Annotated in this window: 193 protein-coding genes, 11 tRNA genes, 1 other RNA gene and 10 pseudogenes (2 of these 215 cut by a window edge); 101 read left to right on the top strand and 114 right to left on the bottom strand. The window is 69.9% G+C overall.

Annotated features, from left to right (window positions below):
• The 6 genes from ACOBQB_RS28830 to pknB all read left to right on the top strand — a co-directional run.
• Positions 1 to 537 carry the 3' portion of an FhaA domain-containing protein gene (locus ACOBQB_RS28830; protein WP_423595657.1) on the top strand. 378 nt of this gene lie to the left of the window's left edge, so only the last 537 of its 915 coding nucleotides appear in the window; its start codon lies beyond the left edge, outside the window; it ends in the stop codon at positions 535 to 537.
• Positions 538 to 547: 10 nt separating this feature from the next.
• Positions 548 to 1,063, top strand: a complete 516-nt coding sequence (locus ACOBQB_RS28825; RefSeq protein ID WP_423595655.1) for an FHA domain-containing protein FhaB/FipA — start codon at positions 548 to 550, stop codon at positions 1,061 to 1,063.
• Positions 1,064 to 1,234: 171 nt separating this feature from the next.
• Entirely contained in the window at positions 1,235 to 2,761 is a 1,527-nt protein-coding gene (locus ACOBQB_RS28820) for a PP2C family protein-serine/threonine phosphatase (RefSeq protein WP_423595653.1), read from the top strand.
• A 26-nt stretch (positions 2,762 to 2,787) separates the two neighbouring features.
• Positions 2,788 to 4,209: an FtsW/RodA/SpoVE family cell cycle protein gene (locus ACOBQB_RS28815; protein ID WP_423595651.1), complete on the top strand. Its 1,422-nt coding sequence runs from the start codon at positions 2,788 to 2,790 to the stop codon at positions 4,207 to 4,209.
• Positions 4,206 to 5,669: a peptidoglycan D,D-transpeptidase FtsI family protein gene (locus tag ACOBQB_RS28810; protein ID WP_423595648.1), complete on the top strand. Its 1,464-nt coding sequence runs from the start codon at positions 4,206 to 4,208 to the stop codon at positions 5,667 to 5,669. Before ACOBQB_RS28815 ends, ACOBQB_RS28810 begins: the two co-directional genes overlap by 4 nt.
• A 167-nt stretch (positions 5,670 to 5,836) precedes the next feature.
• The gene (gene pknB, locus ACOBQB_RS28805) at positions 5,837 to 7,891 is read left to right on the top strand and encodes a Stk1 family PASTA domain-containing Ser/Thr kinase (RefSeq protein ID WP_423595646.1); all 2,055 of its coding nucleotides are present in this window, start codon (positions 5,837 to 5,839) and stop codon (positions 7,889 to 7,891) included.
• An 84-nt stretch (positions 7,892 to 7,975) separates the two neighbouring features.
• Here the strand turns inward: pknB and ACOBQB_RS28800 are convergent, their stop codons facing one another.
• The 6 genes from ACOBQB_RS28800 to ACOBQB_RS28775 all read right to left on the bottom strand — a co-directional run bounded on the left by ACOBQB_RS28800 (position 7,976) and on the right by ACOBQB_RS28775 (position 12,494).
• Positions 7,976 to 8,713 (bottom strand): class E sortase, encoded by a 738-nt coding sequence (locus ACOBQB_RS28800; protein WP_423595644.1) that lies wholly within the window; start codon positions 8,711 to 8,713, stop codon positions 7,976 to 7,978.
• Positions 8,714 to 8,737: 24 nt separating this feature from the next.
• Complete coding sequence (locus ACOBQB_RS28795) at positions 8,738 to 10,084, bottom strand: class E sortase (RefSeq protein WP_423595642.1); 1,347 nt, start codon at positions 10,082 to 10,084, stop codon at positions 8,738 to 8,740.
• Positions 10,081 to 10,737 (bottom strand): aminodeoxychorismate/anthranilate synthase component II, encoded by a 657-nt coding sequence (locus tag ACOBQB_RS28790; protein ID WP_423595640.1) that lies wholly within the window; start codon positions 10,735 to 10,737, stop codon positions 10,081 to 10,083. Before ACOBQB_RS28790 ends, ACOBQB_RS28795 begins: the two co-directional genes overlap by 4 nt.
• Positions 10,734 to 10,895 (bottom strand): hypothetical protein, encoded by a 162-nt coding sequence (locus ACOBQB_RS28785; protein WP_107097924.1) that lies wholly within the window; start codon positions 10,893 to 10,895, stop codon positions 10,734 to 10,736. Before ACOBQB_RS28785 ends, ACOBQB_RS28790 begins: the two co-directional genes overlap by 4 nt.
• 54 nt (positions 10,896 to 10,949) lie before the next feature.
• Positions 10,950 to 11,639 (bottom strand): class E sortase, encoded by a 690-nt coding sequence (locus ACOBQB_RS28780; protein WP_423598825.1) that lies wholly within the window; start codon positions 11,637 to 11,639, stop codon positions 10,950 to 10,952.
• Between the two features lie 84 nt (positions 11,640 to 11,723).
• Entirely contained in the window at positions 11,724 to 12,494 is a 771-nt protein-coding gene (locus ACOBQB_RS28775) for a DUF881 domain-containing protein (RefSeq protein WP_423595638.1), read from the bottom strand.
• A 138-nt stretch (positions 12,495 to 12,632) separates the two neighbouring features.
• Between ACOBQB_RS28775 and crgA the strand changes: the two genes are divergently transcribed.
• Positions 12,633 to 12,890 carry a cell division protein CrgA gene (gene crgA / locus ACOBQB_RS28770; RefSeq protein ID WP_423595636.1) on the top strand — a complete coding sequence of 86 codons (258 nt, stop codon included), beginning with the start codon at positions 12,633 to 12,635 and terminating at the stop codon, positions 12,888 to 12,890.
• Positions 12,891 to 13,161: 271 nt separating this feature from the next.
• Here the strand turns inward: crgA and ACOBQB_RS28765 are convergent, their stop codons facing one another.
• Together ACOBQB_RS28765 and ACOBQB_RS28760 are read right to left on the bottom strand one after the other, a co-directional pair.
• Complete coding sequence (locus tag ACOBQB_RS28765) at positions 13,162 to 14,058, bottom strand: rhomboid family intramembrane serine protease (protein WP_423595634.1); 897 nt, start codon at positions 14,056 to 14,058, stop codon at positions 13,162 to 13,164.
• Between the two features lie 175 nt (positions 14,059 to 14,233).
• Complete coding sequence (locus tag ACOBQB_RS28760; RefSeq protein WP_423595632.1) at positions 14,234 to 14,767, bottom strand: peptidylprolyl isomerase; 534 nt, start codon at positions 14,765 to 14,767, stop codon at positions 14,234 to 14,236.
• Positions 14,768 to 15,039: 272 nt separating this feature from the next.
• Between ACOBQB_RS28760 and ACOBQB_RS28755 the strand changes: the two genes are divergently transcribed.
• Positions 15,040 to 15,753 (top strand): DUF5324 family protein, encoded by a 714-nt coding sequence (locus ACOBQB_RS28755; RefSeq protein WP_423598823.1) that lies wholly within the window; start codon positions 15,040 to 15,042, stop codon positions 15,751 to 15,753.
• Positions 15,754 to 15,957: 204 nt separating this feature from the next.
• Here the strand turns inward: ACOBQB_RS28755 and ACOBQB_RS28750 are convergent.
• Positions 15,958 to 16,030: transfer RNA gene (locus tag ACOBQB_RS28750), tRNA-Ala, on the bottom strand.
• A gap of 181 nt (positions 16,031 to 16,211) precedes the next feature.
• Here ACOBQB_RS28750 and ACOBQB_RS28745 point away from each other — a divergent pair.
• Positions 16,212 to 16,760 carry a helix-turn-helix domain-containing protein gene (locus tag ACOBQB_RS28745; RefSeq protein ID WP_423595630.1) on the top strand — a complete coding sequence of 183 codons (549 nt, stop codon included), beginning with the start codon at positions 16,212 to 16,214 and terminating at the stop codon, positions 16,758 to 16,760.
• A 49-nt stretch (positions 16,761 to 16,809) separates the two neighbouring features.
• Entirely contained in the window at positions 16,810 to 18,603 is a 1,794-nt protein-coding gene (locus ACOBQB_RS28740) for a protein kinase domain-containing protein (RefSeq protein WP_423595628.1), read from the top strand.
• 259 nt (positions 18,604 to 18,862) lie between these two features.
• Here ACOBQB_RS28740 and ACOBQB_RS28735 read toward each other — a convergent pair whose 3' ends face one another.
• Entirely contained in the window at positions 18,863 to 20,104 is a 1,242-nt protein-coding gene (locus ACOBQB_RS28735) for a hypothetical protein (RefSeq protein ID WP_423595626.1), read from the bottom strand.
• A gap of 422 nt (positions 20,105 to 20,526) precedes the next feature.
• A complete protein-coding gene (locus ACOBQB_RS28730) occupies positions 20,527 to 20,655 on the bottom strand; it encodes a DLW-39 family protein (protein ID WP_003999697.1) in 129 nt (42 codons plus the stop codon).
• A 349-nt stretch (positions 20,656 to 21,004) separates the two neighbouring features.
• On the opposite strand from ACOBQB_RS28730, the gene ACOBQB_RS28725 reads away from it, so the two are divergent.
• A complete protein-coding gene (locus ACOBQB_RS28725; protein ID WP_423595624.1) occupies positions 21,005 to 21,337 on the top strand; it encodes a DUF6344 domain-containing protein in 333 nt (110 codons plus the stop codon).
• Positions 21,338 to 21,510: 173 nt separating this feature from the next.
• Here ACOBQB_RS28725 and ACOBQB_RS28720 read toward each other — a convergent pair.
• The 9 genes from ACOBQB_RS28720 to dnaA all read right to left on the bottom strand — a co-directional run bounded on the left by ACOBQB_RS28720 (position 21,511) and on the right by dnaA (position 34,300).
• A tRNA-Ile gene (locus ACOBQB_RS28720) sits at positions 21,511 to 21,584 on the bottom strand.
• A gap of 371 nt (positions 21,585 to 21,955) precedes the next feature.
• A complete protein-coding gene (locus ACOBQB_RS28715; protein WP_423595622.1) occupies positions 21,956 to 22,489 on the bottom strand; it encodes a DUF3566 domain-containing protein in 534 nt (177 codons plus the stop codon).
• Positions 22,490 to 22,626: 137 nt separating this feature from the next.
• Positions 22,627 to 25,230, bottom strand: a complete 2,604-nt coding sequence (gyrA, locus tag ACOBQB_RS28710; RefSeq protein WP_423595620.1) for a DNA gyrase subunit A — start codon at positions 25,228 to 25,230, stop codon at positions 22,627 to 22,629.
• A gap of 43 nt (positions 25,231 to 25,273) precedes the next feature.
• The gene (gene gyrB, locus ACOBQB_RS28705; RefSeq protein WP_423595618.1) at positions 25,274 to 27,343 is read right to left on the bottom strand and encodes a DNA topoisomerase (ATP-hydrolyzing) subunit B; all 2,070 of its coding nucleotides are present in this window, start codon (positions 27,341 to 27,343) and stop codon (positions 25,274 to 25,276) included.
• Positions 27,344 to 27,618: 275 nt separating this feature from the next.
• Complete coding sequence (locus ACOBQB_RS28700) at positions 27,619 to 28,170, bottom strand: DUF721 domain-containing protein (RefSeq protein WP_423595616.1); 552 nt, start codon at positions 28,168 to 28,170, stop codon at positions 27,619 to 27,621.
• Positions 28,167 to 29,288 carry a DNA replication/repair protein RecF gene (recF, locus tag ACOBQB_RS28695; protein WP_423595614.1) on the bottom strand — a complete coding sequence of 374 codons (1,122 nt, stop codon included), beginning with the start codon at positions 29,286 to 29,288 and terminating at the stop codon, positions 28,167 to 28,169. The genes ACOBQB_RS28700 and recF overlap by 4 nt, the downstream gene beginning before the upstream one ends.
• An 80-nt stretch (positions 29,289 to 29,368) precedes the next feature.
• Positions 29,369 to 30,253, bottom strand: a complete 885-nt coding sequence (gene gnd, locus ACOBQB_RS28690) for a phosphogluconate dehydrogenase (NAD(+)-dependent, decarboxylating) (RefSeq protein ID WP_223775665.1) — start codon at positions 30,251 to 30,253, stop codon at positions 29,369 to 29,371.
• A gap of 89 nt (positions 30,254 to 30,342) precedes the next feature.
• Positions 30,343 to 31,473 carry a DNA polymerase III subunit beta gene (gene dnaN / locus ACOBQB_RS28685; RefSeq protein WP_423595612.1) on the bottom strand — a complete coding sequence of 377 codons (1,131 nt, stop codon included), beginning with the start codon at positions 31,471 to 31,473 and terminating at the stop codon, positions 30,343 to 30,345.
• Between the two features lie 943 nt (positions 31,474 to 32,416).
• Positions 32,417 to 34,300, bottom strand: coding sequence for a chromosomal replication initiator protein DnaA (gene dnaA / locus ACOBQB_RS28680; RefSeq protein ID WP_423595610.1), 1,884 nt, complete (start codon positions 34,298 to 34,300; stop codon positions 32,417 to 32,419).
• Between the two features lie 397 nt (positions 34,301 to 34,697).
• Between dnaA and rpmH the strand changes: the two genes are divergently transcribed.
• From rpmH to ACOBQB_RS28635, 9 genes are all read left to right on the top strand, one after another.
• The gene (gene rpmH / locus ACOBQB_RS28675) at positions 34,698 to 34,835 is read left to right on the top strand and encodes a 50S ribosomal protein L34 (protein ID WP_006381191.1); all 138 of its coding nucleotides are present in this window, start codon (positions 34,698 to 34,700) and stop codon (positions 34,833 to 34,835) included.
• 21 nt (positions 34,836 to 34,856) lie between these two features.
• Complete coding sequence (rnpA, locus tag ACOBQB_RS28670; RefSeq protein WP_223775662.1) at positions 34,857 to 35,228, top strand: ribonuclease P protein component; 372 nt, start codon at positions 34,857 to 34,859, stop codon at positions 35,226 to 35,228.
• Positions 35,225 to 35,581 carry a membrane protein insertion efficiency factor YidD gene (gene yidD, locus ACOBQB_RS28665; RefSeq protein ID WP_423595608.1) on the top strand — a complete coding sequence of 119 codons (357 nt, stop codon included), beginning with the start codon at positions 35,225 to 35,227 and terminating at the stop codon, positions 35,579 to 35,581. Before rnpA ends, yidD begins: the two co-directional genes overlap by 4 nt.
• Positions 35,582 to 35,584: 3 nt before the next feature.
• A complete protein-coding gene (yidC, locus tag ACOBQB_RS28660) occupies positions 35,585 to 36,889 on the top strand; it encodes a membrane protein insertase YidC (protein ID WP_423595606.1) in 1,305 nt (434 codons plus the stop codon).
• 14 nt (positions 36,890 to 36,903) lie between these two features.
• Positions 36,904 to 37,419: a protein jag gene (locus ACOBQB_RS28655; RefSeq protein ID WP_423595604.1), complete on the top strand. Its 516-nt coding sequence runs from the start codon at positions 36,904 to 36,906 to the stop codon at positions 37,417 to 37,419.
• 100 nt (positions 37,420 to 37,519) lie between these two features.
• Complete coding sequence (rsmG, locus tag ACOBQB_RS28650) at positions 37,520 to 38,239, top strand: 16S rRNA (guanine(527)-N(7))-methyltransferase RsmG (RefSeq protein WP_423595602.1); 720 nt, start codon at positions 37,520 to 37,522, stop codon at positions 38,237 to 38,239.
• Between the two features lie 256 nt (positions 38,240 to 38,495).
• On the top strand, positions 38,496 to 39,575 hold the full coding sequence (locus ACOBQB_RS28645) for a ParA family protein (protein ID WP_423598821.1): 1,080 nt from the start codon (positions 38,496 to 38,498) through the stop codon (positions 39,573 to 39,575).
• Positions 39,572 to 40,687, top strand: coding sequence for a ParB/RepB/Spo0J family partition protein (locus ACOBQB_RS28640; protein ID WP_423595600.1), 1,116 nt, complete (start codon positions 39,572 to 39,574; stop codon positions 40,685 to 40,687). The genes ACOBQB_RS28645 and ACOBQB_RS28640 overlap by 4 nt, the downstream gene beginning before the upstream one ends.
• Before the next feature lie 306 nt (positions 40,688 to 40,993).
• Positions 40,994 to 41,611: a GNAT family N-acetyltransferase gene (locus ACOBQB_RS28635; protein ID WP_423595597.1), complete on the top strand. Its 618-nt coding sequence runs from the start codon at positions 40,994 to 40,996 to the stop codon at positions 41,609 to 41,611.
• Positions 41,612 to 41,681: 70 nt separating this feature from the next.
• Here ACOBQB_RS28635 and trxA read toward each other — a convergent pair whose 3' ends face one another.
• The 7 genes from trxA to ACOBQB_RS28600 form a co-directional block, all read right to left on the bottom strand.
• The gene (trxA, locus tag ACOBQB_RS28630; protein ID WP_423595595.1) at positions 41,682 to 42,014 is read right to left on the bottom strand and encodes a thioredoxin; all 333 of its coding nucleotides are present in this window, start codon (positions 42,012 to 42,014) and stop codon (positions 41,682 to 41,684) included.
• 40 nt (positions 42,015 to 42,054) lie between these two features.
• Positions 42,055 to 43,017, bottom strand: a complete 963-nt coding sequence (gene trxB, locus ACOBQB_RS28625; RefSeq protein WP_423595593.1) for a thioredoxin-disulfide reductase — start codon at positions 43,015 to 43,017, stop codon at positions 42,055 to 42,057.
• A 127-nt stretch (positions 43,018 to 43,144) separates the two neighbouring features.
• A complete protein-coding gene (locus ACOBQB_RS28620; RefSeq protein ID WP_423595591.1) occupies positions 43,145 to 44,110 on the bottom strand; it encodes a hypothetical protein in 966 nt (321 codons plus the stop codon).
• On the bottom strand, positions 44,107 to 44,841 hold the full coding sequence (sigM, locus tag ACOBQB_RS28615; RefSeq protein WP_423595589.1) for an RNA polymerase sigma factor SigM: 735 nt from the start codon (positions 44,839 to 44,841) through the stop codon (positions 44,107 to 44,109). The genes ACOBQB_RS28620 and sigM overlap by 4 nt, the downstream gene beginning before the upstream one ends.
• A gap of 42 nt (positions 44,842 to 44,883) precedes the next feature.
• Complete coding sequence (locus ACOBQB_RS28610; RefSeq protein ID WP_423595587.1) at positions 44,884 to 46,596, bottom strand: protein kinase family protein; 1,713 nt, start codon at positions 46,594 to 46,596, stop codon at positions 44,884 to 44,886.
• Between the two features lie 118 nt (positions 46,597 to 46,714).
• A complete protein-coding gene (gene murJ / locus ACOBQB_RS28605) occupies positions 46,715 to 48,802 on the bottom strand; it encodes a murein biosynthesis integral membrane protein MurJ (protein ID WP_423595585.1) in 2,088 nt (695 codons plus the stop codon).
• Between the two features lie 349 nt (positions 48,803 to 49,151).
• Positions 49,152 to 51,503 carry a DUF6049 family protein gene (locus ACOBQB_RS28600; RefSeq protein WP_423595583.1) on the bottom strand — a complete coding sequence of 784 codons (2,352 nt, stop codon included), beginning with the start codon at positions 51,501 to 51,503 and terminating at the stop codon, positions 49,152 to 49,154.
• A 193-nt stretch (positions 51,504 to 51,696) separates the two neighbouring features.
• Between ACOBQB_RS28600 and ACOBQB_RS28595 the strand changes: the two genes are divergently transcribed.
• Positions 51,697 to 53,139 carry a CCA tRNA nucleotidyltransferase gene (locus tag ACOBQB_RS28595; RefSeq protein ID WP_423595581.1) on the top strand — a complete coding sequence of 481 codons (1,443 nt, stop codon included), beginning with the start codon at positions 51,697 to 51,699 and terminating at the stop codon, positions 53,137 to 53,139.
• Between the two features lie 114 nt (positions 53,140 to 53,253).
• Here the strand turns inward: ACOBQB_RS28595 and ACOBQB_RS28590 are convergent, their stop codons facing one another.
• The 4 genes from ACOBQB_RS28590 to ACOBQB_RS28575 all read right to left on the bottom strand — a co-directional run bounded on the left by ACOBQB_RS28590 (position 53,254) and on the right by ACOBQB_RS28575 (position 57,050).
• Positions 53,254 to 53,748, bottom strand: coding sequence for an LppU/SCO3897 family protein (locus tag ACOBQB_RS28590; RefSeq protein WP_423595579.1), 495 nt, complete (start codon positions 53,746 to 53,748; stop codon positions 53,254 to 53,256).
• Between the two features lie 115 nt (positions 53,749 to 53,863).
• Positions 53,864 to 55,120 carry an MFS transporter gene (locus ACOBQB_RS28585; protein ID WP_423595577.1) on the bottom strand — a complete coding sequence of 419 codons (1,257 nt, stop codon included), beginning with the start codon at positions 55,118 to 55,120 and terminating at the stop codon, positions 53,864 to 53,866.
• A gap of 101 nt (positions 55,121 to 55,221) precedes the next feature.
• The gene (locus tag ACOBQB_RS28580; protein WP_423595573.1) at positions 55,222 to 56,304 is read right to left on the bottom strand and encodes an inositol-3-phosphate synthase; all 1,083 of its coding nucleotides are present in this window, start codon (positions 56,302 to 56,304) and stop codon (positions 55,222 to 55,224) included.
• 59 nt (positions 56,305 to 56,363) lie between these two features.
• Positions 56,364 to 57,050, bottom strand: a complete 687-nt coding sequence (locus ACOBQB_RS28575) for a PadR family transcriptional regulator (RefSeq protein ID WP_423595571.1) — start codon at positions 57,048 to 57,050, stop codon at positions 56,364 to 56,366.
• 373 nt (positions 57,051 to 57,423) lie between these two features.
• Between ACOBQB_RS28575 and ACOBQB_RS28570 the strand changes: the two genes are divergently transcribed.
• On the top strand, positions 57,424 to 60,171 hold the full coding sequence (locus ACOBQB_RS28570; protein ID WP_423595569.1) for a transglycosylase domain-containing protein: 2,748 nt from the start codon (positions 57,424 to 57,426) through the stop codon (positions 60,169 to 60,171).
• Positions 60,172 to 60,314: 143 nt separating this feature from the next.
• The gene (locus ACOBQB_RS28565) at positions 60,315 to 61,853 is read left to right on the top strand and encodes a glycosyltransferase family 87 protein (RefSeq protein WP_423595567.1); all 1,539 of its coding nucleotides are present in this window, start codon (positions 60,315 to 60,317) and stop codon (positions 61,851 to 61,853) included.
• A gap of 151 nt (positions 61,854 to 62,004) precedes the next feature.
• Here the strand turns inward: ACOBQB_RS28565 and ACOBQB_RS28560 are convergent, their stop codons facing one another.
• From ACOBQB_RS28560 to ACOBQB_RS28550, 3 genes are all read right to left on the bottom strand, one after another.
• Complete coding sequence (locus tag ACOBQB_RS28560; RefSeq protein ID WP_423595565.1) at positions 62,005 to 63,036, bottom strand: alanine racemase; 1,032 nt, start codon at positions 63,034 to 63,036, stop codon at positions 62,005 to 62,007.
• 66 nt (positions 63,037 to 63,102) lie between these two features.
• Positions 63,103 to 64,224: a lipid II:glycine glycyltransferase FemX gene (locus ACOBQB_RS28555; RefSeq protein WP_423595563.1), complete on the bottom strand. Its 1,122-nt coding sequence runs from the start codon at positions 64,222 to 64,224 to the stop codon at positions 63,103 to 63,105.
• Between the two features lie 147 nt (positions 64,225 to 64,371).
• Positions 64,372 to 64,686, bottom strand: coding sequence for a hypothetical protein (locus ACOBQB_RS28550; RefSeq protein WP_423595561.1), 315 nt, complete (start codon positions 64,684 to 64,686; stop codon positions 64,372 to 64,374).
• A gap of 266 nt (positions 64,687 to 64,952) precedes the next feature.
• Here ACOBQB_RS28550 and rpsF point away from each other — a divergent pair, with 266 nt between their 5' ends.
• The 4 genes from rpsF to rplI all read left to right on the top strand — a co-directional run bounded on the left by rpsF (position 64,953) and on the right by rplI (position 66,692).
• Entirely contained in the window at positions 64,953 to 65,243 is a 291-nt protein-coding gene (rpsF, locus tag ACOBQB_RS28545; RefSeq protein WP_016644628.1) for a 30S ribosomal protein S6, read from the top strand.
• Between the two features lie 78 nt (positions 65,244 to 65,321).
• Positions 65,322 to 65,918 carry a single-stranded DNA-binding protein gene (locus tag ACOBQB_RS28540; RefSeq protein WP_030780085.1) on the top strand — a complete coding sequence of 199 codons (597 nt, stop codon included), beginning with the start codon at positions 65,322 to 65,324 and terminating at the stop codon, positions 65,916 to 65,918.
• 72 nt (positions 65,919 to 65,990) lie between these two features.
• A complete protein-coding gene (rpsR, locus tag ACOBQB_RS28535; RefSeq protein WP_003949403.1) occupies positions 65,991 to 66,227 on the top strand; it encodes a 30S ribosomal protein S18 in 237 nt (78 codons plus the stop codon).
• An 18-nt stretch (positions 66,228 to 66,245) separates the two neighbouring features.
• Positions 66,246 to 66,692: a 50S ribosomal protein L9 gene (rplI, locus tag ACOBQB_RS28530; protein WP_127908734.1), complete on the top strand. Its 447-nt coding sequence runs from the start codon at positions 66,246 to 66,248 to the stop codon at positions 66,690 to 66,692.
• 281 nt (positions 66,693 to 66,973) lie between these two features.
• Here rplI and ACOBQB_RS28525 read toward each other — a convergent pair whose 3' ends face one another.
• Positions 66,974 to 68,347, bottom strand: coding sequence for an MATE family efflux transporter (locus ACOBQB_RS28525; RefSeq protein WP_423595558.1), 1,374 nt, complete (start codon positions 68,345 to 68,347; stop codon positions 66,974 to 66,976).
• Positions 68,348 to 68,806: 459 nt separating this feature from the next.
• Here ACOBQB_RS28525 and dnaB point away from each other — a divergent pair, with 459 nt between their 5' ends.
• A complete protein-coding gene (gene dnaB, locus ACOBQB_RS28520) occupies positions 68,807 to 70,285 on the top strand; it encodes a replicative DNA helicase (protein WP_423595556.1) in 1,479 nt (492 codons plus the stop codon).
• A gap of 100 nt (positions 70,286 to 70,385) precedes the next feature.
• Here dnaB and ACOBQB_RS28515 read toward each other — a convergent pair whose 3' ends face one another.
• Positions 70,386 to 71,108, bottom strand: a complete 723-nt coding sequence (locus ACOBQB_RS28515; RefSeq protein ID WP_423595554.1) for a dienelactone hydrolase family protein — start codon at positions 71,106 to 71,108, stop codon at positions 70,386 to 70,388.
• A 191-nt stretch (positions 71,109 to 71,299) separates the two neighbouring features.
• On the opposite strand from ACOBQB_RS28515, the pseudogene ACOBQB_RS28510 reads away from it, so the two are divergent.
• Positions 71,300 to 71,739: pseudogene (locus ACOBQB_RS28510) on the top strand (ATP-binding cassette domain-containing protein); the annotation flags it as partial.
• 74 nt (positions 71,740 to 71,813) lie between these two features.
• On the top strand, positions 71,814 to 72,371 hold the full coding sequence (locus ACOBQB_RS28505) for a hypothetical protein (protein ID WP_423599020.1): 558 nt from the start codon (positions 71,814 to 71,816) through the stop codon (positions 72,369 to 72,371).
• 30 nt (positions 72,372 to 72,401) lie between these two features.
• Here the strand turns inward: ACOBQB_RS28505 and ACOBQB_RS28500 are convergent, their stop codons facing one another.
• The gene (locus ACOBQB_RS28500) at positions 72,402 to 73,355 is read right to left on the bottom strand and encodes an SDR family NAD(P)-dependent oxidoreductase (protein ID WP_423595552.1); all 954 of its coding nucleotides are present in this window, start codon (positions 73,353 to 73,355) and stop codon (positions 72,402 to 72,404) included.
• A gap of 117 nt (positions 73,356 to 73,472) precedes the next feature.
• Here ACOBQB_RS28500 and ACOBQB_RS28495 point away from each other — a divergent pair, with 117 nt between their 5' ends.
• Entirely contained in the window at positions 73,473 to 74,048 is a 576-nt protein-coding gene (locus ACOBQB_RS28495; RefSeq protein WP_423595550.1) for a MerR family transcriptional regulator, read from the top strand.
• A 9-nt stretch (positions 74,049 to 74,057) separates the two neighbouring features.
• Positions 74,058 to 75,434: a serine hydrolase domain-containing protein gene (locus tag ACOBQB_RS28490; protein ID WP_423595548.1), complete on the top strand. Its 1,377-nt coding sequence runs from the start codon at positions 74,058 to 74,060 to the stop codon at positions 75,432 to 75,434.
• Between the two features lie 70 nt (positions 75,435 to 75,504).
• On the opposite strand, the gene ACOBQB_RS28485 is transcribed toward ACOBQB_RS28490, so the two are convergent.
• Together ACOBQB_RS28485 and ACOBQB_RS28480 are read right to left on the bottom strand one after the other, a co-directional pair.
• Complete coding sequence (locus ACOBQB_RS28485; RefSeq protein ID WP_423595546.1) at positions 75,505 to 75,957, bottom strand: GNAT family N-acetyltransferase; 453 nt, start codon at positions 75,955 to 75,957, stop codon at positions 75,505 to 75,507.
• Positions 75,958 to 76,068: 111 nt separating this feature from the next.
• Positions 76,069 to 76,527, bottom strand: a complete 459-nt coding sequence (locus tag ACOBQB_RS28480; RefSeq protein ID WP_423595544.1) for a MarR family winged helix-turn-helix transcriptional regulator — start codon at positions 76,525 to 76,527, stop codon at positions 76,069 to 76,071.
• A 141-nt stretch (positions 76,528 to 76,668) separates the two neighbouring features.
• Between ACOBQB_RS28480 and ACOBQB_RS28475 the strand changes: the two genes are divergently transcribed.
• Both ACOBQB_RS28475 and ACOBQB_RS28470 read left to right on the top strand, forming a co-directional pair.
• Positions 76,669 to 77,886, top strand: coding sequence for an MFS transporter (locus ACOBQB_RS28475; RefSeq protein WP_423595542.1), 1,218 nt, complete (start codon positions 76,669 to 76,671; stop codon positions 77,884 to 77,886).
• A 71-nt stretch (positions 77,887 to 77,957) separates the two neighbouring features.
• Positions 77,958 to 78,386: a GlcG/HbpS family heme-binding protein gene (locus ACOBQB_RS28470; protein WP_423595540.1), complete on the top strand. Its 429-nt coding sequence runs from the start codon at positions 77,958 to 77,960 to the stop codon at positions 78,384 to 78,386.
• Between the two features lie 112 nt (positions 78,387 to 78,498).
• On the opposite strand, the gene ACOBQB_RS28465 is transcribed toward ACOBQB_RS28470, so the two are convergent.
• The gene (locus ACOBQB_RS28465) at positions 78,499 to 79,368 is read right to left on the bottom strand and encodes a GNAT family N-acetyltransferase (protein ID WP_423595538.1); all 870 of its coding nucleotides are present in this window, start codon (positions 79,366 to 79,368) and stop codon (positions 78,499 to 78,501) included.
• Between the two features lie 230 nt (positions 79,369 to 79,598).
• Between ACOBQB_RS28465 and ACOBQB_RS28460 the strand changes: the two genes are divergently transcribed.
• A complete protein-coding gene (locus ACOBQB_RS28460) occupies positions 79,599 to 80,234 on the top strand; it encodes an HAD family hydrolase (RefSeq protein WP_423595536.1) in 636 nt (211 codons plus the stop codon).
• Between the two features lie 365 nt (positions 80,235 to 80,599).
• Positions 80,600 to 82,309 (top strand): globin domain-containing protein, encoded by a 1,710-nt coding sequence (locus ACOBQB_RS28455; RefSeq protein ID WP_423595534.1) that lies wholly within the window; start codon positions 80,600 to 80,602, stop codon positions 82,307 to 82,309.
• Between the two features lie 115 nt (positions 82,310 to 82,424).
• On the opposite strand, the gene ACOBQB_RS28450 is transcribed toward ACOBQB_RS28455, so the two are convergent.
• The 4 genes from ACOBQB_RS28450 to ACOBQB_RS28435 all read right to left on the bottom strand — a co-directional run bounded on the left by ACOBQB_RS28450 (position 82,425) and on the right by ACOBQB_RS28435 (position 85,858).
• Positions 82,425 to 82,907 (bottom strand): NUDIX domain-containing protein, encoded by a 483-nt coding sequence (locus ACOBQB_RS28450; protein WP_223775622.1) that lies wholly within the window; start codon positions 82,905 to 82,907, stop codon positions 82,425 to 82,427.
• Between the two features lie 128 nt (positions 82,908 to 83,035).
• On the bottom strand, positions 83,036 to 83,941 hold the full coding sequence (locus ACOBQB_RS28445; protein WP_423595532.1) for a LysR family transcriptional regulator: 906 nt from the start codon (positions 83,939 to 83,941) through the stop codon (positions 83,036 to 83,038).
• Positions 83,942 to 84,221: 280 nt separating this feature from the next.
• Positions 84,222 to 85,412: a cystathionine gamma-lyase gene (locus tag ACOBQB_RS28440; RefSeq protein WP_423598819.1), complete on the bottom strand. Its 1,191-nt coding sequence runs from the start codon at positions 85,410 to 85,412 to the stop codon at positions 84,222 to 84,224.
• Positions 85,413 to 85,477: 65 nt separating this feature from the next.
• Positions 85,478 to 85,858, bottom strand: a complete 381-nt coding sequence (locus tag ACOBQB_RS28435; protein WP_423595530.1) for a phage holin family protein — start codon at positions 85,856 to 85,858, stop codon at positions 85,478 to 85,480.
• A 95-nt stretch (positions 85,859 to 85,953) separates the two neighbouring features.
• Here ACOBQB_RS28435 and ACOBQB_RS28430 point away from each other — a divergent pair, with 95 nt between their 5' ends.
• From ACOBQB_RS28430 to ACOBQB_RS28415, 4 genes are all read left to right on the top strand, one after another.
• Complete coding sequence (locus tag ACOBQB_RS28430; RefSeq protein ID WP_423595528.1) at positions 85,954 to 86,271, top strand: cupin domain-containing protein; 318 nt, start codon at positions 85,954 to 85,956, stop codon at positions 86,269 to 86,271.
• A 191-nt stretch (positions 86,272 to 86,462) separates the two neighbouring features.
• A complete protein-coding gene (locus tag ACOBQB_RS28425) occupies positions 86,463 to 86,684 on the top strand; it encodes a DUF5326 family protein (RefSeq protein WP_423595526.1) in 222 nt (73 codons plus the stop codon).
• A 537-nt stretch (positions 86,685 to 87,221) separates the two neighbouring features.
• Positions 87,222 to 87,947, top strand: a complete 726-nt coding sequence (locus ACOBQB_RS28420; RefSeq protein WP_423598817.1) for an IclR family transcriptional regulator — start codon at positions 87,222 to 87,224, stop codon at positions 87,945 to 87,947.
• Between the two features lie 103 nt (positions 87,948 to 88,050).
• Entirely contained in the window at positions 88,051 to 88,488 is a 438-nt protein-coding gene (locus ACOBQB_RS28415; protein WP_423595524.1) for an SsgA family sporulation/cell division regulator, read from the top strand.
• A 271-nt stretch (positions 88,489 to 88,759) separates the two neighbouring features.
• Here the strand turns inward: ACOBQB_RS28415 and ACOBQB_RS28410 are convergent, their stop codons facing one another.
• Positions 88,760 to 90,211 carry a YibE/F family protein gene (locus ACOBQB_RS28410; protein ID WP_423595522.1) on the bottom strand — a complete coding sequence of 484 codons (1,452 nt, stop codon included), beginning with the start codon at positions 90,209 to 90,211 and terminating at the stop codon, positions 88,760 to 88,762.
• 218 nt (positions 90,212 to 90,429) lie between these two features.
• Here ACOBQB_RS28410 and thiC point away from each other — a divergent pair, with 218 nt between their 5' ends.
• A complete protein-coding gene (gene thiC / locus ACOBQB_RS28405; protein WP_423595520.1) occupies positions 90,430 to 92,217 on the top strand; it encodes a phosphomethylpyrimidine synthase ThiC in 1,788 nt (595 codons plus the stop codon).
• Between the two features lie 88 nt (positions 92,218 to 92,305).
• Here thiC and ACOBQB_RS28400 read toward each other — a convergent pair whose 3' ends face one another.
• The 3 genes from ACOBQB_RS28400 to ACOBQB_RS28390 form a co-directional block, all read right to left on the bottom strand.
• Positions 92,306 to 93,220 carry a hypothetical protein gene (locus ACOBQB_RS28400; RefSeq protein WP_423595518.1) on the bottom strand — a complete coding sequence of 305 codons (915 nt, stop codon included), beginning with the start codon at positions 93,218 to 93,220 and terminating at the stop codon, positions 92,306 to 92,308.
• A gap of 227 nt (positions 93,221 to 93,447) precedes the next feature.
• Positions 93,448 to 94,509 (bottom strand): metallophosphoesterase, encoded by a 1,062-nt coding sequence (locus ACOBQB_RS28395; RefSeq protein WP_423595516.1) that lies wholly within the window; start codon positions 94,507 to 94,509, stop codon positions 93,448 to 93,450.
• 319 nt (positions 94,510 to 94,828) lie between these two features.
• On the bottom strand, positions 94,829 to 95,950 hold the full coding sequence (locus ACOBQB_RS28390) for a LacI family DNA-binding transcriptional regulator (protein WP_423595514.1): 1,122 nt from the start codon (positions 95,948 to 95,950) through the stop codon (positions 94,829 to 94,831).
• Positions 95,951 to 96,405: 455 nt separating this feature from the next.
• Here ACOBQB_RS28390 and hisC point away from each other — a divergent pair, with 455 nt between their 5' ends.
• On the top strand, positions 96,406 to 97,485 hold the full coding sequence (hisC, locus tag ACOBQB_RS28385; protein ID WP_423595512.1) for a histidinol-phosphate transaminase: 1,080 nt from the start codon (positions 96,406 to 96,408) through the stop codon (positions 97,483 to 97,485).
• Positions 97,486 to 97,638: 153 nt separating this feature from the next.
• Here hisC and ACOBQB_RS28380 read toward each other — a convergent pair whose 3' ends face one another.
• Positions 97,639 to 98,034, bottom strand: a complete 396-nt coding sequence (locus tag ACOBQB_RS28380; RefSeq protein WP_423595510.1) for a cyclophilin-like fold protein — start codon at positions 98,032 to 98,034, stop codon at positions 97,639 to 97,641.
• Positions 98,035 to 98,324: 290 nt separating this feature from the next.
• Between ACOBQB_RS28380 and ACOBQB_RS28375 the strand changes: the two genes are divergently transcribed.
• The 5 genes from ACOBQB_RS28375 (at position 98,325) to ACOBQB_RS28355 (ending at position 108,219) form a co-directional block, all read left to right on the top strand.
• Entirely contained in the window at positions 98,325 to 99,881 is a 1,557-nt protein-coding gene (locus tag ACOBQB_RS28375; RefSeq protein ID WP_423595508.1) for a cytochrome ubiquinol oxidase subunit I, read from the top strand.
• Between the two features lie 19 nt (positions 99,882 to 99,900).
• On the top strand, positions 99,901 to 100,908 hold the full coding sequence (gene cydB / locus ACOBQB_RS28370) for a cytochrome d ubiquinol oxidase subunit II (RefSeq protein ID WP_423595506.1): 1,008 nt from the start codon (positions 99,901 to 99,903) through the stop codon (positions 100,906 to 100,908).
• 34 nt (positions 100,909 to 100,942) lie between these two features.
• Complete coding sequence (cydD, locus tag ACOBQB_RS28365; RefSeq protein WP_423595504.1) at positions 100,943 to 104,470, top strand: thiol reductant ABC exporter subunit CydD; 3,528 nt, start codon at positions 100,943 to 100,945, stop codon at positions 104,468 to 104,470.
• Positions 104,471 to 104,660: 190 nt separating this feature from the next.
• Positions 104,661 to 106,451, top strand: coding sequence for a GAF domain-containing sensor histidine kinase (locus tag ACOBQB_RS28360; RefSeq protein ID WP_423595502.1), 1,791 nt, complete (start codon positions 104,661 to 104,663; stop codon positions 106,449 to 106,451).
• 724 nt (positions 106,452 to 107,175) lie between these two features.
• Positions 107,176 to 108,219 carry a M23 family metallopeptidase gene (locus ACOBQB_RS28355; RefSeq protein ID WP_423595500.1) on the top strand — a complete coding sequence of 348 codons (1,044 nt, stop codon included), beginning with the start codon at positions 107,176 to 107,178 and terminating at the stop codon, positions 108,217 to 108,219.
• Here ACOBQB_RS28355 and ACOBQB_RS28350 read toward each other — a convergent pair.
• Entirely contained in the window at positions 108,216 to 109,157 is a 942-nt protein-coding gene (locus tag ACOBQB_RS28350; protein ID WP_423595498.1) for a Cof-type HAD-IIB family hydrolase, read from the bottom strand. The genes ACOBQB_RS28355 and ACOBQB_RS28350 overlap by 4 nt on opposite strands.
• Before the next feature lie 579 nt (positions 109,158 to 109,736).
• On the opposite strand from ACOBQB_RS28350, the gene ACOBQB_RS28345 reads away from it, so the two are divergent.
• Positions 109,737 to 110,648 (top strand): LLM class flavin-dependent oxidoreductase, encoded by a 912-nt coding sequence (locus ACOBQB_RS28345; protein ID WP_423595496.1) that lies wholly within the window; start codon positions 109,737 to 109,739, stop codon positions 110,646 to 110,648.
• Between the two features lie 337 nt (positions 110,649 to 110,985).
• Here the strand turns inward: ACOBQB_RS28345 and ACOBQB_RS28340 are convergent, their stop codons facing one another.
• The 4 genes from ACOBQB_RS28340 to ACOBQB_RS28325 form a co-directional block, all read right to left on the bottom strand.
• On the bottom strand, positions 110,986 to 111,921 hold the full coding sequence (locus tag ACOBQB_RS28340) for a MerR family transcriptional regulator (protein WP_423595494.1): 936 nt from the start codon (positions 111,919 to 111,921) through the stop codon (positions 110,986 to 110,988).
• 85 nt (positions 111,922 to 112,006) lie between these two features.
• Positions 112,007 to 112,939 (bottom strand): metal-dependent hydrolase, encoded by a 933-nt coding sequence (locus ACOBQB_RS28335; RefSeq protein ID WP_423595492.1) that lies wholly within the window; start codon positions 112,937 to 112,939, stop codon positions 112,007 to 112,009.
• Positions 112,936 to 114,717 carry an SDR family oxidoreductase gene (locus tag ACOBQB_RS28330; protein WP_423595490.1) on the bottom strand — a complete coding sequence of 594 codons (1,782 nt, stop codon included), beginning with the start codon at positions 114,715 to 114,717 and terminating at the stop codon, positions 112,936 to 112,938. The genes ACOBQB_RS28335 and ACOBQB_RS28330 overlap by 4 nt, the downstream gene beginning before the upstream one ends.
• Positions 114,714 to 115,565: a M24 family metallopeptidase gene (locus ACOBQB_RS28325; RefSeq protein ID WP_423595488.1), complete on the bottom strand. Its 852-nt coding sequence runs from the start codon at positions 115,563 to 115,565 to the stop codon at positions 114,714 to 114,716. The genes ACOBQB_RS28330 and ACOBQB_RS28325 overlap by 4 nt, the downstream gene beginning before the upstream one ends.
• A 258-nt stretch (positions 115,566 to 115,823) precedes the next feature.
• Between ACOBQB_RS28325 and ACOBQB_RS28320 the strand changes: the two genes are divergently transcribed.
• The 5 genes from ACOBQB_RS28320 (at position 115,824) to ACOBQB_RS28300 (ending at position 119,756) form a co-directional block, all read left to right on the top strand.
• Entirely contained in the window at positions 115,824 to 116,900 is a 1,077-nt protein-coding gene (locus ACOBQB_RS28320; protein ID WP_423598815.1) for an ABC transporter ATP-binding protein, read from the top strand.
• The gene (locus tag ACOBQB_RS28315; RefSeq protein WP_423595486.1) at positions 116,890 to 117,771 is read left to right on the top strand and encodes an ABC transporter permease; all 882 of its coding nucleotides are present in this window, start codon (positions 116,890 to 116,892) and stop codon (positions 117,769 to 117,771) included. Before ACOBQB_RS28320 ends, ACOBQB_RS28315 begins: the two co-directional genes overlap by 11 nt.
• Positions 117,768 to 118,679: an ABC transporter ATP-binding protein gene (locus ACOBQB_RS28310; protein WP_423595484.1), complete on the top strand. Its 912-nt coding sequence runs from the start codon at positions 117,768 to 117,770 to the stop codon at positions 118,677 to 118,679. The genes ACOBQB_RS28315 and ACOBQB_RS28310 overlap by 4 nt, the downstream gene beginning before the upstream one ends.
• Before the next feature lie 10 nt (positions 118,680 to 118,689).
• Positions 118,690 to 119,409 (top strand): ABC transporter permease, encoded by a 720-nt coding sequence (locus ACOBQB_RS28305; protein ID WP_423595482.1) that lies wholly within the window; start codon positions 118,690 to 118,692, stop codon positions 119,407 to 119,409.
• 260 nt (positions 119,410 to 119,669) lie between these two features.
• Positions 119,670 to 119,756, top strand: a tRNA-Ser gene (locus ACOBQB_RS28300).
• 394 nt (positions 119,757 to 120,150) lie between these two features.
• Here ACOBQB_RS28300 and ACOBQB_RS28295 read toward each other — a convergent pair.
• The 9 genes from ACOBQB_RS28295 to ACOBQB_RS28255 all read right to left on the bottom strand — a co-directional run bounded on the left by ACOBQB_RS28295 (position 120,151) and on the right by ACOBQB_RS28255 (position 130,641).
• Complete coding sequence (locus tag ACOBQB_RS28295; RefSeq protein ID WP_423595480.1) at positions 120,151 to 120,975, bottom strand: HAD family hydrolase; 825 nt, start codon at positions 120,973 to 120,975, stop codon at positions 120,151 to 120,153.
• Positions 120,972 to 122,249 (bottom strand): serine--tRNA ligase, encoded by a 1,278-nt coding sequence (serS, locus tag ACOBQB_RS28290; protein WP_423595478.1) that lies wholly within the window; start codon positions 122,247 to 122,249, stop codon positions 120,972 to 120,974. Before serS ends, ACOBQB_RS28295 begins: the two co-directional genes overlap by 4 nt.
• A 634-nt stretch (positions 122,250 to 122,883) precedes the next feature.
• On the bottom strand, positions 122,884 to 123,819 hold the full coding sequence (pheA, locus tag ACOBQB_RS28285) for a prephenate dehydratase (RefSeq protein WP_423595476.1): 936 nt from the start codon (positions 123,817 to 123,819) through the stop codon (positions 122,884 to 122,886).
• A 131-nt stretch (positions 123,820 to 123,950) separates the two neighbouring features.
• Entirely contained in the window at positions 123,951 to 125,213 is a 1,263-nt protein-coding gene (gene efeB, locus ACOBQB_RS28280; protein ID WP_423595474.1) for an iron uptake transporter deferrochelatase/peroxidase subunit, read from the bottom strand.
• A 6-nt stretch (positions 125,214 to 125,219) separates the two neighbouring features.
• The gene (locus tag ACOBQB_RS28275) at positions 125,220 to 127,358 is read right to left on the bottom strand and encodes a copper resistance CopC/CopD family protein (RefSeq protein ID WP_423595472.1); all 2,139 of its coding nucleotides are present in this window, start codon (positions 127,356 to 127,358) and stop codon (positions 125,220 to 125,222) included.
• A gap of 14 nt (positions 127,359 to 127,372) precedes the next feature.
• Positions 127,373 to 127,888, bottom strand: a complete 516-nt coding sequence (locus tag ACOBQB_RS28270; RefSeq protein WP_423598813.1) for a copper chaperone PCu(A)C — start codon at positions 127,886 to 127,888, stop codon at positions 127,373 to 127,375.
• 44 nt (positions 127,889 to 127,932) lie between these two features.
• Entirely contained in the window at positions 127,933 to 128,682 is a 750-nt protein-coding gene (locus tag ACOBQB_RS28265; RefSeq protein WP_423595470.1) for an SCO family protein, read from the bottom strand.
• A 90-nt stretch (positions 128,683 to 128,772) separates the two neighbouring features.
• Positions 128,773 to 129,513, bottom strand: a complete 741-nt coding sequence (locus ACOBQB_RS28260) for a YcnI family protein (protein ID WP_423595468.1) — start codon at positions 129,511 to 129,513, stop codon at positions 128,773 to 128,775.
• Between the two features lie 279 nt (positions 129,514 to 129,792).
• Positions 129,793 to 130,641, bottom strand: coding sequence for a hypothetical protein (locus ACOBQB_RS28255; RefSeq protein WP_423595466.1), 849 nt, complete (start codon positions 130,639 to 130,641; stop codon positions 129,793 to 129,795).
• A 313-nt stretch (positions 130,642 to 130,954) separates the two neighbouring features.
• Here ACOBQB_RS28255 and ACOBQB_RS28250 point away from each other — a divergent pair, with 313 nt between their 5' ends.
• Entirely contained in the window at positions 130,955 to 131,404 is a 450-nt protein-coding gene (locus ACOBQB_RS28250; protein WP_423595465.1) for an ATP-binding protein, read from the top strand.
• A gap of 85 nt (positions 131,405 to 131,489) precedes the next feature.
• On the opposite strand, the gene ACOBQB_RS28245 is transcribed toward ACOBQB_RS28250, so the two are convergent.
• A complete protein-coding gene (locus tag ACOBQB_RS28245; RefSeq protein ID WP_423595463.1) occupies positions 131,490 to 132,971 on the bottom strand; it encodes an aminopeptidase P family protein in 1,482 nt (493 codons plus the stop codon).
• Between the two features lie 226 nt (positions 132,972 to 133,197).
• Positions 133,198 to 134,607, bottom strand: a complete 1,410-nt coding sequence (locus tag ACOBQB_RS28240; RefSeq protein ID WP_423595461.1) for a PP2C family protein-serine/threonine phosphatase — start codon at positions 134,605 to 134,607, stop codon at positions 133,198 to 133,200.
• A 615-nt stretch (positions 134,608 to 135,222) separates the two neighbouring features.
• Here ACOBQB_RS28240 and ACOBQB_RS28235 point away from each other — a divergent pair.
• Both ACOBQB_RS28235 and ACOBQB_RS28230 read left to right on the top strand, forming a co-directional pair.
• A complete protein-coding gene (locus ACOBQB_RS28235) occupies positions 135,223 to 135,900 on the top strand; it encodes a bifunctional DNA primase/polymerase (protein ID WP_423595459.1) in 678 nt (225 codons plus the stop codon).
• A 55-nt stretch (positions 135,901 to 135,955) separates the two neighbouring features.
• Entirely contained in the window at positions 135,956 to 136,519 is a 564-nt protein-coding gene (locus ACOBQB_RS28230) for a hypothetical protein (protein WP_423595457.1), read from the top strand.
• 283 nt (positions 136,520 to 136,802) lie between these two features.
• On the opposite strand, the gene ACOBQB_RS28225 is transcribed toward ACOBQB_RS28230, so the two are convergent.
• From ACOBQB_RS28225 to ACOBQB_RS28215, 3 genes are all read right to left on the bottom strand, one after another.
• Positions 136,803 to 137,780, bottom strand: a complete 978-nt coding sequence (locus tag ACOBQB_RS28225; RefSeq protein ID WP_423595455.1) for a DUF5926 family protein — start codon at positions 137,778 to 137,780, stop codon at positions 136,803 to 136,805.
• A gap of 212 nt (positions 137,781 to 137,992) precedes the next feature.
• On the bottom strand, positions 137,993 to 138,610 hold the full coding sequence (locus ACOBQB_RS28220) for an ATP-binding protein (protein WP_423595453.1): 618 nt from the start codon (positions 138,608 to 138,610) through the stop codon (positions 137,993 to 137,995).
• A 53-nt stretch (positions 138,611 to 138,663) separates the two neighbouring features.
• Positions 138,664 to 139,506 carry a glycerophosphodiester phosphodiesterase gene (locus ACOBQB_RS28215; RefSeq protein WP_423595451.1) on the bottom strand — a complete coding sequence of 281 codons (843 nt, stop codon included), beginning with the start codon at positions 139,504 to 139,506 and terminating at the stop codon, positions 138,664 to 138,666.
• Positions 139,507 to 139,819: 313 nt separating this feature from the next.
• Here ACOBQB_RS28215 and ACOBQB_RS28210 point away from each other — a divergent pair, with 313 nt between their 5' ends.
• From ACOBQB_RS28210 to ACOBQB_RS28195, 4 genes are all read left to right on the top strand, one after another.
• Positions 139,820 to 141,298 carry a S1C family serine protease gene (locus ACOBQB_RS28210; protein WP_423595449.1) on the top strand — a complete coding sequence of 493 codons (1,479 nt, stop codon included), beginning with the start codon at positions 139,820 to 139,822 and terminating at the stop codon, positions 141,296 to 141,298.
• A gap of 74 nt (positions 141,299 to 141,372) precedes the next feature.
• Positions 141,373 to 141,457 (top strand) — tRNA-Ser (locus ACOBQB_RS28205).
• Between the two features lie 319 nt (positions 141,458 to 141,776).
• Positions 141,777 to 142,298, top strand: a complete 522-nt coding sequence (locus ACOBQB_RS28200) for a histone deacetylase (protein ID WP_423595447.1) — start codon at positions 141,777 to 141,779, stop codon at positions 142,296 to 142,298.
• A 390-nt stretch (positions 142,299 to 142,688) separates the two neighbouring features.
• Complete coding sequence (locus ACOBQB_RS28195) at positions 142,689 to 142,985, top strand: hypothetical protein (RefSeq protein ID WP_423595445.1); 297 nt, start codon at positions 142,689 to 142,691, stop codon at positions 142,983 to 142,985.
• Between the two features lie 79 nt (positions 142,986 to 143,064).
• Here ACOBQB_RS28195 and ACOBQB_RS28190 read toward each other — a convergent pair whose 3' ends face one another.
• Positions 143,065 to 143,406: a primase alpha helix C-terminal domain-containing protein gene (locus tag ACOBQB_RS28190; protein ID WP_423599018.1), complete on the bottom strand. Its 342-nt coding sequence runs from the start codon at positions 143,404 to 143,406 to the stop codon at positions 143,065 to 143,067.
• 18 nt (positions 143,407 to 143,424) lie between these two features.
• Positions 143,425 to 143,984: pseudogene (locus tag ACOBQB_RS28185) on the bottom strand (bifunctional DNA primase/polymerase); the annotation flags it as partial.
• A gap of 424 nt (positions 143,985 to 144,408) precedes the next feature.
• Here ACOBQB_RS28185 and ACOBQB_RS28180 point away from each other — a divergent pair.
• The 9 genes from ACOBQB_RS28180 (at position 144,409) to ACOBQB_RS28140 (ending at position 153,472) form a co-directional block, all read left to right on the top strand.
• The gene (locus tag ACOBQB_RS28180) at positions 144,409 to 144,720 is read left to right on the top strand and encodes a hypothetical protein (RefSeq protein WP_423595443.1); all 312 of its coding nucleotides are present in this window, start codon (positions 144,409 to 144,411) and stop codon (positions 144,718 to 144,720) included.
• A gap of 214 nt (positions 144,721 to 144,934) precedes the next feature.
• Positions 144,935 to 146,143, top strand: a complete 1,209-nt coding sequence (locus ACOBQB_RS28175) for an acyl-CoA dehydrogenase family protein (RefSeq protein ID WP_423598811.1) — start codon at positions 144,935 to 144,937, stop codon at positions 146,141 to 146,143.
• Positions 146,140 to 147,162 carry a bifunctional MaoC family dehydratase N-terminal/OB-fold nucleic acid binding domain-containing protein gene (locus ACOBQB_RS28170; RefSeq protein WP_423595441.1) on the top strand — a complete coding sequence of 341 codons (1,023 nt, stop codon included), beginning with the start codon at positions 146,140 to 146,142 and terminating at the stop codon, positions 147,160 to 147,162. Before ACOBQB_RS28175 ends, ACOBQB_RS28170 begins: the two co-directional genes overlap by 4 nt.
• Before the next feature lies 1 nt (position 147,163).
• Complete coding sequence (locus ACOBQB_RS28165) at positions 147,164 to 148,234, top strand: acyl-CoA dehydrogenase family protein (RefSeq protein ID WP_423595439.1); 1,071 nt, start codon at positions 147,164 to 147,166, stop codon at positions 148,232 to 148,234.
• 119 nt (positions 148,235 to 148,353) lie between these two features.
• A complete protein-coding gene (locus ACOBQB_RS28160; RefSeq protein WP_423598809.1) occupies positions 148,354 to 148,761 on the top strand; it encodes a MaoC/PaaZ C-terminal domain-containing protein in 408 nt (135 codons plus the stop codon).
• Positions 148,758 to 149,924, top strand: coding sequence for a lipid-transfer protein (locus ACOBQB_RS28155; RefSeq protein ID WP_423595437.1), 1,167 nt, complete (start codon positions 148,758 to 148,760; stop codon positions 149,922 to 149,924). Before ACOBQB_RS28160 ends, ACOBQB_RS28155 begins: the two co-directional genes overlap by 4 nt.
• A gap of 53 nt (positions 149,925 to 149,977) precedes the next feature.
• Entirely contained in the window at positions 149,978 to 150,934 is a 957-nt protein-coding gene (locus tag ACOBQB_RS28150; protein WP_423595435.1) for a glycoside hydrolase domain-containing protein, read from the top strand.
• Positions 150,935 to 151,128: 194 nt separating this feature from the next.
• Positions 151,129 to 151,710 carry a SigE family RNA polymerase sigma factor gene (locus ACOBQB_RS28145; RefSeq protein ID WP_423595433.1) on the top strand — a complete coding sequence of 194 codons (582 nt, stop codon included), beginning with the start codon at positions 151,129 to 151,131 and terminating at the stop codon, positions 151,708 to 151,710.
• Positions 151,711 to 151,822: 112 nt separating this feature from the next.
• A complete protein-coding gene (locus ACOBQB_RS28140; protein WP_423595431.1) occupies positions 151,823 to 153,472 on the top strand; it encodes a long-chain fatty acid--CoA ligase in 1,650 nt (549 codons plus the stop codon).
• On the opposite strand, the gene ACOBQB_RS28135 is transcribed toward ACOBQB_RS28140, so the two are convergent.
• Positions 153,459 to 154,742, bottom strand: a complete 1,284-nt coding sequence (locus ACOBQB_RS28135; RefSeq protein WP_423595429.1) for an MFS transporter — start codon at positions 154,740 to 154,742, stop codon at positions 153,459 to 153,461. The genes ACOBQB_RS28140 and ACOBQB_RS28135 overlap by 14 nt on opposite strands.
• A gap of 214 nt (positions 154,743 to 154,956) precedes the next feature.
• Between ACOBQB_RS28135 and ACOBQB_RS28130 the strand changes: the two genes are divergently transcribed.
• The gene (locus ACOBQB_RS28130; RefSeq protein WP_423595427.1) at positions 154,957 to 155,532 is read left to right on the top strand and encodes a TetR family transcriptional regulator; all 576 of its coding nucleotides are present in this window, start codon (positions 154,957 to 154,959) and stop codon (positions 155,530 to 155,532) included.
• Between the two features lie 121 nt (positions 155,533 to 155,653).
• On the opposite strand, the gene ACOBQB_RS28125 is transcribed toward ACOBQB_RS28130, so the two are convergent.
• Both ACOBQB_RS28125 and ACOBQB_RS28120 read right to left on the bottom strand, forming a co-directional pair.
• Positions 155,654 to 160,546 carry a PAS domain-containing protein gene (locus ACOBQB_RS28125; RefSeq protein WP_423595425.1) on the bottom strand — a complete coding sequence of 1,631 codons (4,893 nt, stop codon included), beginning with the start codon at positions 160,544 to 160,546 and terminating at the stop codon, positions 155,654 to 155,656.
• A 235-nt stretch (positions 160,547 to 160,781) separates the two neighbouring features.
• The gene (locus ACOBQB_RS28120; protein WP_423595423.1) at positions 160,782 to 161,213 is read right to left on the bottom strand and encodes an SSI family serine proteinase inhibitor; all 432 of its coding nucleotides are present in this window, start codon (positions 161,211 to 161,213) and stop codon (positions 160,782 to 160,784) included.
• A gap of 216 nt (positions 161,214 to 161,429) precedes the next feature.
• Between ACOBQB_RS28120 and ACOBQB_RS28115 the strand changes: the two genes are divergently transcribed.
• Both ACOBQB_RS28115 and ACOBQB_RS28110 read left to right on the top strand, forming a co-directional pair.
• Positions 161,430 to 161,520, top strand: a tRNA-Ser gene (locus ACOBQB_RS28115).
• 224 nt (positions 161,521 to 161,744) lie between these two features.
• Positions 161,745 to 161,817 (top strand) — tRNA-Arg (locus ACOBQB_RS28110).
• A gap of 91 nt (positions 161,818 to 161,908) precedes the next feature.
• On the opposite strand, the gene ACOBQB_RS28105 is transcribed toward ACOBQB_RS28110, so the two are convergent.
• From ACOBQB_RS28105 to ACOBQB_RS28090, 4 genes and pseudogenes are all read right to left on the bottom strand, one after another.
• Complete coding sequence (locus ACOBQB_RS28105; RefSeq protein ID WP_423595421.1) at positions 161,909 to 163,000, bottom strand: site-specific integrase; 1,092 nt, start codon at positions 162,998 to 163,000, stop codon at positions 161,909 to 161,911.
• Positions 163,001 to 163,192: 192 nt separating this feature from the next.
• Complete coding sequence (locus tag ACOBQB_RS28100) at positions 163,193 to 163,375, bottom strand: helix-turn-helix domain-containing protein (RefSeq protein WP_019324615.1); 183 nt, start codon at positions 163,373 to 163,375, stop codon at positions 163,193 to 163,195.
• A pseudogene (locus tag ACOBQB_RS28095) lies at positions 163,372 to 164,531 on the bottom strand (replication initiator); the annotation flags it as partial. The pseudogene ACOBQB_RS28095 and the gene ACOBQB_RS28100, both read right to left, overlap by 4 nt.
• Before the next feature lie 964 nt (positions 164,532 to 165,495).
• Positions 165,496 to 166,836, bottom strand: coding sequence for a tetratricopeptide repeat protein (locus ACOBQB_RS28090; RefSeq protein WP_423595419.1), 1,341 nt, complete (start codon positions 166,834 to 166,836; stop codon positions 165,496 to 165,498).
• A gap of 149 nt (positions 166,837 to 166,985) precedes the next feature.
• On the opposite strand from ACOBQB_RS28090, the gene ACOBQB_RS28085 reads away from it, so the two are divergent.
• The 3 genes from ACOBQB_RS28085 (at position 166,986) to ACOBQB_RS28075 (ending at position 169,891) form a co-directional block, all read left to right on the top strand.
• Positions 166,986 to 167,213 carry a hypothetical protein gene (locus ACOBQB_RS28085; protein ID WP_423595417.1) on the top strand — a complete coding sequence of 76 codons (228 nt, stop codon included), beginning with the start codon at positions 166,986 to 166,988 and terminating at the stop codon, positions 167,211 to 167,213.
• A 447-nt stretch (positions 167,214 to 167,660) separates the two neighbouring features.
• The gene (locus tag ACOBQB_RS28080) at positions 167,661 to 169,154 is read left to right on the top strand and encodes an asparagine synthase-related protein (protein ID WP_423595415.1); all 1,494 of its coding nucleotides are present in this window, start codon (positions 167,661 to 167,663) and stop codon (positions 169,152 to 169,154) included.
• On the top strand, positions 169,151 to 169,891 hold the full coding sequence (locus ACOBQB_RS28075) for a class I SAM-dependent methyltransferase (protein ID WP_423595413.1): 741 nt from the start codon (positions 169,151 to 169,153) through the stop codon (positions 169,889 to 169,891). The genes ACOBQB_RS28080 and ACOBQB_RS28075 overlap by 4 nt, the downstream gene beginning before the upstream one ends.
• A gap of 110 nt (positions 169,892 to 170,001) precedes the next feature.
• On the opposite strand, the gene ACOBQB_RS28070 is transcribed toward ACOBQB_RS28075, so the two are convergent.
• Positions 170,002 to 170,631, bottom strand: coding sequence for a class I SAM-dependent methyltransferase (locus ACOBQB_RS28070; protein ID WP_423595411.1), 630 nt, complete (start codon positions 170,629 to 170,631; stop codon positions 170,002 to 170,004).
• 37 nt (positions 170,632 to 170,668) lie between these two features.
• On the opposite strand from ACOBQB_RS28070, the pseudogene ACOBQB_RS28065 reads away from it, so the two are divergent.
• From ACOBQB_RS28065 to ACOBQB_RS28030, 8 genes and pseudogenes are all read left to right on the top strand, one after another.
• Positions 170,669 to 170,863, top strand: a pseudogene (locus ACOBQB_RS28065) (transposase); the annotation flags it as partial.
• A gap of 311 nt (positions 170,864 to 171,174) precedes the next feature.
• On the top strand, positions 171,175 to 172,107 hold the full coding sequence (locus ACOBQB_RS28060) for a DUF2797 domain-containing protein (protein ID WP_423595409.1): 933 nt from the start codon (positions 171,175 to 171,177) through the stop codon (positions 172,105 to 172,107).
• Between the two features lie 300 nt (positions 172,108 to 172,407).
• Complete coding sequence (locus ACOBQB_RS28055; RefSeq protein WP_423595407.1) at positions 172,408 to 172,764, top strand: antibiotic biosynthesis monooxygenase family protein; 357 nt, start codon at positions 172,408 to 172,410, stop codon at positions 172,762 to 172,764.
• On the top strand, positions 172,751 to 173,695 hold the full coding sequence (locus ACOBQB_RS28050; RefSeq protein ID WP_423595405.1) for an amidohydrolase family protein: 945 nt from the start codon (positions 172,751 to 172,753) through the stop codon (positions 173,693 to 173,695). Before ACOBQB_RS28055 ends, ACOBQB_RS28050 begins: the two co-directional genes overlap by 14 nt.
• Before the next feature lie 116 nt (positions 173,696 to 173,811).
• Positions 173,812 to 174,543, top strand: a pseudogene (locus ACOBQB_RS28045) (response regulator transcription factor); the annotation flags it as partial.
• Positions 174,544 to 174,811: 268 nt separating this feature from the next.
• Complete coding sequence (locus ACOBQB_RS28040) at positions 174,812 to 174,973, top strand: hypothetical protein (protein ID WP_423595403.1); 162 nt, start codon at positions 174,812 to 174,814, stop codon at positions 174,971 to 174,973.
• A 222-nt stretch (positions 174,974 to 175,195) separates the two neighbouring features.
• Positions 175,196 to 176,697, top strand: a pseudogene (locus ACOBQB_RS28035) (MFS transporter).
• Positions 176,698 to 176,748: 51 nt separating this feature from the next.
• A complete protein-coding gene (locus ACOBQB_RS28030) occupies positions 176,749 to 177,594 on the top strand; it encodes a TetR/AcrR family transcriptional regulator (protein ID WP_423595401.1) in 846 nt (281 codons plus the stop codon).
• 53 nt (positions 177,595 to 177,647) lie between these two features.
• On the opposite strand, the gene ACOBQB_RS28025 is transcribed toward ACOBQB_RS28030, so the two are convergent.
• The 3 genes and pseudogenes from ACOBQB_RS28025 to ACOBQB_RS28015 all read right to left on the bottom strand — a co-directional run bounded on the left by ACOBQB_RS28025 (position 177,648) and on the right by ACOBQB_RS28015 (position 181,713).
• A complete protein-coding gene (locus ACOBQB_RS28025; protein ID WP_423595399.1) occupies positions 177,648 to 178,466 on the bottom strand; it encodes a YceI family protein in 819 nt (272 codons plus the stop codon).
• Positions 178,467 to 178,659: 193 nt separating this feature from the next.
• Positions 178,660 to 181,208: pseudogene (locus ACOBQB_RS28020) on the bottom strand (MFS transporter).
• 13 nt (positions 181,209 to 181,221) lie between these two features.
• Positions 181,222 to 181,713, bottom strand: coding sequence for a MarR family winged helix-turn-helix transcriptional regulator (locus tag ACOBQB_RS28015; protein ID WP_205038099.1), 492 nt, complete (start codon positions 181,711 to 181,713; stop codon positions 181,222 to 181,224).
• A 175-nt stretch (positions 181,714 to 181,888) separates the two neighbouring features.
• Between ACOBQB_RS28015 and ACOBQB_RS28010 the strand changes: the two genes are divergently transcribed.
• Positions 181,889 to 182,092: a hypothetical protein gene (locus ACOBQB_RS28010; RefSeq protein ID WP_127911204.1), complete on the top strand. Its 204-nt coding sequence runs from the start codon at positions 181,889 to 181,891 to the stop codon at positions 182,090 to 182,092.
• Between the two features lie 101 nt (positions 182,093 to 182,193).
• Here the strand turns inward: ACOBQB_RS28010 and ACOBQB_RS28005 are convergent, their stop codons facing one another.
• The 9 genes from ACOBQB_RS28005 to ACOBQB_RS27965 all read right to left on the bottom strand — a co-directional run bounded on the left by ACOBQB_RS28005 (position 182,194) and on the right by ACOBQB_RS27965 (position 188,071).
• Entirely contained in the window at positions 182,194 to 183,036 is an 843-nt protein-coding gene (locus ACOBQB_RS28005; protein WP_423595397.1) for a hypothetical protein, read from the bottom strand.
• Between the two features lie 126 nt (positions 183,037 to 183,162).
• Positions 183,163 to 184,131: an RNA polymerase sigma factor SigF gene (locus ACOBQB_RS28000; protein WP_423595395.1), complete on the bottom strand. Its 969-nt coding sequence runs from the start codon at positions 184,129 to 184,131 to the stop codon at positions 183,163 to 183,165.
• Between the two features lie 244 nt (positions 184,132 to 184,375).
• Complete coding sequence (locus tag ACOBQB_RS27995; RefSeq protein WP_423598807.1) at positions 184,376 to 185,212, bottom strand: RNA polymerase sigma factor SigF; 837 nt, start codon at positions 185,210 to 185,212, stop codon at positions 184,376 to 184,378.
• Between the two features lie 242 nt (positions 185,213 to 185,454).
• A complete protein-coding gene (locus ACOBQB_RS27990; protein WP_423595393.1) occupies positions 185,455 to 185,748 on the bottom strand; it encodes a Dabb family protein in 294 nt (97 codons plus the stop codon).
• Between the two features lie 46 nt (positions 185,749 to 185,794).
• Positions 185,795 to 185,974, bottom strand: a complete 180-nt coding sequence (locus tag ACOBQB_RS27985; protein WP_127911209.1) for a hypothetical protein — start codon at positions 185,972 to 185,974, stop codon at positions 185,795 to 185,797.
• A gap of 458 nt (positions 185,975 to 186,432) precedes the next feature.
• A tRNA-Ser gene (locus ACOBQB_RS27980) sits at positions 186,433 to 186,517 on the bottom strand.
• A gap of 69 nt (positions 186,518 to 186,586) precedes the next feature.
• The gene (gene tadA / locus ACOBQB_RS27975; RefSeq protein WP_423598805.1) at positions 186,587 to 187,030 is read right to left on the bottom strand and encodes a tRNA adenosine(34) deaminase TadA; all 444 of its coding nucleotides are present in this window, start codon (positions 187,028 to 187,030) and stop codon (positions 186,587 to 186,589) included.
• 81 nt (positions 187,031 to 187,111) lie between these two features.
• Entirely contained in the window at positions 187,112 to 187,669 is a 558-nt protein-coding gene (locus ACOBQB_RS27970; RefSeq protein WP_423598803.1) for a hypothetical protein, read from the bottom strand.
• Positions 187,670 to 187,891: 222 nt separating this feature from the next.
• Complete coding sequence (locus tag ACOBQB_RS27965) at positions 187,892 to 188,071, bottom strand: hypothetical protein (protein ID WP_423595391.1); 180 nt, start codon at positions 188,069 to 188,071, stop codon at positions 187,892 to 187,894.
• 132 nt (positions 188,072 to 188,203) lie between these two features.
• Here ACOBQB_RS27965 and upp point away from each other — a divergent pair, with 132 nt between their 5' ends.
• Complete coding sequence (upp, locus tag ACOBQB_RS27960; RefSeq protein WP_127913363.1) at positions 188,204 to 188,839, top strand: uracil phosphoribosyltransferase; 636 nt, start codon at positions 188,204 to 188,206, stop codon at positions 188,837 to 188,839.
• A 44-nt stretch (positions 188,840 to 188,883) separates the two neighbouring features.
• Here the strand turns inward: upp and ACOBQB_RS27955 are convergent, their stop codons facing one another.
• The 3 genes from ACOBQB_RS27955 to ACOBQB_RS27945 all read right to left on the bottom strand — a co-directional run bounded on the left by ACOBQB_RS27955 (position 188,884) and on the right by ACOBQB_RS27945 (position 191,317).
• Positions 188,884 to 189,591: a LytR C-terminal domain-containing protein gene (locus tag ACOBQB_RS27955; protein WP_423595386.1), complete on the bottom strand. Its 708-nt coding sequence runs from the start codon at positions 189,589 to 189,591 to the stop codon at positions 188,884 to 188,886.
• 193 nt (positions 189,592 to 189,784) lie between these two features.
• Positions 189,785 to 190,081, bottom strand: a complete 297-nt coding sequence (locus tag ACOBQB_RS27950; protein WP_003999914.1) for a type II toxin-antitoxin system VapB family antitoxin — start codon at positions 190,079 to 190,081, stop codon at positions 189,785 to 189,787.
• Between the two features lie 654 nt (positions 190,082 to 190,735).
• Positions 190,736 to 191,317, bottom strand: a complete 582-nt coding sequence (locus ACOBQB_RS27945; RefSeq protein WP_423595384.1) for an HhH-GPD-type base excision DNA repair protein — start codon at positions 191,315 to 191,317, stop codon at positions 190,736 to 190,738.
• 238 nt (positions 191,318 to 191,555) lie between these two features.
• On the opposite strand from ACOBQB_RS27945, the gene ACOBQB_RS27940 reads away from it, so the two are divergent.
• A complete protein-coding gene (locus ACOBQB_RS27940; RefSeq protein ID WP_423595382.1) occupies positions 191,556 to 193,157 on the top strand; it encodes an ABC-F family ATP-binding cassette domain-containing protein in 1,602 nt (533 codons plus the stop codon).
• 85 nt (positions 193,158 to 193,242) lie between these two features.
• Positions 193,243 to 193,869 (top strand): GNAT family N-acetyltransferase, encoded by a 627-nt coding sequence (locus ACOBQB_RS27935; RefSeq protein WP_423595380.1) that lies wholly within the window; start codon positions 193,243 to 193,245, stop codon positions 193,867 to 193,869.
• Here ACOBQB_RS27935 and ACOBQB_RS27930 read toward each other — a convergent pair.
• Positions 193,866 to 194,807, bottom strand: coding sequence for a LysR family transcriptional regulator (locus ACOBQB_RS27930; RefSeq protein WP_423595378.1), 942 nt, complete (start codon positions 194,805 to 194,807; stop codon positions 193,866 to 193,868). The two genes, ACOBQB_RS27935 and ACOBQB_RS27930, sit on opposite strands and share 4 nt — an antisense overlap.
• A gap of 248 nt (positions 194,808 to 195,055) precedes the next feature.
• Between ACOBQB_RS27930 and ACOBQB_RS27925 the strand changes: the two genes are divergently transcribed.
• Both ACOBQB_RS27925 and ACOBQB_RS27920 read left to right on the top strand, forming a co-directional pair.
• Complete coding sequence (locus ACOBQB_RS27925; protein ID WP_423595376.1) at positions 195,056 to 195,451, top strand: EamA family transporter; 396 nt, start codon at positions 195,056 to 195,058, stop codon at positions 195,449 to 195,451.
• Positions 195,418 to 196,728: an MFS transporter gene (locus tag ACOBQB_RS27920; RefSeq protein WP_423595374.1), complete on the top strand. Its 1,311-nt coding sequence runs from the start codon at positions 195,418 to 195,420 to the stop codon at positions 196,726 to 196,728. Before ACOBQB_RS27925 ends, ACOBQB_RS27920 begins: the two co-directional genes overlap by 34 nt.
• A gap of 215 nt (positions 196,729 to 196,943) precedes the next feature.
• On the opposite strand, the gene ACOBQB_RS27915 is transcribed toward ACOBQB_RS27920, so the two are convergent.
• From ACOBQB_RS27915 to ACOBQB_RS27900, 4 genes and pseudogenes are all read right to left on the bottom strand, one after another.
• Positions 196,944 to 197,675: an ankyrin repeat domain-containing protein gene (locus tag ACOBQB_RS27915; RefSeq protein WP_423595372.1), complete on the bottom strand. Its 732-nt coding sequence runs from the start codon at positions 197,673 to 197,675 to the stop codon at positions 196,944 to 196,946.
• 126 nt (positions 197,676 to 197,801) lie between these two features.
• Positions 197,802 to 199,043 carry an FG-GAP and VCBS repeat-containing protein gene (locus ACOBQB_RS27910; protein WP_423595370.1) on the bottom strand — a complete coding sequence of 414 codons (1,242 nt, stop codon included), beginning with the start codon at positions 199,041 to 199,043 and terminating at the stop codon, positions 197,802 to 197,804.
• Positions 199,044 to 199,052: 9 nt separating this feature from the next.
• Positions 199,053 to 199,142, bottom strand: a pseudogene (locus ACOBQB_RS27905) (integrin alpha); the annotation flags it as partial.
• A 281-nt stretch (positions 199,143 to 199,423) separates the two neighbouring features.
• Entirely contained in the window at positions 199,424 to 200,143 is a 720-nt protein-coding gene (locus ACOBQB_RS27900) for a GAF and ANTAR domain-containing protein (RefSeq protein WP_423595368.1), read from the bottom strand.
• Between the two features lie 223 nt (positions 200,144 to 200,366).
• Here ACOBQB_RS27900 and ACOBQB_RS27895 point away from each other — a divergent pair, with 223 nt between their 5' ends.
• Complete coding sequence (locus tag ACOBQB_RS27895) at positions 200,367 to 200,876, top strand: DUF5949 family protein (RefSeq protein WP_423595366.1); 510 nt, start codon at positions 200,367 to 200,369, stop codon at positions 200,874 to 200,876.
• A gap of 285 nt (positions 200,877 to 201,161) precedes the next feature.
• Here the strand turns inward: ACOBQB_RS27895 and ACOBQB_RS27890 are convergent, their stop codons facing one another.
• Positions 201,162 to 201,449 (bottom strand): hypothetical protein, encoded by a 288-nt coding sequence (locus ACOBQB_RS27890; protein WP_423595364.1) that lies wholly within the window; start codon positions 201,447 to 201,449, stop codon positions 201,162 to 201,164.
• 282 nt (positions 201,450 to 201,731) lie between these two features.
• Here ACOBQB_RS27890 and ACOBQB_RS27885 point away from each other — a divergent pair, with 282 nt between their 5' ends.
• The gene (locus ACOBQB_RS27885) at positions 201,732 to 202,013 is read left to right on the top strand and encodes a hypothetical protein (RefSeq protein ID WP_423595362.1); all 282 of its coding nucleotides are present in this window, start codon (positions 201,732 to 201,734) and stop codon (positions 202,011 to 202,013) included.
• 264 nt (positions 202,014 to 202,277) lie between these two features.
• The gene (locus tag ACOBQB_RS27880; RefSeq protein WP_423595360.1) at positions 202,278 to 202,559 is read left to right on the top strand and encodes a hypothetical protein; all 282 of its coding nucleotides are present in this window, start codon (positions 202,278 to 202,280) and stop codon (positions 202,557 to 202,559) included.
• Positions 202,560 to 202,722: 163 nt separating this feature from the next.
• On the opposite strand, the gene ACOBQB_RS27875 is transcribed toward ACOBQB_RS27880, so the two are convergent.
• The 6 genes from ACOBQB_RS27875 to ACOBQB_RS27850 form a co-directional block, all read right to left on the bottom strand.
• Positions 202,723 to 202,938 carry a hypothetical protein gene (locus tag ACOBQB_RS27875; protein ID WP_423595358.1) on the bottom strand — a complete coding sequence of 72 codons (216 nt, stop codon included), beginning with the start codon at positions 202,936 to 202,938 and terminating at the stop codon, positions 202,723 to 202,725.
• An 813-nt stretch (positions 202,939 to 203,751) separates the two neighbouring features.
• On the bottom strand, positions 203,752 to 204,060 hold the full coding sequence (locus tag ACOBQB_RS27870) for a hypothetical protein (protein ID WP_423595356.1): 309 nt from the start codon (positions 204,058 to 204,060) through the stop codon (positions 203,752 to 203,754).
• A gap of 4 nt (positions 204,061 to 204,064) precedes the next feature.
• Positions 204,065 to 208,552 (bottom strand): DUF6531 domain-containing protein, encoded by a 4,488-nt coding sequence (locus ACOBQB_RS27865; RefSeq protein WP_423595354.1) that lies wholly within the window; start codon positions 208,550 to 208,552, stop codon positions 204,065 to 204,067.
• Between the two features lie 8 nt (positions 208,553 to 208,560).
• Complete coding sequence (locus ACOBQB_RS27860) at positions 208,561 to 208,872, bottom strand: hypothetical protein (protein WP_423595352.1); 312 nt, start codon at positions 208,870 to 208,872, stop codon at positions 208,561 to 208,563.
• 64 nt (positions 208,873 to 208,936) lie between these two features.
• On the bottom strand, positions 208,937 to 210,007 hold the full coding sequence (locus ACOBQB_RS27855) for a hypothetical protein (protein ID WP_423598801.1): 1,071 nt from the start codon (positions 210,005 to 210,007) through the stop codon (positions 208,937 to 208,939).
• Positions 209,995 to 210,642, bottom strand: coding sequence for a hypothetical protein (locus ACOBQB_RS27850; protein WP_423595350.1), 648 nt, complete (start codon positions 210,640 to 210,642; stop codon positions 209,995 to 209,997). The genes ACOBQB_RS27855 and ACOBQB_RS27850 overlap by 13 nt, the downstream gene beginning before the upstream one ends.
• A gap of 540 nt (positions 210,643 to 211,182) precedes the next feature.
• Between ACOBQB_RS27850 and ACOBQB_RS27845 the strand changes: the two are divergent.
• Positions 211,183 to 211,866 (top strand): annotated as a pseudogene (locus tag ACOBQB_RS27845) (DUF317 domain-containing protein).
• 610 nt (positions 211,867 to 212,476) lie between these two features.
• Here ACOBQB_RS27845 and ACOBQB_RS27840 read toward each other — a convergent pair.
• Positions 212,477 to 212,561, bottom strand: a tRNA-Ser gene (locus ACOBQB_RS27840).
• Positions 212,562 to 212,681: 120 nt separating this feature from the next.
• On the opposite strand from ACOBQB_RS27840, the gene ffs reads away from it, so the two are divergent.
• The 6 genes from ffs to ACOBQB_RS27810 all read left to right on the top strand — a co-directional run bounded on the left by ffs (position 212,682) and on the right by ACOBQB_RS27810 (position 222,349).
• An RNA gene (gene ffs, locus ACOBQB_RS27835) (signal recognition particle sRNA small type) lies at positions 212,682 to 212,780 on the top strand.
• A 44-nt stretch (positions 212,781 to 212,824) separates the two neighbouring features.
• Entirely contained in the window at positions 212,825 to 215,059 is a 2,235-nt protein-coding gene (locus tag ACOBQB_RS27830) for a DNA polymerase III subunit gamma and tau (protein ID WP_423595348.1), read from the top strand.
• Positions 215,060 to 215,732: 673 nt separating this feature from the next.
• Positions 215,733 to 216,986: a phosphoribosylamine--glycine ligase gene (gene purD, locus ACOBQB_RS27825; protein ID WP_423595346.1), complete on the top strand. Its 1,254-nt coding sequence runs from the start codon at positions 215,733 to 215,735 to the stop codon at positions 216,984 to 216,986.
• Between the two features lie 380 nt (positions 216,987 to 217,366).
• On the top strand, positions 217,367 to 219,544 hold the full coding sequence (locus tag ACOBQB_RS27820) for a hypothetical protein (protein ID WP_423595344.1): 2,178 nt from the start codon (positions 217,367 to 217,369) through the stop codon (positions 219,542 to 219,544).
• A 195-nt stretch (positions 219,545 to 219,739) separates the two neighbouring features.
• Positions 219,740 to 221,227 (top strand): N,N-dimethylformamidase beta subunit family domain-containing protein, encoded by a 1,488-nt coding sequence (locus ACOBQB_RS27815; RefSeq protein ID WP_423598799.1) that lies wholly within the window; start codon positions 219,740 to 219,742, stop codon positions 221,225 to 221,227.
• A 225-nt stretch (positions 221,228 to 221,452) separates the two neighbouring features.
• Positions 221,453 to 222,349: a phosphoribosylaminoimidazolesuccinocarboxamide synthase gene (locus ACOBQB_RS27810; protein WP_423595342.1), complete on the top strand. Its 897-nt coding sequence runs from the start codon at positions 221,453 to 221,455 to the stop codon at positions 222,347 to 222,349.
• Positions 222,350 to 222,408: 59 nt separating this feature from the next.
• Here the strand turns inward: ACOBQB_RS27810 and ACOBQB_RS27805 are convergent.
• From ACOBQB_RS27805 to ACOBQB_RS27770, 8 genes and pseudogenes are all read right to left on the bottom strand, one after another.
• Positions 222,409 to 222,481 (bottom strand) — tRNA-Gly (locus ACOBQB_RS27805).
• A 23-nt stretch (positions 222,482 to 222,504) separates the two neighbouring features.
• A complete protein-coding gene (locus ACOBQB_RS27800) occupies positions 222,505 to 223,113 on the bottom strand; it encodes a response regulator (protein WP_423595340.1) in 609 nt (202 codons plus the stop codon).
• Positions 223,110 to 224,422 (bottom strand): annotated as a pseudogene (locus ACOBQB_RS27795) (sensor histidine kinase). The gene ACOBQB_RS27800 and the pseudogene ACOBQB_RS27795 overlap by 4 nt, the downstream one beginning before the upstream one ends.
• Positions 224,395 to 225,174 carry an ABC transporter permease gene (locus ACOBQB_RS27790; protein WP_423595338.1) on the bottom strand — a complete coding sequence of 260 codons (780 nt, stop codon included), beginning with the start codon at positions 225,172 to 225,174 and terminating at the stop codon, positions 224,395 to 224,397. Before ACOBQB_RS27790 ends, ACOBQB_RS27795 begins: the two are co-directional and overlap by 28 nt.
• A complete protein-coding gene (locus ACOBQB_RS27785) occupies positions 225,171 to 226,115 on the bottom strand; it encodes an ABC transporter ATP-binding protein (RefSeq protein WP_423595336.1) in 945 nt (314 codons plus the stop codon). Before ACOBQB_RS27785 ends, ACOBQB_RS27790 begins: the two co-directional genes overlap by 4 nt.
• Before the next feature lie 147 nt (positions 226,116 to 226,262).
• A tRNA-Gly gene (locus ACOBQB_RS27780) sits at positions 226,263 to 226,338 on the bottom strand.
• Between the two features lie 79 nt (positions 226,339 to 226,417).
• A tRNA-Gly gene (locus ACOBQB_RS27775) sits at positions 226,418 to 226,489 on the bottom strand.
• Positions 226,490 to 226,612: 123 nt separating this feature from the next.
• Positions 226,613 to 226,930, bottom strand: coding sequence for a histone-like nucleoid-structuring protein Lsr2 (locus ACOBQB_RS27770; protein WP_423598797.1), 318 nt, complete (start codon positions 226,928 to 226,930; stop codon positions 226,613 to 226,615).
• A gap of 353 nt (positions 226,931 to 227,283) precedes the next feature.
• Between ACOBQB_RS27770 and purS the strand changes: the two genes are divergently transcribed.
• Complete coding sequence (gene purS / locus ACOBQB_RS27765) at positions 227,284 to 227,550, top strand: phosphoribosylformylglycinamidine synthase subunit PurS (RefSeq protein WP_423595334.1); 267 nt, start codon at positions 227,284 to 227,286, stop codon at positions 227,548 to 227,550.
• A protein-coding gene (gene purQ / locus ACOBQB_RS27760) for a phosphoribosylformylglycinamidine synthase subunit PurQ (protein ID WP_423595332.1) crosses the window boundary here: on the top strand, positions 227,547 to 227,962 show its 5' portion. The gene runs 265 nt beyond the window's last position; the window shows 416 of its 681 coding nt (coding positions 1–416); the start codon lies at positions 227,547 to 227,549; the stop codon falls past the right edge of the window. The genes purS and purQ overlap by 4 nt, the downstream gene beginning before the upstream one ends.

Raw genomic sequence — 227,962 nt, 5'->3', positions numbered from 1 at the left:
TCCCAGACTCCCGAGCACGCCCCGACGGGCCCCGGTCCCGGTGGCCCCGCGGCCCCCGGGCGCGGAGCGGGACCGGGCTCGGCATCGGGATCGGGACCGGGCGGCGGCTATGGCTATCCGCAGCCGCCCTCCGGAGCTCCCGGCGGGGCACCTCCCATGCCGGCGGCACCACCGCCCGGCGCCGGCCGCCCCGGCGGCCAGTCCCCGGCAGCGGCCAGACCTTCGGGCCCCGGCGCCGGTCCGCTTCCGGGCGCCCAGGTGCGGCGCTGGATCGAGATCAACGGCAATCGCCATCAGATCTCCCGCCCGACGCTGGTGCTGGGCCGCAGCACCGACGCCGATGTGCGGATCGACGACCCCGGCGTATCCCGCCGGCACTGTGAGATCCGGACCGGAACGCCCTCGACGATCCAGGATCTCGGGTCTACCAACGGCATCGTGGTAGACGGGCAGCACACCACCCGCGCTACGCTCCGCGACGGCTCGCGGATCGTCGTGGGCCAAACCACCATCGTTTACCGGCAAGCCGAAGGGTGAAGCGGGGGCAATGTCAGAGCTGACCCTGACGGTCATGCGGCTAGGTTTCCTAGCTGTTCTGTGGCTGTTCGTGATCGTGGCCGTCCAGGTCATCCGCAGCGACCTGTTCGGAACGCGCGTCACACAGCGCGGTTCGCGCCGCGAGCGGCCGCAACAGGCCGCCCGACAGCAGCAGGCCGCGCCTCCCCAGCCGCGCCAGCAGCAGGGCGGCGGTGGCCGCCAGCGCCGCGGCGCCCCCACCAAGCTGGTCGTCTCCGAGGGCATCCTCGCGGGCACGACGGTCGCCCTGCAGGGCCAGACCATCACGCTGGGCCGTGCGCACGACTCGACGATCGTGCTGGACGACGACTACGCCTCCAGCAGGCATGCCAGGATCTACCCGGACCGTGACGGCCAGTGGATCGTCGAGGATCTCGGGTCCACCAACGGCACGTATCTCGACCGGACCCGACTCACCACCCCGACGCCCGTTCCGCTGGGCACGGCGATCCGCATCGGCAAGACCGTCATCGAGCTGCGGAAGTAGTGCTACGTCATGAATGAGCGCGAGCGGAGCGAGCGAGCCGGAGCGGCTGTCCAGACGCTGGACGCCCGCGCGCTCCCGACCGGAGGGTGGGCACCGTGCGGATGTACCCGGAGCCGACGGGCGAGGTGCGCATGAGTCTCTCTGCGTTTCGCCGCCGGATCGCACAAAGGCATGATCCGGGAGGGGAACGAGGACTCCGGTTACGCCGGCCCCCGTCTCCTCGCCATCGCCGACGGCATGGGGGGCCAGGCGGCGGGCGAGGTGGCGAGCTCCGAGGTCATCTCGACACTCGTCACGCTCGACGACGACGTCCCGGGCTCGGACATCCTGACGTCGCTCGGCACGGCCGTGCAGCGGGCCAACGACCAACTGCGGCTGATGGTCGAGGAAGACCCCCAGCTGGAGGGCATGGGGACGACCCTGACCGCCCTCCTGTGGACGGGACAGCGCCTCGGTCTCGTACACGTGGGCGACTCGCGCGCGTACCTCCTGCGGGACGGCGTGCTCACGCAGATCACCCAGGACCACACCTGGGTGCAGCGCCTCGTCGACGAGGGCCGCATCACCGAGGAAGAGGCCACCACCCACCCGCAGCGCTCGTTGCTGATGCGCGCGCTGGGCAGCGGTGACCACGTGGAGCCGGACCTCTCCATCCGTGAGGTCCGTGCCGGTGACCGGTACCTGATCTGCTCGGACGGCCTCTCCGGAGTTGTCTCGCACCAGACCATGGAGGACGCCCTGGCGTCCTACCAGGGCCCGCAGGAGACCGTGCAGGAGCTGATCCAGCTCGCACTGCGCGGCGGCGGCCCCGACAACATCACGGTGATCGTCGCCGACGTCCTGGACATCGACAGCGGCGACACCCTCGCCGGTCAGCTGTCCGACACCCCCGTCGTGGTCGGCGCCGTCGCCGAGAACCAGCTCCAGTCGCAGGACGACGGCGCGATGCAGACGCCCGCGGGCCGCGCCTCCGGCCTCGGCCGTCCCGTGCCCCCGCAGGCCGCCCATGGGCAGGGCGGTGGCTTCGGCCCCCCCGGCAGCGGCGACACCACGGGGTACGTCCCCGAGGGCGGCTTCGGGGCGTACGACGACGATGACTTCGTGAAGCCCGGCGGCGGCCGCAAGTGGCTCAAGAGATCCCTGTACGTGGCGCTCGCGCTCGCCGTCATCGGCGGCGGGCTCTACGGCGGCTACCGCTGGACGCAGACCCAGTACTACGTGGGCACGAAGGGCGAGCACATCGCCCTCTACCGCGGCATCGACCAGGACCTGGCCTGGGTCAGCCTGTCGAAGGTGGAGAAGGACCACCCCGAGATCGAACTCAAGTACTTGCCGCCGTACCAGCGCAAGCAGGTCGAGGCCACCATCGCCGAGGGGGACCTCGACACGGCCCAGAGCAAGATCGAGGAGCTGGGCCGCCAGGCCTCCGCGTGCCGCAAGGACGCCGAGCGCCGCAGGGTGGAGCGCGAGAACCGCGAGGACACCGCCAAGCCCGGCGAGGGCGAGGCGGGCGGCACGACCGGCCTGACCAAGGCCCCGGGCGACGACCCCACCACGAACCCGTCGGACCCGGCCGACAAGAACGACAAGAACAGCACGACCGACAAGAACAAGTCCAAGACCGCACCGACTCCCACACCCGGCCCCAGCCTCTCCGAGGATGAGCAGAAGCTGGTCCCGCTGTGCGGTAAGCAGTAAGCAGCCGTTGGGGGCCTCTGCACGCCATGAGCAGTACTACACACACGTCGACGATCGGCGCGATCGGGGCGCCGAGCCGGCGCAACACCGAGCTCGCGCTGCTCGCTTTCGCGGTCGTCATCCCGTTGTTCGCCTACATCAACGTCGGCCTCGCGCTCGACGGTGAACTGCCGTCCGGCATGCTCGGGTACGGCATGGGGCTCGGCCTGCTCGCAGGCGTCGGCCACATCGTCGTACGCAAGTTCGCCGCGTACGCGGACCCGCTGCTGCTGCCGTTGGCCACGGTGCTCAACGGCCTCGGTCTCGTCGTGGTCTGGCGGCTCGACCAGTCGGAGAGGCTTCAGAACCTCGCCAAGGCCCAGTTCGGCGCCTTCAGTCCGTCGGCCCCGAACCAGCTCATGTACTCGGCGATCGGCATCGCGCTCTTCGTCGTCGTACTGATCTTCCTCAAGGACCACCGCGTCCTGCAGCGGTACACCTACATCTCCATGGTCGGGGCGCTCGTCCTGCTGCTGCTGCCGCTCGTCCCAGGGCTCGGCAAGAACATCTACGGCGCCAAGATCTGGATCAGCGTCGGCGGCTTCTCCATCCAGCCCGGCGAGTTCGCGAAGATCGTCATCGCCGTCTTCTTCGCCGGGTACCTCATGGTGAAGCGCGACGCCCTCGCCCTGGCCAGCCGCCGCTTCATGGGGCTGTACCTGCCGCGTGGCCGTGACCTCGGCCCGATCATCGTCGTCTGGGCGATGTCGATCCTGATCCTGGTCTTCGAGACCGACCTCGGTACGTCACTGCTGTTCTTCGGCATGTTCGTCGTGATGCTGTACGTCGCCACCGAACGCACCAGCTGGATCGTGTTCGGTCTGCTGATGTCCGCGGCGGGCGCGGTCGGCGTGGCCTCTTTCGAGCCCCACGTCCAGCAGCGTGTGGACGCCTGGCTCAACCCGTTCTCGGAGACGGTGCTCCAGACCAACAGTGACCAGATCGCCCAGTCGCTCATGGCCTTCGGCTCCGGCGGTGTCCTCGGCACCGGCCTCGGCCAGGGCAACTCCGACCTGATCGGCTTCGCCGCCAACTCCGACTTCATCCTCGCCACCTTCGGCGAGGAGATGGGCCTGGCCGGCGTCATGGCGATCCTGCTGATCTACGGCCTGATCGTGGAGCGCGGCGTCCGCACGGCGCTCGCCGCCCGCGACCCCTTCGGCAAGCTCCTCGCGATCGGCCTCTCCGGAGCCTTCGCCATCCAGGTCTTCGTCGTCGCCGGCGGCGTCATGGGCCTGATCCCGCTGACGGGTATGACCATGCCCTTCCTGGCGTACGGCGGTTCCTCCGTCATCGCCAACTGGGCCCTGGTCGGCATCCTGATCCGGATCAGCGACACCGCGCGCCGTCCCGCCCCGTCCCCCGCCCCGAACCCCGACGCCGAGATGACCCAGGTGGTCCGACCGTGAACAAGCCCCTGCGCCGGATCGCGATCTTCTGCGGGCTGCTCGTCTTCGCCCTGCTGGCCCGGGACAACTGGCTCCAGTACGTCCAGGCCGACACCCTGGCCAAGCACGAGAAGAACCGCCGCGTCACCATCGAGCGCTACTCCCAGCCGCGCGGCGACATCATCGTGGACGGCAAGCCCATCACCGGCTCGAAGGCCACCCCGGGCAGCGACCTGAAGTACAAGCGCACCTGGAAGGACGGGCCCATGTGGGCCCCCGTCACCGGATACTCCTCGCAGCGCATCGGCGCCAGCCAGCTGGAGTCCATCGACGACGGCATCCTCACCGGCAACGACGACCGGCTCTTCTTCCGCCGCACGCTCGACATGCTGACCGGCGAGAAGAAGGAGGGCGGCAATGTCGTCACCACCCTCAACGGCGCCGCGCAGAAGGCCGCGTACGAGGGCCTGAAGGGCCGCGGCAAGGGTGCCGTCGCCGCGATCGACCCCTCCACGGGCGCGATCCTGGCCCTGGCGTCCACTCCTTCGTACGACCCCGGTGACTTCGCGGGCAACACCAACGACGAGGCCGAGAAGTTCATCGAGCTCGACAAGGACAAGGACAAGCCGCTCGTCAACCGCGCGCTGCGCGAGACCTACCCGCCCGGCTCCACCTTCAAGGTGGTCACGGCGGCGGCCGCCCTTGAGCACGGCCTGTACGACGACATCGACGGCAAGACGCGCTCGCCGCTGCCGTGGGTCATGCCGAACACCACCACCCCGCTGAAGAACGAGGGCGACCTGCCCTGCAAGAACGCCTCGCTGCGTGAGGCGCTGCGGGTCTCCTGCAACACCGTCTTCGGCAAGATCGGTTCCGATCTCGGCAAGGACCAGATGCTGGAGACGGCGAAGAAGTTCGGCTTCAACTCCGAGCAGTTCATCCCGGTCCGCTCCAACGCCTCGAACTTCCCCGAGGACATGGACAAGCCGCAGACCGCGCTGTCCTCCATCGGCCAGTTCGAGACCGCCGCGACACCGCTCCAGATGGCCATGGTCGCCTCCGCGATCGCCAACGACGGCACGCTCATGGAGCCGTACATGGTCAGCGAGCTCCAGGCGCGGAACGTCGACGTCGTCGAGAAGCACTCGCCCAAGGAGATGAGCGAGCCGCTCTCCAAGGAGAACGCCCAGAAGCTCCAGGAAATGATGGAGACGGTCGTCAAGGAGGGCACGGGTACCAGGGCGCAGATCGACGGCGTCACCGTCGGCGGCAAGACGGGCACGGCCCAGCACGGCGTGGCGAACAGCAAGAACCCGTACGCCTGGTTCATCTCGTACGCCAAGACGGACTCCGGGTCGCCGGTCGCCGTCGCCGTGGTCGTCGAGGACAGCGCCGCGGACCGCGGTGACATCTCCGGTGGCGGGCTCGCCGCGCCCATCGCCAAGGACGTGATGGAAGCGGTCATCAAGAGCAAGAAGTGACGCCCGTCACGGCCACTCCCCATCGGTGCACGTTGCGGTACCGGTCCGGTATCGGCTGACGGTCACGTCCAGGTCGCGCAAGTCGAGCCGGGTACCGTATGCCCGGACAGCACACCGCCGGACCACACAAGGTGCGGTCGGGACCGACGGAGAGGGCTGGATTAGCTATGGAAGAGCCGCGTCGCCTCGGCGGCCGGTACGAGTTGGGCCAGGTGCTCGGCCGTGGTGGGATGGCAGAGGTCTACCTCGCGCACGACACCCGCCTCGGCCGGACCGTGGCGGTGAAGACGCTGCGGGTGGATCTCGCCCGCGACCCGTCGTTCCAGGCCCGGTTCCGCCGTGAGGCCCAGTCGGCCGCCTCGCTCAACCACCCGGCGATCGTCGCGGTCTACGACACCGGCGAGGACTACGTCGACGGGGTCTCCATCCCGTACATCGTGATGGAGTACGTCGACGGCTCCACGCTGCGTGAGCTGCTGCACTCCGGCCGCAAGCTCCTGCCGGAGCGGGCCATGGAGATGACGATCGGCATCCTCCAGGCCCTGGAGTACTCCCACCGGAACGGCATCGTCCACCGCGACATCAAGCCCGCGAACGTCATGCTCACGCGCAACGGCCAGGTCAAGGTCATGGACTTCGGCATCGCCCGCGCCATGGGCGACTCCGGCATGACGATGACGCAGACGGCGGCGGTCATCGGCACGGCCCAGTACCTCTCGCCGGAGCAGGCCAAGGGCGAGCAGGTCGACGCCCGCTCCGACCTGTACTCCACCGGCTGTCTGCTCTACGAGCTGCTCACCGTCCGGCCGCCCTTCGTGGGTGACTCCCCGGTCGCGGTCGCCTATCAGCACGTACGTGAGGAGCCGCAGGCCCCGAGCGTCTTCGACGGAGAGATCACTCCGGAGATGGACGCCATCGTCCTGAAGGCCCTCACCAAGGACCCGGACTACCGCTACCAGTCGGCGGACGACATGCGCGCCGACATCGAGGCGTGCCTGGACGGCCAGCCGGTCGCGGCCACCGCCGCCATGGGCGCCGTCGGGTACGGCGGCACCGACGGCTACGGAGCCGACCAGCAGACCGCGATGCTGCGCCCGCAGAACGGCGGCGGCCAGACGACGATGATGCCGCCGGTCGGTCCTGAGGCCGGTTACGGCTCGGACGAGGGCGGCCACGGCCGCCGCCAGAAGAAGAGCAGGACGTCGACGTGGCTGCTCATCCTCGCGGGCGTCCTGGTCCTGGTGGGGGCGATCCTCATCGGCAAGTACACGTTCGCCGAGAGCGGTGGCGCCGACGGGAAGGTGGAGACGCCGAACTTCGTCGGTGAGAAGGTCCCCGAAGCGAAGAAGTCGGCCACCAACGTCGGCATCGAGATCGAGGTGGGCAAGCACGAGCCGTGCGAGAAGTACCCCAAGGGAGAGATCTGCTCGCAGAGCCCGGCCGCCGACACGAAGATCGACAAGGGTGACACGGTCACGGTCACCGTCTCGTCGGGCACGCCGAAGATCACGGTGCCGGACGTGCAGGGCCTGACCTACGCGAAGGCCAAGGAGCAGCTCACCAGCAAGGGCTTCACGAACGTCGAGAAGACGACGCAGGAGTCCACGCAGACCCCGGGCATCGTCATCGCTCAGGACCCCGAGGGTGACACCGAGGCGGAGAAGAGCGAGACCATCACGCTCACCGTCGCCCAGGAGAAGAAGCAGGTCAACGTCCCCGACGTGACCGGCCTCGACTACGCGGACGCCGAGAAGCGGCTCAAGGAGAACGGCTTCAGCGCCACGCGGTCGGACGTCGCCAGCGACGACGTCGACGAGGGCAAGGTCATCAAGACCACGCCCGCCGCCGGTACGCCAGCCGACCCCGGCTCCACGGTCACCGTCCAGGTCGCCAAGGAGACAGAGGAGGCAGAGGAGGCCACCGTCCCGCCCCTGACCGGGCAGAAGCTGAAGGACGCCCGTAAGGCCCTTGAGGACGCGGGCCTGTCGGTCGGCACCATCACAGGGCCGCAGGACGACGACGCGCTCGTGGTCTTCTCCGATCCCACCGCGGGCACGAAGGCCGCGCCCGGTACGGCGGTCAACCTGACCACCGCGGGCGGCGGAAACGGCAACGGCGGCGGTAACGGCAACGGCGGTAACGGCGGCGGGGACGACGGCTTCATCGGCGGCCTGTCGCAGCGTGACTCCCACCGCGACTCGCACTGGGGCCGCGACGACTGACCCGCCCGACGCATATGTCGGAGCCCCGGTACCGCTGGAGCGGTACCGGGGCTCTGTCGTGTCGCTGTCGCCGGCGTCAGCGGATCACTTCAGCTCCGCCGGAGGCGTCCGCTTGTTGTCGACCTTCTCGATCCGCTCCAGCTTGCCCCACACGACGTAGCGGTAGTTGGAGGTGAAGACGGGCGTACAGGTCGTCAGCGTGATGTAGCGGCCCGGCTTCTTCGCGCCCGACTCCTTGGGGATCGGGTCCAGGACCTTCACGTTGTACTTCGAGGTCGACGGCAGCGTCGCGTACACCTTGTAGACGTACCACTTGTCCCGCGACTCGTAGACGATCGCGTCGCCCTTCTTGATCCTGTCGATCTTGTGGAACTTCGCGCCGTGCCCGTCGCGGTGGGCGGCCAGCGTGAAGTTGCCCTTCTTGTCCTGGGGCAGGGCGGACTTGACCGGCTTCTTGTAGTAGCCGGCGACGCCGTCGTTGAGGAGCTTGCTGTCGGTGCCGGGCTTGACCAGGATCTCGCCGTTGCCCATCGCGGGTACGTGGAGGAAGCCGATGCCGCCCTTGGTGTCGACGCTGCCCGGCCCGACCGCCCAGCGGTCGCGCACCTTCTCGCTCTGCTTGTGCGCCTCGCGGTCGGCGACGACGTTCGTCCACCACAGGGAGTAGACGACGAAGAGCCCGAGGACGAGGCCCGCGGTGATCAGGAGTTCGCCGAAGACGCTGACCGCCGTGGCGATGGGGCCGCGGCCCCGGCGTCGTGGTGCGGGCGCCGGAGCGGGCGCCTCGGCCTGCTTCTCGTCGTCTTCGGTCGTGGCTGCCAATGGATCTGCCCCGTTCTCACACTTCTAGTCGACCAGCGCGCTCGGCTTGCCCTTGCTGCGCGGCCGTTCCTCGGCCATCTTGCCCCAGACGATCATTCGATACTTACTCGTGAATTCCGGGGTACAGGTGGTCAGTGTGATGTAGCGGCCGGGTTTCGTGAAGCCGGATCCCGGCGGAACCGGGCCGATGACGCTCGTGTTGCCGGGGTTCGTCTGCGGCAGGATGCTCGCCATCTTGTAGACGTAGTACTTGTCCTGCGTCTCCACGACGATGGGGTCGCCCGGCTCCAGGCGGTTGATGTAGCGGAACGGCTCGCCGTGGGTGTTGCGGTGGCCGGCCACCGCGAAGTTGCCCGTCCTGGCCTCCGGCATGGCGGTCTTGGTCGCGCCCTCGTTGTAGTGGCCGACCATGCCGCGGTCGAGGACCTTCTGCTTGTCGATGCCCTCGGCGACCGGTACGACGACGTCCAGCCGGGGGATGTGCAGGAGCGCGAAGCCCTGCCCCGGCTCGAAGGCGTCCGGCTTGCCCTTGCCCTTCGCCCAGCTCTCCTGGAGGTCGTGGGCGGCACCGTCCGCCTGTTGCTGGGCCCGGATGTTCGTCCACCACAGCTGGTAGGTGACGAACAGCAGCATCAACACGCCCACGGTGATGAAGAGTTCGCCGAGCCCCCGGCTGATGACGGCACCGGGTGAGGGCCTGCGGGCGCGCTCGGCGCGGCGGGCCTCGACGCGGGAGAGGCGGGCGCCCGGCTGCGGCTCCGCCGGGCGCGTGCCGCCCTTCTTGGCGGCTTTGCGGCGGGCGGCCCTGCCCTCCGTGGGGCGCGGGGGCCGCGGCTCCGCCATGCGGCGGGTGTCCGCGGTCCGCAGGCCCATGGTCTCGTCGTCGGCTGCCGGTCCGGGGGCGTAGGCGCCGTACAGCTGCTCGTACGTGGGTTCAGGCGTCCCCTGCGGCTGGGGCTGGTGAGCCTGGGGCAGGGGCTGGTGAGCCTGGGGCAGGGGCTGGTGAGCCTGGGGCAGGGGCTGACGGGCCTGCGGCTGGGGCTGGGGCTGGGCCTGGCGGGCCTCGGACTGCGGCTGCTGCCGCTCCTGCGGGAGGCGCTGAGGCTGCCGCTCCTGCGGGGGGCTCTGCGACTGCTGCGGCAGCTGTGGCCCCGCCGACGTGCTGCGGAACCACGGAGAGGGGTGCTGGCCCGGCAGCGGATCGGTCAGCGGGTCGGCCAGATGATCGACCGCTTCCTCCAGAGCCGCGGTCTGGTCCAGGCCCTCGTTCAGGCCCCCGGCGCCTCCGTGCGCGTAACCACCGCCGCCCCCGTGGGCGCCACTCACGCCGTACGGGGCTCCGGAGTCGTGCTCGGGGCGCAGGGCCGTCACGCCGTGGCCCTGCCCACCACCGGGGCCAGCCCACTCGATCGCTCGACGGCTCCGGTGTCGCCGCACTCCGCCAGCCAGTTGGCGAGCATCAGGTGACCGTGCTCGGTCAGTACGGACTCCGGATGGAACTGCACGCCCTCGACCGGCAGTTCACGGTGGCGCAGGCCCATGATGATGCCGTCCTCCGTGCGCGCCGTGACCTCCAGCTCGGCGGGGACCGTGGCGGGCTCGGCGGCGAGCGAGTGGTAGCGGGTCGCGGTGAAGGGCGAGGGCAGCCCCGCGAAGACTCCCTTGCCCTCGTGGCTCACGAGCGAGGTCTTGCCGTGCAGGAGCTCCGGGGCGCGGTCCACCACACCGCCGTACGCCACCGCCATCGACTGCATGCCGAGGCAGACCCCGAAGACGGGCACGCCGGTCGCGGCGCAGTGCCGCACCATCTCGACGCAGACGCCCGCCTGCTCCGGGGTGCCGGGGCCGGGCGAGAGCAGGACGCCGTCGAAGCCGTCCTGGGCGTGCCGGAGTTCCACCTCGTCGTTGCGCAGGACCTCGCACTCGGCACCCAGCTGGTACAGGTACTGGACGAGGTTGAAGACGAAGCTGTCGTAATTGTCCACGACCAGGACGCGGCTGCGGCGGCCGCCGGCGGTACTCACTGGCCGTCCACGGTGACGTCGTTGAAGGGCAGCAGCGGCTCGGCCCACGGGAAGACGTACTGGAACAGCACATAGACCACCGCGAAGACGAGCACCAGAGAAATCAGCGCCCTTACCCATGCGTTTCCCGGCAGATGCCGCCAGATCCAGCCGTACATGCCGTCCCTTCCGTCGCGTACGGCAGCAGGCCTCCCTCGCCGTACGGCAACAGACTAACGGCGCAGTGCCTCCGGTTTCCCGGCCTCCACGGGCTGAGTGGCGTCCAGATGCGCCCAGACGATCAGCCGGTGGCTGTGGCCCCACTCTGGTTCACAGGTCGTAAGGGTGAGGTAACGGCCCGGCCCGTCGAAGCCGGATCTGCGCGGGACGGGGTCGATGACGCCGATGTCGCCGGGGAGGGTCCGGTAGGGCTTCTTGTCGATGCGGTACGTGAACCAGGTCGCGCCGTCGGTCAGGACGACGGGGTCGCCGGGGCGCAGCTTCGGGAAGTCCTTGAAGGGGTCCCCGTAGGTGCGCCGGTGGCCGGCCACGGAGAAGTTGCCCTTCTGTCCCAGCTGGGCGGTGGAGGCGTAGTGGCCGAGGCCCTTCTTCAGTACATCGGTGCCGGTGCCCTGGAGCACGGGCTTGTTCCACGTGAAACCGAATCGCGGGATGTACATGACCGCGAAGGGCTTGCCGTCCTGGTAGGGGGCGGGCTTCGACGGCGATGCCCCGGCCGGCTCGTCGTCCGTCCCCGGGGTGATCGCGCCCTGCGCCCACTGGTCCTGCAACGCGTCGATCTGGCGGTCCATGGCGTTGTCGGCCTTCACGCCGGTCCAGAACAGGACGTACACGACAAAGAGCACGATCAACGCGCCGACGGTGATGCACAGTTCGCTGAACGACCTGACGAGCACGCGCACGGACACAGACGGCCCCTCCCCGGGGCTCGCTCCGGCGCGCCCCAGTCACTCCACCGTTACCCCACAGGCGTTACTTCACAGGCGTTACTCCACAGGCTTCGCGTAGTGGAGATCCACTGTGCCGGAGTAGCCGGGAAGAGTCACCGTCCCGTCGTCGTCCACTTTCCAGCCGAGACCGTACGCGTTGACGTACAGCATGTAGTTCTGGATCTCGGGGGACGCGGCGAGGGCGTCCTTCAGCTTGTCCGGGTCGCCCACGGCGGTCACCTTGTAGGGCGGCGAGTAGACGCGGCCCTGGAGGATCAGGGTGTTGCCGACGCAGCGCACGGCGCTCGTGGAGATCAGCCGCTGGTCCATGACCTTGATGCCCTTGGCGCCGCCCTGCCACAGGGCGTTGACCACGGCCTGGAGGTCCTGCTGGTGGATGACCAGGTCGTTCGGCTGGGGCTCGGGGTAACCGGGGAGCTTGGCGGTGGCGTCGGGCGGGGCATCGGCGAGGGTGACCGTGACGGCCTTGCCGCTCAGCTCCTTGGTGCCGGCGTTGTCCTCCAAGGCCTCCAGCCGGGCGTCGTCGGCCTTCGTGCCGCCGTTGTCGCGCTGGGCGAGGGCCTCCACGTCGTCCCGCAGGGAGCCGTTGGACTCGTCCAGCGCGCCGTTCTTGTGACTGCGCTCCTGGATCAGGTCCGAGAGTTTCAGCAGTGAGGCGTCGGTGCGGATGTTGGTGCCCTTGGCCGTGTTGAAACTGGTGAAGAAAATCAGGCCCGCGAGCGCGAAAACGGCGCCCGTAAGCACGCGAACCGGACGCCATCGGGGGCGGCGCCCGGCACCTTCGGGGGAGTCGGCAGAAATGCTCAACGTACCCTTATCTCCTTCAGCGCCGCGGAAGCACTACGCTAACGGACGCCCGGGGGAGGCTCAGCTCCCCGTGCAGCCCACCCGGCCCGACCACAGTTACCTGCGCGGCCACGCAGCGCATCGACAGGAGAGACCCTCGTGCCGAAGTCACGTATCCGCAAGAAGGCAGACGACTACACCCCGCCGCCCTCGAAGAAGGCGACGGCCATCAAGCTGACCAACCGCAGCTGGGTGGCTCCAGTGATGCTGGCGATGTTCCTCATCGGGCTCGCCTGGATCGTCGTCTTCTACGTCACGGACGGCAAGCTGCCGATCGACTCGCTCGGCAACTGGAACATCGTGGTCGGCTTCGGCTTCATCGCGGCGGGATTCGGCGTCTCGACGCAGTGGAAGTAGCCTCTTCCACCCGGCGGAGATAGCTTCTTCCGGCCCCTCCGCGCAAGCCCTGCCCTGAGTTATCCACAGCGCTATCCACACGAGTGGAAAAGGTCTGAAGATCTGTGGATAACTCTCCGCCGGTTGACACCGGTGTGACTGGCGCACCAGCTTTCCCGCCTCCGCTCGCCCCTTGTCCTCCCTGGGGAAACCCAGATCAGTGACGAGGGGCACGGCTGTTCCCCACCGCGTGCACAGGATCGAGTACACGCTGTGGACAACGTGCGTCACCTCACGTGATCTGCCCGGTTCTGACGACGACCATCACCACAGCGGCGATGAGCACCAGCGCACAGCTGCCGAACTGGATGAGGCTCCGCCGCTCGCGGGGCGCGTGCACCATCGCGTAGCCGACGATGACACCGCCGACGAGGCCTCCGACGTGCGCCTGCCACGCGATGTTGGGCCAGAAAGCCGTGATGAGCAGGTTGATCGCCAGCAGAACGATGACCGGCCGCATGTCGTAGTTCAGCCGCCGCATCAAGATGGCGGTCGCGCCGAACAGCCCGAAGATGGCGCCGGACGCGCCGAGCGACCGCTGGTTCTGCTCGGCGAGGAGGTAGGTCAGCGCGCTGCCCGCGATGGCCGACACCAGGTACAGGGCGACATACCGGACGCGGCCGAGCGCCGCTTCGAGCGGCCCGCCGATCCACCACAGGCTCAGCATGTTGAAGGCGATGTGCATGATGCCGCCGTGCAGGAACGCCGCCGTGATCAGGCGGTACCACTGCCCCTCGGCGACGCCCTCGACCGATCCGAACTCCGGCACGAACGCTTGTCCGAGCATGGCGTACTGATCGGTGAAGCGGTCCCCCACCACCTGCTGGACCATGAACAGGGCCAGGTTCAGCCCCACCAGGATCTTGGTGACCAGGCGCGGGTCCGCGGCCACCGCGCCGCCCGCGACCGTGCGCGGCTGGTTGGCCGCCGGCGCGTGGCCGGTGCCCGAGCCCTCGCGGACACACTCCGGGCACTGGAAGCCGACCGAGGCGCTGATCATGCACTCGGGGCAGATGGGCCGCTCGCAGCGTGTGCAGGTGATGCCGGTCTCACGGTCCGGATGCCGGTAGCAACCGGGCAGGCCCGACGCTCCCTGCGGCTCCTGCGGGCTGCCTGGCACCTGGTCCATGGGATCCCCTCAATCTCCGTACGAAGACACTGTGACGGCGCTGTCGGTCCTGACGGCACTACGCCACTACGGCGTTACGGCCTGACGGCGCACGTGGCAACACGCCGCCCCGCCCTTCCTTACGGATGGGCGGGGCGGTTCGGTTCCCTCGCCGATGGGCTCGGGTACGCGCTGATCAGCCCTCGCGGGTCTCGATGACCACGGACTCGATGACCACGTCGTTGACGGGTCGGTCGGTGCGCGGGTTGGTCTGGGTGGTCGCGATGGCGTCCACGACCTTCTGGCTGGCCGAGTCGGTGACCTCGCCGAAGATGGTGTGCTTGCCGGTCAGCCACGCGGTCGGCGACACAGTCACGAAGAACTGCGAACCGTTCGTGCCCGGGCCGGCGTTGGCCATCGCCAGCAGGTACGGCTTGTTGAAGGCGAGGTCCGGGTGGAACTCGTCCCCGAACTTGTAACCCGGGCCACCAGTGCCGTTGCCCAGCGGGTCGCCGCCCTGGATCATGAAGCCCTCGATCACGCGGTGGAAGACCGTGCCGTCGTACAGACGGGCCGTGGTCTTCTTGCCGGTCTCGGGGTGGACCCACTCGCGCTCGCCCTGAGCGAGCTCGACAAAGTTCTTGACCGTCTTGGGCGCGTGGTTCGGCAGGAGCCGGACCACGATGTCGCCCTGGTTGGTCTTCAGGGTGGCGTAAAGCTGCTCAGCCACGATCTGCCTTCCGTTGTCTTCTGTGACACCCCGATCCTCGCACGGACCGGATCGGGACGAGTAGCCACCGAGTGGGCGCGCGCCGCGGCGATCCGTGGCATTGTCGGCGAAGAGGTCTTCTTGCACCGATTTTCCGCCTGATCAAGGTCCAGCCGGGTAGACGTGACTGAGCCGGATGCGCGCCCTCTCATACCTGGGGGCGAACCAGAAGGCATGATCCTTGAAAGGGTGGAAAGGTGACATACGTATACGCCACCGAGGAGGAGGATCACGTGACCCGCATCAACAGCGTGCGCGCCGCGACCGGCTCGGCCAAGGACAGCGTGCGGCACGCCGCGGACGCGGTGGCGCCATACGCCGACACGGCCATGGACCGAGCCGCGCACTACGCCCAGGAGGCGCGTGCACGGCTGGCGCCCAAGGTGTCGCAGGCGGCCGAACAGGCCCGTGTCCAGTACGGCGCTCACGTCGCCCCCCGCGTCGAGCAGGCGCGTACGCACGTGCCGTCGAAGGTCGACCAGGCCGCGCAGGAGGCCGCCGCACGCACCCGCAAGGCCGCCCGACAGGCAGCCGACTACTCCAAGCCCCGCATCGAGCACGCGGTGGCCGCCGCGCAGCCCGTCCGCGAGGAAGCCGCCGCCCGCAGCACCGCGGCCCTCGCCGCACTGCGCGGTCAGGTCTCGGCCAAGGAGATCCAACGCTTGGTCCGCAAGCACGAGCGCCGCGCCAGGAACGGCCGCATCGCCAAGAGGATCGCCGTCTTCGGCCTCCTCGCGGGTGGTGCCTTCGCCGCCTGGAAGTGGTGGGACAAGCAGGCCAACCCCGACTGGCTGGTCGAGCCACCCGCGGCCACCGAGGTCCCGGACACCACACCGCTGACCTCCGTCGACGGCAGCGACCAGACAGCCCTCGACCCCGAGGTCCAGGCCAAGCAGGCCGAAGCTGAGGCGGAGGCCGAAGCGACGGACCGCGACAAGCGAAGCTGACGCACGCAGCACAGCACGCCAGCGTGGGGTGGGAGACCGACCGGTCTCCCACCCCACGCTGGCGTCCCCGGCGTTTCACGTGAAACACCGTACGCACCAACGGCCCGGTTCAGCCGGGCCTTGCTCGTGCGCGCGGGGACGGCCTCGGTGGACAAAAAAAGAACCCTCCGCTGCGTTTCCGCAGGTCAGAGGGCTCTGTACAAGTGGAGCCTAGGGGAGTCGAACCCCTGACATCTGCCATGCAAAGACAGCGCTCTACCAACTGAGCTAAGGCCCCGAGATGATGCGCCGGTCCGGAAGAACCACCTTCCGGCGTGCGTCGCAGACCAGAGTACCGGGTCACCCCCCGGTTCCCGCAAAAGGATTGGGGGTCCCGGTCGACGACCACGCTCCGTAAGATGCACGACGTGGTTCGCGGCAGCGAACCGCGGTCTTAGGGGAAGCGATGGGGAGACGCAATGGACGCCGCACAGCAGGACACCACCGCGAGAGCACGAGAGCTCCAGCGGAACTGGTACGGGGAGCCGCTGGGGGCGCTCTTCCGTCGCCTCATCGATGATCTGGGCCTGAACCAGGCCCGTCTGGCCGGGGTCCTCGGCCTGTCGGCACCCATGCTGTCCCAGCTGATGAGCGGTCAACGCGCCAAGATCGGCAACCCCGCGGTCGTCCAGCGGGTCCAGCTGCTCCAGGAACTGGCGGGCCAGGTCGCCGACGGCAGTGTGAGCGCCGCCGAGGCGACCGACCGCATGGACGAGATCAAGAAATCCCAGGGCGGCTCGGTGCTGACCAACACCTCGCAGTCCACGACCAGTTCGGGCGCGCCCACGGTCAAGCGCGTGGTCCGCGAGATCCAGTCACTGTTGCGCTCCGTCGCGGCGGCCGGTGACATCATCGACGCCGCGGACTCCCTCGCCCCGACCCACCCGGAGCTGGCAGAGTTCCTCCGGGTGTACGGCGCCGGGCGCACCGCGGACGCGGTCGCCCACTATGAGGCGCACCAGAGCTGAGCCGTCGACCGGGCCGCCGCGCGGCCCGGAAGGGGAGCGGAGCGCGACCATGGGTGAGGTCTTCGCCGGTCGGTACGAACTGGTCGACCCGATCGGACGCGGGGGAGTCGGAGCGGTCTGGCGCGCTTGGGACCACCGGCGGCGCCGATATGTGGCCGCCAAGGTCCTGCAACAGAGCGACGCGCACGCCCTGTTGCGGTTCGTGCGGGAGCAGGCCCTGCGGATCGACCATCCCCATGTGCTCGCGCCCGCCAGCTGGGCCGCCGACGACGACAAGGTCCTGTTCACCATGGACCTGGTCGCCGGTGGCTCGCTGGCCCATGTCATCGGGGACTACGGCCCGCTGCCGCCCCGCTTCGTCTGCACGCTCCTCGACCAGCTCCTCTCGGGCCTCGCGGCCGTCCACGCCGAAGGTGTCGTCCACCGCGACATCAAGCCGGCCAACATCCTGCTCGAAGCCACCGGCTCCGGCCGCCCGCACCTGCGGCTGTCCGACTTCGGCATCTCGATGCGCAAGGGCGAGCCCCGGCTGACCGAGACCGACTATGTGGTGGGCACGCCTGGTTACTTCGCTCCTGAGCAGATGCTGGGCGCCGAGCCGGATTTCACCGCCGATCTCTTCGCCGTCGGCCTGGTCGCCCTGTATCTCCTGGAGGGCGCCAAGCCGGACGCCAAGGCGCTGATCGAACGCTTCGCCGAGCACGGGACCCCGGGCCCTCCCCAGGGCGTGCCGGAGCCTCTCTGGCAGGTCATCGCCACTCTGCTTCAGCCCGACCCCCAAACACGCTTCCGCACCGCCACCGGTGCCCGCAAGGCGCTGGCCTCCGCCGCCGAGATGCTGCCCGAGCCGGGCCCTGACGATGAACTGGTCGAGATCTTCGACCAACTGGCCCCGCTCCCCGCTGGCTTCGGCCCCGAGGGGCCCGAGGGGCCCGAGGGCAACGTGACCTTGGCGCCGCAGCCGGGCCCCGCACCCACTCACGTACCCCCGTATCCACATCAGCACGGTCCGGACTCCGTCCCTGGCTCCGGCCGGGGTTCCGGCTGGGGTTCCGGCTCGGTCCCCGGCCCAGGCTCCGGTCACGGCTCCGATCCGGGGCTCGGTCACGGTTCTGGCGCAGGATCCGGCCACGGCTCCAGCGCAGGATCCAGTCACGGCCCCGGCGTCAGCCCTGGCCCCGCCTCCGGCTCCGGCTCCGGCTCGGGCTCGGACTCGGGCTCCGGCTCCATGCCGACATCCCCACCGATGCCGCCATCGACCGCGCCACTGCCCGCCCCAGGGCCACAGACTCCGGCAGTCGGCCAGACCCAACCCCCCATGCCTCCTCCCCCTTGGCAGCCCTCGGCGTCCGCCCCGGCGCCTGCCCCGGCGTCCACACCAGCGCCCGCCTTCGCGCCCACCCCCGCGCAACCCCCGACCCCCTCCGCCAACTCCGGCGCGGATACCGGCAGCTTCCACCTGCCCCCGCCACCACCTGCACGGCCGCCCCATCCGTCCACTCCCCCTACACCCATGCCTCTGCGCGCCCCCGCGCCCGAACCCACGCATGTGACCTCCCCCCACCACACCGCGGCCCACGCCCCCGCAGTCCGTATCCCCTCGGACCACGAACCGGCCCAGGCGGTGACGTCCGCGGCGCAGCGTCCCCACGCCCCTACTCATCCATACACCGCTCACGCCGCTCAGGTTCCCCATCCGAACCCGGCATTTTCCCAGCCGCATGCCCCGGCGGCCCTCGCCCCGCAGCGACGGCCGGGGCCGCCCGCGAAGGTGGCAATCCCGATGCTGCTCGCCGCGCTTGCCTGCCTCACGCTCGGCTTCTGGGCACTGACGCGGCTCTGATGACTACGGCCCGAGAAAGACGGCCCAAGCCAGAAGTCGTTTCCTCGGCCGCCACCGAGCAGCGTCACTCACCAGCGGCGAGGCGGCCCGAATTCGTACGAAGCTGAACCCGAAGCTGAACCCCAAGCTGAGGCCGGACCCGAACCCAAGGCCGAGGCAGACGCCGCAGCCGCCCTCCGCCGAGCGATCAACGTCCACCCACCGAAGATCGCCAGCAGCACCACGCCGCCCCCGATCCCTCCGACGGCAAGGATGACCATCACCCGATCGTCCCCCGCCCCGCACCGCTTCCGGCAGCCGCCGCCTCGCCGCGCCGCGCGGCCTCCGTATCCCGCTCCGTGACACCGAACTCCCCGGCGGGCACGGGCGTACCCGCGTACTCCGGGCCCGGCCGCGGCGCCCCGCCGACATCCACGCGAAGCGTCAGGTCCAGCGGGTCGTCGCCGAACTTCTCCGCGACATCCGCGCTGAGGTGGACCGCCAGGTAGTACCAGCCGGCGAACCGCATAGCGGCCACCTCGTCCGCGGGGGCGTAACGGTTCTCGTAGGCGACCGGTGGCAGCGGGTCCAGCGCCGTCGTCTTCTGCTTGCCGTCGTACGCCGTGTCCGCGTCGTCGACCTCCACACGCACCGGATTGGTCAGTGACATGACCAGCGCGGACGAGACGTACCCCGCGCCACGACCCGCTCTGCGGCTCGTCCCGCCCAGCCCGCCGCCCGCACCCGAACTGCCGAGCTCCGCGCCCACGGAGAGCTGCTGACCCCAGTCGACCGGCACCCGGTAGAAGAGCGTCTCACCGGGCTCGATGCTGTCGCCCCAGACGCCTTTCCCCAGCGCGCGGGCGCCGTTGAAGCTGGTGCCGCCCTCGCGCCGCTTCCGTTCGCCGGTCGGCGGCGCGGGTGTCGCTGAGTTCCAGGATCGCGGGGGCTCCGTCGGCGTCCCCTCGGCCGACCGCACAGCGGGCTCGGAGGCGACCCGCAGCTCCAGATCCCAGGCTTCCTGGGAGGACTCCGGGGCGCTGGTCCGCTCGACGAGCACGTAGTAAGTACCGGCACCCTCGCAGGTCTTCTCGTCGGGTCCGACCCTGCGTACCGCCGTTGCCGTGATGGGACGCGGGCTCTCCGAAGCGCCGAACCGCGCCTCCTGTGACTCGACGGGACTGCAGTTGTTGCCGTCGGCGTCCTGTATGAAGACCTCGACACCATCGGCGTAGGAAACCCTGCTGCCGAACTCCGGCACCGCCGTGACCGCGACGTACGCACTCTCCTTGGCCATGAGGTCCAAGCGGTAAAAACGCCCTCCCGCGCGCGGGAGGGCACTTTTGTACGTCTTCCCTGAGTGCAGCCGGGGCCCCTCGACGTTGCTCGCCGCGCCCTCGACCGTCTTGGCACCCTCAGCGAAGCCGTACGGAGCCGGGGCCCCCACCGCCTCGGCCCGCCCCGGCAGCGCCACCACCGTGCACACCCCCGCACAGAGCACAGCGCAGAGTCCCGCGGCCATGAACCCCGCTGACGGGGGCCGTCCCGAGCCCCGCCCTGCCGCGCCCCAGCGCCTACCAAGCCGCCGCCCCATCACGCGCCACCCCTCGTCGCGAACTCAGCCGCCCCAACCGTCCCGACCGTCCTGCCCGTCCAACGCCACGCGGACACCACCACGAGTCCGCCATGAACGCAACCGCGCCACCTGCTCTCGGCCCCCGACTCCGGCCCCCCTCCTGTCCCGGCCTATCCGAGCATCTGTCATTTGCTTATGCAATTCTTTCATTCACGTAAGCGAACTGATTCCCTCCCCTGAAGCAGACAAGCGGGCAAGCGAACAAGTGGGCAAGGGGCAAGCGGACAAGCGGACAAGCGGACAAGCGGACAGCACAAAGCCCCGGCCGCAAAAGCGACCGGGGCTTGTGAAGTGACTGGTTCGATGACTCACGAACCCGTGGGCACGGAGTCAGTCGCCTCCGTCCACAGATCCTGCTCGGCGCGATCCGCCTGGATCTGGCGGTACACGAGGAGCCCGCCGATGGCGGCCAGTGCGACCAGGAGAAGCTTCTTCACCGCGCGACCTCGTCTTTCCTTGACGTAGGGGACTTCTGGCGCCCGACTATACACACCGATCGATATCGATCAGTGACCTGGATCCGCCCCGGCTCCCGCCCCGATTCGCACCCCGACTCGCGGCTCAACTCCCGTCCCGCACACATCGATCGAAACGGACTTTGACGGTCCGCCTGCCGCCGCCCCCCTGTGAATTTCGCCGCTCTTGCCCCTTTCTCAGACCTCTTGGGGCCATCCGGGTGGTGTTGATCTGAACATCGGCGCCGCACGAGCGTCGGTGCTTCATTCGCGGCCCCACATACACATCATGAGGAAAGTACGCAAATCGCCCAACCCGAATTGAGGGATCATGACCGGCAACAAGGCCATGAAGCTGTGGACCACGATCGTCACCGCCTTCCTCGCGCTCTTCACCGCGCTCGGACTCACCACGACGGCCACCGCGGCCACGGCGGTACAGGAGACCACGAACGCGCGCAACGCCACGGAGTGCGCACCGGCGCCGTTCATGGCCCTCTGGACAGCTGCGTACGAACGGTCCTTGCCGCCGACGATGAAGCAGCGCATCCGCGCCGAGGCCCACGGATCATCGCCCAGCTGCCGGCACCTGCCCCCCGCGGACACGGAAGCCGAGGCTGAGACCGCCGCCCACGAGCCAGGCCGACTCGCCGCGGAGCCGTAATCCGGCCCACACCGAGGCGGGCCACAGGCCACCGCCACCCAGAAACTTCCGAAGGCCCCCAGCCAACTGGCTGGGGGCCTTCGTGCGGGCAGTCGGCAACCTCTTGTCACCTGATGACAGCCGTGAATGCCAGAAGACCCCCAGTCGGAATCGACTGGGGGTCTTCTCAGCTGTGGGGCTAACAGGATTTGAACCTGTGGCCTCATCCTTATCAGGGATGCGCTCTAACCAACTGAGCTATAGCCCCGCCGCGCTTCGGGTGTCCCGCGCGCTGACCCCTGAAGATTAGCGCACCTGCAGGCCAGTCCCAAAATCGATACCCGCGCGGCCGGCGGACCAGGGGCCAACCAGGGGCGAATCGGGGACGAACCACCGGCGGGCCCGGGGCTGGCCAGCACCGGACCGACCACGGATCCTCTCGGCCACCCCAGAAAAAGCCGTCGGCCGTGCCCGGGAGAACCCGGACACGGCCGACGGCGGAACCAGTGACGGCGGAAACCAGTAGAGAACCCCGGCGGAGAGAGAGCCGGGGCGAGACCCGCCCTCAGCCGCCTTCAGCCGCCGCTACCGGGACCGGCCCAGCCCTCAGCCGCCTTCAACCGCCCTCAGAAACCGCCGCTACTCATCCTCCGCGAGGGTCAGCTCGACGCCGCCCACGAAACCCGCGGAGAGGTTGTAGATGAACGCGCCGAGCGTCGCCAGCGCCGTCGCCAGGACGACGTCGATGACCGCGATGATCGAGGTGAACGTCAGAACGCGCGGCAGCGACAGGAAGGACTGCAGGTCGAAGCCATTGGACTCGTTCGAGCCCGTCGCCTCGGAGATCGTGCCGCCCACCGTCGAGAAGACACCCATCGCGTCCATGACCATCCACAGGACGGCGGCCGCGACGATCGTGCAGATGCCGAGAGCGATGGAGAGCAGGAAGCTGACCTTCATCACCGACCACGGGTCGGCCTTGGCCACCCGCAGCCGCGCCTTGCGCGTACGCGGCACCGTGCGGGTCCCCGGCCGGGGCTTGCGCGCCGCGCCCGCCTTGGCGCCCTGCTGGTACGCCTGCGGCGGGTGGTACGGCTGGGACGCCTTAGCCTCGGGCTTCCGCTCGCCGGGCAGGGCGCCTTCCGCCGTGTCGGCGTCTCGGGTGTCCGTCACAGTCCCCCCTGGGTTCCATGAGACTCATCGGAGTCGTGTGCATCTGTGGCGGAGCCACGGGCACCGTCCTTACCGGTAGTGCCGGCTCTCTTTGCCCCGGCGCCCGTGGCTCCACTCACGATGACTCACTCCTCGCGCTACTCGGCCGAGGAGTCCGTGCCCTCGTCCGTACCGGCGGCCGGCTCGCCGCCGTCCGAGTCGTCGACGACGATGTCCCCGTCGACTTCCTCGGCCTCGCGCCCGGCCTCGGCGTTACGAGCGATGCCGACCACGGCATCGCGCTTGCCCAGGTTGATCAGTTGGACGCCCATGGTGTCACGGCCCGTCTCCCTGACCTCGTTGACTCGCGTACGAATCACACCACCGCCCAGCGTGATGGCAAGGATCTCGTCGGTCTCCTCGACCACCAGGGCGCCCACGAGTTCGCCGCGGTCCTCCACGATCTTGGCGGCCTTGATACCGAGGCCACCGCGACCCTGGACGCGGTATTCGTCGACGTTGGTCCGCTTCGCGTACCCACCGTCGGTGGCGGTGAACACGAACGTACCTGGCCGGACGACATTCATCGAGAGCAGTTCGTCGCCGTCACGGAAACTCATGCCCTTGACGCCCGACGTGGCGCGGCCCATGGGGCGCAGCGCGTCGTCCGTCGCGGTGAACCTGATCGACTGGGCCTTCTTGCTGATGAGCAGCAGGTCGTCCTCGGCCGAGACCAGCTCGGCGCCGATCAGCTCATCGTCCGAACCGTCCTCCGTCTCGCGGAGGTTGATGGCGATGACGCCGCCCGAGCGGGGCGAGTCGTAGTCCTTCAGGGAGGTCTTCTTGACCAGACCGCCCTTGGTGGCGAGCACCAGGTAGGGCGCGGCTTCGTAGTCGCGGATCGCGAGGATCTCGGCGATCTGCTCGTCCGGCTGGAAAGCGAGGAGGTTCGCCACGTGCTGGCCGCGGGCGTCGCGTCCGGCGTCGGGGAGCTCGTACGCCTTGGCGCGGTAGACACGGCCCTTGTTGGTGAAGAACAGCAGCCAGTGGTGCGTCGTCGACACGAAGAAGTGGTCGACGATGTCGTCTTCCTTGAGCTTCGTGCCGCGCACGCCCTTGCCGCCGCGCTTCTGCGAGCGGTAGTCGTCCGTCTTGGTGCGCTTGACGTAGCCGCCGCGGGTGATCGTGACGACGATGTCCTCTTCGGCGATCAGGTCCTCCATGGACATGTCGCCGTCGAAGGGCACCAGGGCCGAGCGACGGTCCTCGCCGAACTTGTCGACGATCGCCGCGAGTTCCTGGCTGATGATCTGGCGCTGCCTCTCGGGCGAGGCCAGGATCGCGTTGTACTCGTTGATCTTCGCCTGGAGCTCGTCGTGCTCGGCGACGATCTTCTGGCGCTCCAGGGCGGCGAGCCGGCGCAGCTGCATCTCAAGGATGGCGTTGGCCTGGATCTCGTCGATCGAGAGCAGGCCCATGAGGCCCTCGCGCGCGATGTCGACAGTCTGGCTGCCCCGGATGAGGGCGATGACCTCGTCGATGGCGTCCAGGGCCTTGAGCAGGCCGCGCAGGATGTGCGCCCGCTCCTCGGCCTTGCGCAGCCGGAACTTCGTACGCCGGACGATGACCTCGATCTGGTGCGTCACCCAGTGGCGGATGAACGCGTCCAGCGAGAGGGTGCGCGGCACGCCGTCGACCAGGGCCAGCATGTTGGCGCTGAAGTTCGACTGGAGGTCGGTGTGCTTGTAGAGGTTGTTCAGGACGACCTTGGCGACCGCGTCCCGCTTCAGGACGATGACCAGGCGCTGGCCGGTGCGCGAGGAGGACTCGTCACGGACGTCGGCGATACCGCCGACCTTGCCGTCCTTGACGAGGTCGGCGATCTTCTGCGCGAGGTTGTCCGGGTTCGTCTGGTACGGAAGCTCCGTGACGACCAGGCACTGGCGGTTCTGGATCTCCTCGACCGCGACGACCGCGCGCATCGTGATGGAGCCGCGGCCCGTGCGGTAGGCCTCCTCGATGCCCTTGCGGCCCACCACAAGAGCGCCGGTCGGGAAGTCGGGGCCCTTGATGCGCTCGATCAGGGCGTCGAGCAGCTCCTCGTGCGTGGCGTCGGGGTGCTCCAGGGCCCACTGCGCGCCCGCCGCGACCTCGCGGAGGTTGTGCGGCGGGATGTTGGTGGCCATACCGACCGCGATGCCCGCCGAGCCGTTGATCAGCAGGTTCGGGAAGCGGGCCGGCAGGACCGTCGGCTCCTGGTTGCGGCCGTCGTAGTTGTCCGTGAAGTCGACGGTCTCCTCGTCGATGTCACGGACCATCTCCATGGCCAGCGGTGCCATCTTGCACTCGGTGTACCGCATGGCGGCCGCCGGGTCGTTGCCCGGGGAGCCGAAGTTGCCGTTGGAGTCCACCAGCGGCATGCGCATCGACCAGTGCTGGGCCAGGCGGACCAGGGCGTCGTAGATGGAGGAGTCGCCGTGCGGGTGGTACGTACCCATGACGTCGCCGACGACGCGGGCGCACTTGTAGAAGCCCTTCTCGGGGCGGTAGCCGCCGTCGTACATCGCGTACAGGACGCGGCGGTGGACGGGCTTCAGGCCGTCGCGTACGTCGGGCAGCGCGCGGGACACGATGACGGACATCGCGTAGTCGAGATAGGAACGCTGCATCTCCGTCTCGAGCCCGACGGGCTCGACACGCATGCCCACACCAGGAACGGCGGGCTCCTCTTCGGGCATCACAGGGGTGTTCTCGTCGGCCATTGCTGGTCAAAGTCCTTTCGAGGTGCGACTGGTACGGGCCGACTCAGATGTCGAGGAAGCGAACGTCCTTGGCATTGCGCTGGATGAACGAGCGCCGTGCCTCCACGTCCTCTCCCATCAGCACCGAGAAGAGGTCGTCGGCCTGTGCCGCGTCGTCCAGGGTGACCTGGCCGAGCACGCGGTGTTCCTGGTCCATCGTCGTGATGCGCAGCTCCTCGGCGTTCATCTCGCCGAGGCCCTTGAAGCGTTGGACCGAGTCGTCCCTGATGCGCTTGCCGGCCTGACGGCCCAGCTCGATCAGGGCGTCGCGCTCGCGGTCGGAGTACGCGTACTGGAAGTCGTCCCGCGACCACTTGATCTTGAACAGCGGCGGGCGCGACAGATAGATGTGCCCGTGCTCGACCAGCGGCCGCATGAAGCGGAAGAGGAACGTCAGGAGCAGCGTGTTGATGTGCTGGCCGTCGACGTCGGCGTCCGCCATCAGGATGATCTTGTGATAGCGGAGCTTCTCGATGTCGAAGTCCTCGTGCACACCGGTGCCGAAGGCCGAGATGAGGGCCTGGACCTCCTGGTTGTGCAGGATCTTGTCGACGCGCGCCTTCTCGACGTTCAGGATCTTGCCTCGGATGGGCAGGATCGCCTGGTACATCGGGTCGCGGCCGGACTTCGCCGAACCACCGGCGGAGTCACCCTCGACGATGAAGATCTCGCACTTCGTCGGGTCGTTCGACTGGCAGTCGCTCAGCTTGCCCGGCAGGGAGGCGGTCTCCAGGAGGCCCTTGCGGCGGGTCAGGTCACGCGCCTTGCGAGCGGCGACGCGGGCCGTGGAGGCCTGGATGCCCTTGCGGATGATGTCCGCGGCCTCGTTCGGGTTCCGGTCGAACCAGTCCGTGAGGTGCTCGTGCACGACCTTCTGTACGAAGGTCTTCGCCTCCGTGTTGCCCAGCTTGGTCTTCGTCTGGCCCTCGAACTGGGGCTCGCCCAGCTTCACCGAGATGATCGCGGTCAGACCCTCGCGGACGTCCTCACCCGTGAGGTTGTCGTCCTTCTCGCGCAGCAGCTTCTTCTCGCGCGCGTAACGGTTCACCAGGCCCGTCAGCGCGGCCCGGAAGCCCTCTTCGTGCGTACCGCCCTCGTGCGTGTGGATCGTGTTCGCGAAGGAGTACACACCCTCGGTGTACTGCGAGTTCCACTGCATCGCGATCTCGACCGAGAGCATGCGCTCCTTGTCCTCGGCCTCGACGTCGATGACGGTCGGGTGGATCACCTCACCCTTGCGGGAGTTGAGGTACTTCACGAAGTCGACGATGCCGCCTTCGTAGTGGTACGTGACCGTGCGGGCCTCGGCGGCCTCGTCGTCGGTCGCCTCGGCCGAGTCCGCCCCCGCCGTGGCCTTCGCCGACTCGCGCTCATCAGTGAGTTTGATCGTCAAACCCTTGTTGAGGAACGCCATCTCCTGGAAGCGCCGCGACAGCGTCTCGAAGGAGTAGTCGGTGGTCTCGAAGATGTCGCCGTCGGCCCAGAAGGTGACCGTCGTACCGGTCTCCTCGGTGGCCTCGTGCTTGGCCAGCGGCGCGGTCGGCACACCCGCCTTGTAGTCCTGCGTCCAGCGGTGGCCGTCCGTCTTGACCTCGACGGCGACCTTCGTGGACAGCGCGTTCACGACGGAGACGCCCACGCCGTGCAGACCACCGGAGACGGCGTAACCGCCGCCGCCGAACTTGCCGCCCGCGTGCAGGACCGTCAGCACGACCTCAACGGCCGGCTTGCCCTCGGAGGGGATGATGCCGACCGGGATGCCACGGCCGTTGTCGATGACCCGGACGCCGCCGTCGGCCAGGATCGTGACGTCGATCGTGTCCGCGTGGCCGGCCAGGGCCTCGTCGACGGAGTTGTCGACGACCTCCTGGACCATGTGGTGAAGACCACGCTCACCGGTCGAGCCGATGTACATGCCGGGTCGCTTGCGGACGGCGTCCAGGCCCTCGAGGACGGTGATCGCGCTGGCGTCGTACGAGGACGGTGCCTCGACATTCTCGCCGGCGGCGGTGGACGGGATGTTCTCGTTGGGGTTGCCGGAATCGGCCACGAAGCGCCCTTTCTGGCACAGCACAAGCCAAGCTCCCGGCGGTGGCCGGAGCGGCTGCGGCGTGTTTGTTCGGTAAGCCCTAGTCAGCGTTGCTCGGTGCGTCCCACAAGTGGGGCGGGATTAGCTTCCAGTCTACCGGTAGCACTGACATTGATGGGGGCTTGCCGGTACCTGAGTCCTCATGTGCCGCCCTGAACCGGACTCGGCCGACTCCCCATATGCGGAACGGGGCTCCAGAGGGCTCACAGCGGCACTCAGCGCTTCGGGCCGTCAACCCCCAGCAACCGTCGCCGGCGGTCTCAGCCGTAGGTGTCGCCGGGGCCGGTGCTGCCCGGTGCGCGCAAGGGTCCGAAGCGGCGCGGGGGGCCTCCGGGGCCGAGCACCTTGATGAGGCGCACGGTGCCGTGACCCAGGTCTTCGTTGAGGCGTGCGACCAGCTGCGGCGCCATGAGGCGCAGCTGCGTCGCCCAGGCCGTCGAGTCGCACTGCACCGTGAGGACGCGCTCGTCCTCGTCGTACTTCTGCGGAACGCAGTGCCTGGCCAAGTCGTCACCGACGATCTGCGGCCAGCGGCCCATCACCCCGCCGACCGCGGCGGGCGTCTCCCAGCCGCGCTCGGTGATCAGCCGGTTGATGGCGGAGCCGAGCGGCAACGGGTCACGGCCGTCGGCGCGCGCACCGGAGCGCAGACCGCCGCGGCGTGCCTGCTTCTTCTGCTGAGCGGCATCCCCACGCGCGCGTGCCTGCTCTTTCGCGGCGCGCAGGGCGACGCGGGCGAGGTCGACACCAGAGGGCTCAGGCGTCTTCTGCGGCCCCTCGGCGCCACCCTTGGCGGGCTCCTCGGCGCTCATACGCGGTCCACCGCGCCTTCCGCCACCGCGTAGCGCGTACCGGAGAGCACGCCCGGGACGTCGTCGTCGACCGCGGCCGTCACCAGCACCTGCTCGCCCGGGGCCACCAGCTCCGCGAGCCGCTCCCTGCGGCGCGCGTCCAGCTCCGCGAAGACGTCGTCGAGCACGAGCACCGGTTCGTTGCCCTCGGCCCTGAGCAGGTCGTACGAGGCCAGCCGCAGCGCCAGAGCGTACGACCAGGACTCGCCGTGGCTCGCGTACCCCTTCGCGGGGAGCTGGCCGAGCTTGAGCAGCAGGTCGTCGCGGTGCGGGCCCACCAGGGTCACGCCCCGCTCGATCTCCTGCTTGCGCGCCTCTTCGAGAGCGACGGTCAGCTGCTCGTACAGCGCTTCGCGCGTGTGGCCCTCGCCGGGCGCGGACGGTTTGTACTCCAGGGAGACCGGGCCGCCGCCGGGCGCCAGCTGTTCGTACGCCTTGTCCGTCAGCGGCTGGAGCGCCGAGATCAGGTCGAGCCGCTGCGCCAGAAGCTCGGCGCCCGCGCGCGCGAGGTGCTGGTCCCAGACGTCGAGCGTGGACAGGTCCATGGAGCGCCCGCCGTGGCGCCGGGCCAGGGCAGCCGATTTCAGGAGGGTGTTGCGCTGCTTGAGGACGCGGTCGTAGTCGGACCGGACCCCGGCCATACGCGGGGAGCGCGCGGTGATCAGCTCGTCGAGGAAGCGCCGCCGCTCACCCGGGTCGCCCTTGATCAGCGCGAGGTCCTCGGGCGCGAACAGCACCGTGCGGACGATCCCCAGCACGTCCCGCGGCCTGACCTGCGAGGAACGGTTGATGCGGGCGCGGTTGGCCTTGCCGGGGTTGAGTTCGAGCTCGATCAGCTGCTGGCGCTCGCCCTGGCGGACGTTGGCCCTGATGACGGCCCGCTCCGCGCCCATGCGCACCAGAGGGGCGTCCGAGGAAACCCGGTGGCTGCCCAGCGTGGCGAGATAGCCGACGGCTTCGACGAGGTTGGTCTTGCCCTGGCCGTTGGGCCCCACGAAAGCGGTGACGCCCGGGTCGAGCGGGACCTCGACCCGGGCGTACGAGCGGAAGTCGGCCAGTGAGAGATGCGTGACGTGCATGGTGTGCGCCGACCTCCCCCGGCCTACTTCACTTGCTTGAGGCCTGTGCACAACCGCCGCGGTCGCGCACAGGCTGTGGATCAGTGCTCGCTCTTGGACTCGACCGCGTGGCCGCCGAACTGGTTGCGCAGTGCGGCGATCATCTTCATCTGCGGGGAGTCGTCCTGGCGCGAGGCGAACCGCGCGAAGAGCGAGGCCGTGATCGCCGGGAGGGGCACGGCGTTGTCGATGGCCGCCTCGACGGTCCAGCGGCCCTCTCCGGAGTCCTGCGCGAAGCCGCGCAGCTTCTCCAGGTGCTCGTCGTCGTCCAGGGCGTTGACCGCGAGGTCGAGCAGCCAGGAACGGATGACCGTGCCCTCCTGCCAGGAACGGAAGACCTCACGGACGTCCGTGACCGAGTCGACCTTCTCCAGGAGCTCCCAGCCCTCGGCGTAGGCCTGCATCATGGCGTACTCGATGCCGTTGTGGACCATCTTCGCGAAGTGGCCCGCACCGACCTTGCCCGCGTGCACGGAGCCGAAGTCACCCTCGGGCTTGAGGGCGTCGAAGATCGGCTGCACCTTGGCGACGTCGTCCTTGTCGCCGCCGTACATCAAGGCGTAGCCGTTCTTGAGGCCCCAGACGCCGCCGGAGACGCCGCAGTCGACGAAGCCGATGCCCTTGGCCTTCAGCTCCTCGGCGTGCTTCTCGTCGTCCGTCCAGCGAGAGTTGCCGCCGTCCACGACGACGTCCCCGGGCTGGAGCAGCTCGGACAGCTCGTCGATGGTGGACTGGGTCGCGGCCCCGGCGGGGACCATCACCCACACCACGCGCGGGCCCTTCAGTTTGCCCACAAGCTCTTCGAGGCTGGGGACGTCCGCGAGGTCCGGGTTGCGGTCGTATCCGATGACGGTGTGACCTGCGCGGCGGATGCGCTCGCGCATGTTGCCGCCCATCTTGCCGAGGCCGACGAGACCGAGCTCCATCAGAGGTTCCTTCACTAGCGAGGTGGCGTTACGGCACTTTCGTACCTGCGTCCGAGCCTACGCCCGGACGCACGCACACACCTGTGGGCTCAGCCGCTCAGACGTACAGGCATGATCAGGTACTTGTAGGCGTCGTCGGCCTCGGCGTCCACGGCCGGCCTGCCGCTCAGCAGCGCGGGCTTCGTGGAGGTAGTGAACGACAGCTGGGCGACCGGGGAGTCGACCGCGCTCAGGCCGTCCAGCAGGAACGTCGGGTTGAAGGCGATGGAGATGTCGTCGCCGTCGAGCTGGGCGTCGACCCTTTCCACAGCCTGTGCGTCGTCGCTGGAGCCCGCCTCCAGGATGAGCACGCCCTGCTCGAAGCTGAGCCGCACCGGGGTGTTCCGCTCGGCGACCAGGGCCACACGCTTGACGGCCTCCACGAAGGGGGCGGTCTCGATCACGGCGACGGAGTTGAACTCGGTCGGGAACAGCGTGCGGTACTTCGGCAGGTCGCCCTCAAGGAGACGCGTGGTCGTCCGCCGACCGGCGCCCTCGAAACCGATGAGGCCCTCGCCCGCGCCCGAGCCGGACAGGGCCAGGGTGACCGTGTCGCCGCTCGTGAGCGCCTTGGCGGTGTCCAGGAGCGTCTTGGCGGGCACCAGGGCGACCGCGGACGCGTCCGGGTTCTCCGGCTTCCACAGGAACTCGCGGACCGCGAAGCGGTAGCGGTCGGTGGAGGCCAGGGTGACCGTGTCGCCCTCGATCTCGATGCGTACGCCGGTCAGCACGGGCAGCGTGTCGTCGCGGCCCGCGGCGATGGCCACCTGGGAGGCGGCGGAGGCGAAGACCTCACCGGGGACGGTGCCCGTGGCGGTCGGCATCTGCGGCAGCGCGGGGTACTCCTCCACAGGAAGCGTGTGGAGTGTGAATCGCGAGGAGCCGCAGACCACCGTCGCCCGTACACCGTCTGTGGAGATCTCCACCGGGCGGTTGGGGAGCGCGCGGCAGATGTCCGCGAGCAGCCGGCCCGACACGAGGACCGTGCCTTCCTCGTCCACCTCCGCGTCCACCGAGACGCGTGCCGAGACCTCGTAGTCGAAGCTCGAAAGGCTCAGTGCGCCTTCCTCGGCCTTCAGCAGCAGGCCTGCGAGGACGGGCGCAGGCGGCCGGGCCGGGAGGCTGCGCGCCGCCCAGGCCACCGCCTCCGCGAGTACGTCGCGTTCAACCCGGATCTTCACCGTAAGCCGCCCTCCTGCTGTTGCTGGCTGCTCTCGCCCGCTGGGCCTGTGGCCCTCGTCGTCTGACTCGGTGTCTCTCAGCCATGCCGTGGGAAGGACACCGGGGTCCAGTCTGACGCACGGCACTGACAGTCGGTGCTCGTCGGGGTCAAGTCGTGGCGAGCGGCCTCGGAGCTCCGGAGAGCGAGTTGTGCACAGGCCCCACTTCCAAACGATTTCCCCGGACTCTCTAGTTGGGAGTAGTAGTAGGGCCTGTGGAAACCGTGGATAACCGTGAAAGCGCTGGTCAGCACCGGTTTTTTATCCACTGAGCCTGTGGGCGGCACCCGTGGACAACCGGGGGTTTCTGTGGACGGGGAAAAGTTCTGCACACCCGATGCACAGGCAGGGGCCACTTCTCCCCAGCGCTGTCCCCAGCTTTACCCACCTTCCCCACAGGCCAACCACGCACCTTGGTGTGACGCCTTTCACTCGACTCGGTGAGGGGGCGCGTCGGGTTGCCGAACAGTGGACGGCTGTGTGGAGAAGCCCGAGAAAGCTGGGGACAACCGACGTGAGCCTGTGGGCCGACGGTGGACAACGTCATGCACACCCTGTGGACGAAAATTTCATCCACAGCCTGTGGAGAGTCTTCGTCCACGAATCCACAACCAGCTGACCTGGCCTGATGATCGCTCAGCAGAGTCCCCTGTGGACAGCGTCTGGACAACTTTCCAGTCCCCAGGGTGTGGAAGCGAAAAAGTTCGAACATCTGTGGAGAACCCCCGTCTGAACAGGGGAAATCGAACACCGGAGGCCGGTCGTACGAAGGTCGTGTGCGGTTGCGGCAGGCTTCCGCGCGTGCCTCAAGGGCGGAAAACGGGCCTCACGCGCGCGTGGGCGACGAAAAAGGGCGCCCCGGGAGTCGTCCCGGAGCGCCCTCAGCGACGTGGCTGGGCGGTCGTCAGCCGTTCTTGATGCGGTTGGTCAGTTCGGTGACCTGGTTGTAGATGGAGCGCCGCTCGGCCATCAGCGCACGGATCTTGCGGTCCGCGTGCATGACGGTCGTGTGGTCGCGGCCGCCGAACTGCGCCCCGATCTTCGGCAGGGACAGGTCGGTCAGCTCGCGGCACAGGTACATGGCGATCTGGCGGGCCGTCACCAGCACGCGGCTGCGCGAGGATCCGCACAGGTCGTCCACCGTCAGCCCGAAGTAGTCGGCGGTGGCGGCCATGATGGCCGTCGCCGTGATCTCCGGAGCCGCGTCCTCGCCGCCCGGGATCAAATCCTTGAGGACGATCTCGGTCAGCCCGAGGTCCACGGGCTGCCGGTTCAGCGACGCGAACGCCGTGACCCGGATCAGTGCGCCCTCCAGCTCACGGATGTTCCGCGAGATCCGCGACGCGATGAACTCCAGGACCTCCGGAGGGGCGTTGAGCTGCTCCTGAACCGCCTTCTTACGAAGGATCGCGATACGCGTCTCCAGCTCGGGCGGCTGGACGTCGGTGATCAGTCCCCACTCGAAGCGGTTGCGCAGCCGGTCCTCCAGCGTGACCAGCTGCTTGGGCGGCCGGTCGCTGGAGAGCACGATCTGCTTGTTCGCGTTGTGGAGCGTATTGAAGGTGTGGAAGAACTCCTCCTGCGTCGACTCCTTGTCCGCGAGGAACTGGATGTCGTCGACCAGCAGGATGTCCATCTCGCGGTAGCGCTTGCGGAAGCTGTCGCCCTTGCCGTCGCGGATGGAGTTGATGAACTCGTTGGTGAACTCCTCGGAGCTCACGTACCGCACGCGCGTACCGGGGTAGAGGCTGCGGGCGTAGTGCCCGATCGCGTGCAGAAGATGCGTTTTGCCAAGCCCCGACTCCCCGTAGATGAAGAGGGGGTTGTACGCCTTCGCCGGTGCCTCTGCGACGGCGACCGCGGCCGCGTGCGCGAAGCGGTTGGACGCGCCGATGACGAAGGTGTCGAAAAGGTACTTGGGGTTCAGCCGAGCGGTCGGCTCGCCGGGGCCCGTCGCGGGCGCCGGCTGCGCGGCCAGCGGGCCGGGGGCGCCGCTCGACGAGGTGGGGCCGACGGGGCCGCCCCGGTGCACACCGTGGCCACCGTGCCCGGAATTGCCGCGGTGATCGCGGTGATCCCGCGGATCGCGGTGGTCACGGTGGTCGCGGTGATCACCGGAGGAGTCCGTCATGTCATGACGCTCGCGCCGGTCCTGCGGCTCGGCACGCTGCTGCTCGTACGACGAGCGGTCCTGCGGCGGCTGCGAGCGGTAGTCGTGCTGCGGCTGCTGGACCGGATTGGCGTACGGGTCACGCTCGGGGAAGCCGAGCCGCGGCTGCTGCCAGCCGTAGTCGTCCTGGGGCTGCGGCCAGGCACCGGGGCCCGGTCGCTGGTAATCCGGGTAGGCCGGGCGGGCGGTCGGCATCTGGTCCGACCGGGAGCCCGACTGGTGCTCGTCCGAGGGACGGCGCCCGTAGTTCTCGTATGGTTCGCGGCTCTGCCCGGAGGCCGAGGGCAGCTCCGGCTCTTCGTAGCGCTGCTGGTGCGCCTGCTGTTGCTGCTGGTGCTGGATCGGCGGCGCCGGCGGGCCCGCGGGCTCACCGACGGAGTCGTCGACCGTGATCGCGATGCGGATCGGACGGCCGCACTCACGGCTCAGGGTCTCGCTGACCACGGGCGCCAGGCGGCCTTCGAGGACGCCCTTGGCGAATTCGTTCGGAACCGCGAGCAGCGCGGTGTCGGCGACGAGCGCCAAGGGCTGACAGGTACGGAGCCACCGCTCGTCCTTCGCCTCGACGCCCTGCCCTCGCCCCTCGCCCAGCAGGTGCTCCAGAACGCGTGGCCACACTGCGGCAAGATCGGCAGGTACGTCAGCCACAGGGCACGCTCTCTCACGGGGTCCCACGAAGGTGTGGTTCTTGGGACGGAAATCGGGATGGGGAGGGGGAAGGGAACGAATCGGAGTTCAGCCAAGGTAGTCAGGGCGACGGCTGCGGTTCAAGTTGTTGTCCACAGGCTGTGCACAGTGTCTCTTCCCAGCGGTCGGTTTGACCGGATGGCGTAGCCCCGCGTACCGTGACCAGGTCGAGTTGTCGATGGCTGCTGCCGCCTGCCTCCGATGGGCAAAGATCACGATCTGTGATTGTGAAGCGGTGCACTCGGTGCGTATTCGCGAGCTTCTCGTGGGCGCACGGTGACAGCCAGGCGATGTCCCGCCACCACACAATCATTTCTGGAGCCCCCGAGTGAGCAAGCGCACCTTCCAGCCGAACAACCGTCGTCGCGCCAAGACCCACGGCTTCCGCCTGCGGATGCGCACCCGTGCCGGCCGCGCGATTCTCGCGAACCGTCGTGGCAAGGGTCGCGCCAGCCTGTCCGCCTGATCTCAGTCAGGTCATGACGTCGTGCTGCCTACCGAGCATCGGCTGAGGCGGCGCGAGGACTTCGCGACCGCGGTACGCCGAGGACGCCGGGCCGGACGCCCGCTCCTCGTCGTCCATCTACGTAGCGGTGCAACGGACCCGCACGTGCCTGGGGAGACCCTTCCCCCGACACGTGCGGGTTTCGTCGTCAGCAAGGCCGTGGGCGGAGCCGTCGTACGCAACACGGTGAAGCGCAGGCTTCGCCACCTCATGCGCGACCGGCTGGCCTCCGTGCCCCCCGGTAGCCTGGTAGTCGTACGAGCGCTGCCCGGAGCGGGCGACGCCGACCATGCACAGCTGGCCCGAGACCTGGACGCCGCCTTGCAGCGGTTGCTGGGAGGGGGCGCGCGATGAAGTACCCGCTGTTGGCCCTGATCAAGCTGTACCAGTGGACGATCAGTCCGCTTCTGGGCCCCGTGTGCAAGTACTACCCGTCGTGTTCCCGCTACGGCTACCTGGCCATCGACCGACACGGTGCGATCAAGGGAGCGGCGCTCACCGTCTGGCGCATCCTGCGGTGCAATCCGTGGTCGCTCGGTGGTGTCGACCATGTTCCGCCGCGCAAGCGTCCGCGGTGGCACGAGATGCTGCGCGCTGTCTGGCGCGAACGCAAGGGCGGGCCCTCCGCCGCGGGCGGGACGACCGGGGCTCTTCCCCCGAGCACGGCCGCCGAGACCGAGACCCCGTCCCATGCTCAAGGAGCCTGATTAGTGGACACGATTGCCAGTCTCTTCAGCTTTATTACGACACCAGTTTCGTGGGTCATCGTTCAGTTCCACTCGGTGTACGGGAAGCTCTTCGGCCCCGACACGGGCTGGGCCTGGGGCCTGTCCATCGTGTCCCTGGTGATCCTGATCCGTATCTGCCTGATCCCGCTCTTCGTGAAGCAGATCAAGGCCACTCGGGCCATGCAGACGCTGCAGCCCGAGATGAAGAAGATCCAGGAGCGCTACAAGAGCGACAAGCAGCGCCAGTCCGAAGAGATGATGAAGCTGTACAAGGAGTCGGGTACCAACCCGCTCTCCTCGTGCCTTCCCATCCTGGCGCAGTCGCCGTTCTTCTTCGCCCTGTACCACGTGCTCAACAGCATCGCGACGGGCAAGGAGATCGGGGTCATCGACGGCCCGCTCCTGGAGAGCGCGCGTAAGGCGCACATCTTCGGCGCCCCGCTGGCCGCGAAGTTCATGGACAGCGCCGACAAGGTCGCCTCGCTCGGCGCCACGCTGACCGACGTCCGCGTCATCACCGCCGTCATGATCATTCTGATGTCGGCCTCCCAGTTCTTCACCCAGCGCCAGCTGATGACGAAGAACGTGGACACGACGGTCAAGACGCCGTTCATGCAGCAGCAGAAGATGCTCATGTACGTCTTCCCGATCATGTTCGCCATCTTCGGCATCAACTTCCCCGTCGGTGTCCTCGTCTACTGGCTGACCACCAACGTGTGGACCATGGGCCAGCAGATGTTCGTGATCCGCAGGAACCCGACGCCGGGCTCCAAGGCGCAGGCCGCCTTCCTGGAGCGTCTGCAGAAGCAGGTCACGCACCACAAGAAGGTGCGGGGCCGTGGCAACGTGAACGTCATCAAGGCGATCGTCGCCAAGGGCCGGGACCGCAACGAGTTCGAGCGCAAGTTCATCAACGGTCTGACCAAGGCGGGCCTCGCGGCCCAGGCCGACGGCACCGTGGTGGAGAGCGAGACCGCCGTCGCCACGGAGACGGAGGACGGGGCCACGGCCGCCGGGGCCCCCAGGCGCCAGCAGCCCAAGCGGCAGAGCAAGGCCAAGCGCCAGGCCGCCATCGCGCAGGGCGCCGCCAAGCCGGACGGCGAAGAGGCCACCAAGACGTCGCTGGAGAAGGCTCAGAACCAGCCTGAGGACGCCGCCCCCAAGGAAAAGCCGACGGGCGGCAACACGACGGGCAACAAGCCCGGCTCCGGTACCCGCAGCAAAGCCAAGTCGGGACAGCAGCGCAAGGGCCAGCAGCGGCCCAAGCACCCGTCCTCCAAGAAGTAGAAGGAGTCCATCCCGTGACGGAAGGCACCACCACCTCCGCCGCAGCTGAGGCCGGCGACACCCTCACCCGCCTTGAGCAGGAGGGCGAGATCGCGGCGGACTACCTAGAGGGTCTGCTGGACATCGCCGACCTCGACGGCGACATCGACATGGACGTCGAGGCCGACCGCGCCGCTGTCTCGATCATCAGCGACACGGCCAGCCGTGACCTCCAGAAGCTGGTCGGTCGCGACGGCGAGGTCCTGGAGGCGCTCCAGGAGCTCACGCGTCTCGCCGTGCACCGCGAGACCGGTGACCGCAGCCGCCTGATGCTGGACATCGCGGGCTACCGCGCCCAGAAGCGCGAGGAGCTCTCGGAGCTGGGCGCCAAGGCCGCGGCCGACGTCAAGAGCTCCGGTGAGCCGACCAAGCTTCAGCCGATGACGCCGTTCGAGCGCAAGGTCGTGCATGATGCCGTTAAGGCCGCCGGTCTGCGCAGTGAGTCCGAGGGCGAGGAGCCGCAGCGTTTCGTCGTCGTACTCCCCGCCTGAGCGGCACCGCGTATTTCCGGCCCCGTCTGTTCACAGGCGGGGCCGGTCTTTGTCAGCCTGCTAGTCAGCCACCCCAGTGCGGTACGGAAGGACGGTCCCCGTGACGGAGGCAGCGGAGCTTCCCCCGGCGCCTGAAGAGGCCCGGACGGTATTCGGCGATCGCTTCACGGACGCGGTCCGGTACGCGGAACTGCTCGCCGATGCCGGAGTGCAGCGAGGCTTGATCGGCCCTCGGGAGGTGCCTCGGCTCTGGGAGCGGCACCTGTTGAACTGCGCGGTGCTGTCCGAGGTCGTGCCCGAGGGTGTCACGGTGTGCGATGTCGGCTCCGGGGCAGGACTGCCCGGCATTCCGCTGGCTCTCGTCCGCCCGGACCTGAAGATCACGCTCCTTGAGCCTCTGCTGCGGCGTACGAACTTCCTCACCGAAGTCGTCGAGCTGCTCGGCCTCGACCACGTGACGGTCGTGCGGGGCCGCGCCGAGGAAGTCCTCGGCAAGCTGCCGCCGGTGCATGTGGTGACGGCGCGAGCTGTGGCGCCGCTGGACCGCCTGGCGGCCTGGGGAGTCCCTCTGCTGCGTCCGTACGGGGAGATGCTCCTCCTCAAGGGCGACACCGCCGAGGAAGAGGTCAAGGCTGCGGGATCCGCTCTGAGCAAGCTCGGCGCGGTCGGCACCTCCGTGCTGCACGTCGGCGAAGGCGTGGTGGATCCGCAGTCCACGGTCGTCCGGGTCGAGGTCGGGGAGAGCCCGGGCGGCGTGCGCTTCGCGGCGAAGCGTGCCAAGGCCGCACGCACCGGCCGTGCGCGACGCCGTCGCGGCTGATTGACGGCAGGCTGTACTCCACAAAAGCTGCCAAACGTACGCATACCGGGGTGTCGCACAAGCGGCACCCCGGTTGCCGTGCATCGTGTTTCACGTGAAACGTCGCTCACTGCTGCATGGCATCATCAATCGCGGCCGCGCTGCGGAACCTCGCGACCGCCGCCCCCTCGGTTCCCTCGATAAGGGCACGGAGTTTTCCACAGAGGGGGATTCGTCCACAGAAGACCGGGCCTCGCTGGTTCATGACCCTCAAAGCATGGGAGGCTCTGTTCATTGTGAGCCTGATGTCGAGGAGAGTGAATCCTTGCGGTCCGACGCCAACATCGCGGGACCGATGACCGAACCGGTCCCCGGTCCCCGCACCGAATCGGCGGGGGAGGATGTTTCACGTGAAACACCGACCCCGATGGACGACACACCCATCGGTCGTGCTGCACAGCTGGCGGTGGAAGCACTCGGCCGCGCCGGCGAAGGCCTGCCACGTCCTGAGCGGACCCGCATCATGGTGGTCGCCAACCAGAAGGGCGGGGTGGGCAAGACGACGACGACCGTCAATCTCGCCGCCTCGCTAGCTCTGCACGGTGCCCGAGTCCTGGTGATCGACCTCGACCCGCAGGGCAACGCCTCCACCGCACTGGGCATCGACCATCACGCCGAGGTGCCGTCCATCTACGACGTGTTGGTCGAGAGCAAACCGCTGTCCGACGTCGTCCAGCCGGTAACGGATGTCGAGGGCCTCTTCTGCGCCCCGGCCACCATCGATCTCGCCGGTGCGGAGATCGAGCTGGTGTCGCTGGTGGCGCGGGAGAGCCGGCTGCAGCGGGCGATCCAGGCGTACGAGCAGCCGCTGGACTACATCCTCATCGACTGCCCGCCGTCGCTCGGTCTGCTGACGGTCAACGCCCTGGTGGCTGGCGCGGAAGTGCTGATCCCCATCCAGTGCGAGTACTACGCACTGGAAGGACTCGGCCAACTCCTGCGCAACGTCGACCTCGTGCGAGGTCACCTCAACCCGAACCTGCACGTCTCGACGATCCTGCTCACCATGTACGACGGCAGGACCCGGCTCGCCTCCCAGGTGGCCGAGGAGGTGCGCAGTCACTTCGGTAGCGAGGTCCTGCGGACGAGCATCCCGCGGTCGGTCCGTATCTCAGAGGCGCCGAGCTACGGCCAGACGGTGCTCACCTACGATCCGGGGTCGAGTGGTGCCCTCTCCTACTTCGAAGCGGCGCGTGAGATCGCGCTGCGTGGAGTCGGAGTGCGTTATGACGTCCAACATGCCCACACCACGGGCGCTCAGAACGACCAGCACAGCATGACGGAGGGGATGCAGTGAGCGAGCGACGGAGAGGACTGGGTCGGGGCCTTGGCGCCTTGATCCCTGCAGCCCCCACAGAGAAGCAGATTCCGCAGAGAGCGGCGGGAGCCGCGGCCTCCACCACGGCCGTGCCGGTTCTCACCGCCGAGCGGGGTGTGGCCGCCGCCAAGGTCACCGCGCTTCCGCAGAGCCCTGTTTCACATGAAACGGTGGAGCCGCCCCAGCAGGCCGCAGCGGCAACGGAGAACGCGCCGGTGGCCGGTGCGCACTTCGCCGAACTGCCGCTGGACTTCATCTCGCCCAACCCGCGGCAGCCGCGTGAGGTGTTCGACGAGGACGCGCTCGCGGAGCTGGTGACCTCCATCAAGGAGGTCGGCCTTCTCCAGCCGGTCGTCGTGCGTCAGTTGGGCCCCGCTCGCTATGAACTCATCATGGGCGAGCGGCGCTGGCGGGCCTGTCGTGAGGCAGGTCTGGAGCGCATCCCGGCGATCGTGCGCGCCACGGAAGACGAGAAGCTCCTTCTGGACGCGCTGCTGGAGAACCTGCACCGTGCTCAGCTGAACCCGCTGGAAGAGGCCGCCGCCTACGACCAGCTGCTCAAGGACTTCAACTGCACGCACGACCAGTTGGCGGACCGCATCGGCCGGTCCCGCCCGCAGGTGTCCAACACGCTGCGTCTGCTGAAGCTCTCGCCGACCGTGCAGCGCAGGGTGGCCGCAGGGGTGCTCTCCGCCGGGCATGCCCGGGCGTTGCTCTCCGTGGACGATTCGGAGGAGCAGGACCGGCTCGCGCACCGGATTGTGGCCGAGGGCCTTTCGGTGCGTGCCGTCGAGGAGATCGTGACCCTCATGGGGTCGCGGCCGCAGAGCACGCCCAAGGCCAAGGGGCCGCGTGCCGGGGCCCGGCTCTCGCCGGCGCTGACCAGCCTCGCCACCCGGCTCTCCGACCGGTTCGAAACCCGGGTGCGGGTGGACCTGGGCCAGAAGAAGGGCAAGATCGTCGTCGACTTTGCCTCTCTGGAGGACCTGGAGCGCATCCTCAGCACGCTCGCTCCGGGCGAGGGCCCCGTCCTCAAGAACGGACAGGCCGCGGACGTCACGGAAGAGGCCCCTGAGGACGACAAGGGCTGAGTCTTGACGGCTGGTCCCGCGAGAGCGGGCCGTGTCCGGTCTGTGCCGGATACGGCCCGCTTTTTGCTTTCTTGCGCTATCGATGGAATCACTTCGTGGATACGATGCGATCAGGTAGGGCGCATCCACCTGACGGCACCTCATTGGGGAGGCGAGGGCCATGCGGACGATGAGCCGCACCGGACTGATGACCGCGGGCCTGGGGCTGGGAGCGGTCGGCGGCTTCGTCGGCAGTCTGCTCCGGGAACGCAGCGCTCTGACGGCCGCCCGCAGCGCGGCGGGCGAGGAAAGGGAGGAATCGCCTTCATGGGGCGTCGGCTCGTACCGCTCACGCTGGACAACCTCTCGGACCTTCCCAAGCGCTGCCGCTCGTGCGTCTTCTGGGAGCTGGACCCGGTCAGCGGCCAGGCCGCGGTAAAGGCCGGGACGCCGGAGCTGGAGAAGGAGGCGTGGATCTCCGCGGTCCTGCTGGAGTGGGGGTCCTGCGGCCGGGTCGTGTACGTCGACGATGTGCCCGTGGGCTTCGTGTTGTACGCACCCCCTGCCTACGTGCCGCGCTCCACCGCGTTCCCCACGAGCCCTGTGTCCGCGGACGCCGTCCAGCTGATGACCGCGTGGATCATGCCCGGCTATCAGGGCCAAGGTCTCGGCAGAGTGATCGTCCAGACGGTCGCCAAGGATCTGCTGCGTCGAGGCTTCAAGGCGATCGAGGCTTTCGGTGACGCGCGGTGGGAGAAGCCCGCGTGTGTGCTGCCCGCGGATCACCTTCTGGCGGTGGGCTTCAAGACGGTCCGCCCGCACCCCGCATATCCACGGCTGCGGCTGGAGTTGCGGACGACGCTTTCCTGGAAGGAAGACGTGGAGATGGCGCTCGATCGGCTGCTGGGCGCGGTGCAGAAGGAACCGGCGCTTCGCCCGCTCTGACGAACAGCAGAATGGCCCGGTCCCTCGCGGGGCCGGGCCATTCGTGTTTCACGTGAAACAACGCCGCTGATTACTCGGTGATGAAGTCCGCGAGGTCCCGCTCGATCGCAGCCTTCGGCTTGGCACCGACGATGGTCTTGGCCACCTCGCCACCCTGGTACACGTTCAGGGTCGGGATGGACATGACGCCGTACTTGGCGGCCGTGCCCGGGTTCTCGTCGATGTTGAGCTTGACGACCTGGATCTTGTCGCCGTGCTCGGCCGCGATCGCCTCCAGGGACGGGGCGATCTGGCGGCACGGGCCGCACCAGGCGGCCCAGAAGTCCACCAGTACGGGCTTGTCGCTCTTGAGGACGTCCTCTTCGAAGGAGGCGTCGGTCACGTTCTTGAGGGTGCCGGCCACGGCAGTCTCCTTAGCTTGGTGCGGTGAGGAAAGGCGGGGGTCAGACGGTGGCAGTCGCAGCGTTCTCGCTGTCGGTGAGGGCGGCGAGGAAACGCTCGGCGTCGAGGGCGGCGGAGCAGCCGGTGCCGGCCGCTGTGATCGCCTGGCGGTAGGTGTGGTCGACGACGTCGCCGGCGCCGAAGACACCGGTCAGGTTCGTCCGGGTCGAGGGCGCCTCGACCTTCAGGTAGCCCTCGTCGTCGAGCTCCAGCTGGCCCTTGAAGAGCTCCGTGCGCGGGTCGTGGCCGATCGCGATGAACAGGCCGGTGACCGGCAACTCGGACGTCTCGCCCGTCTTGAGGTTGCGCAGCGTCAGACCGGAGAGCTTCTGGTCGCCCTTGATCTCGGCGACCTCGCTGTCCCAGATGAACTTGATCTTCGGGTCGGCGAAGGCGCGCTCCTGCATCGCCTTGGAGGCGCGCAGGCTGTCGCGGCGGTGCACGATCGTCACGGACTTGGCGAAGCGCGAGAGGAAGGTGGCCTCCTCCATCGCGGTGTCACCGCCGCCGATCACGGCGATGTCCTGGTCCTTGAAGAAGAAGCCGTCGCAGGTGGCGCACCAGGAGACGCCGCGTCCGGAGAGCGCGTCCTCGTTCGGCAGACCGAGCTTGCGGTGCTGCGAGCCGGTCGTGACGATGACGGCCTTCGCGCGGTGCACGGTGCCGGCGGTGTCCGTTACGGTCTTGATCTCACCGCTGAGGTCAACGGCGACAACATCGTCGGGCACGAGCTCGGCGCCGAAGCGCTCGGCCTGGGCGCGCATGTTGTCCATGAGCTCGGGGCCCATGACGCCGTCCTGGAAGCCGGGGAAGTTCTCCACCTCGGTGGTGTTCATCAGCGCACCGCCAGCGGTGACGGCGCCCTCGAACACCAGCGGCTTCAGCGACGCGCGCGCGGTGTAGAGCGCCGCCGTGTAGCCGGCGGGCCCGGAGCCGATGATGATCACGTTACGGACGTCGGTCACGGCTTGATTCCTCGTCTCTGGGGACTGCTGCGTACTGCTGGTGGGGTGCCTGTCTCAGGTACTCACCCCACCCAACGGATCCTACGGGGCATGCATTCCCTGTCGTGTCCGCGTGTACGGAAGCGTGTCAGCCCTGAGGGTAGGAATGCGTCAGCAGAACTTTGCCCGCGCTCGGTGAGGACTTGCCCACGCAGGCGGCGTCGACGATGTAAGCGGACACCTGGCCTGCGTCGGAATCATGCGGCACCACGACGAGGTACGCGCGCTTGCCCTCGTACGAGCCCTCCTCTGCCGCGAGGGGAGTCCGGGCGCCGATGCCGCGCTGGATGCACTCCGGTACCTGGACCGAGGCCTCACGCAGCCGGGCGTCGGCCGTCGGGGACTCGGGGGTGGTGCGCGTGTCGAAGGGCTTGGACCCTTCCGACTTGCTTCCGCGCGACTCTTTGGCGGGGCTCTTGGCGAGAAGGTCGGCGACCTGTCCCTTGAGCTTTTCTTCTGAGAAGGAGTCCGCGCTGTCCCGATGGCCGACGGGCGGGCTGTCCGGGTCACCGCCCACCGTTGGCATCAGCAGAGTGCCGAGACCAAGGGCGGCCGCGGTGAAGACGGCGCCGAGTACGGCGGTACGGCGCCGTGGGCGCCGCAGAGAGCCACCGCGCCCCGGGCCGGTGGCCGCACGCGGTCGTCCGGCAGGGCGATCGGCGACCGCGCCGGACACGGCGGCGTCGGGGGCGCCGGGCGATGTTTCACGTGAAACACGGGGAGCCGCGATATGTGCCGGAACGGCGGAGACGGGCTCGGGCTCGGGTGTCACGTCCCTCGGGGGGCCGTCGGGGGCAGTGGCATTCAGCAGCGCTTCGGCGGCCAGTGCCGCGTCAATGCGCCCCGCGACGTCCGCGGGCATCCGCGGCGGGCCGGGCAGTGTGCCGAGCATGCCGCGGATCTCCTCCAGGGAGGCATAGACGTCGGCGCAGAGCTCACAGCCGTCCAGATGCCGTCGCACGTCGCTCGTACGCGACGGGGAGAGCAAGCCCTCGGTCAGGTCGGAGATCTCGGTGACCTCCGGGTGCCCAGTCGGGTCGGTCGTGGCTGTCACGCTCGCCCACCTCCGCCCTTCACAGCAGCTGAATCGCTTGGTCCCGCATCCCGTGGCCCTGCTGCCGGTGGGACGGATGTCCCCTGCGTCCGGTTCCTTCCCGCGTCGCGGTTCTTGGCCGCGCCGTCCTCGCCGCTGTCGCCGTCCCGCGTACGTGACTCCGTACGCAGATGAGTGAGCAGTGGCAGCAGTCTGGCTCTTCCGCGGGAGCAGCGGCTCTTGACGGTGCCGGCGGGGACGTCGAGAACGCGGGCGGCCTCAGCGACCGGGTAGCCCTGCATGTCGACGAGGACGAGAGCGGCGCGCTGGTCGGCCGGGAGCGTGCCCAGCGCCTCCAGGAGCTCCCGGTGCAGATCGTCCCGCTCGACCGGGGCGGCAGCCGACTCCTCCGGCTCCAGGAGCTGCTCAAGGCGCTCGGTGTCGTCGATGGGGGAAGTCTTGCGGGAGGCGGCCTTACGGGCCCGGTCGAGGCAGGCGTTCACGGTGATCCGGTGCAGCCAGGTCGTGACGGCGGACTGGCCGCGGAAGGTGTGCGCCGCGCGATAGGCGGAGACAAGAGCGTCCTGCACCGCGTCGGCGGCCTCCTCGCGGTCTCCGAGAGTGCGCAGGGCCACGGCCCACAGCCGGTCCCGGTGGCGGCGGACAAGCTCGCCGAAGGCGTCCTTGTCCCCAGCGACATGGCCGGCGAGGAGGTCCTGGTCGTCCATGTCACCCAGCGCGGTGCTGTCCACCGTCGGACCCCTCCCCCCAGCGAGCTTGGCCGAGCCGGTCTCTCAGCCCTTGAACTTCACGTCGGTGATGGCCTGCTTGTACCCCGCCCTGTAGTACCCGTCGCGGCCGGAGTTCGGCACCGCGGTCATCCACAGGAGGACATACTGCGACTTCACGGGCTTCTTGGCCTCGATCTTCGCGGTGGTGTCCGACGTCGTGGTGGTACCGATCTTCTTCATGGAGTTGATCGGTGTCGACGGCGAGAGTGAATCCACGGCGTACAGCGCGATCGTGGTGTGGGGCCCGCCGTACTGAAGGGCAACCGATGCCGCCGAGACATCCTGCTTCGAGCCGAGGTCGTAGACGATACCGACACCGGGCTTGTAGGGGGCGAGCCCCGGACCGTCGTTGAACGTCTTGGTCCGCCAGAGCGAGGCCGGGTCCTTGTCGTAGGTGTTGTCGATGTCGCCCGGGTCCTGGGCCGACCCCTTCAGCACGTACTCCTGGCCACCCTTGATGCTGATCGGCTTCTTGGGCTTCGGCTGGTCCTTGTCGTCGCCCTTGGTGGTCTGTGTCTCGGTGGCGTCGCCGGACTTCTCACCGTGGATGAGCGCGTCGGCGAGCTGCCAGCTGCCCAGGCCCAGCGCGGCGATGAGCAGCGCGGACACGGCCCACTTGAGGGCCCTGCCGGTGCGGCTCTGCAGCGGGGGCGGCGGGGCGATCACGGTCTGGGTGAGGCCGGGATGAGCCGCGGGGCGGCCGTAGCTGCCCTGCTGGTACGTGGTGCGCTGGTACTCGGGGGGCGCCGTGAAGGCCGGCTCCGGCGGACGGATGCGGGGCATCTCACCGATGGCCTTGACCAGCTCCTCCGGCGTCGTGCACGGCGGGTCCTGGCGGGAGGCGGTGGCGCCGTCGTTGACGAGCGCCCGCATGGCGAGCTCGGAGAGGCCGCGGTGGACGCCCGCACGCACCTGGTCAGGGGCGATGAGGCCGATGTCCTTGGGCAGCCCGGAGAGGCCGTAGGCATCGTCCTCGTACGGCCAGCGCTGGGTCAGCGAGGCGTACAGGAGGGCGCCGATCGCCTCCGTGTCCGTGCGCTGCGGGGTGTCGGAGCCGATGCCACGCAGCGCCGCGTTCACGGCGAGGCCGCGGATGCGGTACTGACCGGAGGAGGTGCGCAGCACGGCGCTCGGAGTCAGCCGCAGATGGGCCAGCCCTTCGCGGTGGGCGGCCGCCATTGCCTGGGAGACCTGGCTGACGAGCTGATACGCGTCGTGCGCCTCAAGCGGGCCCGCCGCGAGGACCGCGGTGAGCTCCGTGGCGTCCGGGAGCCACTCGTGGACGACGTAGACGAGGTCGTTCTCCTCGACCGCGTCCAGGACCTGTACGAACCGCGGGTCGCCGAGGAGGGCCGAGGAACGGGCCGCCGCGAGGACCGAGCGTGCCCGCGGGTGGTCCGCGGGCAGCAGGTGGACGCCGACGGCGCGGCGGAGCTTTTCGTCCACCGCGCGCCAGCTGCTGAAACCGTCCAGACGGGTGACGCACTCTTCGAGTCGGTAGCGCCTGGCGAGCTTGTGGCCACTGTGTAGTTCGGGGGGTGAGGAGGCCCCACGGCTCATGGGCTTCTCTGTATCCGCCGTGTCATCGTCTGCTGCCGTGTCCCGCTCCCGGGTCTGGGCCACCCCGTCGGCCGTGGGCTGCTCCGCCTTGGCGGTCAGCGGCTCGTCGCCGCTGTTGTCTGCCACGTCGACGGCAGCCGTGCTCCGTTCCGCCACCGTCGCTCCTGCCTCCCCATCCGTTGCGCTTCGTCAGACGCCAAAGCCAATTGTGCCCACAGTCCGGTGCTATGCACGACACGCAGTGGCCGGCGATAGTTGTGCGGTACTGCTCATCTCAGCGACCGAGACGGCCGCGGACCATGCCGACCATGGAGTTGAGCTCCTCGATCCGCATGCGCTTCGCGGCGACGAAGAAGACTCCCAGTAGTACGGCACCGCCCGCGAACAGGGCCGCCAGCGATCCGAGGACACCCTGCCCAAGGCTCTTGGTGATCGCGTACGCGGCACCGCCCGCGAGAAGTGCCGCGGGCAGCGCGGCGATGCCGAGCCTGGCATACGTACGCAGCACACGGGAACCGTCCAGGTCACCGCCGAGCCGCTTGCGCAGCCGCTGCCAGGCGACGCCCACGCCGATGGCGTACGAGAGTCCGTAAGCGGCGGCCATGCCGGTGACCGCCCAGCGGGTGGGCAGCACGAAGTAGCAGGCCGCCGAGGCGGCGGCGTTCATCGCGGCCACGATGACCGTGTTGTAGAAGGGGGTCCTCGTGTCCTCGTAGGCGTAGAAGGCCCGCAGCACGACGTACTGCACGGAGTACGGGATCAGGCCGAGGCCGAAGGCCATCAGCATGTAGCCCATGTTCGTGGCCTGGGCGCTGCCCGAGGAACCGAAGATCAGCGTGCACATCGGGATGCCGAGGGCGACGAACCCGAAGGAGATCGGCACGATGGCGACCGCGGTCGTGCGCAGGCCCTGGGAGATGTCGTCGCGGACGGATCCGGAGTCGCCGTCCTGGGCCGAGCGGGCGAGCCGGGGCAGTAGGGCCGCCATCAGCGACACCGTGATGATCGCCTGCGGGAGCCCCCAGATGAGCTGGGCGTTCGCGTAGGCGGAGAAGCCGATGCCGCTCGTCGAGGGCAGGTCGACGGTGGCGGCGGTGGCCAGCTGGGTGACGACGAGGGCGCCCGCCTGGTTGGCCAGCACGAACAGGATCGTCCACTTGGCGAGCTTGGCGGCCTTGCCCAGGCCGTGACCCTTCCAGTCGAAGCGCGGGCGGAGCTTGAACCCGGTCTCGCGCAGGTACGGGATCATCGCCAGGGCCTGCACGACGAGACCGAGCAGGACACCGAAACCGAGGAGGCGCTCGGCCTCCGGCGGGATGTTCCCGACGGTCATGTCGGACGACGCCGAGGTCCCGTACACCCAGATGAACATGCCGAGCGTGGCGATGATGACGATGTTGTTGAGGACCGGGGTCCACATCATCGCGCCGAACTTGCCACGGGCGTTGAGGATCTGGCCCATCACGACATGGACGCCCATGAAGAAGATCGAGGGCAGGAAGTAACGCAGCAGCGTGGTGCCGACCTCGGTCGCCGCCGGGTCGTTCGCGACCGGGACGGACATCACTCGCACGAGCTGGGGGGCCAGGACGATGCCGAGGACGGTGAGCACGCCGAGCGCCACCATGACGAGGGTCAGCAGGCGGTTGGCGTACGCCTCGCCCCCGTCGTCGTCCTCCTTCATGGAGCGCACCAGCTGCGGCACGAACACGGAGTTGAGGCCGCCGCCGACGGTGAGGATGTAGATCATCGTCGGGATCTGGTAGACGACCTGGAAGGTGTCGCCGAGCAGGCCGACGCCGAGCGCCGAGACGATCAGTGCGGAGCGGATGAAGCCGGTGAGGCGCGAGACGAGCGTGCCTGCCGCCATGACGGCGCTGGACTTCAGCAAGCTCGACGCGCGACCCCCTGACTTGGGGGCGGCGGGGGCCGGAGCCGGTGCGGGCGTGGGAGCAGGAGCCGGTGCCGGGGCGGGGACGATCGGCTGGTCGGCGGGTGGGTAGCCGCCGTCGACCGGCTGCTGGAAGCCGGCGCTCTGGGGATAGCCGTTGTCCTGGGGGTAGCCGCCGTTCTGGAGGTAGCCGCCGTTCTGGGGGTAGCCACCGTTTTGCGGGTGGCCATCGCTCTGGGGGTAGCCGTTGTCCTGCGGGTAGCCGCCTTGTTGGTAGCCGACCTCCTGGGCGCTGTAGCCGCCAGGCCGCTGGTCGCGGTAGAGGTGCGCGAAGGCGTCCGGCTCGTGGTACTCCTCGCCCGCCTGGGTGACCAGGTCGTCGACGCCCACGAACTGCGTCGTGCGCGCGTCGTCGCCGTACGGCAGGTGCCGGGTCGGGCCCGCCGGCTCGGGGCCGGCGGCTGGGCCCACACGCGGGGGTCCGGGGCGTGCTCGGGGGTGGGCGGCTGACCGTAGAGCGGCTGCTGCGGGTAGGTGCCGGGCGGCGGCGGGGGATGCGCCGCGCGGTCGTAGAGCGCCTCGGTGACCGGATCCTGGGCGGAGAGGTCCTGTGCCCGGTAGGGGTCCTCCTCGTAGGCATCCTGGAGGTACGCGTCGGGCGCGGGCTGCGGCGGAACCTGCTGCCCGTGGTCGGCAGAGCCCTGCGGCGGGCCCCCGGGCGAGGCAGGGCCGCCCGAGCCCTGGCCACGGTCACCGTCGTACGGCGCGTTCATGGTTTACCCCACCTCATCGTCCCCGGGCCCACCGGCCACGACATCGCTCAACGGTCCACTCTCTCACCCGTGTCCGACGGGTCGGTGCTTTCCGGGGCGGTGTCCGGTGTCGGGTCACTCGGCTGCTCGGGGTCGTTCTCGCCGGACGCGGGGCCGGATTCCCCGTCGGGCCCTTCGTCCGGACCCTCCTGGGCGGCCAGCTTCCGCGCGGCCCGCTTGCGCTGGGTGTACATCCGGAAACCGGCGAGTACGAGCAGGAGGAGGCCGCCGGCGATGACGAGCATCACCGCGGGGGTGACCTCGGTGACGTTGACGTCGAAGTGCACGGCATCGCCGTACGGCTCCCCGTCCTCCGTGTAGAGCCGGGCGTAGACCGGGACCGGACCGTTGGCGTTGGCCGTCGTGGTGAACTTCACCGATTGCGAGTGACCGCCCGAGATCTCGACGGGGATCTCCTCGTACGGGCCGCCGCCGATCTTCAGGCGTGTGGGGTTTTGTGAGTACAACCGCAGCTTCAGGTGGCGGACCCCCTGCACCAGGTTGTTCTGCACCGATACCGGGATGGTCGCGCTGCGCCCGGAGAGCTTCGCGTCGGACCTGTCGATCAGAGCCACCTGCTCGGTGAGTTCCCGCAGATAGCTCTTGACGCCGGTCTGGTAGGCGGTCGCCTCCGACGGACGGCCGCGCCAGGACGTCGACATCTCCCGGTCTATGGCCCTCCCGAAGGGCGTGACCACGCGGTCCTTCTCCCGGAGGATCACCTGGAAGCGTTCGAGCATGCCCTGGGTGTCGCGGATCGACTCGAACGCCGACTGGGGCAGCTCCTGCTTGCGCAACGCGCCCGGATAGGCCCCGGTCGACGGAACCCGGGTCGCGGCCCTCGGGTCGGGCTTCGCCTTCGCCGCGGCGGTCAGGTCCTCGAACTGCGACCACTGTCCGTCCTGGAGCGTGGTCAGCGCCTTCGCCATCGTCTGGGCCTGGCTGGCCGTGGGCATGCGCTGCGGCGCGACCACGATGCTGCGCTGCCTGCCGGGGTCCTGGAGGTTGATCATCAGGCTCTGGGCGACGAACTCCTGGACAGCGAGCGTGGAGTTCTCGGCTTCCGTCATGTCGCCCTGGAAGGCGGTGGAGAGACGCGCGTCGGCCACCACGGCGGTCGTACCGCCGCCGATGGGCCGGGCCGCGGTCGGCGAGTACGCCAGGCCGTCGGTCTCGCGGAGGCTGTCACTGCGGGCGATCACCGTGTGGGCGCCCGCTGAGGTCGCGACATCGACGATGGACGGGTCGACCGCTCCGTCGGCCGGCCACGCGAAGTCCGTGCTCGGCTTCACGTGGAGGATCGTCTCCACCGCGCTGGTTCCCGCATCGGTGGCGTCCTTGAGGTGGCTGAGGGAACCGGTCACCGCCCTGCCGTTGTGCGCGAGGGACGCGAGGTCGGGGTCGGCGAAGGGCAGCGCGACGACCTTCTTGCCCTTGACCGCGGCTTCCAGGTCGTTGAGCCAGGCGGTGGCCACCGCCTGCTGCTTGCCCGCCCTGGCGGACCGCTCGTCGGGGTTCTGGATCCGGTACCCCTTCGTCATCGCCTCGACGGAGGCGAGCAGGTCCGGATCGATGACCCACGTGACGTCGAGGTCGCTGCCGAGGGCCAGGAGCTGCTGGAGACGGCCGCCCGGGGCGAGATCTTCGGCCAGGTCGTCATTCCTGAAAACAGGCGTCTGCTGTTCGTCGGACTCGGTCTTCGCCGTGAGGTGCGTGTCGGCGATGAGCGGCCAGAGGTAGGTCGTCTTCGTCTTCGTGTCGGCGCCCTCGGTCTGCCACGGCAGGAAGGTGCGCTCGATGCCGAGCACCTGCGGGTAGGGCTGCGCGGCGTTCTGTCCGGTGAGGGCGACGCTCAGCTGGTAGACGCCGTCCGCGCCGAGGTGCAGCGCCTGGACGGGTACGGAGATGCTGAAGTCCTGCCGCACGCCGGGCACGAGCTTGTCGAACTTGTCGACGTACTTGCCGCCGACCTCCGTACCGTCGAGCCCCGGCTGGAAGCCTGTGCGCTTCGCGGCGCTGTCGATCTCACTCCGGCCGCCCAGGGGCGCCGATCCCACCCGCAGCCCGACCTGGGCCCCGGTCACCGTCTGCTTGCCCTGATTGGTGACCGTGCCGGAGACGGTGAGCTTGTCGCCTTCGTCGGGAGCGGTCGGGGTCAGGGCGTCCAGCGATACGTCCACGGTGCCCGAACCGGTGGCGTCGGCCGCCGCGCTCGGCACAGTGGCGTGCGCCACGGGTCCTGCCGGGGCTTGCAGGAGGCCGGCCAGCAAAGGGGTACCCACCAGCAGTGCTGCGGTGCGCCGCAGCCACCGGCGGGCAGGTGAGGGGCTTGTCCCCGGGAAGTCTGCCGCCTCGGCCACGCGTTCGCCCGTCCCTCGTCGTCAGTGGTCGTCGGTTGTGCGTCCACGCATGGTAACGATGCGCGCTGTGGCGAAGTGCCGCGGTCTGCTCCACATGATCGGAAGACCTGGCCGGGAGGGGCGGCGCGGGCCTGACGGGCCCGGCGGTAATGGGGTCGGTTCCGGGCGCCCGGGGCACGTACCCTTTTCTGTTGTGCCGAACGCCAACGAAGACAATCCCAGCGCCCTCAGCCAGGTGCAGCGCCGCGCGGTCAGCGAATTGCTGCGCGTGTCCCCTGTCGCGGACGATCTTGCCCGCCGTTTCCAGGAGGCCGGGTTCTCTCTCGCCCTGGTCGGTGGCTCGGTCAGGGACGCCCTCCTGGGCCGGCTCGGCAACGACCTGGACTTCACGACCGACGCCCGCCCCGAGGACGTACTGAAGATCGTCCGGCCGTGGGCCGACGCGGTTTGGGAGGTCGGGATCGCCTTCGGGACGGTCGGCTGCCAGAAGGAGGGCTACCAGATCGAGGTCACGACGTACCGGTCCGAGGCGTACGACAGGACCTCGCGCAAGCCCGAGGTGTCTTACGGCGACTCCATCGAGGAAGACCTCGTCCGCCGGGACTTCACCGTGAACGCGATGGCCGTGGCGCTCCCCGAGAAGGAGTTCATCGATCCGCACGGAGGTCTTGAGGACCTGTCCGAGCGTGTCCTGCGCACTCCCGGCACCCCTGAGGAGTCCTTCTCGGACGATCCGCTGCGCATGATGCGGGCCGCGCGGTTCGCCGCGCAGCTGGACTTCGAGGTGGCGCCCGAAGTCGTCGCCGCGATGAAGGCCATGGCCGAGCGCATCGACATCGTGTCCGCCGAGCGCGTGCGGGATGAGCTGAACAAGCTGATCCTCTCCGCCCACCCGCGCAAGGGCCTCGCCCTCCTCGTCGACACGGGGCTTGCCGCGCGCGTCCTGCCCGAGCTGCCTGCGCTGCGTCTGGAGAGGGACGAACACCACCGTCACAAGGACGTGTACGACCACTCGCTGATCGTCCTGGAGCAGGCGATGGCGCTGGAGAAGGACGGGCCGGATTTGACGCTGCGGCTTGCCGCGCTACTGCACGACATCGGCAAGCCGAAGACCCGTCGCTTCGAAAGCGATGGCCGGGTCTCCTTCCACCACCACGAGGTGGTCGGGGCGAAGATGGTCAAGAAGCGCATGACAGCGCTCAAGTACTCCAACGAGCTGGTGAAGGACGTCTCACGCCTCGTCGAGCTTCACCTGCGCTTCCACGGCTACGGCACGGGAGAGTGGACGGACTCGGCCGTACGCCGCTACGTACGCGACGCCGGGCCGCTCCTGGAGCGCTTGCACAAGCTGACCCGCTCCGACTGCACGACGCGTAACAAGCGCAGGGCGAATGCTCTGTCACGTGCGTACGACGGCCTGGAGGAGCGCATCGCCCGCCTCCAGGAGCAGGAGGAGCTGGACTCGATCCGCCCTGACCTGGACGGCAACGACATCATGCAGGTCCTGGACGTGGGCCCTGGCCCGGTGATCGGCAAGGCCTACAAGTTCCTGCTGGAGCTGCGGCTCGAGAACGGGCCGATGGAGCGGGACGCGGCGGTGGCGGCGCTCAAGGAGTGGTGGGCGGCGCAGGACTGAGGCCGAGTGCGGGTGTTTCACGTGAAACACCCGCAGCGCTCAAGACGGACCAAGGGGCGGTGTTTCACGTGAAACCGTGAAACACCGCCCCTTGGATCTTCTTGCTGCGGCTTCCTACTTCGCCCTCTTCAGGCAGAGCACCACGTCGTGGCCCTTCCCCTGCTGGAAGTAGGCGAGCTCGGACGCCTTGACCGCCTCGCACTTGTCCGCGTCGCTGGTGCCGTCGAACTTCTCGACCACCTTGAATTCGGCGTCGCTTGAGGAGCAGTCGACCTCATTCATCTCCGGCTGGCCCATCGTGCCCTCGTTGTGCATGCAGCTACCGACCGCGATGGACTCGGCGTCGCTCTTGCCGAGGTACCACTTGCCGACGGCTATGAGGATGGCGACGAGAATGAAGCCACCGATGCGCAGGAGGAGCTTCTTGCCTCGGCGCGGGGCGGCCGGCGCGGGAACCGGAGCGCCCTGGTTGAAAGCCGGGTACGGCTGCTGCGGAGCGGTCGGCTGACCCGGCTGAGGGGGGTACGGGGCGCCGGCCGGGGGCTGGCCGTAGGGGTTCTGGCCCTGGGGCGGGTACGGAGCTTGGCCCTGGGGCGGCGGAGTGGTCACTTTTGTGGGTCCCCCTCGAACGAGAGCGCGATCGCGCGGATAAGACGCCCGTAAGTTATCGGGGTGGAGTGACATCTCTGAAGCTCAGAGGGGCTCTGTGGCACTGATGTGACACTTACTGCACACCAAAACGGGCCATACTCGCCGCAACCGCTGCGTACAGCAGAGCCACCATGATGACAAGCGGAACCGACCGGCCGTCACCCGGCAGCATCAGTGCCGCTACCGCCGCCGCCCCCACGAAGGCGACGTTGAAGAGGACGTCGTAGAGGGAGAAGACCCGGCCGCGGAAGCCGTCGTCCACCGAGGACTGCACCACCGTGTCCGTGGCGATCTTCGCGCCCTGCGTCGTCAGGCCGAGGGCGAAGGCGGCGATGAGCAGGGGCACGGGGGCGAAGGCGAGGCCGAGGGCCGGTTCCAGGACTGCCGCTGTGGCCGCGCTCACGGTGATCCAGCCGCCTGGGCCCAGCCGCCCCGCCGCCGACGGGGTCACCAACGCCGCCACGAAGAAGCCGGCCCCGGAGATGCCCACGGCGAGGCCGAGCAGCGCAAGCCCTTCGGACTCCGAGGACGACCAGGCGTACCGGCAGAGCATCAGGACCATGACTGTCAGCGCGCCGTAGCAGAAGCGCAGCACTGTCATCGCGGCCAGCGCGCGGGCGGCCGCGGGGCGCTGGGCCAGGTGTCGTAGCCCCGCCGCCAGGCCATGGGCCGTGCCGGCCAGCGCTTCCCCGAAGTGGGGCCGCACCAGGCCGGGGCCCGGTCCGAGCAGGTCACGCGCCATGCGGAGCGAGGCGAGCGCCGCGCAGAGGTACAGGGCCGCTCCGAGCAGGACCACCACCGCGTCCGAATCCGAGCCCGCCAGGCGGACGACGAAGGCGAGGCCGCCGCCCACCGTCGCGGCGAGCGTGCCCGCGGTCGGCGAGAGGGAGTTGGCGATGACCAGGCGGTCGTCGTCGACCACTCGGGGAAGTGCGGCGGAGAGCCCGGCGAGCACGAACCGGTTGACGGCGGTGACACACAGCGCGGAGGCGTAGAAGAGCCGGTCCGGGACGTCGCTGAGCATCAGCACGGCGGTCAGCACCGCCAGCGCCGCCCGCAGGGAGTTGCCGTAGAGGAAGACCTGCCGGCGCTGCCAGCGGTCCAGGAGCACGCCCGCGAAGGGGCCGACCAGCGAATACGGAAGCAGCAGCACCGCCATCGCGGAGGCGATCGCCCCGGCCGAGGCCTGCTTCTCCGGTGAGAAGACCACGTACGTGGCGAGCGCGACCTGGTAGACGCCGTCCGCGCCCTGGGAGATCAGCCGTACGGCGAGCAGGCGCCGGAAGTCCCGCAGGCGCAGCAGGACGCGCAGGTCACCGACGACAGTCATGGGGCACACCCTCACATACGAGGAGGGCCCCCGGCACATACGAGGAGGGCCCCCGGACGGAATGCCCGGGGGCCCTCGACGAGCGGCAAGGAGAGGGCTGTTTAGCGCTCGACCTCGCCCTTGATGAACTTCTCGACGTTCTCGTAGGCCTCGTCGTCGAAGTACTGGACCGGCGGGGACTTCATGAAGTACGAGGACGCGGAGAGGATCGGGCCGCCGATGCCGCGGTCCTTGGCGATCTTCGCGGCGCGCAGGGCGTCGATGATGACGCCCGCGGAGTTCGGGGAGTCCCAGACCTCGAGCTTGTACTCCAGGTTCAGCGGAACGTCGCCGAAGGCGCGGCCCTCAAGGCGGACGTACGCCCACTTGCGGTCGTCGAGCCATTGCACGTAGTCCGACGGGCCGATGTGGACGTTCTTCTCGCCCAGCTCGCGGTCGGGGATCTGCGAGGTGACGGCCTGCGTCTTCGAGATCTTCTTCGACTCGAGGCGGTCACGCTCCAGCATGTTCTTGAAGTCCATGTTGCCGCCGACGTTGAGCTGCATCGTGCGCTCAAGGCGGACACCGCGGTCCTCGAACAGCTTTGCCATGACGCGGTGCGTGATGGTGGCGCCGACCTGCGACTTGATGTCGTCACCGACGATCGGCACGCCGGCCTCGGTGAACTTGTCCGCCCACTCCTTGGTACCGGCGATGAAGACCGGCAGCGCGTTGACGAACGCGACCTTGGCGTCGATGGCGCACTGCGCGTAGAACTTCGCGGCGTCCTCGGAACCGACGGGCAGGTAGCAGACGAGGACGTCGACCTCGCGGTCCTTGAGGACCTGGACGACGTCGACCGGGGCCTCGGTGGACTCCTCGATGGTCTGGCGGTAGTACAGCCCCAGGCCGTCGAGGGTGTGGCCACGCTGGACCTGCACGCCGGTGTTCGGCACGTCGCAGATCTTGATGGTGTTGTTCTCGCTGGCGCCGATCGCGTCCGCGAGGTCGACGCCGACCTTCTTCGCGTCGACGTCGAAGGCGGCGACGAACTCCACGTCACTGACGTGGTACTCGCCGAACTGGACGTGCATCAGGCCCGGGACCTTGGCGTCCGGGTCGGCGTCCTTGTAGTACTCGACGCCCTGGACCAGCGAGGCGGCGCAGTTGCCCACGCCGACAATGGCTACGCGAACCGAACCCATTCCGGTTGCTCCCTGTGTGATCTCGGTATTCCGGATGAAACCCGGCGGAACGCTGGGTCTCACTTGGCGGGGTCATCGGACGGATCCGGCGGCGGGTCGTTCTCCCGCCGCCGGGGCAGGCCCGCCGACTCCCCAGATGTGCTGTCCTGCTGAGCGGAGCCTTCGCGGGTGGACCGGTGCTGGTCCCGTCCCGCTCGCTCGCTCTCGATGAGCTCGTTCAGCCAGCGCACTTCGCGCTCCACGGACTCCATGCCGTGCCGCTGCAGCTCAAGCGTGTAGTCGTCCAGGCGCTCCCGGGTACGGGCCAGGGAGGCGCGCATCTTCTCCAGACGCTCTTCGAGCCGACTGCGACGGCCCTCCAGCACCCGCATGCGTACGTCCCGCGAGGTCTGACCGAAGAAGGCGAAGCGGGCGGCGAAGTGCTCGTCCTCGTATGCGTCGGGACCGGTCTGCGAGAGCAGGTCCTCGAAGTGCTCCTTACCTTCCGCCGTCAGCCGATAGACGATCTTGGCGCGGCGCCCCGTGAGCGGAGCCGCGAGGGCGTCCTCGGAGGTGCTGCCCGCCTCCTCGATCAACCAGCCGTTGGCGACCAGCGTCTTGAGGCAGGGGTAGAGGGTCCCGTAGCTGAAGGCGCGGAAGACTCCTAGCGACGTATTGAGGCGTTTTCGCAGCTCATAGCCGTGCATCGGGGACTCGCGGAGGAGACCGAGGACGGCGAATTCCAGGATGCCGGAGCGCCTGCTCATCTTCGCCTCCCGTCTGCCGCGGTCCCTCAGTACGGCCTTTATGCCGAGCTGATGTATCGACTCGATACATCGAGACGATAGAACGGTGACCCGCATGAGACAAGAGGGGGCACGGTGAACGGCGTCACATCACCGATTCGTAGGAAGTAACTTGCCTGTTTTGGGGTGAACTTCGGCTCTACGAGGGTTTTGACGGTGCGTAGTCTGTGCGCCATGTATGCCGCCGGGAACCAAGTGACGCCAGGGAGCGTCGTCGTCCCCGGTGTAGTGCGGGTGAGCGCCGGAACGGGCGCATCCGTACGTCGGGGGGACCGGAAACCAGCCGCCGTTTCCAGGCGCGGACAGCTGCGCCTGCCCGAGGAGTAATCGTTCGATGAGCGAGCACCGTCGCAAACCGCCGCAGCCGCAGGGCGGCGGACGCGCCGCGGCCAGGCGTGGCGCCCCAGGAGCGCCGTCGGGCCGCCGTGCGGCGCCGAGAGATACCACTGGACCGTCCTCTTCCTCCTATGGGGCATCTGGAGCCGGGGCCCAGGACGAGGGGGACCAGACCTACGGAGGCCGGGCACAGGCCCGGCGAGCCGCGCAACGCAGTGGTTCGGTCGCGGCGGGAGGCGGTCGCCGCAGGGCGGCCGAGGCCTCCGGCGGCGGACGCGCCGGCGGAGGCGGACGCCGTGGCGGGGGTGGATCCGGTGGCTCGGGCGGGCCCGGGCGCGGCAGGGGCCGTGGCCCCCAGCAGCCCGGCAAGAAGAGGTTCATCGACTACCCGCGCGCGGGCAAGCGGGGCGCGCGGCGCTGGGTGCCGTCGTGGCGCCTGGTCACCGGCCTCTTCCTGAGCTTCGTCGGCGGCCTGATGGCCGTCGCGGGCATCTCGTACGCCCTGGTGGAGGTCCCCGAGGTCGACAAGGCGGCCAAGGCCCAGAACAACGTCTACTACTGGGCCGACGGCAAGCAGATGGTCGCGACCGGTGGTGAGCGCAACCGCCAGATCATCGACTATGACGACATCCCCAAGGAGATGCGCTTCGCCGTCATGTCGGCGGAGAACAAGACCTTCGAGGACGACAAGGGCGTCGACCCCATGGGTATCGCGCGCGCCGTGGTCAACATGGCCAAGGGCGGGCAGACCCAGGGTGGCTCCACGATCACTCAGCAGTACGTGAAGAACGCACGCCTGGGCGACCAGTCACAGACGTTCAGCCGCAAGTTCAAAGAGCTCTTCATTTCCATAAAGGTCGGCCGGACCGAATCCAAGGAAAAGATCATGGCCGGCTACCTCAACACCGCTTACTACGGTCGTGGGGCCTACGGCATCCAGGCGGCCGCCCGGGCGTACTTCGACAAGGAAGCGAAGGAGCTGGACCCGAGTGAGTGCGCGCTCCTCGCGACGGTGCTCAAGGGCGCCACGTACTACGACCCGGCCGGCTACCCCGAGATCGACCCCGCGGCCAACCAGAAGGACAACAGCGCGCGCGCCAAGAAGCGCTGGGAGTGGATCCTCGACGAGGAGGTCAAGGACGGCCGTCTGACCGCCGCGCAGCGGAACAAGTACAGGGAGTTCCCGAAGCTCCAGAACCCGCGGTCGAACACGCAGCTGGGCGGTCAGACCGGTTACCTCGTGGACCTGGCCAAGGCGTACGTCATCCGCAACACGGACATCACCGCCGAGCAGCTCCAGCAGGGCGGCTACGAGATCCACACGACCTTCGAGAGGAAGAAGGTCAAGGAACTCGAGAACGCGGTGAACAAGGTCCGCAAGGAGAAGATCAAGCCGAAGCTGCGCCCGGAGAAGGACACACACGTCCAGTTCGGCGGCGCCTCCGTGGATCCCAAGAGCGGCGCCATCAAGGCCATCTACGGCGGTGAGGACGCGACGAAGCACTTCACCAACAACGCCGACCAGACCGGTGCCCAGGTGGGTTCGACGTACAAGCCGTTCGTGCTGGCCGCCGCCTTCAAGTACGGCGTACGCGACCGTGAGGGCCCGGAGGTGCAGAGCCAGACCCAGCGCACCGTCGTCAATCCCAAGAGCCTGTACAGCGGCAAGAACGAGCTCAAGATCCAGAACTACAACGGCAGTGTCTGGACCGACCGCGAGGGCAAGGAGTGGCTCCAGAAGAACGACGGCGACGCGTCGTACAACCCTCCGACCTACCAGATCGACCTTCGTGAGGCGATGCGGGAGTCGGTCAACTCCGCCTATGTGCAGCTCGGCATGGATGTCGGTCTGGAGAAGGTCAAGGAGACGGCCGTCGACGCCGGCCTCAAGGACGACAGCTCCATGGCCAGCGCCAATTACCCCTCCTTCTCGCTCGGCACCTCGTCGCCGAGCGCGATCCGGATGGCCGGGGCCTACGCCACCTTCGCGGCCAGCGGCAAGCAGAACGAGCCGTACTCGGTCAAGGAGGTCGAGTACAAGGGCGACTCGGTCTACCGGCATGAGAAGCAGACCAAGCCGGCGTTCACCCCGCAGGTCGCCGACAACGTCACCGACGTGCTGAGGACCGTCGTGGAGAAGGGCACCGGCACCTCGGCCCGGCTGCCTGGCCGCCAGGTCGCGGGCAAGACCGGTACGACGGACGGCAACAAGTCCGCCTGGTTCGTCGGTTACACCCCGCAGTTGTCGACCGCGATCAGCATGTACCGGCTCGACGACGACGAGACCAACAAAAAGCGCGAGTTCCTGGAGATGTTCGGCACGGGTGGCGAGGAGAAGATCCACGGCGCCTCGTTCCCCGCGAAGATCTGGCAGGACTACATGTCGAAGGCGCTCAAGGGCGCGCGTGTGGAATCCTTCCCGACGCCGCAGCCCATCGGTGAGCTCGTCGGTGAGACGCCGCCTCCGCCGCCGAGCCCCACGGCGACCAAGGAGCCGGAGAAGGAGGAGCCCCCGTCCCCGACGCCGACGGAGACCGAGACGACGAAGCCGCCCACGACGCAGTCACCCGAACCTGAGGAGTCCTGCAGCCAGTGGGACTGGGAGTGCAACAACGACGGTGGCGCCGACGGTGGTGCCGAGGACGGCGGAGCCAACGGGGACCCGGGCGGGGAATCGCCGCCGCCCACGGCCGATCCGCCGGGCGATGACCGGGGGAACCAGAACGGCGGAGGGATTTTCGGCTGAGCCAGGCCGGCCCGTCCGGCCAGAGTGATCCGACGGTCGGCGGGGGCCTCCCCCGCGCATGTTTCACGTGAAACGAGGGCCGCCACACCGACCGGCGTGGCGGCCCTCGGCGCGTTCCCAGCCGCGTACGGCAGGATGTCGGCATGCCCAGTGCAGACCCCAGCGCCGGCCCCGGCGCAGAGACGCCGAGCACGAGCGCGTACGAGCCCGTGAGCCCGCAGGAATCGGAGCCGGTGCGGCCGACGAAGGAGGACGAGGTCGCCCGAGCCGGCAGCGAGCTGCTCGGTGGCCCCCTCGGCCGAAGAGCGCTGTCCGCTACGGACTGGTGGTCTCCCGTACGCGTCATCGCACTCATCGCGCTCGGGATGTTCGCGCTGGGCATGGTCCAGAAGATGCCGTGCTACAACGGCGCGTGGTTCTCGGGGGCGAGCTCGCAGTACACGCACGCGTGCTACTCCGACATCCCGCATCTCTACGAAGGGCGAGGCTTCGCCGACGGCCTCGTGCCGTACTTCGACAAATTGCCCGGCGACATGGAGTACCTCGAATACCCGGTCCTGACCGGGATGTTCATGGAGATGGCCTCTTGGGTGACGCCGGGCAGCGGGTCCATCCAGCACCAGGAAAAGATCTACTGGATGGTCAACGCGGGGATACTGATGGCGTGCGCGGCCGCCGTCGCCGTCTGTGTCACGCGTACCCACCGGCGTCGCCCGTGGGATGCCTTGCTCGTCGCTCTCGCGCCTGCCCTCGCGCTGACGGCCACCATCAACTGGGATCTGCTCGCCGTCGCCCTCACGGCCGCCGCGATGATGATGTGGGCCCGCGCGCGTCCCCTCGCCTTCGGCATCCTCCTGGGGCTTGCCACGGCCGCCAAGCTCTATCCCGTGCTGCTGCTCGGGCCGCTGCTGATCCTGTGCTGGCGCGCGGGCCGCTGGCGGGCTTTCGGGACCGGCCTGGCCGGTGCCGCGGGTACCTGGCTCGCCGTCAACCTCCCGGTGATACTGCTCGCCGGTGACGGCTGGTCGAAGTTCTACACCTTCAGCCAGGAGCGGAGCGTCGACTTCGGATCCTTCTGGCTGATCCTCGACCAGCGCATGGAAACGTCGCTGTCCACCGACATCGTCAACATCTTGGCGGTGGCGCTGATGCTCCTGGCCTGCCTGGCCATAGGAGCACTCGGGCTGAGCGCCCCGCGCCGACCGCGCTTCGCGCAGCTCGCCTTCTTGGTCGTGGCCGCCTTCATCCTCACCAACAAGGTCTACTCGCCGCAGTACGTCCTGTGGCTGATCCCGCTGGCCGCGCTCGCGCGGCCCCGCTGGCGCGATTTCTTGGTCTGGCAGGCGTGCGAGGTCGCGTACTTCCTCGGGATCTGGATGTATCTGGCGTACCGGACGAGCGGGGACGCGCACAAGGGACTGCCCCCCGAGGGCTATCAAGTGGCTATCGCCGTCCACCTGTTGGGGACGCTGTACCTGTGCGCGGTGGTCGTGCGCGACATCCTCATGCCGGAGCGGGACGTGGTGCGCCGGGGCGGCGACGACGACCCCTCTGGCGGCGTTCTGGACGGCGCGCAGGACGTCTTCGTCCTCGGCTCTGTGGCACACCCGACGCGGGCTGTGGCGCATTCCGCCGAGGGGCCGCTCGTGAAGTGGGGGGCGGCGACCGATCTGTCGCGCTGAGCAGCTTCGTCGTCGGCGTCCGCCCGGCGTTCGCCCTGAGCGAACATGTGTGGGTGGCGGCGGACAGGGCCGCCAGACGGCCGGAGGGGCCGGACACGACGCATGTCGTGTCCGGCCCCTCCGATGTGGTGCGGGGCGCTCCGGCGGCGCCTCAGCGGTCCACCATGCGGTCGAACTGGGTCGTCGTGTGCCGCAGGTGAGCCACCAGTTCGTCGCCGACCTTGGGCTCCTGCGCGTCGGAGGGCACGAAGAGGATGGAGACCTGCATGTGCGGGGGCTCCGCGAACCAGCGCTGCTTGCCCGCCCAGACGAACGGCGAGAGGTTGCGGTTGACGGTCGCGAGGCCCGCCCGGGCGACGCCCTTGGCACGCGGCATCATGCCGTGCAGCGCCTTCGGGGCCTCCAGGCCGACGCCGTGAGAGGTGCCGCCGGCGACCACGACCAGCCAGCCGTCGGACGCCACTTTCTGCTGGCGGTAGCCGAAACGGTCACCCTTGGCGACGGCGGTGACGTCCAGGACGGCGCCGCGGTACTCGGTGGCCTCATGGTCGCCCAGCCAGAGGTTCGTGCCGATGCGCGCCCGGAAGCGGGTCTGTGGGAACTGCTGCTGAAGACGGGCGAGTTCGTGGGCCTTGAGGTGGCTGACGAACATCGTGTGCAGCGGGAGGCGGGCGGCGCGCAGGCGGTCCATCCAGCCGATGACCTCCTCGACGGCGTCGGAGCCGTCGGTGCGGTCCAGCGGCAGGTGGAGCGCGAAGCCTTCGAGTCGTACGTCCTCGATGGCGGCGTGCAGCTGCGGGAGGTCCTGCTCGCTGACGCCGTGGCGCTTCATCGAGGACATGACCTCGATGACGACGCGGGCGCCCACCAGGCCGTGTACGCCGTCGAGCGACGACACGGAGCGGATCACACGGTCGGGCAGCGGCACCGGCTCCTCGCCCCGCCGGAACGGGGTCAGGACCAGCAGGTCACCGCTGAACCAGTCCTTGATCCGGGCCGCCTCGTAGGTGGTGCCCACGGCGAGGACGTCGGAGCCGAAGCGCGTGGCTTCCTCGGCCAGGCGCTCATGACCGAAGCCGTAGCCGTTGCCCTTGCAGACCGGGACGATGCCCGGGAACTGCTCCAGCACGTGCTTGTGATGTGCCCGCCAGCGCGCGGTGTCGACATAGAGCGTGAGCGCCATGGCTGGATCCCGGAACCTTTCTCGTGTCTGCGGTGTATCAGAGTTATGGAAGGAAATTGTGCGGGATCAGCGGCGCGACATGTAGATGTCGAGCGCCTTGTGCAGCAGCTTGTTGAGCGGGAAGTCCCACTCGCCGATGTACTCGGCGGCCTCACCACCGGTGCCCACCTTGAACTGGATCAGACCGAAGAGGTGGTCCGTCTCGTCCAGCGAGTCGGAGATGCCGCGCAGGTCATAGACCGTGGCCCCCATGGCGTACGCGTCGCGGAGCATCCGCCACTGCATCGCGTTCGAGGGCCTGACCTCGCGCCCGATGTTGTCCGAGGCGCCGTAGGAGTACCAGACGTGCCCGCCGACGACGAGCATTGTGGCGGCCGACAGGTTCACGCCGTTGTGCCGCGCGAAGTACAGCCGCATGCGGTTGGGGTCCTCGGAGTTGAGGGCCTGCCACATCTGCTGGAAGTAGCCGAGCGGCCGCGGACGGAACTTGTCACGGATGGCCGTGATCTCGTAGAGGCGCTGCCACTCGGCGAGGTCCTGGTAGCCGCCCTGGACGACCTCGACGCCTGCCTTCTCGGCCTTCTTGATGTTGCGTCGCCACAGCTGGTTGAAGCCCTTCTGGACCTCGTCCAGGGACCGGTTGGCCAGCGGCACCTGGAAGACGAACCGGGGCTGTACGTCACCGAAGCCGGCACCGCCGTCCTCGCCCTGCTGCCAGCCCATCCGGCGCAGGCGGTCGGAGACCTCGAAGGCGCGCGGCTCGATGAACGACGCCTCGACGTCCCGCAGCCGCTTCACGTCCGGGTTCTGGATGCCGGCCTTGATCGCCGGAGCGTCCCAGCGGCGGATCACGACGGGCGGGCCCATCTTGACGGAGAAGGCGCCCTGCTGCTTGAGGTGCGCGAGCATCGGCTGGAGCCACTCGTCCAGGTTCGGGGCGTACCAGTTGATGACCGGGCCCTCGGGGAGGTACGCGAGATACCGCTTCAGCTTGGGCAGCTGCCGGTAGAGCACCAGGCCCGCACCGACGAGCTGGCCGGTCCGGTCGTCGAACCAGCCCAGGTTCTCCGAGCGCCATTCGCTCTTCACGTCAGCCCATGCCGGGACCTGGCAATGACTCGCCGACGGCAGTGTCTGGATATACGCCAGATGCTGCTCGCGGCTGATGGTCCTCAGGGTCAGACTCATTCGGGGCGCTCCTCGGGCTGGTGTGTCCCCATGGGTTCAGGGGCTCCGGCTCTCGCGCCGAAGCCTACTGCGCCCCGCGAGCGCCCCGTCTGGCCGTACGCAACCTCGGCCCCCGGTCCCGCCCGGGACCGGGGTGCCGGGGGGTGGTCAGCCGACGATTCCGCCGAAGAGTCCGCCGTGTGCCATGCCGAGGAAGAACCCGATCGCCGAGGCACCCATGCCCAGGATCAGACCGAAGCGCTCACGGGTCGTCGCCGAGATGAACTGGCCGTACGCGCCGGTGATGATCCCGACCAGGCCCGTCCACGAGCTGAGCAGATGGAGGTTGTGGAACATCGCCGTCACGAAGGCGATCGCCCCCAGCACCAGCGTCACGCCGACCAGCGTGTCCTGGAGCGGATGGGACTTGCCGTCCGAGGCGAAGAGCGAGGTAGTGGTGTTGTGTCGCATTGTCTGTGCCATGTGAGGCACCTCCTGCGGAAAGCGGCGCACCGTAGCGCCATACACACCCGATGTGTACAGATTCTGCCCGTCCCTCGCCGGATTTCAACCGGAAGCCTCGGTGCGGGTAGTCTGTACCGTCTGCACCCGTGTCTGCCCGGACCACGGCAGGAGCTTCCGCTAGCGGAAGCCGATTGTCAGTGGCCGCCGATACGGTTGCGTACGCATCACGACCCTCCTGCCACGGAACGACCGTGGCCGCTGAGTCCAAAGGAGGTGGGTTCCACATGCGTCACTACGAAGTGATGGTCATCCTCGACCCCGATCTCGAGGAGCGCGCTGTCTCCCCGCTGATCGAGAACTTCCTCTCCGTCGTCCGTGAGGGCAACGGAAAGGTCGAGAAGGTCGACACCTGGGGCCGTCGTCGTCTGTCCTACGAGATCAAGAAGAAGCCCGAGGGCATCTACTCGGTCATCGACCTCCAGGCCGAGCCTGCGGTCGTCAAGGAGCTCGACCGACAGATGAACCTGAACGAGTCGGTCCTCCGGACCAAGGTCCTCCGTCCCGAGATGCACTGAGCTTTCTAGCTCAGCAGCACCCGGGAATCGAGTAGCAGCAACAAGCAGCCAGCAGCAAACCCGCCGAGAGGTTCCCCCATGGCAGGCGAGACCGTCATCACGGTCGTCGGCAATCTTGTCGACGACCCCGAGCTGCGCTTCACCCCCTCCGGTGCGGCGGTCGCGAAGTTCCGTGTCGCGTCCACCCCCCGCATCTTTGACAAGCAGACGAACGAGTGGAAGGACGGCGAAGGCCTGTTCCTGACCTGCTCGGTCTGGCGTCAGGCGGCGGAGAACGTCGCGGAGTCGCTCCAGCGAGGCATGCGCGTCATCGTGCAGGGCCGACTGAAGCAGCGGTCCTACGAGGACCGTGAGGGCGTCAAGCGCACGGTCTACGAGCTGGACGTCGAGGAAGTCGGCGCCAGCCTGAAGAACGCCACGGCCAAGGTCACCAAGACCACCGGTCGCGGTGGCCAGGGCGGTTACGGCGGCGGTGGCGGCGGCCAGCAGGGCGGCGGCTGGGGCGGTGGCTCCGGCGGCGGTCAGCAGCAGGGTGGCGGCGGTGCTCCCGCCGACGACCCCTGGGCGACCGGTGCTCCGGCCGGCGGCGGTCAGCAGCAAGGCGGCGGCGGTGGCGGCTGGGGCGGAAGCTCCGGCGGTTCCGGTGGCGGCTACTCGGACGAGCCCCCCTTCTAAGCCTCAGGGCTTTGGGCCTTCGGGCCGAGGGTGGGTCGTACCCCCACTTCTTGATCACACAGGAGATACACCATGGCGAAGCCGCCTGTGCGCAAGCCTAAGAAGAAGGTCTGCGCTTTCTGCAAGGACAAGGTCACGTACGTGGACTACAAGGACACGAACATGCTGCGGAAGTTCATTTCCGACCGCGGCAAGATCCGTGCCCGCCGCGTGACCGGCAACTGCACGCAGCACCAGCGTGACGTCGCCACGGCAGTGAAGAACAGCCGTGAGATGGCGCTGCTGCCCTACACGTCCACCGCGCGATAAGGGAAGGGTGACCGACTAATGAAGATCATCCTCACCCACGAGGTCTCCGGCCTCGGTGCCGCCGGCGAGGTCGTAGACGTCAAGGACGGCTACGCCCGCAACTACCTGATCCCGCGGAACTTCGCGATCCGCTGGACCAAGGGTGGCGAGAAGGACGTCGAGCAGATCCGTCGTGCTCGCAAGATCCACGAGATCGCGACGATCGAGCAGGCCAACGAGATCAAGGCCCAGCTTGAGGGCGTCAAGGTCCGTCTGGCTGTCCGCTCCGGCGAGGCCGGTCGTCTCTTCGGTTCCGTCACCCCGGCCGACGTCGCTTCGGCGATCGAGGCTGCCGGTGGTCCGAAGATCGACAAGCGCCGCGTCGAGCTGGGCTCGCCGATCAAGACCCTGGGCGCCCATGCGACGTCCGTGCGTCTGCACCCCGAGGTTGCCGCGAAGGTCAACGTCGAGGTCGTCTCTGCCTAAGCACTGCGCTTGGCTGGACTGAGTGAAGGGGCCGTACCCGTTGGGTGCGGCCCCTTCCTCGTGCGGCGGCCCGCGTGTGGGCTGCGAACCGTGGGGCTTAGAAACCGCGCTGGCTTGGAATTGTTCTGGCTTCGCATCGTGGGTTTCGCATCGTGCTGGTTTTGCATTGTGCTGGCTTGGCAACCGAAGCCGGTGGCCCAACCTCTTGCGGGAGGGAGTTGTCGAAGGGCCGCTGTTTCACGTGAAACAGCGGGAAGCGTTCAGCGTGGAGCGGGAGACGTTCAGCGCGTGGCGCCTGTGACGATCCAGCGGCCGGAGCGGGAGCGCAGCCAGAGCGTCAGCATGCGCATCGTCATCATGAGGGTCATCGCTGCCCACAGGGCGGTCAGGCCGCCGCCGAGAGTCGGTACCAGCAGGGCGACCGGTGTGAACGCCGCGAGCGTGAGCAGCATCGCCCAGGCGAGATACCGCCCGTCACCGGCGCCCATCAGGACACCGTCGAGCACGAAGACGATGCCGCAGATCGGCTGGGCGAGCGCCACGACCACGAGAGCGGGCAGAGCCGTGTCCTGGACGGCGGCGTCGCCGGTGAAGAGCGGTATGAAGAGTGGCCGGGCGAGGACGACGAGCAGGCCGAGGCCGACGCCCGACGCGATGCCCCACTGCACCATGCGTCGGCAGACGGCGCGGGCGCCTTCGGCATCGTTGGCGCCAAGGTAGCGGGCGATGATCGCCTGCCCGGCGATGGCGATGGCGTCCAGCGCGAAGGCCAGAAAATTCCACAGGGAGAGAATGATCTGGTGGGCGGCCACCTCGGCGTCACCCAGTCGTGCGGCCACTGCGGTCGCGAGCATCAGGATGGTCCGCAGGGAGAGCGTGCGGACCAGGAGCGGGGCGCCCGCTTGTGCGCAGGCTCGGATCCCGGCTGCGTCAGGGCGCAGTGAGGCGCCGTGGCGCCTGGCGCCGCGTACGACGACGAAGAGGTAGACCGCTGCCATGCCGCACTGGGCGAGGACGGTGCCCCAGGCGGAGCCGGCGATGCCGAGACCAGCGCCGTAGACCAGGGTGAGGTTGAGGACGCCGTTGGCGACGAAGCCGCCGAGGGCGACGTAGAGCGGAGTCTTGGTGTCCTGGAGGCCACGCAGTACACCGGTGGCGGCGAGCACGACGAGCATGGCGGGGATGCCGAGCGAGGATATTCGCAGGTACGTGATCGCGTACCCGGCCACCGCGTCCGAGGCGCCGAAGACCTCTACGAGCGCGGGTGCGGTGGGCAGGACGACAGCGATGACGGCGGCGCCGAGCAGCAGTGCGAGCCAGATGCCGTCCATGCCCTGGCGGATCGCTGCCGGCAGGTCGTCCGCGCCGACTCTGCGGGCGACGGCGGCGGTGGTGGCGTAGGCCAGGAAGACGAACACGCTCACCGCGGTGGTGAGAAGGCCTGAGGCGACGCCGAGGCCGGCCAGTTGCGCGGTGCCGAGGTGGCCCACGATGGCGCTGTCGGCCATCACGAAGAGGGGCTCGGCGACCAGCGCGCCGAAGGCGGGGACGGCGAGCGCGATGATCTCTCGGTCATGCCGACCGTGCCGGTCACGCCGACCGTGCGGGCTGGACCGTCGGCGGTCGGCCTTGGGCCCGGCGGAAGCCTGTGTCATGGGCACCAATCTAATCTTCCACAGGTAAGAGATGCAAGGTCCTTGAGACCCTTACTTCATTTGTCGCTGGACGCTCGTTGACGCGCCGTTTGTCGTGATCTTGGTCCGCTGGGGAAAGTTTTTCTTCTGCACAGCCGGTGGATGCGGAAGATGCAGGTCAGGGGCGGTGTGCAGGGTTGGCTGAGGGCTTGTTCACAGGGCTGTCCACCGGGCCGTGCACAGGTTTGACGGAGTTCTCCACAGCATCGGGCCCGTCATCCACAGCGCCTGTGGATAACCAGATTGGCTGACGGTGCCGACAGGCCTACCGTGGTCCGGCGCCCGCCTCGTCGTACGACCTCGGAAACCCCGGAGAACCGACGCGTCAGAACCGGAGTTGGGCCCCCTGATTTGTCAGTGTCGTGCCGTAGGAAATGGGGCACGGCGAGGTCCGCGCGGCGGACGGGAGGAGGTGGCCCGGTGAGTATCTCCGAGCCTTTGGACGACCCCTGGGCCGACAGCGGTCCCAGTGACCGTCTGCCCGTCTCCCGCCAGCGCCGCGACGGAGGCCGGAGCCGCGACGAGCAGCACGAGCGCGGCCGCGAGGGCGGCGGCTGGGACGGCGGCGGCTCCTCCTTCGAACGCGTCCCCCCGCAGGACCTCGACGCCGAGCAGTCGGTGCTCGGCGGCATGCTGCTCTCCAAAGACGCCATCGCCGATGTCGTCGAGGTCCTCAAGGGCCACGACTTCTACCGGCCCGCGCACGAGACGATCTACGCCTCGATCCTCGACCTGTATGCCAAGGGCGAGCCGGCCGACCCGATCACGGTCGCCGCCGAGCTCACCAAGCGCGGCGAGATCACCAAGGTCGGCGGCGCGTCGTATCTGCACACGCTGGTCCAGACGGTCCCGACCGCGGCGAACGCCGAGTACTACGCGGAGATCGTTCACGAGCGCGCGGTGCTGCGCCGCCTCGTCGAGGCCGGCACCCGCATCACCCAGATGGGGTACGCGGCCGACGGCGACGTTGACGAGATCGTCAACAGCGCCCAGGCCGAGATCTACGCGGTCACCGAGCAGCGCACCACCGAGGACTACCTCCCGCTCGGCGACATCATGGAAGGCGCGCTCGACGAGATCGAGGCCATCGGCTCGCGGTCGGGCGAAATGACGGGGGTCCCGACCGGCTTCACCGACCTCGACCAGCTCACCAACGGCCTGCACCCCGGCCAGATGATCATTATCGCGGCCCGTCCCGCGATGGGTAAGTCGACGCTGGCACTCGACTTCGCGCGAACCTGTTCGATCAAGCACAACATGCCGAGCGTGATCTTCTCGCTCGAAATGGGGCGCAACGAGATCGCGATGCGTCTGCTCTCCGCCGAGGCGCGCGTGGCGTTGCACCACATGCGGTCGGGCACGATGACGGACGAGGACTGGACCCGGCTCGCCCGCCGCATGCCGGACGTCTCGGCCGCCCCCCTCTACATCGACGACTCCCCGAACCTGTCGATGATGGAGATCCGCGCCAAGTGCCGTCGCCTCAAGCAGCGCAACGACCTCAAACTTGTCGTTATCGACTACCTCCAGCTGATGCAGTCCGGCGGTTCCAAGCGGGCCGAGAGCCGACAGCAGGAAGTCTCGGACATGTCGCGAAACCTGAAGCTCCTGGCCAAGGAGCTGGAGCTGCCCGTGATCGCGCTCTCACAGCTGAACCGTGGCCCCGAGCAGCGTACGGACAAGAAGCCCATGGTCTCCGACCTGCGTGAATCCGGCTCGATCGAGCAGGACGCGGACATGGTGATCCTGCTGCACCGCGAGGACGCGTACGAGAAGGAGTCGCCCCGCGCGGGCGAGGCGGACATCATCGTCGGCAAGCACCGTAACGGCCCGACGGCGACGATCACGGTCGCCTTCCAGGGCCATTACTCGCGCTTTGTGGATATGGCACAGACCTGACGCGCGGAGGCCCTCATTCAGGGGGCCTTGCCTAAAAAGGGGGTCTTGCCTCAGGAGGCCTTGCGCAGGGAGGCCCCCGTTCAAGGAGCCTCCCGCTCCGTTATGGGCAGGGCAGGCACTCGGCCAGCAGGCCGACGATGTCGCGCCAGGCTCGTTGCGCGTGTCCCGCGTGGTAGCCGATGCCGGGGAGCACGGTCTGGTCGACCGGTGGGTGGTGGAAGGCGTGCTGGGCGCCGCCGTAGACCACCAGGCGCCAGTCGACGCCCGCGGCCTGCATCTCGGCGGCGAAGGCGTCCCGTTGCGCGGGCGGCATGATCGGGTCTTCCGACCCGACCCCGGCCCACACCGGGCAGCGGATGTGTGCGGCCTCGCCCGGTCGGCCCGTGGTCAGTGCGTTGACCGTCCCGATCGCGCGCAGGTCGACACCGTCGCGCCCGAGTTCGAGCACGATGGCGCCCCCGGTGCCGTAGCCGATGGCGGCGATCCGGTCGGGATCGGTCCGCGGTTCGGCGCGCAACACATCGAGTGCCGCGTGGCCGATGCTCCGCATCCGGCCGGGGTCGGCGAGCAGAGGGGTCGTGTGCGCCAGCATCTCCTGGGGGTCGGTGAACCAGCGCCCGCCGTTGATGTCGAAGGCCAGCGCCACGTACCCCAGTTCGGCCAGGGCGTCGGCCCGGCGGCGTTGGAAGTCGTTCAGGCCTGGTCCCTCGGGCCCGATCAGGACCGCGGGCCGGCGGCCGGCACCGGCTGGGAGCGCGAGGTGTCCGATCATGGTGAGGCCGTCGGCCGGGTACTCGACCGTTCGCATGGTGACCGTCGTCATGAGGCCGGACTGTAGTGATCATCGGGCACGGCCGGGTCGGTCTTCGCCGTGGGCGGAACGGCGGGCGCGGGCCTGGACCCGCGGCTCTCAAAACGGCTTCCGGCGTGATGATTGACCCTGCCCCAGAGGCAACCTTTCAGCATGGCCGCATGACTACTCAGCAGCTCCGCATGACTACTCGGCATGGTCCCATGACCACGAGAACCAGTGCGATCGAGGTCGTCGGACTCCGCAAGGCGTTCGGGGACCGTGAAGTGGTCGCCGGTGTCGATCTGGCCGTCCCCGTCGGCACCGTCTATGCCCTGCTCGGGCCCAACGGCGCGGGGAAGACCACCACCGTCCGGATACTGTCCACGCTGCTGCCCGCGGATGCCGGGGAGGTTCGCGTGGCCGGGTACGACGTGCGTCGGGAAGCCGATCAGGTGTGTGCGTCGATCGGTGTGACCGGGCAGTTCTCCGCCGTCGACGAGCTGTTGACCGGGGGGAGAACTTGCGGCTGATGGCCGATCTCGGTCACCTCGGCCGCCGCGGGGCGCAGGCCGTCGTCGGACAGTTGCTCGATCGGTTCGGGTTGGTCGAGGTTGCCGACCGGCGTGCGGCGACGTACTCCGGGGGCATGATGATCCGGATCCGGACCCTCGCCAAGGCCGGGGTTCCGCTCGTGCGCATCCGGGGCTGCTCCAGGTCGGCGAGGAGGAGTTCGCCGTGGCGGTCGCCGAGATCGATGAGCGGCTGCGGGCGGAGATTCGGGAGCGGCAGCGGCACCGTGAGCGGATCGCCCGCCTCACCGCCGGGGACAGCCTGGCGCTGCCGCCGGAGGTCGTCGAGTTCCTCGACCGGCTGCGGGCACTCGGTGTCGACGAACGGATCGTCAGGGTCGAACGCGACGGCTGGATCCCGCTGTCCGCCCACTCGCCCGAGCGGGTTCCGGAGTGGGCGGCGCGCAAGCGGGAGCAGCTCGATGACCCGCAGTTCGTCGACTTCTACGTCACTCTGGGCCATGCGCTGGGCCGGGCCGACGACGACCCGCGCCTGGTCGAACTGGCCTACAAGCTGGCCGCCTACATCTCGCGGGTGGCCGACGAGCAGGGCGAGGAGTACGTCGACGACGCCGACGTCGAGCCGCCGTTCGCCAAGCTGATGGACGCGCTCGCGTTCGACACCGCGCCGCCCGCCCGTCGGCTGATCGAGCTGCTGAAGGAACGGGGCTGGGCGGGCTGGGCCAAGCTGGAACGGGTGGAACCGGTGCGGCGTCCGCGGTGACGGGGGTGCTCGGCTCCGGGCACCCCCGGGTCAGAGGGCGTCGAGGCCGGTGAGCTCGCAGGAGAGGTCCCAGAGCCGGGCCGCCGCGTCCGGGTCTCTGACCCAGGGCTTCACCCCGCCGATGAGCATGTCGTCCGTGGTAGCCGGTTCGGCGATGTCGCAGTCCTGGCAGTACGCGCCTCCGTGACCGTGCAGGAGGGGCGAAGTGGCTGCCCAGACGGCGGTGGCGGCGCCCTGCTCCGGGGTCTTGAAGCCCGGGGCCGGCGTGCCGTCCGGTGTCACCCAGCCCTGGTCGAGCCACTCCTCTCGGGGGATGTGGCGCTGGAGCGGCGTGAGGATGCTGCCGGGGTGTACGGCAAAGGCATGCAGGCCGTGGCCCGCGCCCAGACGGTCGAGATGGAGGGCGAAGAGGGCGTTGGCGGTCTTCGACTGGGCGTAAGCCGACCAGCGGTCGTAGCCGGTGCGGAAATGGAGGTCGTCCCAGCGGATGCCGGAGAGGAAGTGTCCGGAGGAGGCGACGGCCACCACCCGGGCTCCCTCGGGGACGAAGGCCGGGCGGAGGCGGTGGGTGAGCGCGAAGTGACCGAGGTGGTTGATGGCGAAATGCGCCTCCCAGCCGGGGCCGACGCGCGTCTCGGGGCAGGCCATGACACCCGCTCCGTTGATGAGGATGCCGAGGGTGCGGCCGGACTCAAGGAAGCGATCAGCGAAGACGCGGACGCTCTCCAGGTCGGCCAGGTCGAGGGCGCACACCTCCGTGCCGGGGAGGTCGCGCAGGGCCTCGGCGGCGGTTTCGGGACGTCGCGCGGGGACTATGACGTGCGCGCCGGCCCGGACCAGGGCGCGGGTGGTCGCCAGGCCGAGCCCGGAGTACCCGCCGGTGACGAGTGCGGTGGTGCCTGTGAGGTCGAGCCCCGTGAGTACGTCGTCGGCGGTGCTGCGGGCGCCGAACGAGGTGCCGAGCTTCTGCTGTTCCGTGATCATGCGGGGGACGCTAGAACCTAGAGCGCGAGCTAGGTCAACCGGTGGAGCGGTGGAGCGTGGGCGCAGGACGTGGGGCAAGGGATCTGTACGGTCGTGCCATGAGCGAGGGAGCGCGGCATGAGTGAGAACCCAGGCGGCTTGCCTATACCGGCTGCCTCACCTGCGTCGCCCGCCCACGGCCTCTCCATCGGGCAGGTCGCCGAAGCGACTGGCCTGAGCGTGCACGCGCTGCGGTTCTTCGAGCGTGAGGGGCTCTTCCTGCGGGAGATCCCCCGCTCCAGTGGCGGTCGGCGGGTCTACGAACAGGCTGACGTGGACTGGCTCTTGCTCTGCGGACGGCTCCGCGCTTCGGGCATGCCGATCGCCACGATCAGGGAGTTCGCCGCGCTCATTCGCTCCGGGCCCGGCAACGAACGGGACCGTCTGGCGCTGCTTCAGGAGCACGAGCGTGACATCCGGGCGAAGATCGACGATCTGAAGGCCTGCCTGGAGATCGTCCACAGCAAGGTCGTCACGTACGAACAGCACCTGCGCGACGGGACGGCGGCCGGGCTCTGGGCGCCGTCGCCGACGCTCACACCCTCGCCGTCTCCGACGCCGTCGCTCACACCGTCGACGACACCGTCATCGGTGACTCCCCCCGAGCTGACCGGGGGCTCGAATTCGCTCGACGCACCGGCTCCACCCAGGTGAACTGTTCCCATGACAACCCCGTACGAAGAGTTGCTCCCCACCACCCGCCGCGCCCTCCTGCATCGCATCGCCACCGCGCAGACAGAGGGCCGGGCCCCCTCACTGGTGGCCGCGGTGGCCCGGGACGGTGAGGTGGTGTGGAGCGGCGCCCGCAGCATGGTGGACGGGCACGCGCCGGACGAGAACGTCCAGTACCGCATCGGCTCGATCACCAAGACCTTCACCTCCGTCCTGGTGATGCGGCTGCGGGACGAAGGACTGCTGGACCTGCGGGACCCGCTGGAGAAGCACCTGCCGGGGACCGGCGCGGGCGAGGCCACGATCGCCGAACTCCTCTCACACACCGGCGGATTGGCGGCGGAGACGCCGGGGGAATGGTGGGAGCGTACGCCCGGGACGACGCGCCCGGAGCTCATCGACGTCCTCGGCGAGCAGCCCTTTCGGCACCCTGTCGGCCGTCGCTTCCATTACTCCAACCCCGGGTATACGTTGCTCGGTTCGCTGGTGGAGGCGGTGCGGGGCGCATCGTGGGAGGACGTGCTGCACCGCGAGGTGCTCGAACCGCTGGGGCTGGACCGTACGAGCGCACAGCCACAGGCCCCGCACGCGGGCGGCTGGGCGGTGCATCCGTGGGCGGACGTGATGATGCCGGAACCCGTCGAGGATCTGGGGCTGATGGCGCCGGCGGGCCAGCTGTGGTCCACGACGGCGGACCTGGCTCGCTTCGCCTGTTTCCTCGCGAAGGGTGACGAGCGGGTTCTCGGCGCGGAGTCCGTACGGGAGATGCGGACCCCGTCGGCGCCGTCGCAGCCGGAGAGCTGGGACAGGTCGTACGGCTTGGGTCTGGACCTGTTGCGGTGGGAAGGGCTCAGCCTGGCGGGGCATACGGGCTCGCTGCCGGGTTTCCTCGCCGGCCTGTGGGTGAGCGAGCAGGAGGGGGTGGCCGCGGTCGCGCTGGCCAACTGCACCTCGGGGCCGCTGGTGGCGACGCTGGCAGCGGACCTGGTGAAGATCGTGGCGGAGGCGGAGCCGCGCATCCCCGAGCCGTGGCGGCCGCTCTCTGAAGTCGACGACAAGGTTCTGGAGTTGGCAGGCCCTTGGTACTGGGGGACCCAGGTGCTCGCGCTCCGTCTGTCGACCGACGACGGCATAGAGATCGGCCCGCTGTCCGGCGCGGGACGCCAGGCGAGGTTCCGCTCCAACGGTGACGGCACCTGGACAGGGCTCGACGGCTATTACGCGGGGGAGCTGCTCCGGGCGGTACGGCGGACGGACGGCTCGGTGAGCCACCTCGACCTGGGGTCGTTCGTCTTCACACGTCAGCCGTACGACGATGGGGCGCCGGTTCCCGGCGGGGTGGACCCGCAGGGCTGGCGCGGCTTCTGACGGACGGTGGCGAGGTAAGGGCGAAGGGGTCGTGTTTCACGTGAAACACGACCCCACGACCCCCTCGACCTCAGAGCTGAAGCTTGAAGCCCACATGCGACGCGGTGAACCCCAGCCGCTCGTAGAAGCGGTGGGCATCGGCGCGGGTGGCGTCGGAGGTCAGTTGCACCAACTGGCAGCCCTGACGCCGGGATTCCTCGATCGCCCACTCGATGAACCGGCTGCCGAGCCCGCTGCCGCGTTCGTCGGCGTGCACGCGTACGCCCTCGATGATCGACCGTGTGGCGCCCTTCCGGGAGAGCCCCGGAACGATCGTGAGCTGAAGCGTTCCGACCACGCGGCCCTCCCGTGCGGCAACGACCAGACGCTGGTTCGGATCGTCGGCCAGGCGCCGGAACGCGGTGACGTACGGGGTGAGGTCGTCCGGCGACTCCCGCGTGGTGCCCAGGGGGTCGTCAGCGAGCATGGCGACGATGGCGGGCAGGTCGTCGGCTACGGCCGGGCGTATTCCAAGATCTCCCATGGCCGCAGCCTAGGCGGGCCGCCGCTGCAAGAGCAGGCTTCTTTCCTGACCAAGATGGGCAGCCCTCCTGCCTAGGGCTGGGCAGCTCTCCTGCCTGGTCCCAGGGCAGCCCTACGCAGGCACGCGAAGCGTCTCGACGGCCTTGACCAGCGGAGCGAGCCCTGGGTTCTGGGCGGCCTCGTCGAGGGCCTCGCGCAGGGCCGCGTCATTGGTGGGACGCGCCTCATCGAGCAGCGCCGTGCCGGCCTCGCTCACGTCCGTATAGATGCCGCGCCGGTCGGTGGGGCACAGGTAGCGGGAGAGCAGCCCGCGGTCCTCCAAGCGTGTGACCAGTCGCGTGGTGGCGCTCTGGCTCAGGACCACGGCGTCCGCGACCTGCCTCATCTGGAGATGGCCGCCCTCGCCGTCGTGCTGGCGGCTGAGGACGTCGAGCAGGGAGTACTCGCGCACACTCAGCCCGTGCTTGGCCTGGAGGGCGCGCTCGATGTGGCTCTCGATCTGCCCGTGGAGCAGGGAGAGCGCGCACCACCCCTGAGCAAGGGCGGTGAGTGCGGGATCCGTCGCTGTCATGGCTCTTGTTTCCTCCGTCCCGGAGTGACTACGACCCAGGGTAGTCCACGGGCGCAATATCCAGCGCTTGCAATTAACCAGCGTATGCAATTATTGTGGACGCACGTTAAGCGCACCTGCAACCATCTGGAAGGTAATTCCATGCCTCTCGCGCTACTGGCCCTCGCGATCGGCGCCTTTGGAATCGGCACCACCGAGTTCGTGATCATGGGGCTGCTCCCCGAGGTCGCGGGTGACTTCGGCGTCTCCATCCCCACCGCCGGTTTCCTCGTGACCGGCTATGCCCTGGGCGTCGTCCTCGGCGCCCCTCTGATGACCGTCCTCGGCACCAAGATCTCGCGCAAGCGGATGCTGATGCTGCTGATGCGCCTGTTCATCGCGGGCAATCTGCTCTCCGCCGTCGCCCCCGTCTTCGGCGTGATGCTGGCAGGGCGTGTCGTCGCGTCCCTCGCCCACGGCGCCTTCTTCGGCATCGGCTCGGTCGTCGCGGCCGAACTGGTCGCCCCCGAGAAGAAGGCCGGCGCCATCGCCATGATGTTCACGGGCCTGACCGTGGCCAACGTGGTCGGCGTGCCGCTCGGCACCTTCGTCGGGCAGACGCTCGGCTGGCGCATGACCTTCGGCCTCGTCGCGGCGCTCGGCGTCATCGGCCTCGCGGGCGTCGCCAAGCTCGTCCCGGACCTGCCCAAGCCCGAAGGCGTGCGGCTGCGCCATGAACTGGCCGCCTTCCGCAACGTACAGGTGCTGCTGGCCATGGCGATGACCGTCCTCGGCTTCGGCGGTGTCTTCGCCGCCGTCACCTACTTGGCGCCGATGATGACGGACGTCGCCGGATACGCGGACTCCTCCGTCACCTGGCTGCTCGTCCTCTTCGGCCTCGGTATGGTCGCCGGCAACCTGATCGGCGGGAAGTTCGCGGACCGCGCGCCGATGCCGCTGCTCTACATCTCGCTGGGCGCCCTGGCCGTCGTGCTCGCCCTCTTCACGCTCACCGCGCACAACAAGATCGCCGCCGCCGTGACCATCACGTTGATCGGCGCGCTGGGATTCGCCACCGTACCGCCGCTGCAGAAGCGCGTCCTCGACCAGGCCTCCGGTGCCCCCACACTCGCCTCGGCCGTCAACATCGGCGCCTTCAACCTCGGCAACGCCCTCTCCGCCTGGCTCGGCGGAATCGTCATCGCCGCCGGCCTCGGCTACACCGCCCCGAACTGGGTGGGCGCCGTCCTCGCCGGATCCGCCCTCGTGCTGGCCATCCTCTCGGCCGTACTGGAGCGCCGCTCGACCCCGGCGGCCCCGAGCCTCGTCGTGACGACCGGCACGGCCCCCATCGAGCAGGCCACGCCCGTCCACCACTGACCCTTCTTCCTTCTCCTCTCACTTCCTTCCTTTCTCAGCACCGCACCGCGCACCACAAGGAGAAACACCGCATGAGTACCGCCATCGCCACCGCTGTCGCCCCGCTGACCATCGAGGATGGCGAAGCGCTCGTCACCGCGGCCCGCCGCGCCGCCAAGGCGGCCGACGTCACGGTCAGCGTCACCGTCCTCGACGCGGGTGGCCACCTCCTGGCCTTCCGGCGCGACGACCGGGCCGTGCTGATCTCCGGTGAGACCAGCACCCGCAAGGCGTACACCGCCCTTCAGCTGAACGCCCCGACCGCTGATCTGGTCGACGCGGTCCAGCCCGGTGGCCTCTTCCACACCCTGCCCACGGCCCTCGACCGGCCGCTTCTCTTCATCGCGGGCGGTGTGCCGGTCCACCGCGAGGGTCGCCTGATCGGCGCGATCGGAGTCGGCGGCGGCGCCCCCGACCAGGACCACGGCTTCGCGACGGCGGCCGTGGAGGCTCTCGCTTAACAGGCGTACGGAACGGCCCGCCCACAAGCGCCAGGAACTGTCCGGCACTTGAGGGCGGGCCTCATCGTGTCGTGGACCGGGGCCACTGCCAGGCCGCCGCCACGATCAGCGGTCAGCCCGCGGCCACCGTCAGCGGTGCGAAGCGGCGGGTCCAGTCGCCCGGCAGCTCCGGCATGCCGTGGGCCATCACCGCGTTGAAGGCGATGGATTCGAGGCCGCTCTCCTTCACCCAGGCCAGCAACTCTTCGTGGCGTACGTCGATGTCGGTGCGCAGCGGCCGGTCGGTGTGCGCGCCGAGGGAGGCGATGAGCGCCTTCGCGGTCTGCGTGTCACGGGCGATGAGCGGGCCGACGACGTGGGTTTCCATGTTCGGCCAGGCGCCCGCGTAGCCGATGATCTCGCCGTCGGCCTCCGCGACCCGGAGTTGGTCGGTGAAGGCGGGCAGGCGGGCGATCACGTGGGTCCGGTCGTGCCCGAAGACCTCGGTGTCGAGCCGGAGGATGGCCGTCAGGTCCTCCGCGGTGGCCGGGCGGATGGCGATGCCGGGGAGCGGCCCGGACGGGGAGAGGTGTCCGCGGACCATCTCGGCCCGGCCGATCACCTTGAAGCCGAGCTGTTCGTAGAGGGGGCGGCCGTTCGGTGTCGCGTGCAGCGTCATCGGGATGGTGGGGGCCTCCTCGATGGCGTACTGCATCAGGCGGCGGCCGATACCGCGGCGGGCGTACCGCTCAGCGACGAGGACCATGCCGATCGCCGCGAGGCCGGGCCGCTCCTGCGGGCCGTACCGGGTCACTACGTAGGCGCCGATGAGGCCGTTGCCGTCGGGATCGTCGATGCCGTAGCCCGTTCCGGCCGACAGCAGGAGGCCCCACTTGTGTTCCTCACGGGGCCAGCCCCGGTCTTCTGACAGGTCGGCGCAGGATGTCAGATCGCGGGGGGTGAGTCGGCGGATGGGCAGTGCGGAGAGGGAAGGTGTCGACACTCGGGTCAGGCTGTCTGACGTACGTCCTCGGCGTCCACCCGTTTGTGGGCAGAAGCACGTTGCTTTTGGCCACGTTGCTTCTGGCCACGCCGGTCCGCGCCGATGACATGGACAACCATGGTGGTCCGACCGGCGGGGCGGCTAGGTTTCACGTGAAACACAGTGCTGACCGAGGCGGGGGCAGGGGCGTCTGACAGCGGGAGTAACCGCGGGTACTAGCCTCGGCGTACATGGCACGACTGCACCTCTTCGATCTGGACGGGACGCTGCTGCACGGCACGGCGGCGCCCGTCGAGATATCGCGGCAGCTCGGACTGGACGCGGAGATCTTGGCGCTGGAGCGAGACTTCGTCGCCGGGCGCATCGACTCGCCGGAGTACGCGGTGCGCGTGCACTCCCTGTGGGCGGAGCTTACGGACGCACAGGTGACCGCTGCCTTCGAGGGCGCGCCCTGGCTCTCCGGCATCCGGGAGACCTGGGCCGAGATCCGCGAAGGCGGTGACTACTGCGCGGTGGTGTCGCTCTCGCCTTCCTTCTTCGTGGAACGGCTCGTCGAGTGGGGCGCGCACGCCGCGTACGGTTCGCGGTTTCCGGCCGTGCCGTTCGTCGAGCCCGTTGAACCGGCGGGCATTCTCGACGCTGCGGCCAAGGTGGAGATCGCGAACCGGCTCTGCGAAGAGTTCGGGGTACGCCGGAGCGATTGCGTCGCGTACGGCGACTCGCTCTCCGACCTGGAGCTTTTCGGCGTCGTGCCGGTCTCCGTCGCGGTCAATGCCCATCCACGGCTGGTCAGCCTGGCCACCCACTCCTATGTGGGGCGCGACCTACGTAAGGCGTACGAATTGGTGCGGCACCCCCGCCAATAGAGGCAATTGGCAGGCGGATGCGTTGAATTACCGAAGAAGGGCAGGGGACTTGTATGTCGGGCGGCTGCCGGTATGGTCGACTCCGGTTCGTGCCGGGTGCTCTTCTTCGCATCCTGGAGGCACGCGCGCAGAACAACGAAGCCTAACGGGGCAAAGAGGTCCAGAGCCGGTACTTCTTGTTATGCGGCCGACGCGGTGACGCCGAATGGGATGCTGCCATGAGATAAGTGCGGCCAATGTCACATTCTGGACCTACTTGTCCGTAGGGTCCGGTAACTCGGGGTTCAATGTGGCCGGATCGGCCATCGAGGCAGAGTGGGGAAAGCAGGCGGCTTCCGACAGGAAGTGCACAGACCGACCGAGAGATGTTCGAGGCGAGGCACAGCATGGACGCTCCGACCACCACGTCGGCGGACGACGGCACTTCCGGAGGCGGAAGTGGCTGGTTCACTCCGCGCAGGCCCCCGAAGCGGCCGGAGGACGGTCAGCCGCAGCAGCTGGGCGCCGACGCGGCCCAGACCCTCGAAGGGCGCCGGCCGGCTTCGATACGTCCCTTGGGCCGGGCTGAGGGCCCCACGCCCGTAGCGGAGCCTGTCGCTCCCACTGAACGGGTCGAAGAGCCGACGGGCGAGGGGGTGAATGAGCCGACGGACGAGGTGGTGAACGAGTCGGCGAACGGGCGAATACCCGCCGCTGCTTCGGCTGTCCGCGCGGATGCTCCTGCCGGGAGAGAGCCGGAGCGTGAGCCGAGGCCGGAGACGGAGCGGCAGAGCGGACAGGCAGCCGCCCCGCAGCCGACTGTTGCAACCGCGGCTAAGCCGGAGCCTTTCTCCGCCTTCCGGGAAAAGCCGAAGCCGACCCCGGCGGCCCAGCCCCAGCCCCAGCCTCAATCCGGTCCGCCCCCGGCGGCACAGTCGGCGCCGCCGCCCGTGGCGAAGACCTCCGGGGTGAAGCCGTCCCCCTCGGCGTCGCCCGACGCCGCTTTGGTGCAGCGCACGATGGCCGAGATCGGCCCGGTCGCCGACCAGGTCACCTCGTACTTCTACGCGCTGCTCTTCACCCGCCACCCCGACTTGCGCCCGCTGTTCCCCGCGGCGATGGACGCCCAGCGGGACCGCCTCCTCAAGGCATTGCTGACGGCGGCCGAGCACATCGACCACACCGACGTCCTGGTCTCGTATCTCAAGAACCTCGGACGCGGGCACCGTAAGTACGGCACCCGGCCCGAGCACTATCCGGCCGTCGGCGAATGCCTGATCGGTTCGTTGAGCCGGTACGCCAGCGCGATCTGGGACGCGGAGACCGAGGCCGCCTGGGTCCGTACGTACACGACGATCTCCCAGGTCATGATCGACGCGGCGGCGGAGGACGAACTGCGGGCCCCCGCCTGGTGGTTCGCGGAAGTCGTCTCGCATGACCTCCGGACGCCGGACATCGCCGTGGTCACGGTCCGCCCGGACCAGCCATACCCGTTCCTCGCCGGGCAGTACACCAGCGTGGAGACTCCTTGGTGGCCGCGGATCTGGCGGCACTACTCCTTCGCGTCGGCGCCCCGCTCCGACGGGCTGCTGTCCTTCCACGTCAAGGCCGTCCCGGCCGGCTGGGTCTCCAACGCCCTGGTGCACCACGCCAGCCCCGGCGACGTCCTGAGGCTGGGCCCGCCGGGAGGCTCCATGACCGTCGACCACACCACCGACAGCGGTCTTCTCTGTCTGGGCGGCGGTACAGGCATCGCGCCGATCAAGGCCCTGGTCGAGGACGTCGCCGAGCACGGCAGGCGGCGTCCGGTCGAGGTGTTCTACGGCGCCCGCACCGATCACGACCTGTACGACATCGACACGATGCTGCGGCTGCAACAGAGCCACCCCTGGCTCTCCGTCCGTCCGGTCGTGGACCAGCGGGCCCAACTGCCGGACGCCGTGCGTGAGTACGGTCCGTGGAACGAGTACGACGCCTATCTCTCGGGACCGCCCGGCATGATCCGCAGCGGCGTGGACGCGCTGCGGGACGCCGGCATCCCCGAGGGCCGCATCCGCCACGACTCCGTGGAGGAGCTGGTGGTGGCGGGGGACTGATCGCGAGGTACTGACCCACACGGGGGTGCCCGAGGCGGAGGAGAACCCGGACGCGGGCGCTCGGGAGCGGCGGCGGAACAGCCCGGGCGTGCGGCGTGCTCCGGGGTAACTCGTATCAGCCCAGGTCAGGGGCGTGCATCGCGCGTACGCCTTCGATGTTGCCGTCCAGATAGTGCCGCAGCGACAGCGGTACGAGGTGGACCGAGGCGATGCCGACCCGTGTGAAGGGCACGTGCACGATCTCGTACTCGCCGCACGGCTCCTCGATCTCGGGGCCGTGCCGCAGGCCGGTGTCCATAGACTCCAGGCGGCAGACGAAGAAGTGCTGCACCTTCACGCCGGTCGCTCCGCCGTCCTCGCCGATGTGCTCCACGGTGTCGACGAAGCAGGGCACGACATCGGTGATCTTGGCGCCGAGTTCCTCGTGCACCTCGCGGTGGAGTGCGTCGACCACGGTGGCGTCCTCCGGCTCCACGCCGCCTCCTGGGGTGATCCAGTACGGATCGACGCCGGGCTTGGTCCGCTTGATCAGGATCAGGTCGTCTCCGTCCAGCAGGACGGCGCGTGCGGTGCGCTTGACCACAGGTCGGACGGTCATGGGGGGAATGTGGCCCGGACTGTTCCAGGTGAAACATCGCAGCCCCCTCGGAACGGCCATCAAGCCCAGTCCGGGGCCGCCCTCGGACCGAGTCGCCGCACTGCCATGAGGCCAGTCGCGGCCCATCGTCAAGACCACTCGGCGGCGACCCGCAGCAGCCATTCGTGGGCCCGCGCGATGTGGGGCATGGCCAGCGTCCCGGTGCGCACCACCAGGAAGTACGTACGCAACGGCGGTACCGGGGGTTCGAGAAGCGCCACGACGTCGCCGCGCTTCAGAGCGTCGGCGCAGAGGTAGCGGGGCAGCACGGCGAGGCCGGCGCCCGAGGCCGCGCAGGCGAGGACCGCCCGCAGATCCGGCACGATGACGGCACCGGAGGCGCCCGGGCAGGCGTCGAAGACGGCGGCCCAGTAGCGGGAGACGAACGGCAGCGTCTCGTGCACCTCGACCACCGGCAGGTTCTCCAGCGGCAGCGCTCCCCCGCCGCCGAGCCCGTGGGGGCCGAGGCGGGCGGCCCAGCGCTCCCCCGCGACCAGGACGTGCTCCTCGTCGCAGAGCGGTGTCGCGGTGAGCAGCGCGCCGCGCGGTCGGGCCGTGGCGATGGCCAGGTCGTGGTGCCCCGCCGCGAGCCCCTCCAGGACCTCGTCGGTGGTGCCGAACGAGGCGCGCAGGGCATAGCTGTGGCCGCCCTGCCCGGTCAGGGCGGCGAGCGCGGGCAGGGCGCGTTCCGCGGTGAACTCGGGCGGGCCCGCGAGGTGGAGGGTGCGCATCGACGACTCCTCGTCGAGCCCGGTCTCGGCGATCTCCACGAGGGCGTCCAGGTGAGGGGCGGCCTTGTGGGCGAGCTCGTCACCGATGGTCGTGGGGGTCACGCCGCGGGCCTGGCGGAGAAAGAGGGGACGGCCCAGTTGCCGCTCCAGGGTGCGGATCTGTGATGTGACGGCGGGTTGTGAGAGACCGAGCAGGGCCGCGGCGCGGGTGAAGGAGCCGGCCCGGTGCACCGTCACAAAGGTGCGCAGCAGGGCCAGATCCATGTCGGCGTCCCTCCCCTTCAGGAACTGAGGGTGTGCTCAACTATAAATATGTCGATAGGTCTCTGTCGCTACTGTGATTGGACACTGACGCACAGTCAACTAGCCTTGTTCGCGCGGTTCTTAGCGCGCAGAACCGGAACGGTCCGAGCCACGAGGGGGGAGGCTCGGACCGTTCGTTGTGCGTAGCCCTGGTGCCGTTCGGGAGACGTCCGGGAGTCGTTAGGAGCCGGAGCCGGAGGCAATGTCGGCGCACGGGAGCGGCCGGGCCCACCGGCATCTCTCACCCGGCGGACGCGTCCAGTGCGCGGAGCACGTCGTCCACCAGGTCACGCGGGTCCTCGGCGCCCGCCGAGAAGCGGATGAAGCCCTCCGGGACGTCGTCGCCGCCCCAGCGCCCCCGTCGCTCGGCCGTGGACCGCACGCCCCCGAAACTCGTCGCGTCGTCGACGAGGCGCAGTGCCGCCAGGAAGCGCTCGGCACGCTCGCGGGTGGGCAGCGTGAAGGAGACCACGCTTCCGAAGCGCCGCATCTGCCGCGAGGCGATTTTGTAGGAGGGGTCGTCGGGCAGCCCGGGGTAGCGCAGCGCCGCCACCTCGGGACGGCCGCGCAGAGCCTCGGCCAGGGCCAGGGCGTTCGCGTTCTGCCGGTCGGCACGCAGCTGGAGCGTGGCGAGCGAGCGGTGCGCGAGCCAGGCCTCCATCGGGCCCGGAATGGCCCCGACGATCTTGCGCCAGCGCCGTACGGAAGCGGTCAGCTCCGCGTCGCGGCAGGCGACGTACCCCAGAAGGATGTCTCCGTGGCCGGTGAGCATCTTCGTGCCGCTGGCCACCGCGAAGTCGGCACCCAGTTCGAGCGGGCGTTGGCCGAGCGGTGTCGCCAGGGTGTTGTCGACCGCCACCAGGACCCCACGCGCGCGTGCCGCCTCGCTGAGGCGGCGCACGTCGCACACGTCGAGGCCGGGATTGGACGGCGTCTCGATCCAGAGCAGCTTGGCGCCGTCCAGGACGTCGAGCTGGGCGTCGCCAGCGGTGGGGGCGGTGCGCACCTGGATGCCGTACGCCGTGAGCTGCTCGCGGACGAGGGGGAGTACTTGGTAGCCGTCGTCCGGCAGGACCACCGTGTCCCCGGCTCGCAGCTGCGAGAAGAGCACCGCCGAGATCGCGGCCATGCCGGAGGCGAAGACGAGCGTCTCGACATCCTCGCCGGCGCCCGGCGCCTCCAGCTCACCGATGGCGCGCTCCAGGTGCGTCCAGGTGGGGTTCTCGTCGCGTGCGTAGGCGTAACCGCCGGTGGGGTCGCCGGGGAGGTGGAAGTGCGCGGCGAACACCGGTCCGGGCAGCGTGGGTTCGTGCTTGATCGGCTCGGGCAGCCCGGCCCGCACCGCACGCGTTCCGTCACCGATGCCTGTCAAGCCCCCGCTGGGGCCACCGCTCGGGCCACGGCTCGGACCACCACCTGGGTCACTGCTCAGACGGGCCGGGCCGCTGGCCTCGTCGCCCACACCGCCGCCTGGCGCCGAAGAGTCCGTCATGCCGATCAGTCCTTGTCGTCCGGGAGCACCATGTTCATGGCCCAGGACACGATCGAGATGATCAGGCCGCCCAGGACGGCGGTCCAGAAGCCCTCCACATGGAAGCTGACGTCGAACTTGTCGGCCAGCCACGAGGTGAGCAGCAGCATCAGGGCGTTGACCACGAGAGTGATCAGGCCCAGGGACAGGATGAACAGCGGGAAGGTGAGGACCTTCACCACCGGCTTGACCAGGAAGTTCACCAGTCCGAACAGCAGCGCGACGACGAGCAGGGTGCCGATCTTCTTGCCGGTGCTGCCACCGGTCAGCGTGATCTTGTCGAGCAGCCATACGGCCACGGCCAGGGCCGCGGCGTTGGCGATCGTCTTGACTACGAAATTCTTCATGTGTCTGATCGTGGCAGACATGGACCGGAAGCGGTCGGGTCACGAGACCGGCGAGAATCCGCAGGACGAGCACCAGCGAGGGGCGTAAGAGGGCGATGAAGGCATTCCGGCTGGACGATCTGGAGGCGGAACGCGTCGCGAACGACGGGGCGTATCTGCAGTTTCTGCGGGAGCGGAACATGTCGGTCGGTCTCTACGCGCTCAATGCGGGGGAGTCCGACCCGCAGCAGCCGCACGGACAGGACGAGGTGTACATGGTCGTCAGCGGCCGCGCCTCGATCACGGTCGGCATGGAGACCACGTCGGTCGCGCGCGGCAGCGTCGTGTACGTGCCGGCCGGGGTGGCCCACAAGTTCCACCACATCAGCGAGGACCTTCGGGTCCTGGTCGTCTTCTCTCCGCCCGAGGCCTGATCTCCCCCTGGAGACCGAGGGGTTCGGGGCTATGACCTCGGGGTTCTCTCAGGGTCGGATCAGGGGAGGACAGGGGCTGCGCGGCCCCCGCAGAGGGCTTTGGCGCTCTAGCATCGAATACAAGAAGTCGGGAGCCTGCGTACATTCGGGCTCCCGTACCGACGTAAAGTGTGCGGAGAGAGGTAAGGACGATGGCAGCGAAGGAGATCTTTGCGGGAATGCCGTGGTGGGTGAAGTGGGTGGCCGTACCCGTCATCGCCTTGGTCGTGTTCGGCGGCGTAATAGCGACTGTTGTCGGTTTCGTCGTCAGCCTGCTCTTCAAGGCGCTGCTATTCGTCGCCTTGGTCGGTGGACTCATCTATGTCGTACGGAAGTTCATATCCGGCGCGTCCTCGTCCCGCACCGATTGGTGACCACTGAGTGGTGACTCCTGCTCGGTTACCAATGGTTCATATGATTACCGGGCTCTGATCATTTAAGGCCGTTGCTGTAGCGGTTACGTGCCGAGTGGTCACTGCCTGACGGGGACTCTTCGAAACGGGTCCCTCGGCCGGGGGAAGTTTCCCCGCAGACGGCCGAGGAGCGGTGGCCAAGGGTTAGAGTCCGAAAACCGACGCGGGGCTGTTCCCCGCGGACGGGCGCATTGCCCTCCCGTGTTCCTTCGGACACGGGCGGCCCCCCACGCGCTTCGGGAGTGAACCTTGGCCGCGGTCGACGCCTCCACTTCACCGGTCGGAATCTCCACCTCGCCGACCGCCATCCCCCTGCAAGGACCGACGCCTCCCCCCTCACCGCCTGCCGCCGGCACCCTTTCACCGGCTGCCGCCACCCCTCCACGGGCTGACGGGAAGGCCACCCCACCGCCGGGCTCCACCACCGCTACCCCACCGCCCGGCTCCACCACCTCACCGCCCGACGCCGCCACCGTCGCGCCCACCCTCATCGGCTCCGTGCAGCGGGCCATACGGCTGCTGGAAGCCGCAGCCACGCACTCGGACGGGGCGCCCGCCAAGCAACTGGCCCGCGAGGCGGGACTGGCTCTGCCCACCGCCTACCACCTGCTGCGCACGCTGACCCACGAGGGCTATCTGCGCCGCGAGAAAGGAGTGTTCGTGCTCGGCGAGGCGGCCGAGCGGCTCAGCAGCAGCGGGGCTCAGCAAAATCGTCGCGGCGTGATCGGTGATGCCCTGGCGCACTGCCGGGACGTCATCGGGGTGCCGGTGTACTTCGCCGTCTACCGCGAGGGCGAGATCGAGGTCGTGGCGGTCTCCGACACCCCCGGCAACCCCGCGGTCGAGGAGTGGGCCGATTTCCGAGAGACGGGTCACGCCCACGCCATCGGGCAGTGCCTGCTCTCCCAGCTCGACGACGAGGGGCGGCAGGACCACCTTGATCGTTATCCGGTTCAGTCGATCACGCGTTACTCGGTCCGCGACGACCGCACGTTTCTGCGTCGGCTCGACACGATGGAGCGGATGAGGCCCGTAGTGGAGCGTCAGGAGTACGCGTTGGGGACGGTCTGCGCGGCGATTCCGATCTTGGCGGGCGACACCGCGGCGACTCTCGCCATTTCCGTGCCCGCAGGTCAGGCGGATCGGCTGCTGCCCGCGGCGGAGAGATTGCAACGTGAGATCGGAAAGCTACTAGGGACGCTCGCCTTCTCTATCAGCATCTGAAAACTCACTCCTTGTGATCTGGTGTATACGTTAAGCAAGATGCCATGAGTGTCAGGGAGTTGGTTCCTGGCCACTTGAAAGCCAAGTGACGGGGTAGGGCGCGATGGACGAGACGGTTCAGGCAGAGGTCATGATGAGCTTCCTTGTTTCTGAGGAGCTGTCGTTTCGTATCCCGGTGGAGTTGCGCTATGAGACCGGCGATCCATTTGCCGTGCGGCTGACGTTCCATCTGCCCGGTGATGCTCCGGTGACCTGGGCATTCGGCCGGGAGCTGTTGATCGACGGGGTGGGAAGGCCGTGCGGGGTCGGGGATGTGCGTATCGAGCCCACTGATCCCGAGTTGATGGACGAGGCGCTGATCAGACTTCAGGTCGGTCCGGACCAGGCGCTGTTCCGGGTGGGTATTCCGCCGCTGCTCGCCTTCCTGGACCGGACGGACAAGTTGGTGCCGCTCGGACAGGAGCGGGCGCTCGCCGACTTCGACGCGCACCTCGACGAGGCGCTCGACCGGATCCTGGGGGAGGAGCAGAACGCAGGTTGACGAGCTGGCCCGGTGGGCGAATATGAATGGCAGATTGGTGCATTTTGCGTTCGGTCGGGCCGTCCCCGGGCCGTTCCCTCATCGGCCCAGGGGCAGTAGCGCCTGCGTTGTGGCGCCCGCACGTGACGCCCACGCGTGGGCGCCCGCGCCCGGCGCCCATGCCACCACCCGCCTTGGCGCCGCATGTGACGTCGCGTCGCTCCCCGCCCCGCGTGAGAACCGTGCGTCACCCCCCGCCCCGCATGAGAGGCACGTACGCGTCCCTCCGGAGTCAGGCCTTGCGGCGGCGGCCCTTACCGCCACGGGAGGAGCGGGGAGCGGGGGTGCCGGTGGCCGTGGCCGGGGTGCCGGGGCCTGAGCCGGTGGTGGAGCGGTCGGCGGAGACGACCAGGGCGGCCAGCGCGGTGGTCACCGGTACCGACGCGACCAGGCCGATCGAGCCGATCAAGGTGCGCACGATCTCCTCGGCGACCAACTCGCTGTTGGCGACCGTGCCCACGCTGGACTGCGCGATCGAGAAGAGCAGCAGCAGGGGCAGCGCGGCGCCCGCGTAGGCGAGGACGAGGGTGTTGACGACCGAGGCGATGTGGTCGCGGCCGATGCGGATGCCCGCGCGGTAGAGGCCGCGCCAGCCCATGGTCGGGTTGGCCTGGTGCAGTTCCCAGACCGCCGAGGTCTGGGTGACCGTCACGTCGTCGAGTACACCGAGTGAGCCGATGATGACGCCCGCGAGCAGCAGGCCGCTCATGTCGATGGACGGATACAGGCCGTGGATGAGACCGGTGTTGTCGTCCGTGTTGCCGGTCAGCGCGGCCCAGCCGATGAACAGGGAGCCGAGCAGGCCGATCAGGAGGAGGGAGATGAGGGTGCCGAGCACCGCGACGGAGGTACGGGCTGTGAGGCCATGGCAGAGATAGAGCGCGACCAGCATGATGGCGCTCGCCCCGATCACCGCCACGACCAGCGGGTTCGAGCCCTGGAGGATCGCCGGCAGGATGAAGAAGGTGAGAACCAGGAAGCTGATGGTGAGTGCGACCAGGGCCATGACACCGCGCAGCCGCCCTACCACCACGACGGCCAGCGCGAAGATGCCGGCGAGCAGCGCCATTGGGAACTTGCGGTTCACGTCGGTCACCGAATACTGCAGGCCCTCGGGCGCCTTGGGCTCGTAGGCGACCACCACCTCTTGGCCCTTGTGCAGTTGCCGGGGCGAGTCCGGCTGGATGATCTCGGTGAACGTACGGCCCTTGTCGTCGCCGGTGGTCACCTCGATCAGCGCCTTCTTGCAGGTGCCCTCGGCGCGCGACTGGGCGGTCTGGCCCTCGGGGGTGGAGGTGTCGCCGTTCGGCTGGGGCTGCGAGGGGTTGAGGTCCTTGCAGGGCAGTTCCTGCACCTTGGCGACCGTCGCCGACTGGGTCTGCCGGTCGAAGCCGACACCGGTGCGTTCATGGCTGGGCGTCCCGCCCGGCCACAGGACGAACAGGCCCACGACGACCGCGGTGGCGAAGGGGATCAGCACTGCCGCGATGACCTTGCGCAGATGCTGGGAGACGGGCGCGGCCGGGCCATGGCTGTGCGTATGGCCGTGTCCGTTTCCGTGTCCCTTTCCCTTTCCGTGTTCGTGTTCGTGTCCGGGCCCGGGCCCGTGCCCGTGGCCTTCCGGGGACGGGCCGGAGTGGGGTGGTCGCGAGGGCGGAGGCGGCGGCGGGGGTGTGGTGGTCACTGACCGATCATCGCAAGAACAGAGGGGGCCCTCTGTTCAGCGTGGCCGACATGACGCTAGCGTGGAGCCACCTTTGCAATCGCGGGAGCTCGGAGCACCGGGCTGAGAGGGCGCTGACCTCCGTACGAAACGGCACGAGTCGTGCATGAACGTACGGAATCCGCTGCGTCGACCGCCGAACCTGTTACCGGGTAATGCCGGCGTAGGGAGTAGGTCTCATGACCACATCGGACGCACGCACGCCTGCCTCCAGCACGCCCCAGGGCGCGGAGGCCGGGAAGTCCATCGGCTGGCACAAGGCGTACATCGAGGGCTCCCGCCCCGATCTGCGCGTGCCGGTCCGTCAGGTGCACCTCACCAACGGCAAGGCCGTCACCCTGTACGACACCTCGGGTCCGTACACCGACCCGTCCGCCGAGACCGACGTCCGCCGCGGCCTGCCGCCGCTGCGGGAGAACTGGATCATCGCCCGCGGCGACACCGAGGAGTACGTGGGCCGTCCGCCTCGCCCCGAGGACGACGGCATCAAGCACACCTCGCCGCGCGGCGGGCTCAAGAACCTCGACGCGGTCTTCCCCGGCCGCCCCCGCCAGCCGCGTCGCGGCCGCCCGGGTCAGGCGGTGACGCAGCTCGCGTACGCCCGGCGCGGCGAGATCACGCCCGAGATGGAGTTCATCGGGATCCGCGAGAACATGGACCCCGAGGTCGTGCGGGAGGAGGTCGCCGCCGGGCGCGCCGTGATCCCGGCCAACGTCAATCACCCGGAGATCGAGCCGATGATCATCGGCAAGAAGTTCCTGGTGAAGGTGAACGCCAACATCGGCAACTCCGCGGTCACGTCCTCCATCGAGGAGGAGGTGGACAAGATGACCTGGGCGACCCAATGGGGCGCCGACACGGTCATGGACCTCTCCACCGGCCGCAACATCCACACCACCCGCGAGTGGGTCCTGCGCAACTCCCCCGTGCCGATCGGCACCGTGCCGCTCTACCAGGCCCTGGAGAAGGTCGACGGCAAGGCCGAGGAGCTGACCTGGGAGATCTACAAGGACACGGTCATCGAACAGGCCGAGCAGGGCGTGGACTACATGACGGTGCACGCCGGTGTGCGCCTGCCGTACGTCCCGCTCACCGCCCGTCGCAAGACCGGCATCGTCTCGCGCGGCGGCTCGATCATGGCCGCCTGGTGCCTCGCGCACCACAAGGAGAGCTTCCTCTACGAGCACTTCGAGGAGCTGTGCGAGATCCTCGCGGCGTACGACGTGACGTACTCGCTCGGCGACGGCCTGCGGCCCGGTTCGATCGCGGATGCCAATGACGAGGCGCAGTTCGCCGAGCTCAGGACCCTCGGGGAGCTCAACACGATCGCCAAGCGTCACAACGTACAGACGATGATCGAGGGCCCCGGTCACGTCCCGATGCACAAGATCAAGGAGAACATCGACCTCCAGCAGGAGATCTGCGAGGAGGCGCCGTTCTACACGCTCGGCCCGCTGACCACGGACATCGCGCCCGCCTACGACCACATCACCTCGGGCATCGGCGCCGCGATGATCGGCTGGTGGGGCACGGCCATGCTCTGCTACGTCACGCCGAAGGAGCACCTGGGCCTGCCCAACCGCGACGACGTGAAGACCGGCGTCATCACGTACAAGATCGCGGCGCACGCGGCCGACCTCGCCAAGGGGCATCCGGGCGCGCAGGACTGGGACGACGCGCTCTCCGACGCACGCTTCGAGTTCCGTTGGGAGGACCAGTTCAACCTCGCGCTCGACCCCGTCACGGCGCGGGAGTTCCACGACGAGACGCTGCCGGCCGAGCCCGCGAAGACGGCGCACTTCTGCTCGATGTGCGGGCCGAAGTTCTGCTCGATGAAGATCTCCCAGGACATCCGCCGTCAGCACGGCGGTGACCTGGCGGAAGGCGAGATCGAGGCGGGCATGGAGCAGAAGTCCAAGGAGTTCGCCGCCGCCGGCAACCGGGTCTATCTGCCGATCGCCGACTGAGCGAACCCCGTTTGTTTCGCGCAGGAAGGGTGTCCGGAAGGGTGTCCGCAGAGTGTCGCGAGGACTGACTCTGCGGACATCCGGGCGGCTACTCCAGCTTGTGTTCGGGGCCGCCGAAGTCCGGGCTGGAGAAGTCGGGGCTCGAAAAGCTCGGCCGTGATCCCGTCGCGGGGCCACCGTCCGGACTGCTGAACCCCGGTCGGTGGTAGCCGAGTTGAGGCATGCGGCCCCTCGATGCGGCACCGCCGGTCGATGTGGCACTCCCGGCCCCTTGCGACGGCGCGCGGGTCGCGGGAGCCGCGCCCGGATCCGCCAGAGCCTCCCGCAGGAACGGCACGACACCCCGTTCGAGAAGTGCCTGTCCCCAGGCCTCCCTGGCTCGGGACACTTCCTCGTACTGCTCGCCGTGAGGTTCCGCCTGGAGCGACGTGGCGCCGTTTCGCAGGGCCGTCAGGAGCAGACCGACCGCGGCGACCAGGATGCCCCCGGCGGTGAGCGCGCCGAACAGCCAGCCCGCGGTGAGCAGGGTGTCCGCGAAGGCGGGCTCGGGGTTGAGCATCTTCAGGATGTAGCCGACGAGCAGGAAGATCGCGGCGGCCGCCCCCGCGAGGACGGGTGCGAGGACCGCGACGACGGCGATCGCCCCGGCTCCCGCCGCGGCCGCCGGTTCGGCGACCTCGCCCATCGTCGTGGCGAGGCCGACGCCGCCGGAGCCGGACTCCGCGGCGCTCTGTCCGCTCCCTTCACGTACCGAGGTGGAGGACGGTCGAGGTTCGCGCAACTCCTCGCGAACCTTCACGTAGTGCGCGTATTCGGCCGCGGCGGCGGCCGTGATCAGTGCTGTCGCGTTCAGGGCCATGGTGCGCAGTTGTTCGGTGTTGAGCCGCCGGCCCACTGCGGCGAGTTCAGGACGGTCAGGTGCGGTGCGCAGCGCCTCGTCGAGGATCCGCTCGTATGCGGGGCGGTCCTCATTGAGCAGGTGTGGAGCGCTGTTCATGTGCATCCCCCGATGCTCCGTAGGGCTAAGGCTCGCATGGCTACGAGCCGTCGGGCAGAAACGGAGGGGAGCCTGCTACGGATAAGCCGATGGTAGAGCCGTGACAGCACGCGGTGACAGGGGGTTTCCAGAATTGGCGCCCCTGGTCGGCGTGACCGTGTAAGGGATCCTGTAAGGGACCCCATGAGGGGCCCCGTGAGGAGTCCCGTATAGGGCGCCTGCCCTGTGAACGCTCAGATAGCCAGGGGCAGTTGGCGGACCAGCAGTTTTCCGGCCATGGTCACTCCGCCGTCCATGGCGATGGCCAGGCCACCGGCGTAGACGTGCGGTCCCTCGATGACCGGTCCGCCGCCGTCCGACTCGTCCTCGGAGCCGACGTCACCCAGGAGGTAGGGGATGGGGCTGTGGCCGTGGACGATGCGCGTGCCGCCGTACACGTCCAGGAGCTCGCGTACGGCCGAGGGGCCCGACTCGTCGCGGAAGGCGAAGCGCTTGGTGAACTTGCGGAAGAGGTCCCAGCACTCGTCGGCGTCGTTGCGGGTGAGGGTCTCGCGGATGGTGTCGTTCACCGCCTCGATCGAGTCGCCGTAGTCCAGATAGGCGGTCGTGTCGGAGTGTACGAGGAGATGGCCGTCGGCCTCCTCCATCGCGTCGAGCCGGGCCATCCACTGGAGGTGGTGGTCCTCCAGGCGCTCCATATCGGTCTTCTGGCCGCCGTTGAGCAGCCAGGCTGCCTGGAAGGTGGCGGTGCCCGCGCCGGAGTTGACGGGCGTGTCGCCGAAACGCTTGGCACCGAGCAGGAGCAGCTCGTGGTTGCCCATGAGCGCCTTGCAGTAGCCGCCGGCGGCCGCGGCCTCGGCGGACAGCCGCATCACGAGGTCGATGACGCCGATGCCGTCGGGCCCGCGGTCGGTGAAGTCGCCGAGGAACCACAGGCGCGCGTTGCCCGCCGACCAGTTGCCGTCGGTATCGATGAGGCCCTGTTCCTGGAGTGCCGCGAGGAGCTCGTCCAGATAGCCGTGCACGTCGCCCACGACGAACAGCGGGCCGTGCTCGCCGCTCGGCCTCGGCTGCGGGGAGTCCGGCATGACCTGCACCTGGACCGTGTCGCCGCGGTTGATGATTGGCAGGTCACGCTGGGTGGGGGTGTAGCCGTCGTCCGGCAGCCCCCCCGGAGCCGGCACCGGAGGGCTCACCTCTGCGGGGCCGGTCGTCTCATGGACGTACGCCGGTACGCGGAAGTCGCGCAGCGTCGCCGTCCGCACATCGGGTCCCTGACCGGCCCCCTGAGTCATCGACCCCTCCACCACCATTGCGCCGCATCTGCACCGAGAACGGACTGCCTGGTCGCAGCGGCCCGCGGTGTCGTCCGCCCATCATAGGAATGCGGCTCCCGCTGTGTGGTGCACCAGGGGTGGTGAATCGGTCCCCAGCCCCGGTTCACCGATGATTTCTCCCGAATTGGGCAGAGGTTTCCCCGCTGGTGGTGGGTTGGTAACCCACTTTGGCGGGTTGATGGCCCACCTCTGCCCGAAATCGTCTGGGTCAGCAATCTGTCTGGGTCAGCAATCCGTATGGGTCAGTAGCCGTCTGGGTCAGTAACAACCGTCTGGGTCAGCCGGAGCCCGATGAGCGGGGCGGGCTCACCGTCGTGCGTGGGGGACGTCGCTCGGACGAGGTGCGCACGATCAGTTCGGTCGGTATCACCTGCTCGACGGGCCGGTCCGCGTCGAGCCCCTCGATGGCGTCGATGAGGAGCTGCACGACGGCCGTGCCGATACGCCTCGGCTTGAGGGAGAGCGTGGTGATGGGCGGTTCCGTGGTGGCGTACACCGCGGACTCGCTACAGCAGACGAGCAGCAGGTCGTCCGGGACGCGCAGGCCGTACCGCCGGGCGGCGGCGAGCAGGTCGGTGCCGTTGGGGTCGAAGAGGCCGTAGACGGCGTCGGGGCGGTCGGGTCTGGCGAGCAGCCGGTCGGCGGCCACGGCACCCGCGCACGGGTCGTGGGCGGGGTAGGACTCGTAGACCGGGTCCTGTCCGATCCGCTCGCACCAGTGCAGGTAGGCGGTCGTGGACAGGTTCGTGTAGGTGTCCGTGGTGTTGCCGGTGAGGAGGCCGATCCGGCGGGCGCCCGCCGCCGCGAGGTGGTCGAGGATGTTCAGGACCGCGGCCTCGTGGTCGTTGTCGACCCAGGCCGTGACGGGCAGGGAGCCCGCTGGGCGGCCGTCGGAGACCACCGGCAGGCCTTGTCTGACCAGCTCGCTGACGACCGGGTCGTGGTCGGAGGGGTCGACGACGACGGTGCCGTCGAGCGCGACGTTGGACCAGACGTCGACCGGGCTGCGGCGCGACGTGGCCGGGAGGATCACCAGGGCGTAGCCGCGGGCGAGGGCGGCGGAGGTGGCGGCTCTGGCCATCTCCGCGAAGTAGGGGAACTCGGTGAAGGTGAAAGGTTCATCCCCGTACGTGGTCACGGTCAGGCCGATGAGGCCGGACTTGCCGGTACGGAGGGTTCGGGCCGCGGCGGAGGGGCGATAGCCCAGCCGCTCCGCGACCTCGCGGACGTGGCGTCGGGTGGCGTCGGGCAGCCGCCCCTTGCCGTTGAGGGCATCGGAGACAGTCGTGATGGAGACACCGGCGGCGGCGGCGACGTCTCTGATGCCCGCTCTGTTCTGCCGGTTGCTCCGGCGGGCGGTCTCCGCTCGGCTCACCTGGTGCTTCCCTGCTGCTGTCATGGCGAACCGATAGTAGGGCTCATCGGGGTGGGTAGGGCGGACGCATATTCACTCGTTGACAGGCACGTTTCTGCATGGCGTCGTCGCGTCAATGACCTTGGAATACAAGGGGGTTGGCGGTGTAAGCGTTAGCTGCCGCTGATCGTCGCGCGTGGACCTGCCAAATGCGCGAGGATTCGCGGAGGTATCGAGAGGCCTCAACTCACCTTCACGGGGGATGCGCGCCACGGAGCGAGCCACCGGCGCGCGGACGACAGGTGGGCGCCCCCCTGTCGTACACGGCGTCTTACGCGGAGTCTTGTGCGGCGTCTTGCACGGAGTCTTGTGCGGCGTCTTGCACGGAGTCGTGCACGCAGTCGTACACAGATCGCCGGAGGCCATTCGCGCCGGCGCCGAATCCTCATAAGGTGAGCAGTATTCGAACTGTTGCCGGTACTGGTACGAGGAGGACTGCGGTGAGCGAGACGAGCCCGAGGCTGCGCGCCGAGCTGGAGGGTATTCCCACCTACAAGCCGGGCAAGCCCGCCGCGACCGGCGGTCCGGCGGCCTACAAGCTGTCCTCCAACGAGAATCCCTATCCGCCGCTCCCCGGGGTCATGGAGAGCGCGGTCGCGGCGGCCGGGTCCTTCAACCGTTACCCCGACCTGGCCTGTACGGCCCTGATGAGTGAACTGGCCGACCGCTTCGGCGTGCCCGTCTCGCACATCGCCACCGGCACCGGTTCCGTCGGCGTCGCCCAGCAGCTGATCCAGGCCACCGCCGGTCCGGGTGACGAGGTCATCTACGCGTGGCGGTCCTTCGAGGCGTACCCGATCATCACCCAGGTCAGTGGCGCGACGTCGGTGCGGGTGCCGCTGACGGAGGGCGAGGTCCACGACCTGGACGCGATGGCCGACGCCATCACCGAGCGCACCCGCATCATCTTCGTCTGCAACCCCAACAACCCCACCGGCACCGCGGTCCGCAGGGCCGAGCTGGAGCGCTTCCTCGACCGGGTGCCGCGGGACGTCCTGGTCGTGCTGGACGAGGCGTACCGCGAGTTCATCCGTGACCCCGAGGTCCCGGACGGCATCGAGATCTACCGCGAGCGCCCGAACGTCTGTGTCCTTCGTACGTTCTCGAAGGCGTACGGCCTCGCGGGCCTGCGGGTGGGCTTCGCGATCGGCCAGGAGCCGGTGGCCGCCGCGCTGCGCAAGACAGCGGTGCCCTTCGGCGTGAGCCAGCTCGCGCAGGACGCGGCGGTGGCCTCGCTGCGGGCCGAGGACGAGCTGATGGGCCGCGTCGGGGCGCTGGTCGCCGAGCGCACGCGGGTGGTAGAGGCGTTGCGCGGGCAGGGCTGGACGGTGCCAGAGACGCAGGCGAACTTCGTGTGGCTGCGGCTCGGGGACCGGACGAACGACTTCGCGGCGGCGTGTGAACGGGCGGGCGTGGTGGTGCGGCCGTTCGCGGGTGAGGGGATGCGGGCCACGATCGGTGAGACCGAGGCCAACGACATCTTCCTCCAGGCGGCCGAGGCGTTCCGCAAGGAGCTTTAGCCGACGGCTCCTCACGCCCCCGCCTCACCGACGGCTTCTCACGCCCCCGCCTCACCGGCGGCTCCTCACGCCCCCGCCTCACCGACGGCTCCTCACGCCCCCGCCTCGCTGAGGGCGCGCCTCACGCCCCCTCCCAGTGAGGGGGCGTCCTCGTCAGTCCATGACCCGCTCGACGCGGATCGGGTCGCCGGCTCGCACCGTCGACAACAGGCGGGGGTCCCCGTCGAGGCGCCCGAGGACGTTGCACGGGCTCGCGAGGCGGCATTCGTCGCCCCGCGAGATCGGCGTGGGCCCGTAGGGGAGGGCCAAGGCGTCGCCGTCGGGCCAGAAGGCGACCGTGCCCGGTTCGACGACCTGCCGGGCGCCGGCCTCGCGCGGCACGCTCACGCCCGTGTCGAAGTAGACCTCCTCGCCCCACGTCTGCGCGGTGGCGGCGAGCGGCAGGACCTTCTCCAGGGCCTGCGCGGTCGGGGTCTCCTCGATCGTCGCCGTCAGGTGTCCGGCGGGCCAGGAGATGCGTATCCGTAGCTGGTGCTGCTCCGTATGCATGCGGCGGATTCAACAATATGTTGAAGTTCTTGGGAAGGCCTTGGAGGCACACCTCCGGGGTCTTTCCACGTTCCCGGCGGGTTTCCGCCGCCTTCCCGGCCTCCCGGCGGTTCCCGGTGATGACAGGGGACCCCCCGTTTGGGTGACGAAACCCCGTACGCCATAATGCTTGTGAATGTGAACGCGTTCACAAGCGCCCCGGTTTCTCCGGAGATCAGCGGACAAGCAGGGGCAAATCGCCGTGATGGTCACGGCCGACAAGGCGATTGAGGCGAGTAAGGAGAGACGCAGTGGACCTGGCTCTGGCGCCGGAGACTCTGGCGCGATGGCAGTTCGGCATCACGACCGTCTACCACTTCCTGTTCGTGCCGCTGACGATCTCGCTGGCCGCCCTCACGGCGATCCTCGAGACGGCGTGGGTACGCACGGGCAAGGAGCACTACCTCCGGGCGACCAAGTTCTGGGGAAAGCTGTTCCTGATCAACATCGCGATGGGTGTCGTCACCGGCATCGTCCAGGAGTTCCAGTTCGGCATGAACTGGTCCGACTACTCGCGCTTCGTCGGTGACGTCTTCGGCGCGCCGCTGGCCTTCGAGGCCCTCATCGCGTTCTTCTTCGAGTCGACCTTCATCGGCCTGTGGATCTTCGGCTGGGACAAGCTGCCGAAGAAGCTGCACTGCGCCACGATCTGGATCGTCTCCATAGGCACGATCCTGTCGGCGTACTTCATCATCGCCGCGAACGCCTTCATGCAGCACCCGGTCGGCTACAAGATCGTGGAGCGGGACGGCGCCAAGCGCGCGGAGCTCACCGATTTCGCGAAGGTGCTCTTCCAGGAGACGACGCTCGTCAACTTCTTCCACGTCATCTCGGCGGCCATCCTGGTCGGCGGCGCCTTCATGACCGGTATCGCCATCGTCCACCTGCGCAAGAAGCAGCACATCCGCACCATGCGCATGTCGCTGCGGCTCGGCCTGGTCACGGCCTTCGTCGGCACCCTGCTCACCGTGGTCAGCGCCGACACGCTCGGCAAGGTCATGTACGAGCAGCAGCCGATGAAGATGTCGGCCGCCGAGGCGCTCTGGGAGTCGGAGAAGCCGGCGCCCTTCTCGATCTTCGCGTACGGCGATGTCGCCGAGGGCCACAACAAGGTCGCCATCGAGGTCCCCGGGGTCCTGTCCTTCCTCGCCAAGAACAACTTCAACGCCGAGATCCCCGGCATCAACGACCTCAACAAGGAGGCACAGGAGAAGTTCGGGCCCGGTGATTACCGGCCCAACATCCCCACCGCCTACTGGTCGTACCGCTGGATGATCGGTTTCGGTGGCGTCTCGATGGCCCTGTGCACCGCCGGCCTATGGCTGACGCGGAGGAAGTTCTGGCTCGCCCCGGAGCACCGCACGGGCGCGGACGACATCCCCAAGCTCATGCTCACCAAGAACAAGGAGCTGGCGCCGAAGCTGGGTGCCTGGTGGTGGCGGCTCTCGCAGTGGACGCTGATCTTCCCTCTCATCGGCACCGCCTGGGGCTGGATCTTCACCGAGACGGGCCGTCAGCCCTGGGTGGTCTACGGGGTCCTGCGCACCGAGGACGCTGTCTCGCCCGGCGTCTCGCAGGGCGAGGTGCTCACCTCGCTGATCGGGTTCACGCTCATCTACGCGATCCTCGCCGTCGTCGAGGTGAAGCTGCTGCTCAAGTACGTCCGCCTCGGCCCGCCCGAGCTGACCGAGGCGGACCTCAACCCGCCCACCAAGATCGGCGGCCCGGGCTCCGGCAAGGGCTCGGGTTCGGGCTCGGACTCCGATTCCGACGCTGATGCCGACCGGCCCATGGCCTTCTCGTACTGAAGGAAGGAGCGCTCAGGACATGGAACTCCACGACATCTGGTTCGTACTGATCGCCGTTCTGTGGATCGGCTACTTCTTCCTGGAGGGCTTCGACTTCGGGATCGGGGTCCTGACCAAGCTGCTCGCCCGGAACCGGGTCGAGAAGCGCGTCCTCATCAACACCATCGGTCCCGTGTGGGACGGCAACGAGGTGTGGCTGCTCACGGCGGGCGGCGCGACCTTCGCCGCCTTCCCCGAGTGGTACGCCACGCTCTTCTCCGGCTTCTATCTGCCGCTGCTGATCATCCTGATCTGCCTCATCGTGCGCGGTGTCGCCTTCGAGTACCGCGCCAAGCGGCCCGAGGAGCGGTGGCAGACCAACTGGGAGCACGCGATCTTCTGGACGTCGCTGATCCCGGCGGTGATGTGGGGCGTGGCCTTCGGGAACATCACGCGCGGCGTCAAGATCGACGCTCACAAGGAGTACGTCGGCACCTTCGGGGACCTGCTCAATCCGTACGCGATCCTCGGCGGTCTGGTCACTCTGACGCTGTTCACCTTCCACGGCGCGGTGTTCGCCGCGCTCAAGACGGTGGGCGACATCCGGGTGCGGGCGCGGAAGACGGCACTCGGCCTCGGGCTCGTCACGGCCGTGCTGGCGCTCGGCTTTCTGCTCTGGACCCAGGCGGACAAGGGCGACGGCAAGAGCCTGGTCGCGATGATCGTGGCGGTCGTGGCACTGCTCGGGGCCGTCGGGGCGATCAAGGCGGGGCGTGAGGGCTGGTCGTTCGCACTCTCCGGCATCACGATCGCGGCCGCCGTCGCGATGCTCTTCCTGACGCTCTTCCCCAACGTCATGCCGTCGTCGCTGAACGACGAGTGGAGCCTCACGGTCACCAACTCCTCGTCCAGCCCGTACACCCTGAAGATCATGACCTGGTGCGCCGTCATCGCGGCGCCTGTGGTGATGCTCTACCAGGGGTGGACGTACTGGGTGTTCCGCAAGCGGATCGGTACGCAGCACATCGCGCCCGACCCTGCCCACTGAGCCTCCTCGTGGTCTCCCGGAAGGTGTGTTTCACGTGAAACCGATCGACCCGCGCCTGCTTCGGTACGCCCGCGCCACCCGCTTCCTCCTCGTCGCGGTCGTGGCGCTGGGGTTGGCCGGGGCGGGCCTGGTGATCGGCCAGGCGATGCTCATCGCCGAGATCGTGGTGGGCGCCTTTCAGAAGGGCCTCTCCGTCGGCGACCTGGGTTCGCCGTTGCTGCATCTCGCCCTGGTCGCGGCCGGGCGGGGCCTGGTCTCCTGGCTGACCGAGCTCGCCGCGCACCGGGCGAGCGCGGCGGTCAAGTCCGAGCTGCGGGGGCGGCTGCTGGAGCGGGCCGGTGAGCTGGGGCCCGGTTGGCTGAGCAGCCAGCGGACCGGCTCGCTGGTCTCGCTCGCGACGCGTGGCGTGGACGCGCTCGACGACTACTTCTCGCGCTACCTGCCGCAGCTGGGACTCGCGGTGGTGGTGCCGGTGGCGGTGCTCGCCCGCATCGTCACCGAGGACTGGGTCTCGGCGGCGATCATCGTCGTGACGCTGCCGCTGATCCCGGTCTTCATGATCCTTATCGGCTGGGCGACCCAGAACCGGATGGACCGGCAGTGGCGGCTGCTCTCGCGGCTCTCGGGACACTTCCTCGATGTCGTGGCGGGCCTGCCCACCCTGAAGGTGTTCGGCCGTGCCAAGGCGCAGGCCGACTCGATCCGCAGGATCACCGGCGAGTACCGGCAGGCGACGATGCGCACGTTGCGCATCGCCTTCCTGTCCTCCTTCGCCCTGGAACTGCTCGCGACGATCTCGGTCGCGCTGGTCGCGGTGACCATCGGCATGCGGCTCGTCCACGGCGAGATGGACTTGTACGTCGGTCTCGTCATCCTCGTCCTCGCGCCCGAGGCCTATCTGCCGCTGCGCCAGGTCGGTGCGCAGTACCACGCGGCGGCGGAGGGTCTTGCCGCCGCCGAGGAGATCTTCGAGGTCCTTGAGACTCCGGTGCCGACCGCCGGGGCGGGGGCGGCGCCCTCGGGTGCGCTGAGCGTGGAGGGTGTGACGGTCCGGTACCCGGGGCGGGCGTCGGACGCGGTCTCCGGGGCGGCTTTCGAGGTGTCGCCCGGTGAGACCGTGGCGCTCGTCGGCCCCAGCGGCGCGGGCAAGTCGAGCCTCCTGAACGTCGTCCTCGGCTTCGTGCGGCCCACCGAGGGGCGGGTGCGCGTCGGAGGCGTCGACCTCGCGGACGTATCGCCGGAGCGGTGGCGAGAGCGCATCGCGTGGGTGCCGCAGCGGCCGCACCTCTTCGCCGGGACCATCGCGGAGAACGTACGGCTCGCGCGGCCCGACGCGTCCGAGGCGCAGGTGCGCGAGGCCCTGCGGGACGCGGGTGCCCTGGAGTTCGTGGACGCGCTGCCCGCCGGGGCCGAGGCTCCGCTCGGAGAGGACGGGGCCGGGCTCTCCGCCGGGCAGCGGCAGCGGCTGGCGCTGGCGCGGGCGTTCCTGGCCGACCGGCCCGTGGTGCTCCTCGACGAGCCGACGGCGGCGCTGGACGGCGGGACCGAGGCCGAGGTCGTCGAGGCCGTCCGGCGGCTGGCCGTCGGGCGGACCGTCCTGCTGGTCGTGCACCGGCCCGCGCTGTTGGCCGTGGCGGACCGAGTGGTGCGGCTGGAGGCCGCGCGTGGCGAGGCCGCCGTCCAGCGGTCGGGGCCCGACTCTGAGGCGTCGGGGCCGGACTCTGCGGTACCGGCCCCTGAGGAGAGGGGCGGCAGGAGCCGGGAGACCGTGTCGGCCGCGCTGCCGGGCGAGCGGGCGGGCGGCGCCGGCGCGCGGCACAGGGTCCTGACCCGCGTACGGGAGGCCGCCCGGGCCCGGCGCGGGCAGCTGGCGCTCGCGCTGCTCCTCGGCTCGCTCGCGCTCGGCAGCGCGGTGGGGCTCATGGCGACGTCGGGGTGGCTGATCTCGCGGGCCTCGGAGCAGCCGCCGGTGATGTATCTGATGATCGCCGTGACGGCGACCCGTGCCTTCGGCATCGGCCGCGCCGTCTTCCGGTACGCCGAGCGCCTCGTCTCGCACGACGCCGTCCTGCGGATGCTCGCCGACACCCGCGTCGCCGTCTACCGGCGCCTGGAGCGGCTCGCCCCCGCGGGCCTGCGCACCACCCGCCGGGGCGACCTCCTCTCCCGGCTGGTCGCCGACGTCGACACCCTTCAGGACTACTGGCTGCGCTGGCTGCTGCCCGCGTCCGCCGCGGCCGTGGTGAGCGTGGGGGCCGTCGGTTTCACCGCCTGGCTGCTGCCCGAGGCCGGTGCGGTGCTCGCCGCCGGTCTGCTCGCCGCGGGCGTCGGGGTTCCGCTGCTGAGCGGCGCCGTGGCACGCCGGTCGGAGCGGAGGCTGGCTCCCGCGCGCGGGGTGCTCGCCACGCGCGTGGCCGATCTGCTGACCGGCACCGCCGAGTTGACCGTCGCCGGCGCGTTGAAGGGTCGTACGGCCAAGGCCGGGGAGGCCGACGCCGAGCTGACGCGGATCGCCTCCCGGGGTGCCACCGCCACCGCGCTCGGCGACGGGCTCGGCGCGCTCGTCACCGGGCTGACCGTGACCGCGGCCGCGCTCGTCGGTGTCCAGGCCGTGCAGGACGGGCGGCTGAGCGGGATCGCCCTCGCCGTGGTCGTGCTCACGCCGCTCGCCGCCTTCGAGGCGGTGCTGGGGCTGCCGCTCGCCGTGCGGTACCGCCAACGGGTACGCAAGAGCGCCGAGCGCGTCTACGAGGTGCTCGACGCCGCCGATCCCGTACCGGAGCCCGCCGCGCCCGCCGAGGCGCCCGGCTCGCCCTTCCCGCTGCGCGTCTCCGCTCTGCGGGCACGTCACGAGGGCCAGGCGGGGGACGCGCTCGCGGGCGTCGACCTGACGCTGGAGCGGGGGCGGCGCATCGCCGTGGTCGGCCCGTCCGGTTCCGGCAAGACGACGCTCGCCCAGGTGCTGCTGCGGTTCGTGGCGGCGTACGAAGGGACGTACACGCTCGGCGGTGTGGACGCGGCCACGCTGGGCGGCGACACGGTGCGCGGCATGGTCGGGCTGTGCGCCCAGGACGCGCACATCTTCGACAGCTCGGTGCGCGAGAACCTGCTGCTCGCCAAGAAGGACGCCACGGAGGGGGAGCTGCGGGACGCCTTGGAGCGGGCGCGGCTCGACGGCTGGGTCGGCTCGCTGCCCGACGGGCTCGACACGCTCGTCGGTGAGCACGGCGCGCGTCTCTCCGGAGGCCAGCGCCAGCGGCTCGCGCTGGCCCGCGCGCTGCTCGCGGACTTCCCCGTCCTGGTGCTCGACGAGCCCGCCGAGCACCTCGACCTGCCGACCGCGGACGCCCTCACCGCCGATCTGCTGGCCGCGACGGAGGGGCGTACGACGTTGCTCATCACGCATCGGCTCGCCGGGCTCGACGCGGTGGACGAGGTGATCGTCCTCGACGCGGGGAGGGTCGCGCAGCGCGGCACGTACGCGGAGCTGGCGGCGGTGGGGGGTCCGCTGCGGCGGATGCTGGAGGTGGAGCGTGCGGCGGATCTGCTCACGGTGGGCTGACGGGGCCGGGACAGCCGGGACAGTCGGGACCGCCGGGACCGCCGGTACAACCGGGACCGCCGGGACCGCCGGTACAACCGGGACAGTCGGGGCCTGAGCTGGTTTCGGCTTGGGTGGGTCTCGGCTTTCGGCTTGGGTGGACCTCGGCTTCGACTTTCCCCTGTAAATAGGACTAACTAGGCTCAAAGGCATGTCAGTCCCCTCGGCCTCCGCCGACGCCCCGCTTCCCGACGGCCCACGCTCACCGCAGTCGGCGGACTCGGTGGTCTCGGCGGCGCGGGCGACGGACTCAACGGACGCGGCGGTCTCGGCGGCGCGGGCGACCCACAGCCTCCAGGGGCTCTCGCCCGAGCTGACCTCACGGGTGCCGCAGCTGCTCGAAGCGATGCGGTCGGTCGGCACCGGGCTCGAACTCCACACCACCCTGGACCGCATCTGCGAGACCGCCGCCGAGCTGGCGGACGCCCACTATGCCGCGATCGGTGTCGTCTCCGAAGACGGCGACGGACTCTCCGACTTCGTCTACCACGGCATCGACGCGCGGACCGCCGAACGGATCGGGCGGCTGCCCGACGGCCACAAGGGACTCCTCGGCGCCCTCATCCACCAGCCGAGGACGCTGCGCCTCGCCGATCTCTCCGGCGACCCGCGCTCCTGCGGTTTCCCCGCGCATCACCCGCCGATGCGGACCTTCCTCGGCGTCCCCATCCGCGTCCAGGGGAAGATCTTCGGCAACCTCTATCTGACCGAGAAGCGGGACGGGGCCGAGTTCAACGACTACGACGTGCACATGGTGCGTGTCCTGGCGACGGAGGCCGGTATCGCCATCGGCAACGCACGCCTCTACGAAGCCGCCAAGCAGCGCGAACGCTGGATCGACGGCTCCGTGGCGGTCACCACGGCCCTGCTCTCCGGCAGTGACGCGGAGGACGCCCTCGCCGTCGTCGCCGAGCAGGCCAGGCACCTCGCGGACTCCGCCGCCGGGATCGTGCTGCTGCCCGACGAGGAGGGCGGCATGGAAGTCGTCGCCGTCTCCTCGGAGGAACCCACCGGGGCGCTCGGCATGATCGTTCCCGCGGAGAGCCGCATCGTGGCCCAACTGCTCGAAGGGCGGGCCGTCTTCATCGACGACGCGGCGACCGATCCCCGCGCCGTGACCCACCTCGCCGGCCGCTACGGCCCCGTCATGATGCTGCCGCTGCAGAGCGACGGCCGGGTCCTCGGCACGCTGGTGACGCCCCGCGCGCGCGGGGCACGTCCCTTCACCGAGGCCGAGCGGACGCTCGCCGCCCAGTTCGCCTCGCAGGCCGCGCTCGCGCTGATGATGGCGGAGGCGCAGCGGGACCGGGAGCGGCTCGCGGTGTACGAGGACCGCGACCGGATCGCCAGGGACCTGCACGACCTGGTCATCCAGCGGCTCTTCGCCACCGGGATGATGCTGGAGAGCGCCCAGCGCAGGTCCGTCGTGCCGGAGGTGCAGGTCGGCGTCGGCAAGGCGGTCGACGAGCTGGACGTGACGATCCAGGAGATCCGTACGGCGATCTTCGCGCTCCAACAGGGTCCGGCGGAGGCGCCGTCAGGGCTGCGCACCCGCGTGCTCCGGGAGATCAACATGGCCGCCGTCCCGCTCGGCTTCAAGCCCACGCACCGCTTCCTGGGCCCCGTCGACACCGTGGTGGGCGAGCTGACCGGGAAGAACCTCATCGCGGCCCTGCGGGAGGCCCTGTCCAACGCCTTCCGGCACGCGCACGCAGCCCGCATCGACGTCGTCGTCGACGCGACGGTGCTACTGCCCGGCGACCGCCAGGGCGTGCGTCTGACGGTCGCCGACGACGGGGTGGGCATCGCGGAGGGCGGCCGCCGCAGCGGCCTGAAGAACCTCAAGAGGCGGGCCGAGTCGCTGGGGGGCGACAGCTGGTACGGGCCCGGCATCGGGGAGGACGGAGGCGGGACCACGGTGGTGTGGCAGGCGCCGTACTGACCTCCGGACGGGTGGCGGTGTCGGTGGCGGGGCGACGGGTGGGCGGGCGGTGAGCGTCGGTGGCGGGGTGGCGGTGAGTGTTGGTGGCGGGGGGTGCCGGTGGCCGGCGGTTGGTGGCCGGTGGCCGGGGTGGCCGGGGTGGCTGGGGTGGCTGGGGTGCTGCTGACGCCGGTCGTCATCTTCATCGGCACGGCGGTCCGCTTCGGCCGCGACCGGCGCGACCGCCGCCTCGCCGCTCTGCGCCTGGTCGGCGTGGTGGCAGCGCGGCCGCGCGGCCGAGTGGCCTGTCGGGGGTCGGGGGTCGGGGGTCGGTGGCTGGTGGCGGAGGTGGCCGGGGTGCCGGTCCCGGTGCCGGTGGCCGCGCAGCCGAGTGGCCTGTCGGTGGTCGATGGCCGGGTGTCGATGTCCGGGGTGGCCGGGGTGGCCGGGGTGCCGGTGGCTGGCGGTCGGGGGCCGGCGGCCGAGGTGGCCGGGGTGCCGGGTGCCGGGTGCCGGGTGCCGGTGGCCGCGCGGCGGGCGGCCCGGTGGTGGCCGAGTGGCGATCACCGGGTGGGTGGGCGGCCCGGTGGCCCGGTGGTGGCCGAGTGGCGGTCACCGGGTGGTCGGGCGGTGCGGTCCCGCAGCCCTGTTCGGCGGTACAGCGTGAGCCGTACGGGGCACCACGTCCCCCCGAGTGCCCGAGTCCAGCGAGACCGTGCCGCCGTGGCGGGCAACGATCCGTGACATGCGCCAGAGCAACCGTCGTCCGAGCCCCCTCCTCAGTGTGTCGGTACTGCTGGGCGCGCTGCTCGGCCTCGCGCCACCCGCTGCCGCCTCCGAGGGACCCAGTACGAGCGCGGAGGTGGCACGCCTCTACGAAGAGGCCTCCCGCGCGACCGCCCGCTACGAAGAGGGACGGCGGGCCGCACGTCTCCAGAGGGAGAAGGTCCGGGAATTGAACCGACTCCTCTCCGAGAAACGGCACGAGGTCGCCGTGCTGCACGGCGACCTCGGCCGGCTGGCGAGCGCCCAGTACCGCACCGGCGGCGGCCTCCCCTACACCGCGCAGCTGCTCCTGGCCGACAGCCCCGACGCGCTGATGCGCGGCAAGCAGGTCCGGTTGCAGGCCGACCTCGCCGTCAACAGCGCCGTGGTCAAGACGCGTCGCGCCGCGGCCCGCCTCGCGGCCGCCAAACGTGAGGCGGACCGGGCCGAGCATGGCCTGGACCGGCGCCTCGTACGCCTGGCGGTGCTGAGACGCGGCATCGAGCAGAAGCTGGAGTCGGCCCAGTGGGCCCTCCAGGGCGAGGCCGACCGGGCGGTGGCCGCGGGGAAGTGCCGGGGCGCCGTGCGTCTGCGCCAGCCGAAGAAAAAGGCCTCCACGCGTACGTGGGTCGCGCCCGTGAAGACGTACGAACTCTCCGCCGGCTTCGACAGCGCCGGGGAACGCTGGTCGCGCCGGCACACCGGGCAGGACTTCGCGGTCGACATCGGGACGCCCGTGCGGTCGGTCGGCGCCGGCCGGGTGGCGAGCGTGTCGTGCGGCGGCGCCTTCGGCATCGAGGTCCTGGTGCGGCATCCCGGCGGATACTTCACGCAGTACGCGCATCTCGCGGCCGCCGCCGTCGAGCAAGGGGACAAGGTGCGCACTGGTCAGTGGATCGGCCTGGCCGGCACGACCGGCAACTCGACCGGGCCGCATCTGCACTTCGAGACGCGGCTCACCCGGTATCTCGGGTCGGGCGTCGACCCGCGGAAATGGCTGGCGGAACGGGGCGTCGAGCTCTAGGAGTTCTGCTCACGGCGCTTTGCCACGATCCGCTCGATCACGACGGCGACACCGTCGTCGTTGTTGGCGACCGTGCGCCCGGAGGCGGCGGCGATGACGTCCGGGTGGGCGTTGCCCATCGCGTACGACGTACCGGCCCAGGACAGCATCTCGATGTCGTTCGGCATGTCCCCGAAGGCGACGACCTCCTCGGGGGAGATGCCGCGCTCGGCGCAGCACAGCTCCAGCGTGCTGGCCTTGGAGACGCCGGGGCCGCTGATCTCCAGGAGCGCGCTGGGGCTGGAGCGGGTGACTGTCGCCCGGTCGCCGATGGCCGCGCGGGCCAGCGCCAGGAAGTCGTCGGGCGCGAGTTCGGAATGGAAGGCGAGGACCTTCAGGACGGGCTGCTCGGCGACGGCTGGGTCACCGGGGTTCTCGGCGAGGAGCTTCTCGGCGGGCGCGACGCTCTCGGCGGGTTCCATGTGGAGCGGCGGGTACGTCTCCTCGTGGTGCAGTCCCCCGGTCCGCTCGACCGCGAAGGCCGTGCCCGGCGAGGCGGCGCGCAGTCTGCGGACCACGTCCAGCGCGGAGGCCCGCTCCAGCTCGCGGATCTTGACGAAGCTGTGGGTGCCGGGGCCGCCGTGCAGGTCGACGACGGCCGCGCCGTTCCCGCAGATGGCGAGGCCGTGGCCGTGGACGTGGGCGCTGACGACGTTCATCCAGCGGGCCGGGCGGCCGGTCACGAAGAAGACCTCGATCCCGGCCTCCTCGGCGGCGGCGAGCGCGGCGACCGTGCGGTCGGAGACCGACTTGTCGTCGCGCAGCAGCGTGCCGTCCAGGTCCGTCGCGATCAGCCGGGGCCGGGGCCGGGGCCGGGGCCGCGGGCGCTGCCCGGCCGGAGCGGGAGCGGCCGGGGCGGGGTCGGCCTGGGGCTGGGGCCCTGGGGTAGCTGAGGTCACGCCGTCGATTCTCCCGCATATGCCTGCACGGCCGTGTGCTGGGGCGCACATTTGAGTGCCGCCGGATCTATGCGCCGGGCGGGACTTTGTACGGCCCGGGAGCTCCGCGCCGCACCGGGACCACTGCGTCGGCCGAGGGCTCTGCGTCGACCGGGGGTCCTTTGTGCCGACCAGGGCCACTGCGTCGGCCGGGTCCTCTGTGCCGGCCGGGCCCATTGCGAGCCACTGTGCCGACCGGGGCCACTGCGTCGGCCGAGGGCTCTGTGCTGGCCGGGCCCTATTGCGAGCCACTGTGCCGACCGGGGCCATTGCGTCGGCCGAGGGCTCTGTGCTGGCCGGGCCCTATTGCGAGCCCACTGTGTCGGCCGCGCCCACTGTGTCGGCCGCGCCCACTGTGTCGGCCGCGCCCTCTGCGTCGGCCGCACCCACTGCGTGTCCGGGCCCTCTGCGTCGGCCGCGCCCTCTGTGTCGTCCGGGCCCTCTGTGTCGGCCGCGCCCTCTGTGTCGGCCGCGCCCTCTGCGTCGGCCGGGCCCTCTGTGCCGGCCGGGTCGTCTGTGCCTCACCGTAAGCTCGGAGACATGAGCCTGCGTCTGAGCACCGTGATCCTTCCCGTACGCCGCTGGCACGAGGGCGGCCGCGACCAGTGGCTGCGCGCCGAGGAGCTGGGCTTCCACGCCGCATACACGTACGACCACCTGGCCTGGCGCAGTTTCCGGGACGGCCCGTGGTTCGGCGCGGTGCCCACGCTGACCGCCGCCGCGGCGGCCACCGAGCGGATACGTCTTGGCACGCTCGTGACGTCGCCGAATTTCCGCCACCCCGTGACGCTCGCCAAGGAACTCATCGCGCTCGACGACATCTCCGGTGGGCGGATCACGCTCGGCATCGGGGCCGGCGGCAACGGCTTCGACGCCACGACGCTCCTCAAGGAGGACCAGGAGCCCTGGACACCGCGCGAAAGGGCCGACAGGTTCGGTGAGTTCGTGCCGCTGCTCGACCGGCTGCTGACCGAGGACTCGGTGACGTACGAGGGGGCCTTCTACTCGGCGACCGAGGCCCGCAACATCCCCGGCTGCGTCCAGCGGCCCCGGTTGCCCTTCGCGGTGGCCGCGACCGGCCCGCGCGGTCTGCGGCTCGCGGCGCGGCACGGGCAGGCATGGGTGACCACGGGTGACCCGAAGCTCTTCGAGGCAGGCACGTCCGAGCAGTCCCGCGAGGCGATCCGGGGGCAGATCGACAAGCTCGACAAGGCGTGCGCGGACATCGGGCGGGACATGGCCGAACTGGACAAGGTCTTCCTGACCGGCTTCACCCCGGACCGCAACCGGCCCCTCGAATCCCTCGACGCGTTCGTGGACTTCGCGGGCAGGCACGCGGAACTCGGCTTCACCGAGATCGTCGTCCACGCCCCGATCCCCGACTCGGTCTTCGCCGCCGACCAGGCCGTCTTCGAGCAGATCGCCACCGAAGCGCTGGCGCAGCTGCGCTGAACTGAGCCGAAGTGAACAGGGGGGCGGGGTGGTGGCCCGGCCACCGGGCGGCAGATCCCCGTCCCTGCTGTGCCTGCCTCCTTCGGGCCACGGGCTCAGGGACTCCTTCGGCTCTCGTTCACGGCCACCACGTGGTCGAGGCCGGCACGGGTGAGAGGGGAAGCGGTACGCGGCGGCCGCCGCCAGAAGCGCGCCGATCTTCACCCGGCCGTTCGCGTCGAGGGCCAGCCGGATCCGGTTTTTGTCCACCGACTTTTCATCCACGGATTTCGGTGCACGGGTTTGATCCACAGCCAAGTCCGGTTATCCACAAGCTATTTGACGGTCCTGTGGACAACTAGTCGTCGCCAGAATCCATTTGCCCAAAAGCGCCCTCCTTGCGGCAATTTGCCGCAAGTGAGTCCAATGTCCTTGCCAGAACCTCGCGTTCAGCCGCTGCCGCTATGAACGCCGCCGCATTGCCGTCCCCAACCAGTGCCCGCACAGCGCGCATTGTGGAAGCGGGGAGCGCGACGCTCTCCGGCTCTTCGTCGCGAACGAGTGGTTGCTCCGAATTCAGATGCTGACGCAGGTGCTTCGTCGCGAACAGGCGCATGGCACGCGCCAGTTCCGCGTCCACCGACTGCTGCGCGAGCGGCCTGAGTCGGCGTACGAGCGAAGCGGCCTCGACGGCATCTGCCTCCGTCGGCGGCTGGTGCCCGAGGTAACGCGCGAAAACGTGCTCCGTGGTGAAATCCAGGAAACGGGAGGCTATATGTTCGACCTGCCCCCTCAACTCCCGCAAATGCCCGGCGACTGCGGACAGTGGAACTCCCGCAGCGTGCAACTCGGCCGCCACCGCCAGCTCTTGGGGGCTCGGCACCAGGAACTCGTCCTCGCGCCCCGCCACCGGCATCAGCACTCCGAGGGAGATCGCGTCTGCCACCGCGGCCTCGTCCGGGACGCCGCCGAACGCCGCGTCGAGCTCCGCGCGCGTGATCCGGTCGGCTTTCTCGTCCGTCCAGGGACCGTCGACCTCCGCGGCGAGGCCGAGAACCCCGCCGAGGCCCCGACCGGCGTCCCAGGCCTCCAGGAGCTCCTTGATGGAGGCCAGGGTGTAGCCACGGTCGAGAAGGTCGGCGATCTGCCGCAGCCGCGCCAGATGGGCCTCTCCGTACACATTGGACCGGCCGCGTCGCTCCGGGCGGGGGAGCAGCCCGCGGTCCTGATAGGCGCGGATCGTGCGCACCGTCGCGCCGCTGTGGTGCGCCAGATCCTCGATGCGGTACTCCACGCTGACCGTCCTCTGTGATGCTTCGTGCCGGGCGGTGGCCGCCTGAACGACTCGTGCCGGGCCATGGCCGTCCGAACGCCCCGGGCTACGCGATGGCCGCCCGGCCCACCGCGCCCGCCGCGGCCCGCGCCGCGGGCGACTGCGCCAGGTAGGCAACGGCCTTGTGCAGCGAGCCCTCCTGCGAGGGATGGTACGACCGCCGCAGATAGCGCGGTATCGCCGAGCCCAGCTCACGCCAGGTGGGCAGCAGGCCTTTCGCGACCGCCTTGTTGTGCTCCGCCAGGGAGTACCGCAAGCGGCCCGCCAGTTGAGGGTCATGGCGGATCAGATAGGCCGTGCCCCAGGTCCACAGGTACAGCATCACGGGTGCCGTGACCGTCATGCCGACGATCCTGCGGGCGTACCGGGGCAGGCCCTCGCCGCCGCAGTGCTGGTACATGTCGAAGGCGACCGCGCGATGCTCGACCTCCTCCGCGCCGTGCCAGCGCAGCAGATCGAGCATCACCTCGTCGGCACCGGCACGGTCGAGCCCTTCGGCGTGCAGCACCCAGTCACCGAGGACCGCCGTGAACTGCTCTATCGCCGCGACGATGGAGAGGCGGAACCGCAGCCACTCCCGCGTCGGCACGGGAACACCGAACGGCGGCTTCTCACCGAGGAGTTTCTCGAAGAGGAAGTCGACGTACTTGGTGAACGCGGCGGTGTCGAGCCGCTGTGCCGCCAGGTGGTCGAGCACATGCGCGTGCTGCACGCTGTGGGTGGCCTCCTGTCCCATGAACCCCTTGACGTCCCCGCGCAGTACCGGGTCGGTAACGAGCGGCAGGCCCTCCTTGAAGACCTTCACGAACCACCGCTCGCCCGCGGGGAGGAGCAGATGCAGGACGTCGATGACATGGGCGGCGGTCGGCTCGTCCGGTATCCAGTGCAGCGGGGTCCTGTCCCAGTCGAACGAGACCCGGCGCGGAACGATCGCGTAGTGCTCCTCGGCGTTCGGGGCGGATGTCCTCTCCTTGTTCACAGCCGCGGCTCCAATCGGGCTATCGCGCGCAGGGCCTTGGGCGCGAAGCGGGACATGAGGTGGGCGCCGCGGGCCTCGGGGGTGACCGGGACGACCGCCTGATTCCTGACGACGGCACGCAGGACGGCGTCGGCGACCTTTTCCGGCGGGTAGTTGCGCAGGCCGTAGAGCCGGGAGGTGCGCTTCTGGCGGCGCTTCTCCTCGTCGGCGCCGACACCGACGAAGCGGGACGTCGCCGTGATGTTGGTGTTCACGAAGCCCGGGCATATCGCGGAGACGCCGATGCCCTGCCCCGCCAACTCCGCGCGCAGGCACTCGCTGAGCATCAGGACCGCGGCCTTGGAGGTGCTGTAGGCGGGCAGCGCCCTGGAGGGCTGATACGCCGCCGCCGAAGCGGTGTTGACGATGTGGCCGCCCTGGCCGCGCTCGGCCATCTGCCGGCCGAAGAGACGGCAGCCGTGGATCACTCCCCACAGATTGACGTCCAGGATCTTCTTCCAGTCCTCGGTGCTGGTGTCGAGGAAAGGGCCGGAGAGGCCTATGCCCGCGTTGTTCACGAGGACGTCCACGACGCCGTACTCCCTGGCGACCTTCTCGGCGAGCTTCTCCATGGCCTGCTCGTCGGTCACGTCGACCGTCTCGCCCCAGGCCTCGGCGGCGCCGATCAGGCGGGACATCTCCGCGGTGCGGGCGGCGCTCTCGGCGTCCCGGTCGACGGCCACCACGCGCGCCCCCGCCTCGGCGAATGCGAAGGCGGTGGCCCGTCCGATGCCGCTGCCCGCGCCGGTGACCAGGACGAGCCGGCCGCCGAACCGGTCGGCGTGCTTCCCCGTGGCCCTGTTGTCCCTGGCGGGCACGCCGTCTTCATGGGTCGTGACGAAGTCACCGATCCAGGCCGCCAGCTGGTCGGGCCGGGTGCGCGGCACCCAATGCTTGGCCGGAAGGGTACGGCGGGTCAGCCCGGGGGCCCACAGCTCCAGCTCGTCGTAGAGCCGCTCGGACAGGAAGATGTCACCGGAGGGGGTGATGAGCTGCACGGGCGCGTGGGCGTACGCGTCCGCACGGGGCCTGCGCAGCCTCGCACGGACGTTGTCACGGTAGAGCCAGGCTCCGTGGGCGGCGTCCTGGGGCAGCGACGGCGTCGGATAGTCGCCCGCCGGGACCTTCTCCACTCGTTCCAAGATCTTGGGCCAACGCTTGCCGAGCGGGCCGCGCCAGGCGAGCTCCGGCAGGACGGGCGTGTGCAGCATGTACACGTACCAGGACTTGGCGCCCTGGCCGAGCAGCTGGCCGACCCGGCGCGGGGTGGGGCGGGACAGCCGCTTCTTGATCCAGTGCCCGAAATGGTCGAGCGAGGGTCCCGACATCGATGTGAAGGACGCGATCCGCCCCTCGGTCCGCTCGACCGTGACGAACTCCCAGGACTGCACCGAGCCCCAGTCGTGCCCCACCACGTGCACCGGCTTGTCCGGACTGACCGCGTCGATGACCGCCACGAAGTCGTCGGTCAGCTTCTCCAGCGTGAAGCCGCCGCGCAGCGGCTGCGGCGCGGTGGACCTGCCGTGCCCGCGCACGTCGTACAGCACGACGTGGAAGCGGGGGGCGAGTCGCTCGGCGACCTCGGTCCACACCTCCTTGGAGTCGGGGTAGCCGTGCACGAGCAGGACCGTGGGCCGCTCCGGGGCGCCCAGCTCGGCGACGCACAGCTCCACCCCGCCCGTCCGCACCCAGCGCTCACGCGCGTCCTTCATCTTCTCCGCGACTGCTCCGGTGTTCATGCGGCGGCCCTCTCCTCAGCCCAGCGCCGCACATGCGGCAGATCGTCGTCCAGCCAGAACGCGCTCTGCTCGGGGTCCTTGGAGTCGGTGACGACCAGGATCTCCTCGAACTTCGCGCCCGTACCCCTGAACCCGAGGTGCGGCTCGACCGCCCAGAGCCCCTTCTGAGGCGGGTGGTCGGAGAACTTGTAGGGGGACCACAACGGTGACCAGCCGTCCCGGTGGCCATGGATGGCGTCGCTCACCAGCCCCTTGAGCGACTGGGTGCCGAATCCGAAGAGGTGCGGGGACAGGCGGCGCTGCTTGACCCGGCCCACCTTGTGCGCGATGACGCCGAAGGGATACGCCCGATGGCGGTTGGCGTAACCCTGGCGGACCATGAGCCGGTCCACGTCCTCGTAGATCTCGCGCAGCGGGCGGCGCTCGCGCACCTCGCGCAGGATCAGCTCGCGGTGTGCCTCCAGGTCGGCCAGCAGCTTGTCGTGCACGGGGTTGAGGCCCAGACAGCCGGAGTAGCCGATGTCGGCCGTGAAGCCCTTGTAGATCGGGGCCATGTCGAGGATGAAGGGCATCCCCGGCTCCAGCTCGCGGTGGGTGGGGAAGAACTGGAGCGGTATCCGGAAGTTCGCGAACGCCGTGCGGTCGCCGAACCAGGCGAAGGGCAGGTGGAACCAGTCCCGCACACCCCGCTCCCGCAGCCACTCCCGCTGCATGCGCGCGGCCCCGCGCTCCGTCACACCGGGCTTGAGCTGGGCCGCGACCGCCTCCGCGCATTCATACGCGAGGGACTGCACTTCCCTGAACCCCCGCAGCTCCGCGGGGAGTTCGCCTGCAACTGCTGAGGTCATGCCACCGTCCGTCCCGAGTCCGGTCCATCCGTGTCGGCCCTCGCCGTACGCGGTCGTAACTTGACACTGATGAATGTGACAATGCCTGACGGCTGCGTCAATAGTTCTGCCCGAGCCTGGGGGACAGGTCCGGAAGTTCCCCCAGGGGTAGACCTCCGTACGACCCTTACGGGCCCGTAATACTCCAGAGTGAGGGCAGGGCAAGCCCGTGGTCTGACGACTGATGTGGGCTGCGCCACTACCGTCGAAAACGTGACTGTGATCGCGACCGAAAGCCTGAGCAAGCGGTTCCCGAGGGTGACCGCGCTTGACCGGCTCTCCATGGACATCGGGCCCGGTGTGACCGGACTCGTCGGATCCAATGGGGCCGGCAAGTCCACTTTGATCAAGATCCTGCTGGGCCTGTCCCCCGCCACGGAGGGCACCGCCGCAGTGCTCGGCCTCGACGTCGCCACCAGCGGCGGTGAGATCCGCGAGCGCGTGGGGTACATGCCGGAGCACGACTGCCTGCCACCCGACGTCTCGGCCACCGAGTTCGTCGTCCACATGGCGCGCATGTCCGGGCTGCCGCCCACCGCGGCCCGCGAGCGCACGGCGGACACCCTGCGGCATGTGGGGTTGTACGAGGAGCGTTACCGCCCCATAGGCGGCTATTCGACGGGCATGAAGCAGCGCGTCAAGCTCGCCCAGGCCCTCGTCCACGACCCCCAACTGGTCTTCCTTGACGAGCCGACGAACGGCCTGGACCCGGTCGGGCGGGACGAGATGCTCGGCCTGATCCGCCGCGTCCACACCGACTTCGGCATCTCGGTCCTCGTCACCTCGCACCTCCTCGGCGAGCTGGAGCGCACCTGCGACCACGTCGTCGTCATCGACGGCGGCAAGCTCCTGCGGTCCAGCTCCACCACCGACTTCACCCAGACCACCACGACCCTGGCCGTAGAGGTCACGGACACCGACGAACTCCCCGACGGCACCGGCGCGTTGCGCGAGGCGCTGAGCGCACGCGGCATCGGCACGCGGACCGGCGGCGAACTGCCCGGCGCGGGCCACACCATTCTGCTCACCGCCGAGGGCGAGGAGACGTACGACGTCGTGCGGGACCTCGTCGCCGACCTCGGCCTCGGCCTGGTCCGCATGGAACAGCGCAGGCACCACATCGCCGAGGTCTTCAGGGACCAGGACGAGGAGCAGGGCGGAGAGCAGCGGTACCAGCCGCAGCCCCAGCGTCAGGACCAGCCCCAGCACGAGGCGCGGCCGGAGCCGGGCTCCGAGCGCGCCGCCGCGTGGCCCGCCACCGCACAGCAGACAGGAGGCGGACGCGATGAGCAGTGAGTCCACCCAGATCCACAACATCGGGTACAGGAACTACGACGGCCCGCGTCTCGGCCGTGCCTACGCCCGCCGCTCGCTCTTCTCCCAGAGCCTGCGCGGCGCGTACGGCCTCGGGCGTTCCGCGAAGTCCAAGGTCCTGCCCATGATCCTCTTCGCGGTGATGTGCCTCCCCGCGGCGATCATGGTGGCGGTCGCCGTCACCACCAAGGCCAAGGACCTCCCGGTCGACTACACGCGCTACGCGATCTTCCTCCAGGCCGTGATCAGTCTCTTCCTCGCGGCCCAGGCGCCCCAGACCGTCTCCCGGGACCTGCGCTTCAAGACCGTGCCGCTCTACTTCTCCCGCCCCATCGAGCGCGGTGACTACGTCCTCTCGAAGCTCGCCGCGATGTCCTCGGCTCTCTTCATCCTCACGGCCGGCCCGCTGCTCGTGCTCTACGTCGGGGCACTGCTCGCCAAGCTCGACTTCGCGGACCAGACGACAGGCTTCGCCCAGGGCCTGGTCTCCGTGGCGCTGCTCTCCCTCCTCTTCTCCGGCATAGCCCTGGTCATCTCCGCGATCACACCCCGCCGCGGGTTCGGCATCGCCGCCGTCATCGCCGTCCTGACCATCACCTACGGCGCGGTGTCCACGGTCCAGGCGATCGCCTTCGACCAGGGCAGCACCGGAGCCATCGCCTGGCTGGGCCTCTTCTCGCCCATCACGCTCATCGACGGTGTGCAGACCGCCTTCCTCGGCGCGACCTCCGCCTTCCCCGGAGGGGAAGGCCCCTCGTCCGGTGTGGGCGTCGTCTACGTACTCGTCGTCCTCGGCCTCATCGCGGGCTGCTACGGCGCACTGATGCGCCGCTACCGAAAGGTCGGGCTGTGACCACGATCAACATCGACCACACCTCACGCTGGTTCGGGAACGTGGTCGCCGTCAACGACATCACCATGAACATCGGCCCGGGAGTCACGGGGCTCCTCGGTCCGAACGGCGCGGGCAAGTCGACGCTCATCAACATGATGGGCGGCTTCCTCGCCCCGTCCACGGGCAGCGTCACCCTCGACGGCAAGCCGATCTGGCGCAACGAACAGATCTACAAGGAGATCGGCATCGTCCCCGAGCGCGAGGCGATGTACGACTTCCTCACCGGCCGTGCATTCGTGGTCGCCAACGCCGAGTTGCACGGCCTGGACGAGCGTGCCGCCAAAAAGGCTCTCGCGACGGTCGAGATGGAGTACGCGCAGGACCGGAAGATCTCCACGTACAGCAAGGGCATGCGCCAGCGCGTCAAGATGGCCTCCGCCCTGGTCCACGACCCGTCCGTGCTGCTGCTCGACGAGCCGTTCAACGGCATGGATCCACGCCAGCGCATGCAGCTGATGGATCTGCTGCGGACCATGGGCGCCCAGGGCCGCACCGTGCTGTTCTCCTCGCACATTCTCGAAGAGGTCGAGCAACTGGCCTCGCACATCGAGGTGATCGTCGCCGGGCGACACGCCGCGAGCGGTGACTTCCGCAGGATCCGCCGCCTGATGACCGACCGGCCCCACCGCTACCTGATCCGTTCCAGCGACGACCGCGCCCTGGCCGCCGCGCTGATCGCCGACCCGTCGACGGCCGGCATCGAAGTCGATCTCAAGGAGGGCGCGTTGCGTATCCAGGCGGTCGACTTCGGCCGGTTCACGACGCTGCTCCCCCGTGTCGCGCGTGAGCACGGCATCCGGCTCCTGACGGTCTCGCCCTCGGACGAGTCCCTTGAGTCGGTCTTCTCCTACCTCGTCGCGGCCTGAAGGAGCGATCGTGTACGACCCCACAGTCGCCCGGCTCACCTACCGGGCCCTGCTCGGCCGCCGCCGGGCTCTGATCCTCTTCGCCCTGCCCGTCCTGCTGATCGTCATCGCCGGTGCGGTACGCAGCTTCAGCGGCGCCGACGACCAAGTGGCCGTCGACGTCCTCGGCGGCTTCGCGCTCGCCACGATGGTGCCGATCATCGGCGTCATCGCGGGCACGGGCGCCATCGGCCCGGAGATCGACGACGGCTCGGTCGTCTATCTCCTCTCCAAGCCGGTCAAGCGGCCCACGATCATCTTCACGAAGCTGATCGTCGCCATAGCCGTGACCATGGCCTTCTCCGCGATCCCCACGTTCATCGCGGGGATGATTCTCAATGGCAACGGCCAGCAGATCGCCGTGGCGTACACGATCGCGGCGCTGGTCGCCTCCATCACGTACGCCGCGATCTTCCTGCTCCTCGGCACGATCACCCGGCACGCCGTCGTCTTCGGGCTGGTCTACGCCCTGGTGTGGGAGGCCCTCTTCGGGTCGCTGGTCATGGGGGCGCGGACGCTCAGCGTGCAGCAGTGGTCCCTCGCTGTGGCCCAGAAGGTCGGTGACGGCGACCTGATCACCTCTGACGTCGGACTGCCGACGGCGACGGCCCTGCTCGTCGCCGTCACGGTGATCACGACCTGGTTCGCGGGGCAGAAGCTGCGGTCACTGAAGCTGGCCGGGGAGGAGTAGCGGGAGTAGCGGGTTATTCGGTGGCGGTGTACTCCGGGGACGGGCACAGTGGTTGATGTCAACGCGCCGGCCAGCAGCTGGCGTCCACCGACCGGGAGAGGAGCCGACGTGTCCTTCAGTAGTCCGTCGAGTTCCCGGCAGGGCAGCCCGCGGCAGGCTCCGGAGTAGTCACTCACTTCGTCGAGCCCCGCTCACGGGGGAGATGCCCGGGGCGGCCGCTTCGAGCGCGCAGATCACCTTGCTGCGCGGGCCGCCCACCCGGAGGATTGGCCGAGTGGTAAGGCAGCGGCTTGCTAAGCCGTCGTCAGGGTTGACGCCCTGCGCGCGTTCGATCCGCGCATCCTCCGCGAGACGTTGCACTGGGCTTGGGCGGTTGTCGGTGCCCTGCGGCACGGGCTGGCGTCTGTCGCCGGCTTCGCCGAGTTCGTCCTCAAGCGTGAGGCGTTGCGCTGGCTGAGCGGTTATCGGTGCCCGGCACCAGGTCGATGTCTGTCACCGGCTTCGCCGAGTTCGTCCACAAACGCCGGACGGGCTGGAAATGCTCGCCCGCGCCGCCGGGCGGGCTGGACATGCTCGTCCCGAGATCACTGCCGGAACGGGCTGGACATGCTCGTCCCGAGATCACTGCCGGAACGGGCTGGACATGCTCGTCCCGAGATCACTGCCGGAACGGGCTGGACATGCTCGTCCCGAGATCACTGCCGGGCGAGTTGGAGTGACCCCCGAGGGTGGAGAGTCGGCTCAGCCCAGCAAACGTTCCAGGACCACCGCGATGCCGTCCGCCTCGTTCGACGTCGTGACCTCGTCCGCGACCGCCTTGAGTTCCTCGTGGGCGTTGGCCATGGCCACGCCGTGGGCCGCCCAGGCGAACATCGGGATGTCGTTCGGCATGTCGCCGAAGGCGATCGTGTCCGCGGCCTTCGCGCCCAGGCGGCGGGCCGCCAAGGAGAGGCCCGTGGCCTTGGAGAGGCCGAGTGGGAGGAGTTCGACGACGCCCTCGCCGGCCATGGTCACGCCGACCAGGTCACCCGCCACTTGGCGTGCGACGTCGGTGAGCGCGTCGTCGTCGAGACCGGGGTGCTGGATGTACACCTTGTTCAGCGGGGCGGCCCACAGGTCGGCGATCTCGGTGAAGGGGATGCTCGGCAGCGGGCCGTCCTGGACCGCGTACCCCGGCCCGACCAGGACCTCTCCGTCGATGCCGTCACGGCTCGCCGCCAGGGCGAGCGGACCGACCTCGGCCTCGATCTTCGCCAGCGCCAGGCCCGCGAGCTGCCGGTCGAGCGTCACCGAGGTGAGCAGCCGGTGCTCCCCCGCGTGGTAGACCTGCGCGCCCTGCCCGCACACCGCTATGCCGTTGTAGCCGAGGTCGTCGAGGATGTGCCGGGTCCAGGGCACGGCACGGCCGGTGACGACGATGTGCGCGGCGCCCGCCGCGGTGGCCGCGGTGAGCGCGTCGCGCGTGCGTACGGAGACCGTGTCGTCGGGGCGCAGCAGCGTCCCGTCGAGGTCGGTCGCGACGAGCTTGTAGGGGAAGGACGGCGTGGCCGGAGCTGGCTGGCTCACTTGGCGATGGGCTCCAGGATCTCTCGGCCTCCGAGGTACGGCCGCAGCACCTCGGGCACCACCACGGAGCCGTCGGCCTGCTGGTGGTTCTCCAGGATCGCCACGATGGTGCGCGGGACGGCGCAGAGCGTGCCGTTCAGCGTCGAGAGCGGCTGCACCTTCTTGCCGTCGCGGTACCGGATGGACAGGCGGCGGGCCTGGAAGCCGTCGCAGTTCGAGGCGGAGGTCAGCTCGCGGTACTTGCCCTGGGTGGGGATCCACGCCTCGCAGTCGAACTTGCGCGAGGCGGAGGCGCCGAGGTCACCCGTCGCCACGTCGATCACCTGGAAGGGCAGGCCGAGGCCGGTCAGCCACTGCTTCTCCCACTCCAGGAGCCGCTTGTGCTCGTTCTCGGCGTCGGCCGGGTCGACGTACGAGAACATCTCGACCTTGTCGAACTGGTGGACGCGGAAGATGCCGCGGGTGTCCTTGCCGTATGTGCCGGCCTCGCGGCGGTAGCAGGGCGAGAAGCCCGCGTACCGCAGGGGCAGCTTGTCGGCGTCGATGATCTCGTCCATGTGGTACGCCGCGAGCGGGACCTCGGAGGTGCCGACCAGGTAGTAGTCGTCCTTCTCCAGGTGGTACACGTTCTCCGCGGCCTGGCCGAGGAAGCCCGTGCCCTCCATGGCGCGCGGGCGGACCAGCGACGGCGTCAGCATCGGGATGAACCCGGCCTCGGCCGCCTGGGCGATCGCCGCGTTGACGAGGGCGAGCTCAAGGAGGGCGCCGACGCCGGTGAGGTAGTAGAAGCGCGATCCGGAGACCTTCGCGCCGCGCTCGACGTCGATGGCGCCCAGCGCCTCGCCGAGCTCCAGGTGGTCCTTCGGCTCGAAGCCCTCGGCCGCGAAGTCGCGCGGGGTGCCGATCGTGTCGAGGACGACGAAGTCCTCCTCGCCGCCCACCGGGACGTCGGGGTGGACGATGTTGCCCAGCTGCTGGAGGAGCCGCTTGGTCTCCTCGTCGGCCTCGTCCTGGGCGGCGTCGGCCGCCTTCACCGCGGCGGAGAGCTCGCCGGCCTTCTTCAGGAGCTCCTGCTTCTCCTCGGGCGAGGCCTTGGGGATCAGCTTGCCGAGCGCCTTCTGCTCGGAGCGCAGCTCGTCGAAGTGGACGCCGGACGACCTGCGCCGCTCATCGGCGGAGAGCAGGGCGTCGACGAGCGCGACGTCCTCTCCACGGGCGCGCTGGGAGGCGCGAACACGGTCGGGGTCCTCACGGAGCAGGCGAAGGTCAATCACCCCTCAAGGTTACCGTTGTGCGGTTCCGGCCCACGACTCGATATTCCATTGTGTACGTTATGCCCGTTTTGCCGGAACGAGCCGGCGAAGATCGAACGCGGTCGGCGCGGCCGGAAAAGCGCGTTCACGCAAACGCGGACGCCCGGTCAATAAAAGGGGCGCCTCTCCCCGAAAGGGGCGGAGCGGGTCCGCGCCCTTGACCTGAACCTCTTGTGTGAAGCGGGACTTGGGGCCCCTGTCCACGTCGGTTGTCCACAGGAATGGTTACCTCCGGAGAGTTATCCACAGGGTGTGCGAAAGATCTGTGGACGCCGGAAGTGGCTGTTCCGAAAGCCGCGAGTCCGGCGAAGTATTCCCTTCCTAAACCGACTCCCCATCCACTTTCGAGTGGAAATGGTTCCCTCCAAAGAGTTGATCAATGGAAAAGAGTGGACGAAGGGTGACGTGCGGAACTGTGGACGGGCTTGGTGGCTGTGAGCGGATTTGTCGACCATGTCGCACTTCGTTGTCGACTTGTCCCCAGGTCGAGATGCGCACCTGTGGATAACTTCTGTGGACAACGTAAATCTGCAGGTAGGAGCGGCACCCGAGGGCTTCCCCGCCAGGCGCCGCAAGCCATCAGAGGCCAAAGTGGCTAGAAACGACCGTCCTGGCAGCGCGCCAGCCAGTCCGAGGCCGCCGCGAACTCGCCGTCCGACGTGCCGGGCCGCAACGGCCGCGTATCCGTCGGCGCCACCCCTGCCCGCGGGTACGAGCCGAGGAAGCGCACCTGCGGGCAGATCCGCTTGAGCCCCATCAGGGCCTCACCGACGCGGCGGTCCGTGATGTGCCCCTCGGCGTCCATCGAGAAGCAGTAGTTGCCGATGCCCTGGCCGGTCGGGCGCGATTCGATCCGCATGAGGTTGACGCCCCGCACGGCGAACTCCTGGAGCAGTTCGAGCAGGGCGCCGGGGTGGTCGTCGCCCAGCCAGATGACCACGGACGTCTTGTCGGCGCCCGTCGGCGCGGCAGGGCGGGCCGGGCGGCCGACCAGGACGAAGCGGGTGGCGGCGTTCGCCGCGTCGTGGATCTCGCTCACCAGCGGTTCGAGGCCGTACGTGACCGCCGCGAACTCACCCGCGAAGGCGGCGTCGAAGCGGCCCTCCTGGACCAGGCGGGCGCCGTCGGCGTTCGAGGCGGCCGACTCCCACAGGGCGTCCGGCAGGTGGGCGGCCAGCCAGTTGCGGACCTGGGGCTGCGCCACGGGGTGGCCGGTCACCGTCTTGATGTCCTTGAGCTCCGTGCCCGGACGCACGAGCAGCGCGAAGGTGATCGGCAGGACGACCTCGCGGTAGATCATCAGGGGCTCGCCCTTGGCGAGTTCGTCGACCGTGGTGGTGACACCGCCCTCGACCGAGTTCTCGATCGGCACGAGCGCGGCCGCCGCCTGGCCGCTGCGGACCGCGTCCAGCGCGGCCGGGACGGACACCATCGGGACGAGTTCCCGGGCGGCCGCTTCGGGCAGCGTACGGAGAGCGGCCTCGGTGAAGGTGCCTTCGGGGCCGAGATAGGTGTAACGCGTCGCCGACATACCGTCACCCTAATGGGCCCGACGTGGCACGGCTCATGCGTCTCAGCAAGCGGCACGCACCCCACGCGGGCGCGCGGGAACCACGTGGGCCGGCGGGAGCCACGCGGGCGCGCGGGAACCCGGAACCGGACCTACCCCTCCAGCAGCCGCTGCCCCACGTACTCGCCCTTCGCCGCCCCGCCCGGCACCGCGAAGAGGCCGCTCGCCTCGTGGCGGATGAACTCCGACAGGGCGTCGCCCCGGTCGAGCTTGCGCTGCACCGGTACGAACCCCCGCATCGGGTCCGCCTGCCAGCAGACGAAGAGCAGCCCCGCGTCCGGCTCCCCGTGCGCGTCGAAGCCGTCGTGGTACGAGAACGGCCTGCGCAGCATCGCCGCACCGCCGTTCTGGTCCGGGCGGGTGATGCGGGCGTGCGCGTTGAGGGTGATGACGACCTTGCCGTCCGCGCCTGTCTTCTCCAACTCGGGATCGGTCGTCTCCGTGCCGCCGGTGAGCGGCGAGCCATCCTTCTTGCGCCGCCCGATCACCGCCTCCTGCGCCTTCAGACCGAGCTTCTCCCAGTCGTCGAGGAGCATCCGGATACGGCGTACGACGGCGTAGGAGCCGCCCGCCATCCACGCGGGGTCGCCATCGGCGGGCACGAAGATCCGCTCGTCGAAGTCCTTGTCCGCGGGCTTCGGGTTGTTCGTGCCGTCGACCTGGCCCATCAGGTTGCGGGTCGTCATCGGGTGCGCCGTGGCGCCGGGCGAACGGTTGAAGCCGTTCATCTGCCACCGCACCCGCGCCACCCCGGCCGCCTCCTTCTGGAGGGCGCGCAGCGCGTGGAAGGCGACCAGAGGGTCGTTCGCGCCGATCTGCACCCACAGATCGCCGTTGCTGCGCGCCTTGTCCAGGTGGTCCGAGGAGAAGTCGGGCAGTGGTTCCAGCGCGGCCGGGCGCCGCTTCTCCAGCCCCGTACGGGAGAAGAAGGAGGCGCCGAAGCCGAAGGTGACGGAGAGCGAGGAGGGGCCGGCGTCGCGCGCGACCGCCGTGTCGTCGGAGCCGACCGGCTCGCCTGCCATCAGCCGCTCGGCCGCCGCCGACCAGCGGCGCAGCAGGGCCGCCGCCTCCTTGCGGCCCGCGCCCGAGGTCAGGTCGAAGGCGACCAGGTGGCCGCGGGACTGCGGGGGCGTGGTGATGCCGGACTGATGTTTCCCGTGAAACATCACCTCGTCCGCGCCGAGAGACGCCAGGGCGGCCTTCGACGTGCCGGACGTGCCGGACGCGTCGGACGTGCCGGCACCGGCCGAGGGCGCCGCCGCGTATCCGACCGCGCCGCCCGCCGCACCGAGCGCGAGGCCGGTCGCCCCGGCGGTGCCGAGCAGCCGCCGCCTGGAAATCCCGTTGTCCGTCATGCCTGCTCAGCCGATCTGCGTGTTCTTGTTCACGGTCACTTGGTCGATGTCGGAGGTCCGCACGGTCACCGCGATCTTCCAGTCGCCCGCCATCGGGATCTGCACCCCGCTCGCCGTCCAGTGTCCGGTGGCGATGTGGCTCGGGGTGACGGGCAGCGGGCCCACGTCCTTCGACTTGAGCGTGAAGGAGACCTTCACCTCGGGGATGTCGAAGGCGCTGCCGTTGGGCCGCTTGACGTACACGTGCAGGTCGTTGCTGCCGGTGCGGCCCGGGTCCAGTTCGAGGCGCACGGTGCCCTTGCCGTCCTGGCCGCCCGTGTCGAAGGGCACCTTCAGGGAGAGCGGGCCCGAGCGCTGCGCCTCCGCCACGGCGGCGGTGGTCTTGGCGGCCTCCTCCTCCGTGCGGCCCGGTTCGGTGGTCGTCAGTGCCGTCGTGACGGCGAGCAGGACGACGGCGACGCCCGCCTCGGCGAGCACCGAGCGGCGCAGCCCCGAGCGATGCGGGTCGGCGTCGCGGATGCGCTTCTCGCGGGCGGTGGCCATGGCCGCCCGCTGGCGCGCGAGCTGGGCGGAGCGCTTGGAATCCTCGGAGCGCTCGGAATCCGCGGAGCGCTCGGAGTCCTCGGAGGCCTTGATGTCCCCGGAGCTCCCGGAGCTCCCGGAGCTCCCGGAGCTCCCGGAGCTCCCGGAGCTCCCGGAGCTCCCGGAGCTCCCGGAGCTCCCGGAGTTCTCGGAACTCCCGGAGTTCCTGGAGTTCCTGGAGTTCTCGGAGTTCCCGGAGTCCTCGGTGGCCGTGGACGCCGTCACCGTCACCGTCTTCTTCGCGGTGCGCTGCTCGACCACCACGGCTGCCGCCGCCTCGGGTGCGACGCCGCCCGCTTCGGAGGCGATCCGGCCGGTCCAGCGCCGCGAGACGGAGGCGACGCCCACCAGGACGACGACCAGGCCCATCTTGACGAGGAGCAGCTGGCCGTACGACGTACCGGTCAGCGCCGACCATGAACCGACCTGCCGCCACGACTGATAGAGCCCGGTCGCGGCCAGTACGACGACGCTGGTGAACGCCACGCGCGAGAACCGTCGCACGGCCGCCGCCTCCACCGAGGTCGTGCGGAACAGCGCGACGACCAGCGCCGCGAGCCCGCCCAGCCAGGCGGCGACGGCCAGCAGGTGCAGCACGTCGACGGGCATCGCGATGCCCGCCTGGATGCCGGTCGAGGCGTGCTCGGCCATCGCCCAGGTCGCCGCGATGCCGATGGCGACGACCGTGCCGCCGATGGCGAGCCCGAAGGTGAGGTCCTTCTTCGCGGCGGCCTCTTCCGGCCCGTCGCGCTTCACGTACGCCCCGAAGAGCACCGCGATGAACAGCGCGGCGGCGGCGAGCAGCAGCAGCCGGGAGACCAGGGCGGCGCCCGTCTTGGTGTTGAGCACGTCGCCGAGCGCGCCCATGTCGAAGGCGTCGGCGAGCTTCCCGGAGCCGGTGTAGGGGGCGCGCAGCAGGAGCAGGGCGAGCGTGGCGCCGGTGAGCGTGACCCAGCCGTACGTCACCAGCCGCTGCAGGGGTCGTATCCCCGCGCCGCGCGGCCAGCAGCCGAGCACGAAGGCGGCGCCGCCGACGACCAGGATGAACCCGGCGTAGGAGAGGTAGCGCGCGATGTCGTAGAGCACGCCGACGAGGCCGCCGCCCGCCTCCTGGTCGGGCAGGGTGGCCTTCGTGGCGGAGGGCGCGCCGATGGAGAACGTGAAGGCGCCGGCGACCGGATGGCTGTCGGCGGACACGACCTGGTAGGCGACGGTGTACGTGCCGTCGGGCAGGCCCTTGCGGAGCTTCACGCCGTACGTGTTGGCGCCCAGGTCGGTGGTCTTGTCGGTGTCGGCGCGCTTGCCGGCGGGGTCGAGCACCCGCACGGATCCGTCCGCCATGGCGACCTTCTCCGAGAAGGTGAGCTTCACCTGGGCGGGAGCCTTGTCGACCACCGCTCCCTGCTTCGGGTCGCTGCCGGTCAGCGCGGCGTGCGCGGAGGCCGGCGCGGCGCCGGCGAGGAACGCGCCGGTCACGGCGACGAGCACGAGAAGAAACCGCCAGAGGCGGGGAGCGACTGCGGCCCGGGGAACGGCCCTGAAGCGGGGAGCGATGGTCTGCATCAAAGGTCCGTCCCTCAGTGCGACGTGTGCGACGCGTGCGACGTATGCGACATATGGGTGTCGTGCGAGGCGTTCGAGCTGCCGTCGTGCTGCTCGGGGCGGTACGTCGCCTCCTTGACCGGCACCTCGACCGTGATCGGATCCGACTTCTGGAAGTGCAGGGTCATGGCGACCTTCTCGCCCCGCTTCGGCTTGCGCTTGAGCTCTTCGAGCATCAGGTGGTTGCCGCCGCTCGCGAGGACGAGCTCGCCGCCCGCGGGCACGTCGAAGGACTTCTGCTCCTTCATCACGCCGCCCTTGGTGCTGTGCAGCGTGACGGCGCCCGCGACGTCGCTGGTGGCGGCGGTGAGCCGGTCCGCCGCGCCGCCCTTGTTGGTGAGCGTGAAGAAACCGGCCGCCATGTCGTCCATGGTGGGTTCGGGGATGTACGCCCCGTCGACCTTGATCTCGGGCTTCTTCGCGGCCGCGCTGCCGGAGGAGCCCGAGTCGTCGTTGCAGCCCGCCAGGGTGAGCGCCGCCGCCAGCGCCATGGCCCCGCCGGCGAGCGCGCGGCGGCGGACGGTGGTGCGCTGGTTCACGGGGTCTCTCCCTTGATGAGCTTCGGGAGGTCCTTCGTGTACTCGCCGACGGTGGTCCCCTCCTTGTACAGGACGTATCCCGCGTCGGTCTTCGGAGAGAAGGCGATGACCTGCGTGCCGTGCATCGAGGTGATCTTGCCGTTCTTGTCCTTCTTCGACGGCTCGATGCTGATGGCGAGCTGGCGTGCCCCGGCCTGGATGGTCGCGAAGTCGCCGGTCAGGCCGGTGAAGTCGGCGTCCACGCCCTTGAGCCACTTGCCGAGTTCGGCGGGGGTGTCGCGCTTGGGGTCGGTGGTGACGAAGACGACCTTCAGCTTCTTCTGATCGGCCTTGGGCAGGGCCTTCTTGGCGACCGCGATGTTGTTCATCGTCAGCGGGCAGACGTCGGGGCAGTGCGTGTAGCCGAAGTAGATCAGCGTCGGCCGGCCCTTCGTCTCCTCGCGCAGGTCGTACTTCTTGCCCCGGGTGTCGGTCAGGACGAGGTCCGGCTTCTCGAACGGCTTGTCCAGAACCGTCGCCGCCTTGCCCGAGTCGGTCTCCACGGAGACGTCGGCGACCGGCTTCTTGTTGTCGTCCCCACCGCCGCAGGCGCTCAGGGAGAGTGCGGCCACGGCCAGCAGGGCAGCGGCGGCGAGCTTCTTCTCGCTGCGCTTCGTGTTCTTCGCGCTCGTGTTCTTCGCGCTCGCGCTCTCTGTGCTGTGCGTGCTCTTCGTGCTCTTCGTGTTCTTCGTGCTCTTCGTGCGCATACGAAAATGTCCCAGATGTGAGGGGCCGGGGTACGCCGGGGCGGGCGTTCGCCGCCCCGGCGCACCCCGAAGGATGACTGGCCCGGCGGGTCAGCCGGTGGCGCCGCGGCGCCTGTTGAGGACGCCGAACGCGACGCCCGCGGCACCGACGACGATGCCGACGACGCCGAGGACGCGAGCCAGGGTGTCGCTGCTGTCGGAGGAGTCCGAAGCGGCGCTCTCGGACTTCGCGTCGTCCTTGGCGCCGTCCGACTTCGCGTCGTCGGAGGCGGCGCCCGAGCCGTGGTGGTCGTCGGACGCGGCGGTCAGCTGGAGGGTGGGCGCGGGGTGCTCCGGCTCCTCCTGGCCCTTCTGCTGCGGCTCGATCCAGCGGACGACTTCCTTGTTGTCGTACGTCTGGACGGCCTTGAACACGAGCTCGTCGGCGTCCTCGGGCAGCTGGCCCATGGTGACCGGGAACTTCTGGAAGGTGCCGGGCCGGATGCCCTTGTCGTCGGCGGTCCAGGTGACCTTGGTGACGGCCTCGTCGATCTTCTTGCCGTGGATCTCCAGCGGCTTGTCGAGCTTGCTCTTGGTGACCTTCGCGGTCCAGCCCGGGACGGGCTGCGTCATCACGGAGGCGAGCGGGTGGTTGCCGGGGAAGGAGACCTCCAGCTTGGTGGTCGAGGCGTCGTCCATCTCGTTCGGCACCTTGAAGTTGACCGTCGCGTAGCCGCCCTTGGCGGCCTCACCCTCCGGCGAGACGCTGACGTGCGCGAACGCGGGCGCGCCCAGCACGAGGACGGCGGAGGCGGCGACAGTACCGACGGCGGCGATGCGGGACATCTTCATCAGGGAAACACTCCACTTTTCGGCAGGTGTGACGAGGACGAGTACGTGGTGAGCAGCGCGCGTGCGGCTATGCGTGCGCATACGCGTATACGTACGCAAGGTGCGGTACGCAGAACGCGGTGCTCAGCACTCAGTGCTCAGCACTCAGTACTCGGCAATCGGTACTCAGCACTCCGTACTCATCACTCAGTACGAGGGGGATGCGCGCGGCTCGGTTGACGGGCACGCGCGCGTGCGTGCCGAGCGACCCCTCCGTACCGCTGGGTGGAGTACGTCGCGTCAGGCAGCGAGTTCGACGTCGTGGGCGCCGGCCGGTGGGCCGCGCCGGATCACCGCGTCCTCCAGCGTGACCATGCGCGGCCGCCGCGGCACGAGCAACGCGGTGCGTGGAGCCTGCGGCCCGCTCGTCCCGGGAGCTCCGGGCAGACCGGCCAGCAGGGCGCGTACGAGGGTCAAAGCCGAGCGCAAGGAACGTACGAGCGCCGCTTCGGCGACCCCCTGCGCCCCGTGCGCGAGCCGGACGAGCCGGAGCAGGGCGAGGTCGCCGCGGCGCAGCAGCCAGCCCGCGGCGACGGCCGCGAGGAGGTGGGCGACGAGCATCGGCAGGGAGGGCATGAGCGCCATGACGCCCATCGAGCCCGCCGAGTGGGCGGCGCCGGTCGAACCGGTCAGGTCCGCCGCGCCGTGGTGGTGCCCGGCCGCGCGGCCCCCGCCCGGGGAGAACCCGGCCGTGGTGAGGATCCGGTGGGCCTGGGCGGGCGTGATCGCCGCCGCGCCCGCCCCGCAGACCAGGCGCGCGGCCCGCTCCACGAGGGTGGCGTCACCGCTCACCGGAGTGGCGGCGGCCGTGCCGTGCTGGCCGAGGCCGAACAGGGCGTGCAGCCCCACCTGGCCCACCGCGAGGAGCGCGGCGATGCCGGGCAGCGAGCGGGCCCGCCCGGCGAGCGGCAGCGCGACCGCGAGAACGGCGAGGAAGCCCGCGCCGAGCGTCCACAGCGGGACGGCGACACAGGAAGCGAGCACATGGCCCCCGGCGGACAGCACGACACAGACCGCGGCGAACATCGCGGCCCTGAGGAGCCGGAGATCGGCGCCGTCACGCGGCTGGCGCTGGTGGGGGGCGTTCATGGCGGGGTCATCATCGCACTGGGCCCACCCGGTGCGTACGGCAGGTCCGGAAGGTCCTGGTCCGGGCGATGGGCACGGATGAGCACGGATGAGTACGGATAAGCGCGGGAGAGCACGGATGGGTACGGGAGAGCCTGGCCGTGCCTGCCTCGCGCCCGCCCGCGTGGGGCCGCCCGCCGAGCCGCCTTCCTACACGAGCCGCGCGAGCCGCGCAGTCCGCCGTATGGGCGGCATCACGCCGCTGGGGCGCTTATCCACGCGCCCTTGCGGCAATACGTATCGGTATGTCGAGCCGCAGCCAGGAGGCTGGAGCATGAGCATCTGGTGGTCTCTCCATTTGCGGCGCGAAGCTGCGAGCGTTCCGCTCGCCCGCCGCCTGCTGATCGGCACGATGGAGACGGCGGGTGTGGATCCCGACGTCTCCTTCGACCTGTCACTCGCCCTCAGCGAGGCCTGTGCCAACGCCGTCGAGCACGGCGGCGCGGGCGCGTACCGCGTCACGGCCTACCTGGACGGCGAGAAGTGCCGCATCGAGGTCGCCGACTCGGGCCCCGGCTTCCCCGGAGCCGCGCAAGGCTGTCCGACGCAGGCGCCCCGCCCGGCCGCCGCGGAGACGGACGAGCACGGCCGGGGCCTCTGCCTCATCAGGGAACTCGCCGACCACGTCCACCTCGGCAACAAGCCGGGCATGGGCGGCGGCGCGGTGATCAGCTTCGACAAGATGCTCAAGTGGCGCGAGGGCGCACCGCTCCTGACGGCCTGACGCCCCCTCCACAGTCGGCAGTCAGCAATCGGCAGTCAACAGCCCGCAATTCGCCGTTCGCAGCCCGCAGAGCATCAGCCGTGTCTCAGCCCTTGAGCCGCGCCATCCACGCCTCGACCTCGTCCGAACGCCGCGGCAGCGAGTCCGAGAGGTTCCGGTTGCCGTCCTCCGTCACGAGGATGTCGTCCTCGATCCGGACGCCGATGCCGCGGTACTCCTCCGGCACGGTCAGGTCGTCCGCCTGGAAGTACAGGCCGGGCTCGACGGTCAGGCACATGCCGGGCTCCAGCGTCCCGTCGACGTACGACTCACGGCGCGCGGCGGCGCAGTCATGGACGTCCATGCCGAGCATGTGACCGGTGCCGTGCAGCGTCCAGCGGCGCTGGAGGCCCAGCTCCAGGACGCGCTCGACGGGGCCCTCGACGAGGCCCCACTCCACCAGCTTCTCGGCGAGCACGCGCTGCGAGGCGTCGTGGAAGTCGCGGTACTTGGCACCCGGCTGCACGGCCGCGATGCCGGCCTCCTGGGCCTCGTACACGGCGTCGTAGATCTTCTTCTGGAGCTCGTTGAAGCGGCCGTTGATCGGCAGCGTGCGGGTGACGTCCGCGGTGTAGTACGTGTGCGTCTCCACACCGGCGTCGAGCAGGAGCAGCTCTCCGGAGCGCACGGCTCCGTCGTTGCGCACCCAGTGCAGCGTGGTCGCGTGCGGGCCGGCGGCGCAGATGGAGCCGTAGCCGATGTCGTTGCCCTCGACGCGGGCGCGCAGGAAGAACGTGCCCTCGATGTAGCGCTCGCTCGTCGCCTCGGCCTTGTCGAGGATCTTCACAACGTCCTCGAAGCCGCGCGCGGTCGAGTCGCAGGCCTTCTGGAGCTCGCCGATCTCGAACTCGTCCTTGACGAGCCGGGCCTCGGAGAGGAAGACGCGCAGCTCTTCGTCACGCTCGGCGGTGACCTTGTCGGTGAGCGCGGCCTCGATGCCGGCGTCGTGACCGCGTACGACGCGCACGGGACCGGTCGCCTCGCGCAGCGCCTCGGGCAGCTCACGCACGTCGGAGGCGGGGATGCCGTACACCTTCTCGGCCTCGGTCAGGGAGTGGCGGCGGCCGACCCAGAGCTCGCCCTGGCCGTCCAGCCAGAACTCGCCGTTCTCGCGGTTGGAGCGCGGCAGGAGGTAGATGGTCGCGTCGTGGCCGCCCTTGGTCGGCTCCATGACGAGGACGCCGTCCTCGGTCTGGTTGCCGGTGAGGTACGCGTACTCGACGGAGGCGCGGAAGGCGTACTCGGTGTCGTTCGAGCGGGTCTTGAGGTTGCCCGCGGGGATCACGAGGCGCTCGCCCGGGAAGCGCGCGGAGAGCGCGGCGCGGCGGGCCGCGGTGTTCTCGGCCTGCGGGATCGGCCGCAGGTCGTGCAGCTCGGTGTCGGCCCAGCCGGACTTCATGCTCGCGGCGAGTTCGTCGGACACGCCCGGGTACAGGCCGTTCTTGCGCTGCTTGATCGGCTCTTCTTCGGTCTCCTCCGGGATCACCGGGGTCTCCGGGGTCTCCGGGTTGAGAGCGGCGTCCGACACGGTCTGCCTCCTAGGTACGACACTGGGCCACCCTCCATCGTACGGGCGTACGGAAGGGGGCACAGGGCCGTTGGGCCTCTTACAGCGCGTGCCCAGGGCCTCACGCGGGCTTCTCACGCGACCTCACGCGGGCCTCTCACGCGACCTCACGCGGGCTTCTCACGCGGCCTCACGCGGGCCTCTCACGCGACCGCACACGGACCTCACGCGGACCGCACACGGGACCTCACGCGAAGCGGGCCGCCAGGAGTACCACGTCCTCCTCGCTGTCCATGGTGTCGAGCCCGTCCGGGAGGACCGTGCGCAGGACGTGGTCGGCGATCGCGCCCGGATCGTCCCGCAGGGGCTTCGGGACGCTCGCTGCCGCCGCGTGCAGCCGCGCGAAGGCCCGGTCCATCGCGTCGCCGGTGCGATGGAGCAGGCCGTCGGTATAGAGAAGCACCGTTTCTCCGGGCTCAGGGGAGATCTCCACGCTCGGCGCCTCCCAGCAGGCGAGCATCCCGAGCGGCGCGGACAGGGAGGTCTCCACGAACTCCGTGCGCCGCTCCCCGATGATCAGCGGCGGGCTGTGCCCGGCCCCGGCGAGCACGATCTTGCGCAGGGCGGGCTCGCAGTAGGCGAAGAGGGCGGTGGCGGAGCGCGCGGGTTCGGTGAGCCGCAGCAGCAGTTCCAGATCGGAGAGTACGGCGACGGGGTCCTCGCCCTCCATCACGGCGTACGCCCGCAGGGAGGCCCGCAGCCGCCCCATCGCGGCGACGGCGCTGGGCCCCGCCCCGGTGACCGACCCCACCGCGAGCCCCAGCGCGGCGTCCGGCAGCGGCAGCGCGTCGTGCCAGTCGCCGCCGCCGCGCGGCCCGGTGCGTTGCCGCGCGGCGAGCTGTACCCCGGTGACCCTCGGCAGCCGTGCGGGCATGAGTTCCTCGCGCAGGGTCGTGGCGGTGGTGCGGGCCCGGTCCAGCTCCAGCAGGCGCGCGAGGTGTTCGGTGGCGTAGGCAGCGTAGAGCCCGGCGAGGTGGCGTCTGCGCTCGGTCGGCTCGGCGGGCTCGTCGTAGAGCCAGACGGCGGCGCCGATCCGGCCGGCCGCCTCGGTGGCCAGGGGCAGGGCGTAGCTCGCGGCGTAGCCGAGGCGGGCGGCGACCTCGCGGTGGCGCGGGTCGAGGCCGTCGTCGGCGAGCAGGTCGGGCTGGACGATCTCGGTGGCGGGGCCGGGGGCGCCGGCCGTCGGCGCGTCCAGGATGCGGCCGTACGACGTCGCGCCGCGCGGCACCGTTTCCAGGTGCCCGAGCTCGGCGCGGGTGAGCTCCAGGCCGGTTGTGGTGTCGGGGCCGAGCCCGTCGGCCGGTTCGAGGACGGCGAGGCCGCGCCGGGCGCCGACGAGGGCGGCGCCCGCCCCGAGGAGCTCCCGCAGGGCCTCGTCGAGGGTCTTCGTACGGGCGAGCCGCTCGGTGAGTTCGTGGAGCGTGGTGAGGTCGGAGACCCAGCCCGCGAGGCGGTCCTGGAGCACGGCGCCGGGGGCGTCGGGGGCGGGGGAGGCGGCGGGCGCGGGCGTGGCGGGCGCGGTGGGCGCGACAGTGTGGGCGGGTGGCGGAACAGTGGAATCGATTCCGGCCACTTTCGGAAGGTGCGGGGCGTTCATGGCTTACGGCTTTCCGGCCGGTGCGTAATGCTCAATAGCATCGCAAACCCCCATGTCATTCTGCGCCGCCAGCAATGTCTCCAGATGTACACGCCCTGGTGAGGGGATGTCCAGCATTGTCCTGCTGGGATTCCTGGTGTCCGTGGGAATTCTGGGGCCACTAAATGATCTTGATAAGTTGGCTGAAAACCGCGCCGACTCGTGGCATATTGCGGTCGACTGACGTTGTTCGGCAGAGCGTTGCAGTGGTCGTGCTGGGTACGTACTCAGTGATGACCAGGGGCAGTTGGGACCCGTCCGGAACCTCGCGGAGGACCCGGGCGTCTTACCGCACGACGACCGTGCCCCATCCTCCCGTGGGCGAGGCGGCAAGCAATATCGCGCGACGGCAAACGCCAGGCGCCGCCACCCCACGCCACGTCAACGCTCGGTTCAGAGTGGTTCCCCATGCCGCAGGCTGGGGTCGGATGTGCCAGCTCGTACGTACAGCGAAGTGATCCACACGAAGTGATCGAAGCGATCCACGCATGGTGTAGTGATCCACACTTGGTGTGATGTGGCCCGCAGTCTCCCCGGCGTCAAACGCCGGCGTGCAACGGAAAGGAACGAGCGCTCATGCGCGAGATCCTCGGAAGGCGACGCAGGCTCCTGTCCTGGCGAATGGGAAGGAAGCCCGGCCGGAGTACCGGACAGATCGGCGCGGCCCTGACCTTCGCGACCGCGTGGCGGTGGCCCGTCCTGCCGGGCGTCGGTCTCGACCGGCGTGACGGCAGCCGGTGCGCCTGCCCCGACCTCGACTGTGTGGTGCCGGGCGCGCACCCCCTCGACCCCGGGCTGCTCGCGGCGACCACCGACGAGCGGATGGTGCGCTGGTGGTGGACCAACCGCCCGACCGCCCCCGTCGTGCTCGCCACCGGAGGCCGCGCCCCGTGCGCCGTCAGCCTCCCCGTGGACGCGGGCGTGCGCGCCCTCGCCGCACTCGACGAGGCGGGCATCAGGCTCGGCCCGGTCGTCGCCACGGACAGCCGCTTCCATGTGCTCGTCGCGCCCTACTCCCTGGCCCAGTTGGGCGAGCTGCTCTACGCCAAGGACTACGTCCCCGGCTCGCTCCGCTTCCACGGCGAGGGCGGCTATCTCGCCCTGCCGCCCTCCGGCACGGGTGAGGGACCCGTCCGCTGGGAGCGTGCCCCGCTGCCGGGCTCGGCCGCCCCTTGGCTGCCCGACGTCGAGGCGGTCGTGGACGCCGTCGTCGACGCGCTCACTCGTACGGGTGTGAGCGCCCCCGAGTTGTAGGCCAATGGGTGCGCGGCGCACGAGCCGCGCACCCGCCTGTCGTTATCTTCGGCCCATGCAACGGCCCATGCGGCAACCCCGCCTGCTCGTGCTCCTGGGTGCCGTGGCCGTCACGGTTCTCCTCCCGCTCGCCGGCGCGTTCGCAGGGCCGGTCGGCGACGGTGACGGCGGCCCGGAGTCGCCCCTCCCCGCGCCCTCACCCGTCCCTTCGAACACTCCTCCGGGCCCGGCGGCCGAGCGGTCGGAGCCCGCACTGCTGGACGGCCTAGGGGCGACCACCGAGACCCGGTGCGGGCCCGAACTGTCCTCCCCGGACGGCATCGAGGCCCAGACCTGTGTGCTCACTCAGGGCCACGACACATGGGCCCGTACCTATTACCGCAACGTCACCGGCGACGACTTGGACGCCGTGCTGACCGTGATGGGCCCGGACGCGCGCACCGTACAGACGCACTGTGCGGTGGATGCCGGGGACGAGCCGGGAACCTGTGAGACCCCGCATGAGCGGTCGGCGGGAGAAGCGGCGGAGTACTCGGCGGTGGCGGAGTTCGCGGCGGACGAGCCGGGGCCGCTGCTGCTGCGCTCGGGGAGCAATTCGGCGTCACCACAAGGCAGTTGAGCCATGAACCGGAACCGGACATGGAAGGGCCCGGTTGCTGGCGACGGGGGATGCACCAGCAACCGGGCTACCTGAACGGTAACAAGAGATCGGCTCCTGGCAAATTCGATCTCAGTTATCCGGACAGGGATTTACCTGCGAGTACGGGGAGTTGTGACAGGAGTCACGCCATCCCTGCCGACTGACTGGTGGGTCAGCCGCGTGTGACGCGGGAGCGTCGACGCAGCGTGACGAGGGTGTGTCAGCGGAATCCGTACGGGACCGCTCGGGACTGTCTCGCATGTCAGCTGAGCGTGACCTGACGGTTGGTGAGGCCGCCGCGTGCCCGGCGCTCGTCCGCGGTCAGCGGGGCGTCCGAGGCGAGGGCCGACGCCAGCCGCTCGGCGAACTCGGCGGCCGGCTTCTCGACGTCGTCCGCGCCGACCCCGCTCGGCAGGTCCCACACCGGCACGATCACACCGTGCGCGCGGAAGGAACCGACAAGGCGGGTGCCCTCGCCGAGGCTCGACGTGCCGGCCGCGTGCAGCCGGGCCAGGGCGTCGAGGAGCTGCTCCTCGGGGTGCGGCATGACCCAGCGCAGGTGGTTCTTCTCCGGGGTCTCGCACCAGTACGCGGCGTCGACGCCCGAGAGCTTCACGGTCGGGATGGCGGCGGCGTTCGCCCGCTCCAGGGAGGCGGAGACCTCCGGCGTCGCGTTCTCCGAGTCCGGCACCCAGAACTCGAACCCGGCGTGCACCACCGGCTCGAACGGCGCCTCGGGGTTGAGCAGCTCCTGCATGCGGGGCCCGTCCGCGGGGGCGCGGCGGCCCTGCACCGGCGTGCCCGGCTCGGCCTCCAGAGCGCGCCGCAGGGTGTCGGCGAGGTCGCGGCTGATGTCGCCGGACGAGGTGTCGTTCTGCAGCCCGATCAGGACCGAGCCGTCGTCGCGGCGCAGCGCGGGCCACGCCATCGGCAGCACGGTGGCCAGGGTGACCGAGGGAACGCCCTCGGGCAGCCCGTCCCGCAGCGTCAACTCGACGGTGGCGGCGGGCACCAGCTCGCGCAGCGCGACCCAGTCGCACTCGCCGGGCAGCCCCTCGAAGGGCCGCTGGACCAGCTCGGCCACCGCGTGGGCGGCGGCCCGGCCGTGGCAGGCCTTGTAGCGGCGGCCCGAACCGCAGGGGCAGGGTTCGCGGGCACCGACGACCGGATAGTTCGCGTCGACTCCGCCCTTGAGCTGCGGCTGCTGCTTGCCCTTGGTCTGGGGGCGCTTCTTGGCCATCTTGGGTGTCTCCCGGCTGCGGCTCTCTTGCTCTTGCGTACGGGCGCGAGCCTAGCCGTTGGTGCGGGGGGCGCCGGGATCCGCTCCGGGGGTGCTCCAGATCGTGGTTCGTGGCCGTCGGTCCGGGACGTGGCTGTCAGTCGTGATCGTGGTCGTCAGCCCGGGTCGTGGTCGTGGCCGTCGGTCCAGGTCGTGGTCGTCAGTCGTGGTCGTCAGTCCAGGTCGTCGAAGGGGTCCGCGAAGGCGAGGTCGGTCAGCGCGGCCGCCGACGGCGCAGCGACGCGCGTAGCGAAATCCTCAGGGCGGTGCCCCGCTTGCACGACGACCCAGACGGTGACCTCGCCGTGCACGTCGTCGCGTACGCCCCAGGTGTCGGCGAGCGCCGAGATGATGTTGAGCCCGCGGCCGCCGCGCGCCGTGACCGAGGGCGTGGCCGGAACGGGGCGGGTCGGGCCCCCTCCGTCCGTCACCTCGACCGTCAGCCGACCGCTCTTGTCGACGTGCCAGGCCGCTCGTACATCGCCGTCGCCGACCATTCCGCGGCCCAACGGCCTGCCGTGCCGGCAGGCATTGCTGAGCAGCTCCGAAAGAATCAGTACGGCATCGTCGATGACCGACTCGCACACTCCGCCGATGCGCAACTGATCACGCATCCGGTGTCTCGCTTCCCCCACGCCCGCAGGGCCATGGGGTACGGCCATGCTCGACGACGTGGGCACCTCCCGTGCCACCACCAACGCCACCCCCGAGACCTCCTTTGCCCCACGCCACGGTGTGGATGCCCCAATGGACTGGACCGGAAACCGGCCAATCCCCCTCCGGTGACGCACTCGTAACGATCGAATACGGACCGAACGCGCCGGTGCACTCCCTGTAACAGAAGTTAACGGAGTCCCAGGCGATCCAGTTGGGTCAGAACTTGCCTGGGGCGATTGGTGATGATCGCGTCGACACCGAGTTCGGCGCAGAGCTCGACGTCCTCCGGCTCGTTCACCGTCCACACGTGCACCTGGTGCCCCGCGCGTTTCAGCTTGGCCACGTAACCGGGGTGGTTGCGCACGATCCGCAGGGCGGGCCCCGCGATGCGTACGCCCGGAGGAAGGCGGCCGTCGCGGTGGCGGGGCGAGACGAACTGCATCAGATAGACGGTCGGCAGCGTCGGTGAGGCGGCCCGCACGCGGTGCAGCGAACGTGCCGAGAAGCTCATGACCCGTACCGGAGAGAGCTCCTGCGCGGGCGGCGCGTCCAGACCGAAGCGCTTCAGCAGCAGGAGCAGGCGTTCCTCCACCTGGCCCGCCCAGCGTGTGGGGTGTTTCGTCTCGATGGCCAGCCGCACCTGGCGGCCGGACGCGTTGCTTTCGGCGACGAGCTCAAGGAGCCGCTCCAGGGTGAGGACGGAGGTGTCCGCGCCCGCGGAGCCCTCCCAGTCCGGGCCCTCACCCTCCAGGGCCTCATCGTGGTGCCGCTTCCAGGAGCCGAAGTCGAGGGCGGCGAGGTCGGCCAGTTCGAGGGCGGAGACGGCTCCGCGGCCGTTCGAGGTGCGGTTGACGCGGCGGTCGTGGACACAGACGAGGTGGCCGTCCGCGGTGAGCCGTACATCGCATTCGAGGGCGTCGGCCCCGTCGTCGACCGCCTTCTTGTACGCGGCCAGCGTGTGCTCGGGGGCGTCCTCGGAGGCTCCGCGGTGGGCGACGACCTGGATCTGGTGCTGTCGTGCGAGGGTCACCGCGTCATGGTGCCATCACGGGGTACCCGTGGGCTCACCGGAGGGCCGCGTCTCGCAGCGCCGGACACACAGGCTCGGCTTATGGTGCCCTGACAGCCCATGGGAAAAGCTGACTGCGGGCAGATGCATAGGCGAGCGGGCGGACGCATGGTCGAGCAGGCACACGCATAGTTGAGCAGGCAGACGCATGGTCGAGCACGCAGACGCATAGTTGAGACAGACGCATGGCAGTCGACAGTCCGGCAGTCGGCACAGCCAGGCCGGCCGTGACCTAGTACGCAAGCCACGACAGCATGGACCGAGGAGAAGAGCTGTGAGCACCGAGAACGAGGGCAACGCGGTACCGAAGGCCCCGTCCGCACCTCCCGTGCCGGTGGACGCTCCCGCTGCTTCCGCCGACTACGCCGAGTCCGCCAACTCTGTCGGCGCCGCTGCTCCTGCCGCCGATTCCCGTGCCGCGGCGGGTTCCGCTTCTTTCGGGGCTCCCGGTGACCCGGGGGCCGGTGGTGGCGCCGGAGCTGGGGCCGGGGTCGGGGCTGGTGCCGGGTCCGCTGCCGCTGGTGCGTGGCCGCCTCCGCAGCCGCCGGCCGTCCCGTCGTACGCCGCGGGTGGGGGCTCCGGTTCCGGCTGGGGCGCCTCGTACCAGCCACAGGAGCCGAAGCCGGGGCGTCGGCGTGGCGGTCTGGTCGCCGGGGTGCTCGCGGCGGCCCTGGTCGCGGGCGGTGTCGGCGGTGGCATCGGCTACTGGGCGGCGGAGCGGAACGACAACGAGACCGGTTCGACCACGGTCGCCGCCGCGGACACGCCCGCCGACCTGAAGCGCGAGCCGGGCTCGGTCGCCAGGATCGCGAACGACGCGCTGCCGAGCGTCGTCACCATCGAGGCCCAGAGCGGCAGCGGCGAGGGCGGCACGGGCACCGGCTTCGTCTACGACAAGCAGGGCCACATCCTCACCAACAACCACGTGGTGGCATCGGCCGCCGAGGGCGGCAAGCTCCAGGCGACGTTCTCCAACGGCAAGAAGTACGCCGCGGAGGTCGTCGGCCGTGCCGAGGGCTACGACGTGGCGGTCATCAAGCTCAAGAACACCCCGGGCGACCTGAAGCCGCTGCCCCTCGGCAACTCCGACCGCGTTGCCGTCGGCGACTCCACGATCGCGATCGGCGCCCCCTTCGGCCTCTCGAACACGGTCACCACGGGCATCATCAGCGCCAAGAACCGCCCGGTGACCTCCAGCGACGGCGGGCAGAGCGGCAAGAGCTCGTACATGAGCGCCCTGCAGACCGACGCCTCCATCAACCCCGGCAACTCCGGCGGCCCGCTCCTGGACGGACGCGGCGCGGTCATCGGAATCAACTCCGCGATCAAGCCGGCTGAGAGCGGCGGCCTCGGTGGCTCCGGCCAGTCGGGCTCCATCGGCCTCGGCTTCGCGATCCCCGTGAACCAGGCGAAGAACGTCGCGCAGCAGCTGATCAAGACCGGTCAGCCGGTCTACCCCGTGATCGGTGCCTCGGTCTCGCTCCAGCAGGAGAACTCGAAGGGCGCGATGATCTCCCAGGGGGGCGCGGGTGGTTCGGACGCGATCACTCCGAACGGCCCGGCGGACAAGGCCGGTCTCAAGCCCGGTGACGTCATCACGAAGCTGGACGACACGGTGATCGACAGCGGCCCGACCCTGATCGGCCAGATCTGGACACACAAGCCGGGCGACACGGTCAAGATCACCTACGAGCGCGACGGCAAAGAGCACACGGTCGACGTGACCCTGGGCCAGCGCAAGGGCGACAGCTGAGCCCCTGCTCCGCCGACGGCCCAACCCGCTAGTCTTGTCCCCGCGCCGTCCCGGTCTCCCGGTGGCCGGCGCGGGGTGGGTTGCCCGAGCGGCCTAAGGGAACGGTCTTGAAAACCGTCGTGGCGCGAGTCACCGTGGGTTCAAATCCCACACCCACCGCAGAGATTGACGGCCCCTGACCTGGTGTGACGGTCGGGGGCCGTTGTCGTGGGCGCTGCCCGCAGGCCACCACCGGATGCGCGGCGTGATGGAGAGAGCCGGCGTGCGGTGTGATGGAAAGTCGGCGTGTGGCGTGATGGGGATCGGCGTGAAGGCCCTGCGACGTATTGATTCGACGCTGCCGAGCGAGCGGCACCCTGAGCGGGTCTGGTACGCGTCCTACGGGTCGAACATGCATCTGGATCGCCTTGCCGCCTATATCCGGGGTGGTCGCCCTCCGGGGGTGGCAAAGGAGTACCAGGGGTGCCGCGACCCTGCCATGCCCGTGAAGTCGATCCCGGTGGAACTGGCCGGGGCCATGTACTTCGCGACCGAGTCGCCGGTGTGGGGAGGCGGCAGGGCCTTCTACGACCCGCAGGTGAGCGGGCGAGTCCTGGCCAGGGCTCACCTGGTGACGGTGGAGCAGTTCGCGGACATCGCGGCTCAGGAGATGTACCGGGAGCCGGGCACGGACCTGGATCTGACGGACGTGCTGGCGCGGGGTCGTGCCGTGCTGGGAGAAGGCCGGTACGAGACGTTGGTGTGCGTCGGCCAAGTCGACCGTATGCCTGTTCTGACCTTCACGGCCCCCTGGGGCATGAAGGACGTCCAGAGGGTTCCTCCGTCCCCCTCCTACGTGCGCTTCCTGGCCCTTGGCCTCCTGTCGGCCGGCGCATGGGACAGAGAAGCGGTCGCCGCGTACGTCGCGGCCTGCCCGGGCGCGGCCGGGTACTGGTCGGAACAGGGCATCGCCGGTCTCCTGGGCCACCGTCCTCGTATCAGCAGGGGACCGAAGGGGTGAATGTCTGCGCCCGTTGCTTTGGTTACCCTTACTTTATCTGTCTACGCGGATAGAATAAGAATGGAATCAAAGCTTCCGCGCTCACTGGCGTGATATCGGCCTGGGCGAGAAAAAATTTCCGATCCACAGCCTGAGGACAACGAAAGACCAGCTCAGGACGCATCTGTGGAATACCTTGTGGGCGCTCGCACTGCATTGTCCACCGACTGGTACACAGTTTCCTGCTAGTTACACACAGTGATAGGCGGGTTATCCACAGAGCCTGTCGACAAGCAGATTGGCGACGGGCTGACGCGCTGTCACTATTGCCGCTGACGGGTGGCGTGGTCGCAAAAAGGCGGCCCCCGCTGGCACGGGAGCCGCCCTGACCCCACTTCAGAGAGGTCAGTCATGACGGTACCCACGAACGCCGAAGGCGTGCACTTCAGGAAGTCCTGTACTGCCGAACCTGCCCTGCCTCTCCGGGGCGCCGAGCCGACGCGGAGGCGAGAGCGGGGGCGTGAGCGGGGGCGAGGGCTGCTGATCGGCGGGGTCGTTGCGGTGGGGCTCGGGGTCGTGGCCCTGGTCCTGGCCTTCCCGCGTCTGGCCGCCCCGATCGGCACCGCCGCCGGCGTGGTCGCCGTGCTCGTGCCGCTGCTTCACAGGGCGGGGCAGGGCGAGTCGTCCGGTGGGGGAAGCGGCGGATAAGCCGTGGGGATGCGCAGGACGGTAAGGGGCGTCCGCCCTTGCGGGCGCTCCTTACGCGTGGCCTATCTACGCGGCCCGTTCACGCCTGCCCTGTGAGGCGTGCCGCCGAGGCGATCGTCGAGTGAGCCTCGCGGGGCGTGAGGCCGACGCGGACGGCGGCGTGCGTGAGGTGGGGGGCCAAGGCCTCGCCGATGCCGTTCTCGAAGGCGCGGCAAGCGGCCCAGAAGAGGCGCGTGTTGCGCTGCCCCTCGTGCGCCGCGAGGACGAACTGGACAAGGCCATGGCCCTGTTGCGTGGCCGTGCCGGCTGTGCCGGGGCCGGTCTGCGGGTGCGCCGCGTGCGGGGGCCGGGGCGGCGGCAGGAGCAGGCGCAGCAGCGCGGGCGGGCAGGGTGCGGGCGGCAGGTGTGCGGTGCCGGGCACGGTGCCGTAGACGCCGTGTTCGGTGCGGGAGCCGGGGCCGACGAGGTAGCCGCCCGCACCGCGGATGTCGATGCCGGGCGCGAGCGGCCCGCGGAGTTGGGGACCACGGCGTCGGGCGGCCCCGACAGCCAGATGTGGCGGCCGCCGCTCGGCGTGGTCACGACGACGGTCTCGGGGATCGTGAACAGGTGACGCAGCGCCAGTTCCCGCAGGGCCGCGGAGGCATCCGCACCGGACTTGGTGTCGAGGTCGACGCCGATCAGACGGTGCGGGGGCAGCCCGCAGGCGATGCCGTAACCGGTGGCCCAAGGGGCGGCGGCGAAGAGTTCACGGATGCGCTGGGGGTCGGTCGACGCGTCGTACACACCGTGGCCGGGGTGACCGCATTCGCCGTGGCAGGGCGGTGCCGGCCGGGGGGAGTCATGACAGGCCTCCGAGTCAGGGGTCTCGGCGTGGTGGGGGGAGCGCAGGGCCGGGAGCTTGGTGCGGGAGAGGGGGATCACCGCGAGACCGCGCTCGGCGGCGGACAGGGCGTGGGCGAGCGCAAGGGTGGTGACATGGCGGTCGGTGGTGGCCATGGCTTCATTTTCGTACGTACGTTCGAAGAAGGGAAGAGGGGGCGGGATCCGAGCGGCATGGAGGTGAGGGCTCGGAGGCGAAAAGCGCCCCCTTCGTAAGGGTGCCGACGGGTTCTGGAGGAACGCTTCGCCTCTTGCGGCGCCTGGGTGGGGCCGGGCCGGGGTCTGCCCGGGGGTGGACCATGAGGGGGCGATGTGAGGCTGAACTGCGGGTTCGAGGCGCGAAGCGTGTTTATCGACATGTCCTCACGCTTGAGGGGGAATCGAGGCTTCCGGGGTGGATCCTCGGGGGTGACTGGGCAACTCTGATCCCGCGACGTCGTGCAGCACTCCGGGGTGGTCGGCCAACCGCCCAGGAAAACCCGTGTTTCTCGGTACTCCCGGCCCACCGCCGGCGCGTACCTCCTGCTCTGGAGGAATAGACATGGCACGTATCCGTACCGCCCGAGTCGTCGCCGTCGCCGCTGCCCTCCCGTTGGCCGCCGCGCTGTTCTCGGGCGTCGCGATGGCCGACAACGGCGCGTTCGCGAACGACGGATCGAATGCGGGAGCGGCAGCCGTGGACGACAGTGGGGTCGGCGGCAGCAACCACGGCAACTCGGCGACCACGCAGCAGCAGGCCGTCGGCGACAGCGCCTCGAACCAGAACAACACCGCCCAGGTCGAAGGCTCGGCGTTCACGGCGATCGACCAGTCGAACGAGGACCTCGCGGTGAACTTCACCAACCTCTGGTGAGTCGACGGCTTCCGGAAGCGATGGGGATGGCTTCCGGAGGAACGCGACATGGGTGTGACGGGTCCAGTGCGGCGGCGCCGAAGCGCCGCCGCACTGCCGTGTCCGGACTTCGCGCCTGGCGCCGCATCGCGATCTCTTGACACCACAACTGTTTCTGACGGACAGTCAGAAATAGCCGGGAACCTTGTCGGTACGAGATGGAGAGGCCGCCACCGTGCACCTCGCCCCCACCGAACGCCAGCGAAAACTACGTGCCGAGTTGCGTGCCTACTTCCGGCGCGTGATCCCCGAGGGACCGCCCGGCGCCGCTGACGTGACGGGACAGCGCTCACTGCTGCGGCGCATGGGCGCGGACGGGATGCTGGGGCTCGGCTGGCCCGTTGAGTACGGCGGCCAGGGGCGCGGTGCCGACGAGCAGTTCGTCTTCTTCGACGAGGCGTATCGCGCGGGCGCGCCCGTTTCGATGGTGACCCTGAACACCGTGGGGCCGACCCTCATGAAGTTCGGCACCGAGGACCAGAAGGCCTCCTTCCTGCCGAGCATCCTCAGGGGCGAGTGCGTCTTCGCCATCGGTTACAGCGAGCCGTCGGCCGGCACGGACCTCGCCTCGCTGCGGACCAGGGCGGTGCGGGTGGGGCAGGGGGGCGGTGACGGGTCGGGGAGCGCAGGCAGGTCCAGAGGCGGCGGCTGGCTGATCGACGGGCAGAAGATCTTCACCTCGAACGCGCAGAACGCCGACTGGATCTGGCTCGCCTGCCGTACCGACCCCGAGGCGCCCAAGCACCAGGGCATCTCGATCATCCTCGTGCCGACCGATGCCCCCGGTTTCTCCTGGACGCCGATCGAGACCGTGGGCGGTCTGACGACGACGGCGACCTATTACGACGGGATCCGCGTCCCCGCCGCGAACCTCGTCGGCGAGGAGAACGGCGGCTGGGGCCTCATCACCAACCAGCTCAACCACGAACGGGTGGCGCTCGCCGCGATCGGCATGCAGGCCGAGGACTTCTACGCGGCGGCGCTGGACCTCGCGCGTACACCCGATCAGGTGACGGGTGAACGCCGGATTGACGCGCCGTGGGTCCGGGCGAGAGTGGCCGAGACGCATGCCCGGCTCGCGGCAACACGCCTGCTCAACTGGCGTTTGGTGGGCGACGTGGGGGCGGGTGGACCGGCGCCCGGCGACGCGAGCGGCGTGAAATTCATGGGAACCGAATCGGCCGTCGAGGTGTACCGAATGTGTCAGGAGATCGCGGGCGAGGCGGGCCTTGTGCGGGCCGGCTCGCCCGGCGGGATCGGGGACGGCGAGCTGGAGCGGATGAACAGGGCCGCGCAGATCAACACGTTCGGGGGCGGGGTGAGCGAGGTGCAGCGCGAGATCGTCGCGACGATGCGGCTCGGTATGCGGAGGGGGCGTCGGTGAACAGCGACAGCACGGTGCGGGAGGCGGCGGACGACATGGCGCGGGGCGCCGCGCCAGGCGAGGCTCGGCGTATCGCCCGAGGCGAGGCGCGGGGTATCGCGAACGACGAGACGGGGGGCATCGCGTACGACGACTTGAAGGCGTTCGAGGGCAGGGCCGCGGCGGAGGCAGGCACGGGCAAGGACCCGGTCAACGAACCCATGATCAGACACTGGTGCGAGGCGATGGGCGACACCCACCCCGCCTACGCGGGCGCGGACCCGATCGCGCCTCCCACGATGATGCAGGCCTGGACGATGGGCGGTCTCTCCGGGCACGAGGGGCGGTCCGCCGCGTACGACGAGCTGCTCACCCTGCTCGACGGGGCTGGGTATACCTCGGTGGTCGCCACCGACTGCGAGCAGGAGTACGTGCGGGCTCTGCGGCCCGGTGACGAGATCACCTTCGACGCGGTGATCGAGTCGGTGTCGGAGCGCAAGACGACCAAGCTCGGCACAGGCCACTTCGTCACCACACGGATGGACGTCAGGGCCGGCGGCGAGCTCGCCGGGAGGCACCGCTTCCGCATCCTCAAGTACGCACCGGCGCGACGAAAGCCGAAGGGCAAGCGCCCCCGCCCGGTGATCAACCGCGACAACGCGGGGTTCTGGGAGGGCGTCGCCGCACACCGCCTGCTGATCCAGCGCTGTGGTGGCTGCGGAGGCCTGCGCTTCCCCTGGCTGCCCGGCTGTAACGCCTGCGGATCGCCCGAGTGGGACACGGTCGAGGCGAGCGGAGAGGGCACGGTCTATTCGTACGTCGTGATGCACCACCCGCCTTTCCCGGCGTTCGATCCCCCCTACGCGGTGGGCCTTATCGAGCTGGCGGAAGGCGTGCGCGTCGTCAGCAACGTCATAGGGGTCCCGTCCGACAAGGTGCGGATCGGCATGCCGGTACGGCTGGAGTTCCAGCGGGTGGACGAGGAGTTGGAGCTGCCGTTGTTCAGGGCTCTGGACCACGTGGCCGGGGGCGAGGTCTGACATGGATTTCACGCCCACGGAGGAGCAGGCCGCCGCGCGGGACCTCGCCGGGGAGGTCTTCGGTGACCTGGCCACACCGGAGCGGCTCGCGGCGGCGGGGACCGGTTCGGACGCCGAGCTGTGGAAGGCGTTGTGCGCCGCGGGGCTGCCGGGAGCAGTGGAGGACGTAGGGCTGCTGGGCCTGGTCCTGCTGCTTGAGGAACAGGGCCGGGCGACGGCGCAGGTCCCCTTCGCGGCGAGCTGCGTCTACGGCCTCCTCGCGGTGGCCGCGCACGGCTCGGCGGAACAGCGGGGCCGACTGCTGCCCGCGCTGCGCAGAGGCACGGCAGTGGCCACGGGCGCCTTCCCGGCCCGGAGTGGAGTGGAGGCGGACCCGGACCCGGACGGGGAGCTGGGCGGGGTCCTGCGGGGCGTGGTGCCATGGGTGCCGTGGCTCAGGGATGCCACGCATGTCCTGGTGGCAGCGGCCGACCGCGGCTTGTGGATGGTGCCGGTGGCGGACGCGCGTGTGGAGCCCGTCGAGCTGACCGCGCCCTGGTCGGCGGGACGGCTGACTCTCGACGGCATATCCGGAGAGCGGATCGGCGGCCCGGCCGCGTACGAGGACGTGCGGGCGACGGCGCGGACGGCCTTCGCCGGGCTCCAGGCCGGCGTGTGCGCGGGGTCGCTGGCCCGCGCCGTGGCCCATACGAACGAACGGGAGCAGTTCGGCCGCCCGCTCGCCGCCAAACAGGGCGTCCAACTCCGCGCTGCCGACGCCCACATGGACACCGAGGCGATACGGGTCACGGCCTACGAGGCGGCCTGGCGCCGTGACACGGGCCTGCCGTACGGCACGCATGCGCTGACGGCGGCCTGGTGGGCGTCGGAGGCGGGCAAGCGCGTCGTGCACACCGGCCAGCACCTGCACGGCGGCATGGGCGCCGACCTCGGCCATCCCGTGCACCGGCACTTTCTGTGGGGGCGGCAGTTGGACGCGTACTTGGGGTGTGGGAGCGAAGTGCTGGCAGAACTGGGCGAGCTGATCGCCTCGGGGGCACGGGAGGCTGCTCAGGGGGTGATGGAGGGGTGACGGATACGGCGGATACAGCGGATACAGCGGATACAGGAGTGGTGCCGGTGCCGGTTGAGGAGACGGAGGCGCCGTCGGCCCGGGGTGGCGCGCCCGGCAAGGGAGGGCCTGGTGTCCCTCTGCGGGCGGGCGAGCAGTTGCCGACGCTGGACATCGCGATCACCCGCACCCTGATCGTCGCCGGGGCCATCGCGTCCCGCGACTACCAGGACGTGCACCACGACGCGGAGCTCGCGAAGGCCAAGGGCTCCCCCGACATCTTCATGAACATTCTGACGACCAACGGCCTGGTCGGCCGCTACATCACGGATCGGTTCGGCCCCACAGCCATCCTGCGCAAGGTGGCGATACGCCTCGGCGCGCCCAACTACCCCGGGGACACCATGGTGCTGAGCGGCACGGTCGCGACGGTCGACGCCGGCCCCGACGGCGAGACGGCCACCGTCAAGGTCGTCGGTGTCAACGGCATCGGTAAGCACGTCACCGGCACAGTGACCGTGACCCTTCCTCCAGGAGGTGCCGCATGAGCGTCCGTACGCGCGACGGCCTCGGGGGCAAGGCGGCGATCGTCGGCATCGGGGCGACGGAGTTCTCGAAGGAGTCCGGGCGCAGCGAGCTGAAACTGGCCGTGGAGGCGGTGCGGGCGGCACTCGACGACGCCGGGCTGTCCCCCGCCGATGTCGACGGCATGGTCACGTTCACCATGGACACCAACCCGGAGATCACCGTCGCCCAGGCGGCGGGGATCGGGGAGCTGTCCTTCTTCTCCCGCGTCCACTACGGCGGCGGTGCGGCCTGCGCCACCATCCAGCAGGCGGCGCTCGCGGTGGCGAGCGGCGTGGCCGAAGCAGTCGTCTGCTACCGCGCGTTCAACGAACGCTCGGGGCGGAGATTCGGCTCCGGGGTGCAGCGGCGGGAACCGTCCGCCGAGGGTGCGGCGCTCGGCTGGTCCCTGCCGTTCGGCCTGCTGACTCCCGCGTCCTGGGTGGCGATGGCGGCCCAGCGCTATCTCCACGCGTACGACCTGACCCCGGACGCCTTCGGCCACGTGGCCGTGACGGACCGGAAATACGCGGCGACGAACCCGGCCGCCTACTTCCACGGCAAGCCGATCACCCTCGCCGATCACGCCGCCTCACGCTGGATCGTCGAACCCCTGCGGCTCCTGGACTGCTGCCAGGAGACGGACGGCGGCCAGGCCATCGTCGTCACGAGCGTGGAGAGGGCGCGTGACCTCCCACATCCCCCTGCTGTGATCACGGCGGCGGCTCAGGGGGCGGGCCGGGCGCAGGAGCAGATGACCAGCTTCTACCGCGACGATCTGAGCGGGTTGCCCGAGATAAGCGTCGTGGCCCGACAGCTGTGGCGCACATCGGGGCTCGCCCCGTCCGATGTCGACGTCGGCATTCTCTATGACCACTTCACGCCGTTCGTGCTGATGCAACTGGAGGAGTTCGGGTTCTGTGCTCCGGGCGAGGCCGCGGGGTTCGTCGCCGAGGAGCGGCTGCCGCTCAACACCCACGGCGGGCAGCTCGGGGAGGCGTATCTGCACGGGATGAACGGCGTCGCGGAGGCGGTCCGCCAGATACGCGGCACATCCGTGAACCAGATACCCGGCGCCGCGCACGCTCTGGTCACCGCGGGCACCGGTGTCCCTACATCGGGGCTGATTCTGGGGGCGGACGGCTGAACGTGCCGCGTGTCCCGGCTTGAGTCGAGGTGCGCGGACCTTTCACTCACCGTATGCGTCACCAAAAGATGATCATCGGACTTGTCCTCGCGCTGGCGACCCTGACCGTCGACCTGACCGCCTCGCCACCGGGCGCAGCGGCTGCCCCGGGCCCCACCCGAGCAGCAGCCGATCCCGTACCCGCGGCGGATCCGCTCCCCGTATCGGTTCCCGTATCGGTTCCCGCTGCGGCTACCGGTGCCACCGGGTCCGCCACCCAGCCCGCCCGGCTGCGCGCGCGGTTGCCCGCCGGGGTGCCGAGCTTCCGTGGGCGGGCGTTCGACACCTGCATCGCCCCGTCCGTCGACACCATGCGGCGGTGGCGGAGTTCGCAGTACCGCGCCGTGGGCGTCTACTACGCGGGCCGCGGCCGGGCCTGCAAGAAGCAGCCGCATCTGAGCCGGAGCTGGGTGCGCTCGGTGCACCGGATGGGGTGGCGGGTGCTGCCGTTGTACGTGGGCTCGCAGTCGCCCTGTGTCTTCGCCAAGAACAAGAAGGGAGTGCGCATCGGACGGAGTCCCTGGAGCCAGGGGAAGCGGGAGGCACGTGACGCGGTCCGCGGGGCCAAGGCCGTCGGCTTCCGGACGCGCAGCCCGCTCTACCTGGACATGGAGGCGTACGCCTACCGGAAGAAGTCGTGCGCCCGCACCACGCTGGCCTTCGTACGGGCGTGGGACCGCGAGGTGCGCAGATTCGGCTACGTCCCCGGCTTCTACAGCAGCGCCGATTCCGGGGTGCGGCACATGGAGCTGTCGCGGCGGGCGGGCGTGCGGGACCTGCCCTCGGTGATGTGGTTCGCGCGCTGGCGCACCCGGCCGCATCTGTACCGCGAACCTTCGCTGAGCAGGTACGGCTGGTCCCCGGCGCGACGTATCCACCAGTACGCGGGGAACGTGAAGGAGCGGCACGGGGGGCGCACGCTGGTGATCGACCGCAACCTGATGCACGCCCCTGTGGCACGCGTCCGCTAGACGACCTCGCCGCCACGGCGCGCCGACTGGGGCCGTGCGCCGGGCCGGCTCTCAGGGGTGAACCCCCAGGGGTGTGCTCCACCTCCTCCACCTGTAGGAGGTGGAGCCGACACCCCTCGTACAACCTGAGGCGGACACCGCTTCGGGACTTGGGGCCGATCCGCAGTGGTAGGGGGCGCTTCTAGCGTGGAGCCATGACCGCATCCATGGTGTCCGTGTGCACCAGCGCATCGAAGGCCGCGACGCGGGGCACGGGGCCGACGCGGGCCACCGGGCCCTTCGCGTACCCGTCGTTCGCGTCCTATGTGCGGGCCCGCCAGCCCGTACTGCTGCGCACCGCCCGCTCGCTGACCGCGAATCCGAGCGATGCCGAGGACCTGTTGCAGACCGCGCTGACCAAGACCTATGTCGCGTGGGACCGGATCGAGGACCATCGCGCGCTCGACGGCTATGTGCGCCGGGCCCTGCTGAACACACGTACGTCGCAGTGGCGCAAGCGCAAGGTCGACGAGTTCGCGTGCGACGAGTTGCCCGAGCCCGACGTGATCCCGTCCGGGGACCCGGCCGAGCAGCAGGTGCTCCGGGACGCGATGTGGCGCGCGATCATGAAGCTGCCGGACCGGCAGCGGGCGATGGTCGTCCTCAGGTACTACGAGGACCTCAGCGAGGCTCAGACCGCCGAGGTGCTCGGTGTCTCGATCGGGACGGTGAAGAGCGCGGTGTCGCGCGCGCTCGGCAAGCTCCGCGAGGACCCGGAACTCACACCGGTCCGCTGAGAGCCCTTCATTGATCGATCATCCCCTGGAGTAGTGACATACCAAGCGGTATGCGCGCAGAATCAGCGCAACCCCTACCGCCGCGTAGGCGATGTCGCCCCAGGAGGACGCCGTGCTGAGCACGATGCAGGACGTACCGCTGACCGTCACCCGCATCCTCCGGCACGGCTCGACCGTGCACGGGACGTCGCAGGTCATCACCTGGACCGGGGAGGGCGCTCCGCAGCGCCGCAGCTACCGGGAGATCGGTGAGCGCGCGGCCCAACTCGCCCACGCCCTGCGCGAGGACCTCGGCGTCACGGACGACGAGCGGGTCGCCACCTTCATGTGGAACAACGCCGAACACGTCGAGGCCTATTACGCGGTGCCCTGCATGGGCGCCATCCTCCACACCCTCAATCTGCGGCTGCCCGCCGAGCAGCTGACATGGATCGTGAACCACGCCGCCGACCGCGTCATCATCGTCAACGGCTCCCTGCTCGGCCTGCTCGCACCCCTGCTTCCGCAGATGACGACGGTCGAGCACATCGTGGTCTCGGGACCCGGTGACCGCTCCCTCCTGGCGGATGCCCGGATGCGGGTGCATGAGTACGAGGAACTGCTCGCCGGTAAGCCCACCGTCTACGACTGGCCCGAGCTGGACGAGCGCGCCGCGGCCGCCATGTGTTACACCTCCGGCACCACCGGCGATCCCAAGGGCGTCGTCTACTCCCACCGCTCCATCTATCTGCACTCCATGCAGGTCAACATGACGCAGTCGATGGGGCTGACCGACGCCGACACCTCCCTTGTCGTAGTCCCGCAATTTCATGTGAATGCCTGGGGGCTGCCCCACGCCACCCTCATGACCGGCGTGAACATGCTGATGCCGGACCGCTTCCTCCAGCCCGCGCCGCTCGCCGAGATGATCGAGACGGAGCGGCCCACCCACGCGGCCGCCGTTCCCACCATCTGGCAGGGCCTGCTCGCCGAGCTGACCGCGAAGCCGCGGGACGTCAGCTCGCTCGGGCAGGTGACCATCGGCGGGTCAGCCTGCCCGCCCTCCCTGATGGAGGCGTTCGACCGCCTCGGCATGCGGGTCTGCCACGCCTGGGGCATGACCGAGACGTCCCCGCTGGGCACGGTCGCCCGCCCGCCTGCCCACGCGATCGGTACCGAGGAGGAGTTCGGCTACCGGCTCACGCAGGGCCGTTTCCCGGCGTCCGTCGAGGCGCGCCTGGTGGGCCCCGGAGGGGAGCATCTGCCCTGGGACGGCGAGTCGGCCGGTGAGCTGGAGGTGCGCGGCCCCTGGATCGCGGGCGCCTACTACGGCGGCGCGGGCGGCGAGTCCCTCAGGCCCGAGGACAAGTTCAGCGAGGACGGCTGGCTGAAGACCGGCGATGTCGGGGTGATCAGCCCCGACGGCTTCCTGACCCTCACCGACCGGGCGAAGGACGTCATCAAGTCGGGCGGCGAATGGATCTCGTCGGTCGAGTTGGAGAACGCCCTGATGTCCCACCCGGACGTCGCCGAGGCCGCGGTGGTGGCCGTGCCCGACGAGAAGTGGGGCGAACGCCCGCTCGCCACAGTCGTGTTGAGGGAGAACGCGACCGCCGACTACCAGGCTCTGCGCGCCTTCCTCGCCGACAGCGTCGCCAAGTGGCAGCTCCCCGAGCGCTGGGCGGTGATCCCCGCCGTCCCGAAGACTTCCGTCGGCAAGTTCGACAAGAAGGTCCTGCGCAGGCAGTACGCCGACGGGGAACTGGACGTCACGCGGCTCTGAAGCCGGGGGCCTTGCGGGCCGGTATCGCAGTCGTCGCCCAGCTGATCGCGAGCCAGAGGGCGGCGACTGCGCACACGCCCGTCCACCCCCAGTGGGTGAACGCAGTGCCCGCGATAGCGGAGGCCAGGGCGCCGCCCGTGAACCCGGCCACCACATAGGCGGTGTTGGCGACCGCCGGGGTGGAGGTGGTCGTCAGCGCCAGGGTCTGGTTGGCGACGTGGCTGGAGACCAGGGCCATGTGGATGGCGACGGCCGCCGCGCACAAGGCCCACAATTCCCCGCCGCCCAGCCAGAACAAGGGCACCGAGACTGCCGCGAGGGCGTAGCCGTACGCGACGACCTTCGCGGCGCCGAAGCGGTCCACGAGGCTGCCCGCGAGCGGCGCGACGATGCTGGCCGCGAGGCCGAAGAGCCCGAACAGGCCCGCCGTCGCGGTCGTCATCCCATAGCCGTCGCCGCCGTGCCCGGTGAGGAGCAGCGCCAGCGAGGTCCACAGCGCGCTCCACGCCCCGTACATCCCGCCCTGGCGTATGCAGGCGCGGCGCAGCTCGGCGGAGCCGCGCACCACGCCGGGGAGACGGGCGAGGCCCGCGAAGAGCGGCCCTGAACTGCGGCGGTTCTCGGTCGGCAGTACAGCGGCCGAGGCGAGGCCGAGCAAGGCCGTGAGCGCGGCGGCGCCCAGGAAGACGTAACGCCATCCGAACGCCTGGCCGACGAGGCCACCCAGCACACGGGCCGCGACGATGCCGGTGAAGAGCCCGGCTATGAGGGCCGCGACATGGCTGGCCCTGCGGTGCGCGGGTGCCCGCTCGGCGACCAGCGGCACCAGCAGCTGCGGTACGACCGTCGCGGCCGACGCCACCAGGACGGCGGCGGCGAGCATGGCCGCCTCCGTGGCCGCCGCGCCCAGGACGAGCGCCCCCGAGGTGACGAGGGAGAGCACCGCGACGAGCCTGCGGCGGTTCACGCTGTCCCCGAGCGGGGCGAAGAACAGCAGCCCGGCGGCGTATCCGAACTGGGCGACCGAGGCGATCCACGCGACGGCCGACGGCGTCGACCCGAAGTCACGGGCCATCAGCGGGAGCAGCGGGGCGGCGAGGTAGATGTTGGCGGCCGTCACGGCCGTGCACAGGGCGATGAGGACGAGGAAGAGGCCGGGCGGGACGGAGCGGCGCGGCCGCCGACCGGGCGCCCCCGGGGCGACGGTCGCATGCGCAGGACCCGCCGCTGGGGAGGGAGCCGATTTCAGGGACGTAGGGGTGTGGGGCATCAGGGTGTGGGCTCCTTCGGGTGCCTGCGACAGCGTGACGACTAACTGACGACTAACTGACAACTACTGACAGTCAAAAGACAACTACTGACAGCCAACCGGCAATCGACTCACAACTAACCAGTTGGTTGGAAATGAGTCTGCGTCCACCTGGGCGCCCGTGTCAAGCAACCAACCAGTTGGTTACCCGAACGAGTTCGCTTACCCTGGGTCCATGGCAGTGAGAGACCCCGAGGCCACCAAGGCGCGCATCTTCGACGCGGCCGTCGCCGAGTTCGCCCGGTACGGCATCGCGGGCGCCCGCATCGACCGCATCGCGAGTCAGGCGAAGGCCAACAAACAGCTCATCTACGCCTATTTCGGCAACAAGGCGGAGCTGTTCACCCAGGTCCTGGAGAAGCGGATGCTGGACATGGCCGTCGCCAACCCGGTCGACGCGGACGACATGGACGGCTGGATGGACCGGCTGATGGACTACCACGCCGCCCATCCCGAACTGCTGCGCCTGCTCTTCTGGGAGGGCATCGAGTACGGCACGGACGAGCTTCCCGACGAGCAGGAGCGGCGGGAGCATTACGACCGCAAGGTGTCCGTGCTCGCCGACGCCCAGGCCCGGGGCGTGATCAGCGACGAGATCCCCGCCGCCCATCTGCTCTTCATGGTGGTCGCGCTGGCCGGCTGGGCCACGGCGGTGCCGCAGATGCGGCGCGTCCTCGTAGGTGACGGGGACGGCGAGCGGGAACGGCTGCGTGCCTCCCTCAAGGCGGCGGTCCGCCGCATCACCGCGTGACGTGCCGCCGCGTCGTCACCGCATGGCTCGCCGCCGCGTCATCACTGCCTGACGTGCCGCCGCGTCGTCACAGCCCGATTTGCCGCCGCGTCACTGACTGACCCGTGAACCCCGTCCGGCGTCAGTTGGTGCCGATCTTCGCCAGCAGGTCCACGATGCGGCTCTGCACCTCGGTGCTCGTGGAGCGCTCCGCGAGGAACAGCACCGTCTCGCCTGCCGCCAGGCGCGGGAGTTCCGTCTCGTCGACGGCGGCGGTGTAGACGACCAGCGGGGTGCGGTTCAACTGCCCGTTCGCGCGCAGCCAGTCGATGATGCCGGCCCTGCGGCGCCGCACCTGGAACAGGTCCATCACCACGAGGTTCGGCCGCATCTGCGCGGCGAGCGTCACCGCGTCCGCGTCGCTCGCGGCCCGTGCGACCTGCATGCCCCGCCGCTCCAGAGTCGAGGTCAGCGCGAGCGCGATCTCCTCGTGCTCCTCGATGAGCAGGACGCGCGGTGGGTGCTGTTCGCTGTCACGCGGTGCGAGGGCTTTCAGGAGTACGGCGGGGTCGGCGCCGTACGCCGCCTCGCGTGTCGCCTGGCCGAGACCCGCCGTGACCAGCACGGGCACCTCGGCGGCCACCGCGGCCTGACGGAGCGACTGGAGCGCCGTGCGCGTGATCGGTCCGGTCAGCGGGTCCACGAACAGCGCCGCCGGGAACGCCGCGATCTGGGCGTCGACCTCTTCGCGCGAGTGCACGATCACGGGACGGTAGCCACGGTCGCTGAGCGCCTGCTGGGTGGTGACGTCCGGCGCGGGCCACACCAGGAGGCGGCGCGGATTGTCCAGCGGCTCGGGGGGCAGTTCGTCGTCCATCGGCTGGGGCTGGGGCCGGTTCGAGACCTCGACCGCGCCGCCGGGGCCGTCCAGCGGCTCCGGGCCCTCGTCCGCGTCCTCGTCCGGGGCGCCGATCGCGTACGAACGTCCTGCGCCCTCCGTGGCGGCCGCGATACGCGACTGGGGGTGCGCCGGGGGCGGGGTGTGCGGCTGGGGGTGCGGGCGCGCCGCGGTCTCGGGGCGCTCGGCACCCGCGGGCTCGGGAGGCGTGGCGAGGCGACGCCTGCGGCCGGAACCGCTGGGGGGCTGCGACTGCGGGGCGGCCGGGGCGGCAGCCTGGGCGGCCTGCTGCGGCGGCTCCGCGGCGCCTTCCTGCGCGGGCGATGCCGGGGCCTGCGGCATCGGGCCCGCCGCGGGCTGCGTGTGCTGCGTGGCCTGGGGCGGCGACGGAGGCTGCGATGCCTGCCGGCCCTGCTGCTCGGCGATCTGCTGGCCGAACGGTACGCCTTGGCCGAGCGTACGCACGCTGAAGGCGCGCCCTTGCGTGGAGTTGGGGTCGGCAGCGGCTCCGGTCCCGCCGGGTCCACCGGTCCCGCCGGCCCCGGCTTCGGCGGGGAGTGGCTGGGCGGCGCGTGCCTGGGGGCCGCGCTCGGGGGGAAGCGCCGTGCCCGAGGGCGAGGCAGAGGCCGGCGACGGAATGCCCTGCGCCGGGGTGCCCGCGGAGTGACGGTTGCCCTGGGTGGGCACGCCACCGGCGGGCGTGGTGCTGTCGGGCCACGGCTGCGGCGCGGGCAGCGGCCCGGCCTCGGCAGCCGGGCGGCTCTGCGGGGCGCCGGGTGCGGAGGGGGTTCCGTGGGCGGGAGTTCCCTGAGCGGGGGCTGCCGGGGCTGCCGGGGTCGCGGGAGCTGGCGGGGTGGCCGGGGCTGCGGGGGCAGGCGTGATCGGCGGCATGCCGGGGGCTGCTGGTGCCTCCAGGGCCTGGGAGGTCCGCGTGGCCTGCGGAATCTGCGGAGCCTGCGAGGCTGCCGGGCTTTCCGAAGTCGCCGGGTCCGTGGTGATCGGGCGGCGGGATCGGCGGTGGCCCGTCGGAGCCTGCGCGGGGTGCGGCTGCGGCGGGGTGTGGTCGTCGGCGGGGCCGTGCGGGGCCGTGGCGTGCTGCCCTGTGCCCTCCGGGGCGGCGACCTGGCTTACGGCGGCCTGGTTCACCACGGCGTGCCCGACACGGCCTTGGCCCGCGGCACCCTGAACCTGGGGTTGCCCCTGAGCCTGCCCCTGAGCCGTGCCACCGGGGGCCACGCCTGCTGGGGTAGCACCTGCCGGGTTCATGCCCGCTGGGTTCATGCCCGCCGGGTTCACGCTTGCCGGGTTCACGCCTGCCGGGGTCATGATGCCCTGGTCCACCACGCCCTGGCCCCCGACCACAGCGCCCTGGTTCAGCACGGCGTGGCCGAAGGCGCTCGCCGTCTCCTGGGCGACCGGCTCTTGGCCCGACGCGTCACGGTCGGCAGCGGCCGGGGGCAGTGCGAAGACGCGGCCGTTGTTGGCTTCCTCGGCGGCGGCCCGTTCCTTGGCCGCGGCCAGCGCGCGTCGCGCCCGCCGTCCCGAGGGGCGCGCGGCGTCGCCGGCCTCCACCGCGGCGAGTTCCGTGCCAGGGGTGGCGCCGGGGGCCTCGGACGGGCCCGAGGCCAGCGCGGGCAGCGCGTGCTGCTCACCGGCCCGCCGTGCGCGACGTCCGGTCCCGGCAGCGGGAACCGGCACGCCCTGTGGCGGCACCGTCTGACCCAACGCCGCGGACCCGGCCGCGTGTTCGGCCGCCGTCACCACCGAGCCGACGGAGCCGACAGAGCCCGCCGAACCCTCCTCGCCTTCGGCGGCACTCGGCCGCCCGCGCCGCCGTCCGGTACCGCCCGAAGCGCCACCGATCGTCTCCGGAGACTGCGCCTGCGCTCCAGAGCCGCTGGCGGAGCCACTCGCAGAGCCGGCCGCGGAGCCAGTCGACGGACCCACCCCCGGCTCGGCCCCCGGGGAGTCGCCCCCAAGGGTGTCCAGGCTCCCGGGGGCAGTACCGGCCGCCTCTGCCGCGCGCCGTCCCCTGCGCCGGCCCGTACCGGTCGGCGCGGCGGCCGCCGCGTCTTCCGTACCGCCGGAGAATCCCGTGGCACCCGTGACCCCCGTGACCCCCGTGGCACTGGGAACACCGCTCTCCAAGAAGGAGTCCGTAGAGGGACGCCGAGCACGCCGTCGCCCGCCACCCGCAGCACCGCCAGCACCGGCACGGGCACCGGCAACAGCGCCGGCACCGGAATCCACAGCACCCGACGCCTGCTCGGGCAACGTGACAGCGGCACCCGGCAGGGCGACAGCGCGCCCCGAAACGGCCCTCTCCGTAGAACTCACAGAACGCACAGAACCCGCAGAACCCGCAGAACCCGCAGGTCCTGCAGAACCCGCGGAGCCCGAAGCCTCCGCCGAGCCCGAGCCCGAGCCCGAGCCCGCCCCCATCGGAACCTCAAGAACGTACGCACTGCCGCTCATACCCGGCACCTCGTGCGTCTGGAGCACGCCTCCGTGGGCCCGCACGATGCCCCGCACGATCGGTTCGTGCACCGGGTCCCCGCCCGCGTAGGGGCCCCGCACCTCGATGCGGACGACCTCGCCGCGCTGGGCCGCGGCCACCACGATGGTCGAGTCGACGTAACCGCCCGCCGCGACGACACCGGCGTCCGCGCGCGTGTTGCCCGTCGCGTCGATCCCCGCCACGTCGGCGACGAGATGAGCCACCGCGGTGGCGAGCCGCCCCGCGTCGACCACGATCTCCATCGGCGGCGCGTGCACCGCGAACTGCGCCCGCCCGGGCCCGATCAGTTCGACCGCGCCCTCCACACCGGCGGCGACGACCGCGTCGAGCATGACCGGCGTACGGGAGAGCTGTTCGTCGCCCGCGTCGAGCCGCTGGAAGCCGAGGACGTTGTCGACGAGCGTGGTCATCCGCGCGTACCCGGCGGACAGGTGATGCAGGACCTGGTTGGCCTCGGGCCACAGCTGGCCCGCGTCGTCGGCGGCGAGCGCGGCCAGTTCGCGACGCAGCTCGTCGAGGGGCCCGCGCAGGGACGAGCCGAGGACGGCCAGCAGCTGCTCGTGCCGCGCGGCCAGGCTCTCGTACCGCGTCTTCTCACGCTCGGCCAGCTCTTCGAAGCGGTCCTTCTCGCGCTCGGCGAGCGCCGCGTACCGCTCCTGTTCGGCGGCGAGCGCCTCCGCGCGCTGCTCCTCGGCGGCCTTGATCTCCTCGGCGCGCCGCTCCTCCGCCGCCTTGATCTCCTCGGCGTGCCGCTCGGTGAGGGCACGCGTTTCCTCGGCGTGCCGCGTGAGAGCGGCCTGGTACTTCTCGGCCAGTTCGTCGTAGGGCCTGCGGTCGGTGAACGTCATCACCGCGCCGACCAGTTGGTCGCCGTCGCGCACCGGGGACGTCGTCAGGTCGACCGGCACCTTGGCGCCGCTCTTGGACCACAGGACCTGCCCGCGCACCCGGTGCTTGCGCCCGGAGCGGAGGGTGTCCGCGAGCGGGGACTCTTCGTAGGGGAAGGGTTCGCCGTCGGCGCGCGAGTGCAGGACCAGGGAGTGCAGTTCCTGTCCGCCGAGGTCGCTCGCCCGGAAGCCCAGTATCTGCGCGGCGGCCGGATTGACGAGGACGACCCGTCCGTCGGTGTCCGTGCCGACGACGCCCTCGGCCGCGGCCCGCAGGATCATCTCGGTCTGCCGCTGCGAACGCGCCAGCTCGGCCTCGGTGTCCACGGTGCCCGAGAGGTCGCGCACGACGAGCATCAGCAGCTCGTCGCCGGTGTATCCGTGGTTGTCGTACGCGTGCCGGCCGTCTTCCAGCGGGGAACTGGTGACCTCGACGGGGAACTCGGTGCCGTCCGTGCGCCGCGCCGTCATGCGCGTGGGCTTCGTCCGGCCGCGTTCGTCGATGGTGTCCGGACGCCGCATCGATCCGGGGATCAGCCGGGAGTCGAACTCCGGTAGCAGATCGAGCAGACCGCGCCCCACGAGCGCGGTGCCCGGCGTCTCGAACGCCTCCAGCGCGATCGCGTTGGCGTTCACGACGGTGCCGTTGGCGTTGACGAGCACCAGCGCGTCCGGAAGTGCGTCGAGTATGGCTGCGAGGCGAGCAGCGCCTCGGGATGGCCTGCTGCTCACGACGACGCTTCCTCCCTGGTTACCGCTGCTTGCCGACCCGCTCAGACCATCTTGCCCCTCGGCCCGTGGCGTGTCACGGGAGGGAGTCTACGGGGAGTGGTTGCCCGCGCGACGCCGGATGAGAGGGAGGTCGCACGCAGAAGATGTGAGTTTTCAGTACTGCCTGGTCACGGGAGGGTGGAGGACACCGCCCGCAGAACGGCGCCGTCGCGCCTCAGTAGAGGCGGCGTCACCGTCATCGAGAGGCGCGGGGCAGCACCGGTGCCATGTTGTCCCAGCGCGAGATCTCGCAGCCGTTGCCTCGGCTGTAGGTCGCGTCCACCGGGCGGCCCTGCCAGGTTCCCGTGATGCGCGCGGTGGCGGGGCCGCCGTACTGCATCGTGCACATCCTGTCGGCCGGCACGGGCGCGAACGGGTCGGTCCCATAGACCGTGACCTCGTCCAGCCGCGCGCATGCCTCCTTGGCGGCCGGGTGGGTGCCGCCGGTGGGGTGGCATGTCAGTTCGTACGTTCCCTCGCCGTCGCCTCCCGAGTCGGAGACGGCGATGGTGAGCCGGTCGGTCGGACCGGGGGCGGGCGTGGCGGCGTGTGCGGTGACAGAGAGGAGGGGCAGGGCGGAGAGCGCGGCGGCGGAGGCGGTGGCGGTGAGAACGAGGCGGCGCAGCATGAGGGCTCCACGGAGGTCGGAGTGGCGGCATGAACGTCTGGGCCGACGGACGGACCCACCGTCTTTAACGCCGTCCGCCACGTGACGTTGCGGGGGCCGGGCGCGCTTTGCTCTGCGGGCCGCGCGACTAGTACCGTGGAGGACGCGATTGGTGGCACCCCGCCTGGCTGTGTCATCATCTGCACGCACCCCCGCGCTCGCGCAGGTGTGCAAGCTGGAGGCGTCGCCTAGTCCGGTCTATGGCGCCGCACTGCTAATGCGGTTTGGGCCTTAAAGCCCATCGAGGGTTCAAATCCCTCCGCCTCCGCACGTTGAGCCCGAAGCCCCGGTCGTACGCGACCGGGGCTTCGGTCGTGTCCGGTCGCGTTCGGGGGCGGACGCCGACGGCGGCCCGCCGGGGCCGGCCCTGCGCCCCAGGGGGCGTTTGCCCAGCTCAGAGCGGGTGAGGGAAACGGATTTCGCCTCACGGCGCAGGTCATGTAATGTTGTTCTCGCAACGCCGACGGGGCAGAAAAAACCCCGGAAGCACAAGCACTCGTAGCTTAACGGATAGAGCATCTGACTACGGATCAGAAGGTTGCAGGTTCGAATCCTGCCGAGTGCACAGCAGACCAGAGGCCCTGTGGAGTGATCCACAGGGCCTCTGGCTTTTGCCTTGACGGCAGTGTTTGACGGCAACCGCCTTCGGGAGCCGATCAGACGGCTACGGGGACACCGGCCGCGCCGTCGTCATCGTCCGGCCCGTTGCCGTCACCCCTCAGCGCGTCCCCGACGCGGTCGAAGGCGGAGCGCTGGGAGTCCAGCCGCACGAAGGTGTAGATGTCCATGGTCACGTGGATCGAGCTGTGGCCCAGAACCTCCATGATCATGCGGGCGTCGGCGCCCTGTTCGTGGAGCAGGGACGCGCACGTGTGGCGCAGGTCGTGGAAGCGGACCTTGCGGACGCCGGCGCGGGCGGACAGGGCCTCGAAGGACCGGTTCAGGTTGCGCGGCTCGATGGGAGTCCCGTTCTTCGTCGTGAAGACGAGCCCCTTCCCCGTCCCCTTCCAGTTGTGGCCCGCGGCCTTCTGGTCGGCGATCTGCTGGACCCGCTGGGCACGGAGCGCGGTCACACACTCGGCCGGCAGTGCGACGCGCCGGGCCGAGCGCTGCGTCTTCGGCGCGACGATCAGCAGCTCGCCGCCCACACGCTGAAGAGCCTGCCGGACGGTCAGAACCCCGTCGAGAAGATCCACGTCCGACCAGCGCAGCCCCAGCAGCTCACCCCGCCGGAGCCCGATGCGGACCGCCAGCTCGTACGCGGCCCAGAGCCGGTTTTCCCGGGCCGCCGCCAGGAGCCGACGCCCTTCCGCAGCGGTGAGCGGTTCGATCTCGCGCTTGGTGCCCATGCTCAGCTCCACGTTCCGGGCCACGTTGCGGGGCAGCTCGTCCTCCCGTACGGCGTGCTGGAGAGCGGCACGCAGGATCACCAGCAGAAAGCGGACGGTCCGGTCCGAGGGGAGCTTCTTGCAGCACTTGCCGACGGCGCAGCAGCGCCGCTTGTGCTCCGGCCGCTTCTTGTCCTTCCCCTGCGCGCAGCACTGGCAGGTGGCCGCCGTTTTCATGAGGAAGGCGCGGATGTCGCGGGCGGTGAGCCGGACCAGCTTCTTCTTGCCGAACTCCAGGGTGACGTAGTTCCGGACGAGGGATTCGTACTTGACGTAGGTCGTCGGGCGGACCTTGGTCTTGGCGACACTCGCCAGCCAGTACGCCAGGTACTCGGCGATCGTCATCTTGCTGGTGGCCACCGGAAGGCCGCTGAGCGAGTCGGCCTTGAGCTTGGTCAGCTTCTCGTGAGCTTCGTCCCAGGTCTTGCCGTAGACGCTGCGCCGCTTGTACGTGCCATCCGTCGTCAGGACGTACGCGCTGCCCTCCCAACGGCCGTCCTTGCGGCGGGCAGATGGTGCCCTCGTTGTTGGCGCTCTTCTTCGGCTTGGCCATCAGGCGGCTTCCTGTTCGGTGCGGAGGGATACGTAGGCGTCAAGCGCGGCTTCGCTGATGCGGCGGCAGCGGCCGATCTTGAAGGAGGCAAGTTCGCGTGAGCGGATCAGGTCGTGGACCTTCCAGCGGCTGATGCCGAGACGCTCGGCGACCTGGTCCACCGTGAGCACGGCGGTCGTCATGCAGGCACCAGCCCTTCGTGCTTGAGGCGTGCGGCGTGGGCTATGTCGTGGCGGACCTGAGCGGCGAGGAGTTCTTCGCCGGGGCGGTAGCCGGAGGCGGGGTAGGCCCAGGAGGACTCGGTGACGAGCACGGTGTCCGGGGCGGGTGCGGGGTGGCCGGCGCGGACGCGGGCGGCGTCGGCCTGGGCGAGGCGCCAGGCACGGCGGACGTCACGCAGGGCACCGAGGGTGGTGGAGTAGGCGCGGGCTTGGTGGAGAAGTGGCCGCGGAAGCCGAGCATGTGGGCCCACTTGCAGAGCTTGAGGTCCGCGAATTCGGGCAGGCCGCCCAGGTCCCAGGCAGTGCGGATCATCTGCCGGACGTGCCGGTGCACGGGCAGGTCCCGGAGGGGTTCGGCCTGTCGGGTGCCACCGCAGTCGGGGCAGAGGTCCTTCACCCGTCCGCCGACCGTGCCCCGGCCGGAGCAGGTCCGGCAGATCAGGGACCGGTCCACGGTGCCGGAGTCCTCGGCGCTCTTGGTGGCGTACTTGGCGACGTACCCGGCCACGGCGGCGTCGGTGAGTTCGCCGTTGCCCAGGGCGGTGATCTCGTCGGCCCTGAACTTCTTGCCCCACTTGATCTCCTGGTCGCCGATGGTGTCGGAGGCCACGGTGAGGGTGGTGTTCTTGACCGCGGTGGCGATGGCGGTGCGCAGGTCGTCCACGCCTGCCCAGGCCGGCGGGGCGCTGTTGTGGCCGTCGGGGCCGTCGAAGCGGACGACGGCGTGGAAGTGGACCAGGCCGCGCTGCTGGTATTCGGCGACCTTGGCGAAGGAGACGCGCAGGAGCTGCTTCATGTCCTTCTGGGTGATGCGGAAGTGGGCGGCCAGGGCGCGGCGGAGGTTGAGGGTGAAGCGTGCCCACAGGGCTCCGGCGTGGGCGTTCCACAGCACGGCGCCGGTGTAGTCGTACGTCTTCGGGTCCAGCGGGGTGCCGAGTTCGGGGGCTCCCTCGGGGTGGTGGGTGCCGCAGCGGCAGGCGCGGGACTTGCCGTCCTTGTTGGTGGTCCGGTTGTGGACGGGGCCGAAGGAGGGGGCGGTGAGGGTGAGGAACACCCTGGGGTGCGTGCGGACGGTTTCGGGGACGTTCTTGCCGCCGCAGCGTCCGGCGCGGACGACGCTTGTCCTTCCAGTCGTCCGGCTCGTACATCAAGGGTCCGGAGAAACGCCGGTTTGGCTAACCGGCGATCGTCGTCTATGTTTCGCCGCCCCGATTTCAGGGACGCCTATAGAGGTCGGTTTCTCGGGGTGTGTGTGACCCCAGACGGATGTGACGCCGATCACCTCTCACCTCTTCCGCATCTAGCGCCTCCGGGCCCTCTAGGGCGTGCGACAGCAGGCCGTCGAAAGCCGACGCCTACGCCGCGACGAATCGCTCCCTGCACTGGGGACAGGTGCCGAAAAGCCCTACCGGTGTGACACCACCACGTTGTGACCTGCGCCACATTTCACCAGGTGAGCCGTCGGCGTTTCCGCAGGCCATAACGATGCAACGGTCAGCCTGTGGATGTCTTTCGGCGATCCCGCGAACAGACCGGCATGAAGCGACTGATTGCGAGGCGATCGGGGCGAAGCATGGCAAACAGCCCACTCCCTACCGGCCGAAGACGCCGAAGAGGTGAGCTGTCCAAAGTTTCTTTACTGGATCAAGGCGGCCCGCTGGCGCGGGCCGCGCGGCGCGGCGGCCCCAGGCCGCCGCCGGCTCATGTCCCCGCCACCGCCCGCGACGGCCCCCGCCCGCTCGCGCCGCAAAAGCCCGAGAAGCGGGCAGCCAGACCCGCGAAGAACCTTGACAACCGACCCGCGGCGAGCACGGCCAGGAGGAGCGGGACGCATGCCAAGTCCGCACCGATCACCGCGGATTGCCGTTCAACCAGCCGTGACCCGGGCAGCCGGCCTCCCGCCTATTCGTCAGGCGAGGCTCGCGGCAGCGCTCGGGGGCAACGGGGGTCGAGGCCGTGCCGCACTGGGAAGCGTGGCTGGGGCCGGTGGGTGGTTGCTGGAGGCACACGTGGCGGGTGCTCGTTCGGCGCACCCGCCGTCGTGGCTGACTTTCTGTGGCTGAGGTCGCCAACGGCACGGGTCAGCTGACCAGAGAAGGCGGGGCGACCGTTCGTGCGCGGTCGTAGAGGTCCCGCGCAGTCGTGTTCTTCAGATGCGGCCGGAGAAGGCCGAACATGGTTCTGACCCGGTCGTCGGCTCGGCCGGACTGCACCATGGGGTAGTCGTCGAGCGCCTGATGCCAGGTGTCGCAGGCCGCTTCCAGGTGGCCGACCTCCAGTTGCCGTTCGGCCAGCATGGCGCGGTGTCGGACGCGGGCGCGGCGATAGACGCTGTAGCGCACCTTGTCGGACTGCAGCATGGCTTCGATGGCGCCGGAGACATCGCCGAGTTCGTAACGAACCTGGCTGATGTGGTAGTTGAGCGACGCCGGGTCATACGAGCCGAACGCCTTGCCGCGCGACTCGGCACGTTCCATGGCGGTCTCGGCCTCCCGGATGTATCGCAGCGCCCGAGTCCGGTCGCCGGTCTGCGCGGCGGCGTGTGCCTGCTGGCCGGCGAGGAAGGCAAGCATGCGAGGGCCGGCCTTGGGGGAGGCGGCTGCCGCGGCGTCTGCCAGCTCCATGGCCTTTCCCCCGTGACGGAGGTCGATCGCCTGGACGCTCATGCCGCGCAGAGTGGTGCAGTAGGTCAGGTGGTCCTCGGCGGCGCCCGCCAGTTCCAGCGCCTTGACGTAGTAGCGCTGCGCGAGGCCGTGCAGTCCCTCGTCCACGGCCATGTAGCCGGTCAGGTACAGCAGGTCCGAGGCTGCGGACAGCATGGCCTTCCGCACGTCGTCGGGGGCGTCGGCGCGCAGGTAGGACGCCACGGTGTTCACCATGAACGAGGCGGCCATGGGGCGTGCGTGGCGACCGCCGAACTGGTCGTCCAGTTCCGAGACGCGCTCGGTCATGGCGATGACCATGTCCACTTCGTTCATGCCGATCCGGCGGGCACGGCCGGACTGGACCGCTTCGGCACGGCCGATGACATCCGGCCACCCGGGAATCGTGAGGGCGACGGAGAACAGGCCGGCCCCCAGGACACTGCGGCGCGATGGGTCCATGTCCTGCCTCCCGAGGTCGATCAGCCCCTCCACGGTATCCGCGGCTGTCGGGAAGTGATCGCGGGGAACGGGCAGACCGGCCTCAGCGTGCGTTACGGGCCGCCCCAGACGTCGTGAGAGGGCTTCCAGGACGCACGCCCGCACGGCCCCGCGGGGCACGGTGCCGCCCAGCCAGTGACTCACTGCCGACTCGTCGTATCGCAGGGGAGTGCCCATCTCGGTGCCCGCACGGTTCACCGCCCGAGCGAACTGGCGGTAAGTCCAGCGGCTCTCGGTGAGCAGGCGCCCGAGCGCCCCGTTCGGTTCACGCTTGGCCATGTCCTCAACTCCCCGTGCCCTTGCGAACTTTCAAGGCTTTCAAGTCCTGGCGCTGCTGCAACGGTACCGCTGTGCGTGGTCACACGGTTGCGTAGAGGCAGCAGGGAACGGCGAGACCTCGCCGCAGCCATCGTCTGAGGGACTGAGGGATGAAAAGCGAAGCGCGGGCCCGACTGGCCCAGTTGACCGAAGAGCGGGGCGTGGACGGGGTGCTGAGGATCGACACCTACGAGGGCGCGGACCCGCCGCCGGGCTCGAACCTGTCCCCGCCGTGTGAGTGCCCGCAGCACAGCCGTCCCGAGCCTCAGGACGCTGCGGCCGAGCTGAGCGCCGCAGTGCGCGAGGCGAACGAGCGCAGCCGCGGCGAGCGGCTGTGAGGCGGTTAGCCGCAGTCGTCGGCCGTTACGCCGGACTGCTGCCGATCATCACCATCTCTGCATCGAGCGGCTTCGTCCTGGGCGTGGCCGCCGCCTCCACCCCCATCTGACTTCCCCCTGCCACATCCAACCCCACGTGTGGCGAGGGAGGGCCCACCGCCGGAAGCGGTGGGCACGCGTCCGGCTGCCTTCTTCGTAAGGGACCGGCAGCCGGACGGGGCTCAACTCCGCGGCATCAGCCGCGGGGTCCGTTTCAACCGTAAGAGGAGAACGCGATGAACGTGGACGAGCTGTTCACCGGCGACCTGATCACCGGCGTCCCGGCCGTCGAGGCCACGCTGCTCGACAAGATGCCCGGCGGTGGCGACAACAACGGCGACCACTGCTCCAAGTGATCCAGGGCTGACGCCAGGCGGGGCGGGGTCGTTCGCGGCCCCGCCCCGCCGCATGACTTCGGAAAGGGACGACATGCTGTCGATGCGTCTGCGCCTGGCCGATCTCCAGGAGCCCCGATGGAGGCCGGAAGGAGGTCGCTGGGTCAGCGGCGAAAGCTGGATCAAGCCCGCGAACGTGTCCACGCTGGTCATGGAGGTCCGCGACGACCAGACGCCATGTGTGCGGGTGAGGGTGAAGGAGTGCAAGCGGGGCGAGGCCGACTTCGTCGAGGTCGTCATGACGGCCGGGGAAGCCCGTCTCACGGCGGGCGTCTTCGGCACAGCCCCGCTGTACCTGCTGGAGAAGGCCGACGAGCTGCACGCGTCATGGGACGTGGCGGCACTGGGGCCGCATCTGTCGACTGACCGCTTGGTTCCGCGTGTCGTGGCGCGGACGCTGACCAGGCAGCATCGCTACACCTCTGAGACGGTGTTCGAGGGCGTCTACCGCCTGACTGAGCGGGCGTCTGCCACATTCACCGCTGCCGGACTCGGCATCCACTACCCGGAGCCCGCCGAACACGTCCTGGAGCCGCGCAGGCTGCGGCCCGGTGTCGATCCACTCGCCACGCTCGATGAGCTGCTGACCGACGTGATCCGCGAAGCACCGAGCGCCACGGGGTGCGTGGGCGTCGAACTGTCGGGCGGCGCGGACTCCGGGAACGTCGCCCTGGCAGTGAAGGCGGCGCGCATCCCGCAGGTGCACAGCTTCGGCTTACTGGTCGGGGGAAGCACCGGCAGACAGCAGAGCGAGCGCCGCCAGGCGTACGCGGATCACTGCGGCTTCCGAGACGTGGCCATTTCCGCCTTGCGGCACTCGCCGTTCTGCCCCGGTGGTGTGCGCGCTCTGCGCCGGCCGCATGATCCGGCGGGGGCGTTCTATCAGGAAGCCTTCGACGTCGTACGAGCCCAGGCAGCCGTTCGACGGTGCGAGGTCATGTTCACCGGCAGTGGAGGGGACGAGGTCAACGCCCACCACTCCAGGACGGCCGCGGAACTGCCAGCCCCGGAATCCGTTCCGTGGCTCGGCCCGAAGACGGTTCGAGCCCTGGTCGAGGTGAACGAGCACCTGGCGCCCATCCCCGTCCTGCCGGTGCCGACCTTGATGGCGTTCGGGATGCACAATCCCGGCTTCCTGCGGGCCGGCGTCTGGCCGGTGAGCCCGCTCGTACATCCGCGGATCGTCCGTTTCATGGAGCAACTGCCGCACGAGTACAAGCGAGGCAAGGCGCTGTTCCGGGAGCGGATCAGGCGGGCGGGACTGCCAGACTCGGTGGCGTCGCCGGCCGAACCGGAGAACTTCCTGGCCGTCCTGGAGAAGGGGCTGCGCTCGTATGGCTTGCCCGTGCTGGACGACATGCTGAAGGAGTCCGTCCTGGTCGATCTCGGCTACGTTGACGGCCAGGCACTCGCTCAGGCCCGCAAGGACGCCGACGCCGCCCCGACTGTCCCCGACTTGCTGTGCGATGTCCTCGCCCTAGAGGTCGGACTGCGGAGCCTTATGTGACCAGCCACGACACGGAAGCGGAACCAGTGGAAGCGACGAACCTCCTCTACCGGGACCCGGCCCTGTACGACGTGATCCAATCCGACAGCACCGGCGCCGGGATGTGTCAGACCCTGATCGAGACACACCGGCCGGACGCTCGGACGCTGGTCGACTTCGGATGCGGCACCGGCAGGGACCTGGAGATCCTGGCCAAGCGCTACGAGTGCATCGGCCTGGACCTCCAACCCGGCATGGTCGACTACGCCCGCCAAGCCCGCCCAGAGCTGGACATCCGCATCGGAGACATGCGCACCACCCGACTCCAGCGGTGCATGGACGTGGTGACCTGCATGGGCAACAGCCTCGCCTACGTCCACGACAACAACGAGATCACCCAGGTCTTCGCCACGTTCGCGGCTCACGCCGAGCGGGGCAGCCTGCTGATCCTCTGTTCCCCCGTCGCACCCATCACGGGGGCCGATCCGATGACCGCTACGGTCGACACCCCGAGCGGTCCGGCAACCGTCACGATCCGCCATGAGTGGGACCTGCGGACCCAGATCAACACCATGCACCGGCGCTGGGCACTCCCCTCAGGGGACGAGGCCCAGGATGAGATCCGCAGACGCGTACTCTTCCCGCGCGAGCTCGAACAGTACGCGCAGCGCGCCGGCTTCGAGATCCTGGACATGACCGACAGCTCCGGAGGCACGCTTGCAGGGCCGACCGCGTACACGGTGGCCAAGTACACCTGAATCTGGCGTCGCTAGGGCCTGTCTGACAATTCCCGTCGAATCAGCGAGCGTCCGCCGAGCCGGCAGCCCGGAGGTGTGCCGACTGTCCGGCGGGTATTGCCGGGCAGAACCTACGAACGGCGGGCCAGCAGGTGGGCGTCGAGGAAGCCTCGCTCGGAGGCTGGATCGTGGAGCAGTCGAGCGAAGGGGACGAGCCCGGCACCGGTCAGGAGTTCGGCGAGGCGGTCCGCCGGCCAGCTGTAGGCGGGCGCCACCTTGTGGTCGAACCGGACCGGTTCCGGTCCGTCGGTCCCGAAGAAGGAGACCAGGAGCAGACCACCCGGCGCCAGGACGCGTACCTGCTCGGCGAGCAGCTCCGGCAGCTCTCCCGGAGGGGTGTGGATCAGCGAGTAGTGGGCCAGTACGCCGCCGAGCGCGCCGTCCTCGATCGGCAGGGACTCCATCCGCGCCTCCTGGAAGCGGAGCGCCGGATGGGCCTGCTGGGCGTGGTCGACCATGCCGGGGGAGAGGTCGATTCCGAAGGCGTCCAGGCCCAGTTCGTGCAGCATGGCCGTCAGATGTCCGGGCCCGCACCCGACGTCCGCTGCCCGCGGGTTGCCCGTCGCGCGCACCAGTTCGGCGAAGGTGCCGATCATGGCCCGGGCGAACGGCTGTGTCTCCAGCCGGTTCGCGAACAGCGATGCGTACAGCTCGACGACTCCGTCGTAGGCCGCCCTGGTCTCGTCCTGATGATTCGCCACAGGCGGGACTCTATAGCCGGTCCGATCATTGACTCTTATGGCAGGTCGAGGTGAGGCGGCGGGCGTGGTGTGGGAGCGGACTGAGCCCCTGTTGCCGCAGGCGGACGGGCGGCCGTCCATGGCGTGATCATCGGCAGGTGGTTAATGGTGTGCTGTGGCGGCTGCGGACCGGGGCTCCTTGGCGCGACCTGTCCGAGCGGTACGGACGTGGCAGACCGTCTACGAGTGGTTCGCCTTCTGCGAGCCACCGTCACCCCGGCCCGGGGCGTGACGGGTCCAGGGGAGTCCCACCGGATACGGCGGATCTGACGGCAGCCTTGACGGCAACGACGGCACACAGAGGCGCTTGTTCGCTAACGTGGGCGATCAGTTCGGGAGGCCGCCGGGCGCTCCCGCAAGGCGGTGCCCGATCCTACGGATCAGAAGGTTGCAGGTTCGAATCCTGCCGAGTGCACAGCAGACCAGAGGCCCTGACGGGAAATCGTCAGGGCCTCTGGTCGTTTGTGCGTCGGGGCAGAAGGAGTGGGGAGAAGGAGTACGGCGATGGAGTGGCGTTGCGCGGGGCTCGGGTGGTCGGGTGGGGGGCCCGTGCTGCGGTGGGCGGGGGGACGGAGCAGCGCCCTCGCGTATGGGCGGGTGATCGGGTTCCGGGCCGTCGGTGAGCGGCGGTGCGTGGGGGCGCGTGGCAACCCGTGCCCCCTGCGGGCCGTGGTGCCGGCGCGGGCCACGCAAGCGCGGTGCTCCGAGTGCGCGCGCCTCGACCGGGCGTTCTCCGTGGCGGCGGATGGCGTGCCGGATGATCCGCGTACGTACCGGGTGTACCTCGCGTGGTTCGGGGCGGGGCTGGTCAAGGTCGGGATCACGGCCGAGGAAAGGGGCGCGGTGCGGCTCCTGGAGCAGGGGGCCGTGGCGTTCTGCTGGCTGGGGCGGGGGCCGCTGATGGCGGCGCGGCGTACGGAGGAGTTGCTGCGGGCGGCGTTGGGGGTGCCGGACCGGGTGCCGTACGCGCGCAAGCGGGCGGTGCGGGGGGCTCTGCCCGGGTGGCCGGAGCGGGCGCGGGAGTTGGCGGAGCTGTACCGGCGGGCCGTCGTGCTGGAGGGGTGGGCCGAGGCGCTGGAGCGGGTGGAGTTCGAGGCGGTCGATCACTCGGCGGCGTTCGGCCTGGGGGAAGCGGCGGGCGGGCCCGCTGACGGGGCCGCTGACCGGGCCGCCGCCGACGGAGTCGTACGGGAACTGGTCGACGGCGGTGTTCTCGCGGGGCGGCTCGTCGCCGCGGCCGGGCCCGATCTGTACCTGGCGGTCGCGGACGGGCGGGTACTGGTCGTGGATACGCGCGTGCTCGTGGGGTGGGAGCTGGCAGGAGTCGACGCGGGGGCGGGTGCGGGGCCGGGCAGCGGGGTGACCGTGCCGGTGGAGGCGGTGCGCGGTGCCGGGGGTGGTAGCGGGGGCGGGGGTGAGCAGGACGGGCTCTTCTAGGGATGCAGGGACGGGTTCTTCTGGGCGTGCGGGACGGCTCTTCCAGGGATGCAGGGACGGGTTCTTCTGGGCGTGCGGGACGGCTCTTCCAGGGATGCAGGGACGGGTTCTTCTGGGCGTGCGGGACGGCTCTTCCAGGCGTGCAGGGACGGGCTCTTCTGGGCGTGCAGGGACGGGCTCTCCTGAGGGGGGGCCGTACTTCGCCCCCCCGCTGACCGGATGGTCAAGTCTCGGTGACCGGAGGGCAAGGAGCGGCGGGGAGGGGTGGACACCGTGTGGTCGCGATCTGAGGGTGGGGGCATGAGTGATCACGTGTCAGGGCCGGTCGGGCCCTTCGAACCGCCCTATTACGCCGCCGTCTTCACCTCCGTCCGGGGGGAGGATGACGACGGGGACGGGACCGCGTACGGCGAAACCGGTGACCGCCTGGACGAGTTGGTCGCCGCCGTGCCGGGGTTCCTCGGGATGGAGTCCGCCCGGACGCCGGGTGGGCTCGGCATCACCGTCGGGTACTTCCGCGACGAGGAGGCGATCAAGGCCTGGCGGAGCGACCCCGAGCACCGCGTGGCGCAGAGGCGCGGGCGTGCGGAGTGGTACGAGTCGTACGTGGTGCACGTCGCCAAGGTGGAGCGGAGCCACGGCTTTGTGCGGGGATAGCCGGGACAGCCCAGGCCGCCGGGACAGTACGGAGGCCGCTGCCGTGCGGGAGTTCTGGGGGCGGGTCGGGGTGCCCGGGCTCATCGACGTGCACACCCACTTCATGCCGGAACGGGTGCTGCGGAAGGTCTGGGCCTACTTCGACGCCTTCGGGGCGGACGACGGTGGCGACGGCGGCGGTGTGGCGTGGCCCATCAGCTACCGGCACGACGAGGAGCGGCGGGTCGAACTGCTCGGGGAGTTCGGGGTGCGGGCCTTCACCTCCATGCTCTATCCGCACAAGGCGGGCATGGCGCGGTGGCTCAACGACTGGGCCGCCGATTTCGCGCGCCGCACGCCGGGCTGCCTGCGGACGGCGACGTTCTTCCCGGAGCCGGGCGTCGAGGCGTATGTGCGGGAGGCCGTCGAGACGGGGGCTCGGGTCTTCAAGGCGCATGTGCAGGTGGGCGGTTACGACCCCAACGACGCCCTGCTCGACCCGGTTTGGGGGCTGCTCGCCGACGCCGGGACACCGGTGGTCACGCACTGCGGGTCCGGGCCCGAGCCCGGCAGGCACACCGGGCCCGGTCCGATCGCGCGGCTGCTCGCGCGCCACCCCCGGCTGCGGCTCGTCGTGGCGCACATGGGGATGCCCGAGTACGCCGAGTTCCTCGCGCTCGCCGAGCGGTACGAGGAGGTGCGCCTCGACACGACCATGGCGTTCACCGACTTCAGCGAGCGGCTCATGCCGTTCCCGCGCGCGGAGTCGGAGCGGCTCGTGGCGCTGGGTGAGCGGATCGTGCTGGGGAGCGACTTTCCCAACATCCCGTACGCGTACGTCCACCAGTTGGAGGCGCTGGAGCGGCTGGGGCTGGGGGACGCGTGGCTGCGGGGGGTGCTGCACGGGAACGCCGCCCGGTTGTTCGGCCTGGGGAGTGACCCGGGGGAGTGACCCGGGGGAATGAGGGGCGGGGCCGTGGGGGGCGTGTGCGTGGACGGCGGCGTTTCTCAGGGAATTCACAGGTTCACGCAAGAGTGCTCTCAGGGGCGCGGCCCACGCTGTGCGGTATGACCACGACCACGCCTCAGGCGCGTACCGAACTGCTCCGGGCGGACGGGACCCCCGTCCGCGTACTCGTGGTGGACGACGAGGCGTCGCTCACCGAGCTGATGTCCATGGCCCTGCGGTACGAGGGCTGGCAGATCCGCAGCGCGGGGGACGGCGCGGGCGCGGTGCGGGCGGCGCGCGCGTTCCGGCCCGACGCCGTGGTGCTCGACATGATGCTGCCCGACATGGACGGCCTCTCGCTGCTCGGCAGGCTGCGCCGGGAGCTGCCGGACGTGCCCGTGCTCTTCCTGACCGCGAAGGACGCGGTGGAGGACCGCATCGCCGGGCTCACCGCGGGCGGCGACGACTGCGTCACCAAGCCCTTCGGCCTGGAGGAGGTGGTGGCGCGGCTCCGCGGGCTCATCCGGCGGGCCGGGGCCGCGGACAAGCGCAGCGAGTCGACCCTGGTGGTGGGGGACCTGACCCTGGACGAGGACAGTCATGAGGTGACGCGCGGCGGGGACTCCATCCACCTCACCGCCACCGAGTTCGAACTCCTTCGCTACCTCATGCGCAATCCGCGGCGCGTGCTCAGCAAGGCGCAGATCCTCGACCGGGTGTGGAACTACGACTTCGGGGGCCAGGCCAACGTCGTCGAGCTCTACATCTCGTATCTGCGCAGGAAGATCGATGCCGGACGGGAGCCGATGATCCACACGCGGCGCGGGGCCGGGTACCTGATCAAGCCTGCCGTGCCCGTGCCCGTGCACATGCCCGAGCCGGTGCCGGTGGCCTCGCCTTCACCCTCGCCCTCGTGAGGGCCGGGCTCCGGCGTCGGCGGCCACGGCCGCGCGCACCCTCCGCACCCGGCTCGTCCTCTCCGCCGTCGCGCTGATCGCCGTCGTGTGCGCGGTGATCGGCCGTCACCACCATCGCGCTCACGTCGCATCTGTACGACCAGTTGGACGGCGTGCTCGGCGACCTGGCCGAAAGGGCCCGCCGGGCCCGCCGCGGTGCCCGGTGCGAACCGGCTCCCGAAGCCCGGCGGCGGCCCCGGCACGCGGCGCCAAGATGCCCGAGGCGGTGCCGGGCCGTCCCGGCATCGAGCCGGCCTTCACGAAGGTGACGGTGGGCAGTGCGACCTTCTATGACCTGGCCCGGCCGAAGAAGCAGAAGAAGTAGCGGCGCCGGGGCCGCTGCACGCCTGCGTCCGAATATCTACTTGTACGCCGTATGGGGACCGTTCTACGGTGTACGAGGCATCCAGCCTCGTACACCGTAGAACCACCCATGGATCCCGTGGATCCCGTGGATCCCGTGGATCCCGTGGATCCCGTGGATCCCATGGATCCCATGGATCCCGTGGATCACTCCATGGATCACTCCTTAGACCAGGAGGCCCGCATGACGGCGACGACCGCCGAGTCCTCGGCCGCCCCACCCCGGCACCCGCAGCGCTGGCTGATCCTCGGTGTCATCTGCCTCGCCCAGCTCACCGTGCTGCTCGACAACACCGTCCTGAGCGTCGCGATCCCGTCCCTCACCCGGGAGCTGGACGCGTCCACGTCCGACATCCAATGGATGATCAACGCCTACTCGCTCGTGCAGTCCGGCCTGCTGCTCACCGCGGGCAGCTCCGCCGACCGCTACGGCCGCAAGAAGATGCTGCTCATGGGCCTCGCGCTCTTCGGCATCGGCTCGTGCGTCGCGGCGTTCGCGCAGTCCTCCGCACAGCTCATCGCCGCCCGCGCGGGCATGGGCGTCGGCGGCGCGCTCCTGATGACCACGACGCTCGCGGTCGTCGTGCAGGTCTTCGACGACTCCGAGCGCGTGAAGGCGATCGGCCTCTGGTCGACCGTCAGCTCCCTCGGCTTCGCGGCCGGTCCGCTGCTCGGCGGCTTCATGCTGAACCACTTCTGGTGGGGCTCGATCTTCCTGATCAACCTGCCGGTGGCGCTGCTGGGCCTCGCCGCGGTCGCCAAGCTGGTGCCCGAGTCCAAGAACCCCGGGGCGACCGCCCCGACCTGCTCGGCGCGCTGCTGTCGACCATCGGCATGGCCTCGGTGGTCTACGCGATCATCTCCGGGCCCGGCCACGGCTGGACGTCGTCGCAGGTGCTGGTCTCCGCGGCGGTCGGTGTGCTGGTCCTCGGCGCCTTCGTCCGGTGGGAGCTGCGCATCCCGTACCCCATGCTGGACATGCACTTCTTCCGCAACCAGCGGTTCATCGGCGCGGTGGCGGGCGCGATCCTGGTCGCCTTCGGCCTGAGCGGCTCGCTCTTCCTGCTCACCCAGCACCTCCAGTTCGTCCTCGACTACGAGCCGTTGGAGGCGGGCCTGCGGACGGCGCCGCTCGCGGTGACCATCGTCGCCCTGAACCTCACCGGCGTCGGCGCGAAGCTCCACGCCAAGCTGGGCACGCCCGCGACGATCCTGTCCGGCATGAGCGCGCTGGCCGCCGGTCTCGCGGTGATAGCGCTGCTCGGCGGCGACGACTACAACGGCATGCTGGCCGGGCTCGTCACCATGGGCGCCGGCATCGCGTTCGCCATGCCCGCCATGGCCAACGCCATCATGAGCGCCATCCCGGTGGAGAAGGCCGGCGTGGGCGCGGGCGTCAACGGCACCCTCGCGGAGTTCGGCAACGGCCTCGGCGTCGCCGTCCTCGGCGCGGTCCTCAACTCCCGCTTCGCCTCGCTCGTGGCGGTCTCCGCGGCGTCCTTCCCGGCGGCCATGGCCGCGGCGGAGTCGTCCGGGGAGCGGGAGCGGATCGCCGACGCGTTCGCCTCGGGACTGGAGACGAGCCAGCTGGTGGGCGCGGCCGCGGTCTTCCTCGGCGGTGTCCTCGCGGCCGCGTTGCTGCGCAGGGCGGAGAGGGCAGACTCCGTGGGGAAAGCGGCGGCATAGCATCCTGGGGACCACCACTGAAGGCCCCAGGCCCAACCAGGAAGGTGCGCCATGGCCAAGGCAGCCGGCGGCACGAAGAACCCGGCGCGGACGAGTGTCTGGCTGCAGGGCAAGGCCCCCCGGGGCGGTGGACGCAAGGGCGACCAGCCCAGCGGCCTCGACCGGGACCGCATCACCGAGGCCTCGGTCCGGCTCCTGGACGCGGAGGGCCTCGCCAAGTTCTCCATGCGCAGGCTCGCCGCCGAGCTGAACGTCACGGCGATGTCCGTCTACTGGTACGTGGACACCAAGGACGACCTCCTGGAGCTCGCCCTCGACGCGGTGTGCGGCGAGATGCGGCTGCCCGACGCGGAGGCGCCCGCCGGGTCCTGGCGCGAGGCCTTGCGGGCCCTCGCCGACGAGTACCGCGCGCTGCTGATCCGCCACCCCTGGGTCTCGCCGCTGGTCGGCAGGTTCCTCAACATCGGACCGAACTGGCTGGCGTTCGTCGTCGCGGTGCAGCGGACGGTACGCGGGACCGGCCTGCCCCCGCACACGCAGAACGGCGCGATCTCGGCGGTCTTCCAGTTCGTGTACGGCTTCGGGACCATCGAGGGCCACTACATGGCGCGGTGCGCGGAGGCGGGGATGACCCAGGACGAGTACTACCGGGAGGCGGCAGGGACGGTCGAGGACGAGCTCGCCTCGCACGGGGCCATGGAGAGCGCGAAGGATCTGCTGGCGGCGCGCGGCGACGCCACGGTCGAGGAGATGTGGGAGCGGGACTTCAGGGTTGCCCTCGACCTGATGATCGCCGGGATCGAATCCCTTCTCGAACAAGAGAAACGACTCGAACAAGAGAAACGAGGGGAGCGGGCCGGTCGAGGCGAGACGCCGGGCGCCCGCCAGGAACTCTGACGGGCGCCCGGACACCCTAAGTACGTACGTACTCGCGTACTTGCGTACGCGGATCAGCCCTGCGGAAGCGCGTCCCCCTGCACGGCCTGGATGTCCAGCTCCACCCGCAGCGTCGTGCCGATCGCCGAGATCCCCGCCTGCACCACCTGGTTGTAGTTCATGGCGAAGTCCTCCCGCCGCAGCTCGGCCGTGGCCCGGAAGGCCGCCCGGGTGCCGCCCCAGGGGTCCGCTCCGGTCCCCAGGTAGCTCAGCTCCAGGTCGACGGGGCGTACGACACCGTGCATCCCGAGTTCGCCGTGCACCGTCCAGCGGTCCGGCCCGGCCGGCGTCAGGCCGCTCGACCGGTAGGTGATCTCCGGGTACTGGTCGACGTCCAGGAAGTCCGGCGACTTCAGGTGCCCGTCGCGCATGCCGTTGCCCGTGTCGATCGAGGCCGATCGGATGACCGCCTCGACCCGTGACTTCGCCACGTCCTCGGCGATCTCCACGCGGCCCCCGAACTCCGTGAACCGCCCGTGCACGCTGGTGATCCCGAGGTGCTGGGCGACGGCGCCCACGGTGGAGTGCGCCGGGTCGATGGTCCAGGGCCCGGGCGGCGGCAGCTCCGTGCCGCCCTGCCGGGCGAGGACGATGCTGCCGACCTCGGCCCGGCCGCTGGCCGTGACGAGGGCGGTGGAGGCGACGGGCGCGTAGCCGACGGCGGTGACGATGACGGTGTACGGCCCGGGCACCAGGGCCGTGTCATCGCGCACGGCACCCTCCTCGTCGGCGGCCGCCCGCAGCACCTGCGCCCCGGTCATGTCGGTCACCGTGACGACGGCGTGGGGCACGGCCCACCCGTCGCGCGTGCGGATCCGAGCGTTGAGTCCCATCCCGTTTACTCCTTGCCGGGCCCCTGTCAGGAGCCACAAAAAAGTTCAAGTCCCGTGAGGCGCAAGCGGACGGCCCCCGGTCCGGCGGTGGCCGGCCGTCCCCTGCCGTGAACGCCACCGCCGGCCCGGGGCCCTTTCCGCGACCGGCCCGTGGCCACGCCTCCGCTCGGGGCGCGGCCACGGGCCGGGGTCGTCACTCGCCCGGGTGGGCGAGCTCGATGTCGTGGCCGTCGACGCCGCTGCCGGTCACCGACAGGCCGGTCGCCACCGGCGGGTAGCCGGTCGCGATGACCGTGTACTCACCGCTGTCGAGGTCGGTGAAGGCGTACGCCCCGTCCGCCCCGGTGGTCGCGGTGGCGACGACGTTGCCGGCCGCGTCGACGAGCGTGACCCGCGCGTCGTTCAGCGGCCCGCCGCCCGCACGGACGGTGCCGAGCACCTGCGCCCCGGAGTTGAGCTCGACCTCGACCCGGGTGACCCCGGCCCCGCCGACCTCGACGGGCAGGGCGGTGGGCCGGTGTCCGGTGGCGTTCACCGCGATGGTGACGGTGCCGGGGACCAGCTCGGCGAAGGTGAACTCGCCCTGCTCGCCGGAGAGCCCGGTGGCCAGGACGTCACCGCGTACGTCGGTCACGATGACCATGGCACCGGAGACGGGCAGCTTGCTGTCCGCGTCCCGCACCACACCGCTGAGCCCGCTGGTGCCGCTGAGCAGGATGTCGTACGCGAGGGAGCCCTCGCCCACGATCACCGTGGACGCCTGCGGCTGGAATCCGTCGGCGGAGGCGATGAGCACGTACGACCCGGCGCCGGGGGCGTCGAGGGCGTAGGCCCCGTCGCCCTGGGCGACCGCGCGGCCGAGCTGGCGTCCCCGAGGGAGATCAGCGTGACGGCGGCCTGCGGGACGGGCGCGCTCTCGGCGCCGCGGACGTAGCCGTGGACCGGGATGCCGTTGGTGACCGGTGGCAGGTCTCCGGCCGCGTGCTCGGCGGCGGACACCACGGCGGCGAGCCGCTGCGTGCCCTCGGGCCCGGCCTCGGTGCGCGAGGCGACGGAGGCGAGGACGGGCTGCTCGGCGAAGCCGGCCGCAGCGGGGGCCACGGCTTCCGCGGGGGCGTCCGTGGCGGCGTCACCGGCGGTGGCCCGCGCCGGCGCGCCGGACGTCCGCAGCGGGACCTCCTTGATGAACAGCGTGATCAGGAAGGCGATCAGCGCCATCGGCGCGGCGATCAGGAAGACGTCGGCGATGCCGTGCCCGTACGCGCTCTCCATCACCGTGCGGAACGGCTCGGGGATCTTGTCCAGGTCCGGGATGCCGCCGCCACCGGTGCCGCCGTGGCCGAACTGCGCGGCCGCCTTCGGGCCGAGGTCGGTGATGCCGTCCTTGACGTAGTCGGTGATCCGCGTGGCCATGATCGCGCCCAGCGCCGAGACACCCATGGCACCGCCCAGCGAGCGGAAGAAGGTGACGGTGGAGCTGGCGGAGCCGAGGTCCTCGGGGGCGACCTGGTTCTGCGTGCACAGGACCAGGTTCTGCATCATCATGCCGATGCCGAGACCCATCAGGGCCATGAAGATCGCGATGTGCCAGTACTCGGTGTCGTACCGGATGGTGCCGAGCAGACCGAGGCCCGCCGTCACCAGCAGACCGCCGCTGACCAGCCACGCCTTCCACTTGCCCGTCTTGGTGATGATCTGGCCCGAGACGGTCGACGAGATGAACAGGCCGCCGATCATCGGGATCGTCATGACACCGGACATCGTCGGGGACTCGCCCCGCGCCAGCTGGAAGTACTGGCTGAAGAAGACCGTGCCCGCGAACATTGCGACACCCACGAAGAGCGAGGCGAGCGAGGCGAGCGTGATGGTGCGGTTGCGGAAGAGCCGCAGCGGGATGATCGGCTCGCTGGCCTTGGACTCGACGAGGACGAAGAGCAGACCGAGGACGATCGAACCGCCGACCATGGCGGCGGTCTGCCAGGACATCCAGTCGTACTTGTCACCGGCGAAGGTGACCCAGACGAGCAGCAGGCAGACGGCGGCGCTGATGAAGAAGGCACCGGCCCAGTCGACCTTGACGTCCCGCTTGACGACGGGGAGCTTCAGGGTCTTCTGGAGGACGATCAGCGCGATGATCGCGAAGGGCACGCCGACGTAGAAGCACCAGCGCCAGCCGAGCCACGAGGTGTCGGTGATGACGCCGCCGAGCAGCGGTCCGCCGACGGTGGCGACGGCGAAGGTCGCGCCGAGGTAGCCGGAGTAACGACCGCGCTCACGCGGGGAGATCATCGCGGCCATGACGATCTGCGCCAGGGCGGAGAGACCGCCGACGCCGATGCCCTGGACGACGCGGCAGGCGATCAGCATCCCGGCGCTCTGCGAGAGACCGGCGACGACGGAACCGCCGACGTAGATGATCAGGGCTATCTGGACCAGGGCCTTCTTGCTGAAGAGGTCCGAGAGCTTGCCCCACAGGGGCGTGGTCGCCGTCATCGCGAGCAGCGAGGCGGTGACGACCCAGGTGTAGGCGGACTGGCCGCCGCCGAGGTCACCGATGATCTCGGGCAGGGCGTTGGAGACGATCGTCGACGACAGGATCGCCACGAACATGCCGAGCAGCAGCCCGGACAGCGCTTCCATGATCTGCCGGTGCGTCATCGGAGCGTTCTCGTCGGGGTGAGAGTGGTGAGCTCCGTGCTTGGCATGGCTGCCCCGCACACCGGCTGGTGTGGTTGTTGCCATGGGCTTCCTTTTCTTACGCGGGTGTACGGGTGGTCTCTGGGGTGGTCTGTACGTCGGGAAGCCGGGCCGAAGCCGCGCGGCAGTCCCCGAAGCTGTCGCGCAGACGCGCGAGCAGCGTGCTGAGCTGGACGACCTCGTCGTCGGTCCAGTCGTGCAAGTAGTGGGTGAGGGTCCGGATGGAGAGCTCGGAGAGCTCGTCGACCTTGGCCTTGCCCTCGGGCGTGAGCCGCAGGATCCGGGAGCGCTTGTCCGCGGGGTCGGGATCGCGGACGATCCACTCCCTCTCCGCGACGTGCGCGACATGGCGGCTGGTGACCGACATGTCCACGGCGAGCAGCTCGGCGAGCCTGCTCATCCGCATGGCGCCGTGGCGCTCCAGCAGGATGAGTACGGCGGCGGACCCGCCGGGGCAGTCGTGGGGCAGACCCCGGCCGAGACCGCGCTTCACGGCACCGATGGCACTGAGCTGTCGGGCCAGCTCCTCGTACTGACGCTGCGCGGCCACGGCACCTCCTGGGTGTTTGTTGCTTAGGGCAACGATAAAACCAGTTGGTTGCCGCAGGCAAACTAAAAGCGGACCAAGGCCCTAAAGAGTCGGCAAAGCTCCGGGGCTGCGCACGTAAAGTTGCAGGCAGGCGGGGGTTGGGCCGGGCGCCATGGATTCGCTAGGGTCCTGCTCCATGGCACACAACCCCCAGGGTCCCCAGGGCAACCCCGACCCCGCCGGCAGCACGCAGATGTTCCGCGCCTTCGTCGACGAGGCGCCGCAGGGCCGCCGAGCGGCGGCGCCCGCTTCCTCCTCCGGCCCGCGGGTCGGGCTGATCCTCGGCGTGGTGCTCGCGGTGGTGATCGTGGCGGGGGTGGCGTGGCTGGCGCTGAAGTAGCGGCGCCCGGGCGCCCTGTCAGGGGCGCGGGGAAGTGCGCGACCAGCCACGACGTACCTGCGGACGAAGCACGGCCGACCGCGGTGACCGCGGCGAAGTCCCTACTTCCACTCCACCGAGACGTCACGCGTCTCGATGTGCATCCCCAGCGGTACGCGCCACGCGGCGACACATATCGGCCAGGTTTCTGTCTTCTTCCGCCCCGCTTCGATCGGGGCCGGAAGCTTCTCGGTCGACTCGATCGTGGCCCAGTCGATGCCGAGCGCCCCGATGATGTGCGTACCGAAGGTCACCGTGCCCGAACGCACCGGTGAGTCACCGGTGTTCCGGAAGGTGACCGTCACCTTCTCGCACCACCGCTTGTCCGTGTTGTCTGCGGGGTTTCGCTCCGGCGTGCCGACGCTGAGCGCGGCGGGCCCGCTCGGCGGCTCGGCGGGGCCGGGCCTCTCCGCACCCGGGGGCGACGGGCTGCTGCCCGGTGGAGTTCCGGCGGGCGGCGGCGAAGCCGAGCCGCCGGGCCCGGTGGCACCGCCGGTCCCGGAGGGCGAACTCCCGTCAGCGGTGGGCGGCTTCCCCTCCGTGCCACCCGCTCCGCTGCTCCCGGGAGCACCCTCGTCCGGCCCGGGCGGCGGCGTCGTCGCCGAGTCGCCGCGCGTGTCCGTGGAGGCGCCTCCAGAGCCCTTCGTGCCGCTGCTGTCTCCGTGGTCTCCGCCGTCTTCGTTGTCTCTCTCGTCCCCGCTGTCCCGGTCGGCTCCGTCCAGTGGGATCAGCCGCACGTCACCGGTCGGGCCCCCGGCTTTGCCCGGCGCCTTGGCCGGTGCGGGGCCGGCCGCTCCGGTCGCCACATGACCGTCGCCGCTCTCGCCGCCGCTCGCGGCGAGAAGTCCGCCGAGGCACAGCAGGGCCGCCGACGCACCCAGCACGTTCCGAGCACCACGTCGCATGGCCGCAGTGTGGCTGACGGCCCGTCAATTCGGAACCCCGCGAGCACCGCCCGACGCCGGACACGCGACGCACGGCGGGAGGTCGGTTCGGTGCCGGCGCTCGATCCGAGAGGGGCCGGCCCGCGCTCAATCCGAGATGAGACCGTCCCGCAGCTGCGCCAGCGTCCGCGTGAGCAGCCGCGAGACGTGCATCTGCGAGATGCCGACCTCCTCGCCGATCTGCGACTGCGTCATGTTGGCGAAGAAGCGCAGCATGATGATGCGGCGCTCGCGCGGCGGCAGCTTGGCGAGCAGCGGCTTCAGGGACTCGCGGTACTCGACGCCCTCCAGGGCCGAGTCCTCGTACCCCAGCCGGTCCGCGAGGGAGCCCTCGCCGCCGTCGTCCTCCGGTGCCGGGGAGTCGAGCGAGGACGCGGTGTAGGCGTTGCCCACCGCGAGGCCGTCGACGACGTCCTCCTCCGACACCCCGAGCGCGACCGCGAGTTCGGGCACGGTCGGCGAGCGGTCGAGCCGCTGGGCGAGCTCGTCGCTGGTCTTCGTCAGCGCGAGCCGCAGCTCCTGGAGGCGGCGCGGGACGCGCACCGACCAACTGGTGTCGCGGAAGAAGCGCTTGATCTCACCGACGACCGTCGGCATCGCGAACGTCGGGAACTCCACGCCCCGTTCGCAGTCGAACCGGTCGATCGCCTTGATCAGGCCGATCGTGCCGACCTGGACGATGTCCTCCATCGGTTCGTTGCGGCTGCGGAAGCGGGCCGCCGCGTACCGCACGAGGGGGAGGTTGAGCTCGATGAGCGTGTCGCGTACGTAGACGCGCTCGGGGCTGTCCTGGTCGAGTGCGGCGAGCCGCAGGAACAGGGAGCGGGACAGGGTCCGTGTGTCGATGGCTTCCGGGGCCGTGGCGCTCTGGAGAGCCTCGGGTGAGGCCGGAAGCGCCTCGGGCGAGACCTGAAGCGCCTCGGGCGAGGCCGGAAGCACCTCGGGTGGGCTCTGAAGCGCGTCGGGTGAACTCGGAAGCGCGTCGGGCGCGGATTCGCTCGGGCTCTTGGTGAGCGTGAGCGTGAGCACCTTCGAGCTGCCCTGGTCTGCGGACATGCCACCCCCTTGAGGTCGCGGACGGTCGCGGCGGGCGCTCCCGTCGGAGGAACGCAGCCTCCACCTGAATACCGGAGGTGGGGCTACGGCAAACGCGGTTCCAGCAGAATGTCACATGTCGGCAACGCGCTGTAGTTACTTGTCGACAAACAGGGGTGACATCCGTGCAGGAAAGAGGGGGTCTGAACCATTTCGGCCAGGAGTGACGTCGGGAAGAGGCCTGACGGCACTCCACTCGATACGGTTACGCCTCGATCCGATTTGCGGACCGAAGTCGCGCGAAGCTCCTGGCGAGGAGCCGGGACACATGCATCTGGGAAACGCCCAATTCGGCGCTGATCTGTGATTGCGTCAGGTTGCTGTAGTAGCGCAGGAGCAGGATCCGCTGCTCGCGCTCGGGCAGCTGGACGAGGAGATGGCGTACGAGATCGCGGTGTTCGACACCGTCGAGCGCGGGGTCCTCGTAGCCGAGCCGGTCGAGGAGGCCGGGCAGTCCGTCGCCCTCCTGGGCCGCCTCCAGTGACGTCGCGTGGTACGAACGGCCGGCCTCGATGCAGGCGAGCACCTCCTCCTCGGTGATGCGCAGCCGCTCGGCGATCTCGGCGGTCGTCGGGGAGCGCCCGAAGGCGGTCGTGAGGTCCTCGGTGGCGCCCGTCACCTGCACCCACAGCTCGTGCAGCCGCCGGGGCACGTGGACCGTACGGACGTTGTCGCGGAAGTACCGCTTGATCTCACCGACGACGGTGGGCATCGCGAACGTCGGGAACTGCACCCCGCGGTCCGGGTCGAAGCGGTCGATGGCGTTGATGAGCCCGATCGTCCCGACCTGGACGACGTCCTCCATCGGTTCGTTGCGGCTGCGGAAGCGGGCCGCCGCGTACCGCACGAGGGGCAGGTTGGCCTCGATGAGCGCGCCGCGCACCCGGCCGTGCTCGGGGCTGCCCGGCTCCAGGTCCTTGAGCCGGCCGAAGAGGACCTGGGTGAGGGCCCTGGTGTCGGCGCCGCGGGTGCTTCCGGTGCTCGCCGCGGTCTTGGTGGGTGGAGCCTCAGGCGCAGTACTGGCCGGCACGGTCAACGCCACCCCTTCTCGGTCAAGCACAGTCAAGCTCAGTCGCCCTCGGCCACTGCGTCGATCGACCTCGGTCAACTCATCCGTCAAAAGCGGTCATAGCATCACAAGACATGTGCACTGTGTGCAAGCACCCGGTCACCACGTGTTGGCGGCGACGACCTGCCGGGGGCGGCGTGCCAGGAACACGGAACGGCCCCGCACCGTCGTGGTGCGGGGCCGTCGCGGGAGCTGCCCGGCTGTCTGCGGGCGGCTCAGAACTCGTAGTCGGCGATCACCCACGTGGCGAACTCCCGCCACATGGCGACGCCTGCCTGGTGGGCCGGGTGCTCGATGTACCGCTTCAGCGCGTCGGTGTCCTCGACCGCCGAGTTGATGGCGAAGTCGTAGGCGATGGGGCGGTCGGTGATGTTCCAGTCGCACTCCCAGAACGTCAGCTCCGGGATCTGCTCGCCGAGCGCGCGGAACGCCTTGACGCCCTCGACCACGCGCGGCTCGTCGCGCCGCACACCGTCGTTGAGCTTGAAGAGGACCAGATGGCGGATCACGGGCGCTCCTTGGAGAGGACTGGGACTCGGCGGCGTCGGCCGCCGCTCAGTCTTTGCCTCCGTTGGCGACCCACGTCATGAAGTCACCGATGCTCTGAGCGGCGCTCGAAACACCCTCGAACCCTATCTGGACGTAGTCGGCGGCCTTGGCGGGGTCGGTGATGATCACGTAGAGCACGAAGACGACCACCACGAAGAGACCGACCTTCTTCCACTGCACTGCCACGATCTGGCCTCCCCTTACCCGCGCCCCGTGTGACCCCTGTGACGGCGGTGAGTCTAACCCGGCGCGTACTCACCGGGCTTTTCGCGTACTCAGGGGGCTTTACGCGTACTCACCGGGCTTTTAAGGACCAACGGCCCACTTCCGCGGGCCTTTTGCCTGCCGTCCTCCGGTGACGTGGAGCGCAGGATGGATGGTGAGCCCGTTGGATCTGGCAGGAATCCACGGGCGAGGGACCGGCCCCACTGCGGAGTCCGCGCCGTCCGCTTCCCCCCGACGGCGGCGCCGACTTGAGGGCTGGTCCTCGTCGGGGGAAGCGGCTTGTCCCCCCGATGCCGCTTCCCCCGCCCTCTGCCTCTCTTTCCCTCTCCCTCTCCCTCTCCGTCTCCGTCTCCCTTTCCCTCTCGGTCCCGTGTACGACGAAGGGCCCGTCCAGTCGGACGGGCCCTTCGTGTCGAGAGCGGTAGCGGAGGGATTTGAACCCTCGGTGACTTGCGCCACACTCGCTTTCGAGGCGAGCTCCTTCGGCCGCTCGGACACGCTACCGAGAGGAACTCTAGCCCAAGATGGGCCGTGGTCAGAAATCCGTTTCGCGCGGCGCCCCGGCGGCCCGGTTCAGCCGCCCCGGTGCCCCTCGCGGAAGAAACGGGTGAGCAACCCGGCGGCCTCCTCGGCGAGGACGTCATGGACGACTTCCGGGCGGTGGTTCAGCCTGCGGTCGCGTACGACGTCCCAGAGCGAGCCGGCGGCTCCTGCCTTGTCGTCGCGCGCCCCGTAGACGACCCGGTCGACGCGGGACTGCACGATCGCGCCCGCGCACATCGTGCAGGGCTCCAGCGTGACGACGAGCGTGCAGCCGGTCAGCCGCCACTGGCCGAGCTCGGCGGCGGCCCTGCGGATGGCGAGCACCTCCGCGTGCGCGGTGGGGTCGCCGGTCAGCTCGCGTTCGTTGTGCCCGGCGGCGAGCACCGTCGTGCCGTCCGGGGACAGCACGACGGCGCCGACCGGGACATCACCGCCCCGGACCGCCAGCTCGGCCTCGGTCAGAGCGAGCCGCATAGGCGCACGCCAGCGGTCGCGTACGGGGTCATGGGCGGGGCCGTCATCGGTGGGGTTGGTCGGAGCGATCACACCGGGAACCTAGCGGACGGTCTCCAGCACCTCCGCCGCCCCGAGGATCTCGGCGATGTCGTTGAGGGCGTCGCCGGGCTCCAGGCCGAGCAGCTCCTTGTCCGGCACGCCGAGGTCGGCCAGGAGCTCCGCGTCACCGAGCGGGCCCGAGGGCACCGCGTCGCCGATGTCGGCGGCCTCCTCGGCCCCGTCGCCGGCGGCGGCGCCGTCCGGTTCTCCGTCCTCCGTACCGTCGAGGTCGAGGGCGTCGAGGTCGGCGACCGTGTCGTCGGCGCCCGGGTTGCGGCCGAGCATTTCGTCGGTGAGCAGGATCTCCCCGTACGAGCTGCGGGCGGCGGCGGCCGCGTCCGAGACGTAGATACGGGGATCCTCCTCGCCGTCCACGCGGACGACGCCGAACCACGCGCCTTCCTGTTCGATGAAGACGAGCACTGTGTCGTCGTCGTGGTCGGCCGTGGCTTCACGGGCCAGATCGGCCAGATCCGCCAGGGTCTCCACGTCGTCGAGGTCCGTGTCGCTCGCTTCCCACCCGTCTTCGGTGCGCGCGAGCAGTGCGGCGAAGTACACCGTGACTCTCCCACTGGTCATAGGCAGTGCCGGTTGGCGGTTTGGGGTCCCCCCGGCGAGGTCGGGGGCGGGGAGCTGTGCCGAGCCCCGCCCATTCGGAATCGTGGCAGAAACCGCGCCGTCAGGAGAGGTCTTCGGGCCGCTGTGTTCCGCGTCGCGTTCATCCCGGGCCCCCGCCGCGCTCGTCCGGGCCCCCGCCGGGCCCGCCGCACGCCGGGGCGGTCACCAGCGGAACGTACGCATGCGCATCTGCTGGCGCATCCGTGCCGCCCGGGCGCGGCGCGGCTTCACGCGGTCGCGGAGCTCGATGGCCTCGGCGCGTTCCCGCAGGAACTGGGCGCGGCGTCTGCGGCGCTCGGCGTCGGTCTCGTCATCCGGTTTGCGTTCCGCGCGTTCCGCCATGGGCCACACCACCTCGGTTCGTACGTCCCCACCTTCCCCCTGGTGGCGGTGTTGATGCCAGCGAGGGGTTATGCCGGCGAGGGGTTATGCCGGCGAGGGAGGCAGGGACCGGGCCCGGTTACTGTTGATGCCATGCGGATCCACGTCGTCGACCACCCGCTGGTGGCGCACAAACTCACCACGCTGCGCGACAAGCGCACCGACTCACCGACCTTCCGGCGCCTCGCCGACGAGCTGGTCACCCTGCTCGCGTACGAGGCCACCCGGGACGTGCGCACCGAGCAGGTCGACATCGAGACCCCGGTGACGCGGACGACGGGCGTGAAGCTGTCGAGCCCGAAGCCGCTGGTGGTGCCGATCCTGCGGGCCGGTCTGGGCATGCTCGACGGCATGGTGCGGCTGCTGCCGACCGCCGAGGTGGGCTTCCTCGGCATGATCCGCAACGAGGAGACCCTGGAGGCCTCCACGTACGCGACGCGCATGCCGGAGGACCTCTCCGGGCGCCAGGTGTACGTCCTGGACCCGATGCTCGCCACGGGCGGCACGCTCGTCGCGGCCATCCAGGAACTGATCAAGCGCGGCGCCGACGATGTGACCGCCGTGGTGCTGCTCGCCGCCCCCGAGGGTGTCGAGGTCATGGAGCGCGAGCTGGCCGGCACGCCGGTGACCGTCGTGACGGCGTCGGTCGACGAGCGGCTCAACGAGCAGGGCTACATCGTGCCCGGTCTCGGGGATGCCGGGGATCGGATGTACGGCACGGCGGAGTAACCGCCGAGGACGCCGAGGAGCCGAGGAGCCGAGGACCGCCGAGGTCAGCAGTTCTTCTCGGCGGACGGTGTGGGCGTCGGCTTGGGCTTGGTGAGTTCCGCCAAGGCCTTGTCGGCGTCCTCTTTTTTGGCCAGTTCCTTGAACTGTGTGCCGAGGATCAGGTCGATCTCGCCGCCCGTGCGGCCGTCCGTCCTGTGCTCGGCGCCCGCGAGCTGCGTGCCGAGGACGGGGAGCGCGGTGTCGGCGGCGGTTCGCGCGCCGAGCAGTATTCCGGTGCCCTTGACCTTCTTGTCGTACTGCTTCGTGGCGTTGCCGACCTCGCCGATGGTGAAGCCGCGCTTCTTCAGCTCGTCCGCGGTGTTCTTGGCGAGGCCGCCGCGGGGGGTTGCGTTGAAGACGTTGACGGTGATCTGGGCGGGCTTGGGGAGGGGCTTGAGGAGGGACTTGGGGAGGGGGGCGGGCTTGAGGCCGGCCTCGGTCTTGCTCTCCGCCCCTGTCCTGGTTTCCGCCCCGGTCTTGGGGTCGCGGCGGTCGCAGTTCTGCGTGGGTGCGGACGCGGCCGACGCCTTGCCCCCGCCGGAGAAGACTTGGATGAGCTGTAGCGTGCCCCAGCCGATCAGGGCTATGGCCGCGGCGGACGCGACGATCGCGAGCACGAGCCTGCGGCGCCCGCCGGTGCGGCGCATTCGGGGATACGCGTCCCCCGTGATGCGGTATTTGCCGCCCATGCCGGGGGGAGTGAGCATGCTCATGGGCGCAGCGTAGTGCCGCCTGGCGGGGATGCCTACTAAATGATCATCGCCGGGTGAGCAGTCCAACCCGAAAGGGTCAACGCGCGGGGCGCGCGGCGTGGGCTGGGCCGGGCCGGGCGGAGGACGGGGGCGGCGGGGTGCCGGGCAGCGCAGCGCAGCGTCCGTCCCCGCGTCGGCCGAGAGGGGCCTCGCGTCAGTCCAGTTCGAGTACGCGGGCGTGGAGCACCTGGCGCTGCTGGAGCGCCGCGCGGACGGCGCGGTGCAGGCCGTCCTCCAGGTAGAGGTCGCCCTGCCACTTCACGACGTGCGCGAAGAGGTCGCCGTAAAACGTCGAGTCCTCGGCGAGCAGTGTCTCCAGGTCGAGCTGGCCCTTGGTCGTCACGAGCTGATCGAGGCGGACCGGGCGCGGCGCGACGTCCGCCCACTGCCGGGTGCTTTCCCGGCCGTGGTCGGGGTACGGCCGGCCGTTTCCGATGCGCTTGAAGATCACACGGAAAGCCTACCGGTCAAGACTTGCCGGGCGCAGCCATGGCGACGGAGTGTGCCGCTGGGAAATGACGCCGCAAAGCGGGATGAAACGGAAAGTGGTGTGCCGGGAGCAGGGGCCGAAGCGAGCGAGAGCCGGTCGGAGGCATCCACGACGGGGAGCGGAAATCGCCCGAACGAGTCGGTGGCGATGGCGGGGGTGACGGGTTGTGGGTGGCTGGGGTCGCCTTGGGTGTGTGGGTGGGGCGGGGCCGCGGGGGTACGTCCGTGCTCGCCATCTTGGCGCGGAGGCTTGGTTGCTTCGGTGCCCTGGTGACCACCACTGTGCTCCGCGCGCACATACCCCCGCGTCCCCTCGGGCACGCGGGCGACTGCGGCCCGTCGTCGGCTCATCCCTGACGGCGGCCGACGGGCACATACCCCCGCGTCCCCTTTGGCACGCGGGTGACTGCGGCCCGTCGTCGGCTCATCCCTGACGGCGGCCGCCGCCGCCCGACCCTCTCCTCTTTCTCCTCGCCCCTACCGCGACATCTCGATGCTGGGGCGTGCGCTCACCCCCGCCCGCCCTGCCTCGGCGTCTCGACGCCGGGTATCGGGCGGGTGGGTGGGAGACGTCCGGCGCGGAGCGGCGGGGTAGGGGATACCGCCGCGCACCCCCTCAGGGACGGGACTTCGCCGCCGCCTTGAGCTGTTGCTTGTGCGCGCGGACCTTGCGCAAAGACTCCGGCCCCGTGATATCCGCGACGGAGCGATACGCCTCGGCCGGGCCGTAGTCACCCGCCGCCTCCCGCCACCCCTTGGGCCGTACGCCCAGCTGCTTCCCCAGCAGGGCCAGAAAGATCTGCGCCTTCTGCTTGCCGAAGCCGGGCAGGTCGTTGAGGCGCCCGAGGAGTTCCTCCCCCGTGGCGGCGTCCTGCCACAGGGCGGTGGCGTCACCCTCGTAATGATCCACGAGGTACTGGCACAGCTGCTGGATCCGCTTGGCCATGGAGCCGGGGTAGCGATGGACCGCCGGCTTGGCGGAGAGCAGCGCGGCGAAGTCCTCGGGGTCGTAGTCGGCGATCTCGTGGGCGTCGAGGTCGTCCGCGTTCATGCGCGTGGCGATCGTGTACGGGCCCGCGAACGCCCACTCCATCGGCACCTGCTGATCCAGCAGCATCCCGACCAGCGCGGCCAGCGGACTGCGGCCGAGCAAGTCGTCGGCCTCCGGTTGCTGGGCGATGTGCAGGGTGACGTCCATGGGTCGATGGTCTCTCGTCGACGTCCGCGCCGCCTCCCAGGAGAGCCCGCAGGCCCGCAGAGCCCCGGAGCGCCACCCGCCGCGGAAGGCGCTCCGGGAACCACCCGTAAAAAACGCCGTGCGGCGGCACCCCGGCCGCCGCTAACCTCGAAGGCATGTCTACGCCCCGCATCTCCTAGCCAGGACACCCGCTCTCACGCCACCCGTGTGTCCATTCGCTATTGCGGAGCGTTACCCCATGATCACCGTACGAGGCATCGACGTACGCGTCGGCGCCCGGCCCCTGCTGTCCGGCGCCTCCTTCCACATCGCCCCCGGCGACCGCATCGGCCTGGTCGGCCGCAACGGCGCCGGCAAGACCACCCTCATGAAGATCCTCGCGGGGCAGGAAGCCCCCGCCGCCGGCACCATCACCCGCACCGGCTCCGTCGGCCACCTCGCCCAGGACCCGCGCGCCGCCGACCCCGCCGTCACCGTCATCGACCGCGTCCTGTCCGCCCGCGGCCTCGACGAGGCGGTCGCGGCCCTGCGTACCGCCGAGGCCGCCATGGCGGACGCCGCGGGCCCGGCCGCGCAGGAGCGGGCCATGGCCGCCTACGCCCGCGCCGACGACCGTTTCCAGGCGCACGGCGGTTACGCCGCCGAGGCGGAGGCCGCCCGGGTCGCCGCCGGGCTCGGGCTGCCCGAGCGTGCCCTGCACCGGCCCGTCGGCGAGCTGTCGGGCGGTCAGCGGCGTCGCGTGGAACTCGCCAGGATTCTCTTCTCGCGGCACGACACGCTGCTCCTCGACGAGCCGACCAACCACCTCGACGCCGACTCCGTGGGCTGGCTGCGCGGGTATCTTGCCTCGTATCCCGGCGGTCTCGTGCTCATCAGCCACGACACCGGGCTCCTCGCCGACACCGTGAACCGCGTCTTCCACCTCGACCCGCGGCGCGCCGCCGTCGACCTGCACAACACCGGCTGGCACACCTACCTCACCCAGCGTGCGGCGGACGAGCGGCGTCGTACGCGCGAACGCGCCAACGCCGAGCGCAAGGCCGCCTCGCTGCGCGCCCAGGCCGACAAGATGCGCTCCCACGTGGCGACGGCCACCGCCGCGAAGAACATGGACCGGCGTGCCGAACGCATGCTCGCCGGTACGGAGCCGGTGCGGCGCGGCGAGAAGGTGGCGCGCATCCGGCTGCCCGAACCCGCGCCGTGCGGCCGGATGCCGCTGGGCGCGATCAGCCTCACCAAGTCGTACGGCTCCCAGCGCGTCCTCACGGGCGTCGACCTGGCCGTCGACCGGGGCAGCCGCCTGGTCGTCCTCGGCCTCAACGGCGCGGGCAAGACCACGCTGCTGCGGCTCCTCGCCGGGCGGGAACTCCCGGACGAGGGGCGCGTCGTGGCGGGGCCAGGGCTGCGGCTCGGCTACTTCGCGCAGGAGCACGACACCCTGGAGGGCGCGCAGACCGTACGGGAGAACCTGGCGGGCGCGGCACCGCAGCTGACCGATGGTGAGGTGCGGCGGGTTCTGGGGTCGTTCCTGTTCGGCGGCGACGACGCCGACAAGCCGGCAGCCGTCCTGTCCGGTGGCGAGAAGACGCGGCTCGCGCTGGCCGGGCTCGTCCACTCGGGTGCGAACGTCCTGCTCCTCGACGAGCCCACCAACAACCTCGACCCGGCGTCCAGGGACGAGGTCCTCGCCGCCGTGGGCACGTATCCCGGGGCGATCGTGATGGTCACGCACGATGAGGGTGCCATCGACGCGCTGCGCCCGGACCGCGTGCTGCTGCTCCCGGACGGGTCGGAGGATCTGTGGAGCCCCGACTACCGGGAGTTGGTCGGCCTGGCCTGAGGCTTCGCACGAGCGTGCGGACTTCCGCACGTGGGCCTCCGTCGTCCCCGCCCTCTCGCGCGCCCGGCTGTGCTTCCATGCTCCGATGAGACGAGAACGTGTCGCCGAGGCGTCCGACGGCCCCCCGGTCCTCCGCATACGGGAGCGTGCCGGTGAGCCGGACCTGGAGGCGTGCGTCGGCGTCCTCGCCCAGGTCCACAAGGCCGACGGCTACCCTGTCAACTGGCCCTTGGAACCCGGCCCATGGCTGCTCGGAGCCGCCGCGCTCGGCGCCTGGGTGGCCGAGCTCGATGGGCGCGTCGTCGGGCACGTGAGCCTGTCCCGGAGCGCGCCGGACGACGCGGCTCCGGGGCTGTGGAGCGAGCGGGCGGGCGTGGCCGCCGAGGCGGCGGCGGTGGTCAGCCGTCTTTACGTGGCGCCGGACGCCCGCGGCCACGGCATCGGCGCGCTGCTGATGGGGCGGGCGGTGCGGGAGGCGCGCGCACACGGCCTGCACCCCGTGCTGGACGTGGTGTCCTCCGACACCTCGGCCGCCGCGCTCTACGAACGCCTGGGCTGGGAACTGCTGGCCGTCGTCGAGCGGGAGTGGGGCCCCGGGCAGCGGGTGACCTTGCGCTGTTACGCGGGCCCACCCGCCCCCGACACGTCCGGCACGAATGCGCGCGCGAATTCCGGCACCCCCACCACCGACGGTACGGGCACACTGCCTTAGGCCTCCGCCTCCGCGCCAGGTGCCGTCCCCGTCCCCGTTCCCGAAGCCGCCACCCGCAGCGCCTCCAACAGCGCCCGCAGCGCCGGGTGCACCGGTGTCGTCCCTGCCCTTACCGCCGCCTGGATCACCCTGACCGGCTCCGGGTTCCTGACCTCACGTATGACCACGTCGGGACGGCGGAGCCCGGCGGCCAGGCCCAGTTCGGGCACCAGGCTGACGCCGAGGCCGGCGGCGACGAAGCCCTGGGCCGTGGCGTAGTCCCCGCTCTCCACCACGAAGTCCGGGGTGAAGCCGGCCGCCGCGCAGGCGTCGAGCACCGGGTCCAGGCAGGGGCCCGGCGTCTCGCCCGCGACCCAGGGCTCCTCGGCGAGGTCACTCAGGTCGATGACCGACCGTTCCGCGAGCCGGTGGCCCGGCGGGAGCACCGCGCGGTAGCGGTCGTCCAGCAGGTGCACGAACCGGATGCCGTCCACCGCCGCCCGGCCCCGCTCCCTGACCACCAGCGCCAGGTCGGCCTGCCGCGCCTTCACCTCCAGTACCGGATCGTCCGGTTCGAAGAGCCGCAACTCCACCTGTACGCCGGGCTGTTCGCGGCGCAGCGCGGCGATCGCCGGCACCACGAGGGGCGCCCCGGCCGTGGTGAAGTACCGCATGGAGACGCGTCCCGTCCGCCCGGCCCGCAGCTCGGCGAGCGCGGTCTCCGCCTCGGCGGCGTGGCGTCCGATGACCGTCGCGTACTCCGTGAGCAGGCGCCCCGCGTCCGTGGGCCGCACCCCGCGGCCGGTCCGGTCGAGGAGCGTGATGCCCGCTTCCTTCTCCAGGGCCGCCATCTGCTGGCTCACGGCCGAGGGGGTGTAGCCGAGGTTCCGGGCGGCCGCGGTGACCGAGCCGCTGGTGACCACCGCCCGCAGGATCTGCATCCGCCGCATGTCGAGCATGCCCCCAGTGTGCAGCGGAGCTTAATTCTGGCTCCAGAACTTTTCGCTTGTCTTACAGCCGCGGCAACGAGACCGTACTGAGCAGGAACCGTGGCCCCCGAAGGACACAGGAGGAGCAGCCATGCTCAGCGGCCCCCGCGCCACCCTCGTCCGCATGGCCGTACTCGCCCTCCTCTGGGGCTCCGGCTTCCTCTGGATCAGATCGCGCTCAGCGGCGGCCTCGCCCCGCTGCACCTGACGATCATTCGGTGCGCGCTCGGCACCGCCGTCCTGCTCGCGCTGGCCCGCGCGGCCTCGTCGTCCTCGGCACGCTCGGCACCGGCGTCACCTTCCACCTCAACTCCCGCCTCATCGCGGACGAGGGGCCCACCGCCGCCGCCACCGTCGGCTATCTTCTGCCGGTCGTCTCGGTCGTCTCGGTCGCCCTCGGCGCTCTCGTGCTCGGCGAGGAGGTCGGGCCGTGGGTCCTCGTGGGCATGGCCGTGGTGCTCGGGGTGGTGGGGCTGACCCGGCACAAAGGGCGAGACGGGAAGCGGGACGAGCGGCAGGACGAGAAACGAGACGAGAAACGAGACGAGAAACGAGACGAGAAGGACGAATGGAACCTGGTGTGCAGAACTCCTCCGCATCCCCTTGGCGGATAGCCGACTTCCGCGTCCTGTTCAGCGCCACCGCGCTCAGCCAGCTCGGCACCAACATCGGTTACGTGGCCGTCCCGATCGTCGCCGTGACCGCGCTGGACGCGCGCCCCGGCCAGGTCGGCGCCCTGGCGACCCTGAGCATGGCCGCCTTCCTGCTCATCGGTCTGCCAGCGGGCGCCTGGGTCGACCGGATGCGACACCGCCGCGTGCTGATCGCGGCGGATCTCGTACGAGGGTCGCTGTACGCCACCGTGCCGCTGGCCTGGTGGCTGGAGTGCCTCACGCTCGGCCAGCTCTACGCGGTCGTGCTCCTGAACGGCTGCGCCACCGTCTTCTTCGATGTCGGCTCCCAGAGCGTGCTGCCCCAACTGGTGGGCCGCGGCGGCCTGGTGCGGGCCAACGCGGCCATGGTGACCCTGATGGCCGCGGGCAATGTCGCGGGGCGCGGCGCGGGCGGCGGCCTCCTGGCGCTGCTCACCGCGCCGGTCGCCCTGGTGTGCACCGCCGTCAGCTATCTGGCCTCGGCGGCGCGGCTCACCGCCGTACGGGGCGGCGACGCCGCGCCGAAGCCCGTCCCGCGCGGTGCGCGACCGCATCTCGGCGCGCAGATCGCCGAAGGGCTGCGGCACGTCCTCGGCAACAAGGAGCTGCGGGCCCTGGCCCTCACCGCCTCTCTCAGCAACCTCGGCTCGCAGATCGTGAACACCATGCTTCCGGTGCTCTTCGTCGCCGAACTCGGCCTGACTCCAGCGGCGTTGGGCCTGTTCTGGGCGGCGGGCGGCGTCGGGCTGCTGCTCGGCGCGCGGTGCGCCCGGGCCGTGGCGGCGCGCGTCGGCTACGGCCGCACGCTCGGCCTCGCGGGGCTGTGCCTGGCCCCCGCGGGGCTGCTCGTACCGCTCGTCGACCGCGGGCCGTGGCTGTACGTCGCGGGCGCCGGGTGGCTGCTTGCCCTGTTCAAGACGGGCATGGACAACGTCCTCGGGGTGAGCCTGCGGCAGCGGATGACGTCCGACGCCCTCCTCGGCCGTATGAACGCCACGTTCCGCTTCCTGCTCAGCGGTGCCCTCGCGGTCGGCGCCGCGGTGTCCGGCCTGGTCGGTGAGATCACCTCGGTGCGGGGCGCGCTGTGGACGGGCGGCGTGATCATGGCGGTGGCGTTCCTGCCGGTGTTCCTCTCACCTGTACGCAGGCGGCGCGAACTACCGGGACAGGGCGAGACGGTGGCGGCGGCGAACCCGGAACCCCCGACGAAGCGCGACCAGCCGATCCCGGACCTGTGACGGCCCACCCGAGCACTGCCTGCACCCCACATACGTCAAGTGCGGCTGACGGCGCCGGGTGTGAGTGCCCCGCGTCGCCCTCCCAGGGTGCCCCCATGACGTCACAGCGGCGTCGCCACCCCCGGATGTCCCCATGACGTCACAGCCGCGTCGCCACCCCCGGATGTCCCCATGACGTCACAGCCGCGTCGCCACCCCCGGATGCCCCCATGACGTCACAGCTCCGCCCCCGCCCTCGCGCCCTGCCCCCGCAGCCACGTCACGACGTCGTCGGCGGCCACCGCGACCGCGATGTCCAGTGGCGTCAGGCCCTCGTACCCGGCCCGGTCGAGCGCGGCGCCCCGCTCAAGGAGCAGCCGGGCCGTGGACAGTTGCCCACCCTGGCAGGCGCCCCAGAAAGCCCCATCCAGGTCGTCGGCGTCAGGCGGCGGATCCGCCGTCACGCGGGCCCGGACGCGGTCGAGCAGCCCGAGCGTCGCCTCGTCCATCAGGGTCGTCCGCGCCCCGTGCTCCAGCAGCCGCCGCGCCGCCCGCCACTGGCCGAACCCACGCGCGTCGGCCAGCGGCGTGCCGCCCCCGATGACGGCGCCGTCCGCCTCGATGTCCGCACCGGCCGCGACAAGGGCGTCGATCGCCGCGACGTCGTCGTTGGAGGCCGCCCAGTGCAGCGGCGTCTCGGAGTGGGCGCCGACGAAGCGGGCGCCGGGGTCGGCGCCGGCCGCGACGAGGACGCCGATGACCTCGGGCCCCGCGGGCAAGTGCCCGGGCCAGTCCGTGGCGATGTGCAGCAGGGAGCGCGTCCCCGCGGCCTCGCCCTCCCGCCTGATCCACGAGGCGGCGAGGCCCTTATGCGCGCTGAGGAGCTCCTGGAGCGCGGGAACGTCACCGGAGCGGATTGCCGCGGTCACCGCGACGGCCCGCGGATCGTCCGCGTCGAGAACTGCCATGCCGGGCCTCCTGATCGACTCCCCCGATTCTGTCAGCGGCCACTGACAACGGCCCGGCCCCGGCGGCACCACGGTGGAGGCGAGGCGCGAAGGCGCCCGCAGCGCCACCGCCCCCGGCAGCCGGCCTCAGCCCCGGAGCACATCACCGAAGTACGACGTGCCCGACGGCCCGCCGAGACCCGGGCCGCTGACCGACTTCGAACCGGTCGCGGTGATCCCGGAAGAGGTGCTCTTGAACAGCCACACGGCACCGGCGCCGTCGTTCTCCCCGTACGCCCCCGCGACGAGCTCGGCCCGGCCGTTGCCGTCGGCGTCCGCGAGCTCCACCGAGCCGCCGAAGAAGTCCGATGTCTCCGCGGTGCCGGGCACACCCGAGGTGTTCTGCGAGAACGCCTTCGAACCCGTACCGGTCACACCGCCCGCCGAGCCGCGCAGGACGACGACCGAACCGGCCTTCTTCGCGGAGCCCAGCGTCTCGGAGGCCGCGCCGACCGCGATGTCGGCGTAGCCGTCACCGTTCGTGTCGCCCGCGGCCAGGCTCCAGCCGAAGGCGTCCCCCTTCTCCGCGGCGCCGGGCACGCCCGCTGTGTCCTGGGTGACGCGCACCGGGGTGCGGGTGCTCAGGCCGGTCGCGCTGCCGTAGGTGACGGTGACCGCGCCGCCGGGGCCGCCGTTCGGCTCGTCCGTCGACTTCTCCATGAAGTTGCCGGTGACGATGTCCCCGAAGCCGTCCTTGTCGATGTCGGCGATCGTCGCGGCGTAACCGCCCGCGACCTTGCCGGCCGGCTTGGGCGTCGTACCGCCCCGGTAGAGGACGCTGCGCGTGCGGTACCCGCCGCCGCTCGTCTCCTCCTGGCCCATGACCAGCAGGTCGGTGGCCGCGTCACCGTCGACGTCCCCGGCGATGATCTTGTCGGTGTTGATGCCGGTCGCCTCGGAGGTGTCGACGCCGGTGAGCGCCGCCGCCTTGCCGGTCCGGGAGACGGGGCCCTTGAAGATGGTGAGCCCGGGCGAGGCGTTGTTGGCGGCCGCCAGGTCGGTCGTGCCGTCGCCGTCGAAGTCACCTGCGGCCACGGACCAGCCCAGTTCGTTGCGGTACTCCGGCAGGGGCGAGGAGATGTCGGTGCCCGCGCCGAGCCCGCTCGCGCCGCCCCAGACCACGGTGAGCGCGCCGAAGTCGTCGGTGCTCCCGATGCGCTCGCCGTGCACGCCGACGATCAGGTCGGTGTAACCGTCGTCGTCGAGATCGCCGGTGGTGATCCGGTCGCCGAAGTAGTCGCCGCTCTCCGGAGTGCCGGGGATGCCCGCGGTCGCCTGATTGATCAGGCTCCGCTTGGTGGTGTCGAGGCCCGCGGCGGTGCCGTACACGACGGAGACCTGGCCGGCGCCGGACTTCCCCGAGACCTTGGCCAGGGGAGCGGAGATCGCGAGGTCGCCGTAGCCGTCGCCGTTGAAGTCGGCGCGTATCCGGTCCCCCCGCGCCGGGCGCCGCCCCGGCCGGAGCCGATACGGCGGCGAGCAGCGATCCGGTCAGAGCGGCCGTGGCGGCACAGGCCAGGGCCATACGGAACTTCTGGGGCATGCGGTTCTCCTGCGACTGAGCGGGGCGGGCGGGCCGTGCACATGGCGCGTCGGCGCACAGAAGACCTTCGGTGGGGCACCAGGGTTGTACGGGCTCACCACAAGGGTTGCCGCACGGGTTGCCACGAGAGTTGTACGGGCCTACGTCGAACAGTGCCCCGGCCGGCTCACCGCGAGGGCCAAAAGGGGCCACCGGAGGGCATGTCGTTGATCTCGCGGGCTATATCCGGAAGGGGGCGTCCGGTGACGAAGGCGGAGGCCCGCAGGCGCGCCAGAGCTTCCTCGGAGGAGATGTCCAGGTGGGCGGCGAGCCTGTCGCTGGCCTGATGGGTGGTGCCCCAGTGGGTGGCGATCTGGTCGGACGGCTTCCACCGCGGCAGTTCGCCGTGGGCGAGCAGCCGCCAGAAGGAGGGCAGCATGACCCGGGAAACGGCCCGCGCGGCCGCTTCCGCCTGCCGGACCATCTCCCTGTCCGTCGCGTCGTACTCCAGAGAGACCGGGTCGCGGCGCATGAGCTCCACCGTCCCGAAGACCTTGTCGTCGAAGGTCAGGGGAAGGATGTGGACGGCCCCGACTTCCCCCAGCTCGTCCGCCATGGCGGCTTCGAACAACGGCCAGCGCGTCAGCGGACGCCTGAAATCCTCGACCAGGAGCGGCTTGCCGCTGACCGCTGCGCTCACGCAGGGCCCCTCGTCCGCAAGGAACTGGAGCTCCTCCAGACGCAGCGTCAGCGGGTCCGTGGCGTGGAGCAGCTGCCGGTAAGGGGTCTCGGTCAGAAAGGCCAGGCTGGCGCCGTCGGCGGGCAGCCCCTCGCACAGCGCCCGGCACAGTCGCCGGGGCAGTTCCTCGGGCCGCTCCTTGGTGGCGGACAGCACCAGATCCACCACCGAGCATCCATGTGTCATAACGGTTCAGCTCCCGCGCCCACCGGCGCTCGTCTTTACGAAAGGGCCGTGGCTGAGTACCCCTGGTTCCCGCCGCGCACGCCTGCGGTGCCGGTGCGGTCCGCGGTCCCGGTTACCCGGCCGGGGGAATCAGCCCCCCGGGCATGGGCCGAACGGGTGTAAACGCACCCGAACAACCAGGAAGGCGCCACTAGCATCCGCGGGCATGACCTCTTCCACCGCCGTAACGCCAGAGAAGCAGGGCTCCCTCCTGGGCACCCTCATCATCGTCCCGTGGGCCAACGAACCCGCACCTGACTCCGGCGGCCCTGTGACGCCGTTCCTGCTGGTGTGTTCGCGCGGGGACGGCCGCGAGGGCCCCGAGGCGGGCACGAAGGCGCTGCGGGCCGAGCTGGAGAAGGCCGGCCTCCCGATCGGTGAGAACGTGACGGACCTGACCCGGGAGACTCGCAGCTCGGTCTCACTGTTGGTGGAGGCCGAACAGGCGGTGCTCAGCCTGCCTTTCCTGCACGTCCAGTGCCCGGTCTCCCCGCAGTGGCAGAAGGCGGCCTACGAGAGCGGCTCGGCCTACCTGATGTGCGCGCTGCGCCCGTGGCCCGAAGCCGTGCAGGGAAAGCCGGTCGGCGCGGAGCAGCTGCGTGCGTTCGTCTCCGACGAGCAGATGGTGCCGACCAGCGCCCGCTGCCTCGTGCCGGTACGCAGGGTCCGCACCTGACGGAATGCGGCGACGATGCCCCCGAAGGCATCTCTCCGGGGGCATCATCTGTTTCTATTCGGTGTTTCTGTTCGGACTTCACCCTTTCTTCGGGCGCACACAGCTTTGCCCCGGGAGGCGACGGAAACCGTCACCTCCCGGGGCAATCACTGTTCCGCGTCACAAGGTCCGTACCGTTTTCACCGGGCAGTGGTCACCCTCACAGTGCCGCTGACATACGCGTACCACCTGGCGAATTCCGGTGCTTCATCTCGTGGAGCGGAAGCCGAGACGCAGGGAAGGGTCTCAGTTGTGGACCGCACCCAGGAGCGGCAGCGCGGGCGCGGCCGACTGGTCGATGTACTTCGACTTCTGACGGATCTCGTTGCACTGGAAGGCGCGAGCCTGGTCCAGCACCTCGATGGTCAGGACGTCGATGTCCTGGATGGTCGGGCAGATGTCCCGAATGACCTCGATGCTCTGCGAGTAGTGGCCGTGTACGGACTCGTCGGCCGAGGCCGGCGTGACCGCCATGCCCGTGGCCGCCAGGGTCAGCATCGTCCCCGCCAGCACCTTCTTGTTCTTCGAGTTCATATTCTGAGCACTCCTTCCCGGATGACTTAGCACCCGGTCCGGGTGCCGACGCGGGACCCAACCGTCGAACGTGGTCAGAGGTTGCGTGCCCGGATGCCCTTTCACCCAATTGCACGCTCACACTGTCCAAAAGTGTGATGACGCGATGTTCAATAGGCCTATCGTTGCGGTAACCGGGTGATTATGGCCTCCGTGCAGAAACGTGATGGCGGCGACCGCCGTTATTGCTGGTGCTGGCGCACTCACTGGGAGACGCCCACTAATGCTAGGAAGGTACACACCATGAGTGTGAAGAAGATTGTCGCCGGTTCCATGCTGACGCTGACCGCCACCGGCATGGCCGTTACTCCGGCCATGGCCGACGAGGAAGTCCACGGTCACTACTCGCAGAACATCGAGATCATCCGCGACATCTGCCCGACGATCCAGGACATCGACGTTCTCACCATCGAGGTGCTGGACGAGGCTCGTGCCTTCCAGTGCAACGAGATCCGTCAGAAGTCGAAGGTCATCGACAGCTCGTCCGCTCCCGCGCTGCCGCTCCTCGGCCAGGTGGTCAACTAAACAGCTCGGGCTCCCCTGTGGCGCTCTTGTAATTACCCTTTGTAGAGGGAAATGGGCCTCGGGCTCGCGGTACGACCGCGCGCCCGGGGCCCATTGCGCATGTGCGGCCAGTTAATAGGACACAGTGAGCGCGGGCACTGGTTGCTGCAAAAGAGTGAATGACTTTAGCGGGTCGGAACCCCGGCTGCCGCGGGACAGTTAGTGAATCTGTCGGCGCCTACTGAAAGCGCCACAGCTACCCGGACGCAAGGAAGGCACATAACAATGAACGCCAAGAAGATTCTCGCCGGCTCGATGCTGACGCTGACCGCCACTGGCATGGCCGTCACCCCGGCCATGGCCGACGAGGAGGTTCACGGGCACTACTCGCAGAACATCGAGATCATCCGTGACGTCTGCCCGACCATCCAGGACATCGACGTCCTGACCATCGAGGTGCTGGACGAGGCCCGTGCGTTCCAGTGCAACGAGATCCGTCAGGGCTCCAAGGTCAAGGACGACTCGGCCGCTCCCGCGCTGCCCATCCTTGGCGCCGTCATCGACTGACGCCGACGCAGTCCGGCGGTAGGCGAGGCCCTACCACGGACACCGGGGCCGCTGTTTTTCAACAGCGGCCCCGGCGTTTGTTTCTGCGTTATTTCTTTTGTGCCGTCGGCTCTTCACGGTTGATGAAAACGTCCCGTGGAGAGCTGAGCAGTACGGCGACTACTCAGCGGTGACCATGGATTTCGCCGTGGTGCCCCGAGCCGCTGAAGATTCCGGTGCCGGACGAGGACTTGAGGATGTCGAAGTTCCCGCCACTCCACTCGGCGCTGAAGCGGTGCTTACGGTCGCCACCGTCGCGGTCGCAGGCAGCGGCCGAGCTCGTACCGACTGCCATGGCGGCGGCAACAACGGCCGCGCAGGTAATAACCTTCTTGATCATTTCTGCCTTCGGGTCGAATGTCCGTGCTGCCCCATGTCGGGGAAGCATTTGTGGCGATTCTTTCCCTCGCGCCTCGCTGTGTGGAGCCGAAGACGCCCGGGCCACTCCTTCGGAAAGGCTCATTGCGCTATTTGGTCGCAGCAGAAGGGGGAATCGCCCCGCCAGACGGTGTAACCGCCCACCGGGACGTCCGGCTGTGGGCTGAGGGAGCCGGGGGGCGGGGGCCGGGCAGGCCACGCGACGACGAAGGCCCCGACCGCTGAGCGGTCGGGGCCTTCGTCTGCCCTGACGGGCGAGTGCGGAGGATACGAGATTCGAACTCGTGAGGGGTTGCCCCCAACACGCTTTCCAAATGTTCGTCCGGCGGTCCTGGGTGTTCTGACCTGCGGTTGGCTGGCACAGGCAGGAACTCCCGGACGGTGCCGGACGGGGGTGAATGAGACCGGAACTGAGACCAGGCGAGATTGGTGTTCGCGCAGCTCGCGGCAGCAGAGGTGCGTTACGCGAACAAAGTGCCGGCTGCGTCAGGGGCGGCCGCGCCAGCTCGGTCGGGCCAAGCCCACGCCGATCACCGTCGCTGCACCGGTCGTGGCCGGGCCGTCCGGCACGTAGCCGCCCAGCGTGGCTGCGACTGTGAGGATGCAGCGGGACACCTGCCGGGTCGAGGGCCAACGCCACCTGCAACCGGGACGCCTCCAGGGGCCTTGTGCGGCCTCACTTGCCGTCCCCTCTGCGAACTCGGCGGCCGTCTGCACGGGGACCGTCGCGGCGTTATCGAATTCGAGGCGGATACCGCCCGTGGACTTCTCTCGGTCACTCCTGCCAATCGAGCTGATTCACACCCTCAATGTCTCCCCGGGAGAGCTTGAGGAGGGTTTCGATGACCTTGTCCCAGGATTCGAGCGTGATGCGACGAGGAGCGACCGCGGAGTCCTCGACGTTTTCCCACCACAACGTCCGATCTGCGAAGACACTGAGACACCATTCAGACTCGTGCTGCAACGACACGTCTGTGTGTTCGTCATCAGTCGCCGTTTCCAGGCTTGCGACGATCTCTCGGATTTGCTCCTCATTGGGATCGTCAATGTCTGACCCCATGACATCGCGCATAAAATAGGACATCAATTCACCTTCTGCGTCGGTAATTTGGTGGAGCTCCATTCGGTATCGCCCATTCAGCATACCCTCCGGAGTTTCCGGGATGGAGGACGTCCCACCATGGGGATCCCGGAGTGTGCTGGTAGCGGGGCACCAAGCGGATAACTCCCTGACGGCCTCCGGCATTGGCGGCGGGCTCGTGTTGCCACGTGTGACCAAGCGGGTCCCTTCGGCCGCCCGTAGAGCTAACACGGTCCGCGATCCCGGGAGAAAACTGGTCCAGGTAGGCGCCCAGTTCAGGATTCGCCTTGATCGCATCGTCCAGCGCGGCGTTGGCACGATTGAAGTGGACGCCGCGACCCCGTCCGAAATCTGTCGGATCCAATTGCATTTCAAACAGGGATGAATATCCCTTGGGGTCTATTTGCTGCCCTGTTACGGGGCAAGTGCCAGGAGCGAGCCCCAATATGTCAGTCCAGACATTGGGGTTCGCCGGGTACGTTCGGGGATTGTCGGCGGGGGCGAGTCCGAGCGGGTCCTGGCTCAGGTATCTGGCGGTCTCCGGGTCGTAGTGCCGGAAGTAGTTGTAGTGGAGGCCGGATTCGGGGTCGTAGTACTGGCCCGGGAATCTCAGAGGCGTGTACGTGGTGCTCTGTGTAGACCATGCCGTGACGCCCCACAGCGTGCTGCGGGCGCGCCAGGCGATGTCCCCGTCCTCGCCGAGAAGTTCGGTCGGTGTGCCGGCGAGGTCGGTCACGATGGCGTAGAAGCGTGCGTCGATCTGGTCCTGAGGTGCGTCCGGGGTGACGCGGCGTTCGGTCTGCGCGATGGGGCGGGTGCCGTCGTGGTCCCACGTCACTGTGACCGCGGAGGGCAGGTCGGCGGAGCTCGTGCTCTGTTCGCACAGGGTGGTGCCGTCCCAGGCGAAGTCAGTCCGTTCTGTGACGGACTCGCCGTCGGCGGCGAGGCGCTGTTTGGCGATGCGGCGCCCGAACGGGTCGTAGAGGTAGCGCCATGTCGTCCCGTCTGGAGTTGTGACCGAGACAAGGCGGTTTTCGGTGTCCCAGTCGTAGCGCCAGGTGTCCGGCTTACGGGACAGCCGGGTCTTCTGGCGAAGCACGACGCGGCCTTGGGCGTCGTACTCGTAGCGCACAGTGCCGGCGCGCGTGACCAGGGTGCCTTGGTATGTGCGGGGGCCCGTGGCCTCTTGCTCTGGGTGAGTGGAGGGCCAGGCGGCCGCAGTCTGGTTGCCCAGCTCGTCGTAAGCGTACCGTTCGCTCCACTCTTGGGCCCGGACGGCGGTGACGCGTCCGGCGCCGTCGACGTCGAAGTGGCGTGCGCCGTTCAGCCGGTCGTCGATGCGGCGCGGGCTGCCGTCGCTGCCGTACTCGTAGGTCCGGTTCTGGACGGTCCGTCCACTTGGCGCGAGGACCGACTGGCCGGTGGGGCGGTCCAGCTCGTCGAAGCTCTGCTTCAGCGTGGCAACGCCGTCCACGTGACGGCCCCTTACGCGGCCCACAGTGTCGTAGTCGGTCGTGATCGTATGTGCGGAGCCCGTGCGCAGAACGGTGGGTCGGCCCACCCTGTCGTACGCCCACTCGCTTGTGACGCCGCTGGGTGTTGTGCGGCTCGTCCTGTGCCCGGCGAAGTTGTAGGCGTACCTGATGGTGTGACCGTTGACGGACTCGCTCCGCACGCGCCCTGCGGCATCGTGCTCCAGCTCGATGGCCACGTCGGCGTTGGCTGCCCGGGCCACGAGTCCCGTGGGGTCGTACTCGAAGGTGGTGACCGCTCCGTTGGCGTCCTTGCGAACGACTCGGCCGAGCGCGTCGTGTTCGAAGTAGGTGATCTGCCCCATGGCGTTGGTGCGGGACGTCAGGTGCCCCGCGGGACTGTAGGAGTATTCCGAGACTCGGCCGTCAAAATCCTTCTCGGACGCGAGTCGGCCCGCGGCCTCGTAGAAGTAACTCCAGGAACGATTCTGCGGGTTGGTGACACTGACCAACCGTAGGTCAGTGTCGTACGTGAACTCGTAACGGGTGCCATCGGGGTCCGTGCGGGCCGCCACGAGGTCGAAGTGGGTGTACTCGAAGCGGGTGACGCCTCCATTCGCAGTCGTGTGCGCGGTGCAGTTGCCCTCGCCGTCGTACTGCCAGAACTCCGAGGTGCCGTTCGGAGCCGTGCGGCGCACGAGCTTGCCCTCGACCGTCCACTCGAAGCGAGTGACGTTCCCCAGAGGGTCGGTGATGGCGCTCGTGCGGCCGAAGGCGTCTCGCTCGTAGTGGGTGACGGCCCCGAGCGGGTCGATCAGGTCACGAGGGAGCCCCACGCGGTCGCAGCGCAAGTGAGTGGTGTTGCCCAGTGGGTCGGTGACGGACTTCCGGTGCCCTGCCTCGTTGTACGCGAACTGCGTGGTGGCCCCGGTCGGGTCCGCCATCGCTGTGAGGTTGCCGCGGGCGTCGTACTCCTGGTGCCAGGTTGCACCGTCCGGCCCGGTCAGTGAGGTGGGCAGGCCGAGTTCGTTGTAGGCGGACCGGGTTTCGCTACCATCCGGGCGGACGACGGATGTCACCTGCCCGTGATCGTCGTACTCGTAGCGTGTGGTGTGCCCTTGGGCGTCAGTGACAGCGATGAGTCGGTGGTGGGCGTTCCACTCCTGGTGCCGCGTGTGCCCGAGCGGATCCGTCTCGCGGATGAGGCGGTGGGCCTCGTCATGCTCGTAACGGGTCGTCTGACCGCGCGCGCTGGTGACTGTCGTCGTACGGGTGGCGTCGTCGTATGTCAGGGTGCCTGCGAGGAAGCCGCCACTGCCGTCTGTGCGCACGACGCGGCCGCGGTCGTCGTAGAAGTACTGGTACGCCGATCCGTTGCGGTCGGTCCATGAGGTGATCCGGTCCGTCTCGTCGTACGTGAAGCGGGTCGGCAGACCGGAGGAGTTGATGACCTCGGTGAGGTTTCCGTCATCGCCGTAGTTGAACGACACGAGCGTCGTCCCGTGACCACCGGGGTCTTCCGGGTCAAGCAGGCGAAGGGCGGAGATCCGCGGCAGGGAAGGGTGCTGATCCAGAGCTATTCGGTATCCGCCGGAATGGACCAACCCGGTAGGGGTGCCGTCGTCGGCGTACTGAAGGGTGATGCGCTGTCCGTTGTTGTCCACGATCGCCTGCAAAGGCAGATCCACAGCCTCACCGTCATCGGTGGGCTGCGCGGTGTGAAACACGTACGCGAGGCCCGAAGCGGGGTCGCTCACCCGAAGCGCACCGTCGGTCTCCGTGTCCCAGCTCAGCGGCAAAGACTTGACCGGACCGGCATAGACGGGGCCATCGGCTTCGGCATCGAGGAGCGGGTACGTCAGCCGGGCACCGTCCGCCGTGGCGTACGTGATGCCTTCGTCGCTCGCTTGTAGGCGCTGGTCAAGGGTGGAGGCCCAGGAGGGGCCGAACCAGCCTCCCCAGCGGTAGGAGGAGAGGTGAGCACGCTCCAGGATCAAGGGGAGAGCACCGGGGAGTTGGACGTCGGTCTGCGCCAGGAACATGTCTCCGGTGGCCACGTCGATCGGGTCGACCTTGAGCTCCTTCTCCGCCGCGCGAATTCCAGCCCTGATCCGCTCAGCCTCATTAGGTTTCAATTTGAGCCTGGTGAGGTCGGATCTGACGATTCCCAACGACCGGCCCAGTTTGGCGAGTTCACTGGGCTTGAGCTTTTTCAAGCCCTTGCCGAGGGCCTTCCCCAGTATTCCGCCGCCGACTCCCAGAACCGCGCCTTCCGCCAAGAGCCCGGCTAGCTTGTCCGGATCCTTGAACGCGCCAGGGTCTTGCAGAGCGGCGTCGAAGGCGGAGAACTTCATGCCCTCACCTGCGAGTTTGCCGGCCCTGGCGATCGTCTTGATCTCCCCGAGGGCCTTCAGTGCCCGCTCCAGGCCGCGGATGGCCTCCATGACGGTGCGGATGACTCTGGCCATGCGGCTGCCGGACTTCTCGATCCGGGCAATCAGTGCCACGACCTTCGCTGCCCGCGCGCCGGCCGCGAGACTGCCGGCTATTGCGGAGAGGCCACCGGTCAGTACCGACAGGGCCAGGCCGGCGATCTCGAACTCGGCTATCTCCGCGAGGATCACGCCGATCTCGGTCAGCAGGTCGTGGGCCTCGTCGGCGAAGTCGTCCAGCGCCTTGGCACCCTTGCGCAGCGAGTCGGCCATCTCGGTGGCCTGCGTACGGGCGGTCTTGGCCCGCTTGTGCAGAGCTTTGGCGGCCTTGCCCTCCCACTCCAGGCCCGTGAGTGCCGTCTCGGCGTCGCGGGCGGCGGCATCCAGGCCCTTGGCCAGGGCTCGCCATTTTTTGGCTATCTCCCGGATGCCGTCCGGGTCGACGGCAGGGTCGGTGATGCCCAGGAACTCCAGATTGCTGGCGAGGGTGCTGCCGAAGGCGTGGTTGGCCTTGTTGATCCAGTGCAGCGGGTTGAGATCCCCGGCGTCAATTTCGAACTCGGCGTCGCCGGAGATGATGTCAAAGCCCACGGGACGGCTCAGCCCTTCTTGGCGCGGGCCGCGGCGGACAGCAGGACGTCCAGCAAGTCGAAGGCGTCGGAGACGTCATCCATGAACTTCGCCTCGGCCTCCCACTCCTTGTGCAGGTCCTTGGTGAACTTGGTGATGGTGTCCATGCCGTCCTGGATGTCGTCCTTGGCGCTCATCAGCGCGCCCAGCACACCGAAGGCGGACAGATCGTGGGAGGCGGCCTTGAAGTCGTGCAGTGGCTTGCGGGTGTGGTCCTCCGCCTTGCCCAGTGCGGAGGCCGCCTTGTGCAGTGATTCCGCGTCCTTCTTCAGGTCCGACATACGTGTCCGCCCCCGTGGTTGAGATGGTTGTGCGTGTGCTGTGGCGGCTGGCCGACAGCCGTGGTCAGCGGTTGATGGACTGGATCTCCTGCACGACGACGTCCTGTTCGGTGCCGAACACGCCATCAGGCAACCTCTGTTCCCCCTTGACCCCGGTTCCCGTCCAATGGATCTTCCAGGTGACGGTGGCCTTGAGCTGGTACGCGTCGTCGCCGGAGGCCCGCAAGTACGTCACGCCGCACGGAGGGGTGTCACCACTGTTGCCCTTGCGGTACGGCACGCCGATGCGGCCGCCCTCGATGGGGCACTGTCCGGAGGCCGGGTGCAGTTCAGCGTCTGACGTCCCCGGTTCGATCTTGAGTGCGGCGGGCTCGGCTGTGCTCGTTGCTTCGATCCCGAGCCCGGGAACGGAAGCGGTGACGGACACTGGCTTGAACCTTGCCTCCCCAAGCCACGCCCACGTCGGCAGATTCACCGTCGACTTGTTCTGCGGCTGCAAATCAACCTTCGTACCGGGAACACGAATCTCGGAGTAGGCGAGCTGCGCGAGGATTTCCGGGGTGACGGCCTGCGGGGCGTCAGCGGGAGGCGGGTCCCCCTTGTCGACCCAGAAGGGGATCTTGTCGCAGTCCTGCGCCGCGGGGTCAGCCTCTCGCCCCTCGGTCACGAAGGCACCCCACCAAGCCCCCTTGCTGGCTCTGTCCTTGTTGAAATCCTTGTCCGCGTCGCCGTCCTTGTCGACGTACTGGCCCTGTGTCTTCTTGTCCCACTCGTCGGTGGTCGATGTGCCCATCCACTGGTACCGCATGTACGCCTCAAGTGCCTTCGGGGTGTACTTGGGGGCGTAGTAGCAGGCGGGGGGAGTCCAGGTGGTGGAAGACGAGGTGACGGGGCCGGCGGAGCTGCCCTTTCCGTTCTTCGAGAAGTCGTAGACGATCCCCTTGGCCGACGCCGAGAGGGTGGGGCCGCTGGCATCGCCGGAGACGCTCGCGTCGCTTCCCACCCCGCCACCGAATGAGCCGCCTCCTCCGGGAGGCTTCTGGTCTGCGACGGCGGCAGGCGCCGCGCACAGCCAGGTCGCTCCCGCTACGACCACGATCGCGGCGGTACGGAGGAGCCGACTCACGGCTGGCAGCCCGTCGCGCCGCGAGTGGATGCCATCTTCATGAGTTCCCAGACCCCCTGCTCGTTCTTCCGGAGCTGAGCGCTGTAGGCGACGTAGCTGTCCTTCGTCACCCTCGTCCGCTTGATCTCGTCCGTCTTGACATCTTTGGTGAAGCCCTTGCTCTCATCGGCGCAGTATCCGATCGCCGCGCTGTCCTTGGACTTGACCTTCACGTTCCGGTCGAAATAGCGCACTGTCCCGGTGACGGTCCAGCCCGCGTCCTTGAACGACTTCACCCAGTCCCGGGCGGCCACAGCACCCTCGCCCTCGGTGTAGTACTCCAGGGCGGGCAGCTGAGGATCTCCAGCCACGATGGCCATGTTGAGCGCACGAATCATGTCCGCGTTGTCCCGCAGGACCGCGTCCTTGACGGGATCCCCCGCCCGTTCCGGGGTGAAGGTGAGCTTCACGTCAGAGGGCAGTTTGATCTCCGGCCGGTCGACGCCATCCGCCGACGCGGACGGTGACGCCGACTTCTCGCTGCCCGCGTCAGCGCCGGCGATCTTGTCGTTGTCCTTGTTGTCGTCCGATCCGCCGCAAGCGGTCAGCAACAGGGCGGCGGAGGCCGTGAGCGCGGCCGCCGCGCGCCGGGTCGAGCGGTGCACTGTTGTCTCCGGTGAGGTGAGGGTTAACTCGAGCGAAGCAACGCTATCCGCGACAGACTGGTGATGATGAGAGTGGGTCGGGCGTTGGCTGAGACGTACCGGGCATACCTGCTGATGGCGGCTGCTTTCGCCTACATACGGCTTCGCTGCCCGGCTGGAAACGGCCTGATCCGAACGAAACGGCCAGTTGGCTAGGGGTTAGACGGCGGCTCGGACCACCGAGCCTGGGGCTGCCTCGCGGTCTGAGGCCGACGCTACGCGGGAGAGGTGCTGTTCCGGATGAGGTGTTCTCAGGGCCGCTCAGCTCCGTGCTCTGGTCGGAGTCCGTAGCGGGGCCCGCGGTGTCCGGTGAGTGTTCCCCCCGTACGGCAGACACCAGTTCGCCGGGGGCAGAAAGGAAAGACCCCGGAAGGGGCTGGTGCGCGCCCGCAACGCATGCCAACGTACAACGCCCTGCTGGAGAACCACCCCGAACCCACGGAGGCGCCCCTGCACCCGCACCACCCCATCAAGCCCTCCTGCTCCGACACGCAGGGCCCGGTGCACTGGGTCACCCCGCGCCACCTCGCCGGTGACGTCGGCGATCTCGCCGAGCGGATGGGCGACGCCCTGACTGGCCTCGGCTGGCGCATGTGGCCGACTTCCCGCAAACCCTGCTGTACGTGAGCCCGGACGAGCTGCGCGGCGCCGGGTGGCTCCTCGCGGCCAACCCATTCGAGCTGGGCGAGCTGCCTGTCGCCTGGGAGCTCAGCGCCCGCCCTCATGCCGCCTCCGCCATGACCGAATGGAGCGCACTTCACCGCCGATGTCCTGCACGAGGCGCTCGCCGATCTCCTCTTCGCGCTGGATGCCTGTGCGGCACCCGATGTCAGCTTCGAGGGACCCGAGAGGGCCCTGACCGCGCTCCGTGACCAGGGCCGGCTCCGCGACGCGGACCGGCCCCGCACGACCGCCACCGACCCCGGCTTCTCCTGCACTGTGTCCCTGGAGCTCCTGCTGCCGCTCGTCCAGGACGCCGACCTCTGCCCTGACCTGGTGGGCTGGCAGGCATGGGCGGAGCCCGATCTCGGCGCCCCGTACCTGTGGTGCGCGAGCTTCAGCGCCAGCGTCCCCCACGACCTGGTCGCCGCGTTCGCCTCCTCGCTCGCCTCACCGGTCCCGGTGCCTCGCCGCACCCTGCCCCAGTGCACCGAGGGGCGGCTCAGCGTCGTCCACCGCAGCTGACGATCCGCACCCGCACGGAGCCGCTGTCGTGCGGCTCCGTACCAGCCTTCCCCGAATGCTCGTTCTCTGTACCCGTCAGACGAGAGAGATGGAGTTGTGCACGTACTTCCGACGTCGTGCCCGTGCCGACCGCGAGTTCCGTAAGGCCCAACAGGAGGGCTTTGCGATGCTGCAGACGCTTGCGCAGGAGCCGTCGCCGTGGGACGCCGCGCAGGCCGAGGCGCTGGGTCACTGCCATCCGTTGGGGATGTCCTTACTCGTGTCCGGGGGTGATCTCAGGGCCTAGAGCTTCTGCTGGGCACCCTATTTCGTCCCTCTGACAGTGAGGCTGCGGTCGGCCTCGTCTCTAGTCGGTTCATGGAACCGACTCGGGCTGGCGCGGCCGCCTACACGGCTGCGGAGCCTCATGTTGGTCGCTCAGAAGGATCTTGGCCTCGATGCAGTCGACGATCACGACCGTGGGCCTGATCGTTGGTAGAGAGCAGGAGCCCGTCCGTGGCAGTCCACGGCTTTCCGCGCCCTGCGCAACTGAGACCACTGAGACCCCGCAACGACGAAGGGTCCGACCGCTCAGCGGTCGGACCCTTCGTTTGCCCCTTGCGGGCGAGTGCGGAGGATACGAGATTCGAACTCGTGAGGGGTTGCCCCCAACACGCTTTCCAAGCGTGCGCCCTAGGCCACTAGGCGAATCCTCCGCCGCAAACAATACAAGACGTTGGGCAGTGCTCGCGAACACGGTCCCGGCGGCTGCTTCCCGAGGCCGGGAGGGTGCCTCCCGGCGTCGCTTCCGGCCCCCGGGATCCGCTAGGGTGGGGCTCAGCCCCTCACGTGGCGCTATCTGACTGAACTCCCCCAGGGCCGGAAGGCAGCAAGGGTAGGTCGGCTCTGGCGGGTGCGTGGGGGGCGCTTTGCGTTGGGGCGGTCCGGGTTGTCAGTGGTCGCCTATAACCTCGTATGCGTGTCGTCTCTCGCGTTGTACCGCCGTTATCGCCCGGAGTCGTTCGCCGAGGTCATCGGGCAGGAGCATGTGACCGACCCGCTGCAGCAGGCGCTGCGGAACAACCGGGTCAACCACGCGTATCTGTTCAGTGGCCCGCGCGGCTGCGGCAAGACGACGAGCGCGCGCATCCTGGCCCGCTGTCTCAACTGTGAGCAAGGTCCCACTCCCACGCCCTGCGGCGTGTGCCAGTCCTGCCGCGACCTGGCGAGGAACGGCCCGGGCTCGATCGACGTCATCGAGATCGACGCCGCGTCGCACGGCGGCGTGGACGACGCCCGTGACCTGCGCGAGAAGGCCTTCTTCGGCCCCGCGTCGAGCCGGTACAAGATCTACATCATCGATGAGGCCCACATGGTCACCTCGGCGGGGTTCAACGCCCTGCTGAAGGTGGTCGAGGAGCCCCCGGAGCACCTCAAGTTCATCTTCGCGACGACCGAGCCCGAGAAGGTCATCGGCACGATCCGCTCGCGTACGCACCACTATCCGTTCCGGCTCGTGCCCCCCGGCACCCTCCGGGACTACCTCGCCGAGGTCTGCGGGCGCGAGGAGATGGCCGTCGAGGAAGGTGTGCTGCCGCTCGTCGTGCGGGCCGGTGCCGGTTCCGTGCGTGACTCGATGTCCGTCATGGACCAGCTGCTCGCCAGCGCGGGCGAGGCAGGTGTGACGTACGCCATGGCGACGTCCCTCCTCGGATACACGGACGGTTCGCTGCTCGACTCCGTGGTCGAGGCCTTCGCCTCCGGGGACGGCGCCGCGGCCTTCGAGATCGTGGACCGCGTCATCGAGGGCGGCAACGACCCGCGGCGCTTCGTCGCCGACCTCCTGGAGCGGCTGCGGGACCTGGTGATCCTCGCCGCCGTGCCGGACGCCGCCGAGAAGGGGCTCATCGACGCTCCCACCGACGTCGTGGAGCGCATGCAGGCACAGGCCGGCGTCTTCGGAGGCGCCGAGCTGAGCCGCGCCGCCGACATCGTCAACGAAGGCCTGACGGAGATGCGCGGCGCCACCTCGCCGCGGCTCCAGCTGGAGCTGATCTGCGCCCGCGTCCTGCTCCCGGCGGCGTACGACGACGAGCGCTCCGTCATGGCCCGCCTCGACCGCCTGGAGCGCGGGGGGAACTTCGTGGCGGGCGGCCAGGGCCCCGGCCCCGCCATGGCGTACGTACCGAGTGCCGAGGCGCACGCGGGCATGCCGCAGCCGCCCGCGGCCATGCCCGGCGGTCCTGGTCCGGTGCCGCAAGCACCGTCGGTTCCTCCGGGAGGCGGTCCCGCCGCCGCGCGTGCCGCTGTACGAGGACAAGGGGCACCCCAGGGAGCACCCGCCCCGGAAGCATCCGCACCGCCCGCCCCGGCGGCCCAGGCCGCGCCCGCCGCACCCCCCGCGGCCCCGCCTTCGGCTCCCGCCGCCCCTGCGAGCGAGCGGCGTCCGGGCGGCTGGCCGACGGCTTCGGCACCGGGCAGCGGCCCAGCGGCCCCTGCTCCTGCTATGCCCGCTCCGGAGTCCGCGTCCCGACCGGGGGGTTGGCCCACCACGGTGCCTACGGGCAGCGGAGCCCCGGCTTCCGCGCCGCAGGCGCCCGCCCCGGCTGCTCCTCAGGCCCCCGCGCCGATGGCCCCCCAGGCGGCGGCTCCCGCGGGCGGCCCGGACCCGCGCAGCCTGTGGCCGAACATCCTTGAGGCGGTGAAGAACCGCCGCCGCTTCACCTGGATCCTGCTCAGCCAGAACGCCCAGGTGGCGGGCTTCGACGGCACGACGCTCCAGATTGGCTTCGTCAACGCCGGGGCGCGGGACAACTTCGCCAGCAGCGGCAGCGAGGACGTACTGCGGCAGGCGCTGTCCGAGCAGTTCGGCGTGCAGTGGAAGGTCGAAGCGATCGTCGACCCGTCGGGCGGCTCCGCGCCCCCGCCGGCCGCGGGCAACTTCGGCGGCGGTGCCCCCGCCGCCCCCCGCCCGGCGGCCCCGCAGTACCAGCCCGCCCCGCCCCCGGCAGCCCCGGCTCCGCAGGCTCCGCCCCCCTCGGCACCGGAGCCGACCCCGCCGCCCCGCCCCGCCCCCGCTCCGGAACACGTCTCCCCCGAGGACGACACCCCCCAGGACGACGACCCGGACCTGGTCGAATCCGCCCTCTCGGGCCACGACCTGATCGTCCGCGAGCTGGGCGCGACGGTGGTCGACGAATACCCGAACGAGTAACCGAACGAACAACGCGGCCTGCCGGTTCGGCCGGGCCGAGTCGGGTCAGCGGGTCCAGCCGGGCCGCACGGGGCAGTCGGGGCAGTCGGGCCAGCGGGTCCACCTGGTTCAGCCCGGCCAGCTGGATCAGGGGGCCGTCGGATCAACCGGGCCAAGTCGGGCCAGCCGGATCAGCGGGGCCAGTCAGGCCGAGCCGGCCAGCTGGTTCAGCGCGGCCTGCCGGTTCGGCCGGGCCGAGTCGGGCCAGCGGGTTCAGCCGGGCCACACGGGCCGCACGGGGCAGTCGGGCCAGCGGGTCCACCTGGTTCAGCCCGGCCAGCTGGATTAGCCGGGCTGAGTCGGGCCGAGTCAGCCAGCTGGTTCAGTGCGGCCAGCCGGGCCAGCCGGGCCAGCCGGGCCAGCCGGGCCAGCCGGGCCCGACTGGCCGAGCCGACCAGCTGGTTCAGCGCGTCCAGCCGGATCAGCCGGATCAGCCGGGCTGAGCCAGCCAGTTGGATCAGCCGGGCCAGTCAGATCAGGCGGCCTGGTCGGGCCGAGCCAGGTCGACCGGTGGCGAGTGGCCCCTGCGCCACGCAGCAGACCCCCGGGAACTGGATGAACGTACAAGTGGCGCAGGGGCCTGGCTCGGCAGCCCGTACAAAGGCAGGGGCGGCCGCGGGCTAGGCTGAACACCGTGAAGGTCCTCGTCATCGGCAGTGGTGCCCGCGAACACGCCCTGTGCCGCTCTCTGTCCCTCGACCCCGACGTCTCCGAGCTGCACTGCGCCCCCGGCAACGCCGGGACCGCGGAAGTGGCCGAGACCCACCAGGTCGACGCCCTCGACGGCGCCGCCGTGGCCGCGCTGGCGACCGAGCTCGGAGCCGGGCTGGTCGTCGTGGGCCCGGAGGCCCCGCTGGTCGCCGGCGTCGCCGACGCCGTGCGCGCCGTCGGCATTCCCTGCTTCGGCCCCTCCAAGGAAGCCGCCCAACTGGAAGGCTCCAAGGCGTTCGCCAAGGACGTGATGGCGGGCGCGAGCGTGCCGACCGCCCGGTCCTACGTCTGCACCGACGCCGAGGAGGTCGACAAGGCCCTCGACGCCTTCGGGGCGCCGTACGTCGTCAAGGACGACGGGCTCGCCGCCGGCAAGGGCGTCGTCGTCACCGACGACATCGAGGCGGCCCGCGCGCATGCCCTGGCATGCGAGCGCGTGGTCATCGAGGAGTTCCTCGACGGCCCGGAGGTCTCCCTCTTCGCGGTCACCGACGGCGAGACCGTCGTGCCGCTCCAGCCCGCCCAGGACTTCAAGCGGGCACTGGACGGCGACGAGGGGCCGAACACCGGAGGCATGGGCGCGTACTCGCCCCTCCCGTGGGCCGACCCCGCCCTGGTCGACGACGTCATGCGGAGCGTGCTCCAGCCGACCGTCGACGAGCTGCGCCGCCGCGGCACCCCCTTCGCCGGGCTGCTCTACGCGGGCCTGGCGATCACCAGCCGGGGCGTACGCGTGATCGAGTTCAACGCCCGCTTCGGCGACCCCGAGACCCAGGTGGTCCTCGCCCGCCTCAAGACCCCGCTGGCCGGGCTCCTGATGGCCGCGGCGACCGGCAATCTGGCCGACCTGCCCCCGCTGCGCTGGAGCGACGACGCCGCGGTGACCGTGGTCGTCGCCTCGCACAACTACCCCGGCACGCCTCGCACGGGCGACCCCATCGAGGGCCTCGACGCGGTGGCGGCACAGGATGCGCCCCACGCGTACGTCCTGCACGCCGGGACCCGGCGCGACGGCGACGCCGTCTTCAGCGCGGGCGGCCGGGTGCTGTCCGTGACGGCGACCGGCGACGGCCTCACGCAGGCCCGCGAACGCGCGTACGCCGCGCTGTCCCGCATCCGCCTCGACGGCGCGCAGCACCGTACGGACATCGCGGCGAAGGCGGCCGCGGAGGCGTAAAGCCCGGCGAGCGTCCCGCCGGTCTTCCGCCGCCTTCCGTCGACCTTCCGTCGACCTTTCGCCACCTTCCGTCGACCTTTCGCCGACGTTCCGCCGGCTTCAGGCCCCGGATCCGCACTGGATCCGGGGCCTTTTCGGCAGCCACCTTTAGCCAAAGCCATTCCATCGAGTGACCGCTGACCCATCCGGCTGACGACGACCGGTACCCCAACTAGGGTGCGGCGCAAGCGTTCCAGGTGCCCAGAGCCAAACAGACCACCGGCATTGCGATGTCAGTGGCGGGTGCCACAGTGGGGGAGTGAGCAAGACCAACGCCATTCATGTGTGCCGTCGGCCCAGGCCGACGGCCGAGCAGTAGGCAGCAGGGGGTGCCATCGGTCGTGTCAGGTACGGGTGTGGAGGTCGGCGCGCAGGCCGCGCGCTCCCGGGCCCTCGCCGTGCTGCGTCTGCGCAGCCGGGCGCTGGCCGTGGCCCTGTTGCCCGCGGCCGCCGCCGTCGTGCTGCTCGCGGGCGGCGCCACGGGCCATATCGGCGGCGGGAGTTGGGACGTCGTGCGCTGGGTGGTGACGGTGCTCGCCCTGCTCGTGCTGCTCGCCGCGGTGGGCGTCGCGCTGGTCGTCGCCCGGGCCAGACCCGCGTTGAGCCCCACGGTCCCGATCGCCGAGGAGTCCGCCCCCGACCTGTACCGCCTGGTCCGTGACCTCGCCGACCGGCTGGACGTGCCCGCGCCCTCGGCGATAGCGCTCACCCCCGACTGCGACAGCTGGCTGGAGGACCGCACCCATCCGGCGCACGGCCCGCCCGCGCGGGACCGGGGCGCCTCCCCGGGGAGCGGCGAGGCCTCCGGCGGTGCGGACGATGTCCGTGCTCCTGAGCGCCGGCCCTCCGCGGCCCCCGTGCTCGTGATCGGCTCGCCGTTCCTGTGGTGGATGCGGGTCGGTGAGCTGCGCGCGGTGCTGGCTCCGGTCGTGGCGGGCACGGGGCCCTCCGCGCACCCCGACATAGCCGCCGCCAGGCGCTTCGTGCGCGGGCTCGACGCGGCGGTCGCGGTCTCCGCGGCCCCCGGGCGCGGTCCGTTGACCCGGACGGTGCTCGCCGGTGTCGGCTGGGTGGCACGGCTGCTCCTGCGCAACTGCCGGGTGCATGCCGCCGAGATGGAGCGGGGGGTCGCCGCGGCGGCCGCCGAGCGCGCCCAGACCGTGGACTACGGCGTGCGGATCGTCGCCCAGGAGCAGGTCGGCCTCGCCTACGCCGGCTGGGACCGGCTGCTCACCCGGGTCGCGCTGCCCGCCTGGCGGATGGGCCGCTGGCCCTCCCGGCTGGACGCGGGCGTGGTCTCCGCGCTCACCGAGTTGTCCCGCAGGGACCGCCTGGCGGAGGGCTTCGCTTCCCGGCTGGGCGAGCGTCCCGCGTGTGACCTGCTGGAGGAGCCGGGTTCGGTGGACGAGGCGGCGTCGCTGCTCGCCGCCCGCCTCTTCCACGGCGGTCCCGCGGAGACGGGCCCGGACTGGGCGCCGGTGGCCTGGCAGGAGTATCCGGACGAGGTCGTGGACCGCAAGTGGCGCATGGACGCCGCCCGCCTGCACCGCGTCCTGGACTCCCTGGGCGTCGGCCACCGCGCGGACCCGACGGCCCCCGACCCCGAGGGACCGACGCTCGCCCGCATCATGGACCACCTGACCACCGCAGGAGCGCACGGCGCTCACGGCGCTCACGGCGCTCACGAGGCGCACGAGGCGCACGAGGCGGGCGGGGACGTTGCGGCGCCTGATGCCCGTGAGGCCGGCCTGGGCGCGATTCTCGGCGTGGATTCCGCTGCCGACAGCGGCCTCGACGCCACCGCGCCTCATGATGTTCCCGAGGGCCACGGCGGCCCCGAGGGCCACGGCGGCCCCGAGGGCCACGGCGGCCCCGAGGGTCACAGCGGCTCTGACGGCCCCGACCGCCCTGGCGGCGCTTTCACCCCCGTAACCGCTCCCGCCAGCGCCCCCACCGCTGACCCCGACGATTCCGGTGACCCCGACGATTCCGGTGACCCCGACGACTCCGCTGACCCCGACGATTCCGGTGACCCCGACGACTCCGCTGACCCCGACGACTCCGCCGACCCCGACGACTCCGCTGACCCCAACGACTCCGCCGACCCCGACCCCCGCGACGAAGGTCCCAGCGGCGTCCTCGCCGCCGGGCTCAGCGCCGAGCTGGCCCGCGAGGAAGCCGCCGCACCGCCGCGCCCGGCCCCCGCGGGGCAGGGCCCCGACGAGGCGCTCTGGGACGACGGCGCGCTGCCCCTCTTTCCGCTCCAACCGCCCCGCACGGGCCGCGAGCTGCTGGCCGACCATGTCACGGCGATGGTCTGCTGCGCGGCGGTGGACACCGCGGGTGCCGCCCCCGGCCTCGACTGGCTCGACGGCCCCGCCCTGCTGGTCGACGGGGAGCGCGCGGCGGACCTCGCGCCCCGCGTCCTGCGCCTCGTCGAGCACGGCGACCCCTCCCCTCTGCGGGAGTGGCTCGCGCGGCTCGGCGTCCGCCAGGAGAAACCGGTCCGCCTCGTCTGACCCTGCCGCCACACCCGTCCCGCACTCGAATCCGGAAGCTTCTCTTCCGTTTCCGTCCGTTCCCGTCAATTAGCGACGAACGGTGACGGAGTGCGTGCGTAATGTGATGTGCTGGATCTGTCGCCGGACGGTACGCACCGGCCGGCGCCGCAGGCTCGGGGGAGTGAGGGAGGGGAAGACATGGGGCAGGAGCCGATGGGACAGGAGCCGATCCGCCGCTGGGAATCGGGCGCGCTGGCGCACGCCGTGTCGGACCCCTTCGGCCAGGGCCCGCTGCCCTGGCTGCGAGGATCCGAGCACTACTTCGACGACACGGGCAAGGTCGTGCCCTGGTACGTCGACCACGCGTCGGCCCCCGGGGCGAACATCCCGGCGCCGCGCACCGGCGCCCCCCGGACCGCCGACGACGTGCGCTGCCAGATCAAGGGCTTCACCGCCACCGGCGCCGCCGCCCCGGGCGAGGCGATCGACTTCCACGTCACGGTGGACCCGCCCCAGCAGTTCAGCGTCGACATCTACCGCATCGGGCACTACGGCGGCGACGGCGCCAGCAAGATCACGACCAGCCCGCGCCTGTCCGGCATCGTTCAGCCGCCCCCGCTCACCGCGGACCGCACGGTCTCCTGCCACCACTGGTGGCTCTCCTGGCGTCTCCAGATCCCGAGCTACTGGAACATCGGGGCGTACGTGGCGGTGCTCACCACCGCCGACGGCTACCGCTCGCACGTGCCCTTCACGGTCCGCGACAGCCACCCCGCCGACCTCCTGCTCCTCCTGCCGGACGTGACCTGGCAGGCGTACAACCTCTACCCGGAGGACGGCCGCACGGGCGCCAGCCTCTATCACGCGTGGGACGAGGAAGGCCGCCTCCTCGGCGAGAGCGAGGCCGCGGTCACGGTCTCCTTCGACCGTCCGTACGCGGGCGCGGGCCTGCCCCTGCACGTCGGCCACGCCTACGACTTCATCCGCTGGGCCGAGCGGTACGGCTACGACCTGGCGTACGCCGACGCCCGTGACCTGCACGCGGGCCGCATCGACCCGACCCGCTACCGGGGCCTGGTCTTCCCGGGCCACGACGAGTACTGGTCACCGGCGATGCGCCGCACCACGGAGCTGGCGCGCGACGGCGGCACCTCCCTGGTCTTCCTCTCCGCCAACACCATGTACTGGCAGGTGGAGTTGGGCCCCTCCCCGTCCGGCGTCCCGGACCGCCTGCTGACCTGCCGCAAGCGCCGCGGCCCCGGCAAGTCCGCCCTCTGGCGCGAGCGGGACGGCGACAACACCGCCGAGCAGCAACTGCTCGGCATCCAGTACGCGGGCCGCGTTCCCGAACCGCACCCCTTGGTCGTCCGCAACGCCGACCACTGGCTGTGGGAGGCGACCGGAGCGCACGAGGGCGACGAGATCGAGGGCCTGGTCGCGGGCGAGGCCGACCGTTACTTCCCGCGGACGGCGCTCCCCGAACACCAGGGCCGCATCCTGCTCGCCCACTCGCCGTACGCGGACGCGGAGGGTGTCACGCGCCACCAGGAGTCCTCGCTCTACCGCGCCCCCTCGGGCGCCCTGGTCTTCGCGTCCGGCACCTTCGCCTGGTCCCCGGCGCTCGACCGTCCAGGCCACGTGGACGCCCGCGTGCAGCGCGCCACGGCCAATCTCCTGGACCGCATCTGCAAGCGGGACTGACGACCCCTCCGCCAAGGCACCCCGGCGGACCCTTCCGCCAAGGCCCGGCGGTCCCTTCCGCCAAGGCCCGGCGGTCCCTTCCGCCAAGGCCCGGCGGTCCCTTCCGCCAAGGCCCGGCGGTCCCTTCCGCCGAGCCGACGCACGGCCCGGGGCGACCCCTGGCCACGACTTCGCCCCCGATACGGGAGAATCGACACCACTTGGTCGGAATCACTGGAGGGAACCGTGTCCGGATTCGTAGAAAAGCCCGAGCCGCTGCAGGTGCCGGGCCTGGTCCACCTCCATACCGGCAAGGTGCGCGACCTGTACCGGAACGAGGCGGGCGAGCTCATCATGGTCGCCAGCGACCGGCTCTCCGCCTATGACTGGGTGCTGCCCTCGGAGATCCCCGACAAGGGCCGCGTCCTCACCCGGCTCTCCCTGTGGTGGTTCGACCAGCTCGCGGACATCATCCCGAACCACGTCCTCTCCACGGACCTGCCGCAGGGCGCCCCCGCCGACTGGGAGGGGCGCACGCTCGTCTGCAAGTCCCTGGAGATGGTCCCGGTCGAGTGCGTGGCCCGCGGCTACCTCACCGGCTCGGGCCTTCTGGAGTACAACGCGTCCCGCACCGTCTGCGGCCTCGCGCTGCCCGAGGGCCTGGTCGACGGATCGGAGCTGCCCGGGCCGATCTTCACGCCCGCCGCGAAGGCCGCCGTCGGCGAGCACGACGAGAACGTGAGCTACGAGGAAGTCGCCCGCCAGGTCGGCCCGGAGACCGCCGCGCAGCTGCGTCAGGCGACGCTCGCCGTCTACAGCAGGGCGCGGAACATCGCGCGGGAGCGCGGCCTGATCCTCGCCGACACGAAGTTCGAGTTCGGCTTCGACGGCGGGGCGCTGTTCATCGGCGACGAGGTCCTGACGCCGGACTCGTCGCGGTTCTGGCCCGCGGACCAGTGGGAGCCGGGCCGCGCCCAGCCGTCGTTCGACAAGCAGTTCGTGCGGGACTGGCTGACCTCGCCGGCCTCGGGCTGGGACCGCAAGAGCGAGCAGCCGCCGCCGGCACTGCCGCAGGACGTGGTGGACGCCACACGCGCCAAGTACGTCGAGGCGTACGAGCGGCTGACCGGGACTTCCTGGTAGCACGGCCGCGCAGGAAGAACGAGAAAGGCCCCGCTCCGAGGAGCGGGGCCTTTCAGCTGAGCGGACGACCAGGTTCGAACTGGCGACCTCAACCTTGGCAAGGTTGCGCTCTACCAACTGAGCTACGTCCGCGCTGCGCCGTAACGCGAGGACAACTATACCCAACCTCGCTCGCGGGCGAGACGCACCGCCGCATGCCGGTTCTCCGCCCCGATCTTGGTGACCGCCGAGGAGAGGTAGTTGCGGACGGTCCCGGGGGAGAGCGCGGCGCGCTCGGCGATCTCCGCGACGGGCGCCCCGTCGGCGGCGAGTTCGAGCACCTCGGCCTCGCGCGCGGTCAGCGGCGAGTCCCCGGCGGAGATGGCGTCGGCGGCCAACTCCGGGTCCACGTAACGGTTACCGGCGTGCACGGCGCGGATGATCTCGGCGAGCCGCTGCGCGCTCACCGTCTTCGGCACGAAGCCGCGTACGCCCACCGCGAGAGCCCGCTTGAGATGTCCCGGTCTGCCATGACTCGTCACGATCATGGTCCGGCAGTGCGGCAGTTCGTCCCGCAGGGATGTGGCGACACTCACACCGTCGGCGCCCGGCATCTGGAGGTCGAGGACGGCGACATCGGGGCGGTGGGCCCGCGCCATGGCGAGCGCCTCGGGCCCGGTGGCCGCCTCGGCGACGACCACGAGATCGTCCTCCAGGGCGAGCAGCGCGGCGAGGGCACCCCGGATGAGGTGCTCGTCGTCGGCGAGCAGTACGCGCAGGCTCACAGCAGTACCTCGCTCCGGTCGGCCGGTGCGGGCGCCGCGCTCCCGGCGGCGGCCCGAGGCAGCCGCACCGCCGCGGTGAGGTGGAAGCGGCCCTGACCGGCCGCGAAGTCGAGGGTGCCGTCGACCTCGGCCAGCCGTTCCCGGAGGCCGGCGAGGCCCGAGCCGCCGCCGGACGGCACGGCATCGGGCACGCCGTCGTTCTCGACGGTCAGTGCCGTGCGGTCATCCGTCACCGCCAGGGTGATGTCGCAGCGGGTGGCGTCGCCGTGCCGCAGCACGTTGGTGGCCGCCTCGCGCACGACCCAGCCGAGGGCCGACTGCACGGGGCCGGCAGCCCCGCCGCCGAGCCGGTGACCCGGCAGGCGATCCCGGCCGCCTCCAGGACGCCCTGCGCGCCGAGGAGTTCCACGCCGAGGTCGATCTCGCGGTAGCCCCGCACCACTTCCCGTACCTCCCGCTGCGACTCCCGCGCGATCCGCTGCACCTCGACCATCTGGTCCACGGCCTCCGGCCGCCCGCGGCGCGCGAGCTGCACCGCCAGCTCGCTCTTGAGGGCGATGACGGCGAGGTTGCGGCCCATGACGTCGTGCAGGTCCCGCCCGAACCGCAGCCGCTCCTCGGCGACCGCGAGGCGGGCCTCCACCTCGCGGGAGCGGTCGGCCTCCCACATCACGAAGAGCGTCCAGGCGCCGCAGCGCGTGCAGATCAGCATCAGCAGGCCGGCGAAGGCGATGAGGGCGGCGAACCCGGCGAGCCGTGCGTCATGCACGCCGACGGCGGCGAACCCGGCCACGGCGACGGCGTCGATCAGCGCGATGTGGACCAGGAACCTGCGGACCGGCACGGCGAAGGCGAGCGCCTGGCCGAACGGCACGACCAGATACAGCGCCGTGAAGCCGACCGTCTTCTCGGCGACGCCGTCGACCGCTTCGAGAGCGAGGACGAGCCCCAGCGCGAGGGCCAGCAGGGCGCCGGAGACGGCGAGGTCGCGGCGCGGCATGCCCGCCCGTTTCAGGTAGTGGTCGACCGAGCGCCGCAGGGAGCGGTTGACGTGCACGCTCTGTACGGCGGCCACCGCGATCAGCGTCCAGCCGATGATCTGCGCGGCGGGCTCGTGGGCCAGGCTCAGGCCCAGCGGCAGCGAGCCCCAGGTGAGGAAGAAGAGCCAGGGCAGGACGTGCCACATGACCACGCTCTGGAACTCGACCTTCTCGATCTTGCTCCTGGCCTGCCAGCCACGCTGCCAGGCCCGTATCCGGCCGACCACGCGGACCGCCTCCCTCAGTGCCGGGGTTCCCAGCGGAACCATCGCCGTACAGCAAACACGGACACCAGGCTCCAGGCCACCGCCGTGGCGACGGCGCCGAAGGCCTCACCCGCCGAGAGGCCGCCGGTCCAGCCGCCGCGCACGAGTGCGATCACCGGGGAGAGCGGCAGGAGTTCGCAGACCGAGGCGAGGGCGTCGGGCATCACCTCCAGCGGTACGACGAGCCCCGAGCCCAGCATCGACGCGAAGATCAGCGGCATGCTCATGACCTGGGCGGTCTCCGCGGTCCTGCTGAAGCTCGCCGTCACCGCCGCGAGCGCGCCGAACATCACGATGCCGAGCAGCACTCCGAGGAGCGGGTAGAGCGCGTTGCCGGGCGCCCCCGCGTCCAGGAGCGCGAGGCAGCCCAGGGAGAGCACCAGGATCTGCGCGAGGCCTATGGCGACGGCGGGCAGCGAGGCGCCGATCAGGATCTCGTGGTCCCGCAGTTCCCCGGTGCGCAGCCGCTTCAGCACGAGTTCCTCGCGCCGCGCGACGAAGACGCCGATCAGCGAGGCGTAGACGGCGAAGACGAGGGAGAAGCCGATGGCGGACGGCAGGACCATCGTGCCCACCGAGAGCCCGGCCTCCGCCAGGTCGTTCTCGCTCATCGCCGCGCTGACGCTGAACGGCATCACCGCCGGCACGAACAGCGCCGCGAACAGCGTCCCCTTGCTCCGCCCGAGCAGGGTCAGCTCGGCGCGCGCCAGCGCCCGCATCCGCCCCGCCGGAGTCGTCACGGCCACCGTGCTCATACCGCCATCTCCTTGTTCCCGGCCTGCTCGGTGTCCCGCGCGATCCGCAGGAACGCCTCCTCCAGCGAGGCCGCCCGCACGTCGAGCGCCCCCAGTTCGACCCGCGCGTCCCTGGCCCACAACAGCAGTCCGGTGGCGGCTCGTTGCAGTTCGTGCGTACGCAGCTTCACCCGGCGCCCGGAGACCTCGTGCCCGCTCACGCCCAGCCCGGCGAGTGGCGGCAGGTCGCCGACGAAGTACCCCGCGGGCAGTTCGAAGGAGACGTGGGAGGGCTGCGCGGCGACCACGTCGGCGACACGTCCCTCGGCGGCGATCCGCCCGTCGTGGAGGATCGCGAGCCGGTCGGCGAGTTCCTCGGCCTCTTCCAGGTAGTGCGTGGTGAGCAGCACGGTCGTGCCGTTGTCCCGCAGAGCGCGGACCAGCTCCCAGGTCTCGCGCCGCCCTTCCGCGTCGAGCCCCGTGGTGGGCTCGTCGAGGAAGAGCACCTCGGGCCGCCCGATGAGCGCCATGGCCAGGTCGAGCCGTCGCTTCTCGCCGCCGGACAGCTGTTTCACGCGGACGCCGGCCCGCTTGCCGAGCCCCACGATCTCCAGGGCCTCGGCGGCGGGCCGGGCCCCGCTGGTGCAGCCGGCCCACATCCGCACGGTCTCGGTGACCGTCAACTCGGCGGGAAATCCGCCTTCCTGGAGCATCACGCCGATGCGGGGCCGTACCGCGGCCCGCTCGGTGTACGGGTCGTGCCCGAGCACCCGGACCCGCCCGCCGGCCGGCGCCGCGAGGCCTTCGAGGAGCTCCATGGTGGAGGTCTTGCCCGCGCCGTTGGTGCCGAGCAGCGCGAACAGCTCGCCGCGGCCCACGCCGAAGGAGATGCCGCGCACCGCCTCGAAATCGCCCCCGTACACGCGCCGGAGATCGGTCACGTCGATCACTTGGTCCGTCATGGGGATGAGCATCCCCCGGCCGGAGGCGGGGGAGCAGTGCGCGCTGTCACCGGCCCTCATGACAAATGTCAGCAGCCGGTCCATGGGGGAACGATCCTCGGGGTACACGAAGAAGGCCCCGGTCGGATCGACCGGGGCCTTCTTCTTTGGAGCGAACGACGAGGTTCGAACTCGCGACCTCAACCTTGGCAAGGTTGCGCTCTACCAACTGAGCTACGTTCGCATTGCCTCCGACCAGCTCTCACTGATCGGCGCGAGCACCAGCTTACCGCAACCAGGTGACTGGTCGGGAAGCGATGCGGAGCGGGTGACAGGAATTGCACACTGCGCCTTCCCCCTGGAAGGGGGATGTTCTACTACTGAACTACACCCGCACGACTCCGTGAGGTCCGGCCTTTCGGCCTTGCCCCTCGGCGTGCTTCAGACTCTAGCTGACCAGCGGGGGTGCAGCGCAAGTCGGTTGCCGCGAGAGGCTCGGGACCGCGGAGGGCGCCAGGTCAGTGGGCCGCCTCGAAGGCCTCGTAGACCCGCTTGGGGATGCGGCCGCGCGGCGGGACGTCCAGCTGGTGCGAGCGGGCCCAGGCCCGTACGGCCGACGGGTCGGGGGAGACCGTGGTGTGCCGGTACGCCTTCCCGGACCTCGACTGCTTCCGGGCCGCCTCCAGGTAGGGGGCGAGCGCAGTGCGCAGTTTCTTGGCATTGGTTTGGTTGAGGTCGATCTCGTACGACTTGCCGTCAAGACCGAACGCGACCGTTTCCGCCGCTTCCCCGCCGTCCATGTCGTCAAAGAGAGTGACTACGACACGCTGCGCCACGAATATCGGTCCCTTCATGCGGCCCCACCGCGCTGACGTGCGGTGATGCCGACCGTCCGGCTGTTTTGGGCAAAGTATCGACTATTGCCATTTCCTTTGTACAGTGCCCGGCATTGAATTGTGAAGTCCGGCCGAATATCTCCGCGTGTCCGGCCGCAATGCTGATCCGTGATCTTTTCCCGGATTCCCCGTGAAGGCGCCCCGGCTGAAACCTGTCGTCGCGGGGGAACGTGACCGCCATCACGTAGGTTTCTACGAATCTACGCGAGTAGAAATTTTGTGCCGGTAGTCTGAAGGGACCTGCTCAGCGCCATGCAAGCAGCACACGCCAGCACCACACACCGGGAGTGCCAGTGGCACGCGTCGTAGTCGACGTCATGCTCAAGCCGGAGATCCTCGACCCCCAGGGCCAGGCGGTGCAGCGTGCACTGCCGCGCCTCGGTTTCCAGGGCATCTCCGACGTACGTCAGGGAAAGCGTTTCGAACTGGAGGTGCAGGGGCCGGTCGACGACGCCGCCCTCGCCCGTATCCAGGAGATGGCGGAAACCTTCCTCGCCAACACCGTGATCGAGGACTTCGTCGTAAAGGTCGAGGACGAGAAGGCGGAGGAAGAGAAGTGACCGCTCGAATTGGCGTCGTCACTTTCCCCGGAACCCTCGACGACCGCGACACGCAGCGCGCCGTCCGCGTGGCGGGCGCCGAGGCGGTGCCGCTGTGGCACAAGGACAAGGACCTCAAGCAGGTCGACGCCGTGGTGCTGCCGGGCGGGTTCTCCTACGGGGACTACCTGCGGGCCGGGGCCATCTCCCGTTTCTCGCCGGTGATGGAGTCCGTCATCGAGCAGGCGAAGGCCGGAATGCCGGTCCTCGGCATCTGCAACGGCTTCCAGGTCCTCACCGAGACGCATCTCCTGCCGGGCGCGATGCTGCGCAACAACCACCTGCACTTCATCTGCCGCGAGCAGAAGCTGCGCGTGGAGAGCGACCGGACCGCCTGGACCGCCGACTACACCGCCGGTCAGGAGATCTCGAT

Source organism: Streptomyces sp. G5(2025) (assembly GCF_049542075.1).
GTDB lineage: Bacteria > Actinomycetota > Actinomycetes > Streptomycetales > Streptomycetaceae > Streptomyces.
Note: the sequence above shows the minus strand (reverse complement) of the source record. Positions and strands in the feature narration are given on the sequence as shown.

Bases quoted from the DNA above. Each gene is read 5' to 3' on its own strand.
- ACOBQB_RS28270 (WP_423598813.1), bottom strand. From the start codon at position 127,888: ATGGCGCTGGCGGCGGCGCTCACCCTGGCGGGCTGCAACGACGACTCG.
- ACOBQB_RS28635 (WP_423595597.1), top strand. From the start codon at position 40,994: ATGGGGCGTCGGCTCGTACCGCTCACGCTGGACAACCTCTCGGACCTT.
- ACOBQB_RS28585 (WP_423595577.1), bottom strand. From the start codon at position 55,120: ATGACTGTCGTCGGTGACCTGCGCGTCCTGCTGCGCCTGCGGGACTTC.
- ACOBQB_RS28345 (WP_423595496.1), top strand. From the start codon at position 109,737: ATGAGCCTGCGTCTGAGCACCGTGATCCTTCCCGTACGCCGCTGGCAC.
- ACOBQB_RS27875 (WP_423595358.1), bottom strand. From the start codon at position 202,938: ATGATCAAGAAGGTTATTACCTGCGCGGCCGTTGTTGCCGCCGCCATG.
- ACOBQB_RS28005 (WP_423595397.1), bottom strand. From the start codon at position 183,036: ATGCGACGTGGTGCTCGGAACGTGCTGGGTGCGTCGGCGGCCCTGCTG.
- ACOBQB_RS28255 (WP_423595466.1), bottom strand. From the start codon at position 130,641: ATGAACGCCCCCCACCAGCGCCAGCCGCGTGACGGCGCCGATCTCCGG.
- ACOBQB_RS28200 (WP_423595447.1), top strand. From the start codon at position 141,777: ATGCCCGTGAAGTCGATCCCGGTGGAACTGGCCGGGGCCATGTACTTC.
- rpsF (WP_016644628.1), top strand. From the start codon at position 64,953: ATGCGTCACTACGAAGTGATGGTCATCCTCGACCCCGATCTCGAGGAG.
- ACOBQB_RS28555 (WP_423595563.1), bottom strand. From the start codon at position 64,224: ATGAGTCTGACCCTGAGGACCATCAGCCGCGAGCAGCATCTGGCGTAT.
- ACOBQB_RS28425 (WP_423595526.1), top strand. From the start codon at position 86,463: ATGGCAGCGAAGGAGATCTTTGCGGGAATGCCGTGGTGGGTGAAGTGG.
- ACOBQB_RS28000 (WP_423595395.1), bottom strand. From the start codon at position 184,131: ATGTCCGCAGACCAGGGCAGCTCGAAGGTGCTCACGCTCACGCTCACC.
- ACOBQB_RS28560 (WP_423595565.1), bottom strand. From the start codon at position 63,036: ATGGCGCTCACGCTCTATGTCGACACCGCGCGCTGGCGGGCACATCAC.
- ACOBQB_RS28325 (WP_423595488.1), bottom strand. From the start codon at position 115,565: ATGACCTCAGCAGTTGCAGGCGAACTCCCCGCGGAGCTGCGGGGGTTC.
- ACOBQB_RS28820 (WP_423595653.1), top strand. From the start codon at position 1,235: ATGATCCGGGAGGGGAACGAGGACTCCGGTTACGCCGGCCCCCGTCTC.
- ACOBQB_RS28570 (WP_423595569.1), top strand. From the start codon at position 57,424: ATGAGCGAGCACCGTCGCAAACCGCCGCAGCCGCAGGGCGGCGGACGC.
- ACOBQB_RS28480 (WP_423595544.1), bottom strand. From the start codon at position 76,527: ATGACAGCGACGGATCCCGCACTCACCGCCCTTGCTCAGGGGTGGTGC.
- ACOBQB_RS28785 (WP_107097924.1), bottom strand. From the start codon at position 10,895: ATGTACGGCTGGATCTGGCGGCATCTGCCGGGAAACGCATGGGTAAGG.
- ACOBQB_RS27885 (WP_423595362.1), top strand. From the start codon at position 201,732: ATGAGTGTGAAGAAGATTGTCGCCGGTTCCATGCTGACGCTGACCGCC.
- pheA (WP_423595476.1), bottom strand. From the start codon at position 123,819: ATGTCGGCGACGCGTTACACCTATCTCGGCCCCGAAGGCACCTTCACC.
- ACOBQB_RS28460 (WP_423595536.1), top strand. From the start codon at position 79,599: ATGGCACGACTGCACCTCTTCGATCTGGACGGGACGCTGCTGCACGGC.
- ACOBQB_RS28525 (WP_423595558.1), bottom strand. From the start codon at position 68,347: ATGACACAGGCTTCCGCCGGGCCCAAGGCCGACCGCCGACGGTCCAGC.
- ACOBQB_RS28450 (WP_223775622.1), bottom strand. From the start codon at position 82,907: ATGACCGTCCGACCTGTGGTCAAGCGCACCGCACGCGCCGTCCTGCTG.
- ACOBQB_RS28240 (WP_423595461.1), bottom strand. From the start codon at position 134,607: ATGAACGCCCCGCACCTTCCGAAAGTGGCCGGAATCGATTCCACTGTT.
- ACOBQB_RS28090 (WP_423595419.1), bottom strand. From the start codon at position 166,836: ATGGCCAAGCGTGAACCGAACGGGGCGCTCGGGCGCCTGCTCACCGAG.
- ACOBQB_RS27815 (WP_423598799.1), top strand. From the start codon at position 219,740: ATGGGACAGGAGCCGATCCGCCGCTGGGAATCGGGCGCGCTGGCGCAC.
- ACOBQB_RS27890 (WP_423595364.1), bottom strand. From the start codon at position 201,449: ATGAACTCGAAGAACAAGAAGGTGCTGGCGGGGACGATGCTGACCCTG.
- ACOBQB_RS28400 (WP_423595518.1), bottom strand. From the start codon at position 93,220: ATGCACATGAACAGCGCTCCACACCTGCTCAATGAGGACCGCCCCGCA.
- yidD (WP_423595608.1), top strand. From the start codon at position 35,225: ATGAAGTACCCGCTGTTGGCCCTGATCAAGCTGTACCAGTGGACGATC.
- ACOBQB_RS27785 (WP_423595336.1), bottom strand. From the start codon at position 226,115: ATGACGGACCAAGTGATCGACGTGACCGATCTCCGGCGCGTGTACGGG.
- ACOBQB_RS28025 (WP_423595399.1), bottom strand. From the start codon at position 178,466: ATGGGACTCAACGCTCGGATCCGCACGCGCGACGGGTGGGCCGTGCCC.
- ACOBQB_RS27965 (WP_423595391.1), bottom strand. From the start codon at position 188,071: ATGGCGGAACGCGCGGAACGCAAACCGGATGACGAGACCGACGCCGAG.
- ACOBQB_RS28725 (WP_423595624.1), top strand. From the start codon at position 21,005: ATGACCGGCAACAAGGCCATGAAGCTGTGGACCACGATCGTCACCGCC.
- ACOBQB_RS28580 (WP_423595573.1), bottom strand. From the start codon at position 56,304: ATGGGTTCGGTTCGCGTAGCCATTGTCGGCGTGGGCAACTGCGCCGCC.
- efeB (WP_423595474.1), bottom strand. From the start codon at position 125,213: ATGACGGACAACGGGATTTCCAGGCGGCGGCTGCTCGGCACCGCCGGG.
- ACOBQB_RS28180 (WP_423595443.1), top strand. From the start codon at position 144,409: ATGGCACGTATCCGTACCGCCCGAGTCGTCGCCGTCGCCGCTGCCCTC.
- ACOBQB_RS28515 (WP_423595554.1), bottom strand. From the start codon at position 71,108: ATGACGACGGTCACCATGCGAACGGTCGAGTACCCGGCCGACGGCCTC.
- ACOBQB_RS27895 (WP_423595366.1), top strand. From the start codon at position 200,367: ATGACCTCTTCCACCGCCGTAACGCCAGAGAAGCAGGGCTCCCTCCTG.
- ACOBQB_RS28500 (WP_423595552.1), bottom strand. From the start codon at position 73,355: ATGATCACGGAACAGCAGAAGCTCGGCACCTCGTTCGGCGCCCGCAGC.
- ACOBQB_RS28815 (WP_423595651.1), top strand. From the start codon at position 2,788: ATGAGCAGTACTACACACACGTCGACGATCGGCGCGATCGGGGCGCCG.
- ACOBQB_RS28100 (WP_019324615.1), bottom strand. From the start codon at position 163,375: ATGACGACCGCCGTGCTCACGGTGGACCAGGTCGCCGAGCGTCTCGGC.
- ACOBQB_RS27880 (WP_423595360.1), top strand. From the start codon at position 202,278: ATGAACGCCAAGAAGATTCTCGCCGGCTCGATGCTGACGCTGACCGCC.
- ACOBQB_RS28825 (WP_423595655.1), top strand. From the start codon at position 548: ATGTCAGAGCTGACCCTGACGGTCATGCGGCTAGGTTTCCTAGCTGTT.
- ACOBQB_RS28355 (WP_423595500.1), top strand. From the start codon at position 107,176: ATGCGCCAGAGCAACCGTCGTCCGAGCCCCCTCCTCAGTGTGTCGGTA.
- gnd (WP_223775665.1), bottom strand. From the start codon at position 30,253: ATGGAGCTCGGTCTCGTCGGCCTCGGCAAGATGGGCGGCAACATGCGC.
- ACOBQB_RS28740 (WP_423595628.1), top strand. From the start codon at position 16,810: ATGGGTGAGGTCTTCGCCGGTCGGTACGAACTGGTCGACCCGATCGGA.
- pknB (WP_423595646.1), top strand. From the start codon at position 5,837: ATGGAAGAGCCGCGTCGCCTCGGCGGCCGGTACGAGTTGGGCCAGGTG.
- ACOBQB_RS27860 (WP_423595352.1), bottom strand. From the start codon at position 208,872: ATGTCGGACCTGAAGAAGGACGCGGAATCACTGCACAAGGCGGCCTCC.
- gyrA (WP_423595620.1), bottom strand. From the start codon at position 25,230: ATGGCCGACGAGAACACCCCTGTGATGCCCGAAGAGGAGCCCGCCGTT.
- ACOBQB_RS28135 (WP_423595429.1), bottom strand. From the start codon at position 154,742: ATGCCCCACACCCCTACGTCCCTGAAATCGGCTCCCTCCCCAGCGGCG.
- ACOBQB_RS28130 (WP_423595427.1), top strand. From the start codon at position 154,957: ATGGCAGTGAGAGACCCCGAGGCCACCAAGGCGCGCATCTTCGACGCG.
- ACOBQB_RS28085 (WP_423595417.1), top strand. From the start codon at position 166,986: ATGAAAAGCGAAGCGCGGGCCCGACTGGCCCAGTTGACCGAAGAGCGG.
- recF (WP_423595614.1), bottom strand. From the start codon at position 29,288: ATGCACGTCACGCATCTCTCACTGGCCGACTTCCGCTCGTACGCCCGG.
- ACOBQB_RS28745 (WP_423595630.1), top strand. From the start codon at position 16,212: ATGGACGCCGCACAGCAGGACACCACCGCGAGAGCACGAGAGCTCCAG.
- ACOBQB_RS28415 (WP_423595524.1), top strand. From the start codon at position 88,051: ATGGACGAGACGGTTCAGGCAGAGGTCATGATGAGCTTCCTTGTTTCT.
- ACOBQB_RS28765 (WP_423595634.1), bottom strand. From the start codon at position 14,058: ATGGACCAGGTGCCAGGCAGCCCGCAGGAGCCGCAGGGAGCGTCGGGC.
- ACOBQB_RS27940 (WP_423595382.1), top strand. From the start codon at position 191,556: ATGATCACCGTACGAGGCATCGACGTACGCGTCGGCGCCCGGCCCCTG.
- ACOBQB_RS27935 (WP_423595380.1), top strand. From the start codon at position 193,243: ATGAGACGAGAACGTGTCGCCGAGGCGTCCGACGGCCCCCCGGTCCTC.
- ACOBQB_RS28055 (WP_423595407.1), top strand. From the start codon at position 172,408: ATGAGTGATCACGTGTCAGGGCCGGTCGGGCCCTTCGAACCGCCCTAT.
- rpsR (WP_003949403.1), top strand. From the start codon at position 65,991: ATGGCGAAGCCGCCTGTGCGCAAGCCTAAGAAGAAGGTCTGCGCTTTC.
- ACOBQB_RS27945 (WP_423595384.1), bottom strand. From the start codon at position 191,317: ATGGACGTCACCCTGCACATCGCCCAGCAACCGGAGGCCGACGACTTG.
- ACOBQB_RS28470 (WP_423595540.1), top strand. From the start codon at position 77,958: ATGAGTACCGCCATCGCCACCGCTGTCGCCCCGCTGACCATCGAGGAT.
- ACOBQB_RS27955 (WP_423595386.1), bottom strand. From the start codon at position 189,591: ATGAGCATGCTCACTCCCCCCGGCATGGGCGGCAAATACCGCATCACG.
- ACOBQB_RS28430 (WP_423595528.1), top strand. From the start codon at position 85,954: ATGAAGGCATTCCGGCTGGACGATCTGGAGGCGGAACGCGTCGCGAAC.
- ACOBQB_RS28010 (WP_127911204.1), top strand. From the start codon at position 181,889: ATGGCACACAACCCCCAGGGTCCCCAGGGCAACCCCGACCCCGCCGGC.
- ACOBQB_RS28080 (WP_423595415.1), top strand. From the start codon at position 167,661: ATGACTTCGGAAAGGGACGACATGCTGTCGATGCGTCTGCGCCTGGCC.
- ACOBQB_RS28155 (WP_423595437.1), top strand. From the start codon at position 148,758: ATGAGCGTCCGTACGCGCGACGGCCTCGGGGGCAAGGCGGCGATCGTC.
- ACOBQB_RS28275 (WP_423595472.1), bottom strand. From the start codon at position 127,358: ATGCAGACCATCGCTCCCCGCTTCAGGGCCGTTCCCCGGGCCGCAGTC.
- ACOBQB_RS28475 (WP_423595542.1), top strand. From the start codon at position 76,669: ATGCCTCTCGCGCTACTGGCCCTCGCGATCGGCGCCTTTGGAATCGGC.
- ACOBQB_RS27915 (WP_423595372.1), bottom strand. From the start codon at position 197,675: ATGGCAGTTCTCGACGCGGACGATCCGCGGGCCGTCGCGGTGACCGCG.
- ACOBQB_RS28060 (WP_423595409.1), top strand. From the start codon at position 171,175: ATGGAGTGGCGTTGCGCGGGGCTCGGGTGGTCGGGTGGGGGGCCCGTG.
- ACOBQB_RS28235 (WP_423595459.1), top strand. From the start codon at position 135,223: ATGCGCGAGATCCTCGGAAGGCGACGCAGGCTCCTGTCCTGGCGAATG.
- ACOBQB_RS28735 (WP_423595626.1), bottom strand. From the start codon at position 20,104: ATGGCCGCGGGACTCTGCGCTGTGCTCTGTGCGGGGGTGTGCACGGTG.
- ACOBQB_RS28395 (WP_423595516.1), bottom strand. From the start codon at position 94,509: ATGACTCAGGGGGCCGGTCAGGGACCCGATGTGCGGACGGCGACGCTG.
- ACOBQB_RS28330 (WP_423595490.1), bottom strand. From the start codon at position 114,717: ATGAACACCGGAGCAGTCGCGGAGAAGATGAAGGACGCGCGTGAGCGC.
- ACOBQB_RS28120 (WP_423595423.1), bottom strand. From the start codon at position 161,213: ATGCTGCGCCGCCTCGTTCTCACCGCCACCGCCTCCGCCGCCGCGCTC.
- thiC (WP_423595520.1), top strand. From the start codon at position 90,430: ATGACCACATCGGACGCACGCACGCCTGCCTCCAGCACGCCCCAGGGC.
- ACOBQB_RS28315 (WP_423595486.1), top strand. From the start codon at position 116,890: ATGAGCAGTGAGTCCACCCAGATCCACAACATCGGGTACAGGAACTAC.
- ACOBQB_RS28195 (WP_423595445.1), top strand. From the start codon at position 142,689: ATGACGGTACCCACGAACGCCGAAGGCGTGCACTTCAGGAAGTCCTGT.
- ACOBQB_RS28250 (WP_423595465.1), top strand. From the start codon at position 130,955: ATGAGCATCTGGTGGTCTCTCCATTTGCGGCGCGAAGCTGCGAGCGTT.
- ACOBQB_RS28150 (WP_423595435.1), top strand. From the start codon at position 149,978: ATGCGTCACCAAAAGATGATCATCGGACTTGTCCTCGCGCTGGCGACC.
- ACOBQB_RS28700 (WP_423595616.1), bottom strand. From the start codon at position 28,170: ATGAGCGCCGAGGAGCCCGCCAAGGGTGGCGCCGAGGGGCCGCAGAAG.
- ACOBQB_RS28645 (WP_423598821.1), top strand. From the start codon at position 38,496: ATGGGAGGCTCTGTTCATTGTGAGCCTGATGTCGAGGAGAGTGAATCC.
- ACOBQB_RS28165 (WP_423595439.1), top strand. From the start codon at position 147,164: ATGGATTTCACGCCCACGGAGGAGCAGGCCGCCGCGCGGGACCTCGCC.
- ACOBQB_RS27930 (WP_423595378.1), bottom strand. From the start codon at position 194,807: ATGCTCGACATGCGGCGGATGCAGATCCTGCGGGCGGTGGTCACCAGC.
- ACOBQB_RS28490 (WP_423595548.1), top strand. From the start codon at position 74,058: ATGACAACCCCGTACGAAGAGTTGCTCCCCACCACCCGCCGCGCCCTC.
- ACOBQB_RS28455 (WP_423595534.1), top strand. From the start codon at position 80,600: ATGTTCGAGGCGAGGCACAGCATGGACGCTCCGACCACCACGTCGGCG.
- upp (WP_127913363.1), top strand. From the start codon at position 188,204: ATGCGGATCCACGTCGTCGACCACCCGCTGGTGGCGCACAAACTCACC.
- ACOBQB_RS28225 (WP_423595455.1), bottom strand. From the start codon at position 137,780: ATGGCCAAGAAGCGCCCCCAGACCAAGGGCAAGCAGCAGCCGCAGCTC.
- ACOBQB_RS28540 (WP_030780085.1), top strand. From the start codon at position 65,322: ATGGCAGGCGAGACCGTCATCACGGTCGTCGGCAATCTTGTCGACGAC.
- ACOBQB_RS28360 (WP_423595502.1), top strand. From the start codon at position 104,661: ATGTCAGTCCCCTCGGCCTCCGCCGACGCCCCGCTTCCCGACGGCCCA.
- ACOBQB_RS27790 (WP_423595338.1), bottom strand. From the start codon at position 225,174: ATGAGCACGGTGGCCGTGACGACTCCGGCGGGGCGGATGCGGGCGCTG.
- ACOBQB_RS28495 (WP_423595550.1), top strand. From the start codon at position 73,473: ATGAGTGAGAACCCAGGCGGCTTGCCTATACCGGCTGCCTCACCTGCG.
- ACOBQB_RS28265 (WP_423595470.1), bottom strand. From the start codon at position 128,682: ATGCGCACGAAGAGCACGAAGAACACGAAGAGCACGAAGAGCACGCAC.
- ACOBQB_RS28030 (WP_423595401.1), top strand. From the start codon at position 176,749: ATGGCCAAGGCAGCCGGCGGCACGAAGAACCCGGCGCGGACGAGTGTC.
- ACOBQB_RS28565 (WP_423595567.1), top strand. From the start codon at position 60,315: ATGCCCAGTGCAGACCCCAGCGCCGGCCCCGGCGCAGAGACGCCGAGC.
- ACOBQB_RS27870 (WP_423595356.1), bottom strand. From the start codon at position 204,060: ATGTCCTATTTTATGCGCGATGTCATGGGGTCAGACATTGACGATCCC.
- ACOBQB_RS28435 (WP_423595530.1), bottom strand. From the start codon at position 85,858: ATGAAGAATTTCGTAGTCAAGACGATCGCCAACGCCGCGGCCCTGGCC.
- tadA (WP_423598805.1), bottom strand. From the start codon at position 187,030: ATGCGGCTCGCTCTGACCGAGGCCGAGCTGGCGGTCCGGGGCGGTGAT.
- ACOBQB_RS28550 (WP_423595561.1), bottom strand. From the start codon at position 64,686: ATGGCACAGACAATGCGACACAACACCACTACCTCGCTCTTCGCCTCG.
- ACOBQB_RS28485 (WP_423595546.1), bottom strand. From the start codon at position 75,957: ATGGGAGATCTTGGAATACGCCCGGCCGTAGCCGACGACCTGCCCGCC.
- ACOBQB_RS28575 (WP_423595571.1), bottom strand. From the start codon at position 57,050: ATGAGCAGGCGCTCCGGCATCCTGGAATTCGCCGTCCTCGGTCTCCTC.
- ACOBQB_RS28445 (WP_423595532.1), bottom strand. From the start codon at position 83,941: ATGGATCTGGCCCTGCTGCGCACCTTTGTGACGGTGCACCGGGCCGGC.
- rplI (WP_127908734.1), top strand. From the start codon at position 66,246: ATGAAGATCATCCTCACCCACGAGGTCTCCGGCCTCGGTGCCGCCGGC.
- cydB (WP_423595506.1), top strand. From the start codon at position 99,901: ATGGAACTCCACGACATCTGGTTCGTACTGATCGCCGTTCTGTGGATC.
- ACOBQB_RS28380 (WP_423595510.1), bottom strand. From the start codon at position 98,034: ATGCATACGGAGCAGCACCAGCTACGGATACGCATCTCCTGGCCCGCC.
- ACOBQB_RS28230 (WP_423595457.1), top strand. From the start codon at position 135,956: ATGCAACGGCCCATGCGGCAACCCCGCCTGCTCGTGCTCCTGGGTGCC.
- ACOBQB_RS28260 (WP_423595468.1), bottom strand. From the start codon at position 129,513: ATGAAGATGTCCCGCATCGCCGCCGTCGGTACTGTCGCCGCCTCCGCC.
- ACOBQB_RS28145 (WP_423595433.1), top strand. From the start codon at position 151,129: ATGACCGCATCCATGGTGTCCGTGTGCACCAGCGCATCGAAGGCCGCG.
- ACOBQB_RS28390 (WP_423595514.1), bottom strand. From the start codon at position 95,950: ATGACAGCAGCAGGGAAGCACCAGGTGAGCCGAGCGGAGACCGCCCGC.